General features: G+C 72.5%; 199 protein-coding genes and 2 pseudogenes (2 of these 201 running past the window's edge). 105 read left to right on the forward strand and 96 right to left on the reverse strand.

Annotation, left to right across the window (positions count from 1 at the left end):
- The 10 genes from MQE23_RS00910 to MQE23_RS00955 form a co-directional block, all read right to left on the reverse strand.
- Positions 1–1,116, reverse strand: partial view of a glycoside hydrolase family 64 protein gene (locus MQE23_RS00910; RefSeq protein WP_020269365.1) — the 5' portion only. The gene continues 90 nt to the left of window position 1, outside the view; the window shows 1,116 of its 1,206 coding nt (coding positions 1–1,116); it begins with the start codon at positions 1,114–1,116; the stop codon falls past the left edge of the window.
- 175 nt (positions 1,117–1,291) lie between these two features.
- A complete protein-coding gene (locus MQE23_RS00915) occupies positions 1,292–8,635 on the reverse strand; it encodes a MupA/Atu3671 family FMN-dependent luciferase-like monooxygenase (RefSeq protein WP_243382419.1) in 7,344 nt (2,447 codons plus the stop codon).
- Positions 8,636–8,682: 47 nt separating this feature from the next.
- Positions 8,683–11,937 carry a type I polyketide synthase gene (locus tag MQE23_RS00920; protein ID WP_243377864.1) on the reverse strand — a complete coding sequence of 1,085 codons (3,255 nt, stop codon included), beginning with the start codon at positions 11,935–11,937 and terminating at the stop codon, positions 8,683–8,685.
- Positions 11,937–13,214, reverse strand: coding sequence for an MFS transporter (locus MQE23_RS00925; protein WP_243377865.1), 1,278 nt, complete (start codon positions 13,212–13,214; stop codon positions 11,937–11,939). The genes MQE23_RS00920 and MQE23_RS00925 overlap by 1 nt, the downstream gene beginning before the upstream one ends.
- Positions 13,215–13,426: 212 nt before the next feature.
- Positions 13,427–15,610, reverse strand: a complete 2,184-nt coding sequence (locus tag MQE23_RS00930; RefSeq protein WP_243377866.1) for a beta-L-arabinofuranosidase domain-containing protein — start codon at positions 15,608–15,610, stop codon at positions 13,427–13,429.
- Between the two features lie 15 nt (positions 15,611–15,625).
- Positions 15,626–19,885: an Ig-like domain-containing protein gene (locus MQE23_RS00935; protein ID WP_243377867.1), complete on the reverse strand. Its 4,260-nt coding sequence runs from the start codon at positions 19,883–19,885 to the stop codon at positions 15,626–15,628.
- Positions 19,822–21,816, reverse strand: coding sequence for a beta-L-arabinofuranosidase domain-containing protein (locus MQE23_RS00940; protein ID WP_243377868.1), 1,995 nt, complete (start codon positions 21,814–21,816; stop codon positions 19,822–19,824). The genes MQE23_RS00935 and MQE23_RS00940 overlap by 64 nt, the downstream gene beginning before the upstream one ends.
- Positions 21,817–21,834: 18 nt before the next feature.
- On the reverse strand, positions 21,835–22,656 hold the full coding sequence (locus MQE23_RS00945; protein ID WP_347710160.1) for a carbohydrate ABC transporter permease: 822 nt from the start codon (positions 22,654–22,656) through the stop codon (positions 21,835–21,837).
- Between the two features lie 29 nt (positions 22,657–22,685).
- Entirely contained in the window at positions 22,686–23,642 is a 957-nt protein-coding gene (locus tag MQE23_RS00950) for a sugar ABC transporter permease (protein ID WP_020269881.1), read from the reverse strand.
- A gap of 44 nt (positions 23,643–23,686) precedes the next feature.
- On the reverse strand, positions 23,687–25,003 hold the full coding sequence (locus MQE23_RS00955) for a sugar ABC transporter substrate-binding protein (protein WP_243377870.1): 1,317 nt from the start codon (positions 25,001–25,003) through the stop codon (positions 23,687–23,689).
- Positions 25,004–25,248: 245 nt separating this feature from the next.
- On the opposite strand from MQE23_RS00955, the gene MQE23_RS00960 reads away from it, so the two are divergent.
- Entirely contained in the window at positions 25,249–26,277 is a 1,029-nt protein-coding gene (locus tag MQE23_RS00960) for a LacI family DNA-binding transcriptional regulator (protein ID WP_243377871.1), read from the forward strand.
- Positions 26,278–26,349: 72 nt separating this feature from the next.
- Here MQE23_RS00960 and MQE23_RS00965 read toward each other — a convergent pair whose 3' ends face one another.
- Positions 26,350–27,591 carry a glycosyltransferase gene (locus MQE23_RS00965; protein WP_243377872.1) on the reverse strand — a complete coding sequence of 414 codons (1,242 nt, stop codon included), beginning with the start codon at positions 27,589–27,591 and terminating at the stop codon, positions 26,350–26,352.
- A 171-nt stretch (positions 27,592–27,762) separates the two neighbouring features.
- On the reverse strand, positions 27,763–29,337 hold the full coding sequence (locus tag MQE23_RS00970) for a cytochrome P450 (RefSeq protein WP_243377873.1): 1,575 nt from the start codon (positions 29,335–29,337) through the stop codon (positions 27,763–27,765).
- A gap of 150 nt (positions 29,338–29,487) precedes the next feature.
- Here MQE23_RS00970 and MQE23_RS00975 point away from each other — a divergent pair, with 150 nt between their 5' ends.
- Entirely contained in the window at positions 29,488–30,351 is an 864-nt protein-coding gene (locus tag MQE23_RS00975; RefSeq protein WP_243377874.1) for an LLM class flavin-dependent oxidoreductase, read from the forward strand.
- A 143-nt stretch (positions 30,352–30,494) separates the two neighbouring features.
- On the opposite strand, the gene MQE23_RS00980 is transcribed toward MQE23_RS00975, so the two are convergent.
- The 3 genes from MQE23_RS00980 to MQE23_RS00990 form a co-directional block, all read right to left on the reverse strand.
- Complete coding sequence (locus MQE23_RS00980; RefSeq protein WP_243377875.1) at positions 30,495–31,502, reverse strand: peptidase; 1,008 nt, start codon at positions 31,500–31,502, stop codon at positions 30,495–30,497.
- A gap of 259 nt (positions 31,503–31,761) precedes the next feature.
- The gene (locus tag MQE23_RS00985; RefSeq protein WP_020269890.1) at positions 31,762–32,244 is read right to left on the reverse strand and encodes an SRPBCC family protein; all 483 of its coding nucleotides are present in this window, start codon (positions 32,242–32,244) and stop codon (positions 31,762–31,764) included.
- A gap of 140 nt (positions 32,245–32,384) precedes the next feature.
- On the reverse strand, positions 32,385–33,014 hold the full coding sequence (locus tag MQE23_RS00990) for a flavin reductase family protein (protein WP_243377876.1): 630 nt from the start codon (positions 33,012–33,014) through the stop codon (positions 32,385–32,387).
- 30 nt (positions 33,015–33,044) lie between these two features.
- On the opposite strand from MQE23_RS00990, the gene MQE23_RS00995 reads away from it, so the two are divergent.
- The gene (locus MQE23_RS00995; RefSeq protein WP_243377877.1) at positions 33,045–33,806 is read left to right on the forward strand and encodes a winged helix-turn-helix domain-containing protein; all 762 of its coding nucleotides are present in this window, start codon (positions 33,045–33,047) and stop codon (positions 33,804–33,806) included.
- A 33-nt stretch (positions 33,807–33,839) separates the two neighbouring features.
- Here MQE23_RS00995 and MQE23_RS01000 read toward each other — a convergent pair whose 3' ends face one another.
- From MQE23_RS01000 to MQE23_RS01010, 3 genes are all read right to left on the reverse strand, one after another.
- Complete coding sequence (locus tag MQE23_RS01000; RefSeq protein ID WP_020269893.1) at positions 33,840–34,127, reverse strand: zinc-ribbon domain-containing protein; 288 nt, start codon at positions 34,125–34,127, stop codon at positions 33,840–33,842.
- 53 nt (positions 34,128–34,180) lie between these two features.
- A complete protein-coding gene (pgm, locus tag MQE23_RS01005) occupies positions 34,181–35,821 on the reverse strand; it encodes a phosphoglucomutase (alpha-D-glucose-1,6-bisphosphate-dependent) (protein ID WP_243377878.1) in 1,641 nt (546 codons plus the stop codon).
- 239 nt (positions 35,822–36,060) lie between these two features.
- A complete protein-coding gene (locus tag MQE23_RS01010) occupies positions 36,061–36,489 on the reverse strand; it encodes a hypothetical protein (RefSeq protein WP_020269895.1) in 429 nt (142 codons plus the stop codon).
- A 138-nt stretch (positions 36,490–36,627) separates the two neighbouring features.
- Here MQE23_RS01010 and MQE23_RS01015 point away from each other — a divergent pair, with 138 nt between their 5' ends.
- A complete protein-coding gene (locus MQE23_RS01015; protein WP_020269896.1) occupies positions 36,628–36,774 on the forward strand; it encodes a hypothetical protein in 147 nt (48 codons plus the stop codon).
- Between the two features lie 91 nt (positions 36,775–36,865).
- Entirely contained in the window at positions 36,866–37,738 is an 873-nt protein-coding gene (locus MQE23_RS01020) for a hypothetical protein (protein ID WP_243377879.1), read from the forward strand.
- Between the two features lie 7 nt (positions 37,739–37,745).
- Here MQE23_RS01020 and MQE23_RS01025 read toward each other — a convergent pair whose 3' ends face one another.
- Complete coding sequence (locus MQE23_RS01025) at positions 37,746–38,696, reverse strand: DUF1731 domain-containing protein (RefSeq protein WP_243377880.1); 951 nt, start codon at positions 38,694–38,696, stop codon at positions 37,746–37,748.
- 113 nt (positions 38,697–38,809) lie between these two features.
- Here MQE23_RS01025 and MQE23_RS01030 point away from each other — a divergent pair, with 113 nt between their 5' ends.
- Positions 38,810–39,139 carry an antibiotic biosynthesis monooxygenase gene (locus tag MQE23_RS01030; RefSeq protein ID WP_243377881.1) on the forward strand — a complete coding sequence of 110 codons (330 nt, stop codon included), beginning with the start codon at positions 38,810–38,812 and terminating at the stop codon, positions 39,137–39,139.
- A 29-nt stretch (positions 39,140–39,168) separates the two neighbouring features.
- Here the strand turns inward: MQE23_RS01030 and MQE23_RS01035 are convergent, their stop codons facing one another.
- On the reverse strand, positions 39,169–39,897 hold the full coding sequence (locus MQE23_RS01035; RefSeq protein ID WP_020269900.1) for a response regulator transcription factor: 729 nt from the start codon (positions 39,895–39,897) through the stop codon (positions 39,169–39,171).
- A complete protein-coding gene (locus tag MQE23_RS01040) occupies positions 39,894–41,144 on the reverse strand; it encodes a histidine kinase (RefSeq protein WP_020269901.1) in 1,251 nt (416 codons plus the stop codon). Before MQE23_RS01040 ends, MQE23_RS01035 begins: the two co-directional genes overlap by 4 nt.
- A gap of 328 nt (positions 41,145–41,472) precedes the next feature.
- Here MQE23_RS01040 and MQE23_RS01045 point away from each other — a divergent pair, with 328 nt between their 5' ends.
- Complete coding sequence (locus MQE23_RS01045; protein ID WP_037666914.1) at positions 41,473–42,702, forward strand: serine hydrolase domain-containing protein; 1,230 nt, start codon at positions 41,473–41,475, stop codon at positions 42,700–42,702.
- A gap of 37 nt (positions 42,703–42,739) precedes the next feature.
- Here MQE23_RS01045 and MQE23_RS01050 read toward each other — a convergent pair whose 3' ends face one another.
- On the reverse strand, positions 42,740–44,092 hold the full coding sequence (locus MQE23_RS01050) for a diacylglycerol kinase family protein (protein WP_020269903.1): 1,353 nt from the start codon (positions 44,090–44,092) through the stop codon (positions 42,740–42,742).
- Positions 44,093–44,418: 326 nt separating this feature from the next.
- On the opposite strand from MQE23_RS01050, the gene MQE23_RS01055 reads away from it, so the two are divergent.
- The 4 genes from MQE23_RS01055 (at position 44,419) to MQE23_RS01070 (ending at position 48,566) form a co-directional block, all read left to right on the forward strand.
- Positions 44,419–44,925: an SRPBCC family protein gene (locus tag MQE23_RS01055; protein ID WP_020269904.1), complete on the forward strand. Its 507-nt coding sequence runs from the start codon at positions 44,419–44,421 to the stop codon at positions 44,923–44,925.
- Complete coding sequence (locus MQE23_RS01060) at positions 44,925–45,983, forward strand: LLM class flavin-dependent oxidoreductase (RefSeq protein WP_020269905.1); 1,059 nt, start codon at positions 44,925–44,927, stop codon at positions 45,981–45,983. The genes MQE23_RS01055 and MQE23_RS01060 overlap by 1 nt, the downstream gene beginning before the upstream one ends.
- A gap of 70 nt (positions 45,984–46,053) precedes the next feature.
- On the forward strand, positions 46,054–46,743 hold the full coding sequence (locus tag MQE23_RS01065) for a hypothetical protein (protein WP_243377882.1): 690 nt from the start codon (positions 46,054–46,056) through the stop codon (positions 46,741–46,743).
- 719 nt (positions 46,744–47,462) lie between these two features.
- The gene (locus MQE23_RS01070) at positions 47,463–48,566 is read left to right on the forward strand and encodes a GNAT family N-acetyltransferase (RefSeq protein ID WP_243382421.1); all 1,104 of its coding nucleotides are present in this window, start codon (positions 47,463–47,465) and stop codon (positions 48,564–48,566) included.
- Between the two features lie 48 nt (positions 48,567–48,614).
- Here the strand turns inward: MQE23_RS01070 and MQE23_RS01075 are convergent, their stop codons facing one another.
- On the reverse strand, positions 48,615–49,202 hold the full coding sequence (locus tag MQE23_RS01075; RefSeq protein WP_051185467.1) for a hypothetical protein: 588 nt from the start codon (positions 49,200–49,202) through the stop codon (positions 48,615–48,617).
- 148 nt (positions 49,203–49,350) lie between these two features.
- Between MQE23_RS01075 and MQE23_RS01080 the strand changes: the two genes are divergently transcribed.
- Both MQE23_RS01080 and MQE23_RS01085 read left to right on the forward strand, forming a co-directional pair.
- Positions 49,351–51,912, forward strand: coding sequence for a SpoIIE family protein phosphatase (locus MQE23_RS01080; RefSeq protein ID WP_243377883.1), 2,562 nt, complete (start codon positions 49,351–49,353; stop codon positions 51,910–51,912).
- Between the two features lie 88 nt (positions 51,913–52,000).
- A complete protein-coding gene (locus MQE23_RS01085; RefSeq protein WP_037666253.1) occupies positions 52,001–52,693 on the forward strand; it encodes a GAF and ANTAR domain-containing protein in 693 nt (230 codons plus the stop codon).
- A gap of 18 nt (positions 52,694–52,711) precedes the next feature.
- On the opposite strand, the gene MQE23_RS01090 is transcribed toward MQE23_RS01085, so the two are convergent.
- The gene (locus MQE23_RS01090; protein WP_243377884.1) at positions 52,712–54,847 is read right to left on the reverse strand and encodes a SpoIIE family protein phosphatase; all 2,136 of its coding nucleotides are present in this window, start codon (positions 54,845–54,847) and stop codon (positions 52,712–52,714) included.
- Positions 54,848–55,053: 206 nt separating this feature from the next.
- Here MQE23_RS01090 and MQE23_RS01095 point away from each other — a divergent pair, with 206 nt between their 5' ends.
- Positions 55,054–55,782 carry an ankyrin repeat domain-containing protein gene (locus tag MQE23_RS01095; RefSeq protein ID WP_243377885.1) on the forward strand — a complete coding sequence of 243 codons (729 nt, stop codon included), beginning with the start codon at positions 55,054–55,056 and terminating at the stop codon, positions 55,780–55,782.
- A gap of 13 nt (positions 55,783–55,795) precedes the next feature.
- Here MQE23_RS01095 and MQE23_RS01100 read toward each other — a convergent pair whose 3' ends face one another.
- Positions 55,796–55,978: a hypothetical protein gene (locus MQE23_RS01100; protein ID WP_086565867.1), complete on the reverse strand. Its 183-nt coding sequence runs from the start codon at positions 55,976–55,978 to the stop codon at positions 55,796–55,798.
- A gap of 216 nt (positions 55,979–56,194) precedes the next feature.
- Between MQE23_RS01100 and MQE23_RS01105 the strand changes: the two genes are divergently transcribed.
- The 3 genes from MQE23_RS01105 (at position 56,195) to MQE23_RS01115 (ending at position 60,390) form a co-directional block, all read left to right on the forward strand.
- Positions 56,195–57,016, forward strand: coding sequence for a chitosanase (locus tag MQE23_RS01105; protein ID WP_279345109.1), 822 nt, complete (start codon positions 56,195–56,197; stop codon positions 57,014–57,016).
- 88 nt (positions 57,017–57,104) lie between these two features.
- The gene (locus MQE23_RS01110) at positions 57,105–58,094 is read left to right on the forward strand and encodes an EamA family transporter (protein WP_243377886.1); all 990 of its coding nucleotides are present in this window, start codon (positions 57,105–57,107) and stop codon (positions 58,092–58,094) included.
- Positions 58,095–58,152: 58 nt separating this feature from the next.
- The gene (locus tag MQE23_RS01115) at positions 58,153–60,390 is read left to right on the forward strand and encodes an MMPL family transporter (RefSeq protein WP_243377887.1); all 2,238 of its coding nucleotides are present in this window, start codon (positions 58,153–58,155) and stop codon (positions 60,388–60,390) included.
- Between the two features lie 10 nt (positions 60,391–60,400).
- On the opposite strand, the gene MQE23_RS01120 is transcribed toward MQE23_RS01115, so the two are convergent.
- The 3 genes from MQE23_RS01120 to MQE23_RS01130 all read right to left on the reverse strand — a co-directional run bounded on the left by MQE23_RS01120 (position 60,401) and on the right by MQE23_RS01130 (position 64,299).
- Positions 60,401–61,165: a sulfite exporter TauE/SafE family protein gene (locus MQE23_RS01120; protein WP_243377888.1), complete on the reverse strand. Its 765-nt coding sequence runs from the start codon at positions 61,163–61,165 to the stop codon at positions 60,401–60,403.
- Between the two features lie 176 nt (positions 61,166–61,341).
- Entirely contained in the window at positions 61,342–63,375 is a 2,034-nt protein-coding gene (locus MQE23_RS01125; RefSeq protein WP_243382425.1) for a DUF1996 domain-containing protein, read from the reverse strand.
- A 252-nt stretch (positions 63,376–63,627) separates the two neighbouring features.
- On the reverse strand, positions 63,628–64,299 hold the full coding sequence (locus tag MQE23_RS01130; protein WP_243377889.1) for a lytic polysaccharide monooxygenase: 672 nt from the start codon (positions 64,297–64,299) through the stop codon (positions 63,628–63,630).
- 292 nt (positions 64,300–64,591) lie between these two features.
- On the opposite strand from MQE23_RS01130, the gene MQE23_RS01135 reads away from it, so the two are divergent.
- A complete protein-coding gene (locus MQE23_RS01135) occupies positions 64,592–65,386 on the forward strand; it encodes a DUF1868 domain-containing protein (protein WP_243377890.1) in 795 nt (264 codons plus the stop codon).
- A gap of 7 nt (positions 65,387–65,393) precedes the next feature.
- On the opposite strand, the gene MQE23_RS01140 is transcribed toward MQE23_RS01135, so the two are convergent.
- A complete protein-coding gene (locus tag MQE23_RS01140; RefSeq protein ID WP_243377891.1) occupies positions 65,394–66,584 on the reverse strand; it encodes a PP2C family protein-serine/threonine phosphatase in 1,191 nt (396 codons plus the stop codon).
- A gap of 192 nt (positions 66,585–66,776) precedes the next feature.
- Here MQE23_RS01140 and MQE23_RS01145 point away from each other — a divergent pair, with 192 nt between their 5' ends.
- Positions 66,777–67,250, forward strand: a complete 474-nt coding sequence (locus MQE23_RS01145; RefSeq protein WP_243377892.1) for an ATP-binding protein — start codon at positions 66,777–66,779, stop codon at positions 67,248–67,250.
- Positions 67,251–67,568: 318 nt separating this feature from the next.
- Here the strand turns inward: MQE23_RS01145 and MQE23_RS01150 are convergent, their stop codons facing one another.
- A complete protein-coding gene (locus MQE23_RS01150; RefSeq protein WP_243377893.1) occupies positions 67,569–68,201 on the reverse strand; it encodes a GNAT family N-acetyltransferase in 633 nt (210 codons plus the stop codon).
- 168 nt (positions 68,202–68,369) lie between these two features.
- Between MQE23_RS01150 and MQE23_RS01155 the strand changes: the two genes are divergently transcribed.
- Both MQE23_RS01155 and MQE23_RS01160 read left to right on the forward strand, forming a co-directional pair.
- Positions 68,370–68,594, forward strand: coding sequence for a hypothetical protein (locus MQE23_RS01155; protein WP_243377894.1), 225 nt, complete (start codon positions 68,370–68,372; stop codon positions 68,592–68,594).
- Positions 68,595–68,702: 108 nt separating this feature from the next.
- Complete coding sequence (locus MQE23_RS01160) at positions 68,703–69,830, forward strand: YihY/virulence factor BrkB family protein (RefSeq protein ID WP_243377895.1); 1,128 nt, start codon at positions 68,703–68,705, stop codon at positions 69,828–69,830.
- A gap of 5 nt (positions 69,831–69,835) precedes the next feature.
- On the opposite strand, the gene MQE23_RS01165 is transcribed toward MQE23_RS01160, so the two are convergent.
- Entirely contained in the window at positions 69,836–70,288 is a 453-nt protein-coding gene (locus tag MQE23_RS01165; protein ID WP_020270687.1) for an NAD(P)H-dependent oxidoreductase, read from the reverse strand.
- 95 nt (positions 70,289–70,383) lie between these two features.
- Between MQE23_RS01165 and MQE23_RS01170 the strand changes: the two genes are divergently transcribed.
- Positions 70,384–70,833, forward strand: coding sequence for an SRPBCC family protein (locus MQE23_RS01170; protein ID WP_243377896.1), 450 nt, complete (start codon positions 70,384–70,386; stop codon positions 70,831–70,833).
- 81 nt (positions 70,834–70,914) lie between these two features.
- Here MQE23_RS01170 and MQE23_RS01175 read toward each other — a convergent pair whose 3' ends face one another.
- The 3 genes from MQE23_RS01175 to MQE23_RS01185 form a co-directional block, all read right to left on the reverse strand.
- On the reverse strand, positions 70,915–75,252 hold the full coding sequence (locus tag MQE23_RS01175) for a cation-translocating P-type ATPase (protein WP_243377897.1): 4,338 nt from the start codon (positions 75,250–75,252) through the stop codon (positions 70,915–70,917).
- Between the two features lie 16 nt (positions 75,253–75,268).
- Positions 75,269–75,847, reverse strand: coding sequence for a hypothetical protein (locus MQE23_RS01180; RefSeq protein WP_037667634.1), 579 nt, complete (start codon positions 75,845–75,847; stop codon positions 75,269–75,271).
- A gap of 107 nt (positions 75,848–75,954) precedes the next feature.
- Positions 75,955–76,197 carry a hypothetical protein gene (locus MQE23_RS01185; RefSeq protein WP_020270683.1) on the reverse strand — a complete coding sequence of 81 codons (243 nt, stop codon included), beginning with the start codon at positions 76,195–76,197 and terminating at the stop codon, positions 75,955–75,957.
- A gap of 991 nt (positions 76,198–77,188) precedes the next feature.
- Here MQE23_RS01185 and MQE23_RS01190 point away from each other — a divergent pair.
- The 5 genes from MQE23_RS01190 (at position 77,189) to MQE23_RS01210 (ending at position 82,282) form a co-directional block, all read left to right on the forward strand.
- Positions 77,189–77,866: a nucleotidyltransferase family protein gene (locus MQE23_RS01190; protein WP_037667622.1), complete on the forward strand. Its 678-nt coding sequence runs from the start codon at positions 77,189–77,191 to the stop codon at positions 77,864–77,866.
- Positions 77,867–77,891: 25 nt separating this feature from the next.
- Complete coding sequence (locus MQE23_RS01195; protein ID WP_020270681.1) at positions 77,892–78,179, forward strand: BON domain-containing protein; 288 nt, start codon at positions 77,892–77,894, stop codon at positions 78,177–78,179.
- Entirely contained in the window at positions 78,176–78,940 is a 765-nt protein-coding gene (locus MQE23_RS01200; RefSeq protein WP_020270680.1) for a metallophosphoesterase, read from the forward strand. The genes MQE23_RS01195 and MQE23_RS01200 overlap by 4 nt, the downstream gene beginning before the upstream one ends.
- Before the next feature lie 163 nt (positions 78,941–79,103).
- Positions 79,104–80,768 carry an alkaline phosphatase D family protein gene (locus tag MQE23_RS01205; RefSeq protein WP_020270679.1) on the forward strand — a complete coding sequence of 555 codons (1,665 nt, stop codon included), beginning with the start codon at positions 79,104–79,106 and terminating at the stop codon, positions 80,766–80,768.
- A gap of 146 nt (positions 80,769–80,914) precedes the next feature.
- Positions 80,915–82,282, forward strand: coding sequence for a carbohydrate-binding protein (locus MQE23_RS01210; RefSeq protein ID WP_243377898.1), 1,368 nt, complete (start codon positions 80,915–80,917; stop codon positions 82,280–82,282).
- A gap of 61 nt (positions 82,283–82,343) precedes the next feature.
- Here MQE23_RS01210 and MQE23_RS01215 read toward each other — a convergent pair whose 3' ends face one another.
- From MQE23_RS01215 to MQE23_RS01240, 6 genes and pseudogenes are all read right to left on the reverse strand, one after another.
- The gene (locus MQE23_RS01215; RefSeq protein WP_243377899.1) at positions 82,344–83,660 is read right to left on the reverse strand and encodes a serine hydrolase domain-containing protein; all 1,317 of its coding nucleotides are present in this window, start codon (positions 83,658–83,660) and stop codon (positions 82,344–82,346) included.
- Positions 83,657–84,574 carry a hypothetical protein gene (locus MQE23_RS01220; protein ID WP_020270676.1) on the reverse strand — a complete coding sequence of 306 codons (918 nt, stop codon included), beginning with the start codon at positions 84,572–84,574 and terminating at the stop codon, positions 83,657–83,659. Before MQE23_RS01220 ends, MQE23_RS01215 begins: the two co-directional genes overlap by 4 nt.
- Positions 84,571–85,533, reverse strand: coding sequence for a hypothetical protein (locus tag MQE23_RS01225; protein WP_243377900.1), 963 nt, complete (start codon positions 85,531–85,533; stop codon positions 84,571–84,573). The genes MQE23_RS01220 and MQE23_RS01225 overlap by 4 nt, the downstream gene beginning before the upstream one ends.
- Positions 85,530–86,224 (reverse strand): annotated as a pseudogene (locus tag MQE23_RS01230) (hypothetical protein). Before MQE23_RS01230 ends, MQE23_RS01225 begins: the two are co-directional and overlap by 4 nt.
- A 20-nt stretch (positions 86,225–86,244) precedes the next feature.
- The gene (locus MQE23_RS01235; RefSeq protein ID WP_020270673.1) at positions 86,245–86,433 is read right to left on the reverse strand and encodes a hypothetical protein; all 189 of its coding nucleotides are present in this window, start codon (positions 86,431–86,433) and stop codon (positions 86,245–86,247) included.
- Positions 86,434–86,594: 161 nt separating this feature from the next.
- A complete protein-coding gene (locus MQE23_RS01240; protein ID WP_243377901.1) occupies positions 86,595–88,058 on the reverse strand; it encodes a PLP-dependent transferase in 1,464 nt (487 codons plus the stop codon).
- Positions 88,059–88,309: 251 nt separating this feature from the next.
- Between MQE23_RS01240 and MQE23_RS01245 the strand changes: the two genes are divergently transcribed.
- The 4 genes from MQE23_RS01245 to MQE23_RS01260 all read left to right on the forward strand — a co-directional run bounded on the left by MQE23_RS01245 (position 88,310) and on the right by MQE23_RS01260 (position 92,374).
- Positions 88,310–89,494, forward strand: a complete 1,185-nt coding sequence (locus tag MQE23_RS01245; RefSeq protein WP_243377902.1) for an amidohydrolase — start codon at positions 88,310–88,312, stop codon at positions 89,492–89,494.
- A 63-nt stretch (positions 89,495–89,557) separates the two neighbouring features.
- Complete coding sequence (locus tag MQE23_RS01250; RefSeq protein ID WP_037667616.1) at positions 89,558–90,091, forward strand: DoxX family protein; 534 nt, start codon at positions 89,558–89,560, stop codon at positions 90,089–90,091.
- Positions 90,092–90,168: 77 nt separating this feature from the next.
- Positions 90,169–90,732 carry a hemerythrin domain-containing protein gene (locus MQE23_RS01255; RefSeq protein WP_037667614.1) on the forward strand — a complete coding sequence of 188 codons (564 nt, stop codon included), beginning with the start codon at positions 90,169–90,171 and terminating at the stop codon, positions 90,730–90,732.
- A 331-nt stretch (positions 90,733–91,063) separates the two neighbouring features.
- Entirely contained in the window at positions 91,064–92,374 is a 1,311-nt protein-coding gene (locus tag MQE23_RS01260; RefSeq protein WP_279345110.1) for an MFS transporter, read from the forward strand.
- Between the two features lie 9 nt (positions 92,375–92,383).
- On the opposite strand, the gene rfaE2 is transcribed toward MQE23_RS01260, so the two are convergent.
- The 10 genes from rfaE2 to MQE23_RS01310 form a co-directional block, all read right to left on the reverse strand.
- Complete coding sequence (gene rfaE2, locus MQE23_RS01265; protein ID WP_243377903.1) at positions 92,384–93,790, reverse strand: D-glycero-beta-D-manno-heptose 1-phosphate adenylyltransferase; 1,407 nt, start codon at positions 93,788–93,790, stop codon at positions 92,384–92,386.
- Entirely contained in the window at positions 93,787–94,422 is a 636-nt protein-coding gene (locus MQE23_RS01270) for an SIS domain-containing protein (protein ID WP_020270666.1), read from the reverse strand. The genes rfaE2 and MQE23_RS01270 overlap by 4 nt, the downstream gene beginning before the upstream one ends.
- A gap of 99 nt (positions 94,423–94,521) precedes the next feature.
- On the reverse strand, positions 94,522–95,799 hold the full coding sequence (locus tag MQE23_RS01275; protein WP_243377904.1) for a glycosyltransferase: 1,278 nt from the start codon (positions 95,797–95,799) through the stop codon (positions 94,522–94,524).
- A complete protein-coding gene (locus tag MQE23_RS01280) occupies positions 95,796–96,761 on the reverse strand; it encodes a glycosyltransferase (protein WP_243377905.1) in 966 nt (321 codons plus the stop codon). Before MQE23_RS01280 ends, MQE23_RS01275 begins: the two co-directional genes overlap by 4 nt.
- Complete coding sequence (locus MQE23_RS01285) at positions 96,758–97,831, reverse strand: glycosyltransferase family 9 protein (RefSeq protein ID WP_243377906.1); 1,074 nt, start codon at positions 97,829–97,831, stop codon at positions 96,758–96,760. Before MQE23_RS01285 ends, MQE23_RS01280 begins: the two co-directional genes overlap by 4 nt.
- Positions 97,828–98,592, reverse strand: a complete 765-nt coding sequence (locus tag MQE23_RS01290; RefSeq protein WP_243377907.1) for an HAD family hydrolase — start codon at positions 98,590–98,592, stop codon at positions 97,828–97,830. Before MQE23_RS01290 ends, MQE23_RS01285 begins: the two co-directional genes overlap by 4 nt.
- Positions 98,589–99,662 carry a glycosyltransferase gene (locus MQE23_RS01295; RefSeq protein WP_020276928.1) on the reverse strand — a complete coding sequence of 358 codons (1,074 nt, stop codon included), beginning with the start codon at positions 99,660–99,662 and terminating at the stop codon, positions 98,589–98,591. Before MQE23_RS01295 ends, MQE23_RS01290 begins: the two co-directional genes overlap by 4 nt.
- Positions 99,659–101,323, reverse strand: coding sequence for a carbamoyltransferase C-terminal domain-containing protein (locus MQE23_RS01300; protein ID WP_243377908.1), 1,665 nt, complete (start codon positions 101,321–101,323; stop codon positions 99,659–99,661). The genes MQE23_RS01295 and MQE23_RS01300 overlap by 4 nt, the downstream gene beginning before the upstream one ends.
- Positions 101,324–101,393: 70 nt before the next feature.
- Positions 101,394–102,359 (reverse strand): NAD-dependent epimerase/dehydratase family protein, encoded by a 966-nt coding sequence (locus MQE23_RS01305; protein WP_243377909.1) that lies wholly within the window; start codon positions 102,357–102,359, stop codon positions 101,394–101,396.
- Positions 102,360–102,716: 357 nt separating this feature from the next.
- Positions 102,717–103,244: a hypothetical protein gene (locus MQE23_RS01310; protein WP_020276931.1), complete on the reverse strand. Its 528-nt coding sequence runs from the start codon at positions 103,242–103,244 to the stop codon at positions 102,717–102,719.
- A 267-nt stretch (positions 103,245–103,511) separates the two neighbouring features.
- Between MQE23_RS01310 and MQE23_RS01315 the strand changes: the two genes are divergently transcribed.
- The gene (locus tag MQE23_RS01315) at positions 103,512–104,045 is read left to right on the forward strand and encodes a hypothetical protein (RefSeq protein ID WP_020276932.1); all 534 of its coding nucleotides are present in this window, start codon (positions 103,512–103,514) and stop codon (positions 104,043–104,045) included.
- A gap of 26 nt (positions 104,046–104,071) precedes the next feature.
- Here the strand turns inward: MQE23_RS01315 and MQE23_RS01320 are convergent, their stop codons facing one another.
- The gene (locus MQE23_RS01320) at positions 104,072–104,395 is read right to left on the reverse strand and encodes a hypothetical protein (RefSeq protein ID WP_020276933.1); all 324 of its coding nucleotides are present in this window, start codon (positions 104,393–104,395) and stop codon (positions 104,072–104,074) included.
- A gap of 178 nt (positions 104,396–104,573) precedes the next feature.
- Between MQE23_RS01320 and MQE23_RS01325 the strand changes: the two genes are divergently transcribed.
- Positions 104,574–105,428: a fructosamine kinase family protein gene (locus MQE23_RS01325; protein ID WP_020276934.1), complete on the forward strand. Its 855-nt coding sequence runs from the start codon at positions 104,574–104,576 to the stop codon at positions 105,426–105,428.
- A gap of 4 nt (positions 105,429–105,432) precedes the next feature.
- On the opposite strand, the gene MQE23_RS01330 is transcribed toward MQE23_RS01325, so the two are convergent.
- Together MQE23_RS01330 and MQE23_RS01335 are read right to left on the reverse strand one after the other, a co-directional pair.
- The gene (locus MQE23_RS01330; protein WP_243377910.1) at positions 105,433–107,091 is read right to left on the reverse strand and encodes a catalase; all 1,659 of its coding nucleotides are present in this window, start codon (positions 107,089–107,091) and stop codon (positions 105,433–105,435) included.
- 109 nt (positions 107,092–107,200) lie between these two features.
- Entirely contained in the window at positions 107,201–108,553 is a 1,353-nt protein-coding gene (locus MQE23_RS01335; RefSeq protein WP_243377911.1) for a hypothetical protein, read from the reverse strand.
- Positions 108,554–108,649: 96 nt separating this feature from the next.
- Between MQE23_RS01335 and MQE23_RS01340 the strand changes: the two genes are divergently transcribed.
- Positions 108,650–109,264, forward strand: a complete 615-nt coding sequence (locus tag MQE23_RS01340; protein ID WP_243377912.1) for a hypothetical protein — start codon at positions 108,650–108,652, stop codon at positions 109,262–109,264.
- A 70-nt stretch (positions 109,265–109,334) separates the two neighbouring features.
- Here MQE23_RS01340 and MQE23_RS01345 read toward each other — a convergent pair whose 3' ends face one another.
- Positions 109,335–109,571 (reverse strand): hypothetical protein, encoded by a 237-nt coding sequence (locus MQE23_RS01345; RefSeq protein WP_020276938.1) that lies wholly within the window; start codon positions 109,569–109,571, stop codon positions 109,335–109,337.
- Positions 109,572–109,912: 341 nt separating this feature from the next.
- Between MQE23_RS01345 and MQE23_RS01350 the strand changes: the two genes are divergently transcribed.
- The 6 genes from MQE23_RS01350 to MQE23_RS01375 are packed head-to-tail and all read left to right on the forward strand — an operon-like array spanning position 109,913 to position 115,387.
- A complete protein-coding gene (locus MQE23_RS01350; RefSeq protein WP_243377913.1) occupies positions 109,913–111,556 on the forward strand; it encodes an ATP-binding protein in 1,644 nt (547 codons plus the stop codon).
- Positions 111,553–111,975, forward strand: coding sequence for a roadblock/LC7 domain-containing protein (locus MQE23_RS01355; protein WP_037673550.1), 423 nt, complete (start codon positions 111,553–111,555; stop codon positions 111,973–111,975). The genes MQE23_RS01350 and MQE23_RS01355 overlap by 4 nt, the downstream gene beginning before the upstream one ends.
- Complete coding sequence (locus MQE23_RS01360; RefSeq protein ID WP_243377914.1) at positions 111,972–112,334, forward strand: DUF742 domain-containing protein; 363 nt, start codon at positions 111,972–111,974, stop codon at positions 112,332–112,334. Before MQE23_RS01355 ends, MQE23_RS01360 begins: the two co-directional genes overlap by 4 nt.
- Entirely contained in the window at positions 112,306–112,929 is a 624-nt protein-coding gene (locus MQE23_RS01365; RefSeq protein WP_243377915.1) for an ATP/GTP-binding protein, read from the forward strand. Before MQE23_RS01360 ends, MQE23_RS01365 begins: the two co-directional genes overlap by 29 nt.
- The gene (locus tag MQE23_RS01370) at positions 112,926–114,164 is read left to right on the forward strand and encodes a cytochrome P450 (protein ID WP_243377916.1); all 1,239 of its coding nucleotides are present in this window, start codon (positions 112,926–112,928) and stop codon (positions 114,162–114,164) included. Before MQE23_RS01365 ends, MQE23_RS01370 begins: the two co-directional genes overlap by 4 nt.
- Positions 114,161–115,387 (forward strand): cytochrome P450, encoded by a 1,227-nt coding sequence (locus tag MQE23_RS01375; protein ID WP_243377917.1) that lies wholly within the window; start codon positions 114,161–114,163, stop codon positions 115,385–115,387. The genes MQE23_RS01370 and MQE23_RS01375 overlap by 4 nt, the downstream gene beginning before the upstream one ends.
- 230 nt (positions 115,388–115,617) lie before the next feature.
- Here the strand turns inward: MQE23_RS01375 and MQE23_RS01380 are convergent, their stop codons facing one another.
- Positions 115,618–117,111, reverse strand: a complete 1,494-nt coding sequence (locus MQE23_RS01380; protein WP_243377918.1) for a helix-turn-helix domain-containing protein — start codon at positions 117,109–117,111, stop codon at positions 115,618–115,620.
- A gap of 171 nt (positions 117,112–117,282) precedes the next feature.
- Between MQE23_RS01380 and MQE23_RS01385 the strand changes: the two genes are divergently transcribed.
- The 5 genes from MQE23_RS01385 (at position 117,283) to MQE23_RS01405 (ending at position 122,453) form a co-directional block, all read left to right on the forward strand.
- On the forward strand, positions 117,283–117,903 hold the full coding sequence (locus MQE23_RS01385) for an L-threonylcarbamoyladenylate synthase (RefSeq protein WP_243377919.1): 621 nt from the start codon (positions 117,283–117,285) through the stop codon (positions 117,901–117,903).
- Between the two features lie 145 nt (positions 117,904–118,048).
- Positions 118,049–118,804, forward strand: coding sequence for a dienelactone hydrolase family protein (locus MQE23_RS01390; RefSeq protein WP_243377920.1), 756 nt, complete (start codon positions 118,049–118,051; stop codon positions 118,802–118,804).
- Positions 118,805–118,924: 120 nt separating this feature from the next.
- A complete protein-coding gene (locus MQE23_RS01395; RefSeq protein ID WP_020276950.1) occupies positions 118,925–119,782 on the forward strand; it encodes an MHYT domain-containing protein in 858 nt (285 codons plus the stop codon).
- A 46-nt stretch (positions 119,783–119,828) separates the two neighbouring features.
- On the forward strand, positions 119,829–121,334 hold the full coding sequence (locus tag MQE23_RS01400; RefSeq protein WP_243377921.1) for a metallophosphoesterase: 1,506 nt from the start codon (positions 119,829–119,831) through the stop codon (positions 121,332–121,334).
- A 90-nt stretch (positions 121,335–121,424) separates the two neighbouring features.
- On the forward strand, positions 121,425–122,453 hold the full coding sequence (locus MQE23_RS01405) for an LLM class flavin-dependent oxidoreductase (RefSeq protein ID WP_243377922.1): 1,029 nt from the start codon (positions 121,425–121,427) through the stop codon (positions 122,451–122,453).
- On the opposite strand, the gene MQE23_RS01410 is transcribed toward MQE23_RS01405, so the two are convergent.
- Together MQE23_RS01410 and MQE23_RS01415 are read right to left on the reverse strand one after the other, a co-directional pair.
- Entirely contained in the window at positions 122,450–123,013 is a 564-nt protein-coding gene (locus MQE23_RS01410) for a dihydrofolate reductase family protein (protein WP_243377923.1), read from the reverse strand. The two genes, MQE23_RS01405 and MQE23_RS01410, sit on opposite strands and share 4 nt — an antisense overlap.
- A gap of 81 nt (positions 123,014–123,094) precedes the next feature.
- The gene (locus tag MQE23_RS01415; protein WP_037673554.1) at positions 123,095–124,069 is read right to left on the reverse strand and encodes a TauD/TfdA family dioxygenase; all 975 of its coding nucleotides are present in this window, start codon (positions 124,067–124,069) and stop codon (positions 123,095–123,097) included.
- A 184-nt stretch (positions 124,070–124,253) separates the two neighbouring features.
- On the opposite strand from MQE23_RS01415, the gene MQE23_RS01420 reads away from it, so the two are divergent.
- Genes MQE23_RS01420 through MQE23_RS01435 form a run of 4 tightly spaced genes read left to right on the forward strand, consistent with a single transcriptional unit; the run spans position 124,254 to position 128,882 of the window.
- On the forward strand, positions 124,254–125,663 hold the full coding sequence (locus MQE23_RS01420) for an extracellular solute-binding protein (protein WP_243377924.1): 1,410 nt from the start codon (positions 124,254–124,256) through the stop codon (positions 125,661–125,663).
- Positions 125,660–126,616, forward strand: a complete 957-nt coding sequence (locus MQE23_RS01425) for a sugar ABC transporter permease (protein WP_243377925.1) — start codon at positions 125,660–125,662, stop codon at positions 126,614–126,616. The genes MQE23_RS01420 and MQE23_RS01425 overlap by 4 nt, the downstream gene beginning before the upstream one ends.
- 17 nt (positions 126,617–126,633) lie before the next feature.
- On the forward strand, positions 126,634–127,488 hold the full coding sequence (locus MQE23_RS01430; protein WP_243377926.1) for a carbohydrate ABC transporter permease: 855 nt from the start codon (positions 126,634–126,636) through the stop codon (positions 127,486–127,488).
- Positions 127,485–128,882: a glycoside hydrolase family 32 protein gene (locus MQE23_RS01435; protein ID WP_243377927.1), complete on the forward strand. Its 1,398-nt coding sequence runs from the start codon at positions 127,485–127,487 to the stop codon at positions 128,880–128,882. The genes MQE23_RS01430 and MQE23_RS01435 overlap by 4 nt, the downstream gene beginning before the upstream one ends.
- Here MQE23_RS01435 and MQE23_RS01440 read toward each other — a convergent pair.
- Entirely contained in the window at positions 128,845–129,909 is a 1,065-nt protein-coding gene (locus tag MQE23_RS01440; protein WP_051185461.1) for a LacI family DNA-binding transcriptional regulator, read from the reverse strand. The two genes, MQE23_RS01435 and MQE23_RS01440, sit on opposite strands and share 38 nt — an antisense overlap.
- 111 nt (positions 129,910–130,020) lie before the next feature.
- On the opposite strand from MQE23_RS01440, the gene MQE23_RS01445 reads away from it, so the two are divergent.
- The 3 genes from MQE23_RS01445 to MQE23_RS01455 are packed head-to-tail and all read left to right on the forward strand — an operon-like array spanning position 130,021 to position 131,650.
- Positions 130,021–130,851 (forward strand): aldo/keto reductase, encoded by an 831-nt coding sequence (locus MQE23_RS01445; RefSeq protein ID WP_020269758.1) that lies wholly within the window; start codon positions 130,021–130,023, stop codon positions 130,849–130,851.
- Positions 130,852–130,889: 38 nt separating this feature from the next.
- Positions 130,890–131,504 (forward strand): DNA polymerase ligase N-terminal domain-containing protein, encoded by a 615-nt coding sequence (locus tag MQE23_RS01450; protein WP_020269757.1) that lies wholly within the window; start codon positions 130,890–130,892, stop codon positions 131,502–131,504.
- Positions 131,505–131,509: 5 nt separating this feature from the next.
- Complete coding sequence (locus tag MQE23_RS01455) at positions 131,510–131,650, forward strand: hypothetical protein (RefSeq protein ID WP_243377928.1); 141 nt, start codon at positions 131,510–131,512, stop codon at positions 131,648–131,650.
- Between the two features lie 74 nt (positions 131,651–131,724).
- Here the strand turns inward: MQE23_RS01455 and fxsT are convergent, their stop codons facing one another.
- Positions 131,725–136,821 carry an FxSxx-COOH system tetratricopeptide repeat protein gene (gene fxsT, locus MQE23_RS01460; protein WP_243377929.1) on the reverse strand — a complete coding sequence of 1,699 codons (5,097 nt, stop codon included), beginning with the start codon at positions 136,819–136,821 and terminating at the stop codon, positions 131,725–131,727.
- Between the two features lie 47 nt (positions 136,822–136,868).
- Positions 136,869–137,345, reverse strand: a complete 477-nt coding sequence (locus MQE23_RS01465; protein WP_037666838.1) for a hypothetical protein — start codon at positions 137,343–137,345, stop codon at positions 136,869–136,871.
- A gap of 181 nt (positions 137,346–137,526) precedes the next feature.
- On the opposite strand from MQE23_RS01465, the pseudogene MQE23_RS01470 reads away from it, so the two are divergent.
- Positions 137,527–137,779, forward strand: a pseudogene (locus MQE23_RS01470) (ATP-dependent DNA ligase); the annotation flags it as partial.
- Positions 137,780–137,788: 9 nt separating this feature from the next.
- Here MQE23_RS01470 and MQE23_RS01475 read toward each other — a convergent pair.
- The 4 genes from MQE23_RS01475 to MQE23_RS01490 form a co-directional block, all read right to left on the reverse strand.
- Positions 137,789–140,131 carry a SpoIIE family protein phosphatase gene (locus MQE23_RS01475; protein WP_243377930.1) on the reverse strand — a complete coding sequence of 781 codons (2,343 nt, stop codon included), beginning with the start codon at positions 140,129–140,131 and terminating at the stop codon, positions 137,789–137,791.
- 61 nt (positions 140,132–140,192) lie between these two features.
- The gene (locus MQE23_RS01480) at positions 140,193–140,660 is read right to left on the reverse strand and encodes a peroxiredoxin (protein WP_020269746.1); all 468 of its coding nucleotides are present in this window, start codon (positions 140,658–140,660) and stop codon (positions 140,193–140,195) included.
- Entirely contained in the window at positions 140,657–141,037 is a 381-nt protein-coding gene (locus tag MQE23_RS01485; protein WP_037666837.1) for a DoxX family protein, read from the reverse strand. Before MQE23_RS01485 ends, MQE23_RS01480 begins: the two co-directional genes overlap by 4 nt.
- 75 nt (positions 141,038–141,112) lie before the next feature.
- Positions 141,113–141,859, reverse strand: a complete 747-nt coding sequence (locus MQE23_RS01490; RefSeq protein ID WP_020269744.1) for a helix-turn-helix transcriptional regulator — start codon at positions 141,857–141,859, stop codon at positions 141,113–141,115.
- Positions 141,860–141,949: 90 nt separating this feature from the next.
- Here MQE23_RS01490 and MQE23_RS01495 point away from each other — a divergent pair, with 90 nt between their 5' ends.
- Complete coding sequence (locus tag MQE23_RS01495) at positions 141,950–143,107, forward strand: MFS transporter (protein ID WP_243382431.1); 1,158 nt, start codon at positions 141,950–141,952, stop codon at positions 143,105–143,107.
- A 10-nt stretch (positions 143,108–143,117) separates the two neighbouring features.
- Here MQE23_RS01495 and MQE23_RS01500 read toward each other — a convergent pair whose 3' ends face one another.
- Positions 143,118–143,633 (reverse strand): MarR family transcriptional regulator, encoded by a 516-nt coding sequence (locus MQE23_RS01500; RefSeq protein ID WP_243377931.1) that lies wholly within the window; start codon positions 143,631–143,633, stop codon positions 143,118–143,120.
- Between the two features lie 133 nt (positions 143,634–143,766).
- On the opposite strand from MQE23_RS01500, the gene ligD reads away from it, so the two are divergent.
- The 4 genes from ligD to hemC all read left to right on the forward strand — a co-directional run bounded on the left by ligD (position 143,767) and on the right by hemC (position 147,788).
- Complete coding sequence (gene ligD, locus MQE23_RS01505; RefSeq protein ID WP_243382433.1) at positions 143,767–144,747, forward strand: non-homologous end-joining DNA ligase; 981 nt, start codon at positions 143,767–143,769, stop codon at positions 144,745–144,747.
- Positions 144,748–144,887: 140 nt separating this feature from the next.
- On the forward strand, positions 144,888–145,661 hold the full coding sequence (locus MQE23_RS01510) for an NPP1 family protein (protein WP_020269852.1): 774 nt from the start codon (positions 144,888–144,890) through the stop codon (positions 145,659–145,661).
- Between the two features lie 100 nt (positions 145,662–145,761).
- Positions 145,762–146,784, forward strand: coding sequence for a questin oxidase family protein (locus MQE23_RS01515; RefSeq protein WP_243377932.1), 1,023 nt, complete (start codon positions 145,762–145,764; stop codon positions 146,782–146,784).
- A gap of 68 nt (positions 146,785–146,852) precedes the next feature.
- On the forward strand, positions 146,853–147,788 hold the full coding sequence (gene hemC, locus MQE23_RS01520) for a hydroxymethylbilane synthase (RefSeq protein WP_020269854.1): 936 nt from the start codon (positions 146,853–146,855) through the stop codon (positions 147,786–147,788).
- 24 nt (positions 147,789–147,812) lie between these two features.
- Here hemC and MQE23_RS01525 read toward each other — a convergent pair whose 3' ends face one another.
- The 4 genes from MQE23_RS01525 to MQE23_RS01540 form a co-directional block, all read right to left on the reverse strand.
- On the reverse strand, positions 147,813–148,334 hold the full coding sequence (locus tag MQE23_RS01525) for a hypothetical protein (protein WP_020269855.1): 522 nt from the start codon (positions 148,332–148,334) through the stop codon (positions 147,813–147,815).
- 191 nt (positions 148,335–148,525) lie between these two features.
- Positions 148,526–149,386, reverse strand: a complete 861-nt coding sequence (locus MQE23_RS01530; protein WP_243377933.1) for an ABC transporter permease — start codon at positions 149,384–149,386, stop codon at positions 148,526–148,528.
- Entirely contained in the window at positions 149,346–150,203 is an 858-nt protein-coding gene (locus MQE23_RS01535; RefSeq protein WP_020269857.1) for an ATP-binding cassette domain-containing protein, read from the reverse strand. The genes MQE23_RS01530 and MQE23_RS01535 overlap by 41 nt, the downstream gene beginning before the upstream one ends.
- Positions 150,200–150,655: a MarR family winged helix-turn-helix transcriptional regulator gene (locus tag MQE23_RS01540; RefSeq protein WP_243377934.1), complete on the reverse strand. Its 456-nt coding sequence runs from the start codon at positions 150,653–150,655 to the stop codon at positions 150,200–150,202. The genes MQE23_RS01535 and MQE23_RS01540 overlap by 4 nt, the downstream gene beginning before the upstream one ends.
- Before the next feature lie 278 nt (positions 150,656–150,933).
- Between MQE23_RS01540 and MQE23_RS01545 the strand changes: the two genes are divergently transcribed.
- Positions 150,934–151,725, forward strand: a complete 792-nt coding sequence (locus MQE23_RS01545; protein ID WP_243377935.1) for an RNA polymerase sigma factor SigF — start codon at positions 150,934–150,936, stop codon at positions 151,723–151,725.
- A gap of 33 nt (positions 151,726–151,758) precedes the next feature.
- On the opposite strand, the gene MQE23_RS01550 is transcribed toward MQE23_RS01545, so the two are convergent.
- Complete coding sequence (locus tag MQE23_RS01550) at positions 151,759–152,079, reverse strand: ANTAR domain-containing protein (protein ID WP_243377936.1); 321 nt, start codon at positions 152,077–152,079, stop codon at positions 151,759–151,761.
- Positions 152,080–152,331: 252 nt separating this feature from the next.
- On the opposite strand from MQE23_RS01550, the gene MQE23_RS01555 reads away from it, so the two are divergent.
- The gene (locus MQE23_RS01555) at positions 152,332–153,135 is read left to right on the forward strand and encodes a VOC family protein (protein WP_243377937.1); all 804 of its coding nucleotides are present in this window, start codon (positions 152,332–152,334) and stop codon (positions 153,133–153,135) included.
- Positions 153,136–153,169: 34 nt separating this feature from the next.
- Here the strand turns inward: MQE23_RS01555 and glgX are convergent, their stop codons facing one another.
- Together glgX and MQE23_RS01565 are read right to left on the reverse strand one after the other, a co-directional pair.
- Positions 153,170–155,317 carry a glycogen debranching protein GlgX gene (gene glgX, locus MQE23_RS01560; protein ID WP_243377938.1) on the reverse strand — a complete coding sequence of 716 codons (2,148 nt, stop codon included), beginning with the start codon at positions 155,315–155,317 and terminating at the stop codon, positions 153,170–153,172.
- On the reverse strand, positions 155,314–155,826 hold the full coding sequence (locus MQE23_RS01565; RefSeq protein WP_020269863.1) for a hypothetical protein: 513 nt from the start codon (positions 155,824–155,826) through the stop codon (positions 155,314–155,316). Before MQE23_RS01565 ends, glgX begins: the two co-directional genes overlap by 4 nt.
- A gap of 363 nt (positions 155,827–156,189) precedes the next feature.
- Here MQE23_RS01565 and MQE23_RS01570 point away from each other — a divergent pair, with 363 nt between their 5' ends.
- The 6 genes from MQE23_RS01570 (at position 156,190) to MQE23_RS01595 (ending at position 165,161) form a co-directional block, all read left to right on the forward strand.
- Positions 156,190–156,564 (forward strand): DUF5133 domain-containing protein, encoded by a 375-nt coding sequence (locus MQE23_RS01570; RefSeq protein WP_243377939.1) that lies wholly within the window; start codon positions 156,190–156,192, stop codon positions 156,562–156,564.
- A gap of 73 nt (positions 156,565–156,637) precedes the next feature.
- Positions 156,638–158,635, forward strand: coding sequence for an alpha-1,4-glucan--maltose-1-phosphate maltosyltransferase (locus tag MQE23_RS01575; protein ID WP_243377940.1), 1,998 nt, complete (start codon positions 156,638–156,640; stop codon positions 158,633–158,635).
- Positions 158,632–160,350 (forward strand): maltose alpha-D-glucosyltransferase, encoded by a 1,719-nt coding sequence (gene treS / locus MQE23_RS01580; protein ID WP_243377941.1) that lies wholly within the window; start codon positions 158,632–158,634, stop codon positions 160,348–160,350. The genes MQE23_RS01575 and treS overlap by 4 nt, the downstream gene beginning before the upstream one ends.
- Positions 160,351–160,378: 28 nt before the next feature.
- Entirely contained in the window at positions 160,379–161,749 is a 1,371-nt protein-coding gene (locus MQE23_RS01585) for a maltokinase (RefSeq protein ID WP_243377942.1), read from the forward strand.
- A 3-nt stretch (positions 161,750–161,752) separates the two neighbouring features.
- Positions 161,753–163,960 (forward strand): 1,4-alpha-glucan branching enzyme, encoded by a 2,208-nt coding sequence (glgB, locus tag MQE23_RS01590; RefSeq protein ID WP_020269867.1) that lies wholly within the window; start codon positions 161,753–161,755, stop codon positions 163,958–163,960.
- Between the two features lie 112 nt (positions 163,961–164,072).
- On the forward strand, positions 164,073–165,161 hold the full coding sequence (locus MQE23_RS01595; RefSeq protein WP_020269868.1) for a glutamate--cysteine ligase: 1,089 nt from the start codon (positions 164,073–164,075) through the stop codon (positions 165,159–165,161).
- A gap of 49 nt (positions 165,162–165,210) precedes the next feature.
- Here the strand turns inward: MQE23_RS01595 and MQE23_RS01600 are convergent, their stop codons facing one another.
- Positions 165,211–165,444 (reverse strand): DUF6480 family protein, encoded by a 234-nt coding sequence (locus MQE23_RS01600; RefSeq protein WP_020269869.1) that lies wholly within the window; start codon positions 165,442–165,444, stop codon positions 165,211–165,213.
- Positions 165,445–165,593: 149 nt separating this feature from the next.
- Between MQE23_RS01600 and MQE23_RS01605 the strand changes: the two genes are divergently transcribed.
- Positions 165,594–167,492 carry an AMP-dependent synthetase/ligase gene (locus tag MQE23_RS01605; protein WP_243377943.1) on the forward strand — a complete coding sequence of 633 codons (1,899 nt, stop codon included), beginning with the start codon at positions 165,594–165,596 and terminating at the stop codon, positions 167,490–167,492.
- A gap of 116 nt (positions 167,493–167,608) precedes the next feature.
- The gene (locus MQE23_RS01610) at positions 167,609–168,043 is read left to right on the forward strand and encodes an ATP-binding protein (RefSeq protein WP_010033269.1); all 435 of its coding nucleotides are present in this window, start codon (positions 167,609–167,611) and stop codon (positions 168,041–168,043) included.
- Positions 168,044–168,098: 55 nt separating this feature from the next.
- Here MQE23_RS01610 and MQE23_RS01615 read toward each other — a convergent pair whose 3' ends face one another.
- Positions 168,099–168,470: a PRC-barrel domain-containing protein gene (locus tag MQE23_RS01615; protein ID WP_243377944.1), complete on the reverse strand. Its 372-nt coding sequence runs from the start codon at positions 168,468–168,470 to the stop codon at positions 168,099–168,101.
- Positions 168,471–168,811: 341 nt separating this feature from the next.
- Here MQE23_RS01615 and MQE23_RS01620 point away from each other — a divergent pair, with 341 nt between their 5' ends.
- The 8 genes from MQE23_RS01620 (at position 168,812) to MQE23_RS01655 (ending at position 178,278) form a co-directional block, all read left to right on the forward strand.
- The gene (locus MQE23_RS01620; protein WP_020269763.1) at positions 168,812–169,213 is read left to right on the forward strand and encodes an STAS domain-containing protein; all 402 of its coding nucleotides are present in this window, start codon (positions 168,812–168,814) and stop codon (positions 169,211–169,213) included.
- Between the two features lie 261 nt (positions 169,214–169,474).
- Positions 169,475–170,362 carry an STAS domain-containing protein gene (locus MQE23_RS01625; RefSeq protein WP_020269764.1) on the forward strand — a complete coding sequence of 296 codons (888 nt, stop codon included), beginning with the start codon at positions 169,475–169,477 and terminating at the stop codon, positions 170,360–170,362.
- Positions 170,359–170,778 carry an STAS domain-containing protein gene (locus MQE23_RS01630; RefSeq protein WP_020269765.1) on the forward strand — a complete coding sequence of 140 codons (420 nt, stop codon included), beginning with the start codon at positions 170,359–170,361 and terminating at the stop codon, positions 170,776–170,778. Before MQE23_RS01625 ends, MQE23_RS01630 begins: the two co-directional genes overlap by 4 nt.
- Positions 170,778–171,218 (forward strand): anti-sigma regulatory factor, encoded by a 441-nt coding sequence (locus MQE23_RS01635; protein ID WP_037666906.1) that lies wholly within the window; start codon positions 170,778–170,780, stop codon positions 171,216–171,218. Before MQE23_RS01630 ends, MQE23_RS01635 begins: the two co-directional genes overlap by 1 nt.
- Complete coding sequence (locus tag MQE23_RS01640; protein WP_243377945.1) at positions 171,218–172,633, forward strand: ATP-binding SpoIIE family protein phosphatase; 1,416 nt, start codon at positions 171,218–171,220, stop codon at positions 172,631–172,633. The genes MQE23_RS01635 and MQE23_RS01640 overlap by 1 nt, the downstream gene beginning before the upstream one ends.
- Entirely contained in the window at positions 172,630–174,360 is a 1,731-nt protein-coding gene (locus MQE23_RS01645; protein ID WP_243377946.1) for a SpoIIE family protein phosphatase, read from the forward strand. Before MQE23_RS01640 ends, MQE23_RS01645 begins: the two co-directional genes overlap by 4 nt.
- 218 nt (positions 174,361–174,578) lie before the next feature.
- Positions 174,579–175,949, forward strand: coding sequence for an NAD(P)/FAD-dependent oxidoreductase (locus tag MQE23_RS01650; RefSeq protein ID WP_243377947.1), 1,371 nt, complete (start codon positions 174,579–174,581; stop codon positions 175,947–175,949).
- Positions 175,950–176,037: 88 nt separating this feature from the next.
- Entirely contained in the window at positions 176,038–178,278 is a 2,241-nt protein-coding gene (locus MQE23_RS01655) for an FUSC family protein (protein WP_243377948.1), read from the forward strand.
- A gap of 21 nt (positions 178,279–178,299) precedes the next feature.
- Here the strand turns inward: MQE23_RS01655 and MQE23_RS01660 are convergent, their stop codons facing one another.
- The 6 genes from MQE23_RS01660 to MQE23_RS01685 form a co-directional block, all read right to left on the reverse strand.
- Positions 178,300–178,734 carry a hypothetical protein gene (locus tag MQE23_RS01660; RefSeq protein WP_037666849.1) on the reverse strand — a complete coding sequence of 145 codons (435 nt, stop codon included), beginning with the start codon at positions 178,732–178,734 and terminating at the stop codon, positions 178,300–178,302.
- A 28-nt stretch (positions 178,735–178,762) separates the two neighbouring features.
- Positions 178,763–179,602, reverse strand: coding sequence for a DUF1206 domain-containing protein (locus MQE23_RS01665; protein WP_243377949.1), 840 nt, complete (start codon positions 179,600–179,602; stop codon positions 178,763–178,765).
- Positions 179,603–179,715: 113 nt separating this feature from the next.
- Positions 179,716–180,573: an ANTAR domain-containing protein gene (locus MQE23_RS01670; protein ID WP_020269773.1), complete on the reverse strand. Its 858-nt coding sequence runs from the start codon at positions 180,571–180,573 to the stop codon at positions 179,716–179,718.
- A gap of 112 nt (positions 180,574–180,685) precedes the next feature.
- Entirely contained in the window at positions 180,686–180,952 is a 267-nt protein-coding gene (locus tag MQE23_RS01675; protein ID WP_037666850.1) for a DUF5133 domain-containing protein, read from the reverse strand.
- Positions 180,953–180,982: 30 nt separating this feature from the next.
- Complete coding sequence (locus MQE23_RS01680; RefSeq protein ID WP_020269776.1) at positions 180,983–181,837, reverse strand: SigB/SigF/SigG family RNA polymerase sigma factor; 855 nt, start codon at positions 181,835–181,837, stop codon at positions 180,983–180,985.
- Between the two features lie 207 nt (positions 181,838–182,044).
- Complete coding sequence (locus MQE23_RS01685) at positions 182,045–182,479, reverse strand: ATP-binding protein (protein WP_020269777.1); 435 nt, start codon at positions 182,477–182,479, stop codon at positions 182,045–182,047.
- A gap of 305 nt (positions 182,480–182,784) precedes the next feature.
- On the opposite strand from MQE23_RS01685, the gene MQE23_RS01690 reads away from it, so the two are divergent.
- The 3 genes from MQE23_RS01690 (at position 182,785) to MQE23_RS01700 (ending at position 185,271) form a co-directional block, all read left to right on the forward strand.
- Positions 182,785–183,006, forward strand: a complete 222-nt coding sequence (locus MQE23_RS01690) for a hypothetical protein (RefSeq protein ID WP_020269778.1) — start codon at positions 182,785–182,787, stop codon at positions 183,004–183,006.
- A gap of 69 nt (positions 183,007–183,075) precedes the next feature.
- Positions 183,076–184,584: an ornithine decarboxylase gene (locus tag MQE23_RS01695; RefSeq protein WP_243377950.1), complete on the forward strand. Its 1,509-nt coding sequence runs from the start codon at positions 183,076–183,078 to the stop codon at positions 184,582–184,584.
- Between the two features lie 231 nt (positions 184,585–184,815).
- The gene (locus tag MQE23_RS01700) at positions 184,816–185,271 is read left to right on the forward strand and encodes a cyclic nucleotide-binding domain-containing protein (protein WP_243377951.1); all 456 of its coding nucleotides are present in this window, start codon (positions 184,816–184,818) and stop codon (positions 185,269–185,271) included.
- Positions 185,272–185,275: 4 nt separating this feature from the next.
- On the opposite strand, the gene MQE23_RS01705 is transcribed toward MQE23_RS01700, so the two are convergent.
- Entirely contained in the window at positions 185,276–186,568 is a 1,293-nt protein-coding gene (locus MQE23_RS01705; RefSeq protein WP_243377952.1) for an MFS transporter, read from the reverse strand.
- An 83-nt stretch (positions 186,569–186,651) separates the two neighbouring features.
- Positions 186,652–187,269, reverse strand: a complete 618-nt coding sequence (locus MQE23_RS01710) for a LysE family transporter (RefSeq protein ID WP_243377953.1) — start codon at positions 187,267–187,269, stop codon at positions 186,652–186,654.
- A gap of 69 nt (positions 187,270–187,338) precedes the next feature.
- On the opposite strand from MQE23_RS01710, the gene MQE23_RS01715 reads away from it, so the two are divergent.
- Positions 187,339–188,238, forward strand: a complete 900-nt coding sequence (locus MQE23_RS01715; protein ID WP_243382436.1) for a LysR family transcriptional regulator ArgP — start codon at positions 187,339–187,341, stop codon at positions 188,236–188,238.
- Between the two features lie 4 nt (positions 188,239–188,242).
- Here MQE23_RS01715 and MQE23_RS01720 read toward each other — a convergent pair whose 3' ends face one another.
- Positions 188,243–188,953: a TetR/AcrR family transcriptional regulator gene (locus MQE23_RS01720; RefSeq protein ID WP_020269785.1), complete on the reverse strand. Its 711-nt coding sequence runs from the start codon at positions 188,951–188,953 to the stop codon at positions 188,243–188,245.
- Between the two features lie 112 nt (positions 188,954–189,065).
- Between MQE23_RS01720 and MQE23_RS01725 the strand changes: the two genes are divergently transcribed.
- Positions 189,066–190,283, forward strand: coding sequence for a saccharopine dehydrogenase C-terminal domain-containing protein (locus MQE23_RS01725; RefSeq protein WP_243377954.1), 1,218 nt, complete (start codon positions 189,066–189,068; stop codon positions 190,281–190,283).
- Between the two features lie 103 nt (positions 190,284–190,386).
- A complete protein-coding gene (locus tag MQE23_RS01730; protein ID WP_020282223.1) occupies positions 190,387–190,638 on the forward strand; it encodes a WhiB family transcriptional regulator in 252 nt (83 codons plus the stop codon).
- Positions 190,639–190,667: 29 nt separating this feature from the next.
- Here the strand turns inward: MQE23_RS01730 and MQE23_RS01735 are convergent, their stop codons facing one another.
- Positions 190,668–191,111: a DUF6098 family protein gene (locus MQE23_RS01735; RefSeq protein ID WP_020269227.1), complete on the reverse strand. Its 444-nt coding sequence runs from the start codon at positions 191,109–191,111 to the stop codon at positions 190,668–190,670.
- A gap of 150 nt (positions 191,112–191,261) precedes the next feature.
- Between MQE23_RS01735 and MQE23_RS01740 the strand changes: the two genes are divergently transcribed.
- Entirely contained in the window at positions 191,262–191,612 is a 351-nt protein-coding gene (locus MQE23_RS01740) for a DUF488 family protein (protein ID WP_037666090.1), read from the forward strand.
- A gap of 23 nt (positions 191,613–191,635) precedes the next feature.
- Here MQE23_RS01740 and MQE23_RS01745 read toward each other — a convergent pair whose 3' ends face one another.
- Both MQE23_RS01745 and MQE23_RS01750 read right to left on the reverse strand, forming a co-directional pair.
- Complete coding sequence (locus MQE23_RS01745; protein ID WP_243377955.1) at positions 191,636–193,309, reverse strand: FAD-binding dehydrogenase; 1,674 nt, start codon at positions 193,307–193,309, stop codon at positions 191,636–191,638.
- A gap of 16 nt (positions 193,310–193,325) precedes the next feature.
- Positions 193,326–193,964, reverse strand: coding sequence for a TetR/AcrR family transcriptional regulator (locus tag MQE23_RS01750; RefSeq protein WP_020275501.1), 639 nt, complete (start codon positions 193,962–193,964; stop codon positions 193,326–193,328).
- 110 nt (positions 193,965–194,074) lie between these two features.
- Between MQE23_RS01750 and MQE23_RS01755 the strand changes: the two genes are divergently transcribed.
- The 3 genes from MQE23_RS01755 (at position 194,075) to MQE23_RS01765 (ending at position 196,834) form a co-directional block, all read left to right on the forward strand.
- Positions 194,075–194,698, forward strand: a complete 624-nt coding sequence (locus tag MQE23_RS01755) for an alpha-ketoglutarate-dependent dioxygenase AlkB (RefSeq protein ID WP_243377956.1) — start codon at positions 194,075–194,077, stop codon at positions 194,696–194,698.
- A gap of 115 nt (positions 194,699–194,813) precedes the next feature.
- Positions 194,814–195,560, forward strand: coding sequence for an MBL fold metallo-hydrolase (locus tag MQE23_RS01760; RefSeq protein WP_020275499.1), 747 nt, complete (start codon positions 194,814–194,816; stop codon positions 195,558–195,560).
- A 41-nt stretch (positions 195,561–195,601) separates the two neighbouring features.
- A complete protein-coding gene (locus tag MQE23_RS01765; protein WP_243377957.1) occupies positions 195,602–196,834 on the forward strand; it encodes a DUF4032 domain-containing protein in 1,233 nt (410 codons plus the stop codon).
- Positions 196,835–196,847: 13 nt separating this feature from the next.
- Here MQE23_RS01765 and MQE23_RS01770 read toward each other — a convergent pair whose 3' ends face one another.
- The gene (locus MQE23_RS01770; RefSeq protein WP_243377958.1) at positions 196,848–197,729 is read right to left on the reverse strand and encodes a universal stress protein; all 882 of its coding nucleotides are present in this window, start codon (positions 197,727–197,729) and stop codon (positions 196,848–196,850) included.
- A 61-nt stretch (positions 197,730–197,790) separates the two neighbouring features.
- Here MQE23_RS01770 and MQE23_RS01775 point away from each other — a divergent pair, with 61 nt between their 5' ends.
- The 5 genes from MQE23_RS01775 (at position 197,791) to MQE23_RS01795 (ending at position 204,751) form a co-directional block, all read left to right on the forward strand.
- Positions 197,791–198,144, forward strand: a complete 354-nt coding sequence (locus MQE23_RS01775) for a VOC family protein (protein ID WP_086565345.1) — start codon at positions 197,791–197,793, stop codon at positions 198,142–198,144.
- A gap of 105 nt (positions 198,145–198,249) precedes the next feature.
- Complete coding sequence (locus MQE23_RS01780) at positions 198,250–199,926, forward strand: FAD-dependent oxidoreductase (RefSeq protein WP_243377959.1); 1,677 nt, start codon at positions 198,250–198,252, stop codon at positions 199,924–199,926.
- Complete coding sequence (locus MQE23_RS01785; RefSeq protein WP_243377960.1) at positions 199,923–201,368, forward strand: ATP-binding protein; 1,446 nt, start codon at positions 199,923–199,925, stop codon at positions 201,366–201,368. Before MQE23_RS01780 ends, MQE23_RS01785 begins: the two co-directional genes overlap by 4 nt.
- Positions 201,365–201,727 (forward strand): UBP-type zinc finger domain-containing protein, encoded by a 363-nt coding sequence (locus MQE23_RS01790; RefSeq protein ID WP_243377961.1) that lies wholly within the window; start codon positions 201,365–201,367, stop codon positions 201,725–201,727. The genes MQE23_RS01785 and MQE23_RS01790 overlap by 4 nt, the downstream gene beginning before the upstream one ends.
- A gap of 87 nt (positions 201,728–201,814) precedes the next feature.
- Positions 201,815–204,751 carry a helix-turn-helix transcriptional regulator gene (locus MQE23_RS01795; protein ID WP_243377962.1) on the forward strand — a complete coding sequence of 979 codons (2,937 nt, stop codon included), beginning with the start codon at positions 201,815–201,817 and terminating at the stop codon, positions 204,749–204,751.
- A 43-nt stretch (positions 204,752–204,794) separates the two neighbouring features.
- Here MQE23_RS01795 and MQE23_RS01800 read toward each other — a convergent pair whose 3' ends face one another.
- Positions 204,795–206,039, reverse strand: a complete 1,245-nt coding sequence (locus MQE23_RS01800; RefSeq protein ID WP_037671895.1) for an SGNH/GDSL hydrolase family protein — start codon at positions 206,037–206,039, stop codon at positions 204,795–204,797.
- A gap of 322 nt (positions 206,040–206,361) precedes the next feature.
- Here MQE23_RS01800 and MQE23_RS01805 point away from each other — a divergent pair, with 322 nt between their 5' ends.
- From MQE23_RS01805 to MQE23_RS01825, 5 genes are all read left to right on the forward strand, one after another.
- Positions 206,362–207,687, forward strand: a complete 1,326-nt coding sequence (locus MQE23_RS01805; RefSeq protein WP_243377964.1) for a CAP domain-containing protein — start codon at positions 206,362–206,364, stop codon at positions 207,685–207,687.
- Between the two features lie 77 nt (positions 207,688–207,764).
- Complete coding sequence (locus tag MQE23_RS01810; RefSeq protein ID WP_020275486.1) at positions 207,765–208,442, forward strand: AIM24 family protein; 678 nt, start codon at positions 207,765–207,767, stop codon at positions 208,440–208,442.
- Positions 208,443–208,621: 179 nt separating this feature from the next.
- Positions 208,622–209,689 carry a tetratricopeptide repeat protein gene (locus tag MQE23_RS01815; protein ID WP_243377965.1) on the forward strand — a complete coding sequence of 356 codons (1,068 nt, stop codon included), beginning with the start codon at positions 208,622–208,624 and terminating at the stop codon, positions 209,687–209,689.
- Positions 209,690–209,793: 104 nt separating this feature from the next.
- A complete protein-coding gene (locus MQE23_RS01820; protein ID WP_243382438.1) occupies positions 209,794–210,777 on the forward strand; it encodes a polyprenyl synthetase family protein in 984 nt (327 codons plus the stop codon).
- A gap of 350 nt (positions 210,778–211,127) precedes the next feature.
- On the forward strand, positions 211,128–212,789 hold the full coding sequence (locus MQE23_RS01825; RefSeq protein WP_243377967.1) for a serine/threonine-protein kinase: 1,662 nt from the start codon (positions 211,128–211,130) through the stop codon (positions 212,787–212,789).
- Here MQE23_RS01825 and MQE23_RS01830 read toward each other — a convergent pair.
- Complete coding sequence (locus MQE23_RS01830) at positions 212,781–214,214, reverse strand: serine hydrolase domain-containing protein (RefSeq protein ID WP_243377968.1); 1,434 nt, start codon at positions 214,212–214,214, stop codon at positions 212,781–212,783. The genes MQE23_RS01825 and MQE23_RS01830 overlap by 9 nt on opposite strands.
- 72 nt (positions 214,215–214,286) lie before the next feature.
- Here MQE23_RS01830 and MQE23_RS01835 point away from each other — a divergent pair, with 72 nt between their 5' ends.
- The 3 genes from MQE23_RS01835 (at position 214,287) to MQE23_RS01845 (ending at position 216,879) form a co-directional block, all read left to right on the forward strand.
- Positions 214,287–215,258 (forward strand): LLM class F420-dependent oxidoreductase, encoded by a 972-nt coding sequence (locus MQE23_RS01835; RefSeq protein ID WP_243377970.1) that lies wholly within the window; start codon positions 214,287–214,289, stop codon positions 215,256–215,258.
- A gap of 97 nt (positions 215,259–215,355) precedes the next feature.
- A complete protein-coding gene (locus MQE23_RS01840; protein ID WP_243377971.1) occupies positions 215,356–216,387 on the forward strand; it encodes a hypothetical protein in 1,032 nt (343 codons plus the stop codon).
- A gap of 66 nt (positions 216,388–216,453) precedes the next feature.
- Entirely contained in the window at positions 216,454–216,879 is a 426-nt protein-coding gene (locus tag MQE23_RS01845) for an SsgA family sporulation/cell division regulator (RefSeq protein ID WP_243377973.1), read from the forward strand.
- Positions 216,880–216,949: 70 nt separating this feature from the next.
- Here MQE23_RS01845 and MQE23_RS01850 read toward each other — a convergent pair whose 3' ends face one another.
- The gene (locus MQE23_RS01850; protein WP_243382441.1) at positions 216,950–217,375 is read right to left on the reverse strand and encodes a DUF6328 family protein; all 426 of its coding nucleotides are present in this window, start codon (positions 217,373–217,375) and stop codon (positions 216,950–216,952) included.
- A 217-nt stretch (positions 217,376–217,592) separates the two neighbouring features.
- Between MQE23_RS01850 and MQE23_RS01855 the strand changes: the two genes are divergently transcribed.
- A complete protein-coding gene (locus MQE23_RS01855) occupies positions 217,593–217,940 on the forward strand; it encodes a hypothetical protein (RefSeq protein WP_243377974.1) in 348 nt (115 codons plus the stop codon).
- 9 nt (positions 217,941–217,949) lie between these two features.
- On the opposite strand, the gene MQE23_RS01860 is transcribed toward MQE23_RS01855, so the two are convergent.
- Positions 217,950–218,933 (reverse strand): aldo/keto reductase, encoded by a 984-nt coding sequence (locus MQE23_RS01860; protein WP_243377976.1) that lies wholly within the window; start codon positions 218,931–218,933, stop codon positions 217,950–217,952.
- A 139-nt stretch (positions 218,934–219,072) separates the two neighbouring features.
- Here MQE23_RS01860 and MQE23_RS01865 point away from each other — a divergent pair, with 139 nt between their 5' ends.
- Positions 219,073–220,815 (forward strand): cholesterol oxidase substrate-binding domain-containing protein, encoded by a 1,743-nt coding sequence (locus MQE23_RS01865; protein WP_243377978.1) that lies wholly within the window; start codon positions 219,073–219,075, stop codon positions 220,813–220,815.
- 13 nt (positions 220,816–220,828) lie between these two features.
- Here MQE23_RS01865 and MQE23_RS01870 read toward each other — a convergent pair whose 3' ends face one another.
- A complete protein-coding gene (locus tag MQE23_RS01870; RefSeq protein ID WP_020269721.1) occupies positions 220,829–221,413 on the reverse strand; it encodes a TetR family transcriptional regulator in 585 nt (194 codons plus the stop codon).
- A complete protein-coding gene (locus MQE23_RS01875) occupies positions 221,410–222,873 on the reverse strand; it encodes an MFS transporter (RefSeq protein WP_243377980.1) in 1,464 nt (487 codons plus the stop codon). The genes MQE23_RS01870 and MQE23_RS01875 overlap by 4 nt, the downstream gene beginning before the upstream one ends.
- A gap of 395 nt (positions 222,874–223,268) precedes the next feature.
- On the opposite strand from MQE23_RS01875, the gene MQE23_RS01880 reads away from it, so the two are divergent.
- Together MQE23_RS01880 and MQE23_RS01885 are read left to right on the forward strand one after the other, a co-directional pair.
- Complete coding sequence (locus MQE23_RS01880) at positions 223,269–223,637, forward strand: tyrosinase cofactor (RefSeq protein ID WP_020269723.1); 369 nt, start codon at positions 223,269–223,271, stop codon at positions 223,635–223,637.
- A 31-nt stretch (positions 223,638–223,668) separates the two neighbouring features.
- A complete protein-coding gene (locus tag MQE23_RS01885) occupies positions 223,669–224,490 on the forward strand; it encodes a tyrosinase family protein (RefSeq protein ID WP_243377981.1) in 822 nt (273 codons plus the stop codon).
- Here MQE23_RS01885 and MQE23_RS01890 read toward each other — a convergent pair whose 3' ends face one another.
- From MQE23_RS01890 to MQE23_RS43600, 3 genes are all read right to left on the reverse strand, one after another.
- Complete coding sequence (locus MQE23_RS01890) at positions 224,491–225,204, reverse strand: ribonuclease H (protein WP_020269725.1); 714 nt, start codon at positions 225,202–225,204, stop codon at positions 224,491–224,493.
- A gap of 33 nt (positions 225,205–225,237) precedes the next feature.
- Positions 225,238–226,035 carry a VOC family protein gene (locus MQE23_RS01895; protein WP_037666827.1) on the reverse strand — a complete coding sequence of 266 codons (798 nt, stop codon included), beginning with the start codon at positions 226,033–226,035 and terminating at the stop codon, positions 225,238–225,240.
- 221 nt (positions 226,036–226,256) lie between these two features.
- Positions 226,257–226,394, reverse strand: a complete 138-nt coding sequence (locus MQE23_RS43600; RefSeq protein ID WP_347710120.1) for a hypothetical protein — start codon at positions 226,392–226,394, stop codon at positions 226,257–226,259.
- 241 nt (positions 226,395–226,635) lie between these two features.
- Between MQE23_RS43600 and MQE23_RS01905 the strand changes: the two genes are divergently transcribed.
- Entirely contained in the window at positions 226,636–227,538 is a 903-nt protein-coding gene (locus tag MQE23_RS01905; protein ID WP_020269728.1) for an SGNH/GDSL hydrolase family protein, read from the forward strand.
- 31 nt (positions 227,539–227,569) lie between these two features.
- Positions 227,570–227,941: the beginning of an aminoglycoside phosphotransferase family protein gene (locus MQE23_RS01910; protein ID WP_243377982.1), read on the forward strand. It continues 504 nt past the right edge of the window; only the first 372 of its 876 coding nucleotides appear in the window; the start codon lies at positions 227,570–227,572; its stop codon lies beyond the right edge, outside the window.

Below are 227,941 nucleotides of genomic sequence, written 5' to 3' on the forward strand. Positions count from 1 at the left end.
GGCATACGCCTTGCCGTCGGCCATCTGGGCGTGGATCTTGCGGGCGTAGTGATTGGTGACGCCGTCCTTGTAGAAGGCATCGGCACTGGAGTCGGGCTGCTGGGAGTTGACCAGCAGGGTGGAGCGGTTGAAGGCGGCGCACAGGGTGCGTGAGATCGGGCCGCGGACCTGGTCGTTCGGCGCGTCGAGCATTCTGTGACAGCCGAAGACGGAGGAGGCGTCCGGCTTCTGGAAGCTGGTGACGGTGGCGCCGGCGCTGTTGGTGAAGTTCATGACGCCCCCGGAGACCCGGCCGTAGTACTTGGTGCCCGGCTGGTCGGCGAACGGTGTGACCGTCAGGGTCGAGGTGGAGTACTTCTGCCAGACGCGGTTGATGTAGTCGTCCATGACGGTGGCCGGCAGTGCGCCGGTCTCCAGGCCGTACAGCGGGGACAGGGCGCGCAGTACGGTGCCGTCGGGACGGGTCTGGATCAGGTTGGCCCAGCCTCCGGGCTGTCCCCTGAGGGCGTTGAAGAAGCCGTTGTAGCCACCGGGCTTCAGGCGGCCGGTGTTCGCGGTGGTTCCGTCGGCTCGCTGCACTCCTACCGCGTACGGTGCCGAGAACATGTCGACCTGTGTGCTGTTGATCCACAGGCCCGCGTCGTTGAGTGTGTACTCCGACCAGTTGAACAGGATGTTCCGGTTGGGGTCGGAGGGGTTCTGTACCGCGGGCTGGACCAGGCCGCCGGTCGTGAGCTTGAACACCAGTTTCTGGCCGTAGGAGAAGTACACGCGGCCGGAGAACTTCGGCATGCGGATCGTGGTCGACTGGCCCGCTGCCGGGCCCGGGATCGATGCGTCGGGGGCGGGAGTCGGTGGATTGCCACCCGCCGGCCAGGGGTGGAACGTGCCGTTGGCGTCGGCCCAGCCCTGCCGTCCGGTCGACAGGTCGGTACCGAGGTTGTAGATGTACACCTGCTCGCCGCGGGCCGAGTTGTTGGTGATCTTCAGGGGGATCGTCGCCGGGACGGCGGCCTGGGCCGGTGTTCCCGCTCCGGTGGCGAGGAAGGAACCGGTCAGGGCTGCGGCGAGGGACAGCCCGACAGCCCTGATACTGCGTCCGAGGGTCCGTAACATGCTCTGTCTCCGTTCGACGAGGGGCCGATCCGGGAAGGGGTGAGAGCGCTCTCAGAGCGTGCCGCGTTGGTCCGGACCTGTCAATGTGCCGGTACGGATGACGAGTTGTGCGTCCCGCGGTCGGCGTCCCCGTCCGTGACGCCGACCGCTCCGGGCGGCGTCACGGACAGGAGCCTCAGTGCCCGGTTGCCCGGCCGGTCTCCTCGCGCAGGAGCTCGACGTAGTCGCGGGCCCAGGCCTCGATCGTGGTGCGGTCCCACAGGTCGGCCGAGTACTCGACGAAGCCCTTCAGTTCGTCGCCGGCCGGGACGAGGCCGAAGGTGAGCGACGTGCGGGACGCGGCGGGGGCCAGGTCCTCCACGGCCGTGGTCAGGCCGGGCAGTTCCACCTCGGCGTCCAGGGAGCTCTGGTACGCGAAGCCGACGTCCAGGCGGTCCGGCACCTCGACGCCCGTGCGCTCCTGCAACGCGGGGGCGATCCGGCGCACCGGCACGGCCCGGTCCATGCACTCCACCGCCGTACGGGCGATGCGGTCCGTCAGGGCGGCGAAGGAACCGGCCGCGCCGCCCCGCACCGGTAGCGCGAAACCGGAGATCGTACAGGCCAGCAGGGATTCGAACGCGCGGCGCTCACGGTTGGCGTAGGAGATGTTGAACACCACGTCGGCCTGCCCGGACTTCCTGGCGAGCAGTCGGCCCAAGGCGGCAGCGGTGACCACGAACGGCGTCGTGCCCCGCTGCCGCGCCAGGCGCTCGACGGCGGAGCGCACCCCCGCGGGCACGGTGAACATCACGGCGCCGCCCCGTCCGCTCGGCTGCTCGGGCCGGGGGCGGTCCACGGGCAGGCCGACGGTGAACGGCACCCCGTCGAGGGCACGCAGCCAGAAGTCCAGCGTGCCTTCGTCGGTGGCCTCGTCGGCCTGTTCCCGCTGCCAGTCGGCGTACTGCGCGGGCTGGCACTGCACCGGCGGCAGAGTGTGGGGTTCGTCCCGCAGAGCGGAGCCGTAGAGCGCGGCCAGTTCCTTCAGCAGCAGGCTGACGGACCATCCGTCGCAGGCGGAATGGTGCAGGACGAGGAGCAGCACCCAGGTGCGCTCGCCGGTGCGCAGCAGGCGCAGGGACATCGGTGTGTCGTGTGTGGGGTCGATCGGTGTTTCGGCGGCCTGGGTGCTCGCCCGGTCCAGGGCTGCTTGCCGCTCGTGCGCGGGGCGTGCGGTGAGGTCCTCCAGCGGCATCTGAACCGGGCCGGGCCGCAGCACCTGCTGCTCCCAGCCGTTGCCGCTGCGGGCCAGGCGGGTCCGCAGTCCCTCGTGTCGTTCGACGAGTCGGGTCAGGGCGGTGCGCAGGGCCGCGATGTCCAGGCTTCCGGAGAGGGTGATCCGCAGGGCGACGTTGAAGACCTGTGGGAGGGGGTGTTCGGCGTGCACCGTGGCGAAGCGGGACTGCTGGGTGGTGGCGGGTGCCCTGTGCTCCACCGTGCCGGGGCCGTCGCCTCCCTCGGCCGCCGGGCTCGGCGTTGCTTGCGCGAGCGTTCCGGCCAGGTGGGTCGTCATGGCCCGCAGCGTCGGCTCCTGGTAGAAGCCCAGCATCGGGTACTCGGTGCCGAACTCCTCCCGGACCCGGTTGACCAGCCGCATCGCGGTGATCGAGTGGCCGCCCAGGTCGAAGAACGAGGTGTCGGCCGTGACGGCGCCGGTGTCGATGCCGAACTCGGAGGCCCACAGGCGTCGCAGCCGTTGTTCGATGTCCGTGCGGTGGCCGGACGCCGGCTCCTCCCCGCCGGTGCCGCCGGGCCTGCGGCCCGGTGCCGTGGTGACGAGGTCGGGCGCCGGCAGCGCGGTGCGGTCCAGCTTGCCGTTGGCCGTCGATGGCAGGGCGGTCGGGATCCGCCAGGCACGCGGCACCAGGTACTCCGGGAGCCGGGCGGCCAGTTCCTCGGCCAGGAGGTCGGCGAGCGCCTGCCGGTCGTCGGCCGCGGCGCCGATCGGGTCGGCGGGGACGGCATAGGCCGCCAGATACGCCTCTCCCCGGTCGTTGCGGCGGGCCAGCACGGCCGCCTCGCGTACGCCGTCCAGGGCGTTGAGCACGCGGGAGACCTCCTCCGGCTCGACGCGGAAGCCACGGATCTTGACCTGGTCGTCGGCCCGGCCGCAGAACTCCAGTCTCCCGTCGCCGTTCCAGCGGACCAGGTCGCCGGTCCGGTACCTGCGGGCGTCCGGGCCGCCGTCGGGGTCCGGCAGGAAACGTTCCTCGGTGAGTTCGGGGCGGTGCAGATAGCCGAGTGCGACGCCGGGGCCGCTGACGTACAACTCCCCCACCGCGCCCACGGGCACCGGGCTGCCGGCGGCGTCGAGCACGCTCAGCGTCACGTTGTCGACCGGGCGCCCCAGCGCGATGGGACGGGCGGGGTCCTGCCTGGCTGCGGTGTCCTGCGGGGACACGGTCTCCGTGGTGCACAGGACGGTGACCTCGGTGGGCCCGTACACGTTCACCGTCTCGTACGGCGCCTCGGGCCGCGGGCGGGTGCGCAGGACGTCGCCGCCGAGCAGCAGGTGACGCAGGGGCGGCTGGTCCGTCGGGGGGAGGCGGAGTACCTGTTCGCCGAGAGCGGTGGGGAGGATGGAGAAGGTGACGCCCTGCTCGGTGTACCAGCGGGCCAGGGCGAGCGGGTCCCTGCGCAGGTCCTCGCCGGCGATCGTGACCGACGCTCCCGCGGTCAGCGCCGGCCAGATCTCCAGGATCGAGGCGTCGAAGCTCTGGCTGCACACGACGGCACTGCGGTCGGCCGGGGTGAAGGCGAAACGCCGGTGCTGCCACTCGCACAGGTCGACCACGCCGCGGTGCGTCAGCTCCACGCCCTTCGGGATGCCGGTGCTGCCCGAGGTGTACAGGACGCAGCAGGCGGACCGGGAATCGGGGGCGGACAGGGTGGCAGGCGGATGGGTGGTGCGGCCGGTCGCGTCGGGCCGGACGACCGTCACGTGCGCGGGCAGGTTCAGCGCCACGGCCTCTTCCTGCGTCGACACCACCGTCCGGGCCCCGGACTCGGCGATGACCTGCCCGGCGCGTGCCCGGCCCAGCACGGGGTCGAGAGGCACATAGGCGCAGCCTGCCTTGAGTGCTGCGAGCATCGCGACGACCAGGTCCGTGGAGCGCGGAAGCCACAGGGCCACCGCGTCGCCGACACCGTCGGCCGTGGGGTGCTGCTCGCGCAGGACCGCGGCCAACTGCCCGGATCGTTCGTCCAGTTCGCGGTAGGTGAGGCGACCGGTGCCGCTGATCACCGCCGTGCTGTCCGGCCGGGTGGCTGCCTGTCGGGCGAACAGAGCGTGGACGGTGGTGTCGGCAGGCGGGCGGGTCGGGCCCTGCTGCCAGGACCGCGGTACGGGCTCCCCTTCGGCGGCGGTCTCGACGGCGGCGGGGGCGAGCCGTGACAGGGGCGCCTCGGGCGATTCGACCGCGGCGGTGAGCAGGTCCCGGAAGGTGCCGAAGAACCCCTCGACGGTGTCCTGGTCGAACAGGTCGGTGTTGTACTCCAGATGGCAGCGGATGCCCTGCGGCTGGTCGGTGAAGTACACGGTGAGGTCCGTCAGCGACTTGTCGGGACCCGCGTCCAGCGGTGTGGCCTCGACGCCCGGCAGGTCGAAACGGAAGGGTTCGGCACGCTGGAACTCGGCGAACGTCTGGAACACCGGCGTCCGGTCGACCGCCCTGGCCGGGGCGAGCTCCCGCACGACCTTCTCGAACGGCACGCGGGCGTGGTCGTAGGCGTCGAGGGCCACCGAGCGCACCCGGTCCAGCAGCGCGGTGAACGCCGGGTCGCCGGACACGTCGAAGCGCAGCGCAAGCGTGTTCACGAAGAAGCCGAGCACGTGCTCGGCCCGCTCGGGCCGGTCCGAGAACGGGGTGCCGACGATGATGTCCGTCTGCCCGGCGATTCTGTGCAGCGTCGCCGCGTACCCGGCGAGCAGCGTCATGAACAGGGTGCTGCGGCGGGTTCGGCTCAACTCACGAAGCCTGCGGGAGAGTTCCGGGTCGAGGGTGCGGAAGACCGCCCGGCCGCTGGAGGTCATCGGAGATGGGCGGGGCCGGTCGGCGGGCAGGGCGAGGACGGGCAGGTCGCCGCCGAGGGCGCGGCGCCAGTACGCCAGGTCCTCATCGGTCTCTGGGCCGGGCACGGACGCCGCCTGTTCCCGCGCGTGCTCGGCGCAGCTCCAGGTGAGGGCAGGGAGGTCGGGGGTGGTGCCGTCGCGCTCGGCCCGGTAAAGAACGGACAGGTCGCGGGCGAGGACGGTCGCGGAGGCCGCGTCGACCACGATGTGGTGCAGGGACAGGACGAGCACGTGCTCCGCCTCCCCGAGCCTGACCAGCCGGGTGACGAACAGCGGGCCTTCCGCCAGGTCGAAGCGGCGTGCGCTCTCGGCCGACAGGACGTCCTGGAGCGTGGTTTTGTGGCTGCCGGAGGCGTCCACGAGCTCGAAGTCGGGGTCGGCGGATGCCCGCACCAGCTGACGCGGCTCACCGCCGGTCTCCCGGAAAACGGTGCGCAGGCCCTCGTGCCGGGCGACGAGGCCGCGTAGTGCCGCGCGCAGGGCCGGTATGTCGAGGGGGCCCTCGAGACGGACGGCCTTGACTTCGTTGTAGGCGGTCCGCCCCGGCAGCAGACGTTCCAGGAACCAGATCCGCTCCTGCCCCGGCAACAGGGGCGCGTCGGTGGAGGTGGGTTCGGTGGTCGCCGGTCGGCGGAAGTGGCGGCGCAGGGCGTCCAGGCGGGGAAGGCCCGCGCGCAGCTCGTCCGGGGCGACACCGAAGTCGACGAGCGCCACGATCTCGTCGGCACCGGCCGCGGTCACCGCGTCCACGACCGGGCGGACGGTGTCCACCGTGCCGATCAGGGCGCGCTGGTCGCAGTAACGGCCGTAGGCACGGCGGAACACCGTCTCCAGGTCGTCCTCGCTGAGTGCGGCCAGATCGACGCTGTGCCCGAGGCTGTTGGTCACGCCGCTGAAGAGGGACAGGGACGCGCGCATGTAGCGGGCCAGTGGTTCGTACGCCTGAGTCCTCGCGGTGTCGTGGTCCTCCGCGAGGTAGGTGTGCAGCAGGACGGCCACCCGGCCGGCATCCGGATCCAGGCCGTGCCGGGCCCGTGCACCCCGGTAGCGGGCGATGTTCTCCCGGAGCTGTTCGACGGTCTGGGTCATCAGGTTGGTGACGATGCCCAGGTCGTGGCGGGCGGCCAGTTCGTACGAGGCGGGGTTGCCGACCACCGCCGTATACATGGGTGGAGCGTCCTGCACCGGCCGCGGGAAGAGTCTCAGGTCGGCCTCGCCGTCGCCGGTGGTGCGGCGCACGGGGTCTCCGCGCCAGAACCTCCGCACCTCCTCCAGCTGTTCGAACATCAGCTCCTTGTGCCGGCCGAAACGGTCGGGGAAGAAGGCGAAGTCCTTGGAGCTCCAGCCACTGGCGACGCCGATGCCGACGCGCCCGCCGGAGAGGTTGTCGACCATCGACCACTCCTCGGCGACCCGGATCGGGTCGTGGAGGGGCAGGACCACCGAGCCGGCGTTCAGGCGGATGCGTTCGGTCTCGCGGGACAGCGCGGCAGCGAGCACCGCCGGGTTGGGGAACAGGCCGCCGAAGGAGTGGAAGTGGCGTTCCGGCATCCACAGTGCGTGAAAACCTTGCCGGTCAGCGAACCGGGCGATCTCCATGAGGAGTTCGTACCGGCTGGGGCCGGATGCCGAGGTGTCCTGCGGGTAGTCGCCGAAGAAGTAGACGCTGAAGTCGGTGGTGGGGTGGACGACTTCCCTGGCGGCGGGTGTCGTGCGGGGCGCGGTGACCGCCGCGGCGTTCCAGGCCATGGAGGCCACGGGTGCGGGCGTCGGTATCGGCGTGGATTCCGACGGCGCCGGTTGCGGTGGCGCGGAGGCGGGCGACGCCGTCGGTGGTGACGTGGCGGCTGCCGGTCGCGGTGGCACGAGCGCGGGCGCGGCGGCGGCCGGTCTTGGCGGCACGGCCTTCGGCAGCACCGGCCGCGCGCCCGGGAAGAACCCCGCCGACCGCAGCTCGCGCAGCGAGGCCCGTACGGCGTCCGCCACGAAGTCGATGTCCCCGTCCGAGTGGGCCGTCGACAGGAAGAAGTTGCGCCACTCCCAGACGTGCACGCCGCGCAGCATCAGGTGGTGGTAGAGGAGCTCCATGTCGGCACGGTGCTCGAAGCGGAACTGGGAGCCGAAGTGGGTCATCCGCAGCGGGAACTCCTCGGCCTCGAAGAAGCCGTTGAGCGTCGCGGCCAGTTCCGCGGTGCGCGCGTTGAGGCGCTCCTGGAGGTGTGGGCTGTGCTCCTTGAGGTGGGTGAGTACGGCGCGGGCGGCGACCATGGACACCGGGTGCTGGATGTACGTACCGCCGAAGAACGTCGTGTCGGCGGGCGGGTAACTGTCGTCGCCGTAGGACCAGTAGCCGCCGTCGACGCCGTCCATGATGTCGGCGCGGCCCGCGATGGCGCCGACGGGGAAGCCGCCGCCGAGGAGCTTGCCGTACGTGGCGAGGTCCGGGGTCACGCCGTACAGGTCCTGCGCACCTCGCAGGGCGGGGCGGAATCCGGTCAGCATCTCGTCGAAGAGCAGCACGATGCCGTGGCGGCGGGTCAGCTCCCGCAACCTGCGGACGAACTGGACCGGTTGCAGCGAGGGGTGTCTGCTCTGCACGGGCTCGACGACGACCGCGGCGATGTCGTCGGCGTGCCGGGCGATCGTCTCAAGGGCGGTGTCGCTGCCGTAGTCGAGGACCAGCAGATCCGCGACGGCGGCCTGCGGGATGCCCCGGGAGACGGGCACGGTGATCTGGTCGGCACCGCTGCCCGAGGCACGGCCCAGGACGTTGTCGGCGTGGCCGTGGTACGCGCCCAGGAACGTGACGATCTTGTCGCGGCCGGTGGCGGCACGGGCCAGGCGGATGGCCGCCGCGTTCGCCTCGGTGCCGGAGTTGGCGAAGGCCACCCGTTCCAGCCCGGTGAGTTCGGCGAGGAGTTCCGCCGCCTCGCCGGTCTCGGCGGTGCGGGGACCGAGCTGGATGCCGCGGGACAGGTGCTCGCGCACGGCCTCGGTGACGAAGTCCGGCTCGTGGCCGAAGAGGAGGACTCCGAAGCCCATGGTGATGTCGACGTACTCGTTGCCGTCGACGTCCTCCAGCCGCGCCCCGCTCGCCCGGCGGCCAGCGATCGGGTACAGCATCTCCTTCGTGCCGCTGCGGAAGCCCACCACGGCACGGCTGTCGGCCAGGACGCGGCGGTAGCGCCGGGCGAGCCGCTTGGAGGTGGGGGTCCTGGCGGTGTAGCGCCGGACGAGGTCGTCCAGGTGCGTCTGCTGGGTGGGCGGGGAGGCCTCCCGCACCATGCCGGAGTTCCTCGCGACCGACACCCGGGGGCCGTGGACGCGGGCCGGTTCCGGGGACCGCCGCTCCGGGTCGGGGGCGCCGGCGCCGATCTGCTCCGCGATCCGCTGGGAGAGTTCCTCCATCGCCGCCAGGTCACGGTCCAGTGCGGCGGATATGCCGTTCAGGCCGCTCACTTGGCCACCTTGCCGTTGAGCCGATCCGTCACCGAGGCGGTCTGGAGCGCGAGCAGCTGGGAGAGCTGGGACATCATCTGGAGCTGTATCCGGGACATCTGCTGGATCTTGTCGGCCAGGTCTTCCAGCTCCTCTCGGGTCGCGTACTCGGGAGCCGGGGCTCCGGCGGCCGGGGCGACCATGGGGCCGGGCTCGGTGGCGGTGGGTAGTTGCGGTGCGGCAGGCTCCGGCTCCGGCGCCCCGGGCCGCTCCCCCGCCCCTTCCGCCGCGCCCGTCCCGGCCTCCGGCATGCGGGCCACGATGAACTCCGCGAGCCGCCGCGGTGTGCCCGTCTCCTCCAGCAGCTGCCGCATCGTCACCTTGACCTGGTGCTCCTGTTCCAGCTCCCGCAGCACGCTGATCATTTGCAGCGAGTCGGCGCCGAGGTCGAAGAAGTTCGCGTCGCCGGCGATCACCGACGGATCCTCGCCGAGATGCCGGGCGGTCGCCTCGACGATGCTGCGCAGTACCCGTGCGACCGCTGCTTCTTGCTGAACCACTTCGGCTCCCTTGCTCGCTGGTGTTCCCGTGCTGAGGGCCGTCGGCTCCGGCCCCGTCCAGTGGTCCTGGTGCTGGAATCGGTAGCCGGGCAGCGGGATGCGTCTGCCGCCGCTGCCGGCCAGGAGCGTCTCCCAGACGACGTCCGCTCCCGCGCAGTGCAGTCCCGCGACCGCGCCCCAGAGTGCGCCCAGCCCGGTGCCGCGTCGCAGGGACGGCAGCGCTCGTACACCGCGCAGCGCACGGCGCGCCAGGCCGCTGAGGGTGGTGTGCGGCCCGATCTCCAGCAGTACGTCGGGCTGCTCGGCGCCGATGCCGCGCAACGCCTCGTCGAAACGGACGGGTTCGCGGGTGTGCCGGAGGAAGTGGTCCGGGCCGGGAATCCAGCCGGGCGGGCGGGTCGCACCGTCCAGGGCGCTGACGAACGGGATCCGGACAGGCCGGACATCCACATCGTCGAGGACCTTCCGGAACTCCTCCAGCATCGGTTCCATCGAGGCGGTGTGGAAGGCGCGGGTCACCGGCAGCCGCTGCCCCGGTGTGCCGCGGTCGTCCAGCAGGGCACAGGCCCGCTCGACGGCCGCCACGGGGCCGGCGAGCACCTGGGCACGGTCCCCGTTGGTCACGGCCGCCTCCAGTCCGGGGACCTCGGCGGCCAGGGCGAGCGCGGTCGCCCGGTCGAGCGGCGCGGCCACCATCGCGCCCGGCGCGCAGCGCTGCTGCATCAGCCGGCCGCGTTCGGTGGTCAGGCGCAGACCGTCCTCCAGTGACAGGGCCCCGGCGGCGTACAGGGCGGCGTACTCTCCGACGCTGTGCGCGGTCACCGCGTGCGGTGCGACGCCGCAGTCGCGCCACAGCCGGACGAGGGCGCATTGCAGGGCGAACAGCGCGGGCTGCTCGGTGTCCGTGCCTCCGAGTGGCGCCTCCCCCGAGTCATCCGTACACAGCGCCGCGAGCAGGGAGTCGCCGGTGAGGTCGCGGTAGTGCTGTGCGCAGGCGTCGAGCACGTCGCGTACCGCGGGGAAACGCGCGTAGAGGCCGGCGGCCGTGCCGGGATGGTGGCTGCCCTGGCCGGTGAACTGGAACGCCACGCGCGGGGCCCCCTCCCCGGGTGCCGTCCCCGTGGTCACCGCCGCTGCGGTGGTTCCGGCGAGCCAGGCGTCGAGGGCGTCGGCGAGGGCGGCCGGGTTGGAGCCGCGGGCCGCGAGGCGGTGGCGGCCGTGGATGCGGCCGAGGGCGGCGGTGGTGACGAGGTCCGACGGGTGCGGTGCCGGTGGCTGCCGTAACCGGTCCCGGAAGGCCCGGGCGTTGTCCGCGAGGGCCTGGGAGCTGCTTCCGGAGACGAGCAGTACGTCGGGAGGCGCGGCCGAGCAGGTCCTGGGCGCGAGTTCCGGGGCCTGCTCCATGATCAGATGGACGTTGGTGCCGCCGACGCCGAGTGAGGTCAGGCCCGCGCGGCGGGGTAGGTCGCTCTCCGGCCAGGGCCGGGCGGTCCGGGGGATGTAGAAGGGGCTGCGGTCGAGGTCGATGAGGGGGTTGGGCTCGCTGAAGTTCGCCATCGGCGGGATCACGCCGTGGCGCAGGACCAGGAGGGTCTTGACGAGGCCGGCCAGTCCGGAGGCGGCGTCGAGGTGACCGATGTTGGCCTTGGCCGAGCCGAGGGCGCAGTATCCGTCGCGGTCGGTGTCCTCACGGTAGGCGCCGGCCGCGCCTTCGAACTCGATCGGGTCGCCCTTGAGCGTGCCGGTGCCGTGCGTCTCCAGATAGCCGATGGTGTCCGCGCCGACGTCCGCGCGTCGCAGCGCCTGGCGGATGGCGGCGTGCTGACCCCGGGCGCTGGGAGCGGTGAAGGCCGACTTGTCCGCGCCGTCGTTGCTGATGCCCCAGCCGCGGATGACGCCGTGGATGGTGTCGCCGTCGGCGACCGCCCGGGCCAGCCGCTTCAGGACGACGGCCAGGACGCCGGTGCCTCCCACGGTGCCGTCGGCGCCGGCGTCGAAGGCGCGCAGGCGGCCGGACCTGGACAGGATCGAGCCCTTGACGTGGCGGTAGCCCAGGACTTGCGGCACGTGGACGGCGGTGGCGCCGACGAGGGCGATGTCGCAGTCGCCCATGAGGAGTGACTGGGCTGCCGTCAGCACACCGACCAGGGAACTGGAGCAGCCTGTCTGGAGGTTGACGGCGGGGCCGGTCAGGCCCAGCCGGTAGGCGACGCGGGTGGCGGCGAAGTCGGCGTAGTTGCCGACGGTCATCTGCATGCCCTGTGCCCAGTCGGAGGCGGGGTGGCTGGGCAGGACGTTGTTGAGCAGGTAGTTCTGGAAGGTGTACAGGTGGTATCCGGTGCTGGCGTAGACGCCGACGCGGGTGCCGCCGCGTTCGTCGGGGTAGCCGGCGTTCTCCAGGGCGTGCTGGGCGCACTCCAGGAACATGCGTTGCTGGGGGTCGGTGAGCCGGGCCTCGCGGGGGCTCATCGCGAAGTGCTGGGCGTCGAAGCCGGCGATGTCGTCCAGCAGGCCGGAGGCGCCGACGAAGTCCTCCGCCTGGTACTCCTCGGCGGGGACACCGGCGGCGGCGAGTTCCTCGTCGGTGAAGCGGGTGATGCAGTCGGTCCCCTCCCGGATGATCCGCCAGAAGTCCTCGGGCGTGTCGGCGCCGGGCAGCCGGATGGCCATGCCGATGACGGCCATCCGCGGGTCCGGGTCGCTGGTGCTCATCAGCCGCGTCCCTCCGTCATGGTCGATGTGTCGCGGGCGGGTTCTTCCGCGGGCGGGGCGGGCGGTGTCCTGCCCCGGCTGACCAGCCACAGGAGCAGGGCCGCGCACAGGGCGATCGCGAGTCCGTGGAAGGCGGCCACCACCTGGAGCGGCGAGAAGGTCTCCAGGAGGGCGCCGCTGACGAGCATGCCGAGTCCGAAGCCGGTGTTCTCGGCCGAGGCGCTGAGCCCGAAGAGGCGGCCGCGCTGGTCGTCGGGGGCGGTCTGGAGCCTCGACACGTAGACGATCTCGGTGAATCCGTCGGCGGCTCCGGCGACGAGCGCGGCGATGACGGCGGGCACGGTGGGCAGGCCGCAGAAGACGACGATGAACCCGGCCGACATCACACAGGCGCCGAGCGCGAACGCCCGCTCCCCCGGTGTCCGCCCGGTCTTCTTGGTGATCCGGCCGATCACCTGCTGGGCGACGATGGTGCCGATGGCCCAGGTGGCCCAGAACTGGCTGATGAATGTGGCCGGGTGATCCGGGTCCAGGCCGCTGGAGTAGATGGGGAGGGCGACGTTGTGGGAGGACGAGCCCAGCCCGTCGACCGCCCGGACGGCGATCATCGCCATCAGCAGCGGCGCGGTGCCGAGCAGCATCCGGACCGTCCGGGGCGCGGTGCCGGAGACCTTCGCCGAACCGGAGCCGGAGCCGGAGGCACCGTCCGCCGCGTCGCCGGCCGCCCTGGTGCGGACGGGAAGCAGGGACAGCACGGTCGCGGAGACCAGGAAGGTCCCGGCGTCCAGCGCGAACGCCGCGGAGTAGCCGAGCTGCGCGACCACCACGCCCGAGGAGGCGAACCCGGCGATCATGGCGAGCGAACGCCCGGTCACCAGCAGCCCGTTGGCCCGGACCCGGTGCTCGGCACCGACGATCTCGGGGATGCTGCTGCGCAGGGCCACCTGTGACAGCGTCGAGCAGCCGCCCGTGACCACGGCCAGGACGTACAGCAGCCCGGGGCGCGTGCCCTCGGGGGCGAGCAGCAGCGACAGCAGGGCCACGGCCTGGCACAGGTCGGCGCCGACCATCAGGCGCTTGCGGTCGTGGACCGAGACGAGCCGCCCGCTCACCCAGCCCGACACGACACTGGTCGCCAGCCGCACGGCCATGAAGAGGCCGGCGGCCAGCGCGCTGCCGGTGGCGTCGTAGACGAAGACGTTCAGCGCCACCATGTTCAGGTAACTGCCGTACGCCGAGATGCCGTTGCCCAGGACGAGCAGACGGAAGTACCTCATGCACCTTCCCCTGGTCTGCATGAAGGGTGTGACTGGAGTACGACCGGTATCCCCTTGCCCCCCAAGACGCCGCCCGTCGGCGGCCATTGGTCCGCAACCCAAGCAGACCCGGACTGGCGCGTTCAAGACTCCGAGAGTGGTCTAGACGACTTTCAGTCCGGATTTGGCGATTTCGGAGCGCTCGGGAGCGGACCTGACCCGTTGACCGGCGCTCAGCGTCGCAGGTCCGCCCGGTTCGCCGCCGCGATCACGCGGTCGTGTTCGGAGCGGGTGAACAGGTTCTCGGACAGCCAGCGGCGCGCGAGGGAGCGTACGGCGCGGACGAAGTGCACGGCGTTGGGGAAGGGGGCCTGCTGCCAGAGGACGTCGAGGAAGGTCCGGCCGTCGTCGCGGGTGCGGTTCGGCACGCCCGAGTCCGAGGTGCCGAACACGATCACGGGTTCGGAGCGTGTGAAGTAGGCGTGGTAGGGGGCGTCGTCGCCGATGTGGAAGGGGGCGAGGGTCAGGTTGTGCGTGGTGAAGTGCAGGGGGCGGTTCGTGGGTTTGATCGCGTCGGCCAGGTCGCCGCGGAGGGTGAAGTCCTTGTAGAAGGAGAAGGTGCGGAACCGCTGTTCCGGGCTCTGGGCGGTCAGCAGGAGCGGGCCGTAGAACAGTGACTGGACGGCCGGGTCGTCCAGGGCGCGTTCGATACGCAGGCGGTAGGGCGTCGAGATGCGGACGCGGTCGCCTCGGCGCCAGTTCCTGTTCAGGGTGAGGTAGGTGCCGGGTTCGGCTTCGGCCGGGTGCGGGGCTCCGTTGACGGAGACGGTGGCGCCTGCCGTGGCCCAGGACGGGATGCGGAGTTTCAGGGCGAGCCGGCCGCCGCCCTCGCGGAACGTCAGGGTGCGGACGCCCTCGGCCGGGTAGTCGCTGGTCTGCTCGATGACGAGGCCACGTTCCGGCCAGCGCAGGGTGGAGGCCAGGTAGAGGTTGACGTAGAGGGCGTTGCCGTCGGCGGAGCGGAAGTAGACAGAGTCCTGGTACTTGGTGTGGTTCTCCATGCCGGTTCCGCCGCAGCAGGTGCCGGTGTTGCCGAACTGGCGGTGTACGCCGGGGCCCATGCCGACGAAGTAGGTGACCTCGGGGCTGTCGGTACTGGGGGCGTCCCGGCGGGAGGCGAGGATGTGGTTGGTCAGGCCCCGCTCGTAGTAGTCCATGTAGGCGGGGTCGGGGTCGTGGAAGAAGAGCTGCCGGCTCAGCTTGAGCATGTTGTACGTCGCGCAGGTCTCGGCGTTCTTGTCGTCGAGGGTGGCCGCGATGGCGCCGCGGGCGCGGAACATCTCGCCCTGTCCGGTGCCGCCCAGGGCGTACGTGCGGGGGCCCGCGACCATGCCCCAGAAGTTGCGGGCCGCGGCGGCGTACTGTGCCTCCCCTGTGTGGTCGAACAGGCGGAGGTAGCCGGTGAACTGCGGGATGTGCTGGTTGGCGTGTCTGCTCTCCAGGATGTCGCGGTCCTCGGCGCAGGCCCTCAGCAGCGTGGTGTTGTCGAAGCAGCGGGCGGCGGCGAGGTGTTCCTCCCGGCCGGTGAGGGCGTACAGGTCCGTCATGACCTCGTTCATGCCGCCGTACTCACCGGCGATGTAGATCGACCACATGCGCTCCAGCTGGGCTTTGGGGAGGTGGCCCAGCCGGCTGTGCACCCAGTCGCCCATCTTCGCGGCGATGGTCAGCGCCTGTGGGTTGCCGGCCAAGGTGTGGGCGTCCAGGAGGCCGCGCATGATCTTGTGGCAGGTGTAGTACGGCGCCCAGATCGTGGGGTACGTCGTGTAGCTCTCCAGGAGGATGAACTGGGTCTCCGGGTAAGCCGCCAGGTAGCCGGGGTGGCTGGGCTTCGGGGAGCCGTGTTCGGCGAGGGCCTGCTGGCATTCGCCGAGGGCCGTGACGAGGTAGTCGAGCTTGGTTTTGAGCGCGGCCTCGCGTGTGTCGGCGTACGCCTGGGAGACGAGGGTGAGGAAGTGGCCGCCGTAGTGGCCGCGCAGGTTGCCGTCGGCCGTCTCCCAGCCGCCCGGCGGCCGTGCGCCGCGTGTGTCGAGCCCGGCGTTGGCGCGGAAGACCGCCAGGATGCGGTCGGCCGGGTACGCCCGGGCGTAGTCGAGCATCAGGTCGCGCTTGGCGCGGAAGACCCCTCCGCCGAGGCTGACCTCGTGCAGGGCGAAGGGCCGCACCGGCCAGCGGGGCCGGGCGGGCAGCGCTCCCCCGGCGATCCCCGCGGCCTCGGCGACTCCGGCGGCCTCGGAGGTGGAGGTGGCCGGGGCGGCGTGGGCGGCTCGGGCCAGGGGCCCGGAAGCGATGAGCGGGGTGGCCGCGGCACCGGCGGTCAGGCTCAGCACGCGGCGTCGGGTGGGTGGCTGGGACATGGCGCACTCCGATCGTCATCGGTCGTCAGCGGGCGGGCGAAGCCCCTCCGGTTCGTGCGGACCTCCAGGTCGTGCGGGCGGCGTCACGGTGACCGTGGCCGTGGCGCGGTGCGAGGTGTCCGGCACCGTTCCCCCGACCTCGAAGGTTCCGGGGCCGGCGTACTGGTCCGGATCCACCGGGTCCCAGATCACCTTGATCCGGCTGTCCTTGGAGCCGTCGTTGTAGGTGGCGACCACCGTGGCGGGAAGCGCGGGAGGCGTGCCCGGGCGGGTGGTGACGCGTTCCTCGGCGACGCTGGTGATCTCCACCGCGCCGGTGTGCCGTACCCACACGGTGGCGGTGACCGGCTGCGCGGTGCGGTCTGCGAGGCCGGTGATCGTCACACTGGTGCCGCCCTCGGCGACCTGGTCCTCGGTCAGGGCCGGCCAGGCCACGGGCGAGCCCGCCGTGGAACCGTCGGCGTACACCAGCGTCACCTGCCCGGGCAGGTCGGGGACGGTGCCGCGCAGGGTGGGGATGTGGGTCGCGCGTACCGACTCCGGTGTCTCCGCGTAGACCTTCCACTCCTGCACGCCGAGGGCGAGGTTCGGATGGCCGGTGAGCTTCGCCCGCAGCGCGGTCGTGGTGACCGGCGTGAAGGTGGTCCGGTTGTAGCGGTCCTCCGCGGTGCCGTAGCCGCTGGAGCCGGGGACCTCGCGCCAGGTGTCGCCGTCGCGGTACTCGATGACCCAGGACGCGGGCACGCCCACGCCGTCGGCCGCACCGGGCTGCGCGTCGCGGAAGAAGTACAGGTCGGATCCGGCCACGCGGACCGGGTCGTCCCAGGTGTACTGGACCCACTGGGTCTCCTTCTGCGGCCAGCTGCCCCAGCGCGGGGCGTCGGAGGACGAGGCGGGTTCACGGCCGTCGTTGATCGCGTTCACCGACTCCCAGCCGGAGGTGTAGGACGCGGTGGGGGTCGCGGACGGTGCCAGGTTCACCTGACCGTCGCCGGGCTTCTCGACCTTCACCACGACCCGCTTCGTCGACGTCGACGCGCTGTCGTCGGCGGTGAGTTCGAGGGTGTACGTGCCTGCCTCGGTGAAGCGGGCCACGGTGCTGGGGGCACGCGGGTCGTCGAAGATGACGGCGGCGCCGTCCGGACCGTCGGCCGCCTTCCAGGAGGCGGAGAGGGTGCGCTGCGGCAGTCCGTCGTCCTCGACGATGCCGGTGAGCCTCACCTGACCCGGGCGGGTGTACGTCGTGTCCCGCCAGGCCTCGACGTGGGGAGGCCGGTTGCGGGCCGCCGGCGGGCGCGTGCCGGTGTCGTAGGCCTGGATCTCCTTCAGGCCGCTGGTGTGGCCGTCGCGGTGGCGCAGCAGCACCCGCAGCTTGGCCGTGGTCACCTGCTCGAAGGCCACCTGGTTGAGGTTGGCGCGCGGATACGGCGGTGACTTGGCGGGGCCGGTCACGTCCTGCCACCGGCCGTTCCCGTCCTGGTACTGCACGGTGTAGAGGGCCGGTTCTGCGTATCCGCCGGGCCGTTTGTCGCTGTAGAAGTGGAGCCGGACGTCGTCGACCGTGCGCGGGCGGCCGAAGTCGAGTTCGTACCAGTCCTCGGCGTTGCCGGAGCCGCGGGCGCCCCAGTAGGGCTCGTTGACGGTGAAGCCGTCGACGGCACCGGCCACGCCGTGACCGTCGGCCTCGTGGGAGGCGCGGGCGGTGGCGTCGGCGGCGAGGTTGGCCCCGGCCCTGCCGGTGAGGTCGCGGCCGGCCTTGGCGAACAGGTCGGTGACGCGGTCCTTCGGGCTGTAGGTGACGTCCTGCGGGTCCGCGACCGCCGTACGCAGGTTGGTGGTCTTCGCCTTGGCTCCTCCTCCGTCGGGGAAGGTGACTTCGCGGGTGGCGGGGTCGTAGACGAGGTGGGCGAGGCGGTCGGCGGTGAAGGCGAGCTTTCCGTCGAGGTAGACGGAGTAGCCCTCGGGGACCTGTCGGCCGTACGGCTGTTTCCCGTCGCCCGGTTCGTCCCACACGACGGCGACGTCCGTGCCGCGGTAGTTGATGTCGGTGACCGCGAAGTGCGGCCAGTCGACGTCGATCGGCCACAGCTCGATCTTCCGGTCGGTGCGCGGCCGGAAGCCCATCGCGTCCTCGATGACCGTCCAGTTGGTGGTGCCGAGGATGGTGTGGTGGATCCAGGAGCGGTAGCCGATCTTCTGCGGGTCGGCGCTGCCGTCGGCCCAGAACTCGTTCTGGTCGGGCCACCGGTTGTCGCCGTCGATGTAGTGGGCCCAGGCGTTCCAGGACAGCAGTTTCTTGTACCAGGTGCTGTCGATGTACTTGTTCGGGTACTTCCGCAGCACCGAGGAGAGGAACCGGAAGGTGACGGTGGAGTTGATGACGGAGAAGTTGTTGCTCCCCGGGTGCCCCAGCTCCGCCGCCTCCGCCTTGTCCGCCTGGTTGGCCGTGAAGAACGGGAAGACGGGGTACTGCTTCGCGTCCGCCCACAGGCGCAGCGCTTCGAGGTACTGCGGGTCCTCGTCCGGGGTGGGCATCAGGCCCACGCTGTACGGGTAGTAGTTGTTGATCTCCTTCCAGGGCACCAGGGTGTCGCTGTCGACGTGCCGGTGCTTGAGCAGCTTGTCCTTCGGGTCCCAGAGGTGTTCGAGGACGGCCTTGCGCACGCGGTTCGCCGTCGCGCGCATCTCGTCGGCCTTCGCCTTCTCGCCGAGGAGTTCGTACGCGCGGGCCGCCGCTGTCGCGTTGCTGTGGACGTACGCGGATTCGGCGCGGTCCAGGTTGCCGGGTTTCCAGTCGAACGACACCGCGTCGGCGTCGTTGCCGGTCATGGCGCCCCAGTCGTACTCGATCAGGCCGTTGCCGTCCTCGTCGTAGGCGGCCAACTGGCCGCGGACGTCCTGCTCCGCGTAGCGCGCGAGGTTGCGCACGATGCCGTCGGGGCCGCCGTGCACCTGGTAGGAGCGCCAGGCCGCCTCGGAGATGTACTGGGTGTAGCTGTTGGACCAGTTCTCCGGGTCGCCCGGGTTGTCGGTGTACTTGCCGTTCTTCGAGACCTCCCCGGCGGACACCCACGGGCCGTAGGAGTAGGCCGGGTCGCGCAGGTACTTGAGGTCGTCGACGAACATGCCGACCGTCAGGGCGATCGCGTTGTTGTAGCCGAGCACGCCCTCCATGGAGGTGGGGAACTGGTAGTCGTTGCCCGGGATGTCGGCGTCGAGGTAGTTGTAACGCAGCAGCCACCAGCGGTAGTACAGCGTCTTCTCGATGTTGTCGTCGGGGACGTCGAGGTACGGCACGTTCTCGGCCCACCAGCGGTTGTACGTCTGCACGTGCCGGCGGAAGGCCGCGGCCGGGGAGGCGGTGCGCACCGCGTCGTACGCGGGCCGGGAGCCGGTGATCTCCTCCGTGACGAAGCCGAGTTGGACCTTGGTGGTGGCGGTCCGGCCCGCGGGCAGGGTCAGGGCGCGCGTCAGGGACTCGTCCTCGGGGGTGAAGCCGTCACCGCTGAGGCGGGGGAAGACGGTCGTGAGGTTGTTCTTCGCGGGTACCGTGCCGGTGAGCTCCCGGCCCTCGGCGGTCGTCGCGTACGGGGACGTGGCGCGCAGCCGGACCTCGCGGGGCTGCGACCCCGTATTGGTGAGAGCCAGGTTCGTGACGGCCACGTTGGCCTCGGTGATGAACTTGGTCTGGGTCACCTTCAGGCCGGTGGCCTCGTGCGTGAACTCGCTGCGCCAGTAGCTGGGCGTCTGGGTGCGGGCGCCGGTGTTCTCCCGGAGGGTGAGGTTCTCGCCGTCGGCGTTCAGGGTGAGGGTGTACGCGGAGCGGTTGTCGATGCTCTCCCAGTAGGCGACCTTGCCGGCGAACCCGAGCCTCGCGGGCTCGTGTTCCTTCATGAACACCGCGCGTCCCCGGGTGAACAGCCAGTCGCCTGCCGGGTCCTGGCCCTTGCGGGCCAGCATCCGGTCCATCCAGAAGTCGGTGCCGTCCCCCGCCTTCCGGTCGGCCTCGTACTGGGCGCGCAGGGTGCGGTGGACGGTGAAGCCGGCCGGGAGCGCGGGCACGGGGTCGTCCGTGCCGGAGTAGACCGGGTAGCCGATCGCCGAGTTGTCCGCCGCGGCCGGGGTGGTCGCGGCGATCGGGGCCAGCAGGCCAAGGGCCAGCGCTGCGGCCAGGGCGCCGCGGTGGTGCCGTCTTCGCGGGTCGGGCACGACTACCTCCGGGTGGGCGTGGTCGAGGGCGGGGGCGAGGTCGGGGACTGGGTGGTCGGCAGCCACACGCGCATGGTCGAGGGGCCGCGGTTCGCCCAGGAGTGGTAGGGGACGAGGGTGATCCCCGCGGGGTCGGCCGTCGGTGCGGTGGCTCGGCCGAGCGGGTGGTACGGCCATGCGGTGTCATGCGGGTCGGCGGGTGTGCCGAGTTCGCCGGGGGCGACGACCGTGCCGTCCGGGCCGTCCTCGGGTTCGGCGGACGGGTCCACGCGGAGCGCGTCGACGTCGTGTCCGTCCGGCAGGTCGGCGGACTCGGCGCAGTAGACGAGGGGGCCGCGCTCGACGGCCACGGTGCCGCGGATCGCGTCGATGCGTTGGTCGGACCGGATCCAGCGCGGGGCGACCGGCAGTTCGAGGCGTATCTCGTCGCCGGGCCGGAAGATCCGGGTGAGCCGCGCCGTGCCCGGGGCGACCGTGCGGCGCTGCCCGTCCGGGTCGATCAGCCAGGCGGTCGCGCCCGCCGTCCACGCGGGTACGCGCAGGGACAGCGTCCACGGGCGGGCCGGGGAGCGGCTGATCCGCACGGCGACGGTCCCGCCGGACGGGTAGTCGGTACGGACCCTCAGTGCCACGCCCTGCCCGTCGGCCAGGGTGGTGGCGAGCTCCGCGTCGGCGTACTGGTGCAGCTGGACGCCGTCGTCGTCCGCGGTCGCCAGGTACGCGGGCAGCTGGGCGAGGGTGCGCGCCACGTTGGTCGGGCAGCACGACACGGCGAACCAGGGGGCGCGCAGGCCCGAGTCGGCGCGCGGGCTGACGCGGTCCGCTGGGGGCATGATGCCGCGGTGGCGGCGGTGCAGGGTGTTGGCGTAGAAGAAGGCCCGGCCGTCCTCGGACGGGGACGTCGCGATCACGTTGAACAGGGTCCGCTCGGCCAGGTCCGCGAAGCGCGGTTCGCCGGTGGCGAGCAGCAGCCGCCAGGCGAGCAGCACCGAGGCGACGCCGGCGCAGGTCTCCGAGTAGGCGCGGTCCGGTGGCAGGACGAAGTCGTCGCCGAAGGACTCGTCGCGGTGGTGCGAGCCCATCCCGCCGGTCAGATAGGTGCGCCGGGCGACCGTGGCCTCCCACTGCCGTACGACGGCGGCGAGCAGGGCGTCGTCGCCGGTCTCCACGGCCACGTCGACGGCGCCGGCCGCGAGGTAGAGGGCGCGGACGGCGTGGCCGCGCAGGACGCCGGCCCTGCGGACGGGCACGTCGTCCTGGTAGTAGGCGCGGCCGAACTCGATGTCGGCGAGGGTGCCGTGGCCGCGCCGGTCGAGGAACAGTGCGGCCTGGTCGAGGTAGCGCTGCTCCCCCGTCAGCCGGGCGAGTTCCACGAGGGCCGTCTCGATCTCCGGGTGTCCGCAGATGCCCGGGTTCCCGCCCGGGCCGAAGGCGGCGCAGATGTGGTCGGCGGCCCGGCGGGCGATCTTCGTCAGTTCGTCCTCGCCCCGGGCACGGGCCTGGGCGACTCCTGCCTGGATGAGGTGCCCATGACAGTAGAGTTCGTGGCCCCATTCGAGGTCGCTGTAGCGGGGCTGCTGTCCGGGGCGGCCGAAGGCGGTGTTCAGGTAGCCGTCCGGGTCCTGTGCGGGGGCGATGACGTCGGTGAGGGCGGCGGCATCCCCGTCGTACGCGGCGCCCTCCCACGCCATGGCTTCGAGCAGCTTGTAGATCTCGGAGTCGGCGAACTCCCGGCCGCGCCGGTCCCGGCGGATCCGGCCCTCGGCGGCGGCCCGGAAGTTGCCGGCCCAGCCCTCGCGTTCCATCCAGTCCCGGCAGTGCCCGAGCGTCGCGGTCGCGTTGGTGTGGCGGCGCCGGGCCCAGAAACCCCCGGTGATCCTGACTTCGTCGAGGCCGAGCGGGCGCAGTCGGCCCCGGGTCGGCGCCACGGGCAGGACGGGCGAGTGTGCCGTGTTCCCCTTCACCGGTTCATGCCTTCGGTACGTCCCTTCGGTCATGGTCGGATTCCCCGCGCTTCAGCCCTTGAGTGCGCCGGACATGAAGCCCCTGATGTAGTGCCGTTGCAGGAGCAGGAACAGCAGCAGGCAGGGCACGGCGAGAACCACCACGCCCGCCTCGGTCGCGCCGTAGTCGACGGCGCCCATGCTCTGCTGCCGCAGGTTGGCGACGGCCAGGGGCAGCGGTGCCTTCTCGCTGTCGGAAATGAGGATCAGCGGTGCGATGAAGTCGTTCCAGGCCGCGAGGAACGCGAAGAGCCCCACGGTGATCAGTCCCGGCCGCACCGCCGGGAGCAGGATCCGGCGCAGCGCGCCCGCCGTTCCGCAGCCGTCGACCAGTGCCGACTCCTCCAGTTCGCGGGGCACCGCCTCGAAGGAGATCCGCATCATGAAGGTGGCGAACGGCAGTTGGAACATGGCGAGGACCAGGCTCAGCCCGATCAGTGAGTTCTCCAGGTGCAGCCTGCCCAGCAGGACGTAGAGGGGGATGAGGAGCGTGGCGTACGGGACCATGAGGATCGCCAGGGTGAGCAGGAACAGCAGGTTCCGGCCGGGGAAGTCGAAGCGGGCAAAGGCATAGCCGCCGAGCAGGGACACCCCCAGGGTCAGGGCGACGGTCAGTGCGGAGACGATGGTGCTGTTGAGGAGGTACCGCCACAGGCCCGCGTCGTAGTCGAGCAGCGTCCGGTAGTTGCCGAAGCCGTAGCCGGACTGCTGGGCGGTGCCGGGCTGGCCGCTGACCGATGCCCAGGCGTTCCACAGCAGGGGGAAGAGGAAGATGACGGCGAGGCTCGCGGCGACGACGTAGTGGGGCGTGCGGCCGAGGGCGCGGGTGAGCACCGTGGTGTCCCTTCTGGGTGCGGCGGTGGTCATGAGTCGTCGGTGTGGCGCAGGCCGCGGAACTGCAGGGCGTTCAGCAGGAGCAGCACGGCCAGGACGACGATCGACAGGGCGGCCGCGGTGCCGAGGTTCAGCCGCTGGAAGGCCTCCCGGTAGATCAACTGGACGACGGTGACGGTGCTGTTGTCCGGTCCGCCCTTGGTGAGGATGAAGAACTGGTCGAAGGCGAGCAGGGAGCCGGTCACGCACAGCAGCAGGCACAGGGCGAGGGAGGGCCGCAGCAGCGGCAGGGTGATCGAGCGGAAGATCTGGCCGCGGCTCGCGCCGTCCATCCGGGCCGCCTCGTACACCTCGTGCGGGATGCGCTGGAGGCCGACGAGCAGGATCAGCATGTAGAAGCCGGCGAACTTCCAGACGATGAGGAAGACCGTCGACAGCAGGGCCGAGGTCGGGGTGCCGAGGAAGGACACCGGGTCGTCGACCAGGCCGAGTTTCTCCAGCAGGCGGCTGAGGGGACCGGTGGTGGGGCTGTACAGGCCCCAGAACAGCAGGGAGGCGGAGGCCAGTCCGAGGGCGCTGGGCAGGAAGTAGACCGTGCGGAAGAAGCCGGCTCCGGGGCGGGATTCCTGCACGAGCAGGGCGAGGCCCAGCGCCAGTGCGAGGAGTACGGCCGTGACGATCACGGTGTAGAGCAGGGTGAAGCGGATCGCGGGCCGGAACAGGGTGCTGCCGGTGATGTCGGTGTAGTTCTCGGGGGCGTTGAGGCCGCGGTCTCCCGCCAGCAGCGGCCAGTCGCTGAGCGACATCTGCCCGACGAGCAGCAGGGGCAGCAGGAAGAAGACGGCGACGAAGACGGCCGTGGGGGCCGCGTAGGCCAGCCCCTTGGCCGTGCGGGACCGCCAGCGGGACGGGACGGCCGCCGGGGACGGGCGGTGTGGTGGCGTTCGGGGCTCGGCGGCCGTTCGGTCGGGCGCCTTGACCTGCATGGCTCTCCTCTGCCGGGCGACGTGGGAGGGGCGGGGCCGGGCGCTCAGTCGGCCAGGGAGGCGGTGACCGCCTCGTTGCCCTTCGCGACGGACTTCCCGTCACCGAAGACGGCGCCCCGCATGAGGGTCAGCCAGGGCCCGTTGGGGTCGTTGAAGGTCTGGCCGAACTTCAGGGCGTACGGGGTACGGCCGTGCGCGACGAGTTCGTTGATGGTGACCAGCCGCGGGTCGGCCTTGGAGTGCTTGTTGGACGCGAGGTCGGTGCGGGCCACCACGTCCTTGTGTGCGGCGACCACGTCGACCTGGGCCTTGTCGCCCAGGGACCAGGCGAGGAAGTTCCAGGCCTGGTCGGCCGACTCACTGGTGGCGGAGATGCCGATGGCGTCGCCGCCGACGAAGGTGGACTTGCCGCCGTCGGGTCCGGGGATGGGTGCGACACCGAGGTCCAGGTCCTCGGGCATGAGCCCGAGCGTGGTGGACGGCATGGGCATCACGCCGACCTTGCCCTTCGGGAAGACGCCGGTCCAGGTCGTGCCCGTCTCGTCGCGCGCGCCTGGGGCGACGATGCCGTCCCGCACCCAGCCGCGGTAGATGTCGTAGACCTTCTTCGCGGTGCCGGAGGCGAGGTTCGCCTCGGTGCCCTCCTCGTTCAGGACGTCCTCGCCGGCGGCCCAGATCGACGGCCACCAGGTGAAGACGCCGCAGCCGCCGCAGTTGCCGCCGAAGAAGGTGCCGTCGACACCGCCGCCCAGCGCGTCCACGGCCCGGGCCTGCCGGTCCCACTCGCGCAGGGTGGCGGGCGGCTTGTCGGGGTCGAGCTTCGCCTTCCGGTAGAGGTGCTTGTTGTAGAAGAGCACCGACAGGTCGAGGGTGTGCGGGACCACGTACTTCTTGTCCTCGTACGTACCGGCCTTGATGTGCGACTGGGCCAGGTGCTCGGCGAAGGGCAGGGCGTCGATGCGTTCGGTGAGGTCCGCGAAGAGGCCGCTGGAGGTGTAGTTGGGCACGAACACGACGTCGGAGGCGAACAGGTCGGGCAGGTCCTTGGATCCGGCCGCCGCGCCGACCTTGGCCTGGTAGTCGTCGGTGGGGACGACGGTCAGCTCGATCTTGTTCTTGTGGCTCGCGTTGTACGCCTCGACCAGGGCCTCGCTCTGCGGCCGGGTCGCTGCACGCGTCCACATCGTCAGCTTCGTACCGTCGTCGACGCCCTTGGCACCCACCGCTCCCCCTCCTCCCCCGCCGCCCGAGCCGCCGTCCCCCGACCCGCAGGCCGTCATCAGGCTCGCGGCGGCGAGCAGCGCGGTGATGCCGGTGACAAGGCGGCGCAGGTGTCCACGTGGTCCGGCCGTGCTCCCCATGGTCGATCCCCCTCGTGTCGCGGCGGACCGTGCGCGGGCCTGCCGGTCGGGACGATGGCTGTGGTGGCACTGAGCTGAGCGGCGGAAAGAAACCGAAAAGGCTTTCAGAGACGCTAGGACTCGACTCACCACCCGTCAATCCCCTTGCAGCAGACGGCTCTTGGCCGATCACCGAAACCACTGAGAGCTTCTCGACCGAAACGTCTCGCGTAGTGTGTGACGCGAGACGAGACAGGAGAATCCCCATGGCAGAGGCCACCCGCCCCGCTCGTTCACAGCCGGCCACGCTCAGCGACGTCGCCCGGCTGGCGGGCGTGTCGATCGCCACGGCGTCCAAGGCCCTCAACGGCCGCAGCCAGGTGCGGGCGGAGACCAGACAGCGGGTCATCGAGGCGGCCGAGCGGCTGGCGTTCCGGCCCAACCAGGTGGCCCGGGGCCTGCTGGCCGGGCGGACGGGCACGGTGGGGCTGCTCACCAGCGACCTGGAGGGCCGGTTCAGCATCCCGATCCTGATGGGTGCCGAGGACGCCTTCGGAGCGGGCGAGGTCGCGGTGTTCCTGTGTGACGCCCGGGGGGACGCGATCCGCGAACAGCACCATGTCCGCGCGTTGCTGGGGCGCCGGGTCGACGGCCTCATCGTGGTCGGCAGCCGGACCGATCCGCGTCCGTCCCTGGGCCGCGAGCTGCCCGTCCCCGTCGTCTACGCGTACGCGCCGTCGGAGGATCCGGAGGATCTGTCCATCGTCCCGGACAGCGTGGGCGCCGGCCGTCTCGCGGTGGACCATCTGCTGGCCTGCGGCCGTACCCGGATCGCGCACATCACCGGTGACCCCGGGTACGCCGCGGCGCAGGAGCGGGCCGAGGGTGCCCGGGCGGCGCTCGCCGGCGCCGGCCTGACGCTGGTCGGCGAGCCGGGGTTCGGGGCGTGGTCGGAGGGCTGGGGCCGGGCGGCCACGGCGATGCTGCTCGACCGGCACCCGGACGTGGACGCCGTGCTGTGCGGCAGCGACCAGATCGCCCGGGGCGTGATGGACATGCTGCGTGAGCGCGGCCGGCGGGTGCCGGAGGACGTGGCGGTGATGGGCTTCGACAACTGGCGGGTCCTGACGTCGGCGTCCCGGCCGCCGCTCACCAGTGTCGACATGAACCTCGAACAGGTCGGCCGCGCGGCGGCGCACGCCCTGTTCACGGCGATCGCCGGCACGCGGCGGTCGGGAGTCGAGACGCTGCCCTGCCGGGTGGTGATCAGGGGGTCGACGGTGCCGCTGACGTGAGCTGGTGAGCGGTCATGGGGCGAGGGTGACCCGGCGGGGAGAGGCGACCGGGCATGGGGCGAGGGTGACCGGTCATGGGGCGAGCCGGTCGAGTGCCGCCAGGACCGGCGCCACGCCGTCCTCCTGGGCCAGCCGGCGTGCCAGGGACTGGGCGCGGTGGCGGTGGGCTGGGTCACTCGTGGCGCGGCGCAGGGCGGGGGCGAGGGTATCGGCGGTGAGGCGGCGCAGCGGGACGGCGCCGGGCGCGGTGCCCAGTGCGACGAGACGGGCCGCCCAGAAGCCGCCGTCGAACTGCACGGGCACCGGCACGGTGGGGACGCCCGCGCGCAGGACGGCGGCGGCGGTGCCGGCCCCGGCGTGGTGGACCACGGCGGCCATACGGGGAAACAGCGACGCGTGCGGTACGTCGCCGACCGTGATCACATCGTCGGCGTCGGCGGCGAGGCCCGCCCACCCCTGCTGGATCACGCCGCGAAGTCCCGCCGCGCGCAGGGCGCGCACGATCTCACCGCTGAGGCGCTCGGGGTCCGGCACGGTGGCGCTGCCCAGCCCCACGAAGACAGGGGCGGGTCCGGCGGCGAGAAACTCCTCCAACTCCCGGGGCAGCGTGCGGGTGTCGTACGGCCACCAGTACCCGGCGATCTCCAGCCCGGGCCGCCAGTCGCGGGGGCGCGGCACCACCAGTTCGCTGAATCCGTGCAGCACGGGCCACCGCGCCCGCTCATGGGCCCGGCGGAGCGCGGCCGTGCCGGGAAGGGTCATGCCGTGCCGGGTGCGCAGCCGGCGCATGGCCTGGGTGAAGACCCGGTCGACGGCGGTGGCGACGGCCACTCCGCCCAGGCGGTTGCCCACGGCGCCGAGCGAGCGTCCGCCGAGCATGGGCGCACCGAACTCGCGTGTCGGATGCTGGGGTTGGAGGAACAGTCCCAGGCTTGGGAGGGCCAGGCCCTCGGCGATGGCGAGGCCGAGCGGTGCCACGGCACCGGCGGCCAGGACGGCGTCCGCGCCGCGGGCCGCCTGGACCAGGGCGTCGGTCATCTCCTCGGCCGCTGACCGTGCCATCGACGCCGCGCGCAGCAGCTTGCCGAGCCCGGTGGTGCTGGCGTGCAGGCTGCGGCCGCGGTCGGAGTGCGACACGGCGTGCGGGTCGACCGGAGTCGGATGGAACCGCACCCCGCAACCGGCGGCCAGCGGCTCGAACAGGCCGTGGGTGACGAGCGTGACCTCATGCCCGCTCCGCGCCAGCGCCGCTCCCAGCCCGGTGTACGGCGCGACGTCGCCGCGCGATCCAGCCGTCATGATCACCACGCGCATGGGTCCCAGTGTGGACCGGCCGGGCGGGCGACACGCGGTGTACCGCGGCCGGCGTCCGAGAATCGCCGGTGCAGGTGATGCCCGGGGCGGGCGCTGAGGGGCTGGTGAGCGGGAGGGGGCAGCCGGTGTCCCCGGCGGAACCGGTTCCGGTGGCGCTGCCGCCCCGTGGCGTCAACTGCCGGACGGGGTGGGCGTTGTGTCCGGACCCGGTTCCGGCGTGATCACCTCCTGGGACGGGTTGTCGCTCGGCTGTGCCGGTGTCGGCTTCCGGCGGAACACCATGGTGAGGCGGTCCGGCTTGACCGTGACCACGGCCTGGGGCCGGGGCGCCGGGGAGGTGAGTTCGAAGAACTGCCAGGTCCGCAGGATGGTCGCGAGGATGATCTGGAGCTCGGCCCAGGCGAAGTTCTCGCCGATGCACTTGCGGCGGCCGTCGCCGAAGGCGAGGAACGAGCCGCGGGTGGCCGACACCTTCTCGGGTGTCCAGCGGTCCGGGTCGAAGGCGTCGGGGTCGGCGAACACATCGGGGTCGTGCTGGTGGAGGTAGGGGCTCCAGACGACGTCGGCGCCCTGGGGGACGAGGTGGCCGCCCAGGTCGATGTCGCGAGTGGCGGTCCGGGTCACCAGCCAGGCCGGCCCGTACTTGCGGATGGCTTCCTGCAACACCTGGCGGGCGTACGGGAGGTGGTCGAGATCGCCGTAGCGCAAGGGGCGGTCCCCGCAGACCGTGGCGAGCTCCTCGCGCAGCCGCCGCTCGATCCGCGGATGGCGGGAGATCTCGTACAGCGTCCAGGCCAGTGTGGTTCCGGTGGTCTCGATCGCTCCGGTCAGCAGGGTGATGGCCTCGTCCTGGAGCTGCTGGCGGGTCAGCGGGTTCTCGGCGGTCAGCAAGGTGTCGAAGAGGCCGGTCTGCTGCTCACGGGCCGCCGCGTGCGGGCATGTGGCGGCGTCCGGGGCCGTTTCGGAGCCGGAGGCCGTTTCCGTGCCGGAGGCCGTTTCCGTGCCGGAGGCCGTTTCGGTGCAGGAGGCCGTTTCGGTGCAGGAGGCCGTTTCCGTACCGGAGGAAGAGCCGGCCGCCCGGCTCGCGCGGTGCTCGATCGCCTGGTCGATGAGAGCGCGCAGGCGGGCCACGCGCTGGGCGTGCGCCCGGTTGGCGGGCAGCGGCAGCCGGGTGACCCACGGCGGGAGGATGGTCTGCCGGATCGTGCCCTTCATGATCTCCGGCATCAGCGCGGTGAACTCGCCCTCCAGGTGGTCGGGCAGGTCCGCGCCGAACAGGGCGACGAGGAAGGCCGCGAGCGTGACCTCGTTCATGTCCTCGTACACCTCGCGCGGCCGCGCCTCGGGCCACGCGCCGACCATCGCCGTGACCTGCTCGATCATGGCGTCGCCGCGGTCGGCGATGTGCGCCTTGTTGAACATGGGCTGCATCAGACGCCGGTTGCGCAGGTGGGCGTCGCCGTCCGCGATCGTGGCGAGCCCGTCGCCGAAGAAGACACGCAGGGCGTCGATGATCTTGCCGCCCTTGGCATAGTGCGCGGCATCGGTCACCAAGACCTTGCGGGTCAGGGCGGGATCGGTGACGACGTACGCCGGGGTGGGGCCTATCCGTATGCGCACCACGGGTCCGTGCTCGCGCAGGGAGCTGATGAACGGCAGGGGGCTGCGGGCGAGTTGAAGGCCGTGGCCGAGGAGAGGGAGGGCTCCGGGGGCCGTGCGGGTGAGGGACGTCGCGGGAGCGTTCATGGCCGGTTTCACTCCTTGTGGGGGCGACAAACGGTCGATGCATGCCCACCGCACGGTCGCGGAATCCCTCACTCCGTGACCAGTGCGTCACATCCGGTTCGCCAGGCACCGGGTGGGTAGGTGCTCCTCCTCTCACGACCGGAGGCGGACATGGACATAGGTATAGGCCTTCCCAACACGGTTCCCGGGACCGAGGGTTCGGTTCTCGTGGAGTGGGCCCGGCGGGCCGAGGAGGCGGGGTTCAGCACGCTCGGCACGATCGGGCGGCTGGTCTACCCGGGGTACGAGGAACTGGTCGCGCTGAGTGCGGCCGCGGCGGTCACCAGCCGGATCCGGCTGACGACGGGTGTGCTGCTGGGACCGCTGTACACGAACAGCGCGCTGCTGGCGAAGCAGGCGGCCTCGATCGACCGGCTCTCCGGGGGGCGGTTCGTGCTCGGTGTGGGCCTGGGCGGACGTGACGACGACTTCGCCGCGAGCGGTCTGACCACCGAGGGCAGGGGGCGCCGCCTGGAGGAACAACTGACGGAGATGAAACGCGTCTGGTCGGGCGAGGAGCGGGGGCTCGCCGGTGCGATCGGGCCGGAGCCCGTGCGCGAGGGCGGTCCCGAGCTCGTCCTGGGCGGGTCGACCCCGGTCAGTTTCCGGCGGGTGGCCCGGCTGGCCGACGGCTGGATCATGGGCGGTGGTACGCCGGAGATGTTCGCGGAGGCCTCGGCCGGCGTCGATGCCGCGTGGAAGGAGGCGGGGCGTACGGGAGCGCCGCGCAAGCTGGCGCTGGCGTACTTCGCGCTCGGCCCGGACGCCCGGGCGCACGCGGACGGCTATCTCCAGCACTACTACGGCTTCCTCGGCGACGCCGCCGCGCAGATCGCGGCGAGTGCCGCGGTGAGTGCGGAGATGGTGAGGTCGTACGCCGACTCGTTCGCCGCGGCCGGCTGTGACGAGCTCATCTTCGTGCCCGCGGCGTCGGGGCTCGAACAGGTGGGGCTGCTCGCCGAGGCGACCGGCTGAACCGCCGGCGCACCGTCACTCACCTCTCGGTGGACCGGTCGGTCAGGTCAGCGCAACGTGTTTGTCGTCCGCGCGGCTACGCGCCGGAGCCGGGTCCTCCCCCACCGTCCGGAGGAGGGCCCGGCTCCCGGCCGGCCTGTGGGTCAGGACGACTGGGCGCTCTGGTACAGGTTCTGTGCGTCCGCGCCGAAGTACGGGCCGTACATGGCGTTGGGCAGGAAGTTGTACTTGAAGCTGTTCACCGAGGACTGCAGCCCGGTCCCGGTGGCCTCGTCGAACCGGGTGAACCACGGGCCGCCGCTGGAGCCGCCGGTCATGTCGCAGGTCAGACCGTGGTCACTGGAGAGCAGGAAGTCTCGGTAGGTCGTGCCGCTGCAGTAGATGAACTTCTCGCCGTCGTAGGGGGCCGCGGCCGGGAAACCGAAGGCGTACATGGCCTTGTTGTAGCCGGTGTTGAAGGCCAGGCCCTGGCCGCCGACGACGTCGGTCAGCTTCTTTCCGTCCAGCGGGGCGACCACGGCCGCGCCGATGTCGTAGTTGATGTCCTCACTGGCGGTCCACTGCGGTGTGGAGAGGGTCTTGGCCGCTGTCCAGGTGCCGTACGGGGTCTGGCCGTCGTGGTAGCCGGGCGCGAACACCCAGTTGGTGTGCCAGGCTCCCTCCAGCTTCACGCAGTGGCCCGCCGTGATCACGGTGCTCTTGTTCGCGCTGGTGACGGCGTTGCCGGAGCAGGAGGCGGTGCGGCCCTGGTAGGTGAAGAACACCCGTCCCGCGGTCTTGGTCACCGCGCCGCCCCCGGTCCAGGGGCCGCCGCCGTTCGGGATGGCCAGGGGGCCGGGGACGGCGGCGGGCGAGCTGGGTGCCACGACGGTCGCCTTGCCCTTGCGGGGTGCCGAGACCCGCACGTCGGAACGGTCGACGGACAGGACGTCGAGCGGGGTGGCCTCACGCATCCGCTGCGGGGTCCAGAAAGCGAGGGCGCGTTCCCGCGCCGAGGGCGCCACCGCTCCCGGGTCGGGCGCGGCGCTCGCCGGTGTGGCGGTGACGCCGGTCGCCAGCAGTGCGGCGACGCCGGCGAGTGCGCCGAGGACGGTACGGCGAACGCGGGTGCCGCTGCCGGAGGGGCGAAGGCTACGGGGTATGCCTGTCACGCGGTCTCCTTCTGCTGTGGGGGCCGGGCGGCGGGGCTCATCCACCCGGTCAGGCAGGGGTGTCACTGCGAACCAGAGGGCAGCGTGCCACCGGGAGGCCGATTTGGACAGGTGCATGTCACCGAGACGACCGAAACGCCACATGTTCCCCGCGTCGGGGACACGGACCCGGGCACAAAAGGAACCCGGCCTCCACCGGTGCTGTGGTGGAGGCCGGGTTCCTTTTGTGCCCGGGTCCGGGAGAGCGGAGCCCTGGGTGTCAGAGTGGGGTGGGACCGGTGCCGCCGCCCGGCTGGATGCGTCCGCGCCAGGCGCCGGACTCTCCGCCGCGCTTCTCGATGTACTGCTTGAAGCGCTGCATGTCGCCCTTGATCTGGCGGTCGATCGCGCCGAGCATGTCCGCGGCCTTTTCCACCGCTCCGCTGGGCTCGACGTCCATCACGAGCTCCACCCTGGTGTGGGTGTCGTCCAGGCGCTGGAAGCGGACGGTGCCCTTCTGGTGGGTGTCTCCGCTGGTCGTGCGCCAGGTGACGCGCTCGTCGGGCAGCTGGTCGACGATCTCGGTGTCGAACTCACGCCGTACTCCGCCGATCTTGGTGGTCCAGTGGTTGTGACGGTCGTCGAGCTGCCTTACCTCCTCGACGCCCTCCATGAAGTTCGGGAACTCCTCGAACTGGGTCCACTGGTTGTAGGCGGTGTGGACAGGGACGTCGACTTCCACGGTTTCCTTGACGGTGCTCATCTGTATGCCTCCGTTTTCCTGATCGACTGCTGGAGGCCCATCGGCCCACACACAGGTCCGGGCCCGTGGCGGACGAGTACCCGGGATCTTCGGGTTCCCACACGGTTCGGTGCCGTCCCCGAAAGGCGGGGTGCGGGCGGTCAGACGGCGGGGACGGTGGCCCTGGCCGTCTCCGAACGGAAGCCGTGGCCGACCTCGGGAGCCAGGCCGTGGTAGTGGCGGAAGTTGTAGATGAGCGGGCTCCAGACGGCCGGGTCGATGTGGTGGGTGCCGGGTACGACGACGCGGTCGGCGGCGTGGACGCGCAGGACCTCGCACTCGACGCTGAAGAAGAGGCCCGCTCCGCCGGGCGTCAGCGCAGCGGCCCGTGCCTCCAGCTGGAGGGCGCACTCGGCCACGCGCGGCGGCTTCACGAGGTCGGCGGCGACCGGGGTGAGCCCGGACGCGGCGAACTTGTCCGGCTCGTAGCGGTAGAGCGCCCGCTTGGCCTCGGGCACCGGGTTCGCCCCGGTGAGCGGTGCGAGGCGTTCCACGTGCTCCCACAGCTCGGGCGAGGCGATGTTGATCACGAGCTCCGGGCGCTCGGCGAGGTTGCGCACGGTCCGGCTCTCGCTGCCGATGCCCAGGACGATGTGCTGCCCCAGGGCCCAGGCGGAGGAGATCGGGGTGAGATTGCATGTGCCGTCGTCGTTCTCGGTGGTCAGCAGCACGACGGGCGTGCCGAAGTAGAGGACGCTCGGCCGGATCACTCGGTGGGTGTCGGTGGTCATGGGCCAGGACGCTACGGGCGGGACGTTTCGATGCGCGTCGAAGTGTCGGCCGGGGACAATCGGTCGGTGACCAGCCCCGACGTTCATGCCGAAGAACCCGATCTCGCCTCACTGGGGGCGCTGCTGGCCGATCGCTCCCGCGCCGCGATCTGTCTCGCCCTGCTCGACGGCCGGGCCTGGACGGCCTCCGAGGTGGCCCGCCTGGCCGGTGTCGCGCCGTCCACGGCCACGAGCCATCTGAACCGCCTGGTGGCCGGTGGCCTGCTGGCTCAGGAACGCCGCGGGCGGCACCGCCATGTGCGTCTGGCGGACCCCGGCATAGCGGAGATGATCGAGGCGCTGGCGGCCAGGGCGCCCCGCCGGCTGGTCCCGGTCCGTTCCCTCACCGCTGCCCGCCGGCACCGTGCCGTCGGCTTCGCCCGTGTCTGCTACGACCATCTCGGCGGCTCCCTCGCCGTGGCGATGACCGATGCCATGACCGCGCGTGGGCTGTTGTCCTGGGAGTCCGGCCCGGCGCTCACCGCGTCCGGCGCGGCCTGGCTGTCGGGCGTCGGGATCGCGGACAGGGCGGCGGGGGCTGCGGGCCGTCCGCACGTACGCACGTGCCTGGACTGGACGGAACAGCGCCCGCACCTGGCGGGCGCTGTGGCCGCGGCCCTGTTCCACCGCGCGCTGGAGGCGTCCTGGCTCGTGCCCGGCGACGGCTCCCGCGTCGTGCGGCTGACGGATCAGGGGCGCGAGGCCTTCCGACGGCACCTGGGCCTGGCGGACGAGGTGCTCACGACCGGGTGAGCACCTCCCCCGCCCCGGGAAGCCCGGCCGGGCTCAGAACCGGTGCTGCTGCTGCGGCTGCCCGTACGTCCGGCCGCCGTCGCCGCTCGCGCTCTGGGCCTGCAACTGTTCCGCCTGTTCCTTGGTCACCTTCTGTTCCGCACCGCAGAAGGTGCACTGCGTGAGGTACTTCGTCGAGATCGGGAACAGCGGCACGAAGAACAGCGTGAACTTCGTGACGCGCTTCCTGAGCGTGTGCGCGGCGGGGTTGCCGCACTGGCCGCAGACCAGCGTCAGTATCGCCAGCTGGTACAGATACCCCTTGGTGCCGAAGATGATCACGTGACGGTCCTTCCCGGGTCGGATCTTCCTCCAGTGTCCCGTATCGCGGTCGCTCAGGCCGAAAGCGCCGTCAGCACCACGGTCTTCGCCTCCTCCTGGACCTGGCGGAGGTGGTCGGGGCCGCGGAACGACTCGGCATAGATCTTGTAGACGTCCTCGGTGCCCGAGGGGCGGGCCGCGAACCAGGCGTTGTCGGTGGTCACCTTGATGCCGCCGATGGGTGCGCCGTTGCCCGGGGCCTCGGTGAGCACCGCCGTGACCGCGTCCCCGGCCAGGGTGTCCGCGCTGACCTGGGCCGGGGAGAGCTTGGCGAGCAGGGCCTTCTCCTCGCGGGACGCCGGGGCGTCGATCCGCGCGTACGCCGGTTCGCCGAAGCGGGCGGTCAGCGCGGCGTAGTGTTCCGAGGGGGTCTTCCCGGTGACCGCCGTGATCTCGGAGGCGAGCAGGGCCAGGATGATGCCGTCCTTGTCGGTGGTCCACACGGAGCCGTCCCGGCGCAGGAAGGACGCCCCGGCCGACTCCTCCCCGCCGAAGCCGATGGTGCCGTCGACCAGCCCGTCCACGAACCACTTGAACCCGACGGGCACCTCGGCCAGTTCGCGGCCCAGGTCGGCGGCGACCCGGTCGATCATGGCGGAGGACACCAGGGTCTTGCCGACACCGGCGGCGGCCGGCCAGCGGTCGCGGTGGGCGTACAGGTAGGAGATGGCGACGGCGAGGTAGTGGTTGGGGTTCATCAGGCCCGCGTCGGGGGTGACGATGCCGTGCCGGTCGGCGTCGGCGTCGTTGCCGGTGGCGACGTCGAAGCGGTCCCGCTGCCCGATGAGGGAGGCCATCGCGTACGGCGACGAGCAGTCCATGCGGATCTTGCCGTCCCAGTCCAGCGTCATGAAACGCCAGGTGGGGTCGGTGTGCGGGTTGACCACGGTGAGGTCGAGGCCGTGCTGTTCGGCGATCCGGCCCCAGTAGGCGACGGACGCCCCGCCCAGCGGGTCCGCCCCGATGCGCACACCGGCCGCGCGGATCGCGTCCAGGTCGAGGACGCCGGGCAGGTCGGTGACGTAGGTGCCCAGGAAGTCGTAGCGGCCGGTGGTGGCCGCGGCGAGCGCCCGGGCGTGGGGGATGCGCCGTACGTCCTTCAGGCCGCCGCGGATGATCTCGTTCGCCCGGTCCTGGATCCAGGAGGTCGCGTGGGAGGCGGCGGGGCCGCCGCTGGGCGGGTTGTACTTGAACCCTCCGTCGGCGGGCGGGTTGTGGGACGGGGTGACGACGACGCCGTCGGCGAGACCCGTGGTGCGGCCTCGGTTGTGGGTGAGGATGGCGTGTGAGACGGCCGGGGTCGGTGTGTAGCCGTCCGCCTCGTCGATCAGCACCGTCACCTCGTTGGCGGCGAACACCTCCAGCGCGGTGACCCGCGCGGGCTCCGACAGGGCGTGGGTGTCGGCCCCCAGGAACAGCGGGCCGTCGGTGCCCTGGGCCGCGCGGTACTCGCAGATGGCCTGGCTGGTCGCGGCGATGTGGTCGTCGTTGAACGCGCCGGCCAGTGAGGTTCCGCGATGTCCGGAGGTCCCGAACGTGACGCGCTGCCCCGGGTCGTCCAGGTCGGGATGGAGCGCGTAGTACGCGGTGACCAGCCGAGCGACGTCGACGAGATCTTCGGGACCGGCCGGACTGCCCGCTCGCTCGTGCTGCATGGGCCCGCTCCTCCACATGGGTGTGATCTTCGCTTGCGCACCCATCCTTCCTCGTCACAGCCGTGACGCGCGAGAGGGGCACCACTGTGAGTGCCGGATGTGCGCCAGGCCACGCGGCGAACCGCCGGACCGGGCCACACACCACGAGGAGGCGGCGCCGCGTACCACCGGGACGCCCGGTGATGCGCCGCGCCGCCTTCCGGCCTGGTGGGCGCCCTGCCGGGCGCCCTCGCCTCGGGTCAGATCCGCCCGCCGGTGAGCCGGGTGAGCGGGCCGTGGGTGTGGCGTTCCGAGCGGCGTCCCACCGCGTACGACGCGGCGGTCAGGGCGGTCAGGCCGGCCCCGACGCCCGCGGCGACGGCCTTGCGGTGGGCGATCACCGTCCAGGCCGTCTTCGCCGTGGCAGCGACCTGGCCGGAGGCCGCGACGACCGCCTGGCGGCCCGCCTCGACACTCCTGGCCGCGGTCTGCACGGCCGCCGTCGTCGTCTCGGCGGAGCGCTCGGCGCCGGCCTTGACGGCTGACGCCGCGTCATCGGCCTTCGTGGTCGCGCGCTTCGCGGCCCGGGTCGTCGGCGCGGTCGCCTTGTCCGCCGTGCGACGGGCCTTGGACTCCGTCGCACGTATGGTGGTCGGCTTCTGATTCGTGCGCTTGTTCTCTTCAGTCATGGACTCCGACTTGCCTCTGACTCCCGCGGCAAACACGTTCGGCCGCGCACCGTCCGGGCGTGCGAAGGGCTGAGCACCTCGTCGGAGGGGTAAGCGAACTGCAGACAAGACGACGTCAGAACACGAGGGAAGTGCACCATGGCAGGCATCCTGAATCGCATCAAGCAGTTCGCCCGGAGCCCGCAGGGGCGGCGGGCCGCCGCGCAGGCACGGCGAGCCGCCGCCGATCCTCGCAACCGGGCCAAGGCCCAGCGGCTGCTGGGCAAGCTCCGCGGTCGCCGCTGACCGGTCCGGAAACCAACTCCTCGAACACACGCGAGTGTTCATGCCCGGCATGGGCACTTGGGTCGCACCACACCTGAGAGGAGCTGGTTCGATGGGCAGGGCAGGGAACGGCAGGAAGGTCTGTGCCTTAGGCGTCGCCGGTGTGCTGGCAGGCACGGCGCTGGTCGGCTGCGGCGACGACGACGGCACGGGTGACGGCGCAGGGAGTTCCTCGGCGCAGGGCAACGCACAGGAACAGGGCACGCAGGCGGTGCGCTCGGCCTACGACAGGACGGCCGAGGAGGACACCGCCAAGGTGAGGCTGCGGGTGCAGACCTCGGCCAAGGGTGTCTCGGAGTCCGCGAACGGACAGGGCGCCGTGGACCTGGACGACGGCGACAGCGTCATGACGCTCACGGTGCAGGGGCAGCGGATCGAACAGCGCGTGGTCGATCAGGTGCTGTACCAGAAGATGCCGAAGGGACAGGCGCCGGGCGGCAAGCCCTGGATCAAGATCGACCTGGGGAAGGTCTCCGCACAGCAGGGCGCGGGCGACCGGTCCATGAGCGATCCGGCGCAGTCCGCGGCGTACGCGAAGGCGATCACCGACAAGGACGTGACCAAGAAGGGCACGGCCACGATCGACGGCGTCGAGACCACGCGCTACCGCGTCTCCGTCGACGTCGCGAAGCTGCCGGGCGGCGACGCGCTGCGGCAGCAAGTCGGCCCGACCCTCCCGATGGATGTGTGGCTGGACGAAGAGGGCCGCATGCGCCGTCAGCAGATCGACATGACGCTCAAGGCCGCACCGGGGTCGACGGAGCGGTCCTCCACCGACGCCTCGTCCTCGCCTCAGAAGGTCACGGTGCGCACGGTCATGGACTTCACCGACTTCGGCACCGAGGTGGAGGCGGACGCGCCCCCGGCCGGGCAGGTCACCGACATGACCGGCAAGGCCCTGGAGCAGGGCAGGAAGCAGGGCTGACCCGGGCTCACCCCGCGCCACGGCTGCGGAACCGCCGTACGAGGTCGTCCGCGGCCGCCGGCCAGTCGGGGTGTCCGAACGTGAAGCCCGCGTCCAGGAGGCGGCCGGGGACGACGCGGCGGCTCTTCAGCAGCAGTTCGGTGTCCGAGCGCAGGACGAAGGCGCCGGCCTCCGCCATCCAGCGTGTCGCGGGCAGGCCCATCGGGTAACCCCACGCGGTCCGCATCACGCGCATGAAGTCGCGGTGCGGCAGGGGCCCGGGAGCGGCGAGATTGACCGGCCCTGTGAGGTCGTCCCGGGCGACGAGGAACTCGACCGCCCGGACGAAGTCCTGGTCGTGGATCCACGACACGTACTGTGCGCCGCCGGCGACGGGGCCGCCGAGGCCCAGCCGGACCAGCCGCAGCAGGACGTCGAAGACGCCGCCGCGGTCCGGGCTCATCACCATGGCGGCGCGCAGAGCCACCTTCCGGGTGCGCGGAGTGGCGGCGGTCTCCTGCTCCCGCTCCCAGGCCTTGGCGATGTCGACGCTGTAGGCCCAGTAGCCGGGGGCGCCGGGTTCGGTGCCGCCGATCACACCGGTGGCCTCGTCGTTGGGCGCGTCGTAGCGGTGGGCGTAAACGGTCGCGGTGCTCATCTGGAGCCAGACCCGGGGCGGCCGGGCGGCTGCCGCGATCGCCTCGCCCACGACCCGGGCGGAGTGGACCCGTGAGTCCATCATCTCCCGGAGGTTGGCGGGGGTGTAGCGGCAGTTCACGCTCCGGCCGGCCAGGTTGACCACGACGTCGCTGCCGTCGATCTCCCCCGCCCACGGCCCCAGGGTCGCGCCGTCCCAGTGCACTTCGCCCTGCTGCCGTGCGTGCCGGCTCAGGACCACAACGTCGTGTCCGGCCGCGCTCAACGCGCGCTTCAGGACCGTACCGACCTGCCCGGTCCCGCCGGGTATCACGATCTTCATGTCACTCCCCCTCGACGTATGGGAGTAACCCTAGCCCATATTTGAACGCGTTCAAAATACTCGACGACGTAGGTCTTAGCCTGCGCAGATGTGCCATCGGGCAAGATGGGGGCATGAGCGTAGTCAAGATCAACGTGCTGACCGTGCCCGCCGAGCAGCGGGAGACGCTGGAGAAGCGGTTCGCCTCCCGCGCGCACACCGTGGAGAGCTCCGACGGGTTCGAGTGGTTCGAGCTCCTCCGCCCCGTGGAGGGCACCGACACCTACCTCGTCTACACCCGGTGGCGTGACGAGGCGTCGTTCCAGGCCTGGATGGAAGGGCCGATGAAGGCCGCGCACCAGGGCGGCGGCGAGGGCGGCGAGCGCCCCAAGCCGGCGGCGAGCGGCTCGACGCTCTGGTCGTTCGAGGTGGTGCAGCAGGCGGGGCCCAAGGGCGCCTCCTGAATCCGCAGGACCTTGATCCACAGGCTCCTCTAGCCGTCGCCCTCTTCCGTATCGGGTTCCGCCGCGAGGACGAGGATCGCGATCTGTACGCGGTTCTCCAGTCCGAGTCTGGTCAGGATGCGGTTGACGGTGCTCTTCACGCCGGCTTCCGTGAGGCCGAGCGACCCGGCGATCCGCGCGTTCGGCAGCCCGCGGGCGACCAGTTCCGCGACATCCCGTTCGCGCCGGGTGAGCGCGGCCAGCGGGTCGCCCGGGCCGCCGGGCGACCCGTCGGCCGGTGACGGGCGGGGCCGCACGCCGGACAGCAGGGGCGGCGGCAGGTCGGTGAACGCCCGGATCAGCCGCCGTGTGACCGTCGGCGCGAGCATCGCATCGCCCGCCGCGACCACGCCGATCGCCTCGGCCAGGAGTTCCGGCGTGGTGTTCTTCAGCAGGAACCCGCTGGCCCCGGCCCGCAGCGCGGCGTGCACGTACTCGTCGAGGTCGAACGTGGTCAGCACCAGCACGCGCGGACGGGGCCCCTCGTGCGGCCAGCCCTTCAGGATCCGCGCGGTCGCCTCCACCCCGGTCATGCCGGGCATCCGTACGTCCATCAGCACCACGTCCGGGCGCAGTTCGTACGCCGCCTCGACGGCCCGCGCACCGTCCGCCGCCTCGCCCACCACCTCCACGTCCGTACGCCGCCGCAGCATCACCCGCAGCGCCGTCCTGACCAGCTCCTGGTCGTCCACGGTCAGCACCCGCACCGGCGGCGTCATCGGCCCTCCTCCGGCGCGTACGCGCCCTCGGCGAGCGCGTGCGGGTTGCCGTCCTGCGGCGGGAACGTGGCCTCGACCCGCCAGCCGCCGTCGGGGGCAGGTTCCGCGCGGAGCGTGCCGCCGAACAGCCCGGTGCGCTCTCGCATGCCGATGAGCCCGAGCCCGGAGCCGGGCATCGGGCAACGGTTGGGGGTCGGCGCGGCGTTCTCCACCGTGACGGTCAACCGGCCGTCACGGCAGGCCAGTCCGACGCGTACGGGTACGGCGCCGGCGTGTTTGCGCACGTTGGACAGTGCCTCCTGGACGACGCGGTACGCCGAGACCTGCACGGCGGGCGGCAACTCCGCGACCGGCCCGGTCACCGTGAGCGTCACCGGGCAGCCCGCCGCCTCGGACTCCCCGGTCAGCCGTTCCAGGTGGCGCAGGGACGGCTGCGGGAGCGGCCCGGCGCCGCTCTCCGGCGTCGGGTCCGCGAGCAGCCGGACCAGACCGCGCATCTCGTCCAGCGCGGTGTCCGCCGCCTGGCTGATCGCCGCCACCCCCTTGCCGGCGGCGCGCGTGTCCTCCGGCAGTACGACGGTGACCGCGTGTGCCTGCAGGGCGATCGCGCTGACGTGGTGCGCCACCAGGTCGTGCAGATCGCGGGCGATCCGGGCGCGTTCGGCGGCCACCGCGCGCCGGGCGCTGACCCGCTGCTCGGCGCGGAGCCGTTCGGCCAGGTCCCGCAGGCGCGCGGCGTCCGCGTACAGTCGGCGCCGTGACGCGCCCAGCAGCCATACGGCCGCGGCCAGCGCGGCGGCCACCAGGTAGTCGGCAAGGCCGAGGGGAATGGCCGTGTCGGCCGAGGAGAACACGTTCAGCCGGCCGCCCGCCGCCTCCGGGGCGACCAGCGCCGTGGTGAGCGCGACGGGAGCGATCAGGCTGCGGGGCGCGGGCGTGTGCCGGGCCACCGAGTAGCAGGCCAGGAACGCGGACTGGGCGTTGTCACCGGCGGGGTCGAGCAGTTCACCCGCCAGATAGCAGGCCGCCGTGGCGACCAGTACGAGCCCCGGACGCGAACGCCGCCACAGCAGCGGCAGACACGCCCCGCCGAGCAGTGCCATGACGGCGGCGCGAGGGCCTGCACCGTCGGGCAACGGCTGGCTCAGCCGGAGCAGCACGGCGATGCCGGTGAAGACGACGGCGACGAGCGCGTCCGCCGGGCGCCCGGCGAACCTGCGGCGCAGCGTGGCGGCGGAGGCACGCACGGAACCGGCCCACGCCCGTGAGGAACCGCGCGGCGCCCGTGAGGACCCTACGGACCGGTCCGTTCCGTACCGCCGCCATGAACCCCCCGTCATGCCCGACCCCGTCCCTGTCCCTGTCCCTGCTTTCCCGTCCCCGGTCCCCGCCCGCCGAGCGGTCCTCGTCCCCGCGGTCCCGCCCGCATCGTATGACCGGTGATCCCAGGAGACGCAGGGCACGGAACGAAAGTTGCGCCGCTCGCCCCTCCTGGCGGACGACGCCCGGCCAGGGCCCCGCTCCTAGCGTCGGTGGTGCTTTCCGCACACAGCGTCCGTACCTCTGGAGGATCCCGTGTCAGCCACCCCGCCCCGACGACCTTCCCAGCCGCGCCGCCGCCACGTCACGCTGGGGATCGCCGCCGCCCTCGTCATGGCGGTCGCCGTGCCGCCGGCCGTCACCCACGCCGTCGCGGGGGTGAGCGAGGACGACGGTTCCGCCTCCGCCGCCACGGGGGACACGCCGTTCCAGCGCGACGCCGACGCCGTCCACGACACCGGCGCCATCGGCGTGCAGGCCCGGGTGAGCGGCGGCCGGTCTGCTCCCGCCACCGTGACGAGCGGCACCGCCGACCTCCGTACGGGGCGCCCCGTGCCCGACGACGGCCACTTCCGGATCGCCAGCAACACCAAGACCTTCGTGGCCGCCGTCGTGCTCCAACTCGTCGGCGAACGGAAGGTGGCGCTGGAGGACCCCGTCGAGAAGTGGCTGCCGGGCGTGGTGCGCGGCAACGGCAACGACGGCCGGAAGATCACCCTCCGCCAGCTGCTCCAGCACACCAGCGGCATCCACGACGACTACCCCGGCATCGACACGGCGCAGGAGTACTACAAGGTCCGCTTCCACCCGTTCACCCCCGAGCAGTTGGTCGAACGGGCCATGCGGCACCGCCCGGACTTCCGGCCCGGCAAGGGCTGGGGGTACTCGAACGTCGGCTACATCCTGCTCGGCATGGTCATCGAGAAGGCGACCGGCCGCACCTGGCACGACCAGGTACGGGACCGGCTGCTGAAGCCGCTCGGGCTGCGGCACACGTACTACCCGGGCGACTCCCCCACTGTCCGGGAGCCGCACGCGCGCGGATATCAGCGATTCGCCACGGTGCCGAAGCTCGTTGACGTGACCCTGTACCAGGACCCCAACGCATCCGGCGGCCTCATCGGCACCACGGCGGACCTGAACCGCTTCTTCCGCGACCTCCTCGGCGGCAAGGTCCTGAAGCCCGCGCAGCTCAGGGAGATGAAACGCACGGTCCCGTTGAACGACGAGTTCCAGGTGCCGTACCCGGGCGCGCGGTACGGGCTCGGGCTCATGAAGAACAGACTGCCGTGCGGCGGCTGGTCCTGGGGCCACGGCGGGGACGAGATCGGCTACATGAGCCGGAACGCGGTGAGCGACGACGGCCGCGTCGCCGTCACCGCCTCGATGTCCACCGGGTGGGCCACCTCCGTCGAGGACGTGCTGCGGCAGCACCTGGCGGGCATGCGGCTGGTCGCGAACGCGTTGTGCCGCGACGGGGTCTAGGGGTCTCTCCCCCTGGGGACGGCGGCCGGGCCCGCCCTCAGGGGCGCCAGGAGCGCGAGGGTGCGGCGGTACGGCCGACCGCCGCCGCCAGCTTGCGGAGCCGGCGCCAGTCCAGGCGCGGCGGCGCCTCAGGGACCCCCGGGCGGTTGCGGGGCACCCGGACGCGCAGGGCCCGGCGGGCGATGCGGCAGTGGACGGGGGCCGGCAGGGTGAGCGCCTCACCGTCGAGGCCGACCTCCAGGTGCGAGGCGTCGGCCTCGACGACGACGTGCTGGGCGGTGAGCACCGTGAGCCCCTCCGGACGCGGGGCCAGCAGGAGTTCGGCCGCTTCCACGGCACTGTCGACGCGGACGGCGAGCACGCCCAGCTTCCCGGAGTCGAGCCGCTCGCGCCGGCCGAATCCGAACGGATCGTCCATCCGGTACGGGTTGTTGCTCACCAGCACGGCCTGCGGGTCGGCGATGGTCGTGCCGTCGGCGCCGGCCGTCAGCCGCGGGCCGCTCTGCCGGGTGAGCAGCTCGGGCAGCCGGTCCAGCGCCGCTCCCACCTTGTCCTCGCGGTAGCCCGGGCTCTGGACGACGGCCCCGTACACGCCGAACGAGGCGTTGTTGACGAAGGGGCGGCCGTCGGCGAAGCCGAGGTCGACGCGGAGTTCGACGCCGTCGGTGAGCGCGTCGAGGCAGGTGGACGGATCGTCGCGGTCCAGGCCCAGGTCCATGGCGAAGTGGTTGCGCGTGCCGGCCGAGATGACGAGGAACGGCAGGCCGTGTTCCGCCGCGACGGCGGCGACCAGAGCCTGCGTGCCGTCACCGCCCGCGACTCCGAGCAGATCGGCCCCGTCGGCCACGGCGGCCCTGGCCAGGGCGGTGACGTCCTGGTGCTGGTCCCCGTCGAGGAGGACGACCTGGGCACCCAGCGCCTCGGCCTTCTCCTTGAGGCCGAACTTCTCGACCTTGCCGCCGCCGGAGCGGGGATTGAGCAGGAGGAAGGGGCGTTTCGGCGGTGGCGTGCGGTACTCCTTGACCCGCACCGGCCGCAGACCCGTGCTGCGCAGGGCATAGCGGCCGCTCCAGACCGCGAGGCACCACAGCACCAGGGACGCGAAGACCACCCAGAGCAGATTGGCGGCCGCGAAGAGGGTGATGACGGCCACAGGTGTGCCGACGGCCAGTGCGGCCGCCCCCGTGCGGGCGGGTCCCCGGCGGGACAGGACCCACCAGAGCGCCGCTGCGGTCAGGGCGAGCCCCGCCAGGCCGACCGCGAGCAGCAGCAGTCCTTTCAGACCGCCGGACACGAGGGGCAGCAGCGCCGCCAGCGCGACCGCGGCGAGGGCGCACCTGGCCGCCCATCTCTGCCGGCGGTGATACCGATCGCTCATCGCCGATCCCATGTGGTTCCTCCACTCGAAGGCGCGGGCGGGCCTTGCGGACCGCGCCCGGCCGTGAAACATGGTGCCCGCCGACGGATCGGCATGGCCACTGCCATCCCTGATGGCTCCCCCGCCGTGGGGCACGTCAGACGTGACGATCTTCCGGGGCGGAGCCATCGGTAGCGTACGCGGGCCCCGCGGGCGCTGTTCCGCGCACCGGGGCACATCGGTGCCCAGCCACGCCGCAGCTGCCGACAGTGGTTCCGCACTCCCCCTTGACCTGGTGAGTCTCATTACGCAACTCTGCTGCCTGCCACAGTTACTGTCGACGAGGAGGCCGACACGCGATGGAGTGGACGGGCGCGCGGTACGCGGACGGACCGACGGTCGAGGTGAGTACGTGGATCGCCGCCCCGCCGGGGCGGGTGTGGGCGCTGGTGTCGGATGTGACGCGGATGCCCGAGATGAGCGAGGAGCTCCAGTCGGTGCGGTGGGTCGACGGGGCCACGGGTCCCGCGGTCGGGGCCCGGTTCGTCGGGCGGAACAAGCACGAGGCGTTCGGCGAGTGGGAGACGACTTCCACGGTCGTCGCGTGCGAGCCCGGCCGGGTGTTCTCCTGGGCGGTCGGGGATCCGGACGAGCCCAGTGCCGTCTGGCGGTTCGGCCTCGCACCCGGCAATGGCGGGACCGAGCTGTCGCAGTGGATGCGGATGGGGCCCGGGCGCTCCGGGCTCTCCTTCGCGATCGACGCCATGCCGGAGAAGGAGCAGAAGATCGTGTTCGTGAGGTTGCGGGAGTTCGAGCGCGGCATGACCTCCGCACTGGAGCACATCCGGCAGTGGGCGGAGGCCTGATGCGGACGGCGACGACCGTCGAGGCATCGGGCCTCGGCTCCTGGTCCCGGCAGGCCGACTTCGTCGTCGAGGCCGAGAAGCTGGGGCTCGACATCTGCTGGGTGGCCGAGGCGTGGGGCTCCGACGCCCCGTCCGCCCTGGGCTTCTACGCGGCCCGTACGGAACGGATGCTGCTGGGCTCCGCCGTCATGCAGGTCGGGACGCGCACACCGGTGGCGCTCGCCCAGACCGCGATCACCCTATCCAATCTGTCCGGCGGGCGCTTCCTGCTCGGTCTCGGCCCGTCGGGTCCGCAGGTGATGGAGGGCCTGCACGGGGTGCCGTTCGCCCGTCCCCTGGTGCGCGTGCGCGAGACGGTGGAGATCGTGCGGCAGGTGCTCGCGGGCGGCAAGATCTCCTACTCCGGCTCCGAGTTCAGGATTCCGCTGCCCGGCGGGGAGGCGGTGCCGATGCGCCTGTCCATGCGGGCCGAGCACGCCGTGCCCGTCTACCTTGCCGCGCTGTCGCCCGCCATGCTGCGGCTGACCGGCCGGATCGCGGACGGCTGGCTCGGCACCAGCTTCGTCCCGGAGGGCGCGGCGGACGCCTACTTCGCCCCGCTGGACGAGGGGCTGGCCTCCGTCGGCCGCGACCGTACCGGCTTCGACGTCTGCCAGGGCGCCGAGGTCGCGTTCGTGCCGGACGAGGAGGCGCTGGGCGCCATGGTCGCGGGCCGGAAGAAGGAACTCGCCTTCAGCCTGGGCGGCATGGGCTCCGCGTCGGCCAACTTCTACAACCGGGCCTACAGCCGGCAGGGCTGGGCCGAGGTCGCGGCGGAGGTGCGGGAGCGCTGGCAGGCGGGTGACCGGGACGGTGCCGCCGGTCTGGTCACCGACGAGATGGTGCTGGCGACCACGCTCATCGGCACGGAGGAGATGGTGCGGCGGCGGCTGCGCGTCTGGCGGGACGCCGGGGTGGACACGGTCCGTCTCTACCCGGCCGGGGAGACCCTTCAGGACCGGCTCGACACCCTCGGCCGGGCGATCGAGTTGGTCCGTGAGGTCGACGGCACGCCCTGAACACGGCAGACAGTAGGCTCCCTTGCCGATCATCGGACGACATGAACAACAGGGGGGCTCCGTGCGGGCCATGGCTACCGTGACGACGACCGCGCTCGCATGCCTGCTGGCGGGTGCCGCACTGACCGGGTGCGGCACCGGCGGCACCGGCGAGGAGAAGTCCGCCGGCGACATACTCGACGAGGCCAACGCGACCATGCGGAAGCTGAACTCGGTCACCGTCGACATCACCAACCGCACGACGAGCGGCGGTTCGGTCACCAACCGTCTCGAGACCGACCTCGACAGCCGGTGCAGATCCAGGACCACCTGGTCCCGGGGCGGCACCCTGGAGCAGATCCGGCTCGGCAAGACGGACTACGTCCGGCCGAACCGGGCCTACTTGCAGAAGTGGAAGAACTATCCGGGCCTCACCGGCGAGCAGAAGCTGTGGGTGAAGACGCCGGTGGACCCGGCCGGCGCCGGCCGCGACGGTCTCGCCTCCTGCGAACGGCCCTTCGACTCGTTCGGCACGGCACGCAAGGGCGGCTCCGCCCGCGTCGAGGGCACCAAGGCCGTCAAGTTGGTGGTGACCGACAAGGCGGACAAGGCGGGGACCTACACCTTCTACGTGGCGGCCGAGGGCAAGCCGTACCTGCTCAGAACGGTCTACAAGAGCGCCGCACAGCACACCACCACCTCCTTCAGCGACTTCGACGAACCGCTCGGCATCCGGGCGCCGAAAGCGGGCGAGGTCCTGAGCCTGCCGGGCGGCAGCTGACCGGCGCCGCAGAGCAGCGGGCGACTTCCGACAGCGCTTTCCGTTGGAATTCGGCAGCAATTGGCCGAGTGGGGCGAATAGCCGCACAAGGGCTTGACGGGGCGGGATGCGCTCGGCCTACTGGAAGACGCAGCCGGCCGTGTCGGGGGTCTGGTCCGGCGCAGGCCCCTTGGGCCGGACCGCTCCGTCCTCCCCCGCCGAGACGCAGGTCAGGGGTCTGATGGTGCGGCGACGATGGGCAGCTGTGGTGGGCCTGGTGGCCTGCCTGCTGTTGCTGCATCTCGTCGTCCCTGGACTCGCCCCGGGCGGGCGCACGGGTGAGGCCGCGGTCACGGCGGCGGTGGACGCGATGGAGCCGGGGCCGGCTTCGGGCACCGACTCCGAAGGGCCCGGAGCCGAAGGCGCCGGGGAGCCCTGCCCGTGCGAGGAGGAGCCGTCGGTCCGCAAGCCGGCGGCACGGACGCCGAGGACGGCGGGAGCGGCCCGGGCGGGCGCCGTGGTGACCGGCGCGTCCATGGTGGACCGGGGTGGTACGGACGTCCGAGCGGTAGGAACGGGCCGGCGTCCAGGGGTGGCCGCAACCGCCCCGAACGCCGCTGAGCTACAGACGTTTCGCTGCTGAGTGACGGCAGTACCGACAAGGGCCTGCACCGTGCGGCCCGAGTACTGCCTGGTGCCGGTACGCGGTGATGTGCAGGCCTTCGTGTGTCCCCATGCCGATGACACAGGAGGCGGAGTTGCCCGGAAAGCGTGTTCTGATCCTCAAGCCGGACGAACTGAGCCCGTCCGACCAGAAGATGTGGCGGGAGATTCGGACGGAGTCCGGTGCCCCGGCGAATCCTTTTCTCGACCCGGCGTTCACCACGGCGGTGGGGCAGGTCAGGCCCGCGGCCAGAGTGGCGGTGTTGCAGGACGACGGTTCCCCGGTCGGGTTCTTCCCGTACGAGAGGGGACCTTTGGGGCAGGGCAGGGCCATCGGGCTCGGCGTGTCCGACAGTCAGGGGGCCGTGCTGCGCCCCGGGATCCGGCTCGACGCCCGCAGGTTACTGCGGTCCTGCGCGCTGTCGTCCTGGGAGTTCGACAACCTCGAAGCCGGCCAGGGGGTGTTCGTGCCGCACGCGGTCGAGGAACTCGCGTCCCCGGTCGTCGACATCGGCGAGGGGTTCGAGCGGTACACGCAGCGACTGCGCGCGAAGTCGCCGGGCTTCCTCAGACAGACCCTGGCCAAGGAGCGCAGGCTGGCCCGGCAGGTCGGCGAGGTGCGGTTCGCGTACGACGCCAAGGACCCGGGCGCCTTGCGGGCGCTGATGGAGTGGAAGTCGGCGCAGTACCGGCGGACCGGCCGGCGCGACCGGTTCGCACAGGAGTGGATCACCCGGCTGGTGGGGCTGCTCGGAGAGAGCGAGGAACCGGAGTGCCGTGGAGTGCTGTCCGTGCTGTACGCGGCGGACCGGCCCGTGGCCGCGCACTTCGGGCTGCGCTCGCGCACGGTGCTGTCCTGGTGGTTCCCGGCGTACGACCGCGCCTACGCCAAGTACTCCCCCGGCCTCGTGCTCCAGCTGAGGATGCTTCAGGCCGCGGCGGCCGACGGCGTCGGGACGGTCGACCTGGGGAGCGGTCCGGCCCGTTACAAGGAGTCGCTCAAGACCCGTGACCTGCCGGTGTACGAGGGGGTGGTGGTACGGCCGGTGCCGGGCGGGGCCGCTCACTGGGTGAGCCGGGAGCCCGCGCGGGCCGCCCGTCGCTTCGTCCGCAACCGGCCGCGCCTGGCCGGCGCGGCGGCGCGGGCGCTGGAGGAGGTGGGGCGGCTGCGCGGTCACTGAGACCGGCCCGGCCGGGCGCCCGGCTCCGGGGAACCGGGCGCGCCGGGGTCAGCTCGTGCCGGTCCAGTTGTGGGCGACATCGACGATGACGCGGCCGTCCAGCTGCAGCACCCGGAAGGGCAGCCGGGCGCGGACGCCGAGCCCGATCTGGGTCTCCCCCTCGAAGCTGCCGGCGAACCGGGTGTCCCGGAAGGTCCGGTAGCCGGTGAGGTCCACACCCGGCAGCGGGCGCGAGACCCGGCCGGGATACGTGGCGGCGCCGGTCTCCGGGTCGTAGGCGGGCGCTGCGACCCGGACCTCGAGGACGGCTCCGCCGGCCACGGGTATCTCCCGGCCCGAGCCGTCCTGGTAGAGCCGGTCGACGTAGCGGACCGAGTAGCCGACGTCGGTGCCCCCGCCGGGCACGTCGATGACCATCCGGTCGAAGCAGGTGTGACGGCCGGTCCGGATGTCCTTCACCGGCGCGATCGTGCCACTGGTGTCGGTCTTGGGGAGGCTGCCCCAGCCGGTCGGGCAGGCCGTGGCCTGGGTGGCGGCCCGGGCGGCGACCGGTGCGGCACCGGCCGGGACGGCTGCCACGGCCACCGTGGCGCCCACGAGCGCGAGAGTCGCGCATGCTGTTCTGATTCGTACCATTACCGCCCCCGAGGCTCATGTGTTGCTGGTATGGGGTGAGACGTCCGGACGGGCCGAAAGGTTGCACCCACCGCGCCGGACCGCCGACCATGGCACATCCTGGTGGGGAGCGATGGCGTCCGGTGCGTCCGTACCGGGAGGACGCGAGATGGATGAGTCAACCGCCGTACCGGACGGGCCGCGGTCCCCCGACGGCCGGAGCGGTGGTGACGGCCGGGCCCGGACCGGGGACACCGGCTGGATCGAGGATGCCCTGACCGCTCCGCTGATCGAGGCCGTAGGGGACCTCGGGGGCTACGGCGGACTGGTCTACCTGCGCTCCCGCGACCGGCGCTCGCTCGTGCTCGCGATGGTGACCGGGGTGCCCCGGTCGCTGCTGAAGACCTGGTGGCGGGTGCCGGTGGGCGGTGCGCTGCCCATGGCGGAGGCCTACCGGCGCGACGAGACGCTGTGGCTGCCGGACGAGCGCGCCACCATGGTGCGCTTCCCGCACTTCACCGCCGGGCTGCCGTACTCCTTCGGCTCGGCCTACCGGCCCGTCCGGGCCGGCGGCGAGACCGTGGGTGTCCTGGTCGTCCTGCGCTCGGCCGCCCGGTCGCCGATCGAGGCGGAGGCCGTGGAACCGGCGCTGCGCCCGGCCGGGCAGGCCATGGAGGAGCGACTGACCCGCCTCGCCGCCGGCCGGCCGGGCGCGGAATCGGCCGCGGACCGGGTCGAGTACGACGGCGAACCGGTGGGCGTGCGGCTGCCCACGCCCGCCGTCCATCCCGTCCGGGTCGGGATCATCGACTGGGACCTGGACAGCGACCGGTGCACGGCGGACGACGAGGCGCTCGCCCTCCTCGGCATCGGCCGGGCGGACTTCGGCGGCACGATGGCGGAGATCGTGGCCCGGGTCAGCCCCGACGACCTGCACGAACTGCGCGCGTGCCGGCACGACGCGCTCACGCTCGGCCGGGTCAGGTCCCGGCACTTCCGGGTGCGGGACGACACCGCGGGCGAGGCGGAGGCCGGCTACCGGCCCGTCGAGCTGTGGGGGCATCTCGTGCGCGGCGGCGCCGGTTCCGGCCGGATCCTGGTGGGGGCCCTCGTCGACGCGGTCAGCGGGCTCAGAGCGGCCGAGGCCGCGGAGCGGCTGCCCGACGGTGTCTTCTCCCTGGACCAGGACGGCCGCGTGACGTACGCCAACCACCGCTGCGAGGAACTGCTGGGCGGCGGCCGGGAGGCGCTCCTGGGCCGCTATCCGTGGGAGGTGATCACCTGGCTCCGGGATCCGGCGTACGAGGACCGCTACCGGGCGGCGATGCTGTCGCAGGAACAGGTGTCGTTCCTCGTGCGGCATCCCGCCGGGAACTGGCTGAGCTTCGTGCTGTACCCGGATGTGCACGGGCTGACGGGCCGGATCCGGCCGGCCGGGCCGCCCACGGAGGCCGAGGCGGCGCGCGAGGCAGGGTCCGCCGCCGGTCCGGTGCCGGGGGCCGTGGCGCCGCCGCCCGGGCCGGTGGCCGCGGCGCGGGCCGGGGCGCTGTACCACGTGGTGCAGATGGCGAGCGTGCTCACCCAGGCGGTCACCGTCGAGGACGTGTGCCGGGCCGTGTCCGAACAGCTGCTGCCCGCTTTCGGTGTCCGGGAGCTCGCCCTGTACACGGTCCGCGAGGGCCGGATGTACCTGCTGTGGGAGTCGGGCTACCCGGAGGGCTTCCTCGCCCCGTTCGAGGGTGTCACCCTCGACACGCAGCTGCCCGGCGTGCACGCGCTGACCACACGGCTGCCGCTCTTCTTCGAGTCGCCCGAGGACCTCTCCGGCGCCTACCCGGGCATCACCCTGGACCGGATGAGCGCCTGGTCGTTCCTGCCGCTGATCGCCTCCGGGCACCCCGTCGGCTCGTGCATCCTCGGCTGGGACACCCCGCGCCGGTTCACCCCGGACGAGCGTTCCGCGCTCACCGCGCTGAGCGGGCTGGCCGCGCAGGCGCTGGAGCGGGCGCGGCTCTACGACGCCGAGTCCGCCGTCGCCCGCGGTCTTCAGGAGGGGCTGCTGCCGCACCGGCTGCCCGCCGTCGAGGGGCTGCGCACCACCGGCCGCTATCTGCCCGGCACCCAGGGCATGGCCATCGGCGGCGACTGGTACGACGTGATCACCACGGGGCGCGGAGTGGCCCTGGTCATCGGGGACGTCGAGGGCCACAGTGTCGGCGCCGCCGCGGTGATGGGCCAGTTGCGCAGTGCGGTGCACGCCTTCGCCGCGAGCGAGCGGCCGCCGCAGGAGGTCATCACGCACACCAACCGGCACCTGGCCGAGCTGGATGCGGACGTCTGCGCCACCTGCTGCTACATCGAGCTGGACCCGCGTACGGGGCGTGCGTTCGCCGTGCGGGCCGGGCATCCTCCGCCGCTGCTGCGCCATCCCGACGGGCACGCGGAGATGCTGGATCTCGTGGGCGGCGTCATGCTGGGCGTGCAGCTCGACGCGGTCTATCCCGTCACGGAGCTCACGCTGGCTCCCGGCAGTGTCCTCGCCCTGTACACCGACGGGCTCGTGGAGCAGCCCGGCAGCGACATCGAGACGGGCATCGAGGAGGTCCGCCGCTGCCTCGCCGACACCCCGGCGGACTCGGTGGAGCAGCTCGCCGACCGGCTGGTGCGCACGGCCCGCCGCGCCCGGGAGCGGCGCGACGACGTGGCGCTGCTGCTGACGGCGTATCGCTGAGCGACCGGGCCGCCGACGCACGCGACCGGTGTGGGCGGCGGGGCGCGGGGTACGGTGGGCTGGACGGGTGAGCGAGGCGGTGGTGGCGGTGGAGTGGCAGCAGTACGCCGAGGAGATGGCGATGCTCGCCCGGAACCTGGTGGCCCAGGATTCGGTGCAGGCGACGCTGGACGAGATCTCGGCAGCCGCCGTGAAGCTGGTCGAAGGCTGTGACGCGGCCGGGATCCTGGCGGTGTCCAAGGGCAAGGCCGTGACGCTCTCCGTGTGCGGCGACATGGTCGAGGAGTCCGACCGGCTGCAGGGCGAGCTGGGCGAGGGACCGTGCTTCGACGCGGCCCGGCGCGTGGACGGCGAGCGGCTGTTCCGCATCGCCGACATGACGAAGCCGCAGCCGTCTTGGCCGCGGTTCTGCCAGGCGGCCCGCGACCTCGGAATCGGCAGCATGACCGGTGTGCTGCTCTACACCGGCGAGGAGGAGTTCGGCGCGCTCAACCTGTACTCGCGCCGGCCGGGGGCCTTCGGCCAGGACATCGAGGCCGCGGGCTGGCTGCTCGCTTCCCATGCCGCCGTCGCGCTGGCCACCGCCCGCACCGTCGACCAGCTCGAGCACGCCCTGGAGACCCGGCACGCCATCGGAGAGGCCATGGGAATCCTCATGGAGCGCCACCGGATGAGCGAGGACGAGGCATTCGACGTGCTGCGGCGCATCTCCCAGCACCACAACATCAAGCTGCGCGACGTCGCCCGGCACGTCCGCGTCGACGCCCCCGGCCAGTCCTGACCGGAGCGGTACGGCACCTCACGCCGGGCCGCCGTCGGGGTGGGCGGTGCGCAGCAGGAGCACCGTGATGTCGTCGGCGTGCTGTCCGGTGGGGGTCGTGTGGTGGACGAGCCTGTCGATGAGCCGTTCCAGGTCGTGGCCGTCGCGGGCGTTCAGGTGCCCGGCCAGGTCGGAGGTGGTCCGGGTCGTGTCGGTGCCAGGGAGCTCGACCAGGCCGTCGGTGTACAGGGCGAGGGTGGTGCCGGGCGGCAGGGGCGCGGTGGTGACCGGGTAGGCGGCGCCGGTGTCGATGCCCAGCAGCGGGCCCGGTTCGACGTCGAGGACGCCTGCGGTGGCACGGACGGGGCGCAGCAGCGGGGGCACGTGGCCCGCGCTGGCGAAGGCCGCCCGGTGGTGTGCCAGGTCGAGGTGGGCGTAGAGGCAGGAGACGAGCAGTTCGGAGTCGAGGTCGGCCAGCAGCCGGTTGGTGCGGGCGAGGACCTGGCCGGGTGCGGCGCCGGCGGTGGCGTGGGCGTGGATGGCGGTGCGGACCTGGCCCATGAGGGCGGCGGCGGCGATGCTGTGGCCTTCGACGTCGCCGATGACGGCGGCCGCGGTCGTGTCGCCCAGGCGCAGGACGTCGAAGAAGTCGCCGCCGACCTCGATGCCGTGGCCGGCGGGCAGATAGCGGGCGGCGACGTCGAGGCCGGGCAGGTGCGGCAGGGCCCGGGGCAGCAGGGCGCGTTGGAGTTCGTGGACGAGTCGCTGCTGGGCGTCGTAGAGGCGGGCGCGGTCGAGGGCCTGGGCGATCAGGCCGGACAGCGAGGTGAGAACGGCGCGTTCGTCCGCGGTGAAGGTGTGCGGGTGGTCGTAGGACAGGATGCAGCAGCCCACCGGCCGGCCTGAGATGACCAGCGGGAGGAACGCCCAGGCCTGTTTGCCGCTGATCCGGGGCGCTCTGGGGTAGGCGCCGGCCATCTCGGCCGGGTCGGCGAAGAAGGCGGGGGCGCCGCTGGCGAGGACCTGACCGGCGGGGGTGAGTTCGGTGTCCAGTGACAGGGCGTCGAGGCGTTCGATGACGTCGGCCGGGTAGCCGTGGTAGCCGGTGATCTTCAGACGGCCGGCCTCGGCGGCGGACAGCACGAGGCCCTGGGCGCCGAAGGCGGGCAGGATCTGGTGGGCGATCAGCGACACGAGGTCGCGCACGGTCACAATCTCGGTGAGCGCGGCGGCGAGGTGCACGAGTTGGTAGAGACGTCCGGTCGGTGCGGCAGCAGCGGGCCGTGCGGCGGCGGGCTGTGGAGGGGCCTCGGGCCGTTCTCCCCTCGCGCCGACGCGGACGCTGATGCCGCTGGTGCCGGGGTAGAGCTCGAAGGTCAGCCACCGGTCCGGCGGGCGGAGGGCGGTGAAGGACACGGGGGCGCGGCTGACGACCGCAGTGCGGTACTGGTCCTCGTGGACGGGGTCGTCCAGCCAGGACAGGGACTGCCAGGGCCGGGTGCCCAGCAGCCGGTCGGCGCGGCGGCCGAGCAGGCGGGCGGCGGTGGCGGAGGCGAAGGTGATGCGGCCCTCCAGATCGAGGTTGAGGGCACCCTCCGGGAGGCGTTCGAGGTAGTCGGCGGCGGCCAGGCCGGTCTGCACGGGGTGGTGCGCTGCCTCGATGGGGACGACGCGCGGCTGGTCCGGCAGGGTGGGCGGCCGGGAGGCCTCGTCCAGGAGGCGGGCCATGCGGCGGGCGCCGGCGGTGATGTCGCCTCGTTCGCGGGGCGTGACCCCGCGTGGACGCACGGCGGGCCGCATCAGCACGATGCCGCCCCAGCGGCGCCGTACACCGCTCAGCGGGACCGCGGCGAGGGCGAACGGGTAGGGCAGGACGGCGGCGGCCCGCGGGTAGCGGCGGGCCATCTCGTCCTGGCTGCCGATGCAGACCAGGGTGTCGTCGCGGATCGCGTCGACGACCGGGACGGGTGCCGTCAGCGGCAGGCGCTGCCACGTGACGCTGAACGACACCGGCAGACCGCACAGCGCCACCAGGCGCAGCAGCGGCTCCGCCTCCTCGATCAGGTAGAGGCCGCCGATCGAGGCGCCGGTACCGCGCACGATGTCGGCCAGGGCCACCCCCAGGGCGTCGTCCAGCGATCCGGCGCCCCCGGGCGGCTCGTCGCTCCCGGGCATGGTGCCCTCCCGGTCTTACCCGGACGCTACGCCCCGCGGGGCGTGGGGGCACGTCATCGGGCCGGGCCGCGGAAGGACGCGTGGTGCCGCAGGGCGGGGCCGGACGGGTGCCGGAAAGCATGGCCGGGCGGTGGTGAAGGGCGTGGCCGGGCGGGGTCCCGTGCTGGCAGAATCGGAGGCCCTCGACGGCGACCGGGAGGCCGGCCTTGCAGACGCTGACATCGCAGGAACCGCTGGCCGTCGCCGTCACCGAAGCGATCCGGGGCGGCGATCTGCCCGGGCTCAGGCACCTGCTCGCCGAGCATCCCGGTCTGGCCACCTTCCGTATCACCGAGCACGGGGAGGACGGCAAGGGCACGCGCAGTCTGCTGCACATCGCGACCGACTGGCCCGGTCACTACCCGCATGGCCCCGAGGTGATCGCCGCCCTGGTCACCGCCGGGGCCGATCCCAACGCCCGCTTCGGCGGTGCGCACGAGGAGACACCGCTCCACTGGGCGGCCAGCAACAACGACGTGCCGGTCCTGGACGCGCTCATCGCCGCCGGGGCCGACGTCGAGGCGCCCGGAGCGGTGATCGCCGGCGGCACACCGCTCGCCGACGCCCGGGCCTTCGGCCAGTGGCGTGCCGCGCACCGGCTGGTCGAGCACGGTGCCCGCACCACGCTCCAGGACGCCGCCACGCTCGGACTGCTGGACCGGGTCCGGGCGTACGTCGAGGCCGACGAGCCGCCTGCTCCCGACGAGATCACCAGCGCCTTCTGGGGCGCCTGCCACGGCGGTCACCTGCCCACCGCGCAGTACCTCCACCGGCACGGCGCCGACATCGACTGGTGCGGCTACGACGACCGGACCCCGCTCGACATCGCCCGGGCCCAGGACGCCGACGGCGTCGTGCGGTGGCTGCGCGGCCTGGGTGCGCGCAGCCGCTCGTAGCGTCCGCGTTGTCTCACAAGCAGTAGCGCACGAGCCACTCGTCCTGGTTGTACGCGGTGCGCGCCGGGTCGGGCGTGCTGGCGGCCCGTTCCTCGACCGTGTCCTCAAGGCGCACCGGCTCCGGCAGTGTCCCGAACCGGGCCTGGCGTGCTGCGGCCTCCGCCTCGCTGCTCCGCTGCGACGTCGCGTCGTCCACGGCGATTCCCCTCTCCGGCGGTCTCTTCCGACCGATCGGCCTCCCTGGGCAAAGAGTTGACGTACGAGGCGGGCTCATGGTTCCCGCGGGGTCGCTTGTTCGACCCTACGAACTTTCCGCTCGGCTGTTTCCCTTGCATGCCGCCGATGATAGGAAACCTTCCTATTAGTTCTGCACGGCCAGCTCTTCCAACCCCCCACCCTGCTTGGAGGCCCCGTGAGACACCCGTCAACTCCGGCAGCGCGCCGCACCCTTCTGGCGCTGTTCGGCGCGACCCTCGCCGCCGCCCCGTTCCTGAGGCCCTCGCACGCCACGGCGTCCGTCCGTGCGGCCGGGCTCGACGACCCGGCGAAGAAGGAGATCGCCATGCAGCTCGTGTCGAGCGCGGAGAATTCCTCGCTCGACTGGAAGGCGCAGTACCAGTACATCGAGGACATCGGCGACGGCCGCGGCTACACCGCCGGCATCATCGGATTCTGCTCCGGCACCGGCGACATGCTCGACCTCGTCGAGCTGTACACCGACCGCAGACCCGGCAACGTCCTGGCGAAGTACCTGCCGGCGCTGCGCAGGGTCGACGGTTCCGACTCGCACGACGGGCTCGACCCCGGCTTCCCCGGCGACTGGCGCAGGGCGGCCCGCGACGCCGGGTTCCGGCGGGCCCAGGACGACGAGCGCGACCGGGTGTACTTCGGCCCGGCGGTCCGGCAGGGGAAGGCGGACGGGCTGCGGGTGCTGGGCCAGTTCGCGTACTACGACGCCATCGTCATGCACGGCGACGGCGACGACCCCCTGAGCTTCCGCAGCATCCGCCAGCGGGCGCTGCGCACGGCGAACCCACCGGCGTGGGGCGGTGACGAGGTGACCTATCTCGACGCCTTCCTGGACGCACGCGTGTGGGCCATGAAGCAGGAGGAGGCGCACAGCGACACCAGCAGGGTCGACACGGCGCAGCGTGTCTTCCTGCGCGAGCGCAACCTCGACCTCGACCCGCCGCTGGACTGGAAGGTCTACGGCGACAGCTACCACATCGGCTGACGACCGCGGCCCGGGCGGGGATTGGCCCAGCAAGCAGGCACAGAAGTGGACTCCTTCCCGGGCCGCCCGGCTGCCTAGCGTCGCCCGTATGAACGCCACCACCACGCGCGGCGCCCTTCTCGCCGCGCTCGCCTGTGTCCTCGTCGGAGGGTCCTTCACGGCCAACAGCGTCCTGGGCGACTACCCGTACGCGGGCGGTCAGTTCCTGCGGTACGGGCTGGCCTGTCTGCTGCTCGCGCCCCTGGCCGGAAAGGGCACGGCCGCCCGGCTGCGGGCGCTGACACTGCGTCAGTGGGTCCGGCTCGCCCTGTTGGCCGCGGTCGGCATGGTCGGTTTCAACCTGGCCGTCATCGCCGCCGAGCGCACGGCGGAACCGGCGGTTCCGGGCGTGTTCGTGGGCTGTGCGCCGGTGGTGGTCGCGGTGCTCGTGCCCCTCCTGGACGGGCGCCGGCCGCAACGGGCCGTGTTGTACGGGGCGTTGCTCGTGGCCGTCGGCGCCTGCGCCGTCCAGGGCTGGGGGCGCACCGACGCCGCGGGCATCGCCTTCTCCGTGTGCGCCCTGGCGGGGGAGGTCGGGTTCGCCGTGCTCGCCGTACCCGTACTGCGGCCTCTCGGCCCCCGGCTGCTGTCCGCCACGGTGTGCGCGGTCGCCGCGCTGGAGTCGGCGGCGGCCGGGCTGCTCGCCGACGGCGGCGGGTGGCTGCGGCGTCCGGACGCCGTCGAGACCTCCGCGCTGCTGTGGCAGGCGGTGGTGGTCACCGTGGTCGGCTTCGTGTGCTGGTACATGGGCATGCAGCGGATCGGAGCGGAACGCGCCACCCTGTTCTCCGGCCTCATCCCGGTCGCGGCGGCCTGCACCGCACCGCTCGTCGGCACCGGCTCCTACGGTCTGGCGCAGGCGGCCGGCAGCGCGCTGGTCGGCCTCGGTGTCGCCCTGGGGTCCGGGGCGCTGACGCGGCCGCGCAGCGGCAGGCCGTCGGCGATCCTGGCGGGCGGTCGCACTCCCCCGGCGGCCATCTTCCGGGGGAACGGCCGTCCCGAGGGGCGTGGCGACGCCGTGTCCGGCCTGCCCGAGTGATCCCTCGCGCATCTAATGGACGGCGTCGAACGTCGTCCCACAGCAGGAGTCCGCGTCCATGCCGCACACCCGCACCGGTGAAGAGGACGAGAAGGCCGCGCGTGCGGGGCTGCTGCGGAGGCTGGGCGAGTGGTGCGCGCGCCACTTCGTGGTCGTCGTCATCGCCTGGCTCGTGGCACTCGTGGCACTTCAGATCGTCAGCCGCTCGGTCGGGGGCACGTACTCCGACAACTTCACCCTGCCCCAGGCGCAGTCGCAGAAGGGTCTGGACGTGCTCGAGAAGCACGATCCGCAGGCCGGCGGCTACAGCAGCCAGATCGTGCTGCACGACGACGGGCAGTCCCTGAGCTCTCTGGGTTCCCAGATGTCCACCACGGTCACCGACCTGGAGAAGCTGCCGCACGTCCTGTCGGCCCAGAACCCGCTCTCCGCCTCGGGCTCGTCGTCCGGTCAGTCGCAGCAGAACGTGGGGCCGTTGTCGGACGACGGGAAGACGGCCTACATCACCGTCCGCTTCGACGTGCAGCCGTCGACCCTCGGCGACGATTATCTGAACGGGGTCGACGACGCAGTACAGCCGCTGCGTTCGGCCGGAGCGGAGGTGGAGTACGGCGGGCCGCTCGGCGAACTCGCCCGGCCTGCCGCCGACGACCGGGTGAGCGAGCTGATCGGGTTCGGCGTGGCCGTCGTCGTGCTGCTGGTCGGTTTCGGGAGCGTGATCGCCGCCGGCGTCCCGCTGCTGACCGCGCTGATCAGCGTCGTCGCCGGTCTCGCGATCCTCGGGCTGCTGGCCGCCGCTTTCACCTTCGCGACCGTCTCACCGACCCTGGCCACGATGATCGGCCTCGGTGTCGGGATCGACTACGCCCTGTTCCTGATCACCCGTCACCGGCAGAACCTCCTCGACGGAACGGACCCGGTGCGGGCCGCCGGGCAGGCCGCCGCCACCAGCGGCCGCGCCGTCCTCGTCTCCGGCTGCACGGTGATCATCGCGCTGGCGGGCCTGTCCGCGTCCGGGGTCTCCTTCATCGCCAAGCTCGGGTTCGCCGCCGCCGTCACGGTCGTGTCGGCCGTCGCCGGCGCGCTCACCCTGGTCCCGGCCCTGCTCGGGCTCCTCGGCCGGCACATCGACCGCTACCGGGTGCGCCGCCCCGTCGCCGAGACCGACGCCGGGGCGGGTGACACACCGCAGGGCACCTGGCACCGCTACGCGCAGCGGGTGGAGCGCAGGCCGCTGTGGTTCCTGGCGGCGGGTGTCGCCGTGATCGTCGTCCTGGCGATCCCGGTGCTGTCCATCCGCCTCGGCCACATCGGTGACGGTGCGGACCCGACGTCCTTCACCGACCGGCGGGCGTACGACCTGATGACCGACGCGTTCGGGCCCGGCTCCAACGGTCCACTGACCGTGGTCATCGACCAGACGGACGTACCGGACTCGCAGCACTCCGCACTGGCCTCGAAGGCCCAGCAGACGCTCGACTCGGCCGAAGACGCCGCCGTCGTCACCCCTCTGACGACCACCCAGGACGGGGACGTCCTGATCGGCACGGTCTACTCGACCGGGTCCCCGCAGAGCGCAACGACCACGGACCTGACCAACCGTCTGGTCGACGACACACTGCCGGACGCCGTCCAGGGCACGGACGCCAAGGGTTATGTCACCGGCACGACGGCGGCGCAGGTCGACTTCCGCGACATCGTCGCCTCCCGGCTGCCGGTGATCATCGCCGTCGTGGTGGCCGTGGCGTTCCTGATCATCCTGGCCGTGTTCCGGGGGCTGCTCGTCGCCGTGAAGGCCGCCGTCCTCAACGTCCTGTCGATCACCGCCTCGTACGGCGTGGTCGTCGCGGTGTTCCAGTGGGGCTGGGGCGGCCCCGCCCTCGGCGTCAACGGCACGGTGCCCATCGAGAGTTACGTGCCGATGATGATGTTCGCCATCATCTTCGGCCTCAGCATGGACTACGAGATCTTTCTGCTGTCCCGGGTCCACGAGGCGTGGCTGCGCACCGGGGACGCCAAGGCCTCGGTCGCGCACGCCCTGGAGATCACGGCCCGGGTCATCACGTGCGCCGCACTGATCATGGTGAGCGTGTTCGCGGCGTTCATCATCAGCGACAGCATCGTGGTCAAGATGCTCGGGCTGGGGCTGGCCGTCAGCGTGCTCATCGACGCCACCGTCGTACGCCTGCTCATGGTGCCGGCCGTGATGACGCTGCTGGGGCGGCACGCCTGGTGGGCTCCGCGGTGGCTGGAGCGGGTGCTGCCGCACATCGACGCCGAGGGGGGACGGACGTAGCAGGCGGGGCTCAGTGCAGCACCAGGTGGACGAGGGCGACGGTGCCGACCGACACGATCAGGGTGCGCAGGACGGCGGGGCTGAAGCGGCGGCCCGTCCGGGCCCCGATCAGACCGCCCAGTGCGGAGCCCACGGCGATGAGCAGGACGGCCGTCCAGTCGAACTCCGCGAAGAAGAGGAAGAGCACAGCGGCGACGGTGTTGACGACGGCGGCCAGCACGTTCTTGACGGCGTTGAGCCGCTGGAGCGTGTCGTCGAGCAGCATGCCCATCAGGGAGACGTAGATGATGCCCTGCGCGGCGGAGAAGTAGCCGCCGTAGACGCTGGCGAGCGTCAGGCCGGTGAACAGCAGCGGGCCGCCGTCCCGACGGACGGGACCGCCTGCCGGGCGACGGCGGCGCACCCACTTGGAGATCAGCGGCTGGCAGGCGACCAGGACGAGGGCGAGGCTCACGAGGACCGGCACGATCCGCTCGAAGGCGGATGCGGGCAGGGTCAGCAGCAGGACGGCGCCCGCGAGGCCGCCCAGTACGGCACCGATGCCGAGCAGCAGGACCCGGCGTCGCTGCCCGCGGAGTTCCTCGCGGTAGCCGACGGCCGCGCTGATGGAGCCGGGGACCAGGCCGAGCCCGTTGGACACCGTGGCGGTGACCGGGGGCAGGCCGGTGGCGAGCAGGACCGGGAAGGTGATCAGCGTTCCCGAGCCGACGACGGCGTTGACGGCGCCCGCGCCCGTACCGGCGGCGAACACGGCCGCCATCTCGCCCGGGGTCACAGTGCCGCTCCGCCGGCATCGCCGAGTCCGGCGTTCCTGGTGAGGTTCATGGGATCACGCTAGAGGGTGGTCGGTTCGGCGGCCGTCGAAGGGTGGCGGATGACCGGGAACGAGCAACGGCGGCGGGATCCGGGCCGGATCCCGCCGCCGTTCGCCGGTCGTGCCGGTGCTGTCCGTCAGCCTCGCCGGACGCGGCGGAGGACGACGAAGCCCGCGATGACCAGGACGGCGCCCGCCGCAGCCGGCCAGAGCTGGGCGCCGGTGTCGGCGAGGCCGCCGCTGCCGACCGCCTGCGGCTCGGTCCGGGACGGGAGCGACGGGGTGGGAGCGGCGCTGGTCGCCGTTCCGACGGCCTGGGACTGGCCGAGGCCGTCCGTGTCCTCGCCGGCGTCGTCCTTCGAGCCGCCCTGCTCACCGGCGTTCGCGGTGCCGCCTTCGGGCGTGGGCGTCGCGAACACCTCCGGTTCGTCGGTGCGCGGCGCGGCCGTGGGCGAGCCGTCCTGCTCCGGCTGCTGCGGCTGCTCCGGCTCGGGGGCCGGCTTGTCCGTCGCCGGCGGCTCGGCGGCCTCGCCCTTCCCGCCGTCGCCCTTCCCGCCGTCGCCCGTGTCGCCGGGCTTACCGCCGGTGTTGCCGTCCTGCGGGGCGTCCGGAGTGCGGGTGGGCTGCTCCTGCGGGGCCTCGGGGCTCTTCGTCGGCTCTTCGGGGGCCTTCGTCGGCTGCTCCTGCGGCTCCTCGCCCGGCTTGTCGCCGGGCTCGGCGCCTGCTCCGGCGCCGCACTTGCGGCCGTCGTTGATGCAGTCGGCCATCTCCCCCATCAAGTCCTCGTCGAAGACGTTGATGAAGTCGCCGTGGTCCGTGACCGGCTTGTGCAGTTGCTCCGGGAAGGAGTCCACCGCGAACAGCGGTGTCGTACGGCCGCCGTCCTCGAGGCTCGGCGCGTCGACGTCGTAGACGATGCGCTGGACCAGCTGCGGGATGGGCCGGAAGCCGGACGGGCAGTTGCCGGCGGCGTCCGTGAACGCCACGTGCGTGCGGTGGTTGGCGCTGTCGATGTTGCGGCCGTCCCAGCAGCTCTGGAACTTGAAGGTGCGCACCACGTCGCTGCCCTGCGGGCACAGCGGGTACTTGTCCTTCAGCTGCCGGTCCTCGAAGCCCGTGCAGCTCCAGGAGGCGTTGGCGTTGGCCGGGCCGTTGACGAACGACTTGGCGTCACCGGTGATGATGCGCAGCAGCCGCGGCATGGCGGTGACCTTGCCACGCGGGTTCCCCACGAAGGTCAGCGTGACCTGCTTCGGCGTGACGATCTCGCCGGCGTTGCCCTCGATGCCGCCGCCGGGCGAGTTGGCGTCCTGCTCCTGGGAGCCGTTCTGCAGGCGCAGCACCGGCCAGTAGTAGGAGGACTTGTCGCCCGGGTCGACGCAGCTCGTCTCGGCGTTCGCGAGGTCCTGGTCGCTGGCGAAGGCGTTGTTGGCCTGGTTTCCGACGTAGTCGTGGAAGTGGTGGGCGCCGTTGGTGACGCCCGGGGCGGCGATGATGTTGTCGGAGTTGAACAGGCCGTTCTCGTTCACGCCGCAGTCGGTGACGAAGGAGCCCCGGGAGGCTTTCGACCCCTGGCGGGGAGTGCCGGCGTTGGGCTGGACGCCGGTGATGGACGCGAAGTCGGCGGCGACGGGGCCGTTGCCCGCCTGTCCGCCGTTGCTGCCCTGACCGCCCTGGCCTTGGCCGTCACCCTGCTCCTGGCCGTCCTGCCCCTGCTCCTGGCCGGGCTGTTGGTCGCCGTTGCCGTCCTGGTCTTCGCCCTGCGCGGGGGCCTGGTTGCCGGAGTCCCGTACCGTGCAGGCGGCGAGGGCGTCGAGCCCTTCGGGGCGGTCCCCCACCCGGTCGATGGCGATCGCGATGCGCTCGAGGGTCGCGGCCCGCTTGTCCTTCAACGGGTTCATGATCGCGCTGTCGGCGAAGCCGGAGTCCTGCCGCACCTGCTGTGCGGACTCGCTCAGGCGCTGGTAGGCCTTGGCGATCTGCTCGTCCAGGAGGGCCAGTTCCTTGTCGACCTCCCCCCGGGCCTGCTCCGGGACCGACGTCAGTTTGCTGCCGACGTCCGGGCAGTCGATCGTCGAGCCCGCGGTCCGGACCCCCGTACCGGACCGCGTCTGGGCGGAGTCACCGCCCGAACCGCCGTCGGTCGCGGAGGCGTAGACGTTCGCGGCCATCAGGCCGCCTCCGCCGAGGATCAGTGCGAATGCGGCGAAGGTCGCGCGTCGTGGGCCGGTAGGGCGTCTTCGCGTGTTGCGTCCCAAGGGTGCTCTCCTGCGCTTGTGGCGTACCGGGCATGAAAATCCCCTCGCCCCATACGTACGGGAGCACCGGCGTGTTCACGCGTGTCGAAAATTTTCGGAGAACTCTCATGAAGCCGCGAAACACCTGAACCCCGCCGGTCCCATGGGCCGGCGGGGAACCGCAGGTCAGCGGAAGTTCACATCGCTGCACAGGAAGTAGGTCTGGTCCATGTGCGACGCCTGCCAGATCGTGTAGACGACGTGCCGGCCGCTCAGGCCCGAAGTGCTCACGGGGATCTCGTAGTTCTGGCTGGGCGCGTACTTGCCGGTGCGCGCGACGAGCCGGAGGTCGCTCCAGGTCAGCGGCTGGGTGGTGGGGTCGAATCCCTGCCGGGTGACGTACACCTGGAAGTAGTCGGCGCCGTGGCTGGCCTGGTCGTACAGCTTCACCGTGAAGTTGGCGCCGATGTCCGTCGTCTTCCAGGCGCCCACCGTGTCCAGGGAGTTGTACCGGCCGCCCTCGGTGCGTCCGCCGCTGCACAGTTGGCCGTCGGGAACCACGGCTTGGAAGTTGCCGCCCGAGCCGTTGCGGTACAGGCCGTTCCAGTTCCACATGGCGTTGGGGTTGTCCTGCCACGCCTGCCAGCACATCGGGTCCTGTTGGGCCATCGCGGGATTCTGGAAGTCGCTCCCCCAGCGCAGCCAGCAGCCGTAGTTGCGGGAGGCCGGGTCGACGACCGAGCCGTGGGCGACGGCGGTGCCGCTCCAGGGGATGAGGCTGAGCAGCGCGGCGACCAGGACACTCAGGGCGAGCGTCAAGCGGGAGCGAACTCTACGATCATGACCATGACAATTCATGATCTCCTTCTTTCGGATGTGGGGGTGTCGTGCTTTCTCTGTGTCTTCGTGGGGAGTGCGGCAGCGCGTGGGAGCGCTCCCGCACAGCACAGGCTGCGCCCGATGACGCGGGTGGGCAACGTTCGATTGCGCCACTTCCGCACCCGCTGGCGCGTTCGATGCGTTCGACGCCGCAGCGTCCGCACCTGCGCGGGTCTTCGGGAAAACACCTGGGTGTGGCCCTGGGTCCATCCGACCGTCAGGTCGCTCCGGCACTTTTCACCTGTCTGGGTCCCAACTCCTCAGGAGTCACATGTCTGCCCCCAACCGTCGAGGCGTCCTCATCGGCGCTGCCGGCGCTGGTGCCGGTCTCACGATCGCCCCGGCCACGGCGTTTGCCGCCTCGCAGAGCCCAAAGCGGCGCGAGCCTCTGGCCGCCGGACCCGGCAAGAAGTGGGACCTCGACGGCAACGCGCAGCGCTTCCGCGGCAACACGTTTGTCTGCCCCGTGCCCCAGGACTCGGCCTTCTTCCACGCCGAGACCGAGGCGATGGGGATCATGAAGCGGTCCTCCATCGCCGATCAGTACGTCTGCCTGCCGCACCAGAGCATGCACATGACGGTGTTCGATGCGACGACGCAGGACACCGTCATCGACAAGCAACTCCCGGCGTGGCTCGCTGACTGCGCGGACGTCTCCGAAGTGTCCCAGCGGATCCTCGCGCGCCTCCAGAAGTCGACGCTGACCCCGGTGGGCCCGATCACGATGGAGGTCAAGGAGTTCGGCCCCTTCGACGCCGGCTTCACGATGGAGCTCGCCCCGGCCGACGATGCCACCTTCAACAGGCTCTGGACGATCCGACGGGAGCTGAACGCCCTGCTGGAGCTCCGGGCATCGAACTTCGAGACCTACCAGTTCCACTCGACCCTCGGTTATCGCCTGGTCAAGCCGCTGGCATCCGACGTGCCGCCCATGGAGCGACTGGCTGCGAAGTGCTCCGCACTCTTCACCGGCGAGGCCGCCACCGTGACCCTGGAGCACCCGGCGTTCAACCTCTTCGACGACATGCTGGCGTTCCCGCAGTTGTGGCGGCTGCCGAAGGCGTGATCCGCCGTTACCGACCGGCGTTCAGTGGTGCGGAAGGGGGGCCGTGCCAGTCCAGGCACAGGACGGTGGCGTCGTCTTCCGGGTGACCGTTACAGGCGTCGGTGACTGTGGTGGCCAGATTGCGCGCGACCTCGCGCGGGTGCTCGCCGGCGGTGTCACGGATGAGGCCGGGGAGGTCGACTTTTTGCGCTTGGCGCTCTTGCATGCCGTCGGTGTAGAGCACGAGGCGGTCACCGGGGCGCAGGTCGAGGTTCTGCACCTTGTAGGGGCCCTTGTGCTCGGCGACGCCGAAGGGCAGGTTCACTGCGAGGCGCAGTTCGTCGACCGTGCCGTCGCGCAGTCGTAGGGGCCAGGGGTGGCCCGCGTTGACGAGCTGGGCGCCGGTCCCGTCCAGGGCGATGCGCAGCAGCTGGCCGGTGGCGAAGGTCCGTCTGCCGTGGTCGAGGAGGGCCTGGTGGGTCTGGCGGGCCTGTTCGGCGAGGCCGGTCCCGGCGCGGCGGGCGCCGCGGGAGGCATTGACCAGGAGGGTGGCCATGAGGGCGGCGTCGACGTCGTGGCCCATGGCGTCGGTGATGGAAAGGTGCAGGGTGTCGGGGTCGACGGCGTAGTCGTAGGTGTCCCCGGCGATGTCGGCGGCCGGAACGAGGGCGCCGGCGAGGGCGAACTCGGCGGCCTCGCACGAAGGGGCCGAGGGCAGCAGCTGGCGCTGGATCTCCGCGGCCAGGCTGACCGAGGTGGTGCGGTTGCCCCAGTGGTAGAGGTCGGTGAACCGGCGGTCGGTGACGATGATGTACGCCAGCGCGTGCGCGGCCTCTTCCACTTGCTCCAGCACGTCCTGTGTGACCTGGGGAAGGAGCAGTTCCAGGACGCCGACGGCGTCGCCGCGGTTGGTGACGGGGGCGAGCACCCGCTGCCCGTGCTCGCCCTCCGGAGCCTGCACCAGTTCCTGGGCGCGCAGGACCTCGTCGTAGATGCTGTCGTCGAAGGGAACCTGTTCGGCGCGGCGCTCCTGTCGCGTAGCCGCCTCCTCGCTGACCCGCAGCAGGCGCTGGCCGACGACGTCGACGCACAGGAACGACACGTGCCGCGCGCGGAACCGGTCGCGCAGGTTGCGCGCCACGGCATCGAGGGAGCCCACCGGTGCGGCGTCCTCCGCCGTTGCCAGCACCTCAGCCAGTCCGATCCGATCGCGTGCCACGTCAGCCTCCTTTTGGGTTGCCAACTCGTTTTCCCGCCGACGCGACAGGCGCAGCACGGCTGTGACACATGCCTCAGCCTGTAGACGCCGGAACAGGTAGGACCCCCGGAGACGTCACCCCCGCACGCCTGATGCGAAGGTTCGGGGGTAAACGGGTCGCAGCACGTTTGGGTACCAGGGGGGTGGGCCGGCATGGAGCAGACGGCGGGCGGTGAGGGCGAGCAGTCTCTGGTGGAGACCGTCGTATCGGTGTCGGGGGCGTTCGAGAGCAGCGAGGACATCGCCGTGGCCCGCGATCTGGCTCGCAGCTTCCTCAGCGACGTCCAGGCCGTGCACGGGCTGCCGGTGTCCGGGCGCGCGATGGGCATGGTGCAGCTCGTGGTCAGCGAGCTGGTGACCAACGCCCGCAAGTACGCACCCGGCCCGTGCCTGCTGACGCTGGAAGTCAACGGCGGCGCGGTGGAGGTGACCGTGTGGGACAGCAACCCGACGCCGCCGGCCATCCTCGCGCCCGACCCGATGCGGATCGGCCAGCACGGGCTGGAGATCGTCATGGCGGTCGGCCAGAGTTTCGCGGTCCACCGCGAACCCGTGGGAAAACGGATCACCACGACCATCGCGCTGGCCGACGATCCGGGCGGGGACGTCACCGGCCGGCGGCTGTGACGGCTTTCGGCCTACCTGGCCTTTCCCGCGCCGCCTCCCGCGGCGCCTCCCGCGGCGGACAAGAGGGGCAGGCGAGCCGGCCGGTCATCGACATGGCTGCGCGCGGTGGCCGACGCGGTGACGGCCGCGATGACCGGACACCGAACCGATGCGGCATGAGACCAGGGCGGGCGGGTAAACGTCCGGAGCCGGCTGGGGAAGGGCCATGAAGCCTGGGGAGGTCGAGGGCCCTTCCCTACCGACAGAGTCCGGCGCCCCTGGGGATCTGCGCGCACAACGGCCGCAGCCGTTGAAGTCGGATCATTGTGAGCCCAGCTGTCAGGGCCGGTCGAGTTCCTTCGTGGTGCGGCCGAGGTAAGTGGCCGAGCCGGGCTCGGGGACGTCGAGCTCGTGGAAGCCCAGGCGGTCGTAGAAGGCCCTGGCCCGGGTGTTGGCGGTCGCCATGGCGAGGTGGACGGCCGGCACTCCCTTGTCCTGGAGGGTCGCCAGGAACGTCCGCATCAGGCGGCGGCCGTGGCCGCGCCCCTGCCACTCGGGCAGCAGGTCGATGTGCAGGTGGGCGGGGTAGGCCACGAGTTCGGGCAGCACCATCCGCTCGGGGTCGTGCAGCAGTCCCGCCATCGCCTCGTCCGGCGTGCAGGGCGGCCGCGGCGGCTTCGGGTAGCGGTCGGCGACCAGCGGCAGCCAGGTGGCGCGGAACGCCTCGGCGAAGCGCGGGGTGTCGGCCGTGCCGAGGATGTAGCCGACCGCCCGCCCCCGCCCGGCGTCCAGCACGAAGGCCAGGTCCGGCTCCAGATGGACGTACGGAGCCGCGAAGGTGGCCGGGAAGATGCCCGGGTCCGTGTAGTGGGGGCGGCTGTCCTGGCCGTTGTGCGCGGTGCGGACGCAGATGTCGTCGAGGGCCGGACGGTCCTCGGGGCGGTACGGGCGGATGGCGGGGAGCTTGGTCATGGCGGCATCGTGCCCGTGCTGGGAGCGCTCCCTCAACCTGATTCGGGGAGCTTCCGAAGGCCCCTGAAACCGGCCGATGCTGTGCGAAACTCCGGCCATGACCACCGTGACCCGGTTGCGCAAGGCCGCGTCGCCCTCCCGGAGGCGGAAGAGGGGACGCACTTCGGCATGGTCGCCTTCACCGTGCGGGGCAGGGGTTTCGCCTCGGTGACGAAGGACGGCAGGGTGCAGCTGCAGCTGCCGCAGGAGGAGAACGACGCCGCCCTGGCCGCGCATCCGGCCGGTGACCGCCTCGTGCGCCGGGGCACGCCGGTCGGTTTCCGCGTACCGCTCGCCCACAACGGCAAGGACCTCAACGCCCTGGTCCGGCGGCCTGGTTCAGCCGCGCCCTGAAGCGGCTCGCGGCGGGGGCTCGCCCTGCGGGGGTGAATGACTCACGAATGGCCGACGCCGTTGGTCCGAGCGCGGCTTAACTGCCCAGCTCGGGGTTACCCGGCCCCCATGGTGAAGCTGCATATTCCGGGACGAAAAGAACATCACGAGTCCGAGGCTCCGCCGCAGGACGCCGCCCCTGCGCGCGCTCCCGCTCCGGCGGGGAAAGAGCCCGGTCCGGCCGCAGAGAAGCCCGCTCCGAGGGCGGACGAGGAGCCCGGGCCGGGGCCCGAGGTGGAGCGGGCAGCGCCGGACAGCCCGAGTGAGCTCCCCCGGAAGTCGTGGGGCGCGGTGCTGAAGGGGAGCCTGCGGGAGTTCAAGGACGACGAGCTGACCGACCGGGCGGCCGCGCTCACGTACTACGGTGTGCTGGCGCTGTTCCCGGCGCTGCTGGTGCTGGTGTCGCTGCTGGGCATCACCGGCAAGTCGACCACCGACAAGGTGCTCGAGAACGTCCAGCAGTTCGCCCCCGGCTCGGCGCGCGACATCATCACCCGGGCCGTCGAGCAGTTGCAGGGCAACGCCGGAATCGGCTCGCTGATGGCGATCGTCGGTCTGGTCCTCGCGGTGTGGTCGGCGTCCGGCTACGTGGGGGCGTTCATCCGCTCCGCCAACGCCGTCTACGACATGCCCGAGGGCCGGCCGGTGTGGAAGCTGCTGCCCGTGCGGGTGGCCGTGACGGTCGTGCTGATGGTGCTGGCCGTGATCAGCGCGCTGATCGTGGTCTTCACGGGGGCGCTGGCCCGGCAGGCGGGAACCGCGCTCGGGATCGGGGACACGGCGCTGACGGTGTGGTCGATCGCGAAATGGCCCGCCCTGGTGCTGCTGGTCACGATCATGATCGCGATCCTGTACTGGGCGACCCCGAACGCCAAGGTGAAGGGGTTCCGCTGGATCACGCCGGGCAGTCTGCTGGCTCTGCTCATCTGGATGATCGCGTCGGCCGGCTTCGCGGTCTACGTGGCCAACTTCGCCTCGTACAACAAGACCTACGGCACGATGGCCGGCGTCATCGTCTTCCTGGTGTGGCTGTGGATCACCAACCTGGCGATCCTGCTGGGCCTGGAGTTCGACGCCGAGGCGGTCCGGCAGCGGGCCATCGCCGGTGGTCATCCGCCCGAGGCGGAGCCGTACACGCAGCCGCGTGACACCCGTGCGTGGGACGAACAGGACCGGCGCCGCATGGAAGGGACCTGATCCCTTCAGCCCATGAGTCCGGCGGCTACTGTGGCGCCCAGTTCCCAGCACCTCTCGATGTCGTCCTTGCCGGGCTCGCCGGTCACGGTCACGGCCTCGGCGGAGCGGCGCCAGCCGAGGCCCGTCGTGATCGACTCGACGCCCCGCACGGCTCCGGTGACGTCGTTCCCGCCGTGCACCCAGTAGCCGAAGGGCCGGCCACGGGTCGCGTCGAGGCAGGGGTAGTAGACCTGGTCGAAGAAGTGCTTGAGGGCGCCGGACATGTAGCCGAGGTTCGCGGGGGTGCCGAGGAGGTAGCCGTCGGCGGCGAGGACGTCGGAGGCGGTGGCGGCCAGCGCCGGCACGCGGACGACCCGGACGCCCTCGATCTCGGGGTCGCTCGCCCCGGAGACGACGGCTTCGAACATCGCCTGGCAGTTGGGCGAGGGCGTGTGATGGACGATCAGCAAGGTGGCCACGTCACCCGACCTTACAAGTCGTGACGACCATGAGTGCCTCGCGCGAGAACTGGTACCCGTCCGTCGTTCTCCGTACGAGAAAGAGAGGTACCCCCTTGTCACAGGTAGAGGAATCCATCGAGGTCCGCGTCCCGGTGCACACCGCGTACAACCAGTGGACGCAGTTCGAGGACTTCCCCCGGTTCATGGACGGCGTGGAGCGCATCGAGCAGCGCACCGACACCCTGACGCACTGGGTCACCAAGGTCGGCGGCCAGGAGCGGGAGTTCGACGCGGAGATCACCGAGCAGATCCCCGACGAGCGCGTCGCCTGGACCACCGTGAACGGCGAGGCCCGGCAGGCCGGTGTGGTCACCTTCCACCGGATCCAGGACGACACGACCAAGGTCATGCTCCAGATGGAGTTCGACCCCAGCGGCGTGACCGAGACCGTGGGCGACAAGCTCGGGTTCGTGAAGCGGCAGGTCTCCGGTGATCTGCGGCGGTTCAAGCAGTTCATGGAGGCCCGTGGGACGGAGACCGGGGCCTGGCGCGGCGAGGTGTGATCAGCGAGAACGGCGGCCGCCACCACTGATCGTGGTGGCGGCCGCCTTCTGCCGCCTTCTGTCTTTCTACCTTCTGTCTTTTTACGCCGCAGCCGGCCGGGCCGTCCCGCTCTGCAGCCGTTCCCGGGCCTGCTGGGTCAGGTCGTTGAGGCGCAGGGCGAGTCGTGCCGCGGCGTCGTAGAGGGTGTGGACCGCCTGGAGGCGTTCCAGGCGCGGGGCCAGCGCCGAGAGGGCGATGGCCAGGGCCACGCCGGCCCAGCCCACCGGACCCAGCGGGGTGCAGCCGAAGAAGTGGCTGACGCCGGGCGTCTGGACGAGGGCGGCCAGCACGGCGGCGGAGCCGAGGGCCGTGACCCACACCAGGGGGCTGTGGCGCCGGCCGGAGAGGGTCTGCACGAGCTGGGCGCCGACCACACCGCACAGGGCCATGGTGGTGGACCGTCGTTCGGTGCCGGGGGTGAGGCGGCCGATGAGGTACGCCGTGACCGCGCCGAGGCAGGTGGTGACGCCCCGGCGCCGGATGGAGCGCAGCAGCGGCGCGCCGAGGACGTCGAGACCCATCGGGCCGGTCGCGGCGTGCTCCGCCGTCGAGGGGTCGTCGCTCGGCGTGACCGCCACCGCCATGGCCGGGAACATGTCGGTGAGCAGGTTGACCAGCAGCAGCTGACGGGTCGACAGGGGCGAGGCGCCGGCCAGCAGGGTGCCGAGGACGCTGAAGCCGACCTCGCCGGCGTTGCCGCCGATGAGGATGCTCACCGCGTCGGCGACGCTGCGCCACAGGGCACGTCCCTCGGCCACCGCGTCCACCAGGACGGACAGGTCACCGGAGGTGAGCACGAGGTCGGCGGCGTTGCGGGCGGCGGCGGAGCCGCGGGCCTCGACGCCGACTCCGACGTCGGCGGCGCGGATGGCGGCGGCGTCGTTGGCGCCGTCGCCGGCCATCGCCACGACCCGCCCGGCCTGTTGCAGGGCCTCCACGACATGCAGCTTCTGCTCGGGTGCGACCCGGGCGACGACGCCCGCGCCGCGCAGCACCCGGACGCGCTCGCGGCGTTCCATGGCGACGAGTTCGTCGCCGGTCACCGCCTCGGTCTCCTCCGGCCAGCCCAGCTGCAGGGCGATGGCGCGGGCGGTCTCCGGGTGGTCGCCGGTGAGCATGACGGGCAGGATGCCGGAGCGGCGCAGTGACGCCAGCAGCGCGTGCGAGGTCTCGCGCGGGACGTCGGCGAGGGCGACGAACCCGCTGAACTCCAGGTCTGCGAGCGGCGCGTCGAGTTCGGCGTCGGCGTCGCCGGCCCGGCAGGGGCGCCGGGCGACGGCGAGGACGCGCAGCCCCTGTCCCGCCAGTTCGTGGGCGGTGTCGGTCGTGCCGTCGGGGAGGTCCCGGCAGGCGGGCAGGATCGTCTCCGGGGCGCCCTTGACGACGAGGAGTTCGCCGAAGTCCGGGTCGCCGTCGCGGCCGACCGCGGCGGCGTAGCCCCGCCGTGTCTCGAAGGGCAGCTCGCCGGTCGGTGTCCAGCCCTCGTCGGGCGGGGCGACGTCCAGGACGGCCTCGTCGGTGGCGTGCGCGACCCGGCGGCCCTGGCCCGTCTCCTCCTGCGGACAGGCGCGGGCGGCCAGGCGCAGGAGCGGCAGGGCCTGTTCGGTGTCCACCGGCAGGACGGTGCCGTCGGCGGTGGCGACGCGGACCAGGCGCAGCTTGTTCTCGGTGAGGGTGCCGGTCTTGTCGAAGCACACGGTGTCGACCCGGCCGAGCGCCTCCAGGGTGCGCGGGGTGCGGACCAGGACGCCGCGCCGGGACAGCCGGCGGGCGGCGGCCATCTGCGCGACCGTCGCGACGAGCGGGAGTCCCTCCGGCACGGCGGCGACCGCGACCGCGACACCGCCGCTGACGGCACGTCGTACGGGGCTGCCGCGCAGCAGGGACAGCCCGGTCACGGCCGCGCCACCGGTGAAGGTCACCGGCAGGGCCTTGCGGGTCAGTTCCTGGAGCCTGGCCTGGACGCCTGCGGGCGGCGGGGTGCGGGCGGCGAGCGTGACGGCGCGGCCGGCCTCGGTCTGGTCGCCGGTGTCGACGACGAGGGCGGTGGCGCGCCCGGCCACGACGGTGGTGCCCTCGAACACCATGCAGGTGCGCTGGGCCACCGGCAGGCCGGGGGTGGCCTCGAGGGCCTTGGTGACCGGCAGGGACTCGCCGGTGAGGGCCGACTCGTCGACCTCGAGACCGTCGACGTCGAGCAGCCGGGCGTCGGCGGGCACGACGTCGCCGGCGCCGAGGGTGATCTCGTCGCCGGGGCGCAGCCGGGCGGCGTCGACGGTGACGGTGCGCCTGCGGCCGTCCCGCCTGCGGGCCTTGGGCTGCTGCCGGGCCGCCAGCCGGGCCAGCGCCTGTTCGGCGCGCAGCCGCTGGAGTCCGCCGGTCACGGCGTTGAGGTCCATGGCGCCGACGACCAGCAGCGCGTCGACGAGCGAGCCGAGCAGCGCCGAGGCGACGGCGCCCGTGGCCAGGACGGGCGTGAGCGGATCGTCCAGTTCACGGCGTACGGCGCCGGCGGCCTGCCAGGTCCAGCGGACGGGGGTCATGGCCGGGTGGCGGCCGACGCGAGCGGCGTGTTGCCGCGAGCGGTCGGCGAGCAGGGCGAGTCCGGTGGGCTCGACGTCGCTGTCGGGGCGTCCCAGCCGGTCACGGGCCTCGTGGGGTTCCAGGGCGTGCCAGGGGATGTGCAACCGGGGCGGAGGCGGGGTGGCCCGGGCCACGCGGGTGGCTTCGAGCCAGCCCGCGAGCAGGGCGTTCGCGGCGGCGATGTTGACGGGGGCGTGCCGGGTGAGGGGCCACAGGAGCCTCCGGCCCGGGGGCTGTCCGCCGCGCGCGACCAGGAGCCCCGAGAGGGCCGCCCCCGCGCGGGCCAGGGTCTGCGAGCGGCGTCCGACGCGCCGGGCCGCCGGGATCGCCGTCAGCAGCCGCCAGACGTCGGCGAGTCCGCCCGGGGCCAGCGCGTCGACGCCCCAGGCGACGGCCGCGCGGTCGTCGGTGAGGGCGATCGCCACGTCGCCGGCGGGCAGTCCGGCCGCCACGTGCCCGTCGCCGGACCCGTCCAGGCGGGCGACGGTCACCACGACGTGCCCGTCGTCCTGGAGGGCCCGTACGACGTCGCCGAACGGCTTGGCGCCCGGGGCGACCTCGTCGGCGAGCCGGGTGATGTCCCTCAGGTCGGAGCCGCCGGCGATCACGACGTGCAGTCCTGCCCGGCGGGCGGCGTCGAGGACGGCCTCCGCGAAGGGATGGACCGGGTCGTCGGGCAGCCCGTCGGAGTCGCGTTCGGCGTCCTGCCGCCGGCTGCGCAGGGCGTCGGCGTGCAGGACGAGGGCGTCGGCGATCTCCAGCTGGCGCAGGCGCTCCGCGCTGCGCACGAGGATCCCGGCCCGGGCGAGGAAGGTGCCGAGGGTGGCGTTGAAGGCGGCCGGTCCGTACCGGGCCGCCTTCGGGGAACCGGCGAGGACGGCTTCGGCCGCTTCCCTCGCGGAGTGTGTGACGAGGAGGGTGGCGGCGGCGCCGGCGAGGCTGCCGGTGCTGGCGTGGGAGGCGTACTCCTGGGCGGGCGTCACCTTGAGCGGCGGCCGGGTGTCCGGGGGGCAGGGCAGGCTGGTGCGCTGCTCGTGGCAGATGTCGTCGTGGAGTGCCTCGAAGGCCGCGGCCCTGGCCACCGCCTCGGTCAGCTGGGTGCTGCGCAGCAGACCGTCGAGCACGAGCGCCAGCGGGGTCTGGCCGACGCCGTGTGCGGCGGCATTGGCGGTTGCGAGGACGAGTTCCATGCCGTGGGTGCCGAACCGCTGCCGGAGCAGGGCCCGGAAGCGGGGGTTCTCCCGCAGCAGTGTGACGGTGGCGGTGACGATGCGTGAGGTGGGCGGCAGGCGCAGGGACCGGCCGGCCAGCGCGCCGGCGGCGCCTGCGGCGTCCAGCAGGACCGCCGCCGCGGTGAGGCGCACCTCGCCGGGGTCGCCGGGGTGGGTGGCCTCCTCGGCCTCCGGGTCGGCGCCCTCGGTCAGGCCGAGGCGGGCGGCGAGCGCGGTGGCGCGCTCGCTGACGCGGTCGGTGACGGCGTCCTCGGCCACGGTGATCACCAGGCGGGACAGTCCCTCGTCCCAGTACGCCGCGATGACGTCCGGGTGGTCGAGCAGTTCCCCGGCGACCTTGCGGGCGATGCCGCCGATCTCGCCGTCGGACCGCCGCAGGGCGACGTGGACGCGCTGCCCCGCCTTCCAGTGCTGTCCGCCGGACAGGGCGTTGCGCGCGACGTTGCGGACGCGCCGCGTGGTGTCGTAGGCGGACGTCACGCCCTGGGCGGTGCTGCGGGCGGCGCCTGCCGCCGCCCCGGCCATGGCCCCGACGAGCGGGGCGACGTCGAAGCGTGTGAGCATCTCCTGCTGTCCCGACTCAGCCGGTGGGCCGGCTGTCGTGTCCGTGCCGGTGGGCCTGCTCCGGGTCCGGCTCCTCACCGTGCGGGCCGTGGTGCGCGGTGGCTTCGGCGACCTGCTTCAGTGCGGAGGCGGTGACGGTGTCGCCCACCTTGGCGGGCTGTTCGTGAACGTGGTGTTCCGGCCGGTCGTGCCGGTAGTGCGAGGCGGCGAGTTTGTCGCCGGGGCCGTAGGAGGAGGTGCCCTCGTCGTCCGGCCTGACCTGGACGCCGGCGCGGCGTTCTCGGGCCCCGGCGGTCTGCGTGCCGCCGTTCGCCGACGCGCCGTCGGGTCGCTGTCCGGGCTTCGGCTGGGTCAGCCAGGCGACGGCCGCGCCGGTCAGCGCCACCGGCCACTCCACCACTCCGGCCACGCCGAGCACCCCGGCACCGGCGTAGACGGCCATCCGGCGCCCGCGCGGCGACACCGCGCCGATCCGGTCCAGGGCGTCTCCGGCCACCTTGCCCACCTGCTCCGCACCCGGCAGATGCCTCAGTCCCGAGGCGACGGCCCGCAACGGCTGCGGAAGATCGGGCGAACGTGTTGTGTCCTGGTTCATGACGACCTCCACAAGCGCGTTGTCCAGCGGCTTCCACCGGTTTCCCAGCTCTCTGCCCCATATTCCGCCTTTGCTGGAGCGAGTGCTTGTCGAGTTCGGCCGAGGTCTCAGCCGAGGGCTCGGCCGAGGCCCCGCAGGACGGTCTCGCCGTCGTGGACGCCGCCCATGCAGCGCTTGGTGTACGACTGCCATCCCTCGCCCACGGCGGAGATGACGATCGAGCCGCCACCGGCGATGCACTGGCTCGCGGTGACGTCCGCCGGGCGGGCCGCGGCGTGCGCGGGCGCGGCGAGCACCATCCCGGCCAGGGTGGTGAGCAGGGCGTACGGCAGCTTGTTCAGCCTGTTCACGGGGGCTCCTTCGTGCGGGGAGGGGGCGTCGGTGCCATGCCAGCGTCACCAGGGCGGGCCAGGGCTGCCACCGGACGTGGTCCGCCCGGGCCGCAGCGCGGAGGAGGGTCCGGCTGCCCGGCAGTTCCGTCGATGTGGTCGCCCGCTCGCCGCGCAGCATGATGTCCGGCGTGCCGGCGCGGGCGACCATGGTCTGCGGACGTCCTCCCCGCACCGGCCCCGTCCGCGGTGGCCGTCGTGGCCCTGCGTGCCGGCGTGGACCAGGGCGGCCGCACGGATGTCATGGGGGGCGTCCGACGAGGCGGGCGAGGTGGCGTGGCGGCCGGGCCGCGGGGGCCGTAAGCCGCGGGGCCGTACGAGGTGCACTGTGCGGCACGTCCGTGGGGGCGCCGTGGTGGACCACCTCGGTGACAGGCCGGGGCGGTAACAGGCCGGGGCGATGACAGAGCCCGGGCGTTGACAGAGCCGGGGAGGCTGGGCGCGCCGGTCTGGCGGTGGGCGCGGCTCGTAGCGGCCGGCGCCGCCGACGCGGCTCGGAGCGGCCAGCCCGGCTCAGCAAGGCCCGGCCCGGCTTGGCCCAAGCTTGGCCCGGCCCAGCCCGGCTCGGCCCAGCCCGACCCGGCCCAGCTCGACCCGGCCCGGCCCGGCTCGGGCTATCGCGGCTCGGATCGGCCGACGCGACTCGCCGCGGCCAGCCCTGGTCGTCGCCCAGCCCTGGTCGTCGCGGCCAGCCCTGCCCGCCGCAGCCAACCCTCCCCGTCACAGCGCCCCTCCCCGCCGCAGCCAGCCCTCCCCCCTCGCAGCACCCCTCCCCACCACAACCAGCCCTCCGTCGCGGCCGGCGTCAGCGGCAAGTGGCCCTCGGCTCGGGGCCCGTCGGAGACCTCCCGTGTCGGTGTGACGGCTCCGGGTACTCAGTGCAGGCACGCAGGCCGTCACGGGTCCGGGCACCGCGCGGCGGCGGGTGCCCGGTTCGGCGAATGGAGTGGTCATGACGCAGAACGGTGATGACGCGACGCTCGTCCGGCGACCGGGAATCCCCGATTTCCGGCTGGCCCCGGACGGACCCGAGCCCGCGCCACCACAGGACCCGCAGGCCGACGAGCCGCCGCAGGAGCTGCCCCTGGACCGCAACCAGGCGATCCTGGAGGCGGCCAAGCAGGTCGGTGCCGTGCTGAAGCGCAAGGGGCATCTGTTCGCGCTGGCCGGGAGCGTGGCCGCCTACGCCCACGGCGGCGAGAAGAACCTCCAGCACGACGTCGACTTCGCCATCCGCCCCGAGGACGCGGACGCGGTGGCGGCCACGCTCCGCGAGGCCGGGCTGACGGTGTACAGCCCGCCGGAGGACTGGCTGATCAAGGCCACGTGCTTCGGCCAGCCGGTGGACATCATCTTCGAGCTGGCGCACCGGCCGGTCGGCGCGGACATGCTGGAGCGGGCGGAGGAGGTCTCGGTCGACTCGGTGCGCATGCCCGTGCTTGCCCCGACCGACCTGCTGTGGAGCCTGATCGCCGCGTTCTCCGAACACCACTGCGACTTCGGCGCGGCCCTGCCCATCGCGCGTGCCCTGCGCGAGAAGGTCGACTGGGAGCGCGTGCGGCGCGAGTGCGGGGACGCGCCCATGCCCGCCGCCTTCTTCTTCCTCCTGGAGCGCCTGAACGTCATCTGATCGCCTCTGATCGGAAGGAACATCCATGAGTACCCACGGCCCACAGCACACGGGCGGCGGGGAGCCGGCGCAGAACCTGGACTACCGGATCGCCCACCTCCAGGACCGCCTCGCCTCCGGTGAGCTCGGTGAACTGGGCGTCCGGGTGGAGGCCCGCGGCCAGACGGTGCTGCTCACCGGCACCGTGCCCTCGGCGCCCTGCCGCGAGGAGATTCTGCGCACCGTCCACGAGGAGCTCGCCGGGGTCCCGGTGCACAGCGACCTCGTGGTCACCGAGACGTCCTCCCCCGACCATGCGGAGGAACTCGCATGATCCGCATCGCAGCCGTCGGAGACATCCATCTGGGGCCCGACGATCAGGGCCTGCTCCGTCCCGCCTTCGAGACCCTGCCCGAGTGCGCCGACCTCCTGCTGCTGGCCGGGGACCTGACCCGGCACGGCACTCCCGAGGAGGCGCGGGTGGTGGCCCGGGAGATCCAGGACCTCGGGGTACCGGTGGTCGCCGTGCTGGGCAACCACGACCATCACGACGACCGGCCCGACGAGGTCACGGCCATCCTCCGGGACGCCGGCGCCCATGTCCTGGAGGGACAGGGAACGGTCGTGTCGAGCGGCGGGGCACGGATCGGCGTGGCCGGTACCAAGGGGTTCGGCGGCGGCTTCGTCGGCCGCTGCGCCGGGGAGTTCGGCGAGCCGGTCATGAAGGAGTTCGTCAGGTACTCGCGCCGGTGCGCCGACGGCCTGCGAATCTCCCTGGAGCAGCTGGGCGAGGAGGGCTGTGACGCGCGGATCGCCCTGACGCACTTCTCCCCCGTCCCGGACACGCTGGCGGGCGAGCCGCTGGAGATCTATCCGTTCCTGGGCAGCTATCTGCTGGCCGAGGCGATCGACACCGCCGGTGCCGACCTCGCGGTGCACGGGCACGCACACGCCGGCACGGAACACGGCATGACGAGCGGCGGCGTGCGGGTGCGCAACGTCGCCCAGCCGGTCATCGGGCGGGCCTTCCACGTCTACCATCTGCCGGTCCGCGACCACGCCACCACCGGGGCCGCCGCACACGCGGCCCACTAGACAGCCGAGTCACCCATCCGCCGCCGGCCGACGCCGGCGGCGTTCTCGTGTCCCGTTCCGCTCTCGTACCGCCTCTGGTGTGAACGCCCCGCAAGTCGCTCCGTTATCAGGCATTTTGTCTGCTTAGCATGCTTGCTCCGCGCCCCGTACGAGAGGACAACAGATGGCGCTGACGGGCCGTCGAAGAACACCGTCCGAGCATGCTTTCTCGCCGCACGACGCCGTACTGCGCACCGCGGCACCGCACGTCGCCCGCCGTCGCTTCCTGACCGTCACCGCGGCGGCCGCGATGCTCGCCTTCTCCACCAACCGGCCGGCCCGCGGTGCCACCGCCGCTCCCGAACTCGAGGCGGCGCGGATCACGAACGACCCGTTCACCCTCGGCGTGGCATCCGGGGACCCGCTGCCCGACTCGGTGCTGATCTGGACCCGGCTCGCTCCCGAGCCGTTCGCGGAGGACGGCGGCCTGGGCCGGCAACGGGTCGCCGTCGAGTGGGAAGTGGCCCTGGACGAGTGGTTCGTCATCGTCCAGCACCAGGGGGTGGCCACGGCCCATCCCGAGTACGCCCACAGCGTGCACGTCGACGTCAAGGGCATGATGCCGGACAGCCACTACTACTACCGGTTCCGGGTGGGCACCTGGATCAGCCCCGTCGGCCGCACCCGGACGGCACCGGCCGAGGGCAGTGACACGGACAGCCTGCGCCTGGCCGCCGTCGCCTGCCAGGCCTACCAGGACGGCTACTACACAGCCCACCGTCATCTGGCGCAGGAGGACGTCGACGTAATCTTCCACCTCGGCGACTACCTGTACGAGTACCCGGTGGACTCCGCCGGCGGGGACCGCCGCTACACCGACCGCAAGCTGCCCGACGTGTTCAACCGCGAGACCACCACGCTTGCGGACTACCGGCTGCGCTACGCGCTCTACAAGAGCGACCCGGACCTGCAGGCCGCGCACGCCCGGCACCCGTTCGTCGTCACCTGGGACGACCACGAGACCGAGAACAACTACGCGGGCGCCGTCGACGAGAAGGGCGGTCCCGCTGAGCAGTTCCTGGTGCGGCGTGCCGCCGCCTACCGGGCGTACTGGGAGAACCAGCCACTGCGTGCCGAGCAGCTGCCGCAGGGGCCCGACGCCCGGTTGTACCGCCGGCTGGCCTGGGGCTCGCTCGCCCAGTTCGACATCCTCGACACCCGCCAGTACCGCTCCGACCAGGCCTACAACGACCGACCGCACGCGCCGGGTCCCGAGTCGGACGACCCGGCCCGCACCCTCACCGGCGCCGCGCAGGAACGCTGGCTGCTGGACGGCTGGCGGAACTCCGCCGCGCTGTGGCATGTGATGCCCCAGCAGGTGTGCTTCTCCCAGCGCAGGTTCGACCTGACCGCGCCGGCCCGGGTCTCCATGGACGCCTGGGACGGCTACCGCGCCTCCCGCAACCGCGTCATGGCGGGCGCGAAGGCCGCGGGCGTCGACAACTGGATGGTCCTCACCGGCGACGTCCACGTCGGGTACGCCTTCGACATCAAGGACGACTTCGACGACCCGGCGTCCAGGACGCTGGGCACGGAGCTCACCTGCACCTCCATCGCCAGCGGCGGGAACGGCGCCCAGAAGCCCACCGAGTGGGACACGTACATGAAGGCCAACCCTCACATGAAGTTCTTCGACGGCCGGCGCGGCTACGTCCGGGTCGCGCTGGGCCGCGAGAACGCGCAGGCCGACTTCCGGACCGTCTCGGCCATCACGACGCCCGGGGGCGCCGTCTCGACGGCCGCGTCCTTCGTCACCGAGGTGGGTTCGCCCGGCCTGAAGTCCGCGTGACCCGCCTGACGTCCGCAGTACTGCAGTTGGCTCCCCTTCCCCGCGCCCAAGCGCGAAACGCGGCGGCCCGGGACATCACTCCGGGCCGTTCCGGCAAGGCCTATGGCCTTGCGACAGTTCCACCGTGAGCGAAGGAGACACACCGAATGGTCCACAGACATGCCGTGACCGGCCGCCGGGCGGCCCTGACCGCGCTCGGCGCGCTCGTCGCCACCGGGATCCCCCCGGCCGTGGCGGCCGAGCCGACGCCCCCTGCGGGACCTCTGCCCTCGGCCGCCCAGACCGTCGGCGCCGACCGGGCACCGGCGTCGGTACTGCGTGCTCTGCAGCGCGACCTCGGGCTGACCCCGGCCCAGGCGTCCCGGCGGCTGGTCAACGAGGCGGAGGCGGGCACCCGGGCGGGACGGTTGCGCAACGCGCTGGGCAACCGTTTCGCGGGGGCCTGGCTGCGCGGCACGACGTCGCAGGAGCTGATCGTGGCGACCACCCACGCGACGGATGTGGCCACCATCAAAGCCCAGGGCGCCAAAGCGGTCGTCGTGAAGAGGACGCTTCGCGATCTCGTGGCCGCCAAGCGGAAACTGGACGCGGCGGCGCGCCGCGTCAGCACCCGTGACACGCCCCTGTGGTACGTCGACGTCCCGGCGAACCGGGTCGCGGTGGAGGCCACGAACAAGGCCGCGGCCGCCGCATTCGTCAAGGCCGCGGGCCTCGACGGCAAGAGCGTGGGCGTCAAGGTGACGGCGAACCGGCCGCGCCTCTTCGCGGAGATCACGGGCGGCGACGCCTTCTACATCGACGGCTCGGCCCGCTGCTCGGTCGGCTTCTCCGTCACCAAGGGCCAGCAGCAGGGCTTCGCCTCGGCGGGCCACTGCGGCAAGAGCGGCGCCAGGACGACCGGTTACAACAACGCGGACCAGGGCACGATCCAGGCTTCCACGTTCCCCGGCAAGGACATGTCGTGGGTGGCCGTGAACGACCAGTGGACCACCACCGCGAACGTGCGGGTCGAGGGCGAGCAGAAGGTGCAGATCACCGGCTCGGTCCAGGCGCTCGTCGGGGCCGCCGTCTGCCGCTCCGGCTCCACCACCGGGTGGCACTGCGGCCAGATCGAGCAGCACGACACCAGTGTCAGCTACGCCGAGGGCAGGGTGGACGGGCTGGCCCGGACGACGGTGTGCGCCGAGCCGGGCGACTCCGGCGGGCCCTTCGTCGCGGGCGTCCAGGCGCAGGGCGTGACCTCCGGCGGCACGGGCGACTGCAGGAGCGGGGGCACCACCTTCTACCAGCCGATCAATCCCCTGCTCAGGGACTTCGGCCTCACGCTCAAGACCGCCGCCGCCCAGTCCGCGGCACCGCAGGACAAAGTCACGCAGGCGTGGGCCGCCGGACGGGTCTATGAGGCCGGTGTCACGGTGAGCCACGCCGGTGTGCGCTACCGGTGCCTGCAGAGCCACCAGGCCCAGGGCGCGTGGGCACCCGCCCGCACTCCGGCCCTCTGGCAGCGGGTGTGACGCAGGGTCAGGACTGTCCGCCGACGGCACGGCACGTGCCGTCGGCGCCGGACAGCGCTCGCTACTCGTCCTCCGCCAGCAATGCGTACGCGGCGGCCAGGAACGGGTCGTGGGCGCGGAAGCGGCGGGTGCACAGCGCGGCCAGGGCCGTGCCGGTGTCCGGGCGGAAGCCCAGGAACGCCTGCTGGCCGAGCGTCGCACCGCTGTGGAAGTACATGGGACCGCCGTCGGTCGGGTGACGGAACCAGGTGATGGTGTGGACATGCCGGTGCCCGATGCCCCGGCGGAGCACGGGACGGCACACCGCTCGCAGGGCGGCGGCCAGCTGCGATGGTGCTCCGGTGGGGTCCAGGTGAGCCTCGATGAAGGTGAGCAGGTCGTGCGGCGTGGCCCGCACGGCACCCGCCGCCTGGAAGCCCCCGGCGTCGAAGGGGGGCACGGGTGACCCGCCGTCCTTGCCGTGTCCGGGGGCGTCGAAGCCGGAGTCGTCCGCCCGCAGAGTCGTGCCCCTCAGGCCGAGCGGGCGCAGGACCTGGCCGGTGAGCAGGTCCTCCCACGGTGTGCCGGTCGCGGCGGCCAGTGCGTGTCCGAGCACGGCGACGCCGTAGTTGGAGTAGCGCCAGCGGGTGCCGGGGCGGTGGCGGGGCCGGTGGCGCAGGAAGGCATCGACGACCCGGGCCGCGGAGAAGCGGGCGTAGGGGTTGGTGTGCCAGGCGGGCAGGCCCCGGAGGTAGAAGCCGGGCGGCAGGGCGGGCAGCCCGGAGGTGTGGGTGATCAGGTGGGCGAGCGTCACCGGGTTCGCACTCGTCGGCCGTCCCCTGTCCAGCAAGGCGGCGGCCGGTTCGCCGCCGGACAACTCGCCGCTGTGGATCAGCCGGGCCAGCAGCAGGCCGGTGAACGTCTTGGCGGCCGAGCCGGTCTCGTAGCGCAGGTCCTCGCGGGGAAGCGGCGGGGCCGGGGCGGTACCGCCGCTCAGTACGGTGCGGCGGCCGTGCCGGGAGAGGGCGAAGACTACGTCCGGGGCGTCGGATGCGGCGACGGCGTCCGCGAGCCGCTCGGCGAGCGGGCCGTCGTCCGGGGATACAGCCGACCGAGGGGCGCGCCGGGCAGTGGCATGGCGGATCGCGGTCGCAGGCGCCGTTGCGGGGGTCGCCGGCTCGTCCGTCGCCGTGTCACGAAGCGGCGGGGACTCGTCCGCCGACCGGGCACGCAGTCCCGGGGTCCGGCCCCTCGGTGTGCCGCCCGGGGGCGCCGGGCCCTCGTCCGGCGTCGTGTCCCACAGGGGCGGCACGTCCTCCGCCGGTCCGGCATGCGGAGCCGGAGCCCCGGCGTCGTCGAGGGGTTCGCCGGGCCAAGGCGTGTGCCGACGGGTCGTCATGAGGCCTGGGCCAGCAGGGACAGGGACCGGGAGGTGGCCAGGACGGAGGCGTAGGCGGCGACCAGGGTCGGGTGGTAGACGATGTCGAACACCTCGTCGGGGGTGCCCTCGGGCATCGTCCGCAGGGCGGGCATGGCCCCGTCGGGCTGTTGTGCGGCGGCGAAGCCCTCCCACGCCCGTTCGTCCAGGGTGGGGCGGGGCAGGCAGGCGTCGACCACCAGGAGTTCGCCGAGCAGGTCCCAGCGTTCCAGGTCCAGCCAGTCGTCGATCCAGACCGGCAGCCAGGTCGCGAGGTAGTCCGCGGTGCCGGGCGGCAGGCCGTCCGGCCTCTCCCCCCAGTCGGTCAGGTGGAAGACGTTGTGCGTGACGTCGTAGGCGATGTGCCCTTCCACGGTCCACGGTTCGGGGGTGCGGGCCAGCCAGGTCGTGTCCCGCAGTTCGGCTTCCGGCGGCCTGGGCGTGAGACCGAACCGGCGCTGGAACGCGGACAGACCGAGCCGCCGGGTGGGGGTCGCCTCGAACGCCACCCAGCTGTCCAGCCGGTGGTTCAGGACTGCCGCCCGCTCGATGTCGGGCTGGCTGTAGCCGAGTTCCTTGAAGGGCAGGTAGACCTCGAACGGGATGGGGGACAGCGGCTCCGTGAGCTGCCCCCGCACCAGCATGCGGCCGCCGTCCAGCGTCTCGCGCCAGGCGTGGTCGAGGAGTTGCCGGGCCAGCTGCGCCTGGCGCGATCCCGCGACACCCTCGCGGAACAACACCTTGCAGATCATGGCGAGTTCACCGATGGGTTTGAAGCGCTCCAGGAAGCCGACCTCCGGGTCGACGTCGGGTTCCAGCTGGAATCCGTCGCGATGGGCCCACAGCCATTCCAGCGCGCCGGCTCCGACGTTGTGGATCAGGCGGGTGTCGGTCATCCCAGCACTCCTTGTCCGCCCGGCCGGTGGTGCGTGCCCGCCCGGGCTCCGTCGTCGAGCCGCCCGATGGTCAGGGTCGCGGCGAAGGCGGCCATGAGGGTGGGGTGGTAGTGGGAGAGGAAGTCCCGGCCGCTGTCGTGGCCCGTGCCGCTTCCCTGCTCCGGGATCGCGCCTGAGGGGTGCTGTACGGCCGCGACCCGCGCCCAGGCTTCGTCGAGGAGATCGCGGTCGGGCAGCAGGGGCAGGCTCGCCGCCACGGCCAGCAGCTCGCAGCCGAGATCCCACATCCCGGCGTCCAGACACGTGTCGAGCCAGGGCGGCAGCCAGTCGGCGAGGTAGTCGGCCAGGTCCGGCGGCAGGCCCCCGGGCCCGGCGCGTCCCCAGTCGGTCAGGTGGAAGACCACATGGGTGAGGGAGTAGCCCGAGGACGCCTCGAAGGTCCAGGGCTCGGGCAGCCCGGCCAGCCAGGTGCGCCGCAGTGCCTGCGGCATGCCGTCGGATTCCCGGATACCGCTGCGGGACTCGGCGTTCAGGACGCCGAGCCGCCGGGTGGGCTCCTGCTCGGTCAGCCGCCAGCTGCGGGTGCGGGCCACCGTGGCGGTGGCCGCCTCGTAGCCGGGGTGCCGCAGGCCCGCCGCGGCCATGGCGGCGTACACCTCCAACGGGTAGGTGGCGAAGGGCTCCAGCCGTTGCAGGCGCACGAACAGCTCTCCCCGGCCGGTCTGCTGCCACGCGAAGGCCATCAGGTCGGCCGCGCACGCGTGGAGGGGATCCGGGGGCGCGGTGTGCCGGGACACGGTCGCACACACCTGGGCCAGTTCCCCGAGCGGCTTCCAGCTGCGGTTCACCTGTCCGTCCGGGGCCAGCGCGTCCTCACCCAGTGCGAACTGCGCGCGTTGGGCGGACACCCAGGCCAGGGCGTCCTCGGCGATCTGCCGTGTCCCCCGTACCCTGCTCACACGAACGCTCCCGCCCGGGTCAGCCGCGCCGCCCGCACCTGCAGGGCCACGAGCGGGTCCTGGCCGCCCATCAGCTCCACGAAGTCCAGGCCGTTCTCGAGTCCCAGCGTCCGGGGTACGCCCTCCAGGAGGGTCAGCCAGCGTCCGGCGCCGGCCGCCTGCCGCCAGTCCCTGCGGCGTACCGCGCGCACGAAACCCCGGGCGACGTCGACCGGACGCTGCGCGGCCGCGCGGGCGACCGCGCAGTCCTCGTCGGGCAGGGCGAGGGCGGCCAGCACCGCGAGCTGGTGTGTCAGGACGGGCCAGGTGGCGCCCTCCAGCCAGGTGGCGTCGGGTTCCTCGTCCGGGCCGTCGGCACGGCCCGGGTCGAGCCGCCGCAGCGTACGCCGCATGGCCCAGTGGCTCCACGCGACGGTGGGGGCGGCGCCGGCGCCGGGCGGATAGGCCTCCACGGCCTGCCGGAACCGGGCGAGTTCATCGGGCAGGGGCGGGACGCGCAGAAGGGTGCTCGGCAGCAACGCGTCGGCTCCCAGCACCCGTACGGCCGCGAGGGTGAGGTCCTTCGCTCCCCGTCGGCGGCCGCGGGGGCGGCCGCACGAGCGTGGTCTCCGCTCCGAAGAGCGGAGACCACGCCGGAAGCGAGTTCCTGCACCGCGTCCTGCAAGAGGGACGAAGTGCCTGACTGCTCCATGGTCACTCCAGTCGATCCACTCAACCCTTCTTGGGGCGCGGGGTGGGCGGCGAAAGGAGCAGACCGTATCCGCCCTTGAACAGCGCGAGTGCGGCGCACTCACGGCTGTCGCGGTAGATACCGTCGGTTTCTGCCGGGTCGAGTGCCGCCTCGATGTCGGCACTCTGGATGCCCGTCAGTTCTTCGGTGAACTTCTCGGTGGAAGTCATTGCACCATCTCCTTGGAGAAGCGGATGCTTTCTCCTCTAGTGCACCTGATGGGGACAAATCATGCCAACTTACCCATCAGTTTCTTTCCGTAACATATTCAACATCTCGCACATGAGTTACAGCGCTGCCGGTGATTGACGCCGGAACCGTCCGATGCGGCTCAGCCGCGTGCGACGACCCGCAGGGTGCGGACGGAGGAGTCCGCCGCGTCAGGGATGAGGACGCCGTGATCGGCACCGCTGCGCAGGTAGTCAAGGACCTCGTCGGTGACGACCTCGCCGGGTGCCACCACGGGCACGCCCGGCGGGTAGGGGCTGATCATCTCCGCGGCGATCCGTCCCGCGGCCCGCTCGGCGGGCACGTGCTCGACCGGGGCGAAGAACGCCTCGCGGGGCAGCATCGCCTGCTCCAGCTCCAGCGCCGAGGGCTCGGGCAGGTGGACCGGCGGCCGCCGCTCGATGGTGTCCGCCCGCTCGACGAGCGCGGCCAGGGCGTCCACCAGGACCGTCTCGGTCCGGTCGTCGTCCGCGTGGGTGATCGAGGCGCTGATACGGCAGGTGTCCGAACCGCCGACGTCCACGTGGCGGTGGGTGCGCAGCCACTCCGCGGCCTGCATCCCGCTGATGCCGAGCTTCCGTACGTCGATGACGAGCTTGAGCGGATCGAGGTCGGCGGCGAGCCCCTCCTCCACGACCTCCCGGCCCATGGGCCGCAGCCCCGGCAGGTCGGCGACCGCCGCCCGGACGCGTTCGGCGCGGCGGATGGCCGTTTCCAGGAGCTCGTGTCCCTGTTCGACCATCTGGCGGCGCCAGCCGTCGAGTGTGGCGTACACGAGGGAGGAGGCGCTGGTGGTGCTGAGCAGGTCCTCCCGCTGTTTCAGGGCCTCGGGCGAGACGCGGTCGTACTGGAGGTGGAAGACGGAGCTCTGTTCCACGGCCCCGCCCATCTTGTGCACGCTGGTCACCACCAGGTCGGCCTCGGCATCCATGCCCCAGGCGGGCAGGGCGGGGTGGAACGGCAGATGGGCGCCCCAGGCCTCGTCGACGATGACCGGCACGCCGAACTCGTGGCACACCCTGGCCACTCCCCCGATGTCCGCGCAGGAGCCCCAGTCGGTCGGGGTGATGAGCAGCATGCCCTTGGCGTCCGGGTGTTCCCCCAGGCGACGGCGGACGTCGTCGGGCTCGGGCGGGTGGGCCACGTGCCGTTCGGTGTCGAACTTCGGGTGCACCCAGATCGGCTCGACGCCGTTGACGACGACGGCCGCGATGACGGACTTGTGGGCGTTGCGCGACAGCAGCAGCTTCTCGCCCGGGCCGGCCACGGCCAGCATGGCGGTCTTCACGGACAGGGAGCTGCCGCAGGTGGAGAAGAACGCGTGCTCGGCGCCGACCGCGTCCGCCATGAGCTCCTGGGCCCGGCTGAGGACGCCCTGCGACTGGCGGCGGTCGTCGAGGCCGTTGAGGGAGAGCACGTCGGAACGGAACACGTCGAGTCCGACGATCTCGGCCACCCGGGGGTCCACTCCCCTGCCCTGCTTGTGGCCCGGCGGGCCGTAGGCGATGTCGCCGCGGCGCCGGAAGTCCTCCAGCGCCTCCAGGACCGGCACGCGCGAGTGGTCCATGGTTCCTCCCAGGTCCGGCCCGCCCGGCCACCGCCGCGGCGTCCACGCTGTCGTGGCCCGGCGGGTACACCGACCGTGTTGCACTCGGGGACGGGTCGAAACGCGGTGCTGCCGCGACACCGGCCGAGAACGCGGCAGGTGATGCCGCCCCGGGCGCTGACCGCCCGGAGCCACAGCCACAGCGGGTGTCGCCCGACCGGGCGGTGAAACCCGGTCGGGGACTCATCGCAGTCGACGCCCGGGAGGCCCCTGTGGAGCGCGCGTTCGACGACGTACACCAGGCCGTTCGTGAGGAGGTGGCGGCGCGGGCCGACGCGTTGTGGGGCGTGGCCTCGCGGCTGCACGCCGAGCCCGAGTACGCCTTCGCCGAGCACCGGGCGGCGGCCCTGCTGTCGGGTGAGCTGGAACGGGCCGGTTTCACCGTGGAGCGGGGCGTGGCGGGGATGCCGACGGCGTTCACCGCGCGCTCGGGCACGGGCCGGCCGGCCGTCGCGCTGCTGCTGGAGTACGACGCCCTGCCCGGCCTCGGCCACGCGTGCGGCCACAACCTCATCGCGGCGGCGGGGCTGGGAGCCGCGCTGGCAGTGGAGGCCGTGGCGGACGAGTCCGCCGGGTCGGTGCTGGCGGTGGGCACGCCCGCCGAGGAGGGCGGCGGCGGCAAGGCCCTGGAGGTGGAGGCAGGGGTGTTCGACGGCGTCGACGCGGCGCTGATGTTCCATCCGGGGGTGCACAGCTGGGCACGGGCGCCGCTGACCGCGCAGGTGCAGTACCGGGTGGCCTTCCACGGCCGGGCCGCGCACCCCACGGGCAATCCGACGGAGGGCATCGACGCGCTCGCGGCGCTGGTGGAGCTGTTCAACGTGCCGGCCGTGCTGGGGCGGCGGCTGCCGGAGGGCTCGCACGTGCAGGGCATCGTCACCCAGGGCGGCGTCGCCACGAACATCGTCCCGGAGTACGCCGAGGGCCTGTTCGGTCTGCGCGCGGCCACGACGCAGGCGCTGGAGGACCTCACGGAGCAGTTGCGGGAGTGCGCCGGCGGTGTGGCCCGGGCCACGGGCACGTCCGCCGAGGTGGAGCGGGCCACCGTGCGCTACGAGCACTTCCGCGACAGCGAGGTGCTGTCCGAGCGGTTCGCCGCACATCTGTCCCGGGCCGGGATCCCCCTGTCACCGCCCGTGCCCGGCGTGTACCTGGGGTCGTCCGACATCGGCAACGTCAGTACGCGGGTGCCCGCCATCCACCCGTTCGTCGCGATCATGGACGAGGGCGGCTCCGACCACACGCCGGAGTTCGCCGAGGCCGCCGCCTCTCCCCGGGCCCGCGAGGTGCTGGTCGCCGCCACTCAGGCCCTCGCGTGCACCGCCGTGGACGTCCTGCTGTCCGAGGGGCTGCGCGAGGAGGCCTGGGCGCGGCACCGGGCGGCGCGAACCGGGTGAGTGCTTCCGCCCCGGGTGGGGAACCCGGCGAGCGCTGTACCCACCGACACCCAGGAGAGGGCCATGAGTCTGTTGCGTGTGCTCGGCCGTCCCATGCTGGCCTCGATGTTCCTCACGGGCGGCCTGAACTCCGTCCGCGACCCGAAGGCCGTCGCCCCGGCCGCCGAGCCTGTCGTACAACCGGTCACCGAACGCGTCTCGGCCCTGCCGGACCGCACCGAGCAGGTCGTACGGCTGAACGGCGCCGTGCAGGTCGTGGCCGGGCTGATGCTGGCCACCGGGCGCATGCCGCGTCCGGCCGCGCTGGCCATCGCGGCCACGCTGGTGCCGACGACGCTGGCGGGACACCGCTTCTGGGAGGCGGAGGATCCTTCGGAGCGGGCCGAGCAGCGGATCCACTTCTTCAAGAACATGTCCATGCTGGGCGGGCTGCTGATCGCCGCGGACGACACCGGCGCCCGCCCCTCGGTGGTGTGGCGCGGCAGCCACGCCGCCCGTGGCCTGCGGCGGGACGCGGGGCTGGTGCGGCGCTCCGTCCGTGCCACCGCCGGCCCGGCCGCGGCGGCCGGGCGTGTCCGGGCCAAGCTCCCGGCCTGACGCATCCGTGGGGGGGCGATCCGACCGCGCGTTAGCCCCCTGGGGCCCTGGGGACCCGAGGGCTGGAGGTGAAGGACATGGGACACGGAGGAAACGTCATCGACGAGCTGGTGACCGATCACCGCGAAGTCGAGGAGATGTTCGGCAAGATCGAGGGACTGCCGTCCGGGCACAAGGACCGCAAGATGTACGCGGACCAGGTCACGATCGAGCTGGTGCGGCACTCGGTGGCCGAGGAGGCCTACCTCTATCCGGCCGTACGCGAGCACGTGGCCAACGGGGACAGGCTCGCCGACCGGGAGCTCGAGGACCACGCCACGGCCGAGCGGATCATGAAGGACCTGGAGGGCTGTGACGCGGGCGACGCCGACTTCGACCGGCTGATGGGCATGCTGATGAGCGAGATCCGCTCGCACATCGCCGACGAGGAGGGCAACCTCTTCCCGGCACTGCGGCAGGCCTGTCCGATGGACACGCTCAACGAGCTGGGCGAGAAGGTCAGGAAGGCGAAGAAGACCGCCCCCACCCGGCCGCACCCGGCCGCCCCCGACAAGCCTCCGGCGAACAAGCTCCTGGCTCCGGGCACCGGGATGGTCGACCGGCTGCGCGACGCGCTGTCCGGGCGCGGCAAGTCCGAGTAGACAGGACATCGAGAAGGGCCCATCGCCGAGGCGATGGGCCCTTCTCGATGTCCTGTGTGGCCGCCGTCACGCGATGCGGCCCGGGCGAGGCCCATGATCGACAACTGTGATCAACCACACTCGCCACCTCAAGCGCCCGGAGGCGGGAGGCGGTTGGGAGATGTGAACGAAGTGGACGAGGTGTGGACGGAACCGACTCGGGGGTTCCCTCTGCCACGATGGTCGGCGCCGTACCCGGCGAGGGGAGCCACTGCGCAGCGCAGCCGGTGTCTCTCGTTCCCCTCGTCCCCCTCCTCCTGAGTCCTCCGACTCGTCTTGCGAGTACCGCACTGTGTCTTCGTCGCCCTCCCCTGCCCAGCCCGTCTCGCGCTCGCCCTGGCGGTCGCTGCGCTACCGCAGCATGCGCTGGTGGTCCGCCGCGAACTTCGTGTCGAACGCCGGTACGTGGATGCAGCTCACGGTGCAGAACCTGCTGGTCCTCCAGATCACCGGGTCCGCCGCCGCGACGGGGCTGTCCATGTCCGTGCAGGCCGCGCCGGCCCTGCTGATGAGCGTCCTCGGCGGCGCGGCCGTCGACCGGTGGCCCCGCAAGCTGACGGCGGCCGTGAGCCAGGCGCTGCTCGGCGCGATCGCCTTCACCACGGCGGTGCTCGTGGCGCTGGACAGGCTCGACATGACTTCCCTGATGGTGCTGGCCGCCCTCACGGGTGTCGTGGCGACCGTCGACAACCCGGCGTGCGCGCTGCTGGGCAACGATCTCGTCCCGGCGGAGGACGTCCCCTCGGCCATCGGGGTCGGGGCGCTGGTGCACCAGTCCGGCAGGCTCGTGGGAGCGGCCATGGCCGGTGTGGCCGTGGGATTCCTCGGCACGTCCGCGGCGTACTTCGCGAACGGCGTGTCGTTCCTGTTCGTTGCCTCGGTCATTCCGTTCCTGCGGCCGGCTCCCGGAGCGGTGCGGGAGGCCGCCGCGGGCCCCAAGCGCACCGGCTCGGACATGTCCGTGCGCGAGGGGCTGGCCTTCTTCGCGCGCCGGCCGCGTCTGATGGCGCTCGCCGGGGTGACCGGGATCAGCGCGGTGTTCGGCCGCAACTACGGGCTCACCCTGGCCGTGCTCGTCACCGGGCCGCTCGCGGGTGGCGCCGGTTCGTTCGGCACGGTGTCGACCGTGCTCGCCGTCGGCGGCATCCTCGGCGCGCTGCTCGGCGCCCGGCTGCGCCGGCCGTCCGTGCGACTCGTGGGGGCGCTGGCGGCGGCCGGGGCGCTGCTCCAGGTGGTGGCGGGGCTGTCGCCGTCGCTCGCGGTGCTGATCGTGCTCGTGCTGCCGATGGCCGTGGTGGAGTCCGTCTCCGACACCGCCGGCACGGCCGTCCTCCAGACCGACCCGCCCGCCCATCTGCGGGGTCGTGTGCTGGGCGTGTGGGGCAGCATCGGCACGGTGTGGAGCCTGGGCGGCCCGCCTGCGCTCGGCCTCCTCATGGAACTGGCCGGCGCCCGTGGCGCCCTCGTCACCGGCGGCCTGCTCATCGCCGGCTCGATCGGCGCGGGCTACCTGCTGCGGCAGCGCCGCGCCACCACGCCGGTGGTGATCCGGACGGAGGAAGGCGACGTCCACGGGCAGCCGGCGCTCAGCACGGCGGCCTGAGCGAAGGCCTCAGGAGCCCGACGGCCGCAGGGCCGTCGTGGCCGCCTTCGCCGCCCTGCGGGTCAGCAGGGTCGTGGAGCGGCCGTCGAGGTAGGGCAGGACGACGGCCTGGCCGCCCCAGGTGCGCAGCGCCTCCGCCTCGGGCAGGTCCTGGACGGAGTAGTCGCCGCCCTTGACCCAGACGTCCGGGCGCAGCCGGGCCAGTACCGCCTCGGGGGTGTCCTCCTCGAAGACCACGACGGCGTCGACGCTGCCCAGCGCGGCGAGGACGCGGGCGCGGTCCGCCGCCGGGTTGAGCGGGCGGCCCGGGCCCTTGCGGCGGGTGACGGACGCGTCGGAGTTCAGGCACACGATGAGGCAGTCGCCGATCCGCCGGGCGCTCTCCAGCAGGCCGACGTGACCGGCGTGCACCAGGTCGAAGCAGCCGCCGGTGGCGACCACGGTGCCGCCCCGGGCCCGGACGCTCTCCGCAAGGGCGAACGCGTCGGTCGCTACGTCGTCCGCGGGGCCCGGCGGCGGCTCGGTCCGCCACAGGTCGGGGTTGCCCGCGCCGCCGGCCGCGACGAACGCGGCGGCCTCGGCGACCGCCCGTTGCAGCGCCTCCTCGGGCAGCAGGCCGTCGGCGAGGGCCGCCGCCGTCGTCGCGGCGAAGCAGTCGCCCGCGCCGCACGGGTCGCCGTCGGCCCGGTAGGGCACGGGGACGAGCATCGGCGTGCCGGAGCCGGGCCGCGCCAGCAGCACCCCGCGGTCACCGAGGGTGACGGCGACTCCGGCGGCGCGCCACCGTTCCGCGAGCCGCGTCCCGCGCTCGGCGTACGCGCCCAGTGACGTCCCTCCGGAGCCGGGGTACAGGGCTTGTGCCTCCGCCGCGTTGGGGGTGACGAGCCGGGCTCCGGGCACGGGCGGGTCGCCCTTGGGGTGCGGGTCCCACACCAGGGGTGTGCGGCGGGCGGCGTCCTCGAGGTGCGGTCGCAGGGCGCCCGCGGTGTGGCGCCCGTAGTCGGCGACCAGGATCGCGCGGGCGTTCGCCAGGGCCTCCCGGACCGCGCCGTCGGGTTCGCCGGGGATGCCGCCGCCCCGGTCGATGCGTACGACGGGCCGGCCGCCCGCGAGGACCCGGGTCTTGACCGGCAGGGTCCCCTTGAGCGGGAGTTCCAGCAGCCGGACCCGGCCGCGCAGGTCACGCCGTACGGCCTCGCTGGCGTCGTCGTCGCCGAGCGCGGTCACCAGGACCACGTCCCGGCCGCCGCGGGCGGCGAGGGCGGCGGCCAGTCCGGCTCCTCCGGGGTGCCGCCGGTCGCCGGTGACGTCGACCACGGGGGTGGGGGCGTCCGGGGAGAGCCGGGTGGAGACGCCTTCGATGTCCTCGTCGAGGAGGACGTCCCCGACGACCGCGAGCGGTTCCGGTCCGGTCATGAGGTGCTCCCGTGGGTGAGGACCGTGCGCCGTGCGAGCGGTGTGGACACGGCCGTGTCGAAGCACTCGCAGAGCAGGTGGACGGCGACGAGGTGAGTCTCCTGGACGTTGGCGGTGCTGCCGGCGTCGACGCAGAGGGCTTCGTGGGCGGCTTCCGCGAGGGGGTTCGGGCCGCGCCCGGTGAGCGCCCAGACGCGCAGTCCGGCCTGCCGGGCGGTCACGGCCGCGGCGATGAGGTTGGGGCTGCGTCCGGAGGTGGACAGCAGCATCAGGACGTCGCCGGGGCGGCCGTGGGCGGTGACCTGGCGGGCGTAGACGTGGTCGAAGCCGTAGTCGTTGCCGATGGCGGTCACGCTGGACGTCTCGGCGTGCAGGGCGAGCGCGGAGTAGGCGCGGCGCTCCTGACGGTAGCGGCCGACCAGTTCGGCGGTGAGGTGCTGGGCCTGGGCGGCGCTGCCGCCGTTGCCGGCGGCGAGCAGCCGGCCGCCGCCGGTGAGGACGTCGGCGAGCCGGCCGCCCCAGTCCGCGATCTGTTCGAGGCTGTGGGAGCGGAACCGGCCGAGTGCCTCTTCCAGTGACCGGCAGTGCAGGCGGGCGGCATCGAGCGCGGGGTGTGCAGAGTGTTCGCTCATGCTGTTCGGGCGTGCCGCCGCCCGGTGGACGGTGGCGGACCCGCACCTCCTTCGGTCTTCGGGCGTCGGCGGTTGTCGGCGGGTCGGGGACGGATCGGTTCAGCCGGCGCCCGTCGCGGCGGGCTCGGCGTCGAGGACCTCGCAGTAGGCGGCCTCGGTGGCCGCGGCGACCCGGCCCCAGCCGTAGCGGCTCAGGACCCGGCGGCGCCCGGCCGCCCCGCACGCCTCGCGGGCCGCCGGGTCGGCGAGCAGGCCGGCGACGGCGCGGGCCAGGGCCTCCGGGTCGCGGGGCGGCACCAGCCGCCCGGTGCCCGGGTCGGCGACAGTGTCGAGCTGCCCGCCGACCGCGCTGGCCACGACGGGCACGCCGCACGCCATGGCCTCCAGCGGGACGATGCCGAAGGGCTCGTAGTCGGCGGGGCACACCACGACGTCGGCGGAGCGCAGCAGCGGCGGCACGTCCTCGCTGGGCACGGCGCCGGTGAAGCGGACCCGGTCGGTGACGCCGGCGTCCCGGGCGATGCCGCGCAGCCGGCGCACCTCCGGGTCGTCGTCGAGCCGGTCCGCGGGCGGCCCGCCGACGATGACGAGCTCGGTGCCGGGCAGCCGGGCCAGCGCGGCGACGGCCACCGCGGCGCCCTTGCGCGGCACGAGCCGGCCCAGCTGGAGCAGCCGGTGCGGGTACGGGCCGCGCGGTGCGGCCGGGCCCCTGGGGGTGAACCGGTCCGGGTCGACGCCGCACGGCACGATGCCGATCTTGTGCGGGGGTATGCCCATGCGGGTCAGTTCGGCGGCCTCGTCCCGGCAGGTGGCGACGACGCGGTCGCAGCCCAGCCCGATCTCGATCTCGCCGGGGATCCGCTCGGGCGGGCTGGTGTCGGCGAGGCGCTGGTGCCGTCGCTTCACGGTGCCGAGGGCGTGGTACGTGTGCAGCAGGGGCAGCCCGTGCGCGCGGGTCGCGCGCAGTGCGGCCAGGCCCGACATCCAGTAGTGCGAGTGCACGAGGTCGGGGGCCCGGGTGCGCCAGCCGCGCTCCAGGTACCGGCCGAACTCGTCCATGTACGGCAGGAGTTCGTCCTTGGGGAGCGGCTCGGCCGGTCCGGCGGGGACGTGGTGCACCTCGACGCCGTCGCGCAGCTCCACCCGGCAGGGCAGGTCGGGCGCGTCCCGGCGGGTGTAGACGGTGACGCGGTGACCGCGGTCGGCGAGCGCCCCGGCGAGGCAGGCGACGTGGACGTTCTGCCCGCCGGCGTCGACCCCGCCGAGCGCGGCGAGCGGACTCGCGTGCTCCGAGACGAGCGCGATCGCGAGGACGCCCGGGTCGAGGGGGTCGCCGCCGAGCGGTCCGGTGGGGAAGGGGCTGAGGGACGGGGTCATGAGCACACCTCCGTGATCAGGCGCTCCCAGTCGGCCAGGAAGCGCTTGAGCCCATAGCGTTCGAGGGCCGCCTGCCGGGCCCGGGCTCCGTCCGCGGCCGCGGCCTCGGGTTCGTGGAGGTAGCGGCGGGCGACGCGGGCCAGGACGTCGGGGCGGGTGGAGAGGGTGCCCGCGCCGGGCGGGACGGCCTCGACGGCGCCGGTGGTGGCGAGGGCCAGGACGGGCAGGCCGAGGTGCATCGCCTCCAGCAGGGACAGGCCGAGGGAGGTCCAGCGCACCGGGTGCAGGTACATGCGGCGTTCGGCCAGCGCCGTGTGCAGCTCGCTCTGCGGCAGGTCGGCGGTGCGGCACCGGTCGGGTGGCAGGGCGAGCCGGCCGGCCAGGCCCTCGGTGCCCATGCCGAACACGTCGAGCGGTACCGCCTCGGCCAGGGTGGGCAGCAGGTCCGTGCCGGTGTACCGGGCGCGTCGCACGGGTTCGTTGACGACGACCGCGGCGCGCGCGAGCCGGCCGGTGTAGCGGTGGCCCGGGTCGACGATGCCGTGTTCGACGACCTCGGTCCGGGTGGTTCCGCAGTCCCAGAACAGCCGGTTGAAGTGCGTGACGTGCACGATCGTCAGATCGGCGCGGTCGGCGCACGGATGCCGGGTGTCCGGTACGTCACCGTCGGGCGCGTTGTGCTCCAGGTACAGCGCGGGCACGTCCCGGCCGGGGCGGCGTCCGCCGAGCCAGCGTTCGGCCAGCTCCGGTTCGTGCGGCCGTTGCAGGAGGACCAGGTCGACGGGCGTGTCGCGGAGTTCCCCGGGGGTGACCTCGCGGACCGAGGGGGGCCAGGAGAAGGTGCGGGCCCGTCCGAGGCCGTCCGGGTCGCGGCCCGGGGTGACGGGGACGACGTAGGTGTGCGGGCCCTGGACGAACGCGGTCGTCCAGGAGCCGTGCACGTGCCACAGCAGGATGTTCATACGGCCGCTCCTCGCTCCGTCTGATCTCCCTGGTCCGCCGGGTCGCCGGCGAGGGCAGCCACGGCGGCGAGCACCTCGGCGTCGCCGATGCCGTCCAGGCAGGGGTGTCCCGGCACCGGGCAGTGCCGGGCCCGGGTGTCCGCGCAGGCGGCGTGCCGGTCGCCCAGCAGGACGTGCGGCACTCCGTAGGGAGCCCACTGTTCGGCCGGCACGACCGGTGCGAAGAGACTGACGACGGGTGTGCCGACGGCGGCGGCGAGATGGGCCGGGCCGGTGTTCCCGGCCACCACGGCCCGTGCCCCGGCGAGGACTCCGGCCAGGTGCGGCAGGTCGGTGGCGCCGCCGAGGTCCAGCGCGTGCCGTCCGGCGACCCGCGCGGTCAGCTCCCGCTCGGCGCGGCCCCCGGTGACGACGAGCCGGTATCCCTCGGCGGACAGGACGGCGACGGCCCGCGCCGCCCGGCCGGGCGTCCAGGCCCGGGCGGGGACGGCGGCGCCGGGGTGGACGACGACGTACGGCTCGGGGCCGGTGAGGTGGAGGGTGTGGGGCGGCGGGGTGACGCGCAGCCCGCCGTCGTCGCCGGGCGGAAGGGCGTAGCCGGCGGCGCGTGCCAGGTCGAGGGCGGCCAGGGCCTCGTGGCGGTGCGGCGGTCTGCGGTGGCGCAGGTCGAGCAGCACGCCGGGGTAGTCCTCGCTGTCGGCGGCGGTCCAGCCGATCCCGGCGAGCCTCAGCAGCAGGGCGATCGGCAGCGGGCTCTGGTGGTACGACACGAGGACGAGCGCCCGGTCGAAGCGGCCTGCCGTGAGCGTCTCCATCAACCGGCGGGTGGCCGTCCGGGTGACGGGCGGGGGCTCCAGCCCGACCCAGGGGGCGTCGTAGATCAGCACGTCGTCCGCCCCGGGCAGCATCCGCCCCGCCGCGGCGCCCTGCGGCCCGCACAGCAGCGCGGTGTACGACGACCCGGCCGCGACCGCCCGCACGGCGGGCCCGGCCAGGAGCACGTCTCCGGCGCTGTCGAGACGGACGACGAGAGTCCGGGGCAGGCGGCTGCGGGAACGGAAGGGGGTCATCGCGGCTCCCCCGTCGGCAGGGCGGGGTGGCCGCGCGGTGCCGCCGCCGGCGCGGCCGGGTGACGGCGCGGTGCGCCGGCCGGCCCGGCCGGGCTGCTCCGCCACTCCCCCGTCGCCGTACCGGGATTCCGTCGTGGCTGTCCCGCCGGCGCAGCGGCGGGGGCCGGGTCGAGGACGAGGCGAACCGCAGCGAGCAGGTCGGCCGCCGTGGTGTCGGCGCCCGCGGTCTCCTCAAGGCGGGTGGCGGTCGTGGGGACCAGGATGCCGTGGGCCCCGGCGGCGCGCGCGGCCTCCACGTCGGCCCCGATGTCGCCGATGACGACGGTGCGTCCGGGCGGGACGGCGAGTCTGCGGCACGCGGCCAGTACCAGGCCGGGGGCCGGTTTGCGGCAGCCGCAGCCCTCCCCCGGCCCGTGCGGGCACACGGCCCACACGTCGAACGGCCCGAGCAGCTCCTCCACCCGCAGGCGTACGTCCTCGACCTGGCGAGGAGTCAGCAGGCCGCGGGCCACGCCCGACTGGTTGGTCACGACACCGACGGGAATCCCGGCGGCGCGCACGGCGTCCACGGCCTCCCGCGCGCCGGGCATGAGCGCGACCCGCGACGGGTCACCGTTGTAGGGGACGTCGGCGACGAGCGTGCCGTCGCGGTCGAAGAGGACAGCCGCGGGGAGCGGGCCGCCCGGGTCGTGCGGGGGCTGCCGTACGCCGGTGGGCCCGTTCCGCCCGGAGAGCAGCCAGGGGCCGGTGGGGCGGGTCATGACCGCAGCCGTTCCCTGACCGCCGGGCGGGGCGCGGGCGTCGGCTCGCCGGTCCCGAGCGGAGTGAGCGGCCGGGCCCCACGGTGCGCGAGTCGCCCGCGCAGCCAGTGCCAGGTCGCGGCCGGCGGGATGAGCGCGCTGGTCACGGCCATGGTGAGCACCTCGTCACGGCTGCGCGGCCCGGGCAGGATCCGGGCCAGGGCGAACTCGGCCGTGCCGGCCAGCCATGCGGCGGCGCAGGCCCCGGCCGGTCGGTGCCGGCCGAGCAGGGCGCAGCCGAGCGCCGTCACCCCCGCACCGGTCAGGGCCAGGTGCAGGGGCAGCCGCCCGCGGGGCGCCTGCGCCCGGCGCCACCAGTGGCGGCCGTGCAGCCGGGTCATCAGCACGTCGTCGGCGTTGCCGGCCTGGAGACGGACGGAGGTCCAGCGACCGGCCGGCCGCACGGGGTGGGCGGTGGTGCGCCGGCCCCCGGTGAGGGTCCAGCCGGCGTCGAGGATGCGCAGGGCCAGGTCGGCGTCCTCCCGGAAGGCCCGCCGGAAGCGCTCGTCGAATCCGCCGACGGCGGCCAGCGCGGCCCGGCGGTACGCCATGTCGGCGGTGATCCAGCGGGCGCCGGCGAGTCCGGCCGTGTTGCGTTCCCAGTCGGTGGGTCGGCGGTCGGCGGGCAGCGGCACCTCGATCCGGGCGGTGATCCCGGCGGTCCACTCGGTCGCCGCGGACAGGTCGAGCGTCAGGTCGTCGCCCCAGGTGGGCCCGGGTACGACGTCGTCGTCGAGGAAGACGATCCAGGGCACGTCACCGGCCGCCCGCCAGCCGAGGTTGCGAGCAGCGGCCGGTCCGCGCGCCCCGCCGGGTACGACGAGGGTGCGCGAGCGCAGGGACGGCGGGACGTCGGCGGTGAGGGGCGGGCGGTCCGGGCCGGGCCGGTCGTCGACGACGACCACCCGGACGGGCCCCGGTCCGCTCGCCTCGGCCAGGGCGTGCAGGCACACGCGCAGGCTGGGCCGGCCGAGGGTCGGGACGACGACGGCGTACTCGGCGTCCCGGGCGCGGGCGTGGGGCTCGGTCATCGCAGGCCTCCGGCGTCCTCGGAACGGAACAGGTCGCCGCGGCGGACGGCGTACGGGCCGATGGCCAGCAGGTCGACGGGCGAGGAGCCGAAGCACTCCAGGGCGTCGCGCGGATCGTCGACCATGGGCCGGCCGGCCGTGTTGAGGCTGGTGTTGACGACGACGGGCAGCCCGGTGAGGTGCTCGAACTCGCCGAGCATGCGGGCCACCAGCGGTTCGCGGGCCGGGTCGACGGTCTGGATCCGGGCGGTGCCGTCGACGTGGACGACGGCGGGAATGCGGTCCCGCCAGGCCGGGGCGACATCGTGCACGAACAGCATGTACGGGCTGGGCAGCGGGCCGTCGAAGATCTCGGCGGCGCGGTCGGCGAGGACCATCGGGGCGACGGGCCGGAACTGCTCGCGGCCCTTGACGTCGTTGAGCCGCTCCAGGTTGCCGGCGTGGCCGGGGTGGGCGAGCAGGGAACGGTGACCGAGTGCCCGGGGGCCGTACTCGGAACGCCCCTGGAACCAGGCGACGATCGCGTTGTCCGCCAGGGCGCGGGCGACAGTGGCGGCGATGTCCGGGGGCCGTTCGAAGGGTACGGCGGCCGTCTTCAGCCAGGCTCCGAGCTCCGCGTCGGACCAGTCCCGGCCGAGGTCGGCGCCGGTCATGGGCTCCGGTTCGTCGCCCTCGCCGGCGGACAGCAGCAGGGCGCCGCCCAGGGCGGTACCGGCGTCTCCGGCGGCGGGCTGCACCCACACCCGCGAGAAGGGGCCCTCGCGTGCGATACGGGAGTTGGCGACGCAGTTGAGGGCGACGCCGCCGGCGAGCGTGAGCACCCGGTCGTGGGTACGGCCGTGCAGCCAGCGCACGAGGTCGAGCAGGGTCTCCTCCAGCACGGCCTGGGCGCTGGCGGCGACGTCGGCGTGGTCCTGCGTCCACGGCTCGTCGGACCTGCGCGGCGCGCACAGCTCCCGCCACGGCACGCCGGTGGCGTGGAAGCCGCCGTCGCCGGTGGGGTACACGTGGCGGCGCAGCTCGGTGAGCATGCGCGGGGTGCCGTGGGAGGCGAGGGCCATCACCTTGAACTCGTCGCAGGAGCGCAGGAAGCCGAGGTGTTCGGTGAGTTCCTCGTAGACCAGGCCGAGCGAGTGCGGCAGGTCCTGGGCGTGCAGCGCTTCCAGCCGGTTCCCCACGCGGCGGGCGGCCAGGTGGGAGGCGCGTTCGCCGCGGCCGTCGAGGACCAGGACGGAGGAGTCGCCGGCGTCCGGTGCGGCGAAGGCGCCGGAGGCGGCGTGGGCCATGTGGTGGGGCACGAAGCGGACGATGCCGGGGGCGAGGCCGGGCAGGGCCGTCCGCAGGAAGCCGGGCGCCTCACGGGCGTAGATCAGCCGCAGGTGGTCCCACGGGTCGTCCAGGCCCATGTCCTCGGCGGGCCGTGCGAGTGCCGGATCGAAGGAGTAGGTGACCGCGTCGAGGTCCTGCGGTCGCAGCCCGGCCCGCTTCAGGCACCAGGCGGCGGCCTTCTCGGGCAGCTCCCAGGCGGAGAACGGCAGGGGTCTCTTCCCGTGCTTGCGCCGGGAGAACCGCTCCTCCTCCGCGGCGGCGACGGTCCGCCCGTCGATCACCAGGGCGGCGGCGGGGTCGTGGAAGAGGGCGTTGATTCCGAGGATGCGCATGGGGTGGCGGGCCTTTCGGCGGTCGGGAGAGAACCGGACGCGGCGGTGCAAGGACGCCCGGGCGCTGGGGTCAGTCGTCCGTTCCGTCCTCGCGGAACCAGGCGATGGTGCGCCGCAGCCCTTCCTCGGCGCGCACCTGCGGCTCCCAGCCGAGCTTGTCTCGGGCCAGCGTGATGTCCGGGCAGCGCACGGCCGGGTCGTCCACCGGGCGTTCGATGAAGCGGATCTCCGACGGGGAACCGGCGAGTTCGACGACCAGCCGGGCCAGGTCGAGCATGGTGATCTCGGTCGGGTTGCCGATGTTGACGGGGCCGCGCATGCCGTGGGCGGCCGCCGCGAGGATGCCGCGCACGGTGTCGTCGACGTAGCACAGCGACCGGGTCTGGCGGCCGTCGCCGGTCACGGTGAGGGGCTCGCCGGCCAGGGCCTGCCGTACGAAGGTCGGCACGGCGCGTCCGTCGTGGCCGCGCATCCGCGGGCCGTAGGTGTTGAACAGCCGCACGATGCAGGTGTCGGTGCCGTGAGTGTCGGCGTGGGCGGTGGTCAGCGCCTCACCGAAGCGTTTGGCCTCGTCGTAGACGCTGCGCGGGCCGACCGGGTTGACGTTGCCCCAGTAGCGCTCGTCCTGGGGGTTCTGCTGCGGGTCGCCGTAGACCTCGGAGGTGGAGGCGAGGACGAAGCGGGCGCGGGAGGACCGTGCGAGTTCCAGGGCGTTGCGGGTGCCGAGGCTGCCCGTCTCCATGGTGTGCAGCGGCAGGCGCAGGTAGTCCGCGGGGGACGCCGGGGAGGCGAAGTGCAGGACGAGGTCGGGCGTTCGCTTGATCCGCAGGCCCTCGGTGACGTTGGCCTGCACGAGTGTGAATCCGGGCCGTTCGAGCAGCGGGGATATGTTCTCGGGCCGGCCGGTGCTGAAGTCGTCCACGCAGGTGACGGCCGCGCCCGCGTCCAGCAGGGCGGCGCACAGGTGGGAGCCGACGAATCCGGCGCCGCCCGTGACGACGGCGTGTTCCCAGCTCCGTGAGAGGGCGGTGGTCATCTCGGTCTCCTCCGTCAGCGGCGTCACGGCCCGGCACGACGGTGTACGCCTCGCGCCGCGGAAGGTGGCCGGAGGCCGTCGAGCCCAAGCTCAGCGTCCGCCGCCCGTGCGCCCGGGGCACGGTCGCGTACGGCAAACCGGTGAGTGACGGAGGGTGAGGGGTTGTGGTTACCGGCTGTTCGCGCAGGTCGGAGAGGGAGTGGAGGAGACCGACGCCGCCCGGGCTCACAGCCGCGACCACCGCAGACCGGCGAGGCAACGTCGCCGCAGGCCGGCCGTCAGACGCCGCCGAAGGTCGGCGGAAGGAGGCCGCCGGGAGCGGGCGGCGCGGGCCCCGTCAGGGGCAAGGCGCCGGCGTCAGGCGATCAGTGTGCGGCCCGGGTGCAGGCGGGCGAGGAGTTGGGAGCGGTGCAGGTCGGCCACGGGGGCGAGCAGGTCGGGGTGGCGCAGCAGGGCGGCGGCGCGCTGGTCGCTGTCGTCGGGCGCGATGAGCCGGCGGAACTCGGCCGATGTGCCGGCGCTGTGGCTGCCCTCGGCGAGCGCGGCCACCGCCAGGGCGGCCAGCTCCGGGTCGGTGAGCAGACTGGCCGCCCAGCTCGCCACGACCTCGTCCACCCAGGTGCGCCAGGCGTGCGCGTCCACCTCGTCACCCGGGGACGCGTCCGCGCCGGTGACCCAGTCCAGCCGCGCGGAGCCGCCGGGGCCCGCCACGCCCACCAGGGCGGCGTCCATCTCCGTCGGGTACCTGAGCCATGCCGCGACGGTCGCGGCCTGCCGAGCCTGCACCTCGCACAGCGCGGAGGCGAGAGCGCCGCCGGAGGCGGGGAAGGCGCGGGTCAGCCACTGGGCGGTCGCCGCTATGACAGGAGAGAGATCTGCTTGCACTGCCGGGCCGTCCGAAAGGGGTGGGAAGCGTGGGGTCTGCCCGTAGACGGTAGCCGTCGCTCCGCGCACCCGGACGTGATCGGGACCTCGTCCGGGATGTGGCCTCGGCCACATCGAATCAGGGCTCGTGGGCGGGACGGCGATCCCGTTTCGCCGGGAGGGGCCGGGGCACCCGCCCCGCGTAGGCTTCCGCGAGCCGGACAGGTCCGGAGACTCCCCTGTTCCGGCCACCCTGGGGCAGGGCCGGAGCAGGACAGGAGCAGTGTCATGACGGAACAGCGAACGGATCCGCCGGGCGCCCACCGTGCTCCGGCCACCGACATGTCCCTGCTGGGCATCTACCTCAACGACCATCTCGCCGGCGCCACCGCCGGGACGGCGCGGATCCGCTATCTGCTGCGCTCGTGCCGGGGTACGGCGCTCGCCGACGCCCTGACACCGGTCGCCGCCGAGATCGCCGAGGACCGGGCGAGCCTGCTCCACATCATGCGGCGGCTCGACGTCCCGGTGCGACGCTACAAGGTGTACGCGGGCCGGGCGGCCGAGCAGATGAGCCGGTTGAAGAGCAACGGCAGCCTGGTACGACGTTCCCCGCTGAGCACGCTGTGGGAGCTGGAGGCGATGGGCCTGGGAGTGGAGGGCAAGACGGCCGGCTGGCAGACGCTGCGCGACCTGGCCGCAACGGACGCGCGCCTCGACGCGCGGCAGCTCGACGACCTCGTTGCACGGGCCCGGCGGCAGCGCGCCACGCTGGAGGAACTGCGCCGCGCCCAGGTTCAGGTCGCCTTCCGCGAGACCTGAGCACCGGCCCCGCCGGCGGCCCTGGCTTACCAGAACCTGCTGCTGAGAGCCGGCTGATGCGACAGTTCCACGGCGTCCCGCAGCCGCAGCGCGACGCTGATGGTGGCACGCAGGGCGGAGGGCCGTACGGTCTGGGCGGTCTCGGTGGCCAGGACCAGCAGGCACGCGGCCGCCTGCTCGACGACCGGCACGGGGAGGATGAAGTCGTTGTCGGCGGCGGCACGGAACGCCTTCAAGGGGATCGCGGCCCCGTCGATGGCCCGGTGCGCGGCCTGCTCCAGGTGCTGTGCGGCCTGTTCGCACACGGGGGCGGGCAGGGCGATGGTGCGCTGGAACGGTGAACTCGTCATGCCCCGACTGGTCCCCCGGCGGTGGCCGGTTCTGTCGGCGGGCGGCGGGATTTCACCGTCCCGCGTGACCGGGGCGTGGCGAATGTCCCGGATCCGGCAAGGTCGGCTTCGGCGCCGTCCCCTGGGGCGTGCCCCTACTCTGAGTGTCGATCAGGCCCGGAGCCGAGGAGGAGCGTGTATGACCACCCGTACGGATGCCGTGGCCCGGCTCACCGGGCGGGCGGTCACCGGGGAACGGCCCCTGTCCGGGGCCCTCGCCGAGGTGACGCTCGACGACGGGCGGGTGGTGATCGTCAAGCGCGTCGACGATCCGGGGGCGACGCGGGCCGAGGCGGCCGGGCTGCGCTGGCTGGCCGGGGCCGGCACGGTGCGGGTACCGGCCGTGCACGGCCACGACGCGCACTGGCTGGTCGTCGACCGGGTCGAGCAGGGGCGGCCGAGCCGGGAGGCGGCGGTCCGCTTCGGCCGCGACCTGGCCGCCCTGCACGCCGCCGGGGCGCCCGCGTTCGGCGCGCCGCCCCCGGGCGGACCGGCGGACGCCTACATCGGGCTCGCCCCGATGCGCAACGAGCCCCGCACCGACTGGCCGGGCTGGTACGCCGAGCATCGCGTGCTGCCGTATCTGCGGCGCGCGGTCGACCAGGGCACCGTCCAGCCCGGTGAGGCGACCGACGTTGAACGTCTGTGCGAGCGACTGCCGGAGCTGGCGGGGTCCGCCGAGCGGCCCGCGCGGCTGCACGGCGACCTGTGGAACGGCAACGTGCTGTGGGCGGCGGACGGGGACGTCCGGCTGATCGACCCGGCCGCGCACGGCGGACACCGCGAGACCGACCTGGCGATGCTGCGTCTGTTCGGCTGCCCGCACCTGGACGAGGTGCTGGACGGCTACCAGGAGAAGGCGCCGCTCGCCGACGGCTGGACGGACCGCGTCGGCGTGCACCAGCTGTTTCCGCTGCTGGTGCACGCCGTGCTGTTCGGCCGGAGCTACGCGGAACAGGCCCTCGCGGTGGCCCGTACCGCCCTGGCGGGGTGAGCGGTCAGCGGGTCACGACGTGCCGCTCGTCCGGCACGCAGTGGGTCATGGTGAGGCCCTCGACGTCGCGCGGCGGGTTCTTCCCAAGGTTGGCCAGGCGCTCGCGGTCCTCGTCCGTGAGGTCCTGGCTCGCCAGGGGCTCCAGGCCGGCGACGTCCTCCGGGCCGATGCCCAGTCCCTCGCCGACCCGCAGCCCGAGGTCGTTCTCGACCAGCAGGAAGTGCCAGACCATGCGCTCCTGGACGGGCCGGTCGCACTGGGACAGCAGGTCGGTGAAGTTCTTCACCAGATCGTCGCGCTCCCAGTCCTCCAGCAGCAGGTAGCGCTGGCCTGCCTGCAGGTAGTCGTTGGTGCGGGGGATGCGCTTGCGGGTGAGCCGCCCCTCGATCACGGGCCCCTGCTCGTCCTGGGTCGGGTAGCGGGCCTCGCGCAGGCCGCCGGTGATCGACGGCTCGTAGTTGACCTGCGGGTTCTCGCCGCCGCCGTCCACGTGGTACGCCATCTGGCCGTCGCGCTGGTTGGTGCGCACGTCCGCGTTCTTGGCCTGGTTGACAGGCAGTTGCAGGTAGTTCGGGCCGACCCGGTAGCGCTGGGTGTCGCTGTAGGAGAAGGTCCGGCCGACAAGCATCTTGTCGTCGGAGAAGTCCAGGCCGTCGACGAGGACGCCGGTGCCGAAGGAGATCTGCTCGTTCTCGGCGAAGAAGTCCTTCGGCATCCGGTCGAGCACCATCCGGCCCACCGGCTTCGGCGGGAAGTCCTGCTCGGGCCAGGTCTTGGTGTCGTCCAGCGGGTCGAAGTCGAGCTCGGGGTGGTCGTGGTCGTCCATCATCTGGACGAGCAGCTCCCACTCCGGGTGGTCGCCGCGCCCGACGGCCTCGTACAGGTCCTTGGTGGCGTGGCCGAGGGAGTCGGCCTGGACGTTGGCCGCGTCCTTCTCGGTCATGCTGCGCACGCCCTGCTTGGGCATCCAGTGGTACTTGACCAGCTTGGTGTCACCGTCGGCGTTGACCCACTTGTACGTGTTGACGCCGAAGCCCTGCATGTGGCGGTAGTCCGCGGGGATGCCGCGCGGGCTGAACAGGTTGACCAGCATATGCATGGCCTCGGGTGTCTGCGACATGAAGTCGAAGATGCGGCGGGGCTGCTGCTCGAAGGTCACCGGGTCCGGCTTGAGGGCGTGGATGACGTCCGGGAACTTGATGGCGTCACGGATGAAGAAGACACCGAGGTTGTTGCCGACCAGGTCCCAGTTGCCGTCCTCCGTGTAGAACTTCACCGCGAAACCGCGCGGGTCGCGGGCGGCCTCGGAGGAGTCGCGTCCGCCGATGACGGTGGAGAAGCGGACCGCCACGTCCGTACGTTTGCCGCGTTCCTGGAAGAGTTTGGCGCGGGTGTAGCGGCTGATCGGCTCGTCGCCCCAGGTGCCGTAGGCCTCGAAGTGGCCGTAGGCGGTGACGCCGCGGGCGTGCACGACGCGCTCGGGGATGCGTTCCCGGTCGAAGTGGCTGATCTTCTCGAGGAACTGGTAGTTCTCCAGGGTGGCGGGGCCTCGGGCGCCGATGGTGCGCTGGTTCTGGTTGTCGTAGACCGGATGGCCCTGGCGGTTGGTGAGGACCTCGCGGTCGTCGCCCGGAGCGGGACCGGTACCGGATACGTCCGTCATATGCGTGGGCTCCTTCGGCTCATGGCCGGTGGCCGACCTGGTCGGCACCGCGAGCGGCCGCCCGGCCGGGCGTGGCGGAACGCCCGGGTACCCGGAGGGGCGGGGTCAGTCACCTGCCGGTCCCGCGCACCACGGACCAGACCTCCGCGAGCAGGGCCGGGTGGTTCTCGCCGTACGTGACGACGGCCGCGAACACCGCGTCGAGGGCCGCCCGGAGCGGGTCGGGTCCGGCGGCGTCGGTCACCGCGGGGAGGGCCATGTGCGGCTGCGACATCCGCACGTATGGGTCCGGTGGGCCGAAGGTGACCGCCATGGCGTGCAGGCCGGAACCGGCGACCTGCGGTTTCGCCGCGGCGGACGAGCCGGAGCCGGCAACCTGCCGTATCGCCGAGGCGTACGGGCCGGAGCCGGAGGCCTGCGTTCTCGCCACGGCGGCCGCCGGGCCCACCACGGCTTGTGTGGCCTCCAGGGCTTGCGGCACGGGGGTGCCGGGGGACGCGGGCGGCCGGAAGGGAGGCCGCTCGGGCGGGACGGCCCGGCCGACGGTCCGGTCCGGGACACGCGGGTCGGTGGCCAGGGTCTCCCACATGCGGGTCTCGTCGTCGAACGGCGGCGGCAGCGGACGGCCTTCGGCCAGGGCCGTGAGCGCGTCGGCGACCCAGTCGAGGGCCGTGAGACCGGCCGCTTCACACGCCCGGCGGGCCGCGAACAGGGCCACCTCACGCTGGGTGGCCGGGCCGGAGGCGTCGATGGCGTGGACCAGGGCGGGGTCGAACTCGAGCAGGCCGCGGACGTTGCCGCCGACGTCCCGCAGGGCCTGGCTCGGCGGCTGTCCGCCCCATTGCCATCGTTCGAAGGCGAGCCGGCGTTCCCGTTCCGCCGTCTCCTGCGCGAGGCGGGCCTGGCGTTCGGCCTCGGCGCGTTCGGCGGGCGTGGGAGGCGGCGGCAGTTCGCGGGCGTAGCGGTGCCAGTAGGCGGCGGCCTGCGAAGTCTGCTTGAGAACACGGTCCGGCTCGGGCGGGGCGGGCCAGAACTGCAGGAGGTAGCAGTCGAGTCGGGGCTCGCCGTCCGTCCGGGTGTCCTGCTCGCTCGCCTGGTCCATGCCCCGGGCGCAGTACCGCACGCGGTAGTCGGTCTCCTCCAGATCGAGCTGCCAGGAGCCTCCCCCTCCCCATTCCACGAGCGCGCTGTCCGCCGACGCCGGACGGAAGGACACCTCCACCACGTCCTCCCAGGCCGGATCCAGCGGCGGCGCCTTCTCGTGCACCTCGACCGTGAAGCCCACCGAGCCGGTGTGCAGTCCGGTGTTCAGCCACAGGGCGCCCGGTGTCGCCGCTCCACAAAGTCCCGCACTCTGCCCGGCGAACGCCTCCTCGAGACCCGGCCCGTAGCTGTCCGGATCGGTCTCGACGTAGATCTGGCCGTAGTGCACATGCACCTCTCCTTCGACCGGCCTGCGCACGATCAGCTCCTTGTCGTCCGGGGATGGGATGGTGAGCTGTCGGCATCGTGGCATCCACCACTGACAATCAGAGCGCGATCACGGGAGAGCGGAAGCATGCGGCACGTCTACTGGATCGGGGGCGGGAGCGGCGCGGGCAAATCCACGATCGCCCGCAGACTCGCCGATCGGCAGGGCTGGCGTCTGTACTCGACCGACGACGTGATGGGGGACCACGCCCGACGGACCACGCCCGACGAGGCCCCGTTCCTGCACGAGTTCATGGCCATGGACATGGACGAGCGCTGGGTGAACCGTTCTCCGGAGACCATGCTCAGGACGTTCCACTGGTTTCGCGGCGAGGGCTTCGGGCTGATCGTCGAGGACCTGCTGCGCATGCCACAGGAGACGTGTGTCGTAGTCGAGGGATTCCGCCTGCTGCCGCACCTCGTACAGCCCCTGCTCACCGAGCCCGGACACGCGGTCTGGCTCCTGCCCACACCGCGGTTCCGGCAGGCCGCGTTCACGGGCCGGGCCACGCCGGGAACGCGTTTCACGGAGAGGACCAGTGACCCGGAGCGGGCGAACCGCAACATCGCCGCACGGGACCACCTGTTCACGGAACGCCTCCGCGAGGAGACCGCACGCCGCCAACTGCCCGCCGTCACGGTCGACCTCACGATGTCGGAGGACGAACTCGCCGAACGGGTGAGCGCGATCTTCCGGCTCTGACCTCTTGCCACGCGAAGGGCCCGGACCCCGCCCGCCGGCGGTGTCCGGGCCGCGTGGCCCCGGTGGGGCCTCAGCCGCCGTTGAGGCGTGCGCGCAGGAGGTTCTTGCCCAGTTCGGCACCCTTGCGGCTGTCCGCCTGGGCCTTGCGGAACAGGTCCGCGACCTCGGTGTCCTTGGCGCGCTCCGCGTCCTGGATGTAGCTCTCCAGACGCAGGGCGTTGTTCAGGCACGCCTCGACGTACCAGATCAGGTTGTAGTCCTTGTCCTGCGTACCGGTCACGCCGCCGGTCTCCGTCTCGCTGGTCATTCGGACCTCCTTCGTGCGGAGCGGACCTCTTCAGGCGTCGGACGGGTACCCGTCCTCCGGTGGGACACACAGCCCACCCCCATCACGTTCCGCGACCATCCGGTTACGCACTCGACGAGCGGGCGGTCGGCCCGCAGGTCAGACCTGTACGCACCACCAACTCCCCTACCCCGTACGGCAATCCTGACAGTTGCCACAGAAGCGAACAGACCCTGGTCAGTTTCAGAACGAAGTGCCCTTCCACCGTGCGAGACCGGTCGATGACGGTGTGTACTGTGCTGCGGGTGGCTCGTCAGAGCACCTCGGACTCCGCCCTGCCCACTCTCCCTGGACTCGATTCGATGATCGAACTACCGGACCTGGTCGTCGGCGGTCTCGCCGTCGGCACGCTGTCCGCGTTCGCCCTCGGCGGCGGGTTGCTGCGCTCGCGGCGGCGACTGGCCGCGCAGCGCGCGAAGATTGCCGCTTTGCGGGCCCAACTCGACGGCAACACACGGGCGTTCACGGCCGAGGTCGAGCACCTGGCGGCACGGCGCGTACCCGCCGCGGCCCGGCAGGTGGCCCATCCGCACGTCGCCGTGCCCGGCCCGCTCAGCCCGCAGCTCTCCGGTTCGCCCCTGGGCCTCGCGATGGAGCAGGTACTGAAGGGGCTGCACGCCGAACTCGCCGCGCAGCGCACCCGCATCGACGCCGCCGCGCAGGCCGGGATGCGCGGGGCCACGCGGGAGATCCAGGCGGCGCTGTACCGGCTGCAGGACGCCCTGCGCGGCCTGCAACAGCATTACGACGACCCCGAGTTGGCGCAGACCCTGTTCGAACTGGACCACGAGAACGAGCAGTCGCTGCGGCGCGCGCAGATCGCCGCGGTGGTGTGCGGGGCCTGGGTGGGGCTGGCCCGGGAGGAGTCGCACCTCGTGGACGCGGTGACGGGCGGTCAGGCCCGGCTCGCGGGCTACCGGCGCGTCCGGATCCACAACCACCTTCAGGCCGGGACCGCCCTGGTGTCCCACGCCGTCGAGCCGGTCGCCATCATCGTCGCCGAGCTCCTCGACAACGCGCTGCGGCACTCCGCGCCCGACACCGACGTCGTGGTCAACCTGGAGGCCGTCCACCACGGCGTCTGCGTCACCGTGGACGACGCCGGGCTGGGCATGACGCAGGACGAACGGGCCCGTGCCCAGCGGATGGTGGCCGGCTCCGAACCCATCCTGCTCACCGAGCTGGGCGACCCGCCGCGCATGGGACTCGCCGCCATCGGCCGGCTGACCCGGCAGTTCGACCTGAGCGTGGACCTGTCCTCGCCGTCCCCGTACGGCGGGGTGCGGGCGGTGCTGCGGGTCGACAGTCACCTGCTGACCCGCATCGATCCCGAAGAACTGCCTCCGGCGGCCAGCGCCCCGCGTTCGACGCGCAGGGCGGAGCGGGGCACGGCGGGTGGTGGCGCGTCGGTCTCTGCCTCGTCCGAGGCGCCCGATGCCGCTGAGGGGCCTGCCGCCCGGCCCGCCCCCGCCCGTGCATCCGAACCGGCCCCGGCCACCGCGTCCGACGGCTGCGAGCCGCGCACCGCGCCCCGGAACCCCGAGCCCCCGTCCCCCACCGCGGCGGCCCGCTCCACCGCACCCGATGACCACGGCTACGGCACGGACCAGGGCGACCAGGCCTCCACCCCGGCCCCCGGCCACCACGGCCCCCGTGACAACGGCGGACTCCCCCAGCGGCGTCGCCGCAGCCGGGCCACGCCGCCGCTGGACACCCCGGCCGCCGCCCCCGCGCCCGCACCGCAGCGCCGACCGCGGCGTCCCGAGGAGTCCGCCGCCGCCCTCGGCGCCCTCCAGTCCGGCACGGCGGCCGCACGTTTCGCCGCCCGGCCGAACACCGGCGCCCCTCCAGCCGTACCTGAGGGTGCCCCGGCCGCGACCACGGCCGACGGGCCTGACGACACCGGCCGAGACCGGAACGACCACGAAGGGGGAACGGCTCGATGACCAGCCGCGCAACGGGGGACACGGCCTGGGTGCTCGAACCGGTTCTGGAGGTGCCGCACGTCGTGGCCGCCGTCCTGCTCACCCGGGACGGGCTCGTGACCGGTTACACCGACGCGCTGTCGCAGCCGTCGGCCGAGCGGGTCGCCGCCATCACCAGCACCGTGCAGGGCGCCTGCCGTACCGCGGCGGCGGCGTTCGCCGACACCGACCGGGCCGACATCCGGCAGGTCGTCATCGAGTCGGACCACGGCTATGTGCTCATCGTGCCGACCGACCACGGCACCTGCGTCGCCGCGTACGGCGACCCCGAGGTGCGCCTGGACCTGCTCGCGCACCGGGTGCACTCGCAGGTCGCGCGGCTGGGCGAGAAGGCGATGGCCGCCGGGCCCCGAGGTGCCGACGGCGACACGCCGGCATGACCGGCCGCCGAGGCGGCCGCCCCCTGGTTCCCGCGTATCTGTCGACCGGCGGGGTGGCCCGGCCCAGCCGTGCCCACCTGGAGCGGCTGTCGGTCCTCACCGGCAGCGGCGAGCCGGCTCCCGCCGATCTGCCCGCCGCGCAGGCGGCCCTGCTGGAGGAGCTGGAGTACGGGTCGCTGACGGTGGTGGAGGCCGCGGCCCTGCTGCGGCTGCCCGTCTCCGCCGTGCTGGTGCTGGCCGACGGCCTCATCGACCGTGACCTGGTGCTGGCCCGCGCGCCGATCCCGCCCGCCCGGCGCTTCGACCCCGACCTGCTGAAGAGAGTGGCCGATGGCCTCCGCGACCTCAAGCGCCGTTGACGCCGCCGGCGGCGGTGGCATCCATCTCCCGGACACCGCCCGCGACCTGGTGAAGATCCTGGTCACGGGGCCTTTCGGGGTGGGCAAGACCACCCTGATCGGCTCGGTGTCGGAGATCCGCCCGCTGCACACGGAGGAACAGCTCACGGAGGCGTCCGCGCAGGTCGACGATCTCGCCGGGGTCCGGGACAAGTCGACCACCACGGTCGCCATCGACTTCGGCCGGATCAGCCTGCCGGGCGGGATCGTGCTCTATCTGTTCGGCACGCCCGGCCAGGAGCGGTTCCGGTCGCTGTGGGACGACATCGCCCACGGCGCGCTCGGCGCGCTCGTGCTGGTCGACGCCCGCCGGATCGACGCCTCGTTCGACGTGCTGGGGCTGGTGGAGGAGACCGGGCTGCCGTACGCGGTGGCCTTCAACACCTTCCCGGACGCGCCCCGGCACCACACCCCCGAGCAGTTGCGCGCCGCTCTGGACCTGGAACCGACGACCCCGATGGTGACCTGCGACGCGCGGGAGGCGAACTCCTCGATCGACGCCCTGCTCGCCCTCGTCCAGCACCTGATCGACCACCGACCCGCGGAGCACCGGTGACCCACCCGTCCCCTGCCGAGCAGGCCTTCTCCCTCGCGGCGCCCGTGCGCCTGTGGGAGGACGGCTTCGCCCGCGACCCCCGCCCGTACTACGCCGCCCTGCGCGCCCAGGGCCCGGTCGGCTGGGCGGAACTCGCGCCCGGTGTGCCGGCGTACGTCGTCACGGACCGGCGGGCGGCGCTGGACCTGCTGCACGACACGCAGACGTTCTCGCACGATCCCCGGCCCTGGCAGGCGACCGTCCCCGACGACTCCCCCGTCCTCGGGATGATGCGCTGGCGGCCCAACACCCTGTTCGCCGACGGTGCCGCCCACATCCGCTACCGCACCACCCTCATCGACGCCTTCGACCTGGTGGAGCCGCACGACCTGCGGGAGAGGGTGCACCGGGCGGTGCATCTGCTGGTGAGCCGGATCGGGCCGCGGGGCGAGGCCGACCTGGTCGGCGAGTTCACCAGGCCGCTGATGGCGCTGGTGTTCAACAGCCTCTTCGGTCTGCCGGACAGTGCCGGCGACCGGCTCGACGCCGCGCTCGGCAAGCTGATCGAGGGCGGTGCCCAGGCGGCGGAGGGCGAGGCGGAGTACGCCGGGTACGTGCTGGAGCTGATCGCGGCCAAGACCGAGCGGCGCGGCGACGACCTGCCGAGCTGGCTGCTGGATCATCCGGCGGGGCTGACCCCCGAGGAGGTCACCTGGCAGGTGTTCCTCACGCTCGGCGCGGGACACGAGCCGACGGCCAACCTGGTGTCCAACGCCCTGTCGAGGATCCTCGGCAACCCGGACTACTACTCGACGCTCACCAGCGGCGCCCGCCCGGTGACGGACGCGGTGCTGGAGGTGCTGCACCACGAGACGCCGCTCGCCAACTACGGCATCCACTACGCCCGCACGCCGGTCACCTTCCACGGCGTGTGGATCCGGGCCTCGGTGCCGGTGGTGATCTCGTACGGGGCGCTGGCGCAGGCCGCCGAGCAGGAGCGCGGCGCGGACCGGCACCCGGGCGACGCCTCCCACCTTTCCTGGTCGGCGGGCCCGCACGCCTGCCCGGTCAAGCAGCACACGCTGCTCATCGCCACCGAGGCGATCGAACGGCTCACGCAGTGGCTGCCCGACCTGGAACCCGTGCTGCCCCGCGAACGTCTCACCTGGCGGCCCGGCCCCTTCCACCGTTCGCTGACGGCGCTGCCCGCCCGTTTCGCTCCTCGCTCCCCCGATCAGCCAGGAGGACGACCGTGACCGTGACCGACCGCATCGCACTCGACCCCTTCGGCGCGGACATCGCGGGCGAGTGCGCCCGGCTGCGCGCCCTCGGCCCGATCGTGCCGGTGGAGCTGCCCGGCGGGATCCCCGCCTGGGCGCCCACGCGTTACGACACGCTGAAGGAACTCATCCTCGACGCGCGGGTCAGCAAGGACCCGCGGCTGCACTGGCGGCTGTGGCCCGAGATCGGCGAGCACCCGTCCTGGGGCTGGATCATGGGCTGGGTGGGCGTGGTCAACATGCTCTCCACCTACGGCGCGGACCACACGCGACTGCGCAAGCTGGTGGCGCCGAGCTTCACGCACCGGCGCACCGAGGCGCTGCGGCCCCGGGTGGAGGCGATCACCACGGAGCTGCTGGACGGGCTCGACGCGGCCGACGGCGCGGTCGTGGACATCAAGGAGGGGTTCGCCCATCCGCTGCCGATGCGGATCATCTGCGAACTGTTCGGTGTCCCCGACGGGTTGCGCCAGGACACCGCCCGGATGATCGCGGCCCTCATGGACACCACCGACCCGAGCCCGGAGCACGCGGCGTCCGTCCAGCGGCAGATCGGCACGGTGCTGCCCGCGCTGATCGCGCACAAGACCGCGCACCCCGGTGACGACATGACCACGGAGCTGATCCGGGTCCGGGACGAGGACGGCGACCGGCTCAGCGACGAGGAGTTGCTGTACACACTGATGCTGGTCATCGGGGCCGGTTTCGAGACCACCGTCAATCTCATCGGCAACGCGGTCGTGGCCCTGCTCCGCCGCCCCGAGCAGCTCGCCGCCGTACGGTCCGGGGCGATCGGCTGGGATGCCGTCGTCGACGAGACGCTGCGCGCCCACCCGTCGGTCGCCTCGCTGCCGCTCCGGTTCGCCGTCACGGACCTCACCGTCGGCGACGTCACGATCCCGGCCGGAGACGCCATCCTCACGACGTACGCCGCCGCGGGGCTCGACCCCGAGCACTACGGACCGGACGCCGGCGTCTTCGACGCCACGCGCGCCGCAGACGACCATCTGTCGTTCGGGATCGGGGTCCACCGCTGCATCGGGGCACCCCTGGCCCGCCTGGAGGCGCTGACCGCGCTGCCGGCGCTGTTCGACCGGTTCCCCGGCCTGAGCCTGGCCGCCGGCGACGAGGGCCTGCGGCAGGTGGCGTCCTTCATCGCCTTCGGATGGCAGGAGATTCCCGTGCGGCTGCGCGGCTGAGGCAACAGGAGGACTGCCATCCCGCAGGCAGCGCGCGGGAGCGCGACCGGTCCCCCGTTCCGGTCGAGCCCCCGCGGTTCGTCGAACCTACGTCGCCGTCCGAGGCCTTGTGAATCGCGTCGATGCCCGTTGCACGCTCAACAGGGCTCACCCGTGCACAGCTGAGTCCGGATGGCCCGGTTTCGTCCCGCCGCGACCTGGCCAACCGGTTGCCCGGGAGGCGAGCCCGGTCAGTCGGGGCGGCGGAGAACCGGGGGATCGAGGTCGCCGACGGCCAGGTGGGCCAGCACGACCTCGTACAGGTCGGTGCCGGCGGCGAGGAGTTGGCGTTCGAGGACGGGTTCGGCGCTGCGGACGTGCTCGCGCACGGTCTGCGGGTGCATGCCCAGGATCTGCGCCGCTCGTTCGGCGTTGCCGCCGGCGGTGATCCAGGTGCGCAGCGTCCGGCGGGGGTTCCTGGCGTCCGCGTCCAGCCGGCCCAGCAGGTCCCGCGCCCAGGTGCGTACGGCGGGCCCGGACAGCAGGTCGGAGAGCCGGAGCGTGGGGCTCCCGGTGTCGTCGGGGTACTGGGCGTCGGGCAGGCCGATCTGGGTGTTGAGCGCCAGGTGGACGACGGCCCGGACCGTGAGGTCGGCGAAGTCGGTGCCTAGCAGGGCTTCCACGCGTTCCATGCGGGCGCGGACGGTGTTGCGACTGACGCCGAGCACCTTGGCGGCGTTGACGGCGGTGAACTCCAGGCCGAGGCGGGTGGTGGCGAGGAGTTCGGCGCGGGTGTGGTGCGGCAGGGTGTCGAGCGGGCGCAGTACCCGGGCCGTCCAGCCGCGCAGTTCCTCCGGATCCATGAGGCGTTCGGGGTGGGTCCGCTCGGCGTAGACCGCCGTCTTGTCGGGCCGGAAGTGGGCGACGGCGAGGGCGCTGACGGCCTGTCCGTACGCGGTGGCGGTCCGGGCGAGGCTCTGGCGGACACTGCCGCCGAGGAAGATGTCCGGGTGCCGGCCGACCAGTGACCGCAGAGTCTCGCCGGTGGTGGCGCGGGGGCTGACGACGATGACATGCCCGTCCATGGCCGGACAGCGCACGACCAGGGCGTCCTCCCTGGTGCTGTCCAGGCACTCCTCGGCGATCCGGTCGCGTACGGCGGGGTCGGACTCGACGACGTACACGCACGCCGTGTCGGCGTCGAGCAGTCCGGGCCAGAGCCCGGCGGCGACGCGGCGGGCGGCGATGGTGTCCTCGACCATCAGCAGTTGCAGGATGGCCAGGCGCAGGTCGGCGGTGGCCCGCCGGAGCCGGTGCCCGGCCGCGGCCGACTCGCGCGCGGTCAGCAGGAGCTCGATCACCTGGGCGGTGTGCGTGACGACGTCGGCGGCCCGGCGGTCGAAGGGGACCTCGCGGGAGACGGCCAGGACACAGGTGTGGGACGGGTGTCCCACCCTGACCAGGCGCTGATGGCGCTCCCGGCTCTCCCAGGCGGCGGAGGCGATCCGGCCGGCGGTGATGTCGGTGACGAGGCCCTCGTCCAGCGGGAGCCGGGTTCCGGCCATGAGGTTCCCGGCGGCGTCCTGAAGGGCCACGGACCCGCGCACGGCGCCGGCGAGCCAGTCCACGACCCTGCGCACGTCGCGCCCCGCCGGGCGCAGGTGCTCGAGCAGTTCCTCCGCCCACGCCGGGCCCGGCCCGGCCGGTGTCGGCTGCTCCCGGTTCCCGTCCTCTCGGCCAGCCACCTCGGCCTTCCCCTCGTTCCTCGCGCCGCCTCCGGCACGCCGGTCGGGGACGTTACCCCACATGTCCCACGCTCTCGTCCCGGGCATCCGGGGCGCGCCCCCGGCGCCCGCCCGCGGGCCGACACCCCGCCCTGCGCAGCCGCACCGCGCGGGGCGGCATAAGCTCGGCGGATGGCGAAGTACTACGACGTGCACCCCGACAACCCCCAGCCCCGCACCATCGGCCAGATCGCCGACAGCATCCGTGCGGACGCTCTTGTCGCCTACCCCACGGACTCGTGTTACGCACTGGGCTGCCGACTGGGCAGCCGTGACGGCATCGAGCGGATCCGTACGATCCGCAAGCTGGACGACCGGCACCACTTCACCCTCGTGTGCCAGGACTTCGCGCAGCTCGGTCAGTTCGTGCGGATCGACAACGACGTGTTCCGCGCGATCAAGGCGTCGACGCCCGGCAGCTACACGTTCATCCTGCCCGCGACGAAGGAGGTGCCGCGCATGCTCCAGCACCCCAAGAAGAAGACGGTCGGCGTGCGGATCCCGGACCATGTCGTCACCCAGGCCCTGCTCGCCGAGCTCGGTGAGCCGCTGCTGTCCAGCACCCTGCTGCTGCCCGGCGAGGAGGAGCCGATGACGCAGGGCTGGGAGATCAAGGACCTGCTCGACCACGTGCTGGACGGGGTGGTCGACTCCGGTGACTGCGGCACGGAGCCGACGACGGTGATCGACTTCTCCGGCGGGGAGGCCGAGATCGTGCGGCACGGCGCGGGCGACACCTCACGGTTCGAGTAAAGGGCACGCCAAGGGGCGTTCACGGCTGTGCCGTGTGCGGGGGGCGGGCGAAATGCCCCGGGAAACGGCGTGTCACGATGCCCGTGATCCGCCCGGTAACGCGGACGGGTTTCCGGCCGAGACCCCGCAGAGAGGCAGCCCAGTCATGACCGCCGTACAGGGAACCGACGTCGACATCCCCACCGAGGACGGCACCGCCGACGCGTATCTGGCCCGTCCCGCCGACGGGGCCGCCCACCCGGCGGTCCTGCTCTACATGGACGCCTTCGGCCTGCGTCCGCGACTGCGCTCCATGGCCGACCGGCTGGCCGGTGAGGGTTACGCGGTGCTGGTGCCCAACGTGTTCTACCGGCACGGCCGCGCACCGCTGTTCGAGCTGCCCGAGTTCATCGACCCGGGGGCGCGGCCGGAGATATTCGAGCGCATCATGCCGGTCATGCGGGCCCTGACGGCCGAACGGGCGATGCGGGACGCCGGCGCCTATCTGCGCTGGCTGGCCGAGTCGCCCGCGGTGGCCGACGGTCCGGTCGCGCTGACCGGCTACTGCATGGGGGCACGCCTGTCGCTGCTCACGGCCGGGACCTACCCGGAGCGGGTCGCGGCGGCGGCCGGCTTCCACGGCGGGCGGCTGGCGACGGACACGCCGGACAGTCCGCATCTGGTGGCCGGCAAGGTCACCGCCGAGCTGTACTTCGGCCACGCCGACGAGGACCCCTCGCTGCCCCGGGAGCAGATCGAGCGCCTGGAGGAGGCCCTGACCGCGGCGGGCGTCCGCCACCGGTGCGAGGTGTACACGGGCGCGCCCCACGGTTTCACGCAGTCCGACACCGCGTCGTACCACGAGGAGGCCGACGAGCGGCACTGGGCGGCTCTGCTCGACCTGCTGAAGCGCACATTCTGACCTCAATCGACTCCTGGTCGACAGGAGTTGCTCTCCTACCGACGGTAAGGGCTTGCTTTCCCGCGATCCCTGCGCGTAGACCTTGCTGAACATCAGCAATGACTCGGGGGGAGTTTGCTCATGGAGGGCACGGTCGACGGGTTCCGCTACGGTGCGGTGACCCCGGTGGCGGCGTATCTGATGGCCTGTCTGGGAGGGGCGCTGGGGCTGCGGTGCATCGTGCGCTCGCTGCTGAACGCGCGTTCCTGGAAGCCGGGCTGGCTGGCGTTAGGCGCGGCCTCCATCGGGTGCGGGATCTGGACGATGCACTTCATCGCCATGACCGGCTTCCACGTGGAGGAGACCCGGGTCCGTTATGACGCGGCCACGACGGTGCTCAGTCTCGTCGTGGCCGTCGCCGTTGTCGGCATCGGGGTGTTCATCGTCGGCTACCGCGGGCCGGGCCGTGTCTCCCTGGCGGTCGCGGGTGTCGTCACCGGACTGGGGGTGGCGGCCATGCACTACCTGGGCATGGCCGCGATGCGGCTGCACGGCGACATCGGCTACGACCCGGTCGGCGTCGTACTGTCCGTGCTGATCGCCATCGCCGCAGCGACCGCAGCGCTGTGGTCGGCCGTCACGATCCGCGGCCTGCTGACGAGCCTCGGGGCGAGCTTGGTGATGGGCGTGGCGGTGTCCGGGATGCACTACACGGGCATGGCAGCCGTCAGCGTGCATGTGCACGACACGACCGGTGGGACGTGGGAGGGCGAGTCGCCCCTGTCGCTGCTGCTGCCGATGCTGCTGGGGCCGATCGTCTTCCTGCTGCTGGCCGGGGTCGTGATCATGTTCGACCCGCTGCTGGTGCACGGCGAGCGGTCCGGGAACCGGAACCCCGCCCCGCACCCGGGCCGCACCGTCGGCGTCCCCTCCGCCAATGCCGTTCCCGCGCCGCGCACTTCGTGGCACGACACGGACTCGTCCGCCCGTCGCCGCTGAACGACCCGCCTGCGGACGGCTCGTAGATCATTGTTACGGTGCAGCGGTGTCTGACTCCTCACGCCATACTGCCGAAGGCGCCGGCTGGGGCACCGGCGAACGCGGCGCGTACCGGCAGTTGATGCCGCAGCAGGTCGAGAAGATCTCCTGGCTGGACCCGAGAATGCTGTGGGCCGCCCGCAACGGCGTGCTGGCCTCCTGGTTCGGGGACCCGACCGGCCACACCCGAGGCCGGTGGGTGGCACAGCGCGCGGCCGCCGGCGCACCGGCCGACAAGGTGATCCGGCGCGACGATCCGGACCGCTTCTCGTTCCTGGTCATCGGCGACACCGGCGAGGGCGACGACCCCCAGTACGCCGTCGTGCCGGGCCTCCTGAAGACCGGTCAGGACACCCGCTTCGCCGTGCTGGCCAGTGACGTGATCTACCCCGTGGGCAGCGCGGACGACTACGGCACCAAGTTCTTCCGCCCCTACCGGGACTACCAGGCGCCGATCTACGCGATCCCCGGCAACCACGACTGGTACGAGGACCTCGGCGGCTTCATGCGCGTCTTCTGCGACGACGCCGCGCCGCTGCCGCCCGAGCCCCGGCCGCGCCCGCTGACCCGGGCCTGGCTGCGGTCCCTGCTCTGGCACCGGCCGCGACCGGACGACGGTCACCACCTCGCCGAGGCCCGGAAGTTGCGCTCGGCACCCGCCCAGCAGGCCGTACAGCCGGGCCCGTACTGGGCGATCGACGCCGGACCGGTGCGGATCATAGGCATCGACACGGGCCTGCTGGGCACTCTCGACGCCGAGCAGGGCGCCTGGCTGCGCGAGGTGTCCCAGGGGCCCCGCCCGAAGATCCTGGTCACCGGGTCGCCCCTGTACGTGGACGGCAGGCGCGAGCCGTGCGCCATCGAAGGGGGCGGCACCGTCGACGACATCGTCCGCGCCCCGGAGCACCACTACGTGGCGGCGATAGGCGGCGACATCCACAACTACCAGCGCTACCCGGTCCGGCTGGACGACGGACGCACCATCCAGTACGTGGTCGCGGGCGGCGGCGGGGCGTTCATGCACGCCACCCACACCATCCCCCGCGTCAAGATCGCGAACGTGACCGAGCGGGACTTCCGCTGCTATCCGCTGCGCGGCGACTCCCTCGCCTTCTACAGCCGGCTCTACGGCCGCCGGCTGCGCATGCCCCGCTTCTTCACGCTCACCGAGGCGGAGGCGACGGCGGTGATCGCCGAGCGCCTGGGCATCCCGCCGACGCGTGTCCCGGGCGCAGCCACCCGTGTCACCCGGCGCGTCCGGCTGGTCGCCGGGCTGCTCGGCACCGGCCGCCGGCCCGACCGGGCCAGGCGGTTCCGGCTGCCCGTGCGCAAGATCTACACGTCGCTGTTCTCGCCGGGCTCTGCGACGTACAGCCCGCCGTTCTTCAAGTGCTTCCTGCGCCTGGACGTCTCCCCGGAGTCGGTCCGGCTGCGCTGCTTCGCGGCCACCGGGAACCGCGCCCAGGAACTCGCCCCGCCGGTCGAGGACGAGGTGACGATCCCGCTGCGCTGACACGCGGGAACCGGTGCGGCGGGAACAGCGCGGGCCGCTGCCGGGTTGGCACAGTCGTAGACCCTTGAACGTTCAATGATGGAGGCGCCCGTGCCACCGACCTCGCGACCGCTGCGCAAGCTGGGCTTCCTGACCATCGGACTGTTCGACGAGGAGGATCCCCGGCGCGGCCACGAGTCCACACTGGAGATCATCGAACTGGGCGAACGGCTCGGCTTCGACAGCGCGTGGGTGCGCCACCGCCATCTCCAGTACGGCATTTCCTCCCCCGTCGCCGTCCTGTCCGCGGCCTCACAGCGCACCCGCCGGATCGAACTCGGCACGGCGGTCATCCCGCTCGGCTGGGAGAACCCGCTGCGCCTCGCCGAGGACCTGGCCACCGTCGACCTGCTGTCCGGGGGTCGGCTCAACCCGGGCGTCAGCGTGGGCCCGCCGATGCACTTCGACCAGGTCAAGGGCGCGCTCTACCCGGACACAGCCGACGCCGAGGACTTCGGCTACGGACGGGTGGAGCGGCTGCTGGACGCCGTGCGGGGTGTGCCGGTGACGGACTTCAGCGGGACGGAAGGGTTCGAGACCTTCTCCGACCGGGTGCAGCCGCACTCCCCCGGTCTGGGCCGCCGGCTGTGGTACGGCGGCGGCAGCCTGCGCTCCGCCCGGTGGGCCGGCGAACACGGCATGAACCTGCTCACCAGCAGCGTCGTGAAGGCCGAAGACCCCCACGGGCCCCACGACTTCGCGGAGATCCAGCTCTCCCACATCCGGGCGTTCCGCGCCGCCCACCCCGACGGCGAGGCCGCCCGCGTCTCGCAGGGCCTGGTCGTCATCCCCACGGACTCCGCCTCGCCCGGGCAGCGCGCCCGCTACGAGAAGTACGCCGCCGAGCGCACTCCCCGTACGGCCGCACCGCAGGGCCCGGCGCGGCTGCTGTTCGCGCCGGACCTGGTGGGGACCTCGCAGGAGATCGCCGAGCGGCTGCACGCGCACGCGGCGTTCCGCGAGGTGGACGAGGTCGCCTTCGCACTCCCGTTCACCTTCGAGCACGAGGACTATGTCCAGATCCTCACCGACACGGCGACGAAGCTCGGCCCGGCACTGGGCTGGCGACCGGGCGACTAGCGGGCCACGCGGTGGCGGAGGTAGACGACGCCCGAGCTGAAGGTGCGGGTCTCGACGAGTTCGAGATCCACCCGGCGCTCGTGCCGGGGAAAGAACGGAACGCCACCGCCGACCAGCACCGGGTGGACCACGGCCCGGTACTCGTCAATCAGGCCCAGGTCGGCCGCCTCGGCGGCGAGCGTCGCGCCGCCGATCGCGATGTCACCCTCCCCCGGCTCGGCCCGCAGCCGCTCGATCTCCTCCGCCACGCCGCCGGAGGCCAGGCGGGCATGGCCCTGCACCTCCGACAGCGTGGTGGAGAACACCACCTTGGGGAGCGGATTCCAGAGCGCGGCCCACTCGAGCTCCGCGTCACCGAGCGAGGGATCCTGGTCGGCGGTCTCCCAGTACAGCATCGTCTCGTACAGCCGTCGCCCCAGCAGATGGACGCCGACGTCCCGGATCTGGTCGATCCAGAAGCGGAAGACGTCCGGGTCGGGCTCCGTCCAGTCGAAGCCGCCGTCCGGCCCGACGATGTAGCCGTCCAGTGAGACGCCCATCGAATACGTCACGCTGCGCATCGGTGTCCTCCTGAGTAAGGGGTTCGACAGTACGACCGCGGGACACCGCACAACTCATCGCGACTCACGGAACGGTTCGTGTCACCAGCGGCCGGGTGCCGTCCCCGTGATCGGCTCCGAGGCCCTGCCGTCCACCCCGACGGGCACGTCCCCGGCGAGCATCACCCGGTGCATGATCCGCGGGTGGTCGAGGTGTGCGGTGTCGCCGGGAGCCAGATGCATCGTGGCGCGGTTGTCCCAGAACGCCACACTGCCCGGCTCCCAGCGGAACCGGACCGTGTACTCGGGCCGGACGGCCTGTTCCAGCAGCATCTGAAGGATCGCGGCGCTCTCGGGCCGGGAGAGGCCGGCGATCTGCTCGACGTAGTAGCCGTTGACGTAGAGGATCCGCTCGCCCGTCTCCGGGTGGACGCGCACCAGGGGGTGCAGCGAGGCGACCTGGCGGTCCAGCAGGTGGCGGACGTAGGCGTCGTCGCCGGGCCGGGGCTGGTAGCCGACGCCGAGCCGGTGCTCGGCCCACAGTCCGTCGACGAACTGCCGCAGCGGCGCGGAGAGTCCGGCGTAGGCCGCCGCGAGGTTCGACCAGGTGGTGTCGCCGCCGTAGGGCGGCACGGTCTCGGCGCGCAGGATCGTCGCAGCGGGCGGGTCGACGCGGGCACCGTGGTCGCAGTGCCAGCCGCGCAGCAGGGTGTGGCGGCGGCGCCGCAGCCACTCGTCGTGCTCCATGCCGAACCGCCCGCCCAGCTCCAGCCGGTCGGCGGTCGTCTCGATCTCGGGGAAGTCCGGGGGCGAGGCCTTGCCGCGCCGCGGCAGCAGCACCGTCTCACCGAACCGCCGCGCGAACGCCACATGCCCGGCATGGTCGAGCCGCTGCCCCCGGAAGAACACCACCTTCCACCGCAGCACCGCCGACCTGATCGCGGCGACCACGGTGTCGTCCAGGTCCGCGGCCAGGTCGACCCCGCTGATCTCGGCGCCGATGTGCCCCGCGACCGGCTTCACCTCCACCCCGGCGTCCCGCACCGCCTCGTCCGTCATCGGGCTGTCCGTCGTCATGCGCACTCCGCTGGTCGTGGGCGTGGTCGTGCCTACCGGAAGATCGTGACAGCGATCTCCGCCCGGGGCGACACCGCAGGACCTAACTCGTTAAAGGTCAGGCCGTCCAGCGTCTTGACAGGCTCGTGCGGCGCTCACATCATCTGGGGCATCACTCCTCGACTAACACGAGTTAGGCCTCACGATGACCGACTCGCACCTCACCCGGCGCGCCCTGTTGCGGTACGGCGCCTACGGCGCGGGGGCAGCCGCCCTGGCCGGCACCGCCGCGAGCTGGGACCGGCTCACCGGAGCCGACATACCCGGCCGTGACGACGGCTCCCTCGTCGTCGCCACACTGGGCCCCGCCTACGGGCCGGAGGCGATCCGCACGCTCCGCGAGGGCTTCCGCGAGCTGCACCCCGACATCAAGCTCCAGATCAACGCCGTGCAGGCCGTGGACTGGTCCGACTTCTTCGCGAAGATCCTCACGCAGGTGGCCGCCGGCACCGCCCCCGACCTGGTCTACGTGGCCACCGAGGGCGTGCAGCTGTTCGCGCAGCGGCTCGGCGTCGCCCTGGACAAGTGGGTGAAGCGGGACGCGGCCGAACTCAAGGAGTACTTCGCCGACGTCCACCCGTCGCTGGTGGAGTCGATGATGTACGAGGGCAGCCTCTTCCAGCTGCCGGTGGAGTTCAACGCGGCCGACATGTACCTCAACCGCCAGGTGCTGCGCAGGGCCGGCGCGCAGTACCCGCCGGCCGACTGGACCCGCGACGACTTCACCGCGCTGCTGCGGGACATGAAACAGGCCAGCGGCTCCCGCTTCACGCCCTACTTCTGGACCAACCGGCTGTGGGGCGGTGTGGTGCCCTGGCTGTTCGCGAACGGCACCAATCTGCTCGCCGAGTCCAAGGCTCCCGGCGGCGCGTGGCTGTGGGACTCCTTCTACCCGGCCGCGCAGCGCAAGGGCCGCGGGGGCGGCTTCCGGTGGACGACGCCGCAGGCCACGCACGACCGGGTGGAGGAGGTCTACGACTACCTCGCCTCCCTCGTCCGGGACGGCCTGTGCACCCGCCCCGAGGGCGGCAACGGCCAGAACCTCATCGGCGTGTTCTCCAACGGCCGGGTCGGTGTCACCCCGGCGGGCGGCTTCTGGGCGGGCGGCCTGCACCTGGCGGGGATGGAGCGGGACGGGTTCGACGTGCAGTACTTCCCGCGCTGGCGCGCCCAGCGCATGCAGTACGGCGCGGCGGGCTACGCGCTGCTGCGCACCTCGAAGAGGCAGGAGGAGGCCTGGGAGTTCATCAAGTACGCGGCCCGCAAGGACACCCTGACGCGGCTGTTCACGACGAACCAGACGACCCCGGCCCGCCGCTCGATGCTGACCGCCGGCCGGTACGAGAAGACCGGCCCGGCGCACTGGCCGGTCTTCTACGACACCCTCGACCGGTTCCCCGACACCGGACCCATCCCGGCGCCGCCGCAGGTCGCCGAGGTCGAGCAGCTGCTGCTCAAGCACACCGGCACGGCCCTGGCCTCCCCGCGCTCGGTCCGACCCGCGCTGCGCCGGTTGCAGGGCGACCTGGAGAAGGCCATGGAGCGTGACGCATGACGAACACCCAGACACCGCCCGCACGAGCCGAACGGCCCGAGGCCCGGCCCGCCCAGGACGCACCGCGTCCCTCGGCCCGCGACCGCGGCACCCGGCTGCTGGCCACGCTGTTCCTGGCCCCGACGATCGTCGGCATCGTCGTCTTCACGGTCGTCCCCATCGTCGGCTCGGTGGTGCTGAGCCTCTTCCACTGGAACGTGATCGACTCGCCGCGCTTCGCCGGTGCCGCCAACTACGGCGCAGTGTTCGGCGACGAGACCGTGCTGGTGTCCTTCCGCAACACCCTCGTCTTCATGGTCATCGCGGTGGCGCTGCAACTGCTGGTCGCCCTGGCGCTCGCGCTGACGCTGAACGGGCGGATGCCCGTGTGGCTGCGGTCGGTGTTCCGCTCGGCGTTCTTCTTCCCGCTGGTGCTGTCCGCCGCGTCGATCTCGGTGGTGATGAAGTACCTGTTCAACCAGGACTTCGGGGTGGTCAACTGGCTGCTCGGCTTCGTCGGGATCGCGCCGGTGCCGTGGCTGACGTCGGAGAACGCGGCGATGGCGACCGTGGTCCTGGTCTACGTCTGGCAGCAGTTCGGCTTCTCGTTCCTGCTGTTCGTCGGCGGTCTGAACAACATCCCGAAGGAGATCCACGAGGCCGCCGCGCTGGACGGCGCGACCGGCCTGCGCAAGCACCTCAGCGTCACGCTTCCCCTGCTGTCGCCGACGCTGCTGGTCGCCTCGGTGGTCGGCATCATCAACGCGCTCCAGGTCTTCGAGCAGCCGTACGTCCTGACCAACGGCGGTCCCGGCGACTCGACCCGCACGGTCGTGATGGTCATCTACGAGACCGCGTTCGAGCAGCTCCGCTTCGGTGAGGCGTCCGCGGTGGGTGTGCTGCTGTTCGTGCTGATCATGGCGGTCACGGCCCTCCAGTTCCGGCTCAGCCGGCGTTTCGTCCACTACCAGTGAGCCGGGTGAGTCTTCCCATGAGCCAAGCAACCCTGTCCTCCAGCCGCGTGCGGCACGGGCTGGCGCCCTGGGTCCGGATCGCCGGGCTGACCGTGTGCGCCCTGCTGACCCTCGGCCCGGTCGTGTGGACCGTGTCGACCTCGCTGCGCACCCCCGCCGAGGCGTTCGACCTGCCGCCGCAGCTGATCCCGGCGAACCCGTCCACCGAGGCGTACCGCGGAGTGTTCGACCAGATCGACGTCTGGCTGCTCGCGCTGAACTCCACGCTGGTCACGGGCCTGATCGCGGCCGGCCAGATGATCACGGCGGGGCTGGCCGGATACGCCTTCGCGCGGCTGGAGTTCCGCTTCAAGAAGCCGCTGTTCGGCCTGGTCCTGGCGACGATGATGGTGCCGTTGCAGGTCACCATCGTGCCGGTGTTCCTGGTCCTGAAGTCGATGAGCCTGACCGACACCCTGCTCGGGCTGATCATCCCGGCCTTCCCGACGGCGTTCGGCACGTTCCTGATGCGGCAGTACTTCCTGGGCATGCCCAAGGACCTGGGCGAGGCGGCGATGCTGGACGGCGCCGGGCCCTGGCGGACGTTCCGGTCGGTGTACGCCCCGCTGGCCGCGCCGGGCCTCGCGATCGTCGGCGTCCTGGCCTTCAACTACCACTGGAACGAGTTCTTCCGGCCGCTGATCCTCGAGACGTCGGGCCAGAACTACACGTTGCCGCTGGGGCTGGTCTCCCTCCAGGGCAACCTGGGCACCGGCTCGATCTCCGTGGTGCTCGCCGGTGTCGTCCTCTCCATGATCCCCGCCGTCGCCGTGTTCGTCGTCGGCCAGCGCCCTCTGCGTGAGGGCATCACGTCCGCAGGAGTCAACCGTTGAGCCTCGCCGCTCCCCCACAGGACCCGCACGCCCCGCGCTTCAGGGTCCGCCCGCCCGCCAACTGGATGAACGACCCCAACGGCCCGTTCCGCTGGCGGGGCCGCTACCACCTCTTCTACCAGCACAACCCCGAGGCCCCGGTCCACGCGAACGTCCACTGGGGCCATGCCTCCAGCCCCGACCTCGCCCGCTGGGAGCACCACCCGATCGCCCTGACGCCGACCGAAGGCGGCCCGGACGAGGCGGGCTGCTGGTCCGGGTGCGTGGTCGACGACGGGGGCGTGCCGACGGCCGTCTACACCGGGGTCGACCGTGACCACAGCGGACTCGGCACGATCTGCCTGGCCCGGGCGGCCGATCCGGACGATCCCGCGCTGACCGACTGGACTCCCCTGCCCACACCGGTGGTGACGGGCCCGCCCGAGGGCCTGGACGTGGCGATGTTCCGCGACCCGTTCGTCTTCCGGCACGACGGACGGCGCTGGGCGCTGGTCGGCGCCGGCCACACGGACGGTACGCCGTCGGTGCTGCTGTACGACTGCGACGACCTGACCGACTGGCGGTTCGCGGGTGTGCTCCTGGACGGCCGGGACCCGGCCGCCGCGGCGGCGTTCGGCGACCGGGCGACCGGCTGGGAGTGCCCGCAGCTGTACGCGACGCGGGGCGGCGAGTGGGTGCTGGTCCTGTCCCTGTGGGACGGCGACCCGTGGACCACCGGCTATCTCACGGGGCGTCTGGACACCGGGCGCGCTCCGACGGACCTGCGCTTCTCCGCCCGGACGGGCGGCCTGCTCGACCACGGCCGCGACTTCTACGCGCCCGCCGTGCTCCAGGAGCCGGACCGGGCCCTGATGTGGGGCTGGTCGTGGGAGGCCCGCGAGCCGGGCGGGACCGACTGGGCCGGCGTCCTGACCGCACCCCGGGTCGTCGACGTCCATCCGGACGGGGCGCTGCGGGTCATCCCGGCCCCGGAGCTGCACCGCCTGCACGCCGCCGAGCCGTTCGTCGTCGCCCCGGGCCGGGCCGCGCTGCCGGCGGCCTACGATCTGACGGTCAGCGCGCGGGGGCACGCCGCGGTGAGTCTCCTGCGGTCGTCCTCGGGCGCCGAGCTGACAGTCCGGCTGGACCCGGACGAGGGCACCGTGACACTCGACCGGGGCGACTGGCCCCGCAGGGAGGCCGGCGCGCCGGCGCCGGTCGTGGTCCGGGTGTCGCCGTGGGAGGAGCTCACGGTGCGTGTCCTCGCCGACGGCTCGCTGTACGAGCTGTTCGTCGGGGACCGGGCCATGATCACCGAGCGCGTCTACCACCGGGCCGACGACGTACGGGAGTTGAGCGTGCCGTCCGGCGTGGCCGTCACCGGATGGGAGCTGGTCCCACCGATGCGCGGCTGATCACCGGGCAGGCCAGGCGCCGCACGGAGGCGGGCGGGGTCCGGCCGGTGGCGATGGCGTCGAGGAGGAGCCGGGCGGCGGCCTCGCCCATCGCCCGGTGGGGCAGCGCGATGGTGGTGAGCGGCGGCGCGAGATACGCGGCCATGTGCTCCTGGTCGTCGTAGCCCACCACCGACAGGTCGCCGGGTACGGCGATGCCCAGCCGGGTCGCGGCGTGCAGGACACCCGCCGCGACCCGGTCGTTGTAGGCGAAGATCCCGGTGGGCCGGCGGTCGGGCGGGGTGCCGTCGAAGAGGCGGACGGCCCCCTCGTAGCCGCTGGAGATCTCTCCTCCGGTCCGTACGACCCAGTCCCTGGGGACGGTGATGCCCTCGGCGCGCAGCGCGTCGCGGAAGCCACGCAGCCGCTCCACGGAGGCGATGTCGTCCTGCCCGCCGACGAGGGCGACCCGCCGGTGGCCCTGCTCCAGCAGCAGCCGGGCCGCCGTACGGCCACCGGCGCGCTCGGCGGGGATGACGGAGGGCAGCGAGTCGTCATCGGGCAGGCAGTTCGCCAGCACGGAGTGGGTGCGGTGCAGTCCCTCGGGGACCCGGACACGGCGCAGGGACATGGCCGCGTAGATGATGCCGTCGACGCGCCGGTCGAGGAGTTCGGCGACCGCCGCGTCCTCCTTGGCCGGGTCGCCCCCGGAGTCGACCGTGAGGACCAGGTGCTCCCCGGCCCAGGCGGTGTCCATCGCGCCGCGCAGCAGCCGCCCGGCGAACGGGGAGGAGGCGATCTCGTCGGTGACCAGGCCGATCACGGCCGTACGGCTGCGGCGCAGACCGCGGGCGACGGGGTCGGGCCGGTAGCCGAGCTGGACCGCGGCCTGCCGGATGCGCTCCTGGGTGGCGGGCGAGAGGTTGCCCTCGGCGCGGCCGTTGAACACGAAGGACACCGCGGTGTGCGACACGCCGGCGAGCCGGGCGACGTCCCGCGAGGTGGGACGCCCTGATCCGGTGGCCTGCTTTCCCTCGGCGCTGCTCATGCCGTCCGCCGTCCTCATCCCCCACCCGTCCGGTTGATCACCGCTCACCCTATCCGTGACGCTGGAGGGGCGACACAGTCACAAGGACACAGTCAACGGGAAGGTCCGACGGTGATCAGCATCCCGACGCACACGCTCAACGACGGTACGGCGCTCCCCGCCCTCGGCCTCGGCACCTGGCCGCTCGGCGACGACGAGGCGCAACAGGCCGTGCTCTCGGCCCTGGAGGCGGGCTACCGCCTGATCGACACGGCGACGAACTACCGCAACGAGACGGGGGTCGGCCGGGCCGTGGCCTCCGGTGTGGTGCCGCGCGAGGAGATCGTCGTGACGACGAAGCTCCCGGGCCGGCACCACGGCTACGAGGAGACGCTCGCCTCCTTCGAGGAGTCCCGGGCCCGGCTGGGCCTGGAGTACGTCGACCTGTACCTGATCCACTGGCCGCTGCCGCGTGTGGACCGGTACGTCGACTCGTGGAAGGCCATGATCAAGCTGCGCGAGGAGGGGCTCGTCCGGTCGATCGGCGTCTCGAACTTCACGGCCGGCCACATCGAGCGGCTGGAGAAGGAGACCGGGGTGCTGCCCGCGGTCAACCAGATCGAGCTGCACCCGTTCCTGCCGCAGGACGACCTGCGCGCCTTCCACGAGGCCAAGGGCGTCCTGACCGAGAGCTGGAGCCCGCTGGGCCGGGGCACGCCCCTGCTTCGGGATCCCGCCGTGGCGCGGATCGCCGAGGCGCACGGGGTGACGGAGGGGCAGGTCGTGCTGCGCTGGCACACGCAGCTGGGCGCGGTGCCCATCCCGAAGTCGGCGAACCCCGAGCGGCAGCGCGAGAACCTCGACGTCTTCGGCTTCGAGCTGAGCGAGGACGAGATGACCGCCGTCGCGGACCGGTCGCACCGGCGGGTCGGCGGGGACCCCGAGGTGCACGAGGAGTTCTGACGGGTACCCGGGGCCCGCGAGGCAGGAAGGAGCCGCAGGTGGCTGAGCGGGACCGGCTGCGGGACTACCGCGGCAAGCGCGATTTCGGCCGGACCGGCGAGCCCCGGGGCAGCGGGGAGTCCGCCGGGGACCGGCCCCGGTTCGTGGTGCAGATCCACGACGCGAGCACGATGCACTTCGACTTCCGGTTGCAGGTGGACGACGTCCTGAAGTCCTGGTCGGTCCCCAAGGGCCCCTCGGCGGACCCGAAGGACAAGCGGCTGGCCGTGCCCACGGAGGACCATCCGCTGGAATACGAGGAGTTCGAGGGCGTGATCCCCCGCGGCGAGTACGGCGGCGGCACGGTGATCGTCTGGGACCACGGCACCTACGAGCCGCTGAGCCACGACCGCAGGGGACGGCCGGTGGACTTCGCCGAGTCGCTGGAGCGGGGGCACGCCACGTTCCGGCTGAGCGGGGCGAAACTGCGCGGTGAGTACGCCCTGACCCGGTTCCGCGGCGACGGCAGCGGTGACGGCGAGGAGGCCTGGCTGCTGGTGAAGCGGGCCGGGGGCCGGGCCCGTACGCACGGGGCTCCCGATCCGCGCCGGGCGCGTTCGGCCGTGTCCGGGCGGACCCTCGCCCAGGTCGCCTCGGACGCGAACGGGGAGTGACGGCGATGGCCGGTCTCCTCGACACCCTGTCCGACGGGCAGCGGCGGCTGCGCGGGGCGGCCCGCCCGGGGGCGGAACTGGCGTCGCGCCCGATGCTCGCCGCGCTGAGCGACCGGCGGGACTTCTCGGACGGGGACGAGGACTGAGTGTTCGAGCGGAAGTCATGGACAGGGTTCATGACTGGCGTTGTCCGCCGGATCCTCCGCTTCCACGTACATGATCATCTATGGGAGGCGCCTCGGCTACTTGACTCCGCCGTCGACTGGTGAACGCCTGCTGTCTCGCTCGCCTTGCTCTGCCAGCGGGCAAGATGATCCTGAGCCCTCAGCGTATCCGGATGGTGCGGGCCGAGTATCCGCCCATAGTCCGCAAGGAGTTGCTTCAAGGCCGCTACGGCGCCCTGCGCATCCCCCGCCTTACCCCGCCAGTAGGCGAGAAGCAGCCGGGTAGCGAGGGTGAGCCGGTGTTCCGGGCCCCGCACCCGCTCCTGTTCCACAAGGAGTTGTCGGAAGGCTGCGGCTGCGCCGGCGGCATCCCCCGCCTTCCCCCGCCAGTTGCCGATGTTGGTCAAGGCGTTGAGCGTATCCGGATGGTCCGGGCCCAGCACCCGCTCCCGGCCAGCGAAGAGCTGCTCGAAGGCCGCGGCGGCACCAGCCGCATCCCCTGCCTCCCCCCGCCAGTAGGCCAACTTGTGCAATGCGGCGAGGGCGTCGGGGTGATCGAGCCCCAACACCCGCTCCAGACCGGCGAGGAGCTGCTCGAAGGCCGCGGCAGCACCGGCCGCATCCCCCGCCTCCCCCGTCGAGTAGGCAAGGCCCTTCCAAGTGCGAAGCGTGTCCGGGTGGTCGGGGCCCAGAACCCGCAGCGTCCGTCCAAGCAGTAGCTTGAAGGCTGCGGCGGCGCCGGCCGCATCCTCCGCCTCACGCCGCAAGCAGGCAAGGTTGTTCAAGGCGGTGAGGGCGTCGGGGTGCTCGGGCCCCGACACTCGCTCCAGGCAGACGAGGAGCTGCTCGAAGGCCGCGGCGGCACCGGCTGCGTCCCCCGCCTCCTTCCGCGAGTAGGCAAGGTTGTTCCGAGTGGTGATCGTGTCAGTGTGGTCCGGTCCCAATATCCGCTCCTGGTCCGCCAGGAGCTGCTGGAAGGCAGCGGTTGCACCGGCCGCGTCCCCCGCCTCCCCTTGCCAGTAGATCAGATTGTGTCGGGCGGTGAGCGTGCCAGGGTGGTCGGGCCCCAGCACCCGCTCCCGGCCGGCGAAGAGCTGCTCGAAGGCTGCGGCGGCACCAGCCGCATCCCCCGCCTCCACCCGCCATTTGGCCAAGTCGTTCCAAGCAGTGAGCGTATCCGGGTGGTCAGGGCCCAGCACCCGCTCCAGGTCCACGAGGAGTTCTTCGAGTACGGCGACTGCGCTGGCCGCATCCCCTGCCTCCGCCCGCCAGTAGGCAAGGTTGCTCCGAGTGGTGAGCGTGTCAGTGTGGTCCTGCCCCAGCACCCGCTCCAGGTCCACGAGGAGTTCTTCGAGCGCAACGGCTGCACCAGCCGCATCCCCCGCCTCCCCCCGCCAGCGGGCGATGTTGGATCGAGTGGTGAAAGTGTCGGGGTGGTCGGGCCCCAGCACGCGCTCCTGATATGCGAGGAGCTGCTCGAAGGCCGCGGCGGCACCGGCCGCATCCCCTGCCTCCCCCCGCCAGTAGGCAAGGTTGCTCCGAGTGGTGAGCGTGTCAGTGTGGTCCTGCCCCAGCACCCGCTCCAGGTCCACGAGGAGTCCTTCGAGCGCAACGGCTGCACCAGCCGCATCCCCCGCCTCCCCCCGCCAGCGGGCGATGTTGCCTCGGGTGGTGACAGTGTCGGGGTGGTCGGGCCCCAGCACCCGCTCCAGGTCCACGAGGAGTTCTTCGAGCGCAACAGCTGCGCCAGCCGCATCCGCGCCCTCTCCCCGCCAGTAGCCGATGTTGGCTCGGGTGGTGAGAGTGTCGGGGTGGTCGGGCCCCAGCACCCGCTCCCGGTGGGCGAGGAGTTCTTCGTAGGCTGTGGCGGCGCCTGCGGCATCCCCCGCCTCTCCCCGCCAGTAGGCGACGTTGTTGCGGGCGGCGAGGGTGTCGGGATGGTCGGAGCCCAGCACCCTCTCCAGGTACGCGAGGAGTTCCTCGAAGGCTGCGGCGGCGCCAGGCGCGTCCCCCGCCTTCCCCCGCCAGTAGCCGATATTGGTCAAGGTGGTGAGGGTGTCGGGGTGGTCGGGGCCCAGTACCCGCTCCAGGTCTGGGAGAAGTTGCTCGTAGGCGGCAGTTGCCCCTGCCGCATCCCCCGCCTCCCCCCGCCAGTGGGCGATGTGGGCCCGGGTGGTGAGGATGTCGGGGTTGTCGGAACCCAGCACCCGCTCCTGGTACGCGAGAAGTTGTTCGAAGTCGACGACTGCCCCTGCGGCATCGCCCGCCTCCCCCCGTTGGCGGGCGAGGTTATGCCGGGTAGTGAGCGTGTCAGGGTGGTCCGGGCCCAGCACCCGCTCCAAGTCTGAGAGGAGTTCTTCGAGGGCTGCGGCGGCGCCGGCCGCATCCCCCGCCTCCCCGCGCCAGTAGGCAAGGTTGTGTCGAGTGGCGAGGGTGTCGGGGTGGTCCGGGCCCAGCACCCGCTCCGCCTCCGCGAGCAGCCCCTCAAGGGCTGCGGCGGCGCCGGCCGCATCCCCCGCCTCCCCTCGGCCACGTGCAATGCGGGTCCGGGTGTTGAGCGCATCGGGGTGGTCGGGCCCCAGCACCCGCTCCTGGTCTGCGAGGAGTAGTCGGAGGGCGACGACTGCGCCGGCCGCATCCCCCGCCTCCACCCGCCAGTAGGCGATGTTATTTCGAGTGGTGAGCGTGTCGGTGTGGTACGAGCCCAGCACCCGCTTCTGGTATGCGAGAAGTTCCTCGTAGGCTGCGGCGGCGCCGGCCGCATCCCCCGCCTCTCCCCGCCAGTAGGCGATATTGGTCAAGGTGGTGAGAGTGTTGGGGTGGTCGGGTCCTAGCATCCGTTCCAGGCACGCGAGGAGTTGTTCGTAGGCTGTGGCGGCGCCAGCCGCATCCCCTGCCTCCGCCCGCCATCTGGCGACGTTGTTCCGGGTGATGAGGGAGTCAGGGTGGTCGGGTCCCAGCACCCGCTCTTCGTCCGCGAGTAGTTCCTCAGAGAGTGTGGCGGCACCGGCTGCATCTCCCGCCTTCCCCCGGAAGCGGGCGATGTGGGTCAAAGCGGTGAGGGTGTTGGGGTGGTCGGGACCCAGCACCCGCTTCTCGTCTGCGAGGAGTTGCTCGAGCGCGGCTGTGGCACCTGCTGTATCCCCCGCTTCCCCCTGCCAGTAGGCGAGGCCGTGCCGGGTGGTGAGCGTCTCAGGATGGTCGGGACCCAGCACCCGGTCCCGGTCCACGAGGAGTTGCTCGTAGGCGGCGATTGCGCCTGCCACATCCCCCGCCTCCCCCCGCTGCCAGGCGATGTTGAAGCGGATGGTGAGGATGTTGGGGTGGTCGGGACCCAGCACCCGCTCCTGGTCTGCCAGGATTTCTTCGAGTGCTACGACTGCGCCGGCCGCGTCCCCCGCTGCCCCCCGTTGCCGGGTGAGGTTGGTCCGGGTGGTGAGGGTAACGGGGTGGCCCGGGCCCAGCACCCGCTCCTGGTCTGCGAGGATTTCTTCGTAGGCTGCGGCGGCGCCGGCCGCATCCCCTGCCTCCCCCCGCCAGTAGGCGATGTTGTTCCGGGTGCTGAGGGTGTTGGGGTGGTCGGGACCCAGCACCCGCTCCTGGTCTGCGAGGAGTTGTTCGTAGGCGGCCGTGGCTCCTGCCGCATCCCCGGCCTTCCCCTGCCAGCGGGCGAGCTCGTGCCGGGCGAGGAGTGTGTCGGGATGGTCCGGATCGAGGTGGTGCTGGGTCGTGCTGACCAGATGCTGGAAATAGTGGCGAGCAGCCGCGACTTGGCCGGCCTCGCCGAGGCTTCGCCCCGTACGGAGAAGCACGGGGTGAGCGCCGTCCTGGTACATGGCCCCTTGACCATGGAGGGTGACCGCATCGGCATTGACACGCAGGGCTTGAGCAAGGGCAGTGTCGCGTTCAATAGCGGGCCAAGCGGCGACCAGAGCGTCAGCGGCCGTACGAACGAGTCGGTCAAACTGGTCTGCGGGGAGAAGGAAGTCCCGGACGGTGCGTTGGACGAGCTGGTGGACGCGGACTGCTTGGTCGCCGCTGCCGGGCGCGTAGTCGATCAGGCTCAGGCGGTGCAGCGCCCGGAGCGCCTGTGTGGCCTGCGCAGTGACATCTTCGACAGACATCTCGCCCAGCGCGTCATTCGCACCCTGCTCGATCAGGTGGATGAGAGCCGGTGGGCTGATCAGAACGGAGGTGGGGATGCCGTTGGGGTCGAGCAGTGCGACGAGCTGCAGCATCGGACGGGCCAGCCCGATCGGCGGAAGCCGGTCGGCGCGCTCCAGGGACAGCGACAACGAAGCCGGGACGTTGAAGGCCTGATCGTCAGGCAATCCCGATGCCTCGGGCAGCATATCCGTGAGGTGCCGAGCTCGATCCGCAAGCAAGGCGCGGTAGTCGGCACAGCACAGGTCAGCGTCAACGAGGTAGGCCACGGCCTGGGACAGAGCCAGCGGCAGGTGCCCGAGGCTGTCGGCAAGCCCAGCGAGCTGCTCCACAGGTTCATGGTGGCCATGAGCAGCCAAAGCAGTGGTGAGGTAGGTGATTGCCTCGTCGTCTGTGAACAGCCCCACCGGCACCAGCCGACGGCCATGTCCCGTGAGGGCGGCGTCACGGCGACGTGTGGTGATGATGGTGTGGCCGTGCGTGCTGGCGGGGGGCCACAAGCCGCGCAGATCGGCGGGGTCGGCGAGGTCGTCGAGCACGACCAGCCAGCGGCGCGTGGTGCCGGGCCTGGGCTCCAGCCAGGCCAGGAACGCCCGCGCGGCAGAGTCCCCATCATGAGGGTCGGCGCCGATGATCTCGACCGCAGCCTGGGAGTAGCCTGCGACGATCGAGTCGCGGGTGCCAGCGGTAATCCAGACCAGCAGGTCGAGCTCCCCGGCCTGCCACAAGGTGCGGGCGTGGTGGGCAGCGAGCTGTGTCTTGCCGACTCCGCCAAGGCCGGCCAGAACCTGGCCATAGACCGCACCTTCCCCGCTATGGCCTGCATGATCCAGCTGCCGGGAGGTGGCCCGGTCCTGGAAGCAGTCGGCCTGCCGGGGCAACGTGCCGACTTGGTGCGGCCAGGCCACGGGGGGCCGCGGTGCGGCGTAATAGGCGACCTTGCCGATCCACGCGGCGGCGATGCTGTGATCGCTTGCCGCAATACTCACTGGCGCACCGATAACCGCAGGTGCTGGGGGTTGGCTTGTCGGCCCGCTCAGTCCTGGGGCCGGGCCGACGCCGGATGAGGGCCGACGTGTGCATCCCCCTGGATCACTGCGCCCGCGATCGATCCCTGCTCCGCGCGGATGTCCAGGTTTCCGCCCGCGGCCACTCCGCCCTGCCCGGCCGTCACAGCCACGCCTGGGACGTGACCGACCAGCAGCGTACGGAGTTGATCGGCAGCCTGGTCACGCTCCGGCGCATCCAGGCGCTCCAACAGCGCCTCGACGCGGGCATGCCAGGCGGCTTCCTGGCTGATCCGCACCCTCTCCACCTGGGTCGGGTCAGCAGTTTCCAAAGCAGCGGCGGTCTGGTCAAGCCGCTCGAGTTCCGCCCGCTCCCGCTGGGCGTCGCCCCTTGCGAACCAGCGCGCCACCGCTAGCCGGAACCCCGTCCACGCATCCGTGCCCGCAGCCTGCACCACAGCCGTGCCGCCCGCCGCGGCCAACGCCGTCAGCGTCTCCACCAGCATCTTTCCGGCCTCCTCACTTGAGCGGCCTCTCTCAAACGTAACGCCACACATGACGTCCCGCAGATGCAGCGCCTTGCAGGAACACCCTCGTGCTCATTGCCGGCGGATACCCATACACACTCGAAAACGTGATCGTCATAGGGCCAGCCGATGCTCATGAACAGCCCAACAGTGCATGAATGGTTTCGGCCGGCGCACCCTGCTGGACCTGCGTGAGCGGCTCGACGGGCTGCGCGAGTCCGGTTCGCCGTTCGAGGGGCCGGTGCGGGAGGCGGGCGCGCGCTGGGTACGGCCGGAGCTGGTGGCCCGGATCGCGTTCGCCGAGTGGACGCGGGACGGCATGCTGCGCCACCCCGCGGTACCTGGGGCTGCGGGGCGACAAAAAGCCATGGGACGTGGTGCGGGAACGCCCGTCGGGGCATGCTGCCGCGTGAGCGGGCCGGTCAGAACAGCGGCGTGAGCGGCTGTTCGCACCAGATGGTCTTGCCCCGGGTGGTCTGCCGGCTGCCCCAGCGCTGGGTGAGCTGGGCGACCAGCAGCAGTCCGCGGCCGCCTTCGTCGTCCTGGTGGGCCCGCCGCAGGTGCGGGGAGGTCGAACTGCCGTCGGACACCTCGCAGATGAGGGTCTGGTCGCGGATGAGACGGAGCTGGATGGGCGCGGCGCCGTACCGGATGGCGTTGGTGACCAGTTCGCTGACGACGAGCTCGGTGACGAAGGCCGTCTCGTCCAGCCCCCACGCGGTGAGCTGCTCGGTGGCGGCCTGGCGGGTGGCGGCCACCTGCGCGGGGTCGGGCGTCACGTCCCAGGTTGCGACCTGGTCCGCGCCCAGTGCCCGGGTGCGGGCCAGCAGGAGGGCGACGTCGTCGCCGGGCTCCTCCGGCAGTACGGCCTTCAGCACGGTGTCGCACAGGGCGTCGAGCGAGTCGGCGGGCACGGTCAGGGCGCGGCACAGCTCGTCCGTGGCGTGGTCGACGTCGCGGTCGCGGTCCTCGATGAGGCCGTCGGTGTAGAGGGCGACGACGGAGCCCTCGGGCAGCTGGAGCTCCGTCGCCTCGAACGGCAGCCCTCCGACGCCCAGTGGGGGCCCGGCGCTCATGGGGATCAGCCGTGCGGATCCGTCGGGCAGTACCAGGGCGGGCGCGGGGTGCCCGGCGGCGGCCAGGTTCAGCCGGCGTGTGACGGGGTCGTAGACGGCGTACAGGCAGGTCGCGCCGAGTTCGGCGACCTCGTCGCCGTCCTCGTCCGACGCGAGGTGGGTGACCAGGTCGTCGAGGTGGGTGAGGAGTTCGTCGGGCGGCAGGTCCACGTCGGCGAGGGTCCGTACGGCTGTGACCAGGCGGCCCATGGTCGCCGTGGAGGGGATGCCGTGGCCCACGACGTCACCGACGACGAGCGCGACCCGGCTGCCGGACAGCGGGATCACGTCGAACCAGTCGCCGCCGATGCCGGCCGCCGAGCCGGAGGGCAGATAGCGGTGGGCGACCTGGACGGCGGCCTGACCGGGCAGTCCCCTCGGCAGCAGGCTGTGCTGGAGCGCCAGCGCGGTGGTGCGCTCGCGGGCGAAGCGGCGGGCGTTGTCGACGCAGACCGCGGCACGGCTGGCGAGTTCCTCGGCGAACACGGCGTCGTCGGCGGCGTAGTCGTCCGGCTTCCGGATGCGCACGGCGACCGCGACACCGAGGGTGGTGCCGCGGGCCCGGAGCGGCACCGCCATCATCGAGTGGGCGCCCTGGCGGTAGGGGCTGCCCTGCGGGGAGCGCGTGTTGCGCTCGGCGACCCAGCGCATGAAGGACGGCTCCCCCGCCTGGCTGACGATCGCCCGGCCCTCCCGCATCGCCCGCGCGATGGGGGAGAACGCGGGGTAGGCGTCCACTTCTCCCAGGTGGACGGCGGCTTCCGGGGTGCCCTCCGTGACGGAGCCGTGGGCGACGCGGCGCAGCACGATCTCGTCGGTGGGCACGGTCGGCGACTCCTCCGCGCCGAGGACCCAGTCGAACAGGTCCACGCTCGCGAAGTCGGCGAACCGGGGCACCACGACCCCGATCAGCTCCTCGGCCGTGCGCACCACGTCCAGAGTGGTGCCGATGGCCGCCGCGGCCTCGTTGAGCAGTGCCAGCCGCTGTCGCGCCCAGTACTGCTCGGTGCTGTCGAACGCGGCCAGGGCGGTGCCCAGGAGCTCGCCGGAGTGGTCGCGGACCGGCCACATCTCGGTGACCCAGGCGTGCTCCCGGTTCAGGGCCGGGGCGCCGGTGTAGCTCTCGTAGCGGAGCGGGCGGCCGGTCTCGACGACGTGGCGGAGGTGCCAGTTGAAGCCCTGGCTGTGCTCGGCCTCCTCGACGGTCTCCGGGAAGTGCCGCCCCAGCAGGGTCTCCTCGGGCACGCCCATCACATGGCAGGCGGCGTCGTTGAGCCGTAGATAGCGCTGGTCGGTGTCGAACACGGACATCGACATGGACGCCTGCTGGAAGGCCTTTCCGGCCAGGGACGTCTCGGCGCTGCCGGGCGGCTCGGCGGTGATCACGAAGCCGTGCGGTGCACCGTCCGGGCCGGTCACGGCGCAAGCTCTGACGCGGAGCCCGATCAGATAGCCGTCGTGGTGCCGCACCATGACGGTGCCCGACCGCGCGGACACCGCCTCGGGCGGCACGTCCTCGGCGAGCAGCTCCCGTACGGACCGGCCCACGGCCTCGTCGGCCGGGTAGCCGGTCAGCCGCCGGGCACCCTCGCTCCACCCCGTCACGGTGCCGCGAGCGTCGATGATCGCAGCAGCGGAGGCGTCCTCCATATCGTCCAGGATTATCCCTTTGCCGCCCTGTATCAACCGCGACGGAGCATTCGTGACAGCGTCAGCTCCGGTGAGCGCGCAGGGCGGCGAGGGCCCGGTCGGCGTGCGCGTTCATGCGCAGTTCGCTGCGTACGACGTCGAGGACGGTGCGGTCCTGCGCTACGACGAACGTGGTGCGTTTCGTGGGTGCCAGGGAGAAGCCGCGTTTCACGCCGAACCGCTCACGGACCGTGCCGTCGGTGTCGGACAGCAGGGGCATGCCGAGGGCGTGCTGTCCGGCGAACTCCTGCTGGCGCTCGACGGTGTCCCCGCTGATGCCGACGGGGCGCGCGCCGACGGCGGCGAACTCGGCGGCGAGATCGCGGAAGTGGCAGGCCTGTGCGGTGCAGCCGGGGGTCAGGGCGGCCGGGTAGAAGAAGAGCACGACCGGGCCCTCGGCGAGCAGCCCGGACAGGCTGCGGACGGTGCCGGTCTCGTCGGGCAGGGCGAAGTCCTCGACCGTGTCCCCGGTCTCCAGGCGCGCGGTCACGACCGGCCCTGCGCGTTCCGTGCGACGCCGCGGGCCCAGAGTACGAGGGGCACCTGCAGAGGCAGGCGGCCGAAGGCCGCGGCCTTCTGCGGCGCGGGGCGGTGGCGCCAGTCCGCCGCCATCTTCACGTTGGCGGGGAACACCCCGACGAAGAAGGCCGCCGTGGCCAGCGCGGCCGCCTTGCGGGTGCGCGGCAGCGCCAGGCCGGCGGCCAGCGCGAGCTCGGCGGCTCCGCTGGCGTGGGTCCAGGTCCTGGGCTTGCCCGGCAGACCGCTCGGGATGGTCGCGTCGAACGGGCGTGGAGCGGCGAAGTGGGCGACCCCCGCGGCGGCCAGCAGGCCGGCGAGCAACAGGGGCGAGCGTTCGGACCGGGACACGGTTCCTCCTCTGATGGCCTGCCGCGCGATATTACTGGACGGTAAAAGGGTGGCTCCGGCGGGGGCTTGGACAGGTCAGCCGCGCCGGTTGTACGCGCCCGGCGTGTAGCCGAACGAACGGCGGAAGACGTCGATGAAGGCGCTGGCGGAGGACCAGCCGCAGCGGTGGGCGACGGTCGTGACGGGCAGGCCGTCGGCCAGCATCCGCAGGGCGTGGTAGAGCCGTGACTGGGTGCGCCACTGCGGGAACGTCATGCCGAACTCGCTGCGGAAGAGCCGGCTGAGGGTGCGCTCCCCCACTCCGGTCGCGGCGCCGAGGGCGGCGAGGGTGCGCGCGTCGGCCGGGTCGTCGTGCACGAGCGAGCAGACGGCGGCCAGGCGCGGGTCGGCGGGCGTGGGCAGACGCAGCGGCTGCTGCGGCGAGAGGCGCAGCTGGTCGCACAGGACGGCACGCAGCCGGTGCCGCTCGGGGCTGTCGTCGCCGGGGTCGCGGGTGCAGGCGAGGATCAGCTCACGCAGCAGCGGGCTGACGGCGAGGACGGCCGGGTGGTCCAGGCCCAGCGGGTTGTCACCCGTGGGCAGGCCGACCAGGTGCAGGTCGAGCCGGCCGTGGGCGCGGTGGGCGTGCACGGTGCCGGCCGGGACCCAGATGGCGCGGGTGCCGGGCGCGAACCAGGTGCCGGCGTCGGTGGTGACGGCGACGACGCCGGAGCCCGCGTAGACGATCTGGTGGTCGTCGTGCCGGTGTGCGTCGATGCGGTCGCCCGCGGCCATCCGCTGGGCGCGGGTCGGGGCTGTCGGGGTGTGGCGGATCTTCGGCACAGTCAGGCAGATTATCGGAAGCGGGCCAGGCTCCTGGGCGGCGACGATCTCCGGGTGACCGCTTCCCGCCGCAACCGGCCCGTCGCCCTGATGTCCCTGGGACACGCCTGCGTGGACGTGTACCAGGGCGCCGTGGCCGCTCTGGTGCCGTACTTCGTCGCCGAGCGCGCCTACTCCTACGCCGCCGCCTCCGGTGTCGTACTGGCCGCTTCCCTGCTCTCGTCGCTGGTGCAGCCGCTGTTCGGGGTGCTCACCGACCGGTGGGCGATGCCGTGGCTGCTGCCGCTCAGCGCCCTGACGGCCGGTGCGGGCGTCGCCCTGAGCGGGGTGACCGGCTCCTACGCGTCGACCCTGGCGGTGGTCGCCGTGTCGGGGGTCGGGGTGGCCGCCTACCATCCGGAGGCCGCCCGGGTGGCGCGGGCCGTCGCGCACGGCCGGCACACGGCGATGGGCTGGTTCTCCTTCGGCGGCAACGCCGGTTTCGCCCTGGCGCCGCTGCTGGTGTTCGCCGTGATGGCGACGGGCGGCCTGCGCGCCTCTCCCCTGCTGGCCGTCCCGGCGGTGGCGGGAGCGGCGCTGTGCGCGGCGGCGGTGCGCGCGGCCGCGTCCGGCGTGGCGGAGGCGGGTGCACCCGTCGGCGCGGGTCGGGACGACTGGCCGGCCTTTCTGCGGCTGTCCGGGGCCGTGGTCTGCCGTTCGGTCGTGTTCGTCGGTCTGAGCGCGTTCGGCTCGCTGTACGTGCGGGAGCGGACCGGGGGCGGGGAGGTGGCCGGTACGGCGGCGCTGTTCGTGCTCTACGCCGGTGGTGCGGTGGGCACGCTGGCCGGGGGGCGGCTGGCCGAGCGGTACGGGCGGCTGGCGGTGGTGCGCCGGACGTACGCCCTGACGGTGCTCGCCGTGGCCGGTCTGGTTCTGGTGCCGGGGCCGCTGGTGTACCTGTTCGTCGCGCTGGCGTCGGCGGGCCTGTACGTGCCGTTCTCGCTGCACATCACCCTGGGCCAGGACTGTCTGCCCCGGCGGGTGGGCACCGCGAGCGGGGTCACGCTGGGGCTGACGGTGAGCGTCGGCGGCCTCGCCGCGCCCCTGCTCGGGGCGCTGGCCGACGCGGCGTCCCTGCGGACGGCGCTGCTGCCGCTCATCGCCCTGCCCGCGGTGGGCCGGCTGCTGCTGTGCCGGCTGCGTGAGCCCGCACCGCCCGGCCCCGGGGTCGCCGAGCGGGCGGATCCGCGCGACCCGGCCGCACGGTGACCTGCGTGCGTCAGGCCCGGCCCACCGGGGCGGACCGGTCCTCGGGCTCTTCGTCGACGGCGTGGGCGAGGAAGTCGTCGACCATGCGGTGGAAGAGCGTGGCGAGCTGCCGGAGCTCCTCGGCCGGCCAGTCGGACAGGGCCATCTGCATGCCGCGGACCCCGGCCTCGCGGACCTTGGCGATGGCCTGCCGGCCGGCGTCGGTGAGCTCGATGCGCTGGGCGCGGCGGTCGTCGGGGTCGGGGACGCGGGTGACGTAACCGGACTTCTGCAACTGCTGCACCGTGCGCGTGACGTGCGAGGCCTCCACTCCCAGCCGGGCGGCGAGCTCCCCCGGCCGCAGCGGCTCGGAGTCGGCCACCTGCCGCAGCAGCGCGACGGCGGCACGGTCGAGCGGTACGCCCGCCAGAGCCATCAGCCGGTCGTGCTGGCGGGCGCGCGTGCTCAGGTACGTGATACGGGTGAGCGCGCGCTCGATCTCGATCACTTCCGGGGAGGGGGCGTCGGGGAGCGGTGGTGTGGACATGTGAGCCACTTTACCATCTCGTTGCCTAACTCAAGTAATTCACGGGTTGCGGTCGGCACCCGCATCGACGCCGTTCAGGGGAAAGACCCGGAAAACGGGCGTGGCCGGGCGCGGGGACGTCCACAACTCACCCGTGGACCTGCCGCTGATCCCGCCCATGCTCGCCACGCCCGGCACCCTGCCGTCCGCCGCGCAGGACGCGCGCTGGGCCTATGAGACCAAACAGGACGGCCAGCGCGTGGTGGTCTATCTCCCCGGGGACGGCAGCGTGCTGCTGCGCGCCCGCTCCGGGGAGGACATCACGGCCGCGTATCCCGAACTGCGGCCCCTGGGCAGCGCCTTGGGCCCCGTGCCCGCCGTGCTGGACGGGGAGATCCTGGCCCTGGACGAACAGGGCCGGGCGAGCTTCCAGTTGCTGCAGTCCCGCATGGGTCTGGCGCACGCGCCCGCGAGGGCGGCCCGGCGGGCGGCGGAGGTGCCGGTCCATCTCGTGCTGTTCGACCTGATGCACCTGGGGGACCGGTCGCTGATCCGGCTGCCCTACGCACGACGCCGCGCGGCACTGGAGGACCTCGGCCTCGCCGGCCCCTCCTGGTCGACCCCGGCCGCGATCGTCGGCCACGGCGCCGAGGCCCTGGCCGCCACCCGGGAGCACGGAATGGAGGGCCTGGTCTGCAAACGGCTGGACTCGGTGTACGAGCCGGGGGTGCGCTCCCGGGCGTGGATCAAGATCCGCAACATGCGCACCGAGGACGTGCTGGTCGGCGGCTGGCAGCCCGGCAAGGGCCGGCTCACCGGCCTGCCCGGCGCGGTGCTGGTCGGGCAGCGCGCCGCGGGGCGGCTGCGCTACGTCGGGAGCGTGGGCACCGGCTGGAGCGAGGCCGAACGGACCGAACTCGCCGGGCTGCTGCGGGCCGCCGCGACCGACGTCTGCCCCTTCGACCCCGCTCCGCGGGCTCCGGGCGCGCACTGGGTCGTACCCCGGCTGGTCGGCGAGGTCCGCTACAGCACCCGCACCCGGGAGGGCCTGCTGCGGCAGCCGTCCTGGCTGCGGCTCCGGCCGGATCTCGCGCCCGAGGAGGCCGCGGCCGACATCCCGGACGACATGGTCTGAAACGGGGCCGCGACTCTGGCTGTTGGGTTGCGATTCACCTCTGAGATCACACCTCCCTCTTGGCATGGACGCGTTCAGCCTGGAAGCTGAACCTCCCTTTCCCCCCACAGCCGTTGGGCTGCGCCCAAGAGGAGGACGCAGTGTCGTCACGCCCGTTCGCACCCCGCAGGAGATGGCTCACCGGACTGGCCGGTGCCGCCGCCCTCGTCCTCGCCTTCCCCGCCACGGCCTTCGCCGCCCCGCCGCGGGCGCTGCCCGCCAACGCCGAGTCGCTGGAGCGGACGTTCCAGCCCGCCTATGACTACGACACCGACGGCTGCTACTCCACGCCCGCCATCGGCGCGGACGGCACCGTCAACGGCGGACTCAACCCGACCGGCGCGCTCAACGGCGACTGCCGCGACGCCTCGGACCTGGACAACACCAACGGCTACGCGCGCTCCAAGTGCAACAACGGCTGGTGCGCCATCCTGTACGCCCTCTACTTCGAGAAGGACCAGGCGGTGGCCGGCAGCGGCATCGGCGGCCACCGGCACGACTTCGAGCACGTCGCGGTGTTCGTGCAGGACAACCAGGTCAAGTACGTCTCGACGTCCGCCCACGGCTCGTTCAGCGTGCACGCGGCGTCGCAGGTCCGCTTCGACGGCACGCACCCGAAGATCGTCTACCACAAGGACGGCGTGAGCACCCACTGCTTCCGTCTCGCCAACGCGAACGACGAGCCGCCGGAGAACCACAAGGGCACCTGGCAGTACCCGCCCCTGGTCGGCTGGAACGGCTACCCCGCCGGGGTGCGCGACAAGCTGACGTCCTACGACTTCGGCAGCGCCAACTTCGGCCTCAAGGACGCCAACTTCGCCAACCACCTCGCGTCGGCCAAGCCTTCGGGTATTGCGTTCGATCCCTACGCCTGATCCGGCACCGGTCCGGCTGGTGGCCTAGGTCCCCGGCCGGGTCCGGCTTCCGCCCCGCGTCCGATCCGTCGGCGCGGGGCGGCCGCATAGCGTCCCGTTCATGGACGCACACGACACGACAGGGACACTCGAGGAAGCCTTCGAACGGCTCCACGCCTCGGGGCCGGAGCGGCTCGGCCGGCTCACCAACCACGCCCCCATGGTCGTGGAGGCGCTGGCCGCGCACGGGCAGGCGGGTGCCGTGCACCGCTGGCTGGACCTGTACCGACCCAAGCTGGAGGACTTCCCCACTCCCGTGGCACCGGTGACCGACGCCAACTGGCGCGAGGCGCTGGGAGATCCGCGCCGGTCCGCCGACTGGATCGGGTATTTCGGCAACGCCCTGGCGGAAGAGCCGTGGCGGGACGTCCTCGCGACCTGGTGGCCACGGCTGCTGCCGGGGCTGTACGGCGGCTCCACGCATCCGGTGATCCGCGTCGGCCACGCCGTACGGGCGCTGGAAGCCGGCGAGAATGCGCCGCGGCTCGCCGAACTCGCCCACGGGCTGGGCTACTGGGCGGCCCGGCACCGTCCCGTGTCCGGCGTCGCCGCACTGCCCGCCGCGCCGAGTGCGGCGCGGTCCCTGGACGCCGTGCCGCCGATCGCCGATCCCCGGGGCGGTTTTCCCGACCGCCTGGCGGCCGTACGGCGACTGCCGCTGTGGGCGGGCGACGTGACCGACCCGGACACGGCCCGGGCGCGCCTCGCCGAACTGGTCCGGGCCGCGACCCACCGGTACGCCACCCACGGCCACGGCGAGGAGACCATGCTGGTGCACGCGGCGACGGCACCCAACGCCGTACTGCGCACCCTCGGTTCCCTGCCGCGCGAGCTGTGGGCACCGAGCCTGCACGCGGCGTGGACCGCGTCCGCGGCGGTCACCGCCATGTACGCCCACGCCGAGCCCCTCACCCACGTCCCCGCGCCCGGCCGCACCGCTGAGGAGGTGCTGGAACAGGCCCTCGCCCACGGTGACGAACACGTCATCAAGCTCACCGACACCGCCCTCGACGTGGGCGACGAGCGGGCGCTGGCCGCGGCCCTGCGGGCGATCGAAATGAGCGAGCCCCTCGTCCCGAACTGACGTACGCCGAAGGGCGGTCGGGGGAGGTACGGCACGGACGTGCCCCCCGGAGGGACTATCGTGTCCGCATGTCCGTCCCCGAACTGATCCGCATCGTCTCCCGCGACTCCCCCATGGCGCTCGCCCAGGTGGAGCGAGTCCGGACGGAGCTGGCCGCCGCCCATCCCGGAGTGCGCACCGAGGTCGTACCGGTGAAGACCACCGGCGACAAGTGGATGGGCGACCTGTCCAAGGTCGAGGGCAAGGGCGCGTTCACCAAGGAGGTCGACGCGGCACTGCTGGCCGGTGAGGCCGATCTCGCCGTGCACTGCGTGAAGGACGTGCCCGCCGACCGGCCGCTCCCCGCGGGGACGGTGTTCGCCGCGTTCCTCAAGCGGGACGACGTCCGGGACGCCCTGATCCACCCGGGCGGGCTCACCCTGGACGAGCTGCCGGCCGGGACGCGGATCGGCACCTCCTCGGTGCGCCGGGTCGCCCAACTGGCCGCCACCCACCCGCATCTGGAGTGCGTGCCGTTCCGGGGCAACGCCAACCGGCGCCTGGCGAAGCTGGAAGCCGGAGAGGCCGACGCCCTGCTGCTCGCGGTCTCCGGCCTGGAGCGCATCGGCCGCGAAGACGTGATCAGCGAGATCCTCTCCACCGAGACGATGATGCCGCCCATCGGCGCGGGCGTACTGGCCCTCCAGTGCCGTGAGGACGACGCCGACCTGATCGACGCGGTGAGCGGCCTCGGCGACCCGGACACCCACCGGGAGACCACCGCCGAGCGCATGTTCCTGCACGTGCTCCAGGGGCACTGCAACAGCCCCATCGCCGGGTTCGCACAGGTGGACCGCAGCGGCGAACTGTCCCTGCGGGCCTGTGTGTTCACCCCGGACGGCAAGACCCGGCTGAACGCCCACGAGTGGGCGGGCCGGCTCGACCCGGCCACGCTCGGGACCTCGGTCGCCGTGGCGCTGCTGCGCCAGGGTGCCCGCGAGATCATCGACGGCATCCCGCACTGACCGGCGGGACGCGCTGACACCGGATCAGGCGGTGCCTTCCCCCGCCTGGTCCTGGAGGAAGACGCTCACCTGGTGGGCCAGGCTGTCGCGCAGCGCGCCCTGCTGCGCCCCGGCGGGCCCCTCGTGCGCGCCGATGCCGCCCGACCACAGCCGGCGGTCGGCCCACTCCTCCTCGACGCGCAGCTGGACCTGGACGTCCACGAGGCTCAGGGACGCCTCGGCGCCGGCCGCGTACAGCACGGCGGTGGCCCGGCGCAGCGGGTAGACGTCGAAGCCCTCGATGAACTGCGAGTTGCGCCAGTCGAGGAAGGCGCTCTCCCCGTCCGGGCCGATCCGCACGTCGATCTGGCCGTCCTCGAGGTGGACGCCGAGGTGCCGGCTGCCGCGGTTCTCGACGGTCACACGGAGGCTGAAGTACGTCAGCCCCTCTGCGGCGTCGTCCCGGCCGCGGGGCGGCTCGGCCAGTTCCAGACGGTGGACGCGGACGCGCAGACCGGCATGCTCGTCGTACTCCTGCCAGTCCCCGACCACGTTCGGCTCGTACACGCTGCACCTCTCGACCTCTGGAAGCTGCTTCCTATCTGTGGGCCGAGCGCACTGTCAAATGAGCAGAATGCGCTGTGGCCTGGCAGTTCATCCCTTTTGATCGGTGATCAAGCCGTGCCCAGCGGTTATCCGGAAACAAGTGGAGAAAGCGCTTGCCGCGGCGTGCCGCACATCACTTTCCAGGGTGAAGATCAACGGGCCAGACGGCCCAGCAGGGCCGAGGCCGCGGTGACGCCGAGGGCGGCGGCCACGAGCAGCACCGCGAAGTCGGAGGCCAGGTGGTGGGGCGTGCCGAGGAGGAGCCCGCGCAGGGCGTCGACCTCGTAGCTGAGCGGGTTGGCCTTGCTGACCGCCTGGAGCCAGCCCGGCATCACCGACACCGGGTACAGGGCGTTGGAGCCGAAGAACAGCGGCATGGTGATCGCCTGCCCGAAACCCATGAGGCGGTCGCGGCTGAGGACGATGCCGGCGATGGTCATCGACAGGCAGGAGAAGAAGGCCGAGCCGAGGACGACGATCGCGGCGACGGCGAGCAGCTCGATCGGGTTCCAGGTCAGCGCCACGCCGAGCAGGGCGGCGATGAGGAGGACCACGACCGCCTGGACGAGCGATTTGACCCCCGCCGCGAAGGCCTTGCCGGTGATCAGCGCGGAGCGCGGGGTCGGCGTGACGAGGAGCTTGTTGAGGATGCCGGCGTCACGCTCCCAGATGATCTGGATGCCGTAGAAGATGGCGATGAACATCGCGGACTGGGCGATGATGCCGGGCGCCAGGTAGTCGACGTAGGGGATGCCGCCGGTGGGGATGGCCCTGATGCGGGTGAAGGTCTGACCGAAGATCAGCAGCCAGAGGGCCGGCTGCACCGCCCGGGTGTAGAGCTCGGTGCGGTCGTGGCGCAGCTTCTGCAGTTCGACCGCGCACATCGCGCCGACGCGGGCGGGCAGCAACAGCCGGCCCGCGCGGGGCTGCGGGGGCTTGAGCAGCAGGCCGATGCCGTGGTCGGGGGCGGGGTCAGCCGACGCGGCGGGCGGTGCGGCGGGTGCTTCGGACATCGCGGAAATCTCCTGCCTCGTCGTCGAGACCACTGCCTGCCACGTCGCGGAAGACGTCCTCCAGCGTGGGCAGCGTGTCCATGGCCGCGCCCGCGGCGCGGCGGCGGGCGCCGAGTCCTTCCCTGAGCTCGGCCGGGGTGCCGAGGGCCCGGATCCGGCCGCGGTGCATCAAGGCGACCCGGTCGCAGTACTGGTCGGCCTCGTCCATGTAGTGGGTGGTCACGAGCACGGTCATGCCGGTGGCCGCGCGGACCGCTTCGATGTGGTCCCACACGCCGGTGCGGGCGATCGGGTCCAGGCCGATCGTGGGCTCGTCGAGAATCAGCAGCCGCGGGGCGCTGACCAGGGCCTGGGCGAGTTCGAGCCGCCGGACCATGCCGCCGGAGTAGGTGGCGGCGAGCCGGTCGGCGGCCTCGGCGAGGTCGACGGCGGCCAGAGCCTGGGCGACGCGCTCGGCGCGTTCCCGGCGGGGCACGTCGAAGACCCGGGCGAACAGGGCGACGTTCTCCCGCCCGGTGAGACCGGCGTCCGCCGAGAGTTGCTGCGGTACGTATCCGAGGAGCCGGCGTACGGCCATGCGGTCGCCGGCGGCGTCGTGGCCGAAGACGCGGACCGTTCCGGCCGGCACCGGCAGCAGGGTGGTGAGGCAGCGGATGGCCGTGGTCTTGCCGGCGCCGTTGGGGCCGAGCAGTCCGAAGACCTCGCCCTGCCGGACCGTGAGATCGAGTCCGTCCACGGCCCGGGTCTCGCCGAAGGCGTGGACGAGCCCGGTGCAGGCGACGGCGTCGGCCTGTGGTCGTTCGGTGTCCCGCGTCATGACTCCTCGGCCTCCTCGTGCAGGGCGTCGGCCAGCTTGCGCAGGGCCGGGATCGCGGCGTGCAGGGCCTCGCGGTCCGCCTCGTCGAGCCGCGACACCTGGCGCCGTACGAGGTCGGCGCGGCGCCGGCGCCACTCGCGCAGCCGTGCCCCGGCGGCCGGCGTGGGCAGCAGCCGGGCGGCCCGCCGGTCGGCCGGGTCGGTCTCGCGGACCAGATAGCCCGCCCGCGCCAGCTGGTTGACCAGGGTCGACACGGAGTTGGCCGCCAGCCCGAGGTCCTTCGCCGCGTCGGAGATGCCGATGCCGGGCCGCGTCACGACCAGGCGCAGCAGCTCCGCCTCGGCGCCGCGCAGCCGGGGGTCGGGCATCTCGCGGCGCAGGCGCCGCCGGATCAGCCGCTGGACCCCGACGAGCGCGTCGGCCAGCTCTTCGGGGAAGGTCTCCGGCTCCATGCGGCGAGATTAGCTCTGGGACAGAGGTAATCGGGCCAAGGCGGGGTCAAGGGATCTACTCGAAACGGCAGCGGCTCCCGGAAAAGCCCATGCTCACGATTGGGCGTATTGTCGGAATTGTTTCGTGGTCTCCCCGCCCGGGAATGGGCGATGAAGTGCTTCGGACCGGAGGCACGTCCGTGGGAGCCGCCCGGGCCCCCGGTGCCCCTCCGTGTGGTCCGAGTCCGTGCTTCCCACGGTGTCCGACCTTTCGGCACCTGCTCAGGGAGGTGCGCACCATGCGTATCGCCGGCAGCACCAGAACGCACCCCCACGACGACGCCCCCGACACCGCCGCCGCGTTCGCACGTCTCGCGCGGCTGCCCGAGGGGCCCGAGCGAAAGGCCCTGCGCGACGAGCTGGTCGAGGCCTGGCTGCCCATGGCCGAGCGGATCGCCGTCCGCTTCCGCGGCCGGGGCGAGGCCCTGGAGGACCTCTACCAGGTGGCGGCCCTCGGTCTCGTCAAGGCCGTCGACCACTACGACCCGGCGCGCGGCAACGCCTTCGAGGCCTACGCCGTGCCGACGGTCACCGGCGAGATCAAGCGCCACTTCCGCGACCACATGTGGACGCTGCACGTCCCCCGCCGGGTCCAGGACCTGCGCAACCGGGTGCGGCACGCCGCCAAGGAGCTGTCGCAGACCACCCCCGGCCGCTCCCCCACGGTCGCCGAGATCGCCGAGTACGCCCACCTCACCGAGGGCGAGGTGCGCACCGGCATGGAGGCCCTGGAGTGCTTCTCCGCCCTGTCGCTGGAGGCGGAGATGCCCGGCACGGACGGCTACGCCCTCGGGGACGCGATCGGCGGGCCGGACCCGGCCTTCGACACGGTCGTCAACCGCGTGGCCGTCAAGCCCTGTCTGGAGGCGCTGCCGGAGCGCGAGCGGATCATCCTCTACCTGCGGTTCTTCAAGGGCATGACGCAGAGCCGCATCGCGGAGCAGCTCGGCATCTCGCAGATGCACGTCTCCCGGCTGCTCAGCAGCTGCTTCGCCCATCTGCGCGAGGAACTGCTCATCGAGGCCAGATGACCGCCGGACCCCACGTCGGCGCCGCCGGGCGGATCACTGCTCCGGCGGCGCTTCGGGGATCTGGGTCGGTCCGGCGCGGTCGAGGGCGTCCTCCAGCTCGGCCCGTATCTCCCGGGGCATCATGCCGGTGCGTCCCCAGACGAGGATCAGTTCCGCGACGTTGCGCAGCTTGATGTTGGTGTGCTGGGAGACCTCCTTCAGCACGGCCCAGCCCTGGTCGGGCGAGATCCGGCCGAGCACGACGACCATCCCGATCGCCTGGTCCACGACCGCGTGGGAGACGACCGCCTCCTTCAGTTGCCGGACTTCTTCCTGCAACTCGAAGATCCGGTCCGAGCCCCCGTCCGTGGGCATGGTCACCTCCGGGTCCGGTGCGCCGCTGTCCCCATGGCCTCGTGGGGTGCTTGAGTGCCTTGACGCAGTGTCCGACGCCTCCATCGTCGTCACTCGGCCCGCCCGGTGCCACCGGGGCGGTCCAGGCCGGTCCACCACGCCGTTTTGCCGCCGTCGCCGGGGTACTCGGCAGGCGCCCACGGGGGTTCCGGTTGGACACTGGTGTCATTCCTCCGGTGGCTGCCAGGCCGACGAGATCAGGACGCGACTGCCATGAACCACGACATGCCCACCCCCTCCGGCACCAAGGACGTCGTCTCTTCACACTCCGTGTTCGGCGCACCGTGCTGGGTGAGTCTGACCAGCCGGGACGTCAAGGCGACCGAGGAGTTCTACGGGGCCGTGCTGGGCTGGCAATGGCGGCCGGCCAAGCTCGGCGACCGGTTCCGGATCGCGCTTGCGGACGGCTCGCCGGTGGCCGGGATCGCGGGGGTGGCCGCCATGTGGCAGATGGCGGTCGCGTGGACGCCGTACTTCGCCGTGCGGAGCGCGGACGACGCGGTGGCGCGGGTGCAGGAACGCATGGGCACGGTCGCGGTCGGGCCGATCTCCCTGCCGCCGGGCCGGGCGGCGCTGCTGGCCGACCGGGACGGGGCGACCTTCGGGATCTGGGAGGGCGACCTTTTCACCGACTGGGAGACCTGGCGCAACGCGCAGCCGGCCTTCATCACGCTGCACACGCGGGACGCCTTCGACGCCGCCATCTTCTACGGCGAGGTCCTCGACTGGGCGTCGGAGAGCCCCGGCTGCTGCGAGGTCCACTACGAGGGCGGTGAGGTCGTGCTGCGCAGCCGCGGTGACGTGGTGGCGCGCATCGAGTCGGGGGCGCTGGAGGCGGCCCCCGACCCCACGATCCGGCCGCACTGGCAGGTCCACTTCAGCGTCGACGACGTCGAGGCCTGCACCCGGGCCGCGGAACTGCACGGCGGCAGCGTGCTGTCCAAGGGCAGCGACGAGGCCGTGCTGCGCGACCACGACGGCGCGCAGTTCACGGTGACGGCGCGCCGGGGCCGCTGACCACTCTGCCGACCCCCTGATCTTCGTCAGCCGGTCACCTGGTCCTGGTGCGGGACGGCCGTGACAGCAGGACCAGGCTGCGTGCTTCGACCGTCAGGGCCGTGCCCGCCTTGTGCTCCGCCTCGTCGGGCGTGCCCTCCGGGGCGGCGGTGTCGATCAGGGCCGTCCAGCGTTCGCCGTAGGCGGCGTCCGGGAGGCGGAAGCCGACCGGCTCCCAGTGGCTGTTGAACAGCAGGAGGAACGAGTCGTCGACGACGGGGCGGCCGCACGGGTCGGGTTCGGCGATGGCGTCGCCGTTGAGGAAGACCCCGACGGAGTGCGCGTCGCCGCGCTGCCAGTCGTCGTCGGTCATCTCCTGGGCGTCCGGCGCCAGCCACACCAGGTCGGGCAGCGGCTGGTCCGCGCGGGTCATGGTCTCGCCGAGGAAGAAGCGGCGCCGGCGCAGCACGGGGTGACCGGTGCGCAGCCGGATGACGTACCGGGTGAACTCCAGCAGGTCGCGCTGCTCCTCGGTGAGCCGCCAGTCGATCCAGGAGATCTCGTTGTCCTGGCAGTAGGCGTTGTTGTTGCCGCGCTGGGTGCGCCCGAGCTCGTCGCCGTGGCAGAGCATCGGGATGCCCTGGGAGAGCAGCAGCGTGGTGAGGAAGTTGCGCTGCTGGCGGGCGCGCAGCTCCAGGACGGCCGGGTCGCGGGTGGTCCCCTCGGCACCGCAGTTCCAGGACCGGTTGGTGCTCTCGCCGTCCTGGTTGTCCTCGCCGTTGGCCTCGTTGTGCTTGTCGTTGTAGGAGACGAGGTCGCGCAGGGTGAACCCGTCGTGCGCGGTGACGAAGTTGACGCTGGCGCGGGGCCGGCGCCGGCTGTGCTGGTACAGGTCGGAGGAGCCGGTCAGCCGGGAGGCGAACTCGCCGAGCGTGTGGTCCTCACCGCGCCAGAAGTCCCGCACCGCGTCGCGGTACATGCCGTTCCACTCCGACCACAGCGGCGGGAAGTTGCCCACCTGGTAGCCGCCCTCGCCGACGTCCCACGGCTCCGCGATCAGCTTGACGCGGCTGATCACCGGGTCCTGCTGGATCAGGTCGAAGAACGCCGACAGCCGGTCCACCTCGTGGAACTGCCGGGCCAAGGTGGCCGCGAGGTCGAAGCGGAAGCCGTCGACATGCATCTCGGTGACCCAGTACCGCAGCGAGTCCATGATCAGCTGGAGCACGTACGGGTGACGCATCAGCAGGCTGTTGCCGGTGCCGGTGGTGTCGTAGTAGTGCTCCCAGTCGCCGTCGACCAGGCGGTAGTACGAGGAGTTGTCGATGCCGCGGAAGGACAGGGTGGGGCCCTTCTCGTTGCCTTCGGCGGTGTGGTTGTAGACCACGTCGAGGATCACCTCGAGCCCGGCCGCGTGCAGGGTCTTCACCATCGACTTGAACTCGGCGACCTGCTGGCCGCGGGTGCCGTGGGCGGCGTAGCCGTTGTGCGGCGCGAAGAAGCCGATCGTGTTGTAGCCCCAGTAGTTGGCCAGGCCGCGGTCGTGCAGCACGCCGTCGTGGACGAACTGGTGCACCGGCATCAGCTCCACCGCCGTGACGCCGAGCGAGGTGAGGTGCTCGACGGCCGCGGGGTGGGCGAGCCCGGCATAGGTGCCGCGCAGCTCGGCGGGCACCTCGGGGTGGGTGCGGGTCAGGCCCTTGACGTGCGCCTCGTAGATCACCGTGTCGGCGTAGGGTCGGCAGGGCCGGGTGTCGTCGCCCCAGTCGAAGGCCGGGTCGGTCACCACACCGAGCATGGTGTGCCCGGCGCTGTCGGCCGGGTCGGGGCCGTCCGGGTTCCGTTCGTAGAGCGAGGGGTGATTGTCGATCTGCCCGTCGACCGCGCGTGCGTAGGGGTCGAGGAGCAGCTTCGCCGGGTTGCAGCGGTGGCCGGCGGCCGGGGCCCACGGCCCGTGCACGCGGTAGCCGTAGCGCCGGCCGGGGCCGACGCCGGGGAGGTAGCCGTGCCAGACGAAGCCGTCGACCTCGGTCAGCGGCACCTGGGTGTGGGTGCCGTCGTCGTCCACGAGGACCAGCTCCACGCGTTCGGCCACCTCGCTGAAGAGCGCGAAGTTGGTGCCCTCCCCGTCGTACTCCGCGCCCAGCGGGTAGGGGCGTCCGCTCCAGGCGGACACCCCTTTCCGGGTCTGCCGCCGGGTCACCGGGCGTCCTCCAGGACCTCTTCCGGTGTACTGGCCGGGCCGGCCAGCTGCGCGACGCGCACCTCGCGGGGTACGTCGAGGCCCTCGCTCAGGTGCGGAGCGGGCGCGGTCGGCACCAGCGGGACACGTTCGCCGGCCCGGGCGCGCTGCGAGAACCAGATGACCTTGCTGCCGGTCTCGGTGGCGCAGCAGCCCCAGCCGTCGCTCATCGCCGCGAGGTGCTCCAGGCAGCCACGCAGCTCCTGGTCCGGGCGCAGAGCACGGTCGTTGTCCCCGATGGCGGTGATCAGGTGCTGGCCGTTCCACCACATCTCGATCGACGTGTTCTTGTCCGTGGCGTGCTCGTCGATGGCCTTGAGCAGCATCTCGGCACCGCCGCAGACGGGCTGGATCAGGTTGTCCAGGTCCCAGAACCTCAGGTGAGCGGCCAGAATGCGGCTGACCTGTCCCACCCGTTCCGGGCTGACTTCCACGTCGAGGTGGTAGTAGCAGGGCACTGCGGTCTTCATCGGTCGGCTCCTCACCGCGAAGCTCAGCTCCTCCTCGCTCCCGCGGTCCTGCGGGACGAGCCCCGAACACGGAACGTGAGCGCGTATCGCTTCTGAGTCACCCTCAGCCTGAGGGTGCTAGCCCGTTCGTGCAACACGAGCGCACAGTTGATGCCTACGAGCGCCCAAGTGAGCAAGTCTTGACGGACTGGGCGGCTCGGCCGGACCACGATTGGTTGAAGTTCCAACAAGACGCTGCGTCGCCACCCGTGCACCATGTGTGAAGAACTCGATCGCCGTTACGGGTCCGTGCCGCTGTGCGCACGGCCGCCGTCCGACCGTCGGGAGACCGTGCCCCTCGAAGCCCGAAAGGTGATCGGCGCCATGCTGCTACCCGCCAAAGCCGAAGTCGCCCGGCAGTTGCGACGTTACCGGGCCTGGGAACGCGTGATGCTCGCGGCACCGAACGACCGCACGGTGCGGACGACGTTCGAGGACTCCGGCTACACGCTCTGTGTGCTGATGGGCAAGCGCTGCGCGCGGGAGGCGGCGGACGCGGCCGAACGGTATCTGCGCACGAACCAGGTCGCCCCGGTGCAGGAACAGAACCAGGTCACCTGTCTGCAGGAACAGCAGGTCACCTGTCTGCAGGAACAGCAGGTCACCTGTCTGCAGGAACAGAACGAACGGCCCCGTCCGGCCACCGCGGTCCGGCGAAGACCGCCGGCGGCGGAGCGGCGCTCCCCCGCGGGACGGTAGCCGCCTTCCCGCACATCCTGTCCCCTGAACCGGGCCCGTGGCCCGGCTTTCGAGCACGGTGGAGGTGAGGACCATGAACAGGACCCGGGCCATCGGCCGGATCCCGGTACGGGACGTCCGCCCGGCCGTGGAGGGCGGCAACCGGCCGGCCAAGGCGGTCGTGGGAGAGACGTTCGAGGTCACCGCCACCGTGTTCCGGGAGGGGCACGACGCGGTCGCCGCCAATGTCGTCCTGAAGGATCCCGAGGGCCGCCCCGGTCCGTGGACGCCGATGCGGGAGCTGGCCCCGGGCAGCGACCGCTGGGGCGCCGAGGTCACCGCGGACGCCGTCGGCCGCTGGACGTACCGGGTGGAGGCCTGGAGCGACCCGGTGGCCACCTGGCGCCACACGGCGGGCATAAAGGTGCCGGCCGGCATCGACCCCGGACTGGTCCTCGAAGAGGGCGCCGAACTCCACGAGCGAGCGGCGGCCGGCGTTCCCAGGGAAGCCGGCCGCGGCGTGCTGCTCGACGCCGCGGAGGCGCTGCGCGACGACTCGCTGTCCCCGGCGGCGCGGCTGGCTGCGGCGCTGACGCCGGAGGTGGACGAGGTCCTGGCCCGCCACCCGCTGCGGGACCTGGTCACCACCTCGGAGCCGCTGCCCCTGCTCGTCGAGCGCGAGCGGGCCCTGTACGGCTCCTGGTACGAGTTCTTCCCCCGCTCCGAGGGCACCCGGCAGCAGCCCCACGGCACCTTCCGCACCGCCGCCCGCCGACTGCCGGCGATCGCCGCGATGGGCTTCGACGTGGTCTACCTGCCCCCGATCCACCCCATCGGCACCACCTTCCGCAAGGGCAGGAACAACACCCTCTCCCCCGGCCCCGACGACGTCGGCGTGCCCTGGGCGATCGGCTCGCCCGAGGGCGGCCACGACGCCGTCCACCCCGATCTGGGCACCCTGGAGGACTTCACCTGGTTCGTGGACCAGGCCCGCACCCTGGGGCTGGAGATCGCCCTGGACTTCGCGCTGCAGTGCTCCCCGGACCACCCCTGGGTGCACAAGCACCCCGAGTGGTTCCACCACCGCCCCGACGGCACCATCGCCTACGCGGAGAACCCGCCCAAGAAGTACCAGGACATCTATCCCATCGCCTTCGACGCCGACATGGACGGCCTGATCGCCGAGACCTGCCGGGTGCTGCGGCACTGGATGAATGCCGGGGTGCGGATCTTCCGGGTGGACAACCCGCACACCAAGCCGGTCGTCTTCTGGGAGCGGGTCATCGCGGACATCAACCGCACCGACCCCGACGTGATCTTCCTGGCCGAGGCCTTCACCCGCCCGGCGATGATGCACACCCTGGCCCAGATCGGCTTCCAGCAGTCCTACACCTACTTCACCTGGCGCAACACCAAGGAAGAGCTGACCGAGTACCTGACCGAGCTGTCGGGCGAGGCGGCCTCCTACATGCGGCCGAACTTCTTCGCCAACACCCCCGACATCCTGCACGCCTACCTCCAGCACGGCGGCCGCCCCGCCTTCGAGGTCCGCGCCGTCCTCGCGGCCACCCTCTCCCCGGCCTGGGGCATCTACTCCGGCTACGAACTGTGCGAGAACACCCCGCTCAGAGAGGGCAGCGAGGAGTACCTCGACTCGGAGAAGTACCAGCTCAGGCACCGTGACTGGGAGACGGCCGAACGCGGGGGCCGCACCATCACCCCGCTGCTGACCAGGCTCAACACCATCCGCCGGGAACACCCCGCGCTGCACCGGCTCAGGAACCTCCGCTTCCACCACACCGACAACGACGCGCTCATCGCGTACAGCAAGCGCACCGGGTCCGACGTCGTCCTGGTGGTCGCCAACCTCGACCCGCACCACGCCCAGGAGGCCACGGTCTCGCTGGACATGCCGCAACTCGGCCTGGACTGGCACGAGTCGGTGCCGGTGCGCGACGAGCTCACCGGCGAGACCTACCACTGGGGCAGGAACAACTTCGTGCGCCTGGAGCCGGGGCGGGCTCCCGCGCACGTCTTCCATGTCCAGTCGCCGCCCGCCGCGCAAGGGAACGGAGGGGCAGGAACGCCATGACCGTGAACGAGCCCGTGCTGGACACCTTCGAGGACACCCCCGTCAGGGACCGGGACCCGGAGTGGTTCAAGCGCGCCGTCTTCTACGAAGTACTCGTCCGCTCGTTCCAGGACAGCAACGGCGACGGCATCGGCGACCTGAAGGGCCTGACCGCGAAGCTCGACTACCTCCAGTGGCTCGGCGTCGACTGCCTGTGGCTGCCGCCGTTCTTCAAATCCCCGCTCCGCGACGGCGGCTACGACGTCTCCGACTACACCGCCGTACTCCCCGAGTTCGGCGATCTGGCCGACTTCGTGGAGTTCGTCGACGCCGCCCACCAGCGCGGCATGCGCGTGATCATCGACTTCGTCATGAACCACACCAGCGACCAGCACCCGTGGTTCCAGGAGTCGAGGAAGGACCCCGACGGCCCCTACGGCGACTACTACGTGTGGGCCGACGACGACAAGGGCTATCCGGACGCCCGGATCATCTTCGTCGACACCGAGACGTCGAACTGGACGTTCGACCCGGTGCGCGGCCAGTACTTCTTCCACCGCTTCTTCTCCCACCAGCCGGACCTCAACTACGAGAACCCGCGCGTCCAGGAGGAGATCCTGGCCGCGCTGAAGTTCTGGCTGGACCTGGGCATCGACGGCTTCCGGCTGGACGCCGTGCCGTATCTGTACGCGGCCGAGGACACCAACTGCGAGAACCTGCCCGCCACCCACGCGTTCCTCAAGCGCGTCCGCCGCGAGATCGACGCGCAGTACCCGGACACGGTGCTGCTGGCGGAAGCCAACCAGTGGCCCGAGGACGTCGTCGACTACTTCGGCGACTATGCGGCCGGCGGCGACGAGTGCCACATGGCCTTCCACTTCCCGGTCATGCCGCGCATCTTCATGGCGGTCCGGCGGGAATCCCGCTACCCGGTCTCGGAAATCCTGGCCAAGACCCCGGCCATCCCCTCGGGCTGCCAGTGGGGCATGTTCCTGCGCAACCACGACGAGCTGACCCTCGAGATGGTCACCGACGAAGAGCGCGACTACATGTGGGCCGAGTACGCCAAGGACCCCCGCATGCGCGCCAACATCGGCATCCGCAGGCGCCTGGCTCCCCTGCTGGACAACGACCGGCACACCATCGAGCTGTTCACCGCGCTGCTGCTGGCCCTGCCCGGCTCGCCGATCCTCTACTACGGCGACGAGATCGGCATGGGCGACAACATCTGGCTCGGCGACCGCGACGCGGTGCGCACGCCCATGCAGTGGACCCCGGACCGCAACGCCGGGTTCTCCACCTGCGACCCGGGCCGCCTCTACCTGCCGGCGATCATGGACCCGGTCTACGGCCACCAGGTCACCAACGTCGAGGCGTCGATGTCGTCGCCGTCGTCGCTGCTGCACTGGACCCGCCGCATGATCGAGATCCGCAAGCAGAACCCGGCCTTCGGACTCGGCTCGTACACCGAACTGTCGTCCTCCAACCCGGCGGTGCTGGCCTTCCTGCGGGAGTACGAGGACGACCTGGTGCTGTGCGTGAACAACTTCGCGCGGTTCGCTCAGCCCACCGAGCTCGATCTGCGCGAGTTCGCCGGGCGCCATCCGGTCGAGCTGTTCGGCGGGGTCCGCTTCCCGGCGATCGGCGAACTGCCGTATCTGCTGACCCTCGGGGGCCACGGCTTCTACTGGTTCCGGCTCACTCGAGTCGCATCCCGCATCGGCCGGCGACTGTGAGCACGCGCCGACGAAAGGAGGCGTGACCATGCCGAAGACCGCATCCCTCCGCCCGAGTCTCACGCGCCTGGCCGAGCCCATGGAGTCGCTCGGCGGGCTGCTGCGCGACTGGCTGCCCCGGCAGCGCTGGTTCGCGGGCAAGGACCGGCCCGTCACGGAGCTCGGCCTGCTGTCGATGACCGAGCTGTTCCCGGGCTGTCTGCACCTGCTGGTCCACGCCGGTCACGCCGGTCACACGGGCGTGCCGTCCCCGGGCGGTGCTCCCCCGGCCGGCGACTGCTACCAGCTCCTGCTCGGCGTACGGGAACATCCCTCACCGCGCCTCGGGCGGGCGCTCATCGGGCGGGTGCAGGACGGGCCGCTGGCCGGTCTGACGGTCTACGACGCGCTCCACGACCCCCGTTCGGCCCAGCTGCTCCTTGACCGGCTGCGGCATCCCGGCACCGCCGGTCCCCTGCGGTTCGACTGCGACCCGGACCAGCAGGTGCCCGGCGGTCTGGTGCCGCGGCTGCTGGACGCGGAGCAGTCCAACTCCTCGCTGGTGTACGGCGACGAGTACATCCTGAAGGTCTTCCGGCGCATCCAGCCGGGCGTGAACCCGGACCTGGAGGTGCCGGGGGCGCTGGCCAGGCAGGGCTGCCACCGGGTGCCCGCGCCCGTGGCCTGGTTCCAGACGAAGCATCCGTTCAAGGCCACCCTCGGCGTGCTCCAGCCCTACCTGCGGGACGCGTCCGACGGCTGGACGCTGGCGCTGCACGCCCTGGCCGCCGGCGACGACTTCACGGCCCAGGCGCGGGCGCTGGGCGCGGCCACGGCGGAGGTGCACCTCGCCCTCGCCTCGGCCTTCCCGGTCGGCGAGCCCGGGGAGAACGGACGTACGGCGGCCGCGATGACCGAGCGGCTGGCCGCCGCCGCGCACTGCGTGCCCGCGCTCCAGCGGTACGTGCCGGGCCTGCGCACCGCGTTCGCCGCCCTCACCACCTGCGACGCCGGGCCGCCCGCCCAGCGCATCCACGGCGACCTGCACCTGGGTCAGGTGCTGCGGGCCGGGCGCGAGTGGTTCGTCATCGATTTCGAGGGCGAGCCGTCCCGGCCGCTCTCCGAACGGCGCAGCGCCCACTCCCCCGTACGGGACATCGCCGGGATGCTGCGCTCCTTCGACTACGCCGCCCGGCAGCACCGCCCCTGGCGCCCGGAGTGGGCGCGACGCTGCAGGGAGGCCTACTGCGCGGGCTACGCCGCCCGTGCCGGCTGGGACCCCCGCAAGAAACACGGACTGCTCCGGGCCTATGAGACGGACCGGGCCGTGTACGAGGTGCTGTACGAGGCACGGCACCGACCCGACTGGCTGCCTGTACCGATGGCGGCGATCGAGCGCCTCGCTGTGAGAGGAGACTGAGCCGTGGCCCTGCGCGACACCTCAATCCCGGAGCCGTCCGGCCCGGTCCCGGGCGCGACCGCGCCCGCCCTCAGCCCGGAGGACCGCGGGCGCCTGCTGGCGGGCGCCCACCACGATCCGCACGCGCTGCTGGGCGCCCACCCGGTCCCCGGCGGGATCGTGTTCCGGGCGCTGCGCCCCTTCGCCCGCTCCGTGAGCGTGGTGACCGGCGGCAAGCGCACCCCGCTCGTCTCGGAGGGCGACGGACTGTTCTCCGGCGTGCTGCCGCTGCCGGAGATCCCCGCGTACACGCTGCATGTGGCGTACGAGGGCGGTGAGCAGGAGGTGCACGACCCGTACCGCTTCCTGCCCGCGCTCGGCGAGCTGGACCTGCACCTGATCCGCGAGGGCCGGCACGAGCAGCTGTGGCAGGCGCTCGGCGCGCAGCCCATGACCCACGAGGGCGTGACCGGCACCCGGTTCACGGTGTGGGCGCCGAACGCGCAGGGCGTGCGGGTCGCCGCGGACTTCACCTACTGGGACGGGACGCAGTTCCCGATGCGGTCGCTCGGCGCGTCCGGTGTGTGGGAGCTGTTCCTGCCGGGCGTCGGCGAGGGCACGGCGTACAAGTTCGAGATCACCTCCCGGTACGGCCACCGGTTCCTGAAGGCGGACCCGATGGCCCGCCGCACCGAGGAGCCGCCCAACACGGCGTCGATCGTGACGGCCTCGCACTACGAGTGGGGTGACGCGCAGTGGATGGCGCACCGCGCGGACACGCCGGTGCACGAGGCGCCGTTCTCGGTGTACGAGGTGCACCTGCCGTCCTGGCGCCCGGGGCTGGACTACCGGCAGCTCGCCGAGGAACTCCCGGCGTACGTCAAGGACCTCGGGTTCACGCACGTCGAGCTGATGCCGGTCGCCGAGCACCCCTTCCACGGCTCCTGGGGCTACCAGGTCACCGGCTTCTACGCGCCGACCGCGCGGCTCGGCAGCCCGGACGACTTCCGGTACTTCGTCGACGCCTGCCACCGGGCGGGCATCGGTGTGATCATGGACTGGGTGCCGGCGCACTTCCCGAAGGACGACTGGGCGCTGGCCCGGTTCGACGGGGATCCGCTGTACGAGCCCGGGGACGGGCGGCGCGCCGAGCACCCGGACTGGGGAACCTACGAGTTCGACCTCGCCCGCACGGAGGTGCGCAACTTCCTCGTGGCGAACGCGGTGTACTGGTGCGAGGAGTTCCACATCGACGGGCTGCGCGTGGACGCGGTCGCCTCGATGCTCTACCTCGACTACTCGCGCGAGGACGGCCAGTGGGAGCCCAACGCCTACGGCGGCCGGGAGGACCTGGCGGCCATGGCGTTCCTGCAGGAGATGAACGCGACCGTGTACCGGCGTGCCCCCGGCGTGGTGACGATCGCCGAGGAGTCGACGGCCTGGGGCGGGGTGACGCAGCCCACCGACTCCGGCGGCCTCGGATTCGGGCTGAAGTGGAACATGGGCTGGATGCACGACTCGCTGGAGTACCTCGCCCACGAGCCGGTGCACCGCAAGTACCACCACCACGAGATGACCTTTTCGATGGTGTACGCGTACAGCGAGAACTACGTCCTGCCGATCTCCCACGACGAGGTCGTGCACGGCAAGCAGGCGCTGGTGTCGAAGGCGCCGGGCGACTGGTGGCAGCGGCGCGCGAACGTCCGTGCCTACCTCGGCTTCATGTGGAGCCACCCGGGCAAGCAGCTGCTGTTCATGGGGCAGGAGTTCGCGCAGGGCGCCGAGTGGTCGGTGGAGCAGGGGCCGGAGTGGTGGCTGCTCGACGACGGCTACCACTCCGCGGGCGACCACCGGGGCGTGCGGGACCTGGTCCGTGACCTGAACACGACGTACCGGGCGACGCCGGCGCTGTGGCAGTGCGACACCCGTCCGGAGGGCTTCCGGTGGGTGGCGGTGGACTCGGCCGACGACAACGTCTTCGCGTTCGTGCGGTACGACGCGCAGGGCGGGGCGCTGCTGGCGGTGTCGAACTTCTCCCCGGTCGTCCGGCACGACTACGGCCTCTGGGTCCCGGGCGACGCCGTCGCCTGGCAGGAGATCCTCAACACCGACGACCCGCGCTACGGCGGCAGCGGCGTCACCCAACCGGATCCGGTCAAACCCGAGGACGGCTGTGTCCGGATCACGCTGCCGCCGCTGGCCACGGTGTGGCTGACGCCGTTCGCTCCGTGAAGTCCCGCGACCGCACCAGGTGTCCGACCCGCCGGTGAGGGGCACTGGGTGTCGTACCACCGGGAACCCCCGGTGGTCGACGCGGCAGGGTCAGGGAAGGGCGGGCATCAGGGTGCGCACCGTCGGAGTGGAGGAGGAACTCCTCCTGGTCGATCCGGAGACCGGGGAACCGCGGGCGATGTCCGCGGCCGTGCTCGCCCGGGCCGCGCAGGACGACGCGGATCAGGACGTCTTCGAGAAGGAACTCCACGAGCAGATGCTGGAGTTCGCCACCCATCCGCAGTCCTCCATGGAGAGCCTGCGCGCGGAGATCGTCCGCTGCCGCAAGGAGGCGGCCCGGCACGCCGGGGAGATCGGCTGCACGGTCGCGGCACTCGCCACGTCACCGCTGCCGGTCAGTCCCGCGATCGGCGTCAACCGCCGGTACCAGTGGATGGCCGATCAGTACGGCATCGCCACCCGGGAGCAGCTCGTCCTGGGCTGCCATGTGCATGTGTCCGTCGAGTCCGACGAGGAGGGCGTCGCGGTCATCGACCGGGTGCGGCCCTGGCTTCAGGTGCTGACGGCGCTCAGTGCGAACTCGCCGTTCTGGCAGGGCAAGGACACGGGGTACAGCAGCTACCGCAGCCGGGTGTGGCTGCGCTGGCCGTCGGCCGGCCCGACCGAGCTCTTCGGCTCGGCCGAGCGGTACCACCGGCTGATCGCGGACATGGTGGCCACCGGCGCTCTCCTCGACGACGGGATGATCTACTTCGACGCGCGGCTCTCCCAGCGGTATCCGACGGTGGAGATCCGGGTGTCGGACGTCTGTCTGCACTCGGGTACGGCCGCGCTGGTCGCCACGCTCGTCCGCGGACTGGTGGAGACCGCCGCGCGCGAGTGGCGGGCCGGCCGGGAACCGCTCGGTCACAGCGTCAGCCTGCTGCGGCTGGCCGACTGGCTGGCCGCCCGGTCCGGTCTTTCGGGCGAGCTGCTGCACCCGGCCACCATGCGGCGCCTGCCCGCCGAGGCGGTCGTGCGTGCCCTGCTGGACCATGTCGAGGAGGCTCTCGCGGACACCGGTGACCTGGAGCGGGCCCGGGCCGCCTGTGAGGAGCTGCTGCGGGACGGCAACGGCGCACAGGTGCAGCGCGTCCTGATGGAGCGCACGGGGAGCCTGCGGGACGTCGTCACCGAGTGCGTCCGGCACACCCAGGCGTGAGGCGTCCCGCCTGCTGCGGGAGACCGGCTCGCAGCGCGCCGACCGGACCTCAGAGGATCAGAGCGAGGGCGTAGGCCAGGAAGAACGCCGCGATCAGCACCACGAGGACGAGGATCACGGCCATCGGTGCCTTGGACCAGCCCTTGGGCGGGTTGTGCGTCTCCCGGGGCCCCGCCTCGGGCAGGCTGCTCTCCGCGGGCGGGGTCTCTCCCGGCGGTACGCCGCCGCCCGGTTCCAGGCCGGAGCTGCGTTCGGGTTCGGGATCGGGACTGATGTGACTCATGCCTCCCGGGTCCCCCGATCACACCGAGATCATCAGCGGGACGACTTCCGTATTTCCCGACCCCCGAGGGCCCCGGCTCGACTACATTCGAGCCCCGCCGATGACGCTACCCGTCGGCAATGTCACACCCCGTACCCGTCAGGAGCAGCATGCGCGACCTCGCCCTCGCTCCACCGGCCGTCTCGCCCCTGACCGGCGGGCTCGCCGACAGCGTCTTCGAGACGGCGGACCGCGAACCCACCCGGCCGGTGCTCGCCCGCCGCGCCGACCCGGCCGCCGCCTCCTGGGATGAGGTGACGGCGATCGAACTGCGCGACCAGGTGGTGGACGTCGCGAAGGGGCTGATCGCCTCCGGGATAGCGCCGGGGCACCGCGTGGCGATCATGGCGCGTACCCGGTACGAGTGGACGGTCCTGTGCTACGCGCTGTGGGCCGTGGGGGCCGAGGTCGTCCCGATCTATCCGACGTCGTCGCGCGACCAGGTCGAGTGGATCCTGCGGGACGCCGGCTGTGTGGCCGTGGTCGTGGAGGACGAGCAGGGCGTCATGACCGTCGGCTCGGTGTGCGCGTCGCTGCCGCTGCTGCGCCACGTCTGGCAGCTCGACGCGGGCGCGCTGGAGGACCTGGCGGCGCGCGGCGAGTTCGTCCCGCTCGCCACGGTCGACTCGATGCGCCGCATCGTGCTGCCGGACTCCACGGCCGTCATCGCCTACACCTCCGGCACGTCCGGCCACGCCATGGGCTGCGCCCTCAGCCACCGCAACCTGGCCGCCCCGTGCGACACGCTGCTGGAAGGCTGGGGGCACACGGCCGCGCCGCGCGGCGAGCAGGGCTCCGTGCTGGCGTTCCTGCCCTTCTCCCACGTGTACGGGCTGATGATCCAGGGTCTGTGCGTGCGCGGCGGCCTGCTCATGGGCCACCAGGCCGAGCTGGGCGGGGAGGCACTGTCGTCGGCGCTGTGCTCCTTCCGGCCGACGTACTTCTACGCGGTCCCGTCCGTCTTCGAGAAGATCTACAAGAACTTCCTGCGCACGGCCCAGCAGGGCGGACACGGCGGTCTGTTCGAGCGGGCCGCCGAGACGGCGCGGGACTTCGCCGCGGCCCTGGAACGCCAGCGGCTGGGCCGGGGCCGCGGGCCCGGATTCGATCTGCGGCTCCAGCACGCCCTGTACGAGCGCACGGTGTACCGCAGGCTGCGGGCCGCGCTGGGCGGCCGGGTGCGGCGGGCGACGTCCGGCGGCTCCCCCCTCAGCCGCGAGCTGTCGCTGTTCTACGAGGGCATCGGCATCTACGTGCACGACGGGTACGGCCTGACGGAGACCGGCGGCGGGGTGACGATGCAGCCGCTGGGCCGGGAGAAGTCAGGGACCGTCGGGCAGGCCCTGCCGGGCTCGGAGATCCGGGTGGCCGAGGACGGGGAGATCCTGGTGCGCGGCCCGTCGGTGTTCCAGGGATACGTGGGTGACGAGGCCGCCACCCGGGCCGCGCTGCGCGGCGGCTGGCTGGCCACCGGGGACCTCGGGCAGCTGGACTCCGAGGGCTATCTGACGATCACCGGCCGCAAGAAGGACATCATCGTCACCAGCAGCGGCAAGAGCGTCGCCCCGGCCGCCCTGGAGCAGCGGCTGCGGATGCACCCGCTCATCCACCAGGCGGTGGTCGTGGGCGACAACCAGCCCTGTGTCGGCGCCCTGATCACGCTGGATCCGGAGTTCCTGGCGCACTGGCGGGCGGCGCTGGCGCTGCAGGGCGAGATGCGCGAGGCGCGGGAGGAGAACGCGCTGCGGGAGGAGGTGGCGCGGGCCGTGGCCGCGGCCAACAGCTCCGTGTCGCGGTCGGAGTCGATCCGGGTGTTCCGGGTCCTGCCGGAGCCGTTCGACGTGACCAACGGACTGCTGACGCCCTCGATGAAGCTGCGCCGGGACGAGATCGTGCGGCACTACGCGTCCGAGATCGACGCGATGTACCAGTCGCGCAGGCGTCCCGGGCGCACGAGCACCCGGGACGAACCATTGAACTGGGACGACTCGGACAACGTGTTCCGTTGAGCGGGGAGCCGGACGCGTAGGCCTCGCCCCCTCGGGAACACGCAACAGTGGCGACGCAAGAGAAAGGACGACAGCCCTGACGACAGCCCTTGCTGACGCCGGGCCGGAAAGGCGATATGTCAACCGAGCCGCGTGGGGATGACGCACTGACCTCCGAGGAGATTCCGAGCCGCACGAACAGCTTCGTGGGCGAGCCGCACGACGTGACGGGAGCGCGGCTGGCCGCGGAGGAGTTCCTGCGGGATCTGTCACGCTCCTCGCCGCCCTCTGCCCCCGAGTACTGGGACGACATCCTGTTGGTGGTGACGGAACTGGCCGCCAACGCGGTGCAGTACGCCCCGGGTCCGTTCGCACTGCGGATGCGCCGGACCTTCGACGGGGTGCATGTGGTGCTGCACGACACCAGTTCCACGGAGCCGGCCCCGCGCCCGTTCGATCCGCGCAGCGGGGGCGGCGGCATCGGCTGGCACCTGATCCACACCCTGTGCGACCAGGTCAGCGTGGTGAGCGACGAGCGCGGCAAGGACGTGCACGTGTTCCTGCCCTGGTGAGCCGGGAGCGTCACGGGCGCGGCACCACGCCCGTGACCGGCTCAGTGCTCAGTGCTCATGCCGAGGTCGTCGCACGTGGTGGCAGCCGGTCGTAGTAGTCGCCCACGGCCGTGAGGTACTCCCGGTCCCGGGTCTCGCTGTCGGTCTGGAAGCGGGGCGCCGCCTTGGCGTCTCCCCTGGTGCAGGCCAGCGTGATCCGTCGGCCCTGCGTGTCGATGCCGGTGACGACTCCGGCCGGCACCAGGACGCTGCGGCCGAACACCCAGACGCCGGTGTCGACGACCAGGTGGCGCAGGCCGTGCGGGGCGGCCTCGCGGTCCACGTGCCCGATCGTGCCGTCGGTCGCGGCGACGGTCAAACCGGTCAGGTCCTGCCCCTCGACGTGACCGCTTCCCGGCGCGTACGACCAGATTCTGTCGATGGCCACGCTGCTCCATCCTCCCTGACGGTGTGCGGATCGCGGAGTCCGGCGGACGGTTCCCGCCCACCCCGCTCCACAGCAGCAACTACCCTCGTGCCGCAAGCGCATTCGGGCGCCCTCACCTGCCACCGTACGTCGTCGGCGGCGGGCTTCGGCAAGGTTCGTCCCCGGGGGCATGGGGGGCGGTTTCCGGGGTAATCGCGGGGGCGCGGTGGAAACGGAGCCCGGTGGCGAAGGGAGGCACATGAGAAACGGCAGCAACGCCCGCACCACGACCGGCATCGCCCCGCACCGCGGTCATCCGCAGAGGTGACCTGCCCAGGCCGTAGCACTTGTTGGAGGTACCCGTGCCCCTCGCCCAGAACCCGCTGTCCGTGGAGGTCGAACTGCCCCGGGAGGACGTGGCCCTGATCACGGTCGACGGCTATCTGGACGTCGACACCGCGACCGAGTTCCAGGCCCATCTGGCCAACCAACTCCACCACGGCCGACGACACTTCCTGCTCGACCTCTCGTCCGTCCCCTTCATGGACTCGTCCGGGATGAACATCATCCTGCGCGTGTACCAGGAGACCCGCAGGACCGCCGGCAGCGTGCACGTCATCAACCCGACGCCGGCCGTGCGGCGCGTCCTCGACCTGACCGGCGTCAGCATCACGGTGCCTATATCGGAGAGTGTCGACGAGGCTCTGGCCCGCGCCGACGAGGCGCCGGAGACCCCTGAGGAACCGGGGGCACAGAGCGCCTGACGGGCCGGGAGCCCCTCGGGCAGGCCGTCCGCGGGACCGGCGGCCCGGTGTCCACGCTCCGCTCTGCCCGGCCGGCGGTCCGTTCCGCGCGCGGTGACGGCGATGGCCAATCGCCGTTCCCCACAACCGGATCGGTTGCGCCGGATCCGGTGTCGTACGAGGTCGGCGCATGGTTAGAGTTGTCGCCCGGCAAGTGTCACAGCACCGTCCCGTTGCCTTTGGCGGGCTCGGTCGACGCAACGCGGATGAGGAGAGAACCAGGTGCCGGAGCACGAAGCGGACGGACAGCTCGCCACGCCGACACACGAGGTCAGGGACTTCCTGCACCGCAGGCGTGAGCAGATCGCCCAGCGGTGGGCGGACGAGCCCTTGTTCCGCACCGTGTTCACCGTCTCGCGTGACGAGGCGGTGGAGGCGAGCAAGGTCGTCGTGGACGCGCTGGCCCAGGTGGCCGACTCGGATCAGGTGGAGGACCCGGACGCCGCGGGATTCAGCGGGGTGCGCGAGCAGCTGGCCCGGATGGGCGCGGCCCGCTCGCGTGCCGGGCTGTCGAACACCCAGGTCGCCAGCGAGCTGGCCGCCCTGCGGCCGCCCGTGGAGAACCTGCTGGCCGCGGATCTGGAGGAGGCGCCGGCCGAGCATCTGCGGGCGTGTTCGACGGCACTGACGGTGCTGATGGGCACCCTGCGGCTGGTCGCCATGCAGACGGCGCTGAGCGAGTGGCAGGCGCTCAGCGACCGGCAGCGGCTCCAGCTGATGGAGGTGGCGACGCCCGTCATCCGGCTGTGGGACGGTGTCGTGGCCGTGCCGCTGATCGGGACGCTGGACAGTGCCCGCAGCCAGGTGGTGATGGAGACGCTGCTGAACGCCGTCGTCGACCAGCACGCCCGGTTCGCGATCCTCGACATCACCGGGGTGCCGACGGTGGACTCGCTGGTGGCGCAGCACCTGATGAAGACGGTCGCCGCGGCGCGGCTGATGGGCGCCCAGTGCATCGTCTCGGGCATCCGCCCCGCGATCGCGCAGACCATCGTGCATCTCGGTCTGGACCTGGACGTGATCACTCGCGCCAGCCTCTCCGACGCGCTGAGGTACGCGCTGCACGAGCTCGGCGCGGACATCGTGAACCCGGGTGCGGGTCAGCGGTGAGCGACGCGTACTCCCGTCCGGTCACGGGCCACGTCCCGGTTCTCCGGCTCGGCGACGTCCTGCTGGTCACGCTCCAGGGGGACCTGCACGACAGCACGGCGCAGCAGCTCCAGCAGGATCTCGCGGAGACCATCTCCCGTACCGGGGTGCGTGGTGTCCTCATCGACATCTCCGGTGTGGAGATCGTCGACTCCTTCCTCGGCCGGGTGCTGGCCGAGATCGCGGCGCAGGCCAAGCTGCTGGCCGCGCGGACCGTGGTGGCCGGCATGCGCCCGGCGGTCGCCATCACCCTGGCGGAACTGGGCCTGACGCTGCCCGGGCTGAGCACGGCGCTCAGCACCGAGGCGGGCATGGAGCTCCTCACGCAGCAGACCCCGGCGTACCGTCCGGACGGCCCGCGTCAGGAGAGTCCGTGATGCACACTGCCGCGGGCGTGGAGGCCTGCTTGCCCATCCGGTCGGACATGGACCTGGTATGGGTGCGACAGCACGTGCGGCAGGCCGCGGCCCGGCTCGGCTTCGGCCTGGTGGAGCAGACCAAGCTGGTCACGGCAGCCAGCGAGCTGGCCCGCAACACCCTCGTGCACGGCGGTGGCGGACAGATGGAGGCGACACACATCAGCAGCGGCGGTGTGCAGGGGCTCCGGCTGGCCTTCAGCGACGAAGGGCCGGGCATCGCCGACCTGGACCAGGCGCTCAGCGACGGCTACACCTCCGGCGACGGGCTGGGGATGGGGCTGAGCGGCGCGCGGCGCCTCGTGCACGACTTCGAGATCGACAGCACGCCGGGCGACGGCACCACCGTGCGGGTGACCTGCTGGGCGGCCCAGCCGCCGCGCCCCCGCGAGGAGGCCTGATGCCGCGCGTGTGGGACGTCCCGGTACGCGACTCGACGCGGGTGCGCGACGCGCGGGTCGCCGCGGAGAGCGCGGCCGCGCTGGCCGGTCTCGACGAGCGGCGCACCGCGGCCGCCGCGCTGGTCGCGACCGAGCTCGCCACGAATCTGCTCAAACACGCCGAGGGCGGTCAGGTCCTCATCGACATCGTGGCGCCGCCCGCGCCACGGGAGGGCGGTACGGAGTCGCGGGTCGTGCAGATCGCCGCGATCGACCACGGCCCGGGCATCGCGGACATGCCCGCGGCCCTCCGCGACGGTTTCTCCACGACCGGCTCGCTCGGCGCGGGCCTCGGCACGTGTCAGCGGCTCGCCGACGACTTCGCCCTGCACAGCACGCCCGGCCGCGGCACGGTCGCGGTGGCCCGCGTGGGCACCACGCCCCGCGGTGGCGGCGGTCCGGAGGGGCGGACGGGGGCCGAATCGATGCCGGGCGGCCGGGGTCCGGCGCACGGTACGGCTGTTCCCGGCGCCTCGGCGTGGTCCGAGGGCGGGGCCTTGGCCGGCGGCTGGTGGCCGGGCGGTGATGCACACGCGCCGGTGGGAGCCGTGGCGTGCGGCGCCCTGACGGGGCACGCGGCGGCGCCCGGCGGTGCGCCGGGTCTCCCGGGGCAGGCCGGCAGCGTGCCCGGGCACAGTGGTGTCCTCGGGAACGAACCCGGTCCCCAGCCGGACTCCGTGGTTCCGGACGGCGAGGTGCGGGGCCCCGGCGCACCGCGTCCCGACGGGCGGCCCGGCCCGTCGGGTGACCGGTCCGTGCCCGTCGCCGGCGTGCGCGCCGGAGGTGTGAACATCCCCTACGGCGGAGCCGAGTACTCGGGTGACGCCTGGGCGTGGGTGCGTTCAGGGGACCGGCTGACGCTGATGCTGGCGGACGGTCTGGGGCACGGCCCGGAGGCGGCCCGGGCCTCGTCCGCCGCGGTCACGGCGCTGTACCGCTGGGCTCATCTCACGCCCGCCGAGTCACTGCGGCGGCTCCACGACGCGCTGAAGGGCACCCGGGGCGCGGCCGTCGCCCTGGCCCAGCTCGACGTACGGGCCGGGCTGCTGCGGTTCGCCGGCATCGGGAACGTGGGGGCGCGGCTGCGCGCGGACGGCACCTGGCGTCCGCTGCTGTCGCGGCCCGGCATCGTCGGCGTGCACCGGCCCGCCACCCTCCGCGAGGAGGAGGCCGACTGGGCGGCCGACCGGCTGCTTGTCCTGCACACCGACGGCCTGCCCAGCCGCTGGACGCCGCCGTCCGACGCCGGTCTGTCCACGGCCGACCCGGCCGTGACGGCCGCCGTGGCGATACGTGACGCGAGCAGTCCCGCCCGTCCGGTGCGGGACGACACCGCCGTGGCCGTGCTCACTCCCACCCCGCCGGAACGCCCATGATGCGCACTTGGCAGATCACCACCGTCACCGATGCGGCACGCGCCCGCATCGCCCTCGCGCGCCTGGCCGCCGCGTACGGTGTGCCCACCGTCGAACGGACCAGGCTGGCCGCCGCCCTCAGCGCCCAGCTGCGGCAGTGCCTCACCAAGGGCGGCACCTGGCTGCTCACGCTGGACATGGCCGGGTCCCCCGCCGAGGAGGGGCTGCTGCACGCCGTGGTGACGCCGTCGCCGGACGCGTCGGCAGCCGCCGGAGAGCCGCCGTGGGAGGTTACAGTCCCCTGCCCCGAGGTGGCCCGGGCCACGGAGAGCGGCACCGTCGAGGAGGATGCCGCCGCCCTCGCGGAGGCGCTGCTCGGCGCCGACGAGGACACGGCCGTGGTGCTGGACAAGCTCACCGAGCAGGAGGATCTGGTCGCCTTCCACCGCGAGGAGCTGCACCAGACGAACCAGGGCGTCCTGGCGCTGCACGCCGAGCTGGACGCGGCCGGCCGGGCCCAGCGCGAGGCCTTCGCCGCCGAGCGCAGCGCACGCAACGAGGCGGAGAGCGCCCGCCGCAGACTGACCTTCCTCGCGGACGCGAGCGCCGTGCTGACGGCCTCGCTCAACCACGAGGAGATCGTGCGCCGGCTGCCGGACCTGCTGGTGCCGGAGTATGCCCGCAGCGTCGACGTCTGGCTGTTCGACCACGAGGACGACAGGCACCGGTCGGCGCCGCATCCGGCCGCCGCCGTGGTCGCGGCCCGGACCGGGCGCCCGCAGTACGCCGCCGACCATCCCGGTGGCCTGCCCGGCGTCGACGACCAGCCGCCGTCCGCGCTCGATCCCACACGGCCGCTGCTGTGCGTTCCGCTGCCGACGCGCCGGGCCCCGCTGGGGGTGCTGACCCTGTCGCCGCCCGGTGCGCGCTGGGACCCCGACGACGCGGTGATGCTGATCGAGCTCACCCGGCGGGCCAGCATCGCGATCGACAACGCCCGGCGCTTCGAGCACAACCGCGACATCGCCGAGACGCTGCAACGCGCCCTGCTCACGGACCTGCCGGCCACGCCGGGCCTCAGCCTGGCGGCGCGCTACCTGCCCGCCACCCACGGGCTGAACATCGGCGGTGACTGGTACGACGCGTTCCCCCAGCGGGACGGCGGTCTCATCACCGTCGTCGGCGACGTCACCGGGCACGGTCTGCACGCGGCCGTCATGATGAGCCAGCTGCGCACCGCGCTGCGGGCGTACGCCGTCGACGGCGACAGCCCGGGCCGGCTGCTGACCCGGCTGCACCGGTTCCTGCACCATCTCCAGCCGGACCTGTACGCCACGGCCGTCATCGCCCGGTTGCACCCGGACGAGCCCACGCTGACCTGGGCCGCCGCAGGCCATCCGCCGCCGGTGCTGCGGCTGCCCGACGGAACCGTGCGCACGCTCGACGCCAAACCCGGCGCCATGCTGGGCATCCCCCTCACCCAGGAGATCGCCGACCACACGGTGCACCTGTCGCCGGGCTCGACGCTCGCGCTGTACACGGACGGGCTGGTCGAGCGGCGCGCTCAGGGCATAGACCCGGGTATCGAGCGGCTGGCCTCGGCGCTCGGCGGGTTCCGTTCGGCGGAGCTGGACGCGGATCTGGAGGGCTCGGCGGACCGGATCCTGCATCCGCTGCTGAGCGATTCCGAGCGTGACGACGACGTGTGCCTGCTGCTGTGCCATCTCCAGGGGGACGTGGCGGGCTGACATACGGTCCGCCCGGCCGGTGTGTGCACGCCTTCTTCACGCCGGCCTGGTGCTTTTCGGCCACGGGGCGGGCATGGTGGTGATCGACGCGTTCGTCTGCCTGCCGCGTCCGACTGGCGTGCCGGTCGGACACGCGGTGGGATCAATGGGGTGCGAACCAGCGATCCAGGGGCAGTCGATAGGCGTTCGAGGCAGACCGCCTGGAGCCGCAGAAAGGGATGAACACCGTGACACGACCCAGGATCCTGGTGGTTGGCGCAGGCTTCGCCGGTGTGGAGTGCGTCCGCCGTCTGGAACGGAAACTCTCCCCGGACGAGGCCGACGTCACGCTGGTGACGCCGTTCGCCTACCAGCTCTACCTGCCGTTGCTCCCCCAGGTCGCCTCCGGGGTGCTGACGCCGCAGTCGATCGCCGTCTCGCTGCGCCGCAGCAAGAAGTACCGCACACGGATCATTCCGGGCGGGGCCATCGGCGTGGATCTGAAGTCCAAGGTCTGCGTCATCCGCACGATCACCGACCAGATCGTCAACGAGCCGTACGACTACATCGTGCTGGCCCCCGGCAGCATCACCCGCACCTTCGACATCCCGGGGCTGACGGACCACGCGTTCGGAATGAAGACGCTCGCCGAGGCCGCGTACATCCGTGACCACGTCATCTCGCAGCTGGACCTGGCCGGCGCGAGCCAGGACCCGGTCGAGCGGGCCTCACGGCTGCAGTTCGTGGTGGTCGGCGGCGGCTACGCGGGAACCGAGACCGCGGCGTGCCTCCAGCGGCTGACGCACGCCGCCGTCAAGCGCTATCCGCGGCTGGACCCGGGCCTGATCAAGTGGCATCTGATCGACATCGCGCCGAAGCTGATGCCGGAGCTCGGCGACAAGCTCGGCAGCAGTGCGCAGGAGATCCTGCGCCGACGGGGCATCGAGATCTCCCTCGGCGTCTCCATCGCGAAGGCGGGCCCGGAGGAGGTCACCTTCACCGACGGGCGGGTGATCCCGACCCGCACGCTCATCTGGACGGCCGGGGTCGTCGCCAGCCCCCTCATCGCCACGCTGGGCGCGGAGACCGTCAAGGGGCGCCTCGCGGTCGCCCCCGAGATGAACCTGCCGGGCGACGACGGGGTGTTCGCGCTCGGCGACTCGGCCGCCGTGCCCGACCTGGCCAAGGGAGACGGGGCCATGTGCCCGCCCACGGCGCAGCACGCCCTGCGGCAGGGCCGGCACGTCGCCGACAACGTCATCGCGTCACTGCGGGGCGGGCCGATGCGGCCGTACGTCCACAAGGACCTGGGGCTCGTCGTCGACCTCGGCGGCACCGACGCGGTCTCCAAGCCGCTGGGCATCGAGCTGCGCGGCCTGCCCGCCCAGGCCGTGGCACGGGGCTACCACTGGTCGGCGCTGCGCACCAACGTCGCCAAGACCCGGGTGATGACGAACTGGCTCCTCAACGCGGTCGCCGGCGACGACTTCGTACGGACCGGGTTCCAGGCCCGCAAGGCAGCGAGGCTGAAGGACTTCGAGTACACCGACGCCTATCTGACGCCGGAGCAGGTGCGGGCACACGTCGAAGGGACCAGCCGGCAGGACTGAGGACCGGGCCGGAGGGGACCGTCCGCTCGTGGCATGTCATGCTGAGGTGCGGATCTTGGTGTGGTGAGTCGGGAGAGAGTGCGGCGGCGTGAGGGCAGCGGGACGCTCGGTGCGGGCACGACTGCGGGACCGGATCGCCGCGTCCGACCCGGGGCTGCTGCGCCTGACGGCCGGGCTGCGGACGGTCGGCGCCATCGCCCTCACGCTGGCCGTGCTCGCCCTGCTGCGGGCCGATGTGCATCTCCTGGTGGCGGGGGCCATGGCGGCGATGGTCGCCACCTTCGCCATCCGGGAGAAGCAGCTCGGCGCGCAGGCCGTGACGCTGGCGCTGGGCCTTCCGGTGGCGCTGGCCTCCGTGTCGCTGGGCGCGGTGCTCAACGCGCGCCTCTACGCCGGTGACGTCTTCTTCGTCGTCCTGATCTTCTGCGCGGTCTACGGCCGCCGGTTCGGCGACCGGGGCACCGCGCTGGGACTCATCGGCTTCCAGATCTACTTCCTGTCGCTGTTCGTCGGCGCCGAGGTGTCCGCGCTGCCCACGCTGTGCGGTGCCATCGCCCTGGCGTTCTGTTCCAGTGCCCTGCTGCGCTTCGCGGTCGTGCCCGCGACCCCCACGGGCGTCCTGCTGCGGCTGCGGCTGGCCTTCCGCGCCCGGCTGGCCCAGCTGGTGTCCGCGCAGCTCGACCTGCTCGACGCCGGCCCGGACGACATGGACAAGGCCCTGGAGGCCGTGCGCGACGGCACCGCGCGGCTGCACGAGACGGCGATGATGATCCAGGCACAGCTGGAGGAGGGCACCCCCGACGAGTCGGCGGCGCGGCTCGTGCAGCGCCGCATCGCGGACGCCGAGATCGCCGCCGAGCGGCTCGGCCTGCTGCTGCTGACCGCCCGCAGCGCCGAACGGGCCGACACCCTCACCCTGCACCTGCCGGGCGCGCCCGCGCCGTCGGTGGGGCAGCCGGCCGTGCCGGACGAGGCCACCGCGACGCTCCGCCGCGACCTCCAGGCACTGCGCACCCTCGTGCTGCGGGCCGGAAGCGGCGACACGGGGACCGCCCTGGCCCACGTGCGCAACCGCCTCCTCGGCTACCGGGACGAGGAGAACCTGCCGCCCGCGCCCGCCGCCGTCCAGGACGTGTTCCGCGGCATCGGCGAGGCGGCCCGCTCCGTGCTGGGGCTGCGGATCGCGCTGGACGGCCCGCAGGACGAGTCCGACGACACCCCCGCGACCGCCCGCTCCCGCGAGGAGCTGGACGCGGAGGACGCAGCGATCGACAGCGCCGAGGAGCCGTCGGAGGAGGAGGAGAAGGGGCTGCGGCGGCCCACCACGCGCGCGGCCGTGCAGGTCGCCGTCGGATCGGCGCTGGCCATCGTGGGCGGTGAGCTGCTGTCCACGCAGCGCTGGTACTGGGCGGTCCTGACGTGCTGGATCGTTTTCCTGAACACCGCGTCGACGGGCGAGATCCTGGTCAAGGGCTACCGCCGGCTGCTGGGCACGGTGTTCGGCGTGGTGGCGGGCATCGTCCTGGCGGGGCTGGTCGGGCAGCACACCGTGACGGCGTTCGCGCTGGTCCTGGTGCTGATCTTCGCGATGTTCTACGTGGCGCCGCTGTCGTACACGCTGATGTCGTTCTTCGTGACCGCGATGCTGGGGCTGCTGTACACGCTGCTGCACACCTACAGCCTCGACGTGCTCCTGCTGCGGGTGGAGGAGACGGCGCTGGGCGCGGCCTGCGGGGTGGTCGCGGCGGCGCTGGTGCTGCCGGTGCGGACCGACCGCCGGACGAACGAGCTGCTCGGTACGGTCCTGGAACGGCTGGCCGATGTCACCGAGGCCGCGGTCGGCCAGCTGAGCGGCGGGCCGGCGGACGAGCTGCTGGACAAGGCGCGCGATCTGGACCAGGCGCTGGCCGATCTGCGGGCGGCCACGCAGCCGCTGACCCATCCGGTCACGCCCCTGCGGGCCCGGCGCCACACGGCCCGGTACGTGGTGGCGCTGCTGGAGACCTGCGCTTACCACGCGCGGACGCTGGCGGCCACCGCCGAGCTGCTGCCCACGCATCCCTCGATCGCGGCGGACCCCCGGCTGCGCGGGGCCGCGGGGCGCACCGTGCGCAACATCGAGACCATCGCGGCCCGGGTCGAGGACGAGCACGCCGCCGCGCGGGTCGAGACCGGGCCGAGCATCGCCTCACTGCTGGGGTCCGACGCCGGCACACCGCGCTACGGCCGGATCACCGACCGCGTGCTGCGGCATCTGGAGAGGCTGGACGAGGCCGTGGTGGGACTCGCCCGGCCGCTGGGCGTGCCGGTGGCGGAACCACGGGCCTGAGGACGTGAGGACCGGGGGCGCTCAGAAGTCGGTGGGCAGTCCGCTCACCTTGGCGATGCCCCGCAGCTCCTCCGTCTGCCGGTGCCGTTCCTTGATGTAGTCGGCGATCTCGCCGAGGCGGACCGGGTCGGACGCGGTGGACGCGTCCGTGACGATCCTGACCGGGCCCGTCTCGTCGACGTCGAGTTCGATCACTTCGTTGTCCAGGCGGCCGGTGACGGCGGTGGCGATGACGAGGGCCACCTCGTCACGGACCTCCTGGGGCAGTTCGTCGTCGGCCCCGGAGTCGAGTGCGAAGTCGAGGCTGGACAGGCGCTCCTCGTCGATCGCCTGGAGGACCGGTTCCACCACGCGCATCAGGAGACGGTAGTCCTCCGTGTCCATCCGGATGCGCAGGAGGTCCAGGTACACGTCCACGGGCCGGCCGTCGCCATGCGGAATCTCGGAATCGCTCATTGGCTTCGTGTTCCCCGGATGACGCGGCTCAGACGCGGCGCCAGCGGGCCATGGCGAAGGAGAACACCCCGAACAGCACCAGCCCGGCGGCGACGCAGACCAGCAGCCAGGGGCCGAGCGGGGTGTCCGCGAAGCTGCGCAGGGTGTCGTCCAGGCCCTTGGCCCGGTCGGGTTCGTAGTCGACCGCCGCGCGGACGGCGAAGACACCGGCCACGGCGAACACCAGCCCGCGGGCTGCGCCGCCGGCCATGCCGGTGACGTCCACCAGCCGCCGCGTCCGGGGGCTCATCTGCCCGAGCCGGAGCTTGTCGTGGTACTTGCGGAGCACCGCCCGTACGCCGATCCAGCCGCCGGCCACGACGATCGCGATGCCGGCCGCGCCGACCAGCCACTGGCCGGCGGGCATCTCCAGGGCCCTGGCGGTGGCGTCCTGGGACTGCCGGTCGCTGGATCCGCCGCCGCTTCCGCCCCGGTGGGCCGCGAACGACAGCACGGAGTAGGCGACGAAGACGTAGAACGCGAAGCGGGCCGCCGCCAGCAGCCGCTTGCGGGCGCTGCGGCCGTCCGGTCCGACGGAGCCGAACAGCACCTCGGACAACCGCCACAGGGCCATGCCGGCAAGGCCGATGCCCAGTGCCCAGAGCAGCACCGCGCCGAACGGCTGCTGCGCCAGTGCGGCCAGGGCTCCCCCGCGGTCGGCCTGCTCGCCCGTGTCGCCGAAGGCGATCTGCAGGGCCAGGGCCCCGACGAGCAGATAGATCACACCCCGGGCGGCCAGGCCCGCCCGTGCCGCCCCCTCGATCGCCGAACCCCGCGCCGCTCGCCGGGCCCGGATCCGACCGCCTTGTGCCATCGCACTCGTGTTCATTGGACCTCCCGGCACTCCGAATGCCCCGGCTCGGCCGGCACACACCCGGCCCGGCCGCCGGACCAGGGGATTCCGGTCACGGCAGGGGCACGGCGGGGTTCTGCCGCGGGCGGTCAGGAGCGCCGGAACCTCGATCCCCGGCCGGCGCGGCCGAGGGCGTGCAGGTGCTCCAGGGCGTCCAGGACCACCGTGCGGTCGTGCCAGGCGAGCCACCGGCCCGCCTCGCCGCCCACGGTGTCGAGGGCTCTGGTCTGGGCCGTCGTCAGTCCCTGGACGGGCCGGTCGAGGTGGGCCGAGACCATGCCGACGCACAGGCCGGAGGCCGTGGTCAGCGGGACGCTGTGGCAGGCCCTGCTGCCCGCCGCCAGGATGGCCCGGCGGGCCGGTTCGCTGAACACCGGGTCGCTCTCCACGTCCCGCACGGTGACCTGGGCGACGTCGCGGGCGGCCCGCGCGCAGGCGGTTCCGTCGTCGCCGACGTGGGCGAAGAAGTCGACGAAGTCGGGCGTGAGTCCGGTGTGCTCCTCGATGCGCAGGCCGCCCCGGGCCGGGTCGGTGAGCTGGACGTTGCCCATGTCGGTGTCGACCACGGCCAGGGTGCTGCTCAACACGGCCTTCAGGACGGCGCCGCGGCTGCCGGACCCGGACCGGTGGGCCGAGGTGAACGTCAGGTCCGGTTCCGGCCGGCGGACGCGGCGCGGGAACCACAGTCGTTCCCGGCTGTCGGGGGGCGGTGCGGTCACCAGGATCCCCGCAAGGGTCCGCAGCTTGACGTTGTACCGCTGGGACGCCCGCTGCATCAGCGCGAAGGCGCTCTCCCCGTCGGGCAGCGCGTACCGCTCCTGGAGCATGCCCTGGGCCTGTGAGATCAGCGGGTACACGCGAGCCCGGGCCCGGAGGTCGCGCAGCTCGGCGCGCAGGCGCTCCAGCTCGGCGTCGTCGTCGGCGGCCTTCCGTCCCGCTGTGGACATGGAACTCCCTGCTCTGGGTGGCGTGACACGAGAGGGCCCGGCCTCGGCTGCCGCCGTCGGCCGGGCCCTTTCGGTGCCACGCCTTCCCCGTCACATCACGGGCACACTCACATCACGCGGGCTCCGGGGTCGGCATGCGCTGCCCGGTGACGGTGGGCAGGGCGGACTCGCGGGCCGGTGCGGGTGCGGTCGCGAGCCACTGATGAGCGACCTCCAGGGCACGCTCGACGTCCCGGGTGCCGGTGGACACGCACAACGTGTACGCAAGGTCGCGTGCCCGCGCGCTCGCGTCGGCCGGGTCGCTCGCTCTCACGACGGCCGACAGTGCCTGGTATTCGTCGACGAGGCGGCGCAGCACGGCGGGATGGGGCCTCAGCATTGGCTTATCAGTCCTCGGGGGGTCGAGTGGTCAGGCCGTCGTGGAGGTGCCGCGGTTGCCCGTCCGCTGCCCCAGGACCTCGTCGCGCACCCGGGCGCAGCTGCGGCTGATGAGGCGGGAGACGTGCATCTGGGAGATGCCCAGGTGGTCGGCGATGCGGCTCTGCGTCATGTCCTCGAAGAACCGCATGTAGAGGATGGCCCGCTCGCGTTCCGGCAGGCGGCGCAGGCCTTCCTTGGCGGACTCGCGGTCGACGACGACGTCGTAGGACGAGTCCGCCGCGCCGAGGGTGTCCGCGAGGCTGTAGCCGTCGTCGTCGGCCGAGAGTTCGGCGTCCAGCGACAGGGTGCTGAAGCTCTCCAGCGCTTCGAGCCCGGCGCTGACCTCTTCCTCGGTCAGGCCGGTGTGGGCGGCGATGTCCGCCACGGAGGGCTCGGGGCTGCCCGGGTTCTGGGTGAGTTCACGGCGTGCCACCCGCACCTTGTTGCGCAGTTCCTGCACGCGGCGGGGGACCCGCAGGGCCCACATGCGGTCCCGGAAGTGCCGCTTGACCTCACCGGTGATGGTGGGCACGGCGTAGCTCTCGAAGGCTCCCCGGCTCGGGTCGAACCGGTCGATGGCCTTGACGAGGCCCAGGGCGGCCACCTGCCGGAGGTCCTCGATCGACTCTCCGCGGTCGCGGAAGCGGCCGGCGATGCGGTGGGCCATGGGCAGCCACAGCGTGACGAGTTCGTCGCGGACGGCTTCCCGCTCGGGCCCTTCCTCGAGCTCGGCCAGCCGGGCGAAGAGGGCCGCGGTGTCCGGAGCGTCGTCGTGCCGCCGCCGGGTGGCGGTGGTCGTCGTTTCGGGCGTGCCGGGACGGTTGGTGGGCGTATCGATGAGCATGCGGATTCGCTCCTGAACAACGATGGTTTCAGGGACTTACCGCGGGACGGTCGCTGCCCGGATCGCCTGGAGGGCCTCCGGGGCAGTCATACACACCGCTCCCGCTGGCGCGCCTCCGGTCCGAAGCACGAGATTGCGTCTGCCCTGACGCCGGTGGAACAAACTCCACTTTGCTGTGCAATCTGGAGTGAACCGGCATTCGGGCGCTCAGGCCAGGGGGACGACGGCGGTGATGCACTTGCCGCCGGCGGGCAGGTCGGACACGCGGACGTCACGGGAGAGCCGGCAGACGATGGGCCAGCCGTGGCCGCCGTGCCGCAGCCGTCCGTGCGGATCGGCGGGCGGCGCGGTCACCGGCAGTTCGTCGCTGCGGTCGCTCACCGAGAGCCGCACACCGGGCCCGTCGACGTCGACCTGGAAGTCGGTGACTCCGCCGCCGTGCAGGATCGCGTTGGTCGTCAGCTCCGAGGCTACGAGCAGCGCGTCGGACAGGGCGTCCGCGTCACACGGCGTATGGGTCGTGCGGCAGCGTTCGGCCACGGCGCGCTCCACGGCCCGGCGTGCCTCGGCGGGTTTGCACGGCCGGGCCCGGCGCGCACCGGGCGGCTCGAATTTTGATTCGATCATGTGCTCCTCGCACATCCTTCAGCTCCCTGCTCGGTCAGACATGACCCGGGTCCGGATCCCGTACCGTGGCCGTCCGCCCGGGCACACCTCGGGCTCACGGACCCGCTGTTCGGTGTTTCCTTCCACCGCCCGCGGTTTCGGGGCGCATCGCGCGAGCGCCGCGGGCCTCCATAGTTCGGCTGACCTCTCCCCGCACCTGCAAACCTCGGTCCGCACCACTGCCGCAAAAAGAACCCGAAAAGACCCCTGGGCGATCCGGGAGATCCGGGACGGCCGTGAATCGTTGCCATCACCACGCGTCGCCGGGGTACGCGGGGTGCATGACCGATGTGGTGGATTCCGACGAACTGCTGCGGCGCATCCAGCGCGCGAGGGCCTGCGCGGTGCGCGAGGAGCGGTCCTGGCGGACCAGGAGCGAGGAACTGGGCCCGACCGACCCGCAGGCGGCCCGGGACGCGACCGTGCGGCAGATGTCCTACGAGGCGGTACTGACGGTGCTGGACGAGATCCTGACCCCGGGCAAACACACCGCGGAGGGCTGACCAGGAGGTCCGCTGCCCGCTGCCGGGCACGGGCGGATTGTGCCGGCACCTGCCGGGAACCCGGTGCGCATGACAGCCGACCACACCAGAGCACCGGTCCTGGAAGCCCTGGACGAGTACCGCCGCAAGGGGCACCTTTCCTTCACCCCGCCCGGGCACAAGCAGGCCCGCGGCGCCGACCCGGCGGTCCGGGAGGTCCTCGGTGACGCGGTCTTCCACGGCGATGTGCTGGCCTCGGGCGGTCTGGACGACCGGCTCACCCGGGGGCGGGTGCTGCAACGCGCCCAGGAGCTGATGGCCGACGCGGTGCACGCCGAGCACACGTTCTTCAGCACCTGCGGCAGTTCCCTGTCGGTGAAGGCCGCGATGCTGTCGGTCGCCGGGCCGCACGAGAAGCTGCTGATCGGGCGTGACGCCCACAAGTCGGTGGTGGCGGGGCTGATCATCTCCGGTATCGAGCCCGTCTGGGTCGAGCCGCGGTGGGACGCCGAGCGGCACCTGGCCCATCCCCCGTCCGCCGACGACTTCGAACGGGCCTTCGAGGCCCACCCGGACGCGCGCGGTGCGCTGGTCACGAGCCCCACGCCGTACGGCGGCTGCGCCGATCTGCGGGCGGTCGCCGAGGTGTGCCACCGGCGCTCGCGGCCGCTGATCGTGGACGAGGCATGGGGCGCGCACCTGCCGTTCCACCCCGGCCTGCCGTCCTGGGCGATGGACGCGGGCGCGGACATCTGCGTGACCAGCATCCACAAGATGGGCAGCGGCCTGGAGCAGGGCTCGGTCTTCCATCTCCAGGGCGGTCTGGTCCCGCCGGCGCTGCTGGGGATGCGCGCGGACCTGCTGGGCACCACCAGCCCGTCGGTGCTGATCTTCGCGGGTCTGGACGGCTGGCGCCGGCAGATGGCGCTGCACGGCGAGGAGCTGATGGGCGGCGCGCTGGATCTGGCGGGCGAGGTCCGGTCCGCCATCGAGGAGATCGACGGGCTGCACGTCAACGACCGCGACGACTTCTGCGGCCCGGGCCTGTCCGACGACCTCGACCCGCTGCCCGGCGTCATCGACCTCGCCGGGCTGGGGATCACCGGCTTCCAGGCGGCGGACTGGCTGCGCGAGCACCGGCAGATCGACGCGCATCTGGTGGACCACCGCCGCATCGGGGCGCAGATCACCCACGGCGACGACCGGGAGACCACCGGGCAGTTGCTGGAGGCGCTGCGGGACCTCGCGCGGGTCGCACGGGATCTGCCCCGGGCGCCGCGGGTGGAGGTGCCGTCACCGGCGGAGCTGCGGATGGAACAGGCGGTGCTGCCCCGGGACGCGTTCTTCGGCCCGGCCGAGGACGTGCCGGTGGCGCGGGCGGCCGGACGGGTCGCGGCGGAGATGATCACGCCGTATCCCCCGGGCATCCCGGCCGTCCTGCCCGGCGAGCGCCTCACCGAGCCGGTGCTGGCGTACCTGCGGACCGGCCTGGCCGCGGGGATGCACCTGCCCGACCCCACGGATCCGGAGCTGGAGACGGTCCGGGTACTCGCCGGAAACGCGGAGGGAAGTGAAACGGGTCACGCGACCCGGTCCTGAGTGCGCGCACGCCCCATAGATGGTTTACGGTTCATGCATACGTGGTGCCGGAGTCGACCCACCGTCCTCCGCACCACCGCTTACGGCCCTGGCTGGTCTCCCCCGTCCAGCCAGGGCTTTTTCATGCCCCGGAAAAGTTGGGCACGCCGAGGTGCCCGAGGCCCCGGCAGCGGCTGAAATGGGCGTAGGGAAAGCACCGGAAGTCGACCGCCCGGCGAGGAGCTCCGCGTCATGACCAAAGCGATCAAACTCCTGACCGCCCTGCCCCCGCCCCAGCGGCAGCGCCTGATGACGCTCGCCCGGGAGGTGTCCTTCCCCGAGGACGCCCGGATCTTCGAGGCGGGCGGCACGGCCGACCGTTTCTGGGTCATCCGCTCCGGCGCGGTCTCCCTGGACCAGCAGGTGAACTCCCTCCAGCGGGCGACCGTCGCCAGCCTCGGCGCGGGCGACATGCTCGGATGGTCCTGGCTGTTCCCGCCGTACACCTGGGACTTCGGCGCGGTGGCGTTCAGTCCCGTACGGGCCTACGAGTTCGACGCGGCGGCCGTGCTGCGGCTGTGCGAGGAGGATCCGCAGCTCGGGCTGGTGCTGGTGCGCAACGTCGCCGAGGTGCTCGCGCACCGGCTGGAGATGACCCGGGGCAAGCTGATGGAGCAGTACACGCTGCACCGGCGGGGCGCCCTGTAAGGCGTCAGACGCGGTAGCGCCGCAGCGCCGGTACGGCGGCGGCCAGGACCAGCATCACGGCGACGACCAGCAGCCCGCCGCCCGCGACGGCGGTCCGGGGGCCGAAGGCGGAGCCCGCGGTGCCGTGCAGCACGTCGGCCAGGCGCGGGCCGCCCGCCACGACGACGGTGAAGACGCCCTGCATGCGCCCGCGCATCTCGTCGGTCGCGGCGGACAGCAGGATCGCCCCGCGGAAGACCATCGACACCATGTCGGCCACCCCGGCCACGGCCAGGAACGCCACCCCCACCCACAGGTTGCTGCTCAGCCCGAAGCCCGTGATGGCCGCACCCCAGACGACGACCGCCCCGATGACCATCCAGCCGTGCCGGCGGGCCCGGGAGAAGGTGCCGGAGAAGAGCCCGCCGAGCACGGCGCCGATGGGGATGGCCGCGAACAGCAGGCCCAGCGCGACGCCTTCGCCGTACGGCGCGTAGGTCTGCGCGGCGAGTTGCGGGAACAGGGCCCGGGGCATGCCGAGGACCATGGCGATGATGTCGGCGAGGAACGACAGCAGCAGCACGGTGTGCCCGGAGATGTAGCGGAAACCGGCGGCGATCTCCTTCACGCCCGCGCGGCGCGCCGCCGTTCCGGCCAGGGGCGGCAGCGACGGCAGCCGGTACACCGCCCACACCGTCACGCACAGGGCGACGGCGTCGATGAGGTACAGCTCCGGCAGTCCGATGACGGGGATGAGGGCACCGGCGAGCAGCGGGCCCGCCACCTGGCCGGTCTGCATCACGGTCGAGCCGAGGGCGTTCGCGGCCGGCAGTTCGTCCTCGGGGACGAGGCGGGCTATGGAGGCGTTGCGGGCCGGTGCGTTCAGGCCCCAGAAGGCCTGCTGCACCGCGAGGAGCACCATGAGCGCGGCCACCGACTCCAGGCCGGTGAAGGCCTGGAGCCAGAACAGCAGCGAGGTGACGGCGATGCCGCTGTTGGTGATCAGCAGCAGCTTGCGCCGGTCCATGCTGTCGGCGATCGCCCCGCCCCACAGCGCGAACACGATCAGCGGCACCAGACCGGCCAGGCTCGCGGCGCCGACCCAGGCCGAGGAGCCGGTGATGTCGTAGATCTGCTTCGGCACGGCGACGGCGGTGAGCTGGCTGCCGACGGCCGTGACGATGGTCGAGCTCCACAGGCGCCGGTAGGCGGGGCGGCGCAGGGGGCGGGTGTCCATGGCCCAGCGCCGCCAGCCGCGCCGCCGCGAGGTCTCCGGCGCCGGATCCCGCTCTTTTGCCGTGCTCTCGCTCGTGTCCACTCGCCGCTTCCTGGATGCTCGCTACACCTACCGGGGCGGGGATCACTATGGCAGCAGCCGTCCGGCGCCGGAGAGCCGAGGTCTCAGCTGCCGGCGATGAGCACGGCACCGAGCACGATCATGGTGGCGGCGACCAGGCCGTCCAGGACCCGCCAGGCGGCGGGCTTGGCGAGGAAACGGCCGAGCATGCGGGCACCGAAGCCGAGGGCGGCGAACCAGCACAGACTGGCCAGCACGGCGCCGAAGCCGAACGTCCAGCGCAGCGGGCCGTGGTCGGCAGCGACGGAGCCGAGCAGGAAGACGGTGTCGAGGTAGACGTGCGGATTGAGCCAGGTCATCGCCAGGCAGGTGAGGACCGCCCGGCGCATCGATCCGGCCGCCTCCCCCTCCGTCTTCAGCGCGCCGCCGTCCGGCCGGAGCACCCGCCGGGCGGCCAGGGCGCCGTAGCACAGCAGGAACGCGCCGCCGATCCAGCCGATCGCCGTCAGTGCGCCCGGCCACGCCACCACCACCGCGCCGACCCCGCCGACCCCGAGCGCGATGAGGGCGGCGTCGGACAGGGCGCAGATGCCGACGACGGCGAGGACGGCGTCACGGCGGATCCCCTGACGCAGGACGAAGGCGTTCTGGGCGCCGATGGCGACGATGAGGGACAGTCCGGTGCCGAAACCCGCGGCGCCGGCGGTGAAGGTGCTGGTCATGGCGTCGACGCTACGGACGGTCCCGATCCGGGTCCAGCTAAAGATTCTTACGTATCATTAGCAGGCGTGATGATGACGGATCTTCCGCTGGACCAGGTGCGGACCCTGCTCGCGGTCGTGGACGAGGGGACGTTCGACGCGGCGGCGGCCGCGCTGCATGTGACGCCGTCGGCGATCAGTCAGCGCGTGAAGGCGCTGGAGCAGCGCACGGGGCGGGTGCTGCTGCTGCGGACCAAGCCGGTGCGGCCGACGGAGTCGGGTGAGGTGCTGGTGCGGCTGGCCCGGCAGGTGGCGCGGCTGGAGCGCGACGCGTACGCGGAGCTCGGGCTGAGCGGGACCGGTGAGCCGACCCGGGTGTCGGTGGCGGTGAACGCGGACTCGCTGGCCACCTGGTTCCTCCGGGTGCTCATGCGGGTGCCGGAGGAGCTGCGGCTCTACTTCGAACTGCGCCGCGAGGACGAGGACCACACGGCGGCACTGCTGCGGGAGGGGGTGGTGATGGCCGCGGTGACCTCGTCGCCGGACCCAGTGCCGGGCTGTTCGGTGCGGTCGCTGGGGCGGATGCGCTACCTGCCCGTGGCCGCGCCCGGCTTCGCCGCGCGCCACCTCGGCGGGCCGCTGGAACAGGTGCTCCCCGACCTGCCCGTGGTGGCGTTCGACCGGCGTGACGACTTCCAGGACGGCTTCGTGCGCCGGCTCACCCGGGGGCGGAGCAGCGCGAGCGCGCTGCGGCACTACGTGCCGACCTCGGAGGGTTTCGTCGAGGCCGTCGCCGCCGGACTGGGCTGGGGTCTGGTGCCCGAGGCCCAGGCGGACCCGCTGCTGCGCACCGGGAGGCTGGTCGGGCTGGCCCCGGAGCGGCCGGTGGACGTGCCGTTGTACTGGCAGCAGTGGAAGCTCGACTCGCCCGCGCTGGCGCAGGTGGCCGAGACGGTGACGGCCACCGCCGGGGAGGCGCTGCGGGCGTGACGCCCTACTCCCCCAGGACGCCGTCCAGTTGGGCCGCCGCGCTGTCCAGCAACATGTCCAGTGCCGTCGGATAGGCGCTGGTGAGCATGCGGGTGGCGAGCAGGGGTGCCGCCTCCGCGATGCGGGGGTGGGTGGTGGCGGGCAGACGGGCGTAGGTCGAGCGCCACATCTCCTCGTCCGCCCGCAGCGAGGCGCTGGGCAGGGCCAGCGAGGCGGCGTCCAGCGCGGCGAAGGCCAGTGTGGTGTCGACGAAGGCGTGGTAGACGCGCACCGCGTCCGGCACCGGGAAGCCCGCCGTGCGCAGGATGTCCAGGACGGCCTCGTCGGCCGCGAGTTCATGGGCGCGGCCGGAGACGCGGCTCGCGGTGAGCACCGCTGCCTGCGGATGCTCGACGTACGCGGCATGGATGCGCAGCCCGACGGCCCGCAGGTCCGCCCGCCACTCCCCCGTCGGTGCCCAGCCGCCGAGCGCCTGCCCGATCAGCGCGTCGCCGATGGCGAGCGTCAGCTCGTCCATGCCCCGGAAGTACCGGTAGAGCGTGCTCGGGTCGGCGTCCAGGGCCAGACCGAGCCTGCGGGCGGTCAGCCCCGCGCTGCCGTGTTCGCGCAGCATGCGCAGCGCCGTCTCGACGATCAGCCGTTCGGACAGCACGGTGCCGCTCTTGGTGGGCCTGCGCCGGCGGCGTCTCTCCTCGGGCACCACGGGCTTCGGCACGACGGGCTCCCTCCACCGGCCTTATGCCAACGCCATTGACCTTAAGACACGGGGCGGCGTTGTATCTCCTCCGAGGGCGCGCCACGTTCTTCGCAAAAGGGGAGTTTCTGTCATGCGTGTACTGCTCGTGGGTGCCGGAGGCGTGGGCGGCGCGATCACCCGGATCGCTGCCCGGCGGCCGTTCTTCGACGCGATGGTGGTGGCCGACCACGACCCCGGCCGGTCCGAGGCGGCGGTCGCGGAGCTGGGCGGCGACGCGCGGTTCACCGCCGCGCAGGTGGACGCGGGCGACGAGCCGGCGGTGGCCCGCCTGCTGGCGCGGCACCGCTGCGACGTCCTGCTCAACGCCACCGATCCACGCTTCGTGATGCCGCTGTTCCGCGCGGCCCGCGCCGCGGGCGCCGCGTATGTCGACATGGCGATGTCACTGTCCCGGCCGCACGCCGAACGGCCGTACGAGGAGTGCGGGGTCAAGCTCGGCGACGAGCAGTTCGCGCAGGCGGCCGGCTGGGAGAAGGAGGGCGTGCTGGCGCTCGTCGGCATGGGCGTGGAGCCGGGCCTGTCGGATGTCTTCGCGCGGTACGCCGCAGACGAACTCTTCGACGAGATCGAGGAGATCGGCATCCGCGACGGCGCGAACCTGACCGTCGACGGTTACGGCTTCGCGCCCTCGTTCAGCATCTGGACCACCATCGAGGAGTGTCTCAACCCGCCGGTCGTCTACGAGGCCGGCCGGGGCTGGTTCACCACGGAACCCTTCAGCGAGGCCGAGGTCTTCGACTTCCCCGAGGGCATCGGGGAAGTCGAGTGCGTGAACGTGGAGCACGAGGAGGTGCTGCTCGTGCCGCGCTGGGTGGACACGCGCCGCGTCACGTTCAAGTACGGCCTGGGCCGCGAGTTCGTCGAGACGCTGAAGACGCTGCACCTGCTGGGCCTGGACCGCACCGAGCCGGTGACCGTGCCGGGGCCGGACGGTCCGGTGGCGGTCTCGCCCCGGGACGTGGTCGCCGCGTGCCTGCCCGACCCGGCGACGCTCGGCGAGCGGATGCATGGCAAGACATGTGCGGGCACCTGGGTGCGCGGCGTGCGGGACGGGAAGCCGCGCGAGGTGTACCTGTACCACGTGGTCGACAACCAGTGGTCCATGGCGGAGTACGGCTGCCAGGCCGTGGTGTGGCAGACCGCCGTCAACCCCGTCGTCGCGCTCGAACTCCTCGCCTCGGGCGCCTGGTCCGGCGCGGGCGTGCTCGGCCCGGAGGCCTTCCCGGCCCGACCGTTCCTGGACCTGCTGACGGCCTACGGCTCGCCCTGGGGGATGCGCGAGCAGTGAGCGGTTCCGGGGCGGCGCTGTTTCACCGGGCGTCGACAGGTGACCCGAAAAGGAGCAATCATCCGAACGGGCACGTTTCTACTGCGATCGCAGGTGACTTTCGATGGACAACTGGCGAGACCACGCTGCCTGCCGGCACGAGGACCCCGAGCTCTTCTTCCCGATCGGCACCTCCGGCCCGGCCCTGATGCAGACGGAGCAGGCCAAGGCGGTGTGCCGGCGCTGCCCCGTCCAGGAGCCGTGCCTGCAGTGGGCGCTGGACACAGGGCAGTCCATCGGCGTGTGGGGCGGGACCAGCGAGACCGAACGCCGGGCGCTGAAGCGGCGCGCGGCGGCCCGACGCCGCTCCGGCTGAGGGCCCTCCCGCCACCGCCCCTGGGGGATTCAGCTGCGGCGCAGCGGCCCCCAGGGGTTCTCCTGCCGGGACACCTCCGCCTTCGCCTCGTCGATCACCTGCTGATCGATCCAGCACATCGGCCGGGCGTCGGTGACCAGCGGTTCGTTGTCGGGTCCGCGAGAGGTCTCCTTGCCAGCGAGCACCCAGGCCCGCACACCGGGCCCCTTCTCGTGCGGCAGATGGGCGTAGTCGTGCAGGCGGCGGGCCACCCACACCCGGACGGGCCGGTCCTCCCACCAGTCCTCGACGTCGAGCGGGTTGGCGGACAGGCCCGGCATGGACACGCCCGTCAGATCGTCGGTGCTGGACACGTCGCGGAGATCGGTCGCGGGGCCGCGTGACCAGCGGACGTACAGGCCCTGGTGCCGTTCGACCAGCTCGGTGAGCTCGGCGAGTGTGCGCACGACCGGCAGGTCGTCCGATCCACTCATGACGTGACCTCCTCCCTCGACGCCGTCAGGCGGACGGAGTACCCGCTCGGCGCGAGCGGAATCGGTCCTGCGGCACGGTCGGGCGCCGGCCCCCGGCCGGGGTTACGCTCGCCGGACACCCGTCCGCCGCGGAAGCTGAAGGGGCTGAGCATGAGTGTCCGTGTACGCCGCGTCTACGATCCGCCCGAGCCGGAGGACGGGGTGCGCGTCCTGGTCGACCGGCTCTGGCCGCGGGGCCTGGCGAAGGACGCGGCCCGGGTGGACGAGTGGCCCAAGACGATCACCCCGTCGACGGAACTGCGCCGCTGGTACCACGCGGGCGAGGGCTCGTACGAGGAATTCGCCGGGCGCTACGAGGCGGAGCTCGCCGCCGGCGAGGCGGCCGAGGCCCTCGGCCACGTCCGTGACCTGGTCCGCAAGGGCGACGTGACGCTGCTGACCGCGTCGAAGACGCCGGAACAGAGCCACGCCACGGTGCTGGCCCGCCTCGTGCAGGCTTGAGGAGGCGGGCCGTCCGGGTACGGTCAGGCGGTCTGCTTCGCCGCCGCCCGGCCCGCCGCCCGCCCTGAGAAGAGGCAGCCGCCGAGGAAGGTGCCCTCCAGCGCGTTGTAGCCGTGGACACCGCCGCCGCCGAATCCGGCGACCTCGCCGGCCGCGTACAGCCCCTCCACCGGCTTGCCGTCGGTGCCGAGGGCGCGCGAGTCGAGGTCGGTCTGGATGCCGCCGAGCGTCTTGCGGGTGAGGATGTGCAGCTTGACGCCGATGAGGGGGCCGGCCGCCGGGTCGAGGATGCGGTGCGGGGTGGCGACCCGGCCGAGGCGGTCACCGATGTAGCGGCGGGCGTTGCGGATGCCCTGCACCTGGGCGTCCTTGGCGTAGGGGTTGGCGATCTGCAGGTCGCGGGCCTCGATCTGGCGGCGGATCCCGGCCGCGTCGAGCAGCGGCTTGTCGGTGAGCTCGTTCATCTTCTCGACGAGCTGTTCGACACTGGGCGCGGTCACGAAGTCGGCGCCCTTGCGCAGGAACGCGTCGACCGGTCCCGGCGCGCCCTTGCCGAGGATGCGTTCCTTCAGGAACCCGGCGCGGTCCTTGGCGGTGATGTCGGGGTTCTGCTCGGAGCCCGACAGCGCGAACTCCTTCTCGATGATCTTCTGCGTGAGGATGAACCAGGAGTGGTCGTACCCGGCGATGTCCTCGGTGGTCCGCAGGTGCTTCAGGGTGCCGAGGGTGTCGTAGCCGGGCAGGTACGGCCCGGGCAGGCGGCGGCCGAGGGCGTCGAACCACATCGAGGACGGTCCGGGCAGGATGCGGATGCCGTGGCCGGGCCAGATCGGGTCCCAGTTCTGCAGACCCTCGGTGTAGTGCCACATGCGGTCCCGGTTGACCAGACGTACGCCCGCCTCGGCGCTGATGTCGAGCATCCGTCCGTCGACGTAGGCCGGTACGCCGGTGACCATCTCCTTCGGCGGGGTGCCGAGGCGCTCGGGCCAGTAGCGGCGGACTATGTCGTGGTTGGCGCCGATGCCGCCGCTGGTGACGACCACGGCCTGGGCGGTGAGTTCGAACTCGCCGATGGCGTCTCGGCTGGAGGCGACACCGCGGGGTGAGGTGTCCTCGGCCAGGACCGTGCCGCGCACGCCGCGGGCGCTGCCGTCCTCGACGACGAGTTCGTCGACGCGGTGACGGTGGTGGAAGGTGAGCAGTCCGTCGCGGGCGGCCTGCTTGGCGTAGCGGACGAAAGGTTCCACCACACCGGTGCCGGTGCCCCACGCGATGTGGAAGCGGGGCACGGTGTTGCCGTGACCGTGGGCCGTGAGGTCGCCGCGCTCGGCCCAGCCGACGGTGGGCAGGAACGTGATGCCGTGCCCGTTCAGCCAGGACCGCTTCTCCCCCGCGGCGAACTCGACGTAGGCGCGCGCCCAGCGCACGGCCCAGGAGTCCTCGTCGTCCAGCCGGTCGAAGCCCGCGCTGCCCCGCCAGTCGCTCCAGGCGAGGTCGAAGGAGTCCTTGATGCCCAGGCGCCGCTGCTCCGGCGAGTCGACGAGGAACAGCCCGCCGAAGGACCAGAAGGCCTGTCCCCCGAGGTTGGCGGCGTTCTCCTGGTCGACGAGGGCGACCCTCCTGCCCCTGCTGGTCAGTTCGTGGGCGGCGACCAGGCCTGCGAGGCCCGCTCCGACGACGATGACGTCGGCGTCCATGGCGACGTTCCCTTCTTCAGTTCTGCCTGTGGTCGGGGGTGCCGCTGCCGTCGGTCAGCAGGGCCGTGAGCAGTTGCTTCAGCCAGGCGCGGGCGTGTTCGGTGTCCCGGTCCAGCAGCAGCTGTGTGGTGACGCCGTCGTAGGCCGCGACGACGGCGTGGGCGGCGCCGTCCGTGTCGCCCAGCACGGCGGGCAGGGCGGTGTGCCCGCGGGCGCGGGCGAGCCGGTCGGCGATCGCCTGCCGCAGCCGCGCCCGGTGCTCCAGCAGGCTGTGCGCCACGTCCGGGTCGCGGGCCGCGTGCACCAGGAAGTCCGTCTTCACCAGGAGCCAGTCCCGGTCGAGGAGCAGCACGTCGGTGACGCGGTCCACGGCGGCCGGCACGTCGAGCCCGGGCCCGTCGAGGGCGAGCGCCCCGGACACCTGTTCCGCGATCAGGTCGGCCCGCTCCTGGTAGAGGGCGAAGAACAGCTCGTCGAGGCTGGAGAAGTTGGAGTAGAAGGCGCCCCTGCTGTAGCCGGCGGCCTCGCAGACCTCCTCGATCGAGACGTGCCCGAAGCCCTTGGCCGCGAACACGGAGAACGCCGCATCCAGGAGGTTGGCGCGGGTGCGGACACGGCGCCTGGTCACCCGCCCGGTCGTTCCCTCCACGGCCATGCCCGCCCCCTTTCGATACAGGACTGTATTCGATACATCGATGTATCGAAAGGTCCGGCAGGCCAGGAAATCGATGGAACACATTTTCGATTAAGAGGTACTGTGGGCCCATGCACCTCCAGGGCTCCCTCTTCGACCAGACCGACGAGCTGCGGCTCGGGCCTCTCGACGGGATCAGCCGCACCCACCTCGGTTTCGGCGCCTGGCTCGACGTCCTGCCCGGGTGGCTCAGAGGTTCCGACGCACTGTTCGAACAACTGGCCGCCGAGGTGCCGTGGCGGGCCGAGCGGCGCACGATGTACGACCAGGTCGTCGACGTCCCCCGGCTGCTCGCCTTCTACGGCGACGGGGACCCGCTGCCGCACCCGGTCCTGACCGAGGCGCGCGACGCGCTGAGCGCCCACTACGGCGAGGAACTGGGCGAGCCGTTCACCACGGCCGGGCTGTGCTACTACCGCGACGGCCGGGACAGCGTGGCCTGGCACGGCGACCGGATCGGGCGCGGGGCGCGCGAGGACACGATGGTCGCGATCCTGTCGGTCGGAGCGCCCCGGGACCTGCTGCTGCGCCCCATGCGGGGCGGCCGCGACACCGTGCGCCGACCGCTGGGCCACGGCGACCTGATCGTGATGGGCGGCTCCTGCCAGCGCACCTGGGAGCATTCCGTGCCCAAGAGCACGCGCGTCACGGAGCCGCGCATCAGTATCCAGTTCCGCCCGCACGGCGTGCACTGATCCCGAACGCCCCGTCGAAGCGGGCCCGTTGGGGCGGACCCGGCGATTCCACCTGTGGTGGGGTCTGCTTTCCTTCTCTCGTCGAGCTGGGACCACACCGGAACGCGGGGCGATCATGCGGGCAGACGTACACCAAGTCGCCGACGGCACCTACCTGGTGCACGGCTCCCACACCAACTGGGTGATCCTCGCGGAGGGGGACGCCGTCACACTGGTCGACACCGGCTATCCCGGCGACCGGGAGCGGCTCCTCGCCTCGCTCGCGGAGGTGGGCAGCTCCCCCGGGGCGATCGCGGCCGTGCTGATCACGCACGCGCACAACGACCACCTGGGCTCCGCCGAGTTCCTGCGCGCCACGTACGGCACGCCCGTGTACCTCCACGAGGCCGAGGTGCCGCACGCACGCCGGGAGTTCCTGCACCAGGTGTCCCTCGGGACAGTGCTGAGGAACGGCTGGCGCCCCGGGGTGCTGCCGTGGGCCGTGCACGCGCTGCGCTCCGGCGGCACGATGCACAACCCGGTCACGGCCCCGGAGCCGTTCCCGGCGACGGGCCCCCTGGACCTGCCCGGGCGGCCCGTGCCGGTGCACACGCCGGGCCACACCGACGGGCACTGCGCCTACCACGTGCCCGGCACCGGTGTGCTGATCTCCGGCGACGCCCTGGTCAGCGGGCACGCGACCTCGCGGGTCGAGGGACCGCAGCTGCTGCCGGACATGTTCCACCACGAGCGCCCGCGCGCCGTGGCCTCCCTGGACGTCCTCGCGGAGCTGGAGGGCGAGCTGCTGCTGCCCGGGCACGGCCCGGTCCACCGCGGCCCGTTGCGGGACGCCGCCCACCGGGCCCGGGAGCGCGCCCTCTAATCTGAGGTGACGATCAGCGGCGAGACAAGGACACCCGGCGCATGGCACTTCAGATCAGCGCGACCAACCCGGAGCATCCCGCGCTTCTGCTGGAACTGCCGTGGGACCTGCCCCTGGAGGAGTGGCCGGAGGAGTACCTCGTGCCGCTGCCGCGCGGCATCTCCCGGCACGTGGTGCGCTACTCCCGGGCCGGCGACGAGGTGATCGCCGTCAAGGAGCTGGCCGAGCGGCCCGCGCAGCGCGAGTACGGGCTGCTGCGCGACCTGGACCGGATCGGCATCCCGGCGGTGGACCCGCTGGCCGTGGTCACCGGCCGCACCGACGCGGACGGCGCCCCGCTGGAGAGCGTGCTGATCACCCGGCACCTGGGCGGTTCGATGCCGTACCGCTCGATGTTCGAGACGACCATGCGCCCAGCCACCATGCACCGGCTGATGGACGCGCTCGCCGTGCTGCTGGTGCGGCTGCACCTGGCCGGCTTCGCCTGGGGCGACTGCTCGCTGTCCAACACCCTCTTCCGGCGCGACGCGGGCGCCTACGCCGCGTATCTGGTGGACGCCGAGACCGGTGACCTGCATCCGCAGCTCAGCTCCGGGCAGCGCGAGTACGACCTGGACCTCGCCCGCGTGAACATCAGCGGGGAGCTGCTGGACCTGGAGGCGTCCGGGGCGCTGCACCCGTCGGTGGACCCGGTCGAGTTCGGCATGGAGATCTGCGCCCGCTACCGCGGCCTGTGGGACGAGCTGACCCGCACCTCCGTCTACCCGGCCGGCAAGCACCACTACATAGAACGCCGGATCCGCCGCCTGAACGACCTCGGCTTCGACGTCGCCGAGATGCAGATCGAGCACGCCTCGAACGGCGACACGGTCACCTTCGTGCCCAAGGTCGTCGACGCGGGCCACCACCAGCGGCAGCTGCTGCGTCTGACCGGCCTCGATGCCGAGGAGAACCAGGCCCGGCGGCTGCTGAACGACCTGGAGAGCTGGATGGCGACCCAGGACGACTACGCTCCGGGCGACCCCCTGGGGGCCCGCCCGGAGGTGCTGGCCCACCGCTGGGTGCGGGAGGTGTTCCGGCCGACCGTGCGGGCGGTACCGCCCGAACTGCGCGGTTCCATGGACCCGGCGGAGATCTACCACCAGCTCCTCGAACACCGCTGGTACCTGTCCGAGCGGGCCCAGCACGACATCGGCATCGACACGGCGGTCGAGGACTACATCAGGAACATCCTCCCCAAGGCCCGCAAGACGCTCCAGCCGACGGCGGAATGAGCCGCACCCGCACTCACGCGTGCGGGACCACGGCGACCGGGCAATCCGCGTGGTGCAGCACCCCGTGCGCCACCGAGCCGATGCGGGCACCGACGGCCGTACGGTGGGCCCGCCGCCCGACGACCATCAGCTGGGCCGTCCCGGCCACCGACAGCAGCACCTGGCCGGCGCTGCCCATCTCCACGTGCTCCTCCACCGGCACGTCGGGGAAACGCTCCCGCCACGGCCGCATGGCGGCGGCCAGGGCCCTCTTCTCGTACGGCTCCAGTCCCCCGGCCTCGTCGAGGAGCTTCAGCGAGCCGGGGCTGTAGGCGAAGACGGGCGGCAGGGTCCAGGCCCGTACGACCCGGACGGTCGCCCCGCGCGCGGCCGCCGTCTCGAACGCGAATCGCAGCGCGTCGGCGCTGTCCTCCGGCTCGCCCTGCTGGCCCACGACGATCTCCCGCCCGGCGGCCTCGGCCGAGGGCTGCTCACCGGCGCGGACGAGCACGACGGGCCGGGTGGCCTCGGCGATGACCTGCTGGCCGACCGAGCCGAGCAGGAAGCCGACGATCGGCCCGTGCCCACGCGAGCCGAGCACCAGCACCTCGGCACCGGCAGCGGCGGCGGCCAGGGTGTCGACGACCGGGCCCTCCACCACGTCGGTGGTCACCTCCAGGTCAGGGTGCCGTTCGGTGACGGTCCCGACGGCCTCGGTCACCGCGGTGTGCACCCACTGCGCCTGACTGTCCGCGTCGCCGGTGATCCCCGCTTCGAGCCCCTCGTGCGGCTGGAACCGCCAGGCGTGCACCACCCGGAGCGGCCGGTCGCGCCGCACCGCCTCACGGGCCGCCCAGGCGAGGGCCGCGAGGCTCTCCTGCGATCCGTCGATCCCTGCGGTGATCGGGCGTGTCATCCGGCTGCCTCCTCGTGAAAATGTCACTGCGACACTGATCAGTCTTCACTACCCTTCCCGCATGACCTTGGAGTGGGAACAGGTGATGGTGGACTCGGCGGATCCCGAGGCCCTGGGCCGCTGGTGGGCCGAGGCGCTGGGCTGGACGGTGGTGAACGACGCACCCGACGAGTTCGAGATCCGGCCCGCTCCGGACCGGCTGCCGGGGTTGCTCTTCACGACGGTGCCGGAGAGCAAGACCGTCAAGAACCGCCTGCACCTCGACTTCCGGCCCGACGACCAGGAGGCCGAGGTGGCACGTCTGCTGGCGCTCGGCGCGCGGCACGCCGATGTCGGGCAGGGCGAGCAGAGCTGGGTGACGCTCGCCGACCCGGAGGGCAACGAGTTCTGCGTGCTGGCGGCCCGCCGGAGCTGATCTCCGTATCGGAGCGCGCCGCGGCGATCGAACATACGATGGGCGGAGGTCGGCGCGGTGCCCGGGGCGCCGTGCCGTGAGTCGACCGCCCGGTGTGGGGGACGTATGGCACAGGCCGCCGATGCGGCGCGGACCGTCATCATGACCGTGGACGACGATCCGGGGGTCTCCCGGGCCGTGGCCCGTGATCTGAGGCGGCGGTACGGCGCGTCGTACCGGATCGTGCGCGCGGAGTCCGGCGAGTCCGCGCTCGACGCGCTGCGGGAGCTGAAACTGCGCGGCGATCTCGTGGCGGTGATCCTGGCCGACTACCGGATGCCGCAGATGAACGGCATCGAGTTCCTCGAACAGGCCCTGGACGTCTACCCGGGCGCCCGGCGGGTGCTGCTGACGGCGTACGCGGACACGAACGCGGCGATCGACGCGATCAACGTCGTCGACCTCGACCATTACCTGCTCAAGCCATGGGACCCGCCCGAGGAGAAGCTCTACCCGGTCCTGGACGATCTGCTGCAGGCGTGGCGGGCCGGCGACTACCGGCCCGTGCCGAGTACGAAGGTCGTCGGGCACCGCTGGTCGGCGCGCTCCTCGGACGTGCGGGAGTTCCTGGCCCGCAATCAGGTGCCGTACCGCTGGTACTCCTCCGACGAGCCGGAGGGGCGGCGGCTGCTGGCCGCGGCCGGTGCGGACGGGATGCGGCTGCCGGTGGTGATCACGCCGGACGGGACGCCGCTGATCGAGCCGGAGGCCGTCGACCTCGCGGCCCAGGTCGGGCTGGCGACGACCCCGACGGCCGACTTCTACGACCTGGTCGTGATCGGCGGCGGACCGGCCGGACTCGGCGCGGCGGTCTACGGCGCCTCCGAAGGACTGCGGACCGTGCTGGTGGAGCGCTCGGCCACCGGCGGGCAGGCCGGGCAGAGCTCCCGGATCGAGAACTACCTCGGCTTCCCCGACGGCGTGTCGGGAGCCCAGCTCACCGACCGGGCCCGGCGGCAGGCGGCGAAGTTCGGCGCGGAGATCCTCACCGCGCGCGAGGTGACGGCGCTGGAGGTCAACGGCGCCGCCCGGATCGTACGGTTCTCGGACGGCTCGGCGGTCGCCGCGCACAGTGTGATCCTGGCGACCGGCGTGTCCTACCGGCAGTTGTCGGCGCCCGGCTGCGACGACCTGACCGGATGCGGCGTCTACTACGGGTCCGCCCTGACAGAGGCCCCCGCCTGCCAGGGACAGGACGTGTACATCGTCGGCGGCGCCAACTCCGCGGGGCAGGCGGCGATGTACCTGTCACGGGGCGCCAAGTCGGTGACGCTGCTGGTGCGCGGCGAGTCGCTGGCGGCATCGATGTCGCACTACCTGATCCAGCAGATCGAGGAGTCCCCCAACATCCGGGTGCGCGCCCGCACGGTCGTCGAGGAAGCACACGGCGACGGCCACCTGGAGCGGCTGACGCTGCGGGACGTGGACACCGGCAAGACCGAGCAGGTCGACGCGCAGTGGGTGTTCGTGTTCATCGGCGCGGCCCCGCGCACCGACTGGCTCGACGGCACGGTGCTGCGGGACGAGCGCGGGTTCATCCTCGCCGGGCCCGACCTGACCGCCGACGGCCGCCCGCCCGGGGACTGGGAGCTGGACCGGCCGCCGTACCACCTGGAGACCAATGTGCCCGGCGTGTTCGTGGCGGGCGACGCCCGCTCCGAGTCGGCCAAGCGGGTCGCGTCCGCCGTCGGAGAGGGAGCCATGGCCGTGATGCTCGTCCACCGTTATCTGGAGCAGTCGTGAGCGGGCAGCCCGCGCCGTGCAGCCCGCAGGAGATCGGCTCGCTGTTCCTGTTCGAGAAGCTCACGCCCGAGCAGCTGGGGCGGCTGTGCAGCGAGGGGCGGGTGGAGAAGTTCGAGCCCGGCCCCGTCTACACCGAGGGAGACCCCGCCACCTGCTTCTACGTGCTGCTGGAGGGCACGGTCGTGCTGTACCGCCGGGTCGGCGGCGATGACGTGGAGGTGACCCGGACCTCCCAGCGCGGGGTGTACGCGGGGTCCATGCAGGCGTATCTGGGCGACCGGGTGCCGCAGGTCTACAACAACTCCATGCGCGTCACTGAGCCGACGCGGTTCTTCGTGCTGCCCGCCGACACGTTCGCGGGCATCATGCAGGACTGGTTCCCGATGGCTGTGCATCTGCTGGAGGGGCTCTTCTTCGGTACGAAGAACGCCCAGCGGGCCATCGGGCAGCGCGAACGGCTGCTGGCGCTCGGCTCGCTGTCCGCCGGCCTCACCCACGAGCTCAACAACCCCGCGGCGGCGGCCGTACGGGCGACCGCGACGCTGCGGGAGCGGGTGGGCAAGATGCGGCACAAGCTGGCGATCATCGCACAGGGCTCGTACTCCCCCGAGGTCATGGCGAACCTCATCGACATCCAGGAACGCACCGCCGAGCGCGTCGCCAAGGCCCCCACGCTGAGTCCGCTGGAGGCCTCCGACCGGGAGGACGCGCTCACCGACTGGCTCGACGACCACGGCATCCCGGACGGCTGGCGGATCGCGCCCGTCTTCGTCCAGGCCGGTCTCGACGAGGACTGGCTGGACCAGGTCGCGGCGGCGGTGGACGAGGAGCTCCTGCCGAGCGCGATCGGGTGGCTCAACTACACCGTCGAGACCGAGCTGCTGATGGACGAGATCAACGACTCGACCACCCGCATCTCGCATCTCGTCGACGCGGCCAAGCAGTACTCCCAGCTCGACCGGGCGCCCTTCCGACACGCCGATGTGCACGAACTCCTCGACAGCACGCTGCTGATGCTGTCGGGCAAGATCGGCCGGCGGATCAAGGTCGTCAAGGAGTACGACCGGACGCTGCCGGGGATCCCGGCGTACCCCGCGGAGCTCAACCAGGTGTGGACGAACCTGGTCGACAACGCGGTCTCGGCGATGAACAGCGCGGGCGGGGACGGGACGCTGACCGTGCGGACGGCCCGGGACCACGACCGGCTGCTGGTGGAGTTCCGGGACACGGGCGTCGGCATCCCGGCGGAGGACCGGGGGCGGATCTTCGATCCGTTCTTCACGACGAAGCCGGTGGGTGAGGGGACGGGGCTCGGGCTCGACATCTCCTGGCGGATCGTGGTCAACAAGCATCACGGGACGATCCAGGTGGAGTCGGAGCCGGGGGACACGCGGTTCCAGGTGCTGCTTCCGCTGACAGCGGTCGAGGAGGAGTCGGCATGAGTGGTGAGAACGGGATCAACGGGGTCGACCCGGGTGCTGCGCCGAGCGGCAGCGGGTGCGCGGAGTGCGAGGCGGCCGGCGGGTGGTGGTTCCACCTGCGGCGGTGTGCGCAGTGCGGGCACGTGGGGTGTTGTGACAGTTCGCCCGCGCAGCACGCGACGGCTCATTTCAGGGAGTCGGGGCATCCGTTGGTGCAGAGCTTCGAGCCGGGTGAGGTCTGGTACTGGGACTACTCGACGAACGAGTTGTACGAGTCCGGGCCGGAGCTGGCCGGGCCGGTGAGTCATCCTGTGGATCAGCCGGTGCCGGGGCCTGCGGGGCGGGTGCCGGATGATTGGGCCCGGGTGTTGCGGGCCTAGGAGCTCGGGAGCTTCTGTTTGGTGGCGGCTGCGGGTTGTCGGGGGTTGATCGCGCACCCCGCGCCCCTGAAAAAGAAGGTTGGTCCTGTGCCGCAGGCTTCATCTGTCACGCCAGTTGTCGGGCGGGATTCCGAACTCGCCCGGCTCTCAGGCGTGCTGGAGCGTGCGCGTGGGGGTGAGGCGCGGGCCGTGTTGGTCGCCGGGGACGCCGGGGTCGGTAAGACCCGGCTGCTGGATGAGGTCGGGGGACGGGCTGCCGATTCAGGCATGACCGTGGTCGTCGGACACTGCGTGGATCTCGGTGATGTGGGGCTGCCGTATCTGCCGTTCACCGAGATCCTGGGCGTGCTCGCAGCCGACGAGCGGTTCGCTTCCGCCTTGGCCGCTCATCCGGTGGTCGAGCGGCTGCTGGGGGCCGGGACCGATTCCGCGCGGGACGTCGACGGGCGGTTGCGGCTGTTCGAGGGGATGGCGGGGTTGCTGGCCGAGGTGGCGGACACCGCCCCACTGCTGCTCGTGCTGGAGGATCTGCACTGGGCCGACCAGTCGTCGCGGGACCTGCTGCGTTTTCTGCTCGCCCGGGGTGTTCTGCGGCACCGGCTGGCGGTGTTCGCCTCGTACCGGGCGGACGACCTGCACCGTCGCCACCCACTGCGGCCGCTGCTGGCGGAGCTGATACGGCTGCCCGCCGTGGAGCGGCTGGAGCTGCGGCCGCTGGGTGATTCCGATGTGGCCCGGCTGGTGCGTCACCTCGAGCGGCGTCCGCTGGCGGACGCCACGGTGCGGCGGATCGTGGAGCGGGCCGAGGGGAACGCCTTCTACGCGGAGGAGTTGCTCGCGGCGACGGACACGGAGTCCGGCGGGGTGCCCAGCGGGCTGGCGGAGGTGCTGCTGATCCGCTTCGAGCAGCTGTCCGACACCGCGCAGCAGGTGCTGCGGACCGCGGCCGTCGCCGGGCGCCGGGTCGAGCACGAGCTGCTGCGGCAGGCCGTCGGGCTGCCCGAGGAGGAGCTGGAGTCGGCGCTGCGGGAGGCGGTGGGGCGGCAGTTGCTCGTCGCCGGGGACGGCGACACGTACTCGTTCCGGCACGCCCTCGCCCGTGAGGCCGTCTACGCCGATCTGCTCCCCGGGGAGCGGGCGCGGCTGCACGGCGCGTTCGCCCGGCTGCTCGCCGCGCAGGGCCGGGCCGCGGAGAGCGCCGCCGAGCGTGCCCACCACTACCGGGAGAGCCACGACCTCGCCGAGGCGCTTTCCGCCTCCCTGGAGGCCGCCGATCACGCCCAGCGGGTCGGTGCGCCTGCCGAGGAGCACCGGCATCTGGAAGCGGCCCTCGATCTGTGGCCGGCGGTGGGTGCCGAGGCGGGGCTCAAGGGCGGGGGCGTGGACCGGGTGACGCTGACGTTGCGGGCCTCGGCGGCGGCCGCGCACGCCGGGGAGGTGCACCGGGCGGTCTCCCTCTCGCGGTCGGCGCTGGCGGAGCTCGGCCAGGACGCCGACTCCGAGCTCGCCGCCCGGGTCCGCTACACCCACGCCGGGAACCTGCTGAGCGTGGACAGCCTGGCAGCGGCGTTCGCCTACAGCAGCGAGGCCCTGGCGATGATCCCCGAGGATCCTCCGTCGCCCACGTGGGTGTGGGCGGCGTCCACGCATGCCATGGCCGCACGCCACGTCGGGGAGAGCGAGACCGCGCTGTGGGTCGCCCGGCGGGCCCTGCGCGTGGCCGAGGAGCTGCGGGTGACCGACGCCCAGGCGGACCTGCTGATCTCCCTGGCCGTCTTCGACGGAGACGGGCGGCGCGGCCCCGAGGGCCGGGAGCGGCTGCTGAAGGCCCGGGAGCTGGCCCGGAGTTCGGGCAACGCGGCCGTGGAGCTGCGTGCTCTGTTCAACCTGGCCATGGGCTATTACGAGTTGGGTGCGCTGGCGGAGTGCGTGCCCTGGCTGACGGAGGGTCTGGACCGGGCGCGGCGCGCCGGGCTGCTGTCGTCCCCGTATCCGCTGGAGATGCGGTACCTGCGGCTGCTGGTGCTGCAGGTGCTGGGCCGCTGGGACGAATGCGTGCGGGCGGCGGCGGCCGATGCCGAGGTGCTGCCGGCCGCCGGCGGGTACACGGTCGGTCCCGCGCTGTACGTCGCCCTGGCCCGGGGCGACTTGACGGCCGCCGACCGGGCGCGTGCCCTGCTGGAGGGGCCCTTCGACTGGATGGCCACCCTGGTCGCGGGCATCGTGCTCACCGACGCCGCGGCGCTGCGCCGTGATCCCGAGGACGCGGTGCGGTGGACGCGGTCCACGGTCGCGGCCCTCACCGACGAGTCGGGGAAGCGTCCGGACGTCACGGTCCGGCTCGCCGCCCTGGCACTGTCCGCGGTGGCCGACGAGGCCGCCGGGCTGCGGTCGGCCGGTGACGAGGCCGGGGCCCGGCGCTGGACGGACACCGCGACCGAACTGGTGGAACTGGCGCGGCCCACCGCGGCCCGCGGCGAGAACGGCACCCCGCAGGGGCCGGAGGGGCAGGCGTGGCTGGCCCGCGCGGAGGCGGAGTGGCTGCGGGCCGTCTCGGGGCCGGACGCCGCCGCCTGGTCGGCGGTGGTGACGGCGTTCGGCTACGGCGACGTCCACGAGCAGGCGCGCTGCCGGCTGCGGTACGCCGAGGCCCTGCTGGCGGCCGGGCGTCGTGAGGAGGCGGCGGCCGAGGCCCGCGAGGTCCGCGAGAGCGCCGATCACCTCGGCGCCACGCCGCTGCGGGAGCGGGTGGAGGCCCTGGCCCGGCGCGGCCGTCTGGCGGAGGCCCCGGACGTCGACGAGCGCGCCGGTGTGCTGACCGCACGCGAGCAGGAGGTGCTGCGGCTGCTCGCGCTCGGCCGCAGCAACCGGCAGATCGGCGAGGAGCTGTTCATCAGCGGCAAGACGGCGAGCGTCCACGTCTCCAACATCCTGGCCAAGCTGGGCGCGTCGAGCCGGGGCGAGGCGGTGGCGATCGCCTACCGGGAGGGTCTGATCACGCCGGAGCCGTCGGCGTCCGGCTGACTGCCGGCCCTCGGTACGGGCCGCTGCGTATCCCTGGCCCGGGCTACGGGCTCCCGCAGTCGAGGCTCTCCAGGTCGACGGCGTCGGCCATTGCCTGCATTCCCTTGTCGTTGGGGTGCAGGTGGTCGCCGCCGTCGAAGGCGGGGAGGATCCGCTCGGGGTCGTCGGGGCTGCGCAGGACGCGGTCGAAATCGGTGACCGCGTCGAACTCGCCGCTGGTGCGGAGGAAGGTGTTGACCTCCCGGCGCACGGCTTCCCCGGCGGGGTCCCATTCCGGCCAGCCCTTGTAGGGGGCGATCGTGGCGACGGCGACGCATTTCCCGGCCGCGTGCACCCGGTCGGCCAGCCTGCGGTATCCGGCGATGAGCTGGTCGGCCGTGGCTCCGGGCTCGGCCTTGATGTCGTTGACGCCCTGGAAGAGGAACACCGTGCGCAGGCCCGGCAGTGCGAGCACGTCCCGCGACAGGCGGTTCAGGGCGCTCTGTCCGGGGCCGTCGGCGAGGACCTTGTTGCCGGCGATGCCCGCGTTGGCGACTCCCTCGATGCTCGTCGTGGGGGACGCGCGCAGCCGGCGGGCGAGGTGGTCCGGCCAGCGGCGGTCGAAATCGGTCGTGGAATGCCAGCCGTCGGTGATCGAGTCGCCGAGGGCGGCCACGGCGCCCGCCGCGGGCCGGGGCCGCACGGTGACGGCGTCGAGGTAGAACCAGGAGCCGGTCCGCTGCGCCCAGTTGGCGCCGCTCTCCTCCGCGGTGTGGTCGCCGTCGGTGGTGTACGACGTCTGCATCGCCATCCAGTGCCCGGTGAGCACGCCGCCCGCCCGGGGCACGTAGAGGCTGACGACGAGCGCGCTCGCGGCGGGGACGCTGACGGGCAGCGGGTCGCTGTAGACGATGCCGCCGGCGGGGACCGTGACGGAGCGGGCGCCGCCGAAGGTCAGGCGCCGGTTGCTGCCCGGAACGAGTGCGGCTCCGTCGCGCTGGAGACCCGCGTGGACGCTGCCGAACGTCACCGGCTGGTCCCCGAAGGCGTTGGACAGCCGCACCCTGAGGCCGGTGCCGCCGACGCTGGTGCGCACGACCAGCCGGTAGCCGCGGCCGTCGACCGCCGCGCCGACGCGGCCGGCGGAGGAGGCCCAGGTGACCACGTCGTCCCCGTTCCCCGTCGGGGCGCCGGCCGGCGGGGCCGGCCCGTTCCCCTGGGGTGCCCCACCGGAACCACAGCCCAGTGCGAGGCACAAGGAGAGGGCGGCCGGGGCGGTGCGGCCGCGGGGGCGTGCGGTGCGGGGCATCGTGGGCAATCCTTCGGCAGGTGTGCACGGTCGGGCGGTGTCAGGGGCGGGTTCCCGCAGTGTCGCGGAGCCACCGGGAGCTGGGCACTGCGTGCCGTCCCGGCGTACGACACGGTAGTGGTGCGGCCTGCAACTCTGTGCGGGGTGCCGAGGCCGTGTCGATCCGGAAGTTCTCGGCCGGGTTTCGAGGTGGCCGCGGGCGGACGCCGGCTTCGCGGCCGTGGATCCGGGCCGATGTGGGAACCCTCGCGTCGCCACGGCCGTTGTCGGGGCATCGGCGCCCCCGTGGGGAGGCCGGTACGACCGACAGCAGGGGGGCGTGATGCACGAGTTGGTCCCCGGTGGCAATCTGCCGCTTCCGGACGGGGCGGTGACGGTCCGGGTCCCCGGCCCGTTCGACGTGTCCGCGCTCGTCACGGACGACGGCGGGAAAGTGCGGGGCGACGGCGACTTCGTCTTCTACAACCAGCCGGCCGCGCCGGGAGCGGCGCTGCGGGGCGACGCGCTCACCGTGGATCCGGCGAGGCTGCGCACCGGCGCCACGCGGGTGACCGTCGCCGTGAGTGCCGCCGAGGCCGGAACCGCCCTCGGCCGCCTGCCCTCCCCCACACTGCACGTCGCCGACGCGGCAGGCCGCCCACTCGCCCGGTTCACCCCGCCGCGCCCCCGGCAGGAGACGGTGCTGCTGCTCGCGGAGCTCTACCGGCGCGGCGAACGCTGGAAGCTGCGCGCCCTGGGCCAGGGGTACGCCGACGGACTGGCGGGACTCGCCCGGGACTTCGGCGTCGACGTCGTGGACGACACGCCCGCGCCGGCCCCGGCGACGGCCGGTGCGCCGCGGACGCGGCCTGCCTCCGTACAGCCCGCCCCCGACCCGGACGGCTTCGCCGCCCTGGTCAACCCCGTCCGTACCGCCGCCGGTTCACCACCGGTCTCGCTCGACCCGCGGCTCGTGTCCGCGGCGCGGGCCCACGCCGCCGCCATGGCCGCGTCCGGACGCCTCGGCGTCGAGAGCCGGGACGGTGTGTCCGTCTACCAGCGGGCCGTCGGCGCCGGGTACGTGTACCTCACCGTCGGCGAGCACCTGGTGTCCGGCCCGCGCACCACCGCCGAGTTCGTGGCGTACTGCCTGCGCACGGACGGCCCCTGCCGCACCCTGCACGACCCCGCGTTCACCCACGCCGGAGTGGCCCACGTCCACGACGGCCCCACCGGCGACACCTACTGGACCGCGCTCTGGGCCAGGCCCCTCACGCCGGACGGGCTGGCCGGCGTGGCGGCGGCCGTCACGGATCTCACCAACCGGGAGCGCACCCGGGCCGGGCTGCCGCCCCTGGCCGCCGATCCCCTGCTCACCGCCGCCGCCCAGGCGCACAGCGCGGACATGGTGGCCCGCGACTTCTACGCGCACACCGCGCCCGGCGGCAGCCAACCATGGGACCGGGCCGCCGCCGCGGGCTCCACCCGGCGTTCCATCGGCGAGAACATAGCCTGCGGCCAGCGCTCCCCCGCCGAGGTGGTCGAGGGCTGGATGAACAGCCCCGGCCACCGGGCCAACATCCTCAAGCCCGGGTTCACACACCTCGGGGTCGGCTTCGCGGGCGGCGGCCGCGCCGGCACGTACTGGACGCAGCTCTTCGGCGGCTGACACCGCGCCCCCGCGCGCCCTGCCCGTCGCTCGCCCCGATCTTGGCGGAGGGCAACGCTCCGGGTGAGGATGCGCCTATGAAGGGTGACCTCTTTTCCAGCAGGCACATGGCACAGCCGGCCGTCGCACCGGGCATGACGGTCGAGAACGCCAAGTGCCTCCGCTACACGGTGAACGGCGAGATGCTCGCCCGGCAGGGCGCCATGATCGCCTACCGCGGCAATCTCCAGTTCGAGCGCAAGGGCCAGGGCGTGGGCGGCATGCTCAAGCGCGCCGTCACCGGGGAGGGACTGCCGCTGATGGCGGTGCGGGGGCAGGGTGAGGCCTGGTTCGCCCACGAAGCGCAGAACTGCTTCGTCGTCGACGTCGAACCCGGCGACGAGTTCACGGTCAACGGCCGCAACGTCCTGTGCTTCGACGCCACGTTGTCCTACCGCATCGCGACCGTGAAAGGCGCAGGCATGACCGGGGGCGGCCTGTTCAACAGCGTCTTCACCGGGCACGGCGCACTGGGCCTGGTGTGCGAGGGCAATCCGCTGGTCATCCCGGTCTCGCCGCAGTATCCGGTGTACGTCGACACCGACGCGATCGTCGGTTGGACGGCGGGTCTCCAGACCTCGCTGCACCGCTCCCAGTCCATCGGCTCGATGCTGCGCGGCGGTTCCGGCGAGGCCGTGCAACTGATGCTCCAGGGCGAGGGATACGTCGTGGTGCGGCCGAGCGAGGCGACTCCGCAGAAGGCCGGCCAGCACTGAGCATGGGGAACCCCCACGGTGATCTGCGCCTCACAAGCAACCCCGTCCGTGCGGTCGACGTCTTGATCCACAACAGGTGATGCCCTGGCCCTTGCGGCCAGGGCAGGTTTCCACCCTTCTATACACGCTATGTATACGCTCTGTGTATACATAGCGTGCATACGGACCGAAAGGCATCGATGTACGGCAAGGCATTCGCCCCGGAGTACCAGGGCGCGCTCACCACCCTGTCCGTCAACTCCTCCCTGACCGACGTCCTGGCCGCCGGCACCGAGCAGTTGAGGGCGGCCGAGCGCGCCGGGAAGCCCGGGGAGGCGGCGCGTTCCGGACTCGCGGTGGCCGAGGCGCACCGCCGGCTGGGCCGGGTCGAGGACGCGGACCGGGCCTGGAAGGCGAGTTACCGGGCCGCCCGTCAGGCCTCGGACGTGCCGGCGATGGCCTGGGCGCTGTGGAGCGGCGGCACGCTGGCCCGGCAGCGCGGGGCGTTCCGGCTGGCCCGCCGGCTGCTCCAGCTCGCGGCGGACCTGGGCGAACGGGGCGGGGACATCGTGGTGCGCGGCTACTCACTGGCGGGCCTGGCCGAGACCGGCCGCATCCAGGGCGACTACGAGGCCGTCGGCCGGCTGCACGAGCAGTTGCTCGCCGAGGCCCGGCGGCGCGGGGAGGCGCGGCACACGGTGTGGGCGCTGGAGGGCATCGCGCAGATGCACCGCAACACCGGCGACTACGACACCGCGTACGCCCTGTTCGAGGAGTCCGCCGAGATCGCCGCGCGCGCCGACGACCGGCGCGGTCATGCCTGGGCGTTGCGCGGTATGGCCGACGTCGTGTCGGTGCGTGACGGGGACACCGAGCGGGCGCTGGAGCTGCTGAGCGAGGCGGAGGCGACGTGCCGCGCGATGCGGCTGTCCAGCGCACTGGCCTACAACCACAAGATGCGCGGCAACGTCCTGTACCGGGCCGGGCGTTACGCCGAGGCGCGCGCCCTGTACGAGCAGGCCCTGGCGGAGTTCCGCGAGATGAGCGAGCCGCGCGGGGAGGCGCTGTCCCGGCTGGGCCTCGCCAAGTCCCTGGCCCGGCTGGGCCGCGACCGCGCCGAGACGGCGGCCGAACTGGCCGAGCTGGCCGGCGCGCTGGAGCGGATCGGCCTCCAGCACGCCCGCAAGATGGTGGCGCGCGCGTACGACGAACTCGGTATACCGGATGCCGGGGTCGCCGAGGCCAGGCCGGCGGAGGTGACCCGGTGACGGCGTCCTCCACGGCGGTGGAGGCGGCACGGCAGGACGCGGTCCCGCACGACGAACGGCAGCATGACGCGGTCGGCCCCAACCCCCCGGCCGACCCCCACCGGATCCTCCACCGCTGCCGCACCCTCGTACGCCCCGCCCTCGCCGAAGCCGTCGGCCGGCTGCACCCCTGGGTCGGCGAGATGGCCGCGTACTCCTTCGGCTGGTGCGAGGTGGGCGGTGCCCCGGCCGTCACCCCGGGCGGCAAGGGTGTACGGCAGGCGCTCGCCGTGCTGGGCGCCGAGGCTGCCGGTGCGTCCGGGCGGGACGGGGTGGCCGCGGCCGTCGCGGTGGAGCTGGTGCACGCCTTCTCCCTGCTGCACGACGACATCATGGACGGCGACGCGGACCGGCGTCGTCGCCCGGCCGTGTGGAAGGCCTACGGCACGGGCCCCGCGGTCCTCGCGGGCGACGCCCTGTTCGCACTCGCCGTCGAGACCCTGGCCGAGCAGCCCGGCGGAGCAGCGGCCGTGCGGACGCTCTCCGTCGCACTGGGTGACCTGGTGCGCGGGCAGGCCGACGACCTGCTGTTCGCCGACCGCCCCTGGACGGGGGCGGAGCGGGTCCGGCCGGACGAGTACCGGGCCATGGCGGAGCACAAGACGGGCTCGCTGCTGGGCTGCGCGGCCGCGCTGGGCGCCGTGCTCGGCGGTGCCACCCCCGAGACGGCCGCCGCGCTCGACCGGGCCGGCCGGCATCTCGGGATCGCCTTCCAGATCGTCGACGACGTGCTGGGCATCTGGGGCGATCCGCGGGTCACCGGCAAACCCGTCCACGGCGATCTGCGGGAGCGGAAGAAGACGCTCCCGGTGCTGGTCGCGCTCGGTTCCCCGCAGGGCGGCCGACTCGCCGCGCTCCTGGAGGCGGGCGACGATCCCGGTGCGGCGGCGGAGCTGATCGAGCGGGCGGGCGGCCGTGCGGCGGCCATGACGGAGGCCCGGCGCCACGTCGCCGCCGTCGAGACGGCGCTCGCCGGGGTGCCGCTGGAGGCGACGGCCCGCGGTGAACTGCGTTCACTGCTCGGCTTCCTGGTACGGCGCGACGTCTGAGCCGACCGCCCCCGGATAATCCGTCGCCGAATTCATCGGAGGGGTACCGAGTTCAGCCGTTGGACTCCTCCGCATTTACCGTCGGTTACCAGCAGGCCAGCCGGGGATTCGGGAATCCGCGGGCCGCGGGGGCTAATTCTCCGCACCCGCGGCGCCGCCCCGGCGGCCCCGGGGCGGCCGAGGTGAGCCGCTCCTGAGCCCGCGAAAGACCGTTTCTCTCGCACACGTGACCCCCTCTTTTGAATAAAAGACAAGAATGGAGGCGGAGTTGCGATCCAGTTGAACGCAGCACGACCCATCCCCCGTACTTCTGGAAAAGGTGAAAGCCAGGTTTCCAGCGAGGGATGGCCATGGGCAGGGCGCACGTCTCCACACACCAGTTGGTCGGCGGCCGGTACCGGCTGCTCGAGATCATCCAGCGCGAGACCAACCGCATCTGCTGGTACGCCGAGGACCTCGGGGCCGGCGAGGTCTCCCGCCCGTGTCTCGTCACGCAGATCGGGCTTCCGGACGACGCGTACGAGACCGAGCGGCGGGCCGCCGGCCGCCTGCTGCGCACGTCCGAACGCATGGCGCTGCTGTGCCCCGGCCGGATCGCCACCGTCGTCGACGCCGCCGAGGAGGCCGGCACCCTGTGGACCGTCAACGAGTGGATCGACGGCACCCCGCTCGGCGAACTCCTTTCGGAACAGGGCACGTTCAACTACGTGCGGGCCGCCCGTGTCGGTCTGGAGCTGCTCGACGTGCTGGACGCCGCGCACGCCGAGGGCATCACGCACGGCGAGCTCAGCCCCGGCCAGGTGTTCGTACGCGAGGACCATTCGGTGGTCGTCACCGGCTACGGCCTGGTCGGCGCGACCCTCGCGCCCCGGCTCACGGCACCCGCGTTCGCCTCTCCGGAACAGGCCCGCGACGAGCACATCGGGCCCGCGGCCGATCTGTGGGCGCTCGGCGCGATCCTCTACACGATGGTCGAGGGCCGCCCGCCCTTCCGGGACCGGGGCCGACCGGAGAACACCCTGAAGGGCGTGGACCGGCTGCCGCTGCGCACGCCGGTGCGCGCCGGGCCGCTCACCCAGGTCGTGCAGGGGCTGCTCCGCAAGGACGCGCGGGAGCGGCTGACCCGCCCGGTGGTCCGGGAGGCGCTGACCCGGGCGCTCAGCGAGGACCCGGAGGCGGCCTTGGCGTCGGTGCCCGTGCCGCGGCTGCGCGGCGCGTACGCCGCGATGCGGCCGGGGGGTCCGGCGTGGAGCAGACGGACCATGGTCGCCGGGACCTCCCTGGCCGTGATCACCGTCGCGGTCGCCGTGCTCGCCGTCACCCAGGGGCTGCCCGGCAGCGACACGAGCAGCGACGTGGCGGACTCCCCGGCCCGGCCACCGGCCTCCGCCGCCTCACCGGGCGAGGGAACCGGCGGCGGCGGCCCCGCGCCGTCCGAGCCGCCCGGCACGTCCGGCTCCCCCTCCCCCACGCCCTCTCCGTCGTCCCCCGATCCCAAGCCCACCCCCACCCCTACGCCCACGCCGTCCGCCCCGGGCACGGGCCTGCCGCCCGGTTTCCGGACCTACAAGGCGCCGGAGGGCTTCTCCGTCGCGCTCCCTGCGGGCTGGGAGCCGCTGGACACCGATCGCCAGGGCGATCTGCGGTACCGCGTGACCTTCGGTGCCGCCGGTGACGACCGCACGCTGGCCATCACCTACAGCAAACGCGTGGGCCCGGATCCCGTGGCCGTGTGGCGGGACGAAGTCGAACCCAACCTGGAGCAGTCGGGCGACTACCGGCGCATCGGCGAGATCCGCGCCACGACGTACCAGGGGCGCGAGGCCGCCGACATGGAGTGGACGGCGGACGTCGACGGCACCCGGGTGCACACCTTCGGCCGGGGCTTCCTGCTGGGTGAGGGCCGGAGCTTCTCGCTGCGCTGGACGACCCCGGACGCCGACTGGGAGGACAAGACGAACCAGGAGGCGTTGCGGGCCTTTCTGAAGACGTTCCGGCCGGGCTCAGGCTGAGCCGCGCGGGGCGCGCAGGGAGGTGAGCCGGCCGCCGCCCAGGGGCTGCGTGCGCCAGCTCGCGGTGAGCGTACGGTCCGCGAGGGAACAAGTCAGCGCCAGGCGGTGCGGAGTTTCCAGGAACACCACCTCCACGGCCAGCGTGCCGGAGTCCGTCCAGCCGCCGCTCACCGCGGTCGGGAGCGGCTTCTCCGCCACCGTCCAGCCCTCTGCTCCGATCGGCAGGTCCAGCCGCTTCTCGCCCTCGGTGAGCCGCAGCGTCCAGCCGTCCGCGTCCGGTACCAGCCCGACCGACAGAGCGGGAGCGTCCTTCCCGGAGGTCCTGAACTCGGTGGCCGCCCATTCCTCCGCCCGTTCCGGCGGCGCCGGCCGGCCCGGGGCGGGCGGCAGCGCGAGCCCGGCGAGGCGCTCCCGCAGGGCCTCGTCCGCGCTCTCGCGGCCGGGCAGCGGCTCGGGGCCGAAGGCGGGCAGCAGGTGCCGCCACACGAGGTTCAGGACGTCCTGCATCCGTTCGGTCGCCGCGGTCATCGCGATCACCGCGTCGTGCTCGGGCAGCACCAGACAGAGCTGGCAGTAAGCGCCGTCACCCCGGTAGCCGTGCCGGGAGATCCAGAACTGGTATCCGTAGCCCTGGTCCCAGTCCTGCCGTTCCTCGTCTCCCATGGCTCCGGCGGTGGGTATGTGCGGGCGCGTCGCCCGGGCCACCCATCCTTCGGGCAGCAGCCGCTCGCCTTCCCAGACCCCGTCGCGCAGGTACAGCTCGCCGAGCCGGGCGATGGCGTCGGTGGTGGCGTGCAGACCGCTGAAGCCGATCTCGCGGCCGGCCCGGTCCCGCTGCCAGAACACCTCGCCGATGCCGAGCGGATCCAGCACCCGGGGCCGCAGATAGGCGGTGAGCGGCTGCCCGGTCACCCGCTGGACGATCGCGGCAAGGGTGTAGGTGGCGGGCTGGTTGTAGGCGAAGACCGTGCCGGGGTCGCGTTCCGGCGGCAGCAGCAGGAACCCGCGCACGGGCTCCTGCTTGTCCAGCTCGTAGACCTCGTCGACGGTCTCCCGCTCGTGGCCGCTCGACATGGACGCCACGTGCCGGACGAGCATGGCCCGGCTGCGCGGGTCGGTGATCTCGGCATCGAGCTCCGGGAAGTAGGAGATCACCGGCGCGTCGAAGTCGAGCAGCCCCTCGGCCTCGGCGAGGGCGGCGGCGGTCCCGGTGAAGCTCTTGCTGAGGGAGTACAGCAGGTGGGGGCGGTCGGGGGTGTACGGCGCCCACCAGCCGGAGGCGACCAGCCGGCCGTGCCGCATGATCATCAGGCTGTGCGGCTCGAGTTCCGGGTCCGCTTCGAGGGCGTCGAGGAAGGCGTGAACACCGGATACGTCGACGCCCTGGGCGGCGGGGCTGTCCCCAGGCAGAGAGGAGGCACTCATGAGGGCATCCTGCCCCGCCGGCGGACCTTGATCGAGCAGTTTTCCCGTCGGCTGTCAGGGGACTCGGCGGTTATGGTGCAAATCGGATACACGATGATGACCGAGCAGACCGGCCCCCGAGAGCTCGTCGACCATGTGGTGCGGGCCGAGGAGGCGGGCTTCGACTTCTCGGTGACCTCCGACCACTACTTCCCTTGGCTGCGCTCGCAGGGTCACTCGCCCTACGCGTGGGCGGTGCTCGGTGCGGCAGCCCAGGCCACGTCACGTATCCCGCTGATGACGTACGTGACGTGCCCGACGTTCCGCTACCACCCGGCGGTGGTGGCGCAGAAGGCGGCGACGGTCCAGCTGCTGTCCGAGGGGCGGTTCCGGCTGGGGCTCGGTTCCGGCGAGAACCTCAACGAGCACGTGGTGGGCGGCGGCTGGCCGTCCGTCGACGTACGGCACGAGATGTTCGAGGAGGCCGTGGAGATCATCCGCGCCCTCTTCAAGGGCGGTCACGTCAACCATCGAGGCACGCACTTCGACGTGGAGTCGGCCCGGCTGTGGGACCTGCCGGACGAGGCGCCGCCCATCGGCATCGCCGTCTCCGGGGAGCGGTCGTGCGAACTCGCGGGCCGGCTGGGCGATCTGGTGATCGCCACGGAGCCCAAGGCGGGGCTGCTGGAGGCGTTCGACCGGCACGGCGGCGAGGGCAAGCCCCGCGTGGGCCAGTTGCCGGTCTGCTACGACCCCGACCGGGACACGGCGATCAAGCGGGCCCATTCGCAGTTCCGCTGGTTCGGCAGCGGCTGGAAGGTCAACTCGGAGCTGCCGCACCCGGATTCCTTCGAGGCGGCGACCCAGTTCGTCACGCCCGACGACGTCGCCGACTCCATCCCGTGCGGTGACGACCCGGACGCGTTCGTCGAGGCCGTACGCCCGTACGCCGAGGCCGGTTTCACCGAGATCGCCCTGGTCCAGATCGGCGGCGATTCCCAGCCGGCGTACCTGGACTGGTCGGAGAAGACCCTGCTGCCCGCCCTGCGCGACGCGTTCGGCTGAGGTCCGCCCCCCCTTCCGGGCCGGCCCGGGCCACGGGCACGTATAGGCTGCCGACCTGCACATACTCAACCGGCCAGCCTATTCAGGAGAGTCGTCCGTGACCCTGGTGATCACCCCGCCCGAAACCTCCCCGGCGCCCGTCTTCGAACCGATCGCGCGGGACGCGCGGGAGTTCGGGGCGTACGCCCGGACCGGAGGGTGGGCCTTCGGGCTGAAGGTGGCGCGCAGCGTGCGGCCCGGCGGGCAGGGAGCGGACGAGACGCCGAAGGTGTCGGCGAAGGAGTTCGCGGAACTCGCCGGGTGCTCCCCGGAGCGCGTCATGCGCTACTACAAGGCGTGGGACCGGGCGGCCGACGACGGGCTGGTCCCGCACTTCGAGGCCCTGACGCCGGGTCAGGAGGTGGAACTGCCGGACGCCGACGTGTGGCTGAGCTACTACGTCTCCCGCTCCGGCGCCACGTCCGAGCGCGGCACCGCCATCGCCGAGGCCGCCCAGGCGGAGGGCATCCGGCCCACGAAGGCACTGGAGGTCGCGGAGAACCCCACCGCTCTGCGCGCCGCGATCCTCGCCGACCCCGCCACCGCCCGCGCGGCCCGCCAGGCCCTGCTGGACCGGGTCCGGGAGGACCCCGATCTCCAGTCCGAGCTCGCCCGTGACGTCGTGCGCACCGACGAGCTGAAGAAGGCCGTCGCCGGCGAGAGCAGGGCGGCCGACCGGATCGGATACGTGCGCCAGATCGCCGAGTCGGGCCAGATCAAGACACCCGCGGGGCAGACCGTGGACGCGCCGGCCGATCTCCGCCAGGAGGCCGAGCGGCACCTGTCGCTCATCGACGAGCTGGACGAGGGCGAGGACGCCGGCGAGTGGGCCGCCGAGGCGTACGACACCATGAAGTCGCTGGTCGTCGAGGTCGTCGAGACCGACCCGGGGCTGCGGGTGCAGGAGCGGCGCACGAAGTTCTACAGCAGCCTCCAGAAGGCGACCAAGGTGTTCGAGGAACTGACCTTCGACGACGCCGGGGAGTTCTACGAGGACGACATGGTCCAGCGTCTGGAGGAACTCCAGCGGGCCGTGGCCGTGTGCATCGAGTCCCTGCGCGGTGCCCGCGGGAATCACCCGGAGGGCTGAGCATCTTGTGCGTGTGGGGGGTACTAGAGGGCTCTACGTCGGTTGGTTCTTCCCGGAGGCCCTTTCGTGAACTCCTTCGTGCACAAGACCCTGGTGGTGCAGCTCCAGGCGGGTGACACGGACCGTTTCTCCGTGCTCGCCCACCTGAGCTACGACTCCGCGGACCCGTTCGCCGTCACCGTCGTCTTCAGCCACGACGGCCGTGTCCTCGCCCGGTGGCAGCTGGACCGCGAGATGCTCGGCGAGGCGCTGCGGCGTCCGGTCGGGGTGGGGGACGTGCGGATGCGTCCCGAGTCGCACGGCATGTGGCAGGAGCTGCGCCTGGAGTTCCTCGGTGACGCCCGCCCCGACGGCGGTCGGCACCACGCGGTGGTGTTCGCCTGGGCCCCGGCGTTCGCGGCGTTCCTGCGGGAGACCCACGAGATGGTCCCGCCGGGCCGCGAGGAGGTCCGCGTCGACGACTTCCTGGCGGACGTCATCGCCGGGGGCTGATCCGGGGCGTTTCCCGCTGACGAACCTGCGGTGCTGTCCGCTGTCGGGCGCGTGCACCACCGCAGGTTCGTCACCTCGACGTGTGGCGGTGCCGGGTCCACAGGGGCAGGACGAACCAGCACAGCAGGTACCAGCCGACCACGCCGGCGACGAGGTAGGGCACGAACCCGTCGTGCGTCGCCACACGCAGGATCAGCAGCAGCGAGGCGGTCGTCGTGGCGAGCAGCAGCACGAGGCCGAGCAGGGTCAGCCGGGAGGCCAGCCGCACCGCCTGGGGCTTGACGCGCCGCCCGGAGACGAGGCGGTGCAGGGACACCGGCCCGATGAGCGCCCCGGTCGCGCACGCGCCGAGGACGACCGTCACGAGGTAGATCGTCTGGTCGGTGTCGGTCAGGTCGTCGTACTTCTCGGTGAACACCACGGTGAGCAGGAAGCCGAACAGGATCTGCACGCCCATCTGGGCCACGCGGACCTCCTGGATGAGCTCCTGCCACATCCGGTCCGCTCTCTCCTCCTCCGTCTCGTTGCGCCCCCGGCGCCTGGGCGCGCCCTCTGCCGTGTCCGCCACTGTTCCTCCCCGGGTGAGACGTGAGTGCCTATCTCACGCGTGTTCCCCGGATGCGGCCGTCGTCCCGGCCCGCGGGCGGTTTGACCGATCAGCGGACGGTTACACGAACGGCGACTGACGCACAGCCCGAGGAGGTCGTGGACGCATGTCCGGTACGCAGCTCACCGTCACGCTCAGCGGCGGGGGCGCCGACGACGCACGAGCGGTCGTCCGGGCCCTGGAAGGCACGTTCGGGGCACCGGACGAGCTGCCCGCCGACAAGAACGCGACCGTGCACATGGCGACCTTCGACGGCGGCGCGGACGCGGGTCCCGCCGGGAGCGCCCAGGCGGGCGCCGAGCGCCTGTCCGCACCGGTGACCGTCACGGTGCAGGGCGCCCCGGAGGCGGTGCGGCGGGCGAGCGACGCGCTCACCCGGGCCTTCACGGCCCGCGACGACGGTGCCGCCTCCGGCGACCAGGAGCAGGAGAGGCAGCTGCTCCTGGTGCCCTGAGGGCGCGCCTCACCAGCGGGATTCCACCTGGTCCTTGATCCGCCGGTCGTAGAGGTCGCGGATCGCCGCCCGCGTCTCGCCGGACAGCTCCGGCAGGCGGGCGGCGGCCGCGTTGGCGCGGGCCTGCTCGGGTGAGCGGGCCCCGGGGATCACGGTCGTGACACCGGGCTGGTCGATGATCCAGCGCAGGGCCAGCTGGGCCGGGGTGTACCCCTCCGGGGCGAGCGCGGCGAAGTCGGCGGCCGCCTCGACACCGGTGGCGTAGTCGACGCCGGAGAAGGTCTCGCCCACGTCGAAGGACTCGCCGTGCCGGTTGTAGGTGCGGTGGTCGTTCTGCGGGAAGACCGTGTCCCGGGTGTACTTGCCCGACAGCAGACCGGAGGCCAGCGGCACGCGGGCGATGACGCCGACGCCCGCCTCGCGGGCGGCCGGGAGCACCTCGCGCAGGGGCTTCATGCGGAAAGGGTTGAGGATGATCTGCACGCTGGCCACGTTCGGCCGGGCGATCGCGGTCAGCGCCTCCGCGCAGGTCTCGACGCTGACGCCGTACGCGGCGACGCGCTCCTCCTCGACCAGGGTGTCCAGGGCGTCGAACACCTCGTCCGTGGAGTAGACGGGCGTCGGCGGGCAGTGCAGCTGCACCAGGTCGATGCGGTCGACGCCGAGGTTGCGCCGGGAGCGGTCGTTCCAGGCGCGGAAGTTGTCGAGCACATAGTTCTCGGGGATCTGGTCGACCCGGCGGCCCATCTTGGTGGCGACCAGGACGTGCAGGTCCGGCCTGCCGCTGAGGAACGCGGCGATGGTCTGCTCGCTGCGGCCGTCGCCGTACACGTCGGCGGTGTCGAAGAAGGTCACTCCGGCCTCGGCCGCCGCCTCCAGTACCGCGAGGGCCTCCTTGTCGTCGACGTCTCCCCAGTCGGCACCCAGCTGCCACGTACCGAGACCGACGACGGAAGCGTGCTGGCCAGACCTGTCGAATGTGCGCTCGTCCATGGTCGTCAGTCTGTCATCCGTCACGGCCGCGCGGGGACCATCTCGCTCCGGGCCGCCGACCCTGCCCGATTCACTCACACGAGTGAATAGAGTCGACAGGGATATGTCACGTGTCAACGGGCCCCTAGCGTGACTTCACGTGACAACTGGTTCAGTGAGCAACTTCCCGTCGGACGAGGCGCGTTGGTCGCGCCGGGGTTTCCTCCTCACCGCGGCCGCGCTCGCCGCCGTGCCGGGGCTGCCGGCGGATCCGGCCGCCGCCGCGGCGGAGTTGCCGGACTTCCCCGCGGACGTCGCGTTGTACCGCTCGGCGTACCGGAACTGGGTCGGCGAGATCACCGCCGACGGTCTGTGGGCCTGTGCGCCGTCACACCCCGACCAGGTGGTCGACGTCGTCAACTGGGCCTGGCGGCACGGGTGGCGGGTGCGCGCCCGGGGCGCCTCGCACGGCTGGTCGCCCCTGACGGTGACGGAGGGGACGCCGCCGGGCGCACCCGTCCTCCTCGTCGACACCGCGCCTCACCTCACGGGCCTCGCCCTGGATTCACCGACGGCCGTACGAGCCGGCACCGGCGTGACCATGGAGGCCATGCTCACCTTCCTGGAGGAGCACGGTCTCGGGGTCACGGCGACTCCCGCCCCCGGTGTCCTCACCCTGGGCGGCGCCCTGGCGATCGACGCGCACGGCACCGCCGTGCCCTCACGGGGCGAGCGACGCCCGCAGGGGCACACGTACGGCTCGCTGAGCAATCTGATCCTGTCCCTGACGGCCGTGGTGTGGGACTCCCGGGCCGGCGCGTACGCGCTGCGCACGTTCCACCGTGACGAAGGGGACTGCGCCGCGCTGCTGACCCATCTCGGGCGGTCCCTGGTGACCGAGGTGGTGCTGCGGGTGGGCGCGAACACCAACCTGCGGTGTGTGAGCCGTACGGACATCCCGGCCGGTGAACTGTTCGCCGCGCCCGGCTCCGGGAACGGGCGCCGCACGTTCGCGAGCTTCCTGGAGGAGGCCGGGCGGGTCGAGGCCATCTGGTTCGCCTTCACCGAGCACCCCTGGCTGAAGGTGTGGAGCGTCTCCCCCACCCGGCCGCTGACCTCACGGCACGTGAGGCGGCCGTACAACTACCCGTTCTCCGACAACATCCCGGCGCCGGTGGCGGAGCTGGTGGGCCGGATGACGTCGGAGGCGGCCTGGTATCTGGCGCCGCTGCTCGGCGCCGCGCAGTACGACGCGGCCGCTCTCGGGCTGGTGGCGACGCTCTCCGGCGACATCTGGGGGCCGTCCAAGAACACCCTGCTGTATCTGAAGCCGACCACGCTGCAGGTCCACGCGAACGGCTATGCCGTGCTCACGTCCAGGGACCAGGTGCAGCGGATCGTGGCCGAGTTCGCCGCGTTCTACCGGGAGCGGCTGGCGGCGTACGCGGCCCGGGGCAGCTTCCCCGTCAACGGGTCGGTGGAGATCCGGGTGACCGGACTGGACGACCCCGGCGACTGTGGGATGGCCGGGGCCCGTCCACCGCTGCTGTCCGCGCTCCGGCCACGCGCGGACCACCCCGAGTGGGACACGGCCGTGTGGCTCGACATCCTGACGCTGCCGGGCACGCCGGACGCGGAGGCGTTCCTGCGCGAGATCGAGCGGTTCCTGCTGCGCGCGTACGACGACGGGTCCGCCCTGACCCGGGTGGAGTGGTCCAAGGGGTGGGCGTACACGGACGACGGGGTGTGGAGCGACCAGGAGGTACTGGGCACGGTGGTGCCGGCCGCGGTCGGCACGGCCGAGTGGGCCGAGGCGGACGGGGTGCTGGACCGGCTGGACCCGCACCGCGTCTACGGCAACGCCTTCCTGGACCGGCTGTTCGGCCAGGGCTCGAACGGGTGAGGTGCGCAGGGCGCTAAGGCGTGAGGTGCGCCTGCACGCCCGGCGCGTAACGCTCCACCAGGGCGTCCACGGTGCTCGCCCGTACCTCGGTGCCGCGGGCGATGCCGTACATCACGCCCAGGCCGAGCAGGGCCGCGACGGCCAGTTCGGCGCGCAGGCCGGCGTGGGGGCCGGAGAGGCGGGTGGTGAGCAGGTCGGTCACCTGGGTGCGGAAGTTGGCGCGCAGGATGTCGCCCTGCTCGCCGTGCAGGGGCGCGAACACGATCCGCAGCAGCGGGTCGGCGCCCTGCTCGGTCTGGCTGAGCAGGAGGTGCCGGACCATGTGCGCGCCGAGTTCCTCGACGGGCGCGGCCAGCAGGGCGGCGGCGTCGGCCTCGAAGGACATGACCCGGGCGAACAGCGTGTCCTTGTTGCCGAAGTACTTGAGGATCAGCGGCGGGCTCACGCCGGCGCGGTCGGCGACCGCCTTGAGCGTGATGTCGGCGTGCGCGTGCCGGGCCAGCAGGTGGCGGGCCGCCTTCAGGATGGCCGCCTTGGTCGCCTCGGCGTCCCTGCGCGCCGGCGTGGGCGTGACGGGTGGAGTGCTCACGGCACTCATGCTCCCTCCATCGCCTGGTCGCGCGCGCCCCGGGTGCGCTCCGCGGCCGGTTCCGGCCCGTCCGTGACGTCCTGCGCGGCGTCGCCGGGGATGCACAGCGCTGCCGCGGTGGCCACGAGAGCGACCGCGCCGGCCATCGCGAACGCCAGCAGATAGCCGTGCAGGGTGGGCACCGGCGCGCCTCCGACCGGGCTGGTGTGGTGCACCAGGACGGCGGCCACGGCAGCGCTGGAGCCGGCCTGGCCGATCGTCCGCATCAGGACGTTGACGCCGTTGGCGGAGGCGGTCTGCCCGGCCGGCACGGCGCGCAGGATGAGCGTGGGCAGCGCCGAGTAGGCCAGGGTGGTCCCGGTGGCGACGACCGTGGCCCCCGCGATGATCATCCACAGGTCGCGGCTGTCGGCGATGCGGACCGCGTACCCGGCGGCGATGACCGCCGCCCCGAGGGCGAGCGTGACGCGCGGCCCGCGCGCGGCAGAGATCCGGGCGGAGACGGGCGACAGCAGCAGCATGACCACACCGCTGGGCAGCAGGCACAGGCCGGTGGCGACGATGGACAGCCCGAGCCCGTACCCGGTCGCCTCGGGCGCCTGCACCAGCTGGGCGGTGACCAGGGTGTTGGCGTAGAACGCGAAGCCGGCGAGCAGGGCCGCAACATGGGACAGCCCGACCCGGGGCCGGGCGACCAGCCGCAGGTCCACGAGCGGCTGCCCGGCCCGCAGCTGCTGCCACCACCACAGGGCGAGCACGACGGCGGCACCCGCGAACAGGTCCACGACGCGTGCGCTGCCCCAGCCCCACTGCCCGCCCTGGGACACCCCGAGCAGCAGGCACACCAGCCCGGCGGCCAGTCCCAGCGCGCCCGGTACGTCGAACCGGCCCGGCTCCCGCACGGGCGACTCGCGCACGGCCCACCACACCAGGGTCACGCCCGTGGCACCGAGGGCGCTGGTCACCCAGAACATGGTGTGCCAGTCGGCGTACTGCACGATCACCGCGGCCAGCGGCAGGCCGAGCGCGGCGCCGATGCCGACGGTGGAGCTCATCAGCGCCACGGCCGATCCCCGGCGCTCCGGGGGCAGTTCGTCCCGGAGGATGCTGATGGACAGCGGGACGACCGCGGCGGCGGCTCCGGACAGGGCGCGGGCGGTGATGAGCACGCCGATGTCGGAGGACAGGGCGCACAGGACCGAGCCCGCGGTCATCAGCGCGAGGGCGGACATGAGCACCCGCCGCTTGCCGTACATGTCGCCGGCCCGGCCCAGGACCGGGGTGAGGACGGCGCCGGACAGCAGGGTGGCCGTGACCATCCAGGAGACCGTGCCCGCCGAGGCGCCGGTCAGCCGGGGCAGGTCGGGCAGCAGCGGGACGACGACGGTCTGCATGACGGCCATCAGGATGCCGCCGAACGCGAGCACCGGGACGGTGAGCCGGTCGCGTATCGCAGCGGTCTGGTCCATCGGCACTCCAGCGGGCAGCGCCTGGCGAGGCGGCGGGTGAATGGCAATTCACCCTAGCCGGTGAATTGCCATTCACCTAAGGCCGGAGGTCAGATGCGCCCAGGGCTCCGCCGGGGTACCGGACCGCCGAATCGCGCCATCTTCGCAGCGTGACGCGCACCACGAGCAGCGGACCGCACAGGGAGAAACAGGCGTCACAGCACGCCTCGCGGACGGAATCTCCCCTTCCGCGCCCGCGCATCCCTCCCTCGCAGCAAGATCATCTTTGTTCAACCTTGCATGACATAAGGGGAATTGCCCGGATCGCAGCCAACCGGCTCGCGCGGATTTCTCCCGGTACCGGACGGGCCGGTAGGCATGCGGGGCCAACAGCCGAACCATCCCAGGAGGTCCGCATGCCGGAACTCAGCCGTCGCCGCGCTCTCACCGCCGCGGCCGTCCTCGCCGGCACGGCCGGCGCCCTGCCGGCCCTCGCACCGGCCGCTGCCGCCGCCGGGCACCACGACTCCCGCGAGACCTTCGACGAGGTCTACAAGGGCCGCCGGATACAGGGCCGGCCGACCGCCGGAGCCGGTCACCACCATCACGGCGCGGGATACGCGGTGTTCGTCGACGGTGTGGAACTGCACGTGATGCGCAACGCCGACGGCACCTGGATCAGCGTCGTCAGCCACTACGACCCGGTGCCCACCCCACGCGCCGCCGCCCGCGCCGCCGTGGACGAGCTCCAGGGCGCGCCCCTGCTGCCCTTCCCCGCCAACTGACCCGCCCGCAAGGCATCTGGAGCACCCGCACATGACCGTCCGCAAGAACCAGTCCGCCCTGACCGCCGACGAGAAGCGGCGTTTCGTCGCCGCGCTCCTGGAGTTGAAGCGCAGCGGCCGCTACGACGAGTTCGTCACGACGCACAACGCGTTCATCGTCTCCGACACCGACGACGGCGAGCGGACGGGGCACCGCTCACCGTCCTTCCTGCCCTGGCACCGAAGATTCCTCCTGGAGTTCGAGCGGGCGCTGCAGTCGGTGGACGCGTCGGTGGCCCTGCCGTACTGGGACTGGAGCGTCGACCGTTCGCCGCGTGCCTCGCTGTGGGCGCCCGACTTCCTCGGCGGCACCGGGCGCGAGCGGGACGGCCGGGTGACGGACGGGCCGTTCTCCGCGTCGTCGGGGAACTGGCCGATCAACGTGCGGGTCGACGGCCGTACGTTCCTGCGGCGCTCCCTCGGCTCCGGGGGACGCCAGTTGCCGACGCCGGCCGAGGTCGAGTCGGTGCTGTCGATACCCACGTACGACATGGCGCCCTGGAACAGCGCCTCGGACGGTTTCCGCAATCACCTCGAAGGGTGGCGGGGCGTCAATCTGCACAACCGCGTCCACGTCTGGGTCGGCGGGCAGATGGCCACCGGGGTCTCCCCCAACGACCCGGTGTTCTGGCTGCACCACGCGTTCATCGACAAGCTGTGGGCCGAGTGGCAGCGGCGGCACCCCGGCTCCGGCTATCTGCCGGCCGCCGGCACGCCGAACGTCATCGACCTGCGCGAGATGATGCGGCCGTGGCACGACACGAGTCCGGCGGATCTGCTGGACCACACGGCGCACTACACGTTCGACGCCTGATCAGACGGTCGCACCCGTGCGGCACTCCGGGTGGCCCCAGCCGCTGTCGTTCTTGGCGATGGACTCACCGGCCGCGTAGGAACGGCCGCACTGGCAGCGGCCGGGGAACTTCGCCTTGATCGTGCGCGAGGACCCCTTCGCGGCGGACGCCTTGCCTGTGCGCGTCGCGCCGCCGCGTGAGCGGGACCGCGAGGCCTTGGCCGGGGTGTCCGGGGCGGGCGGCGGCTCGGGGGAACCGAGGCCGCTGCCCGCGGGCTCCTGGACGGTGGCGGCCTGGCTGGCGGCCCGGTCGGCGAAGTCGTTGAGCCGGTCGCCGTCGACCTGGTGGGCGGGCACGTAGCGGAACTCCACCGAGCGGCCGTCCAGAAGCTCGTCGATGCGCACGACGAGGTCCTGGTTGGCGACCGGCTTCCCGCCGGACGTCTTCCAGCCGTTGCGCTTCCAGCCGGGCAGCCAGGTGGTGACGGCCTTCATGGCGTACTGCGAGTCCATCCGGATCTCGAGCGGCACGTCCGGGTCGGTCGCCGCCAGCAGGCGCTCCAGCGCGGTGAGTTCCGCAACGTTGTTGGTGGCCCTGCCGAGCGGCCCCGCCTCCCAGCGCACCGGGCTCTCGGAAGCGTCGGCGACGACCCAGGCCCAGCCCGCGGGCCCGGGATTTCCCTTCGAAGCCCCGTCGCACGCGGCCACAACACGTTCACGCATGGGCTCGATCATGCCATGGCCGCGTGGACCGTCCGGCCCGAGGTCTCAGCTCACGTCGGTCGTCTTCGGCATCTCACCCTCGGTCCTGGTGATGTCGATGACCGAGAAGTTGGCGCCCTGCGGGTCGCTGAGAGCCGCGAACCGGCCGAACGGCGTGTCCATGGGCCCGAACCGCAGGACGCCGCCGATCTTGGTGGCCTTCGCGACGGCGTCGTCGCAGTCCTCGACGGCGAAGTAGACGTTGATGTACGGCGGCACCTCGGGCGGGAAGTCGTCCGTCATCTTCATCCGGCCCAGCACGCTGCGGTCGCCGAGGTCGTAGATCCTGAAGTCCATCGCCTCGTGCTCCATCTCCTTCTGCCGGTAGGAGAAGACAGCGGGGAAGAACGCGTCGGACTTCTCGGGCTCGCGGGTGAAGACCTCCGCCCATGTGTAGGCACCCGGCTCGGCCATCGTGTCGAAGCCCTCGTGGGTGCCCGCCTGCCAGAGGCCGAAGACGACACCGCCGGGGTCGCGGGCCAGGCACATCGTGCCGAAGTCGCCGACCTGCATCGGCTCCATCAGCACCTCACCGCCGTGGTCACGGATCCTGGCGGCCGTGGCGGCGGCGTCCCGGGCCGCGAAGTACAGGCACCACTGCGACTGGCCCTCCTGGCCGGGCATGGGCGGGACGACGGCGGCGACCGCCTTGCCGTTCGCATAGGCCTCGGTGTAGTTGCCGAACTCCGTCGACGCCTCGGCGAAGCTCCAGCCGAGGACGTCTCCGTAGAAGCTCTTGGCCCCTTCGAGGTCATTGAACATCGCGTCGGCCCAGCACGGGGTTCCTTCAGGTTGCACGGCCATGACTGCGGCCCTTCCGAATGAGCGGATAGTCCGTTTCCTCACGCTAGTCACCCATGCACCGACCCGCGCGCCGAACGGGCGGTTCCGTCACGGACCGGGCGAGTGGCGGACGGGACGATGCGCGCGTGGTCGGTGGTGCGGCCGCCGACGGCGGCTACGGGGAGTACACGACGGTGCCGGCGGCGTTCGCCTGGCGCTCGCCGAGGGCGCCACCGTGCACGTCAGACGCGCGGTGCGGCCGCCCGGCGGCTGGCGCTGGAGCAGGGCGCGGCCTCCGCGCAGGACGCGTACGCCAGGCCGCCGGAGCCGCTGGACAGCGCGATCCTGTTCGCCCCCGTCGGCGAACTGGTCCCGCTCACCCTCCGCGCACCGGACCGCGGCGGCGTCCTGGCCGTCGCCGGCATCCACCTCACCGACACGCCTCCCCCACGCATCCGTATCCGCTGTCCCGGGCCGTGGCGGCGCTCGCGGATCTCAAGGCCGGGCGGTTCGACGGGACGGCGGTGCCGGTGAACGACTCGTCGTGACGTGTCTTCCCCTCGGGGTCCGGCTGTGCTTGCCTGGTGAGCCGTTTCACCGGCCGGGGGCGGGAGTTGCCTGATGCGCAGACCGTGGATCGTGGGTGTGCTGGTGGCGGGGTTGCTGCTCGGCGCGTGCGGTGATCCGTCGTCCGGGCCCGGGACTCCCCCGCCGTCCGCCCCGGACGTGTCCGCGACCACGCATCAGCGGGCCCCCGCGTCCCCCAGCGCCCGGGCCCCCGTGCAGGCGCCCACCGTGCTGTACCTCGGCGACTCGCTCGCCATGGAGAACCACAAGGTCCTCGGCCAGGAACTGCGCCGGGACCTGCGCGCGAAGTACACGAGCGCCCCCTACTCGGGCACCACGCTGTGCGACTACCTGGAGGGCACGGGCGAGCGGTCCCTCGTCCCGGCCCGGGACAAGGCGGCCGCCCTGGTACGGTCGCTGCGTCCGGACTTCGTGGTGTTGCAGTTCTGGGGCAACGCCTGGGACTTCACCTGGTGCATGGACCGGATCACGTACGACGGTTCGCGGGAGCGGTACTTCGAGCGGTACGAGGCCGACGCGCGCAGGCTCGTCGAGCAGATCGCGACGGCCGGCGGCTCCCACCGGCCGCGGATCGTGTGGGTGCTCCAGGGTCCGGATCCGATCACGCCCGACCGGGTGCGCCGGGTGAACGGACTGTACGAACGGCTGGCCGCCACGACGGGCGGCGTCGTCGCCGACGCGGGGAGAGCGGTGAGTCCGGGCACGGACCGCTACGCCTGGACGCAGTACCTTCCGTGCACCGCCTACGAGCGTGCCCATCCCGACTACTGCACTCAGCCGTCCCGCGACCGGACGGCCCTGCACCGGGACGACGACTACCTGCACTTCTGCCTCGCGCCCACGACGTCCACGCCCAAGCCCTGCCCGGTCCGCTCCCCCGGCATCCTGCGCATGGCCCGGGAGATCACGAAAACCGTTCGACAGTCGGCGAGTTGACCGTTCGAATGGCGCCATGTGTGCGGTGCGGATGCATGAGGACGAAGTGGACATCGACGTCTCGGTCGTCGGCCGGCTGATCGCGGGACGGTTCCCGCGGTGGGCAGGGCTGCCCCTGCGGCGTCTGGAGTCCTCCGGGACGGAGAACGCCATGTTCCGCCTCGGCGCGGACAAGGTCGTACGCCTCCCCCGGCATCCCCGCGCCGTCGAGGCCATCACGCACGAACTGCGGTGGCTGCCCCGGCTGGCACCCGGGCTGCCCGCCGCCGCGCCCGAGCCCCTCGGGCGGGGTGAGCCCGGCGAGGCCTTCCCGTGGCCCTGGGCGGTGTACGGCTGGCTGGACGGCCGCAATCCCGTGCCCGGAGCGCTGGAGGAACCCCGGCTGCTCGCCGAGGACCTGGCG

The sequence above is a fragment of the Streptomyces sp. HP-A2021 genome (genome assembly GCF_022807935.1).
Lineage (GTDB): Bacteria > Actinomycetota > Actinomycetes > Streptomycetales > Streptomycetaceae > Streptomyces > Streptomyces afghaniensis.

Coding starts and splice junctions, on each gene's coding strand:
- MQE23_RS01440 (WP_051185461.1), bottom strand. CDS start 129,909: ATGAGCAGCGCCGAGGGAAAGCAGGCCACCGGATCAGGGCGTCCCACC.
- MQE23_RS01835 (WP_243377970.1), top strand. CDS start 214,287: ATGGTGCAAATCGGATACACGATGATGACCGAGCAGACCGGCCCCCGA.
- MQE23_RS01420 (WP_243377924.1), top strand. CDS start 124,254: ATGACCGACTCGCACCTCACCCGGCGCGCCCTGTTGCGGTACGGCGCC.
- MQE23_RS01540 (WP_243377934.1), bottom strand. CDS start 150,655: ATGGAGCCGGAGACCTTCCCCGAAGAGCTGGCCGACGCGCTCGTCGGG.
- MQE23_RS00985 (WP_020269890.1), bottom strand. CDS start 32,244: ATGAGCACCGTCAAGGAAACCGTGGAAGTCGACGTCCCTGTCCACACC.
- MQE23_RS01545 (WP_243377935.1), top strand. CDS start 150,934: ATGCGTATCGCCGGCAGCACCAGAACGCACCCCCACGACGACGCCCCC.
- MQE23_RS01730 (WP_020282223.1), top strand. CDS start 190,387: ATGGACAACTGGCGAGACCACGCTGCCTGCCGGCACGAGGACCCCGAG.
- MQE23_RS01145 (WP_243377892.1), top strand. CDS start 66,777: ATGGAGCAGACGGCGGGCGGTGAGGGCGAGCAGTCTCTGGTGGAGACC.
- MQE23_RS00940 (WP_243377868.1), bottom strand. CDS start 21,816: ATGACCGAAGGGACGTACCGAAGGCATGAACCGGTGAAGGGGAACACG.
- MQE23_RS01195 (WP_020270681.1), top strand. CDS start 77,892: ATGAGTACCCACGGCCCACAGCACACGGGCGGCGGGGAGCCGGCGCAG.
- MQE23_RS01360 (WP_243377914.1), top strand. CDS start 111,972: ATGACCGGCCGCCGAGGCGGCCGCCCCCTGGTTCCCGCGTATCTGTCG.
- MQE23_RS01765 (WP_243377957.1), top strand. CDS start 195,602: ATGGCACTTCAGATCAGCGCGACCAACCCGGAGCATCCCGCGCTTCTG.
- MQE23_RS01610 (WP_010033269.1), top strand. CDS start 167,609: ATGTCAACCGAGCCGCGTGGGGATGACGCACTGACCTCCGAGGAGATT.
- MQE23_RS01790 (WP_243377961.1), top strand. CDS start 201,365: ATGAGTGGTGAGAACGGGATCAACGGGGTCGACCCGGGTGCTGCGCCG.
- MQE23_RS01355 (WP_037673550.1), top strand. CDS start 111,553: ATGACCAGCCGCGCAACGGGGGACACGGCCTGGGTGCTCGAACCGGTT.
- MQE23_RS01300 (WP_243377908.1), bottom strand. CDS start 101,323: ATGCGCATCCTCGGAATCAACGCCCTCTTCCACGACCCCGCCGCCGCC.
- treS (WP_243377941.1), top strand. CDS start 158,632: ATGACCGTGAACGAGCCCGTGCTGGACACCTTCGAGGACACCCCCGTC.
- MQE23_RS01030 (WP_243377881.1), top strand. CDS start 38,810: ATGAGCGTAGTCAAGATCAACGTGCTGACCGTGCCCGCCGAGCAGCGG.
- MQE23_RS01895 (WP_037666827.1), bottom strand. CDS start 226,035: ATGGCCGTGCAACCTGAAGGAACCCCGTGCTGGGCCGACGCGATGTTC.
- MQE23_RS01125 (WP_243382425.1), bottom strand. CDS start 63,375: ATGGCCGCGAACGTCTACGCCTCCGCGACCGACGGCGGTTCGGGCGGT.
- MQE23_RS01200 (WP_020270680.1), top strand. CDS start 78,176: ATGATCCGCATCGCAGCCGTCGGAGACATCCATCTGGGGCCCGACGAT.
- MQE23_RS01385 (WP_243377919.1), top strand. CDS start 117,283: ATGGCGAAGTACTACGACGTGCACCCCGACAACCCCCAGCCCCGCACC.
- MQE23_RS01775 (WP_086565345.1), top strand. CDS start 197,791: ATGACCTTGGAGTGGGAACAGGTGATGGTGGACTCGGCGGATCCCGAG.
- MQE23_RS01670 (WP_020269773.1), bottom strand. CDS start 180,573: ATGTCCACAGCGGGACGGAAGGCCGCCGACGACGACGCCGAGCTGGAG.
- MQE23_RS01135 (WP_243377890.1), top strand. CDS start 64,592: ATGTCTGCCCCCAACCGTCGAGGCGTCCTCATCGGCGCTGCCGGCGCT.
- MQE23_RS01680 (WP_020269776.1), bottom strand. CDS start 181,837: ATGCTCATCGATACGCCCACCAACCGTCCCGGCACGCCCGAAACGACG.
- MQE23_RS01755 (WP_243377956.1), top strand. CDS start 194,075: ATGCACCTCCAGGGCTCCCTCTTCGACCAGACCGACGAGCTGCGGCTC.
- MQE23_RS01650 (WP_243377947.1), top strand. CDS start 174,579: ATGAACACCGTGACACGACCCAGGATCCTGGTGGTTGGCGCAGGCTTC.
- MQE23_RS01210 (WP_243377898.1), top strand. CDS start 80,915: ATGGTCCACAGACATGCCGTGACCGGCCGCCGGGCGGCCCTGACCGCG.
- MQE23_RS01015 (WP_020269896.1), top strand. CDS start 36,628: ATGGCAGGCATCCTGAATCGCATCAAGCAGTTCGCCCGGAGCCCGCAG.
- MQE23_RS00970 (WP_243377873.1), bottom strand. CDS start 29,337: ATGAACGCTCCCGCGACGTCCCTCACCCGCACGGCCCCCGGAGCCCTC.
- MQE23_RS01745 (WP_243377955.1), bottom strand. CDS start 193,309: ATGGACGCCGACGTCATCGTCGTCGGAGCGGGCCTCGCAGGCCTGGTC.
- MQE23_RS01065 (WP_243377882.1), top strand. CDS start 46,054: ATGGCTACCGTGACGACGACCGCGCTCGCATGCCTGCTGGCGGGTGCC.
- MQE23_RS01180 (WP_037667634.1), bottom strand. CDS start 75,847: ATGAACCAGGACACAACACGTTCGCCCGATCTTCCGCAGCCGTTGCGG.
- MQE23_RS01740 (WP_037666090.1), top strand. CDS start 191,262: ATGAGTGTCCGTGTACGCCGCGTCTACGATCCGCCCGAGCCGGAGGAC.
- MQE23_RS01760 (WP_020275499.1), top strand. CDS start 194,814: ATGCGGGCAGACGTACACCAAGTCGCCGACGGCACCTACCTGGTGCAC.
- MQE23_RS01810 (WP_020275486.1), top strand. CDS start 207,765: ATGAAGGGTGACCTCTTTTCCAGCAGGCACATGGCACAGCCGGCCGTC.
- MQE23_RS01455 (WP_243377928.1), top strand. CDS start 131,510: ATGGCCGGTCTCCTCGACACCCTGTCCGACGGGCAGCGGCGGCTGCGC.
- MQE23_RS00960 (WP_243377871.1), top strand. CDS start 25,249: ATGGCAGAGGCCACCCGCCCCGCTCGTTCACAGCCGGCCACGCTCAGC.
- MQE23_RS01160 (WP_243377895.1), top strand. CDS start 68,703: ATGGTGAAGCTGCATATTCCGGGACGAAAAGAACATCACGAGTCCGAG.
- MQE23_RS01475 (WP_243377930.1), bottom strand. CDS start 140,131: ATGGAGGACGCCTCCGCTGCTGCGATCATCGACGCTCGCGGCACCGTG.
- MQE23_RS01600 (WP_020269869.1), bottom strand. CDS start 165,444: ATGAGTCACATCAGTCCCGATCCCGAACCCGAACGCAGCTCCGGCCTG.
- MQE23_RS01235 (WP_020270673.1), bottom strand. CDS start 86,433: ATGACTTCCACCGAGAAGTTCACCGAAGAACTGACGGGCATCCAGAGT.
- MQE23_RS01390 (WP_243377920.1), top strand. CDS start 118,049: ATGACCGCCGTACAGGGAACCGACGTCGACATCCCCACCGAGGACGGC.
- MQE23_RS01010 (WP_020269895.1), bottom strand. CDS start 36,489: ATGACTGAAGAGAACAAGCGCACGAATCAGAAGCCGACCACCATACGT.
- MQE23_RS01805 (WP_243377964.1), top strand. CDS start 206,362: ATGCACGAGTTGGTCCCCGGTGGCAATCTGCCGCTTCCGGACGGGGCG.
- MQE23_RS01750 (WP_020275501.1), bottom strand. CDS start 193,964: ATGGCCGTGGAGGGAACGACCGGGCGGGTGACCAGGCGCCGTGTCCGC.
- MQE23_RS01215 (WP_243377899.1), bottom strand. CDS start 83,660: ATGACGACCCGTCGGCACACGCCTTGGCCCGGCGAACCCCTCGACGAC.
- MQE23_RS01710 (WP_243377953.1), bottom strand. CDS start 187,269: ATGACCAGCACCTTCACCGCCGGCGCCGCGGGTTTCGGCACCGGACTG.
- MQE23_RS01870 (WP_020269721.1), bottom strand. CDS start 221,413: ATGAGTGCCGTGAGCACTCCACCCGTCACGCCCACGCCGGCGCGCAGG.
- pgm (WP_243377878.1), bottom strand. CDS start 35,821: ATGCAGCACGAGCGAGCGGGCAGTCCGGCCGGTCCCGAAGATCTCGTC.
- MQE23_RS01305 (WP_243377909.1), bottom strand. CDS start 102,359: ATGACCACCGCCCTCTCACGGAGCTGGGAACACGCCGTCGTCACGGGC.
- MQE23_RS01050 (WP_020269903.1), bottom strand. CDS start 44,092: ATGGGATCGGCGATGAGCGATCGGTATCACCGCCGGCAGAGATGGGCG.
- MQE23_RS01575 (WP_243377940.1), top strand. CDS start 156,638: ATGAACAGGACCCGGGCCATCGGCCGGATCCCGGTACGGGACGTCCGC.
- MQE23_RS01905 (WP_020269728.1), top strand. CDS start 226,636: ATGCGCAGACCGTGGATCGTGGGTGTGCTGGTGGCGGGGTTGCTGCTC.
- MQE23_RS01770 (WP_243377958.1), bottom strand. CDS start 197,729: ATGACACGCCCGATCACCGCAGGGATCGACGGATCGCAGGAGAGCCTC.
- MQE23_RS01320 (WP_020276933.1), bottom strand. CDS start 104,395: ATGACGAGTTCACCGTTCCAGCGCACCATCGCCCTGCCCGCCCCCGTG.
- MQE23_RS00990 (WP_243377876.1), bottom strand. CDS start 33,014: ATGACCACCGACACCCACCGAGTGATCCGGCCGAGCGTCCTCTACTTC.
- MQE23_RS00930 (WP_243377866.1), bottom strand. CDS start 15,610: ATGTCCCAGCCACCCACCCGACGCCGCGTGCTGAGCCTGACCGCCGGT.
- MQE23_RS00995 (WP_243377877.1), top strand. CDS start 33,045: ATGCGCGTCGAAGTGTCGGCCGGGGACAATCGGTCGGTGACCAGCCCC.
- MQE23_RS01875 (WP_243377980.1), bottom strand. CDS start 222,873: ATGGACCAGACCGCTGCGATACGCGACCGGCTCACCGTCCCGGTGCTC.
- MQE23_RS01060 (WP_020269905.1), top strand. CDS start 44,925: ATGCGGACGGCGACGACCGTCGAGGCATCGGGCCTCGGCTCCTGGTCC.
- MQE23_RS01255 (WP_037667614.1), top strand. CDS start 90,169: ATGGGACACGGAGGAAACGTCATCGACGAGCTGGTGACCGATCACCGC.
- MQE23_RS01270 (WP_020270666.1), bottom strand. CDS start 94,422: ATGAGCGAACACTCTGCACACCCCGCGCTCGATGCCGCCCGCCTGCAC.
- MQE23_RS01325 (WP_020276934.1), top strand. CDS start 104,574: ATGACCACCCGTACGGATGCCGTGGCCCGGCTCACCGGGCGGGCGGTC.
- MQE23_RS01725 (WP_243377954.1), top strand. CDS start 189,066: ATGCGTGTACTGCTCGTGGGTGCCGGAGGCGTGGGCGGCGCGATCACC.
- MQE23_RS01315 (WP_020276932.1), top strand. CDS start 103,512: ATGACGGAACAGCGAACGGATCCGCCGGGCGCCCACCGTGCTCCGGCC.
- MQE23_RS01330 (WP_243377910.1), bottom strand. CDS start 107,091: ATGACGGACGTATCCGGTACCGGTCCCGCTCCGGGCGACGACCGCGAG.
- MQE23_RS01020 (WP_243377879.1), top strand. CDS start 36,866: ATGGGCAGGGCAGGGAACGGCAGGAAGGTCTGTGCCTTAGGCGTCGCC.
- MQE23_RS00925 (WP_243377865.1), bottom strand. CDS start 13,214: ATGAGGTACTTCCGTCTGCTCGTCCTGGGCAACGGCATCTCGGCGTAC.
- MQE23_RS01715 (WP_243382436.1), top strand. CDS start 187,339: ATGATGACGGATCTTCCGCTGGACCAGGTGCGGACCCTGCTCGCGGTC.
- MQE23_RS01395 (WP_020276950.1), top strand. CDS start 118,925: ATGGAGGGCACGGTCGACGGGTTCCGCTACGGTGCGGTGACCCCGGTG.
- MQE23_RS01340 (WP_243377912.1), top strand. CDS start 108,650: ATGCGGCACGTCTACTGGATCGGGGGCGGGAGCGGCGCGGGCAAATCC.
- MQE23_RS01660 (WP_037666849.1), bottom strand. CDS start 178,734: ATGAGCGATTCCGAGATTCCGCATGGCGACGGCCGGCCCGTGGACGTG.
- MQE23_RS01815 (WP_243377965.1), top strand. CDS start 208,622: ATGTACGGCAAGGCATTCGCCCCGGAGTACCAGGGCGCGCTCACCACC.
- MQE23_RS01155 (WP_243377894.1), top strand. CDS start 68,370: ATGGTCGCCTTCACCGTGCGGGGCAGGGGTTTCGCCTCGGTGACGAAG.
- MQE23_RS01530 (WP_243377933.1), bottom strand. CDS start 149,386: ATGTCCGAAGCACCCGCCGCACCGCCCGCCGCGTCGGCTGACCCCGCC.
- MQE23_RS01535 (WP_020269857.1), bottom strand. CDS start 150,203: ATGACGCGGGACACCGAACGACCACAGGCCGACGCCGTCGCCTGCACC.
- MQE23_RS00920 (WP_243377864.1), bottom strand. CDS start 11,937: ATGAGCACCAGCGACCCGGACCCGCGGATGGCCGTCATCGGCATGGCC.
- MQE23_RS01240 (WP_243377901.1), bottom strand. CDS start 88,058: ATGGACCACTCGCGCGTGCCGGTCCTGGAGGCGCTGGAGGACTTCCGG.
- MQE23_RS01080 (WP_243377883.1), top strand. CDS start 49,351: ATGGATGAGTCAACCGCCGTACCGGACGGGCCGCGGTCCCCCGACGGC.
- MQE23_RS00915 (WP_243382419.1), bottom strand. CDS start 8,635: ATGGAGGAACTCTCCCAGCGGATCGCGGAGCAGATCGGCGCCGGCGCC.
- MQE23_RS01860 (WP_243377976.1), bottom strand. CDS start 218,933: ATGGACGAGCGCACATTCGACAGGTCTGGCCAGCACGCTTCCGTCGTC.
- MQE23_RS01220 (WP_020270676.1), bottom strand. CDS start 84,574: ATGACCGACACCCGCCTGATCCACAACGTCGGAGCCGGCGCGCTGGAA.
- MQE23_RS01205 (WP_020270679.1), top strand. CDS start 79,104: ATGGCGCTGACGGGCCGTCGAAGAACACCGTCCGAGCATGCTTTCTCG.
- MQE23_RS01690 (WP_020269778.1), top strand. CDS start 182,785: ATGACCGATGTGGTGGATTCCGACGAACTGCTGCGGCGCATCCAGCGC.
- MQE23_RS01285 (WP_243377906.1), bottom strand. CDS start 97,831: ATGACCCCCTTCCGTTCCCGCAGCCGCCTGCCCCGGACTCTCGTCGTC.
- MQE23_RS01585 (WP_243377942.1), top strand. CDS start 160,379: ATGCCGAAGACCGCATCCCTCCGCCCGAGTCTCACGCGCCTGGCCGAG.
- MQE23_RS01345 (WP_020276938.1), bottom strand. CDS start 109,571: ATGACCAGCGAGACGGAGACCGGCGGCGTGACCGGTACGCAGGACAAG.
- MQE23_RS01150 (WP_243377893.1), bottom strand. CDS start 68,201: ATGACCAAGCTCCCCGCCATCCGCCCGTACCGCCCCGAGGACCGTCCG.
- MQE23_RS01780 (WP_243377959.1), top strand. CDS start 198,250: ATGGCACAGGCCGCCGATGCGGCGCGGACCGTCATCATGACCGTGGAC.
- MQE23_RS01495 (WP_243382431.1), top strand. CDS start 141,950: ATGTCCCTGGGACACGCCTGCGTGGACGTGTACCAGGGCGCCGTGGCC.
- MQE23_RS00965 (WP_243377872.1), bottom strand. CDS start 27,591: ATGCGCGTGGTGATCATGACGGCTGGATCGCGCGGCGACGTCGCGCCG.
- MQE23_RS01735 (WP_020269227.1), bottom strand. CDS start 191,111: ATGAGTGGATCGGACGACCTGCCGGTCGTGCGCACACTCGCCGAGCTC.
- MQE23_RS01110 (WP_243377886.1), top strand. CDS start 57,105: ATGAACGCCACCACCACGCGCGGCGCCCTTCTCGCCGCGCTCGCCTGT.
- rfaE2 (WP_243377903.1), bottom strand. CDS start 93,790: ATGACCGGACCGGAACCGCTCGCGGTCGTCGGGGACGTCCTCCTCGAC.
- MQE23_RS01280 (WP_243377905.1), bottom strand. CDS start 96,761: ATGAACATCCTGCTGTGGCACGTGCACGGCTCCTGGACGACCGCGTTC.
- MQE23_RS01415 (WP_037673554.1), bottom strand. CDS start 124,069: ATGACGACGGACAGCCCGATGACGGACGAGGCGGTGCGGGACGCCGGG.
- MQE23_RS01800 (WP_037671895.1), bottom strand. CDS start 206,039: ATGCCCCGCACCGCACGCCCCCGCGGCCGCACCGCCCCGGCCGCCCTC.
- MQE23_RS01555 (WP_243377937.1), top strand. CDS start 152,332: ATGAACCACGACATGCCCACCCCCTCCGGCACCAAGGACGTCGTCTCT.
- MQE23_RS01430 (WP_243377926.1), top strand. CDS start 126,634: ATGAGCCAAGCAACCCTGTCCTCCAGCCGCGTGCGGCACGGGCTGGCG.
- MQE23_RS01175 (WP_243377897.1), bottom strand. CDS start 75,252: ATGCTCACACGCTTCGACGTCGCCCCGCTCGTCGGGGCCATGGCCGGG.
- MQE23_RS01830 (WP_243377968.1), bottom strand. CDS start 214,214: ATGAGTGCCTCCTCTCTGCCTGGGGACAGCCCCGCCGCCCAGGGCGTC.
- MQE23_RS01550 (WP_243377936.1), bottom strand. CDS start 152,079: ATGCCCACGGACGGGGGCTCGGACCGGATCTTCGAGTTGCAGGAAGAA.
- MQE23_RS01665 (WP_243377949.1), bottom strand. CDS start 179,602: ATGAACACGAGTGCGATGGCACAAGGCGGTCGGATCCGGGCCCGGCGA.
- MQE23_RS01515 (WP_243377932.1), top strand. CDS start 145,762: ATGGACGCACACGACACGACAGGGACACTCGAGGAAGCCTTCGAACGG.
- MQE23_RS01070 (WP_243382421.1), top strand. CDS start 47,463: ATGACACAGGAGGCGGAGTTGCCCGGAAAGCGTGTTCTGATCCTCAAG.
- MQE23_RS00975 (WP_243377874.1), top strand. CDS start 29,488: ATGGACATAGGTATAGGCCTTCCCAACACGGTTCCCGGGACCGAGGGT.
- MQE23_RS01250 (WP_037667616.1), top strand. CDS start 89,558: ATGAGTCTGTTGCGTGTGCTCGGCCGTCCCATGCTGGCCTCGATGTTC.
- MQE23_RS01115 (WP_243377887.1), top strand. CDS start 58,153: ATGCCGCACACCCGCACCGGTGAAGAGGACGAGAAGGCCGCGCGTGCG.
- MQE23_RS01885 (WP_243377981.1), top strand. CDS start 223,669: ATGACCGTCCGCAAGAACCAGTCCGCCCTGACCGCCGACGAGAAGCGG.
- MQE23_RS01290 (WP_243377907.1), bottom strand. CDS start 98,592: ATGACCCGCCCCACCGGCCCCTGGCTGCTCTCCGGGCGGAACGGGCCC.
- MQE23_RS01890 (WP_020269725.1), bottom strand. CDS start 225,204: ATGATCGAGCCCATGCGTGAACGTGTTGTGGCCGCGTGCGACGGGGCT.
- MQE23_RS01695 (WP_243377950.1), top strand. CDS start 183,076: ATGACAGCCGACCACACCAGAGCACCGGTCCTGGAAGCCCTGGACGAG.
- hemC (WP_020269854.1), top strand. CDS start 146,853: ATGTCCGTCCCCGAACTGATCCGCATCGTCTCCCGCGACTCCCCCATG.
- MQE23_RS01025 (WP_243377880.1), bottom strand. CDS start 38,696: ATGAAGATCGTGATACCCGGCGGGACCGGGCAGGTCGGTACGGTCCTG.
- MQE23_RS01275 (WP_243377904.1), bottom strand. CDS start 95,799: ATGACCCCGTCCCTCAGCCCCTTCCCCACCGGACCGCTCGGCGGCGAC.
- MQE23_RS01700 (WP_243377951.1), top strand. CDS start 184,816: ATGACCAAAGCGATCAAACTCCTGACCGCCCTGCCCCCGCCCCAGCGG.
- MQE23_RS01825 (WP_243377967.1), top strand. CDS start 211,128: ATGGGCAGGGCGCACGTCTCCACACACCAGTTGGTCGGCGGCCGGTAC.
- MQE23_RS01410 (WP_243377923.1), bottom strand. CDS start 123,013: ATGCGCAGCGTGACGTATTCGATGGGCGTCTCACTGGACGGCTACATC.
- MQE23_RS01565 (WP_020269863.1), bottom strand. CDS start 155,826: ATGAAGACCGCAGTGCCCTGCTACTACCACCTCGACGTGGAAGTCAGC.
- MQE23_RS01880 (WP_020269723.1), top strand. CDS start 223,269: ATGCCGGAACTCAGCCGTCGCCGCGCTCTCACCGCCGCGGCCGTCCTC.
- MQE23_RS01365 (WP_243377915.1), top strand. CDS start 112,306: ATGGCCTCCGCGACCTCAAGCGCCGTTGACGCCGCCGGCGGCGGTGGC.
- MQE23_RS01035 (WP_020269900.1), bottom strand. CDS start 39,897: ATGACGCCGCCGGTGCGGGTGCTGACCGTGGACGACCAGGAGCTGGTC.
- MQE23_RS01850 (WP_243382441.1), bottom strand. CDS start 217,375: ATGTGGCAGGAGCTCATCCAGGAGGTCCGCGTGGCCCAGATGGGCGTG.
- MQE23_RS01570 (WP_243377939.1), top strand. CDS start 156,190: ATGCTGCTACCCGCCAAAGCCGAAGTCGCCCGGCAGTTGCGACGTTAC.
- MQE23_RS01465 (WP_037666838.1), bottom strand. CDS start 137,345: ATGCTGGTGGAGACGCTGACGGCGTTGGCCGCGGCGGGCGGCACGGCT.
- MQE23_RS01855 (WP_243377974.1), top strand. CDS start 217,593: ATGTCCGGTACGCAGCTCACCGTCACGCTCAGCGGCGGGGGCGCCGAC.
- MQE23_RS01090 (WP_243377884.1), bottom strand. CDS start 54,847: ATGCCCGGGAGCGACGAGCCGCCCGGGGGCGCCGGATCGCTGGACGAC.
- MQE23_RS00955 (WP_243377870.1), bottom strand. CDS start 25,003: ATGGGGAGCACGGCCGGACCACGTGGACACCTGCGCCGCCTTGTCACC.
- MQE23_RS01640 (WP_243377945.1), top strand. CDS start 171,218: ATGCCGCGCGTGTGGGACGTCCCGGTACGCGACTCGACGCGGGTGCGC.
- MQE23_RS01635 (WP_037666906.1), top strand. CDS start 170,778: ATGCACACTGCCGCGGGCGTGGAGGCCTGCTTGCCCATCCGGTCGGAC.
- MQE23_RS01685 (WP_020269777.1), bottom strand. CDS start 182,479: ATGTGCGAGGAGCACATGATCGAATCAAAATTCGAGCCGCCCGGTGCG.
- MQE23_RS01130 (WP_243377889.1), bottom strand. CDS start 64,299: ATGAATTGTCATGGTCATGATCGTAGAGTTCGCTCCCGCTTGACGCTC.
- MQE23_RS01350 (WP_243377913.1), top strand. CDS start 109,913: ATGATCGAACTACCGGACCTGGTCGTCGGCGGTCTCGCCGTCGGCACG.
- MQE23_RS01055 (WP_020269904.1), top strand. CDS start 44,419: ATGGAGTGGACGGGCGCGCGGTACGCGGACGGACCGACGGTCGAGGTG.
- MQE23_RS01675 (WP_037666850.1), bottom strand. CDS start 180,952: ATGCTGAGGCCCCATCCCGCCGTGCTGCGCCGCCTCGTCGACGAATAC.
- MQE23_RS01645 (WP_243377946.1), top strand. CDS start 172,630: ATGATGCGCACTTGGCAGATCACCACCGTCACCGATGCGGCACGCGCC.
- MQE23_RS01500 (WP_243377931.1), bottom strand. CDS start 143,633: ATGTCCACACCACCGCTCCCCGACGCCCCCTCCCCGGAAGTGATCGAG.
- MQE23_RS01295 (WP_020276928.1), bottom strand. CDS start 99,662: ATGACCGAGCCCCACGCCCGCGCCCGGGACGCCGAGTACGCCGTCGTC.
- MQE23_RS01605 (WP_243377943.1), top strand. CDS start 165,594: ATGCGCGACCTCGCCCTCGCTCCACCGGCCGTCTCGCCCCTGACCGGC.
- MQE23_RS01075 (WP_051185467.1), bottom strand. CDS start 49,202: ATGGTACGAATCAGAACAGCATGCGCGACTCTCGCGCTCGTGGGCGCC.
- MQE23_RS01190 (WP_037667622.1), top strand. CDS start 77,189: ATGACGCAGAACGGTGATGACGCGACGCTCGTCCGGCGACCGGGAATC.
- MQE23_RS00950 (WP_020269881.1), bottom strand. CDS start 23,642: ATGCAGGTCAAGGCGCCCGACCGAACGGCCGCCGAGCCCCGAACGCCA.
- MQE23_RS01425 (WP_243377925.1), top strand. CDS start 125,660: ATGACGAACACCCAGACACCGCCCGCACGAGCCGAACGGCCCGAGGCC.